The 219,528-nt window shown below is 71.2% G+C and carries 228 protein-coding genes, 3 tRNA genes, 1 other RNA gene and 1 pseudogene (2 of these 233 running past the window's edge); 128 read left to right on the top strand and 105 right to left on the bottom strand.

Going from position 1 to position 219,528, the window contains the following annotated elements:
- The 3 genes from ACZ7OH_RS15550 to ACZ7OH_RS15540 all read left to right on the top strand — a co-directional run.
- Window positions 1–567, top strand: the 3' portion of a protein-coding gene (locus tag ACZ7OH_RS15550) for a phosphoribosylaminoimidazolesuccinocarboxamide synthase (RefSeq protein ID WP_470281389.1). The gene continues 438 nt to the left of window position 1, outside the view; the window shows 567 of its 1,005 coding nt (coding positions 439–1,005); its start codon lies off the left edge, out of view; it ends in the stop codon at window positions 565–567.
- Window positions 488–952: an NADPH-dependent FMN reductase gene (locus ACZ7OH_RS15545; RefSeq protein ID WP_470281388.1), complete on the top strand. Its 465-nt coding sequence runs from the start codon at window positions 488–490 to the stop codon at window positions 950–952. The genes ACZ7OH_RS15550 and ACZ7OH_RS15545 overlap by 80 nt, the downstream gene beginning before the upstream one ends.
- A 74-nt stretch (window positions 953–1,026) precedes the next feature.
- Window positions 1,027–1,722 carry a DUF2334 domain-containing protein gene (locus ACZ7OH_RS15540; RefSeq protein WP_400896788.1) on the top strand — a complete coding sequence of 232 codons (696 nt, stop codon included), beginning with the start codon at window positions 1,027–1,029 and terminating at the stop codon, window positions 1,720–1,722.
- Here the strand turns inward: ACZ7OH_RS15540 and ACZ7OH_RS15535 are convergent.
- From ACZ7OH_RS15535 to ACZ7OH_RS15525, 3 genes are read right to left on the bottom strand one after another with little or no spacing between them, the layout of a single operon-like run.
- Window positions 1,719–2,354: an MBL fold metallo-hydrolase gene (locus tag ACZ7OH_RS15535; RefSeq protein WP_470281387.1), complete on the bottom strand. Its 636-nt coding sequence runs from the start codon at window positions 2,352–2,354 to the stop codon at window positions 1,719–1,721. The two genes, ACZ7OH_RS15540 and ACZ7OH_RS15535, sit on opposite strands and share 4 nt — an antisense overlap.
- 33 nt (window positions 2,355–2,387) lie before the next feature.
- Window positions 2,388–3,158 carry a tyrosine-protein phosphatase gene (locus tag ACZ7OH_RS15530; RefSeq protein ID WP_470281386.1) on the bottom strand — a complete coding sequence of 257 codons (771 nt, stop codon included), beginning with the start codon at window positions 3,156–3,158 and terminating at the stop codon, window positions 2,388–2,390.
- A gap of 3 nt (window positions 3,159–3,161) precedes the next feature.
- On the bottom strand, window positions 3,162–4,094 hold the full coding sequence (locus tag ACZ7OH_RS15525) for an ArsR/SmtB family transcription factor (protein ID WP_470281459.1): 933 nt from the start codon (window positions 4,092–4,094) through the stop codon (window positions 3,162–3,164).
- Between the two features lie 61 nt (window positions 4,095–4,155).
- On the opposite strand from ACZ7OH_RS15525, the gene ACZ7OH_RS15520 reads away from it, so the two are divergent.
- Window positions 4,156–5,295 carry an MFS transporter gene (locus ACZ7OH_RS15520; RefSeq protein ID WP_470281385.1) on the top strand — a complete coding sequence of 380 codons (1,140 nt, stop codon included), beginning with the start codon at window positions 4,156–4,158 and terminating at the stop codon, window positions 5,293–5,295.
- A gap of 34 nt (window positions 5,296–5,329) precedes the next feature.
- On the top strand, window positions 5,330–6,826 hold the full coding sequence (locus ACZ7OH_RS15515) for an aldehyde dehydrogenase family protein (protein ID WP_470281384.1): 1,497 nt from the start codon (window positions 5,330–5,332) through the stop codon (window positions 6,824–6,826).
- Window positions 6,827–6,927: 101 nt separating this feature from the next.
- Here ACZ7OH_RS15515 and purQ read toward each other — a convergent pair whose 3' ends face one another.
- Both purQ and purS read right to left on the bottom strand, forming a co-directional pair.
- A complete protein-coding gene (purQ, locus tag ACZ7OH_RS15510) occupies window positions 6,928–7,605 on the bottom strand; it encodes a phosphoribosylformylglycinamidine synthase subunit PurQ (RefSeq protein WP_470281383.1) in 678 nt (225 codons plus the stop codon).
- Window positions 7,602–7,841 (bottom strand): phosphoribosylformylglycinamidine synthase subunit PurS, encoded by a 240-nt coding sequence (purS, locus tag ACZ7OH_RS15505; RefSeq protein WP_470281382.1) that lies wholly within the window; start codon window positions 7,839–7,841, stop codon window positions 7,602–7,604. Before purS ends, purQ begins: the two co-directional genes overlap by 4 nt.
- A gap of 149 nt (window positions 7,842–7,990) precedes the next feature.
- Between purS and ACZ7OH_RS15500 the strand changes: the two genes are divergently transcribed.
- Window positions 7,991–9,565, top strand: a complete 1,575-nt coding sequence (locus tag ACZ7OH_RS15500) for a GMC family oxidoreductase (protein ID WP_470281381.1) — start codon at window positions 7,991–7,993, stop codon at window positions 9,563–9,565.
- A gap of 80 nt (window positions 9,566–9,645) precedes the next feature.
- Here ACZ7OH_RS15500 and ACZ7OH_RS15495 read toward each other — a convergent pair whose 3' ends face one another.
- The gene (locus ACZ7OH_RS15495; protein ID WP_470281380.1) at window positions 9,646–11,391 is read right to left on the bottom strand and encodes an ABC transporter ATP-binding protein; all 1,746 of its coding nucleotides are present in this window, start codon (window positions 11,389–11,391) and stop codon (window positions 9,646–9,648) included.
- On the bottom strand, window positions 11,388–13,022 hold the full coding sequence (locus ACZ7OH_RS15490) for an ABC transporter ATP-binding protein (protein WP_470281379.1): 1,635 nt from the start codon (window positions 13,020–13,022) through the stop codon (window positions 11,388–11,390). The genes ACZ7OH_RS15495 and ACZ7OH_RS15490 overlap by 4 nt, the downstream gene beginning before the upstream one ends.
- 95 nt (window positions 13,023–13,117) lie before the next feature.
- Between ACZ7OH_RS15490 and purL the strand changes: the two genes are divergently transcribed.
- On the top strand, window positions 13,118–15,424 hold the full coding sequence (gene purL, locus ACZ7OH_RS15485; RefSeq protein ID WP_470281378.1) for a phosphoribosylformylglycinamidine synthase subunit PurL: 2,307 nt from the start codon (window positions 13,118–13,120) through the stop codon (window positions 15,422–15,424).
- A 71-nt stretch (window positions 15,425–15,495) separates the two neighbouring features.
- Here the strand turns inward: purL and ACZ7OH_RS15480 are convergent, their stop codons facing one another.
- The 6 genes from ACZ7OH_RS15480 to ACZ7OH_RS15455 all read right to left on the bottom strand — a co-directional run bounded on the left by ACZ7OH_RS15480 (window position 15,496) and on the right by ACZ7OH_RS15455 (window position 21,134).
- The gene (locus ACZ7OH_RS15480) at window positions 15,496–16,293 is read right to left on the bottom strand and encodes a hypothetical protein (protein WP_470281377.1); all 798 of its coding nucleotides are present in this window, start codon (window positions 16,291–16,293) and stop codon (window positions 15,496–15,498) included.
- Entirely contained in the window at window positions 16,290–17,357 is a 1,068-nt protein-coding gene (locus ACZ7OH_RS15475; protein WP_470281376.1) for a pentapeptide repeat-containing protein, read from the bottom strand. Before ACZ7OH_RS15475 ends, ACZ7OH_RS15480 begins: the two co-directional genes overlap by 4 nt.
- 4 nt (window positions 17,358–17,361) lie before the next feature.
- The gene (locus ACZ7OH_RS15470; RefSeq protein WP_470281375.1) at window positions 17,362–18,288 is read right to left on the bottom strand and encodes a hypothetical protein; all 927 of its coding nucleotides are present in this window, start codon (window positions 18,286–18,288) and stop codon (window positions 17,362–17,364) included.
- Between the two features lie 182 nt (window positions 18,289–18,470).
- Window positions 18,471–19,340: a lysozyme gene (locus ACZ7OH_RS15465; protein ID WP_470281374.1), complete on the bottom strand. Its 870-nt coding sequence runs from the start codon at window positions 19,338–19,340 to the stop codon at window positions 18,471–18,473.
- A gap of 192 nt (window positions 19,341–19,532) precedes the next feature.
- The gene (locus ACZ7OH_RS15460) at window positions 19,533–20,330 is read right to left on the bottom strand and encodes a lysozyme (RefSeq protein ID WP_470281373.1); all 798 of its coding nucleotides are present in this window, start codon (window positions 20,328–20,330) and stop codon (window positions 19,533–19,535) included.
- A 99-nt stretch (window positions 20,331–20,429) separates the two neighbouring features.
- Window positions 20,430–21,134, bottom strand: coding sequence for a type VII secretion system-associated protein (locus ACZ7OH_RS15455; protein WP_470281372.1), 705 nt, complete (start codon window positions 21,132–21,134; stop codon window positions 20,430–20,432).
- Between the two features lie 56 nt (window positions 21,135–21,190).
- On the opposite strand from ACZ7OH_RS15455, the gene ACZ7OH_RS15450 reads away from it, so the two are divergent.
- Entirely contained in the window at window positions 21,191–21,571 is a 381-nt protein-coding gene (locus ACZ7OH_RS15450) for a sterol carrier family protein (RefSeq protein WP_470281371.1), read from the top strand.
- 8 nt (window positions 21,572–21,579) lie between these two features.
- On the opposite strand, the gene ACZ7OH_RS15445 is transcribed toward ACZ7OH_RS15450, so the two are convergent.
- Complete coding sequence (locus ACZ7OH_RS15445) at window positions 21,580–22,377, bottom strand: SAM-dependent methyltransferase (RefSeq protein WP_470281370.1); 798 nt, start codon at window positions 22,375–22,377, stop codon at window positions 21,580–21,582.
- A gap of 200 nt (window positions 22,378–22,577) precedes the next feature.
- Here ACZ7OH_RS15445 and ACZ7OH_RS15440 point away from each other — a divergent pair, with 200 nt between their 5' ends.
- From ACZ7OH_RS15440 to arfB, 6 genes are all read left to right on the top strand, one after another.
- Entirely contained in the window at window positions 22,578–23,456 is an 879-nt protein-coding gene (locus ACZ7OH_RS15440; protein WP_372667236.1) for a helix-turn-helix domain-containing protein, read from the top strand.
- 270 nt (window positions 23,457–23,726) lie between these two features.
- Complete coding sequence (locus ACZ7OH_RS15435) at window positions 23,727–23,966, top strand: DUF397 domain-containing protein (protein WP_072475608.1); 240 nt, start codon at window positions 23,727–23,729, stop codon at window positions 23,964–23,966.
- The gene (locus ACZ7OH_RS15430) at window positions 23,953–24,258 is read left to right on the top strand and encodes a hypothetical protein (RefSeq protein ID WP_470281369.1); all 306 of its coding nucleotides are present in this window, start codon (window positions 23,953–23,955) and stop codon (window positions 24,256–24,258) included. Before ACZ7OH_RS15435 ends, ACZ7OH_RS15430 begins: the two co-directional genes overlap by 14 nt.
- A gap of 118 nt (window positions 24,259–24,376) precedes the next feature.
- Window positions 24,377–25,903, top strand: coding sequence for an amidophosphoribosyltransferase (gene purF / locus ACZ7OH_RS15425; protein ID WP_470281368.1), 1,527 nt, complete (start codon window positions 24,377–24,379; stop codon window positions 25,901–25,903).
- Between the two features lie 29 nt (window positions 25,904–25,932).
- On the top strand, window positions 25,933–27,003 hold the full coding sequence (gene purM / locus ACZ7OH_RS15420; protein ID WP_470281367.1) for a phosphoribosylformylglycinamidine cyclo-ligase: 1,071 nt from the start codon (window positions 25,933–25,935) through the stop codon (window positions 27,001–27,003).
- 50 nt (window positions 27,004–27,053) lie between these two features.
- On the top strand, window positions 27,054–27,470 hold the full coding sequence (arfB, locus tag ACZ7OH_RS15415; RefSeq protein WP_470281458.1) for an alternative ribosome rescue aminoacyl-tRNA hydrolase ArfB: 417 nt from the start codon (window positions 27,054–27,056) through the stop codon (window positions 27,468–27,470).
- On the opposite strand, the gene ACZ7OH_RS15410 is transcribed toward arfB, so the two are convergent.
- From ACZ7OH_RS15410 to ACZ7OH_RS15400, 3 genes are all read right to left on the bottom strand, one after another.
- Window positions 27,467–28,201, bottom strand: coding sequence for a GNAT family N-acetyltransferase (locus ACZ7OH_RS15410; protein ID WP_470281366.1), 735 nt, complete (start codon window positions 28,199–28,201; stop codon window positions 27,467–27,469). The two genes, arfB and ACZ7OH_RS15410, sit on opposite strands and share 4 nt — an antisense overlap.
- A gap of 63 nt (window positions 28,202–28,264) precedes the next feature.
- On the bottom strand, window positions 28,265–28,921 hold the full coding sequence (locus ACZ7OH_RS15405; protein WP_470281365.1) for a VanZ family protein: 657 nt from the start codon (window positions 28,919–28,921) through the stop codon (window positions 28,265–28,267).
- Window positions 28,922–29,160: 239 nt separating this feature from the next.
- Window positions 29,161–30,066 (bottom strand): Gfo/Idh/MocA family protein, encoded by a 906-nt coding sequence (locus tag ACZ7OH_RS15400; RefSeq protein ID WP_470281364.1) that lies wholly within the window; start codon window positions 30,064–30,066, stop codon window positions 29,161–29,163.
- A 129-nt stretch (window positions 30,067–30,195) separates the two neighbouring features.
- On the opposite strand from ACZ7OH_RS15400, the gene ACZ7OH_RS15395 reads away from it, so the two are divergent.
- The 4 genes from ACZ7OH_RS15395 (at window position 30,196) to ACZ7OH_RS15380 (ending at window position 34,501) form a co-directional block, all read left to right on the top strand.
- Window positions 30,196–30,825 (top strand): hypothetical protein, encoded by a 630-nt coding sequence (locus ACZ7OH_RS15395; protein ID WP_470281363.1) that lies wholly within the window; start codon window positions 30,196–30,198, stop codon window positions 30,823–30,825.
- Entirely contained in the window at window positions 30,815–31,876 is a 1,062-nt protein-coding gene (locus ACZ7OH_RS15390) for a CbiQ family ECF transporter T component (RefSeq protein ID WP_470281362.1), read from the top strand. Before ACZ7OH_RS15395 ends, ACZ7OH_RS15390 begins: the two co-directional genes overlap by 11 nt.
- Window positions 31,873–33,471, top strand: coding sequence for an ABC transporter ATP-binding protein (locus ACZ7OH_RS15385; protein WP_470281361.1), 1,599 nt, complete (start codon window positions 31,873–31,875; stop codon window positions 33,469–33,471). The genes ACZ7OH_RS15390 and ACZ7OH_RS15385 overlap by 4 nt, the downstream gene beginning before the upstream one ends.
- Before the next feature lie 208 nt (window positions 33,472–33,679).
- Window positions 33,680–34,501 (top strand): ECF transporter S component family protein, encoded by an 822-nt coding sequence (locus tag ACZ7OH_RS15380; RefSeq protein WP_470281360.1) that lies wholly within the window; start codon window positions 33,680–33,682, stop codon window positions 34,499–34,501.
- Here ACZ7OH_RS15380 and ACZ7OH_RS15375 read toward each other — a convergent pair.
- A complete protein-coding gene (locus ACZ7OH_RS15375; protein WP_400896728.1) occupies window positions 34,492–35,346 on the bottom strand; it encodes a 3-hydroxybutyryl-CoA dehydrogenase in 855 nt (284 codons plus the stop codon). The two genes, ACZ7OH_RS15380 and ACZ7OH_RS15375, sit on opposite strands and share 10 nt — an antisense overlap.
- A 111-nt stretch (window positions 35,347–35,457) precedes the next feature.
- Window positions 35,458–35,646: a DUF3073 domain-containing protein gene (locus tag ACZ7OH_RS15370; RefSeq protein WP_329053976.1), complete on the bottom strand. Its 189-nt coding sequence runs from the start codon at window positions 35,644–35,646 to the stop codon at window positions 35,458–35,460.
- Between the two features lie 207 nt (window positions 35,647–35,853).
- On the opposite strand from ACZ7OH_RS15370, the gene ACZ7OH_RS15365 reads away from it, so the two are divergent.
- The gene (locus ACZ7OH_RS15365; RefSeq protein WP_400896726.1) at window positions 35,854–36,750 is read left to right on the top strand and encodes a DUF8083 family protein; all 897 of its coding nucleotides are present in this window, start codon (window positions 35,854–35,856) and stop codon (window positions 36,748–36,750) included.
- A gap of 49 nt (window positions 36,751–36,799) precedes the next feature.
- Here ACZ7OH_RS15365 and ACZ7OH_RS15360 read toward each other — a convergent pair whose 3' ends face one another.
- From ACZ7OH_RS15360 to ygfZ, 3 genes are read right to left on the bottom strand one after another with little or no spacing between them, the layout of a single operon-like run.
- Entirely contained in the window at window positions 36,800–37,732 is a 933-nt protein-coding gene (locus tag ACZ7OH_RS15360; RefSeq protein ID WP_470281359.1) for an asparaginase, read from the bottom strand.
- Window positions 37,729–38,292, bottom strand: coding sequence for an RsiG family protein (locus ACZ7OH_RS15355; RefSeq protein WP_364447699.1), 564 nt, complete (start codon window positions 38,290–38,292; stop codon window positions 37,729–37,731). Before ACZ7OH_RS15355 ends, ACZ7OH_RS15360 begins: the two co-directional genes overlap by 4 nt.
- Before the next feature lie 49 nt (window positions 38,293–38,341).
- Window positions 38,342–39,472, bottom strand: a complete 1,131-nt coding sequence (ygfZ, locus tag ACZ7OH_RS15350) for a CAF17-like 4Fe-4S cluster assembly/insertion protein YgfZ (protein ID WP_470281358.1) — start codon at window positions 39,470–39,472, stop codon at window positions 38,342–38,344.
- A 31-nt stretch (window positions 39,473–39,503) separates the two neighbouring features.
- Between ygfZ and ACZ7OH_RS15345 the strand changes: the two genes are divergently transcribed.
- Complete coding sequence (locus ACZ7OH_RS15345; protein ID WP_470281357.1) at window positions 39,504–40,352, top strand: aminodeoxychorismate lyase; 849 nt, start codon at window positions 39,504–39,506, stop codon at window positions 40,350–40,352.
- Here ACZ7OH_RS15345 and ACZ7OH_RS15340 read toward each other — a convergent pair.
- The 9 genes from ACZ7OH_RS15340 to ACZ7OH_RS15300 form a co-directional block, all read right to left on the bottom strand.
- Window positions 40,331–40,756: a hypothetical protein gene (locus ACZ7OH_RS15340; RefSeq protein ID WP_470281356.1), complete on the bottom strand. Its 426-nt coding sequence runs from the start codon at window positions 40,754–40,756 to the stop codon at window positions 40,331–40,333. The two genes, ACZ7OH_RS15345 and ACZ7OH_RS15340, sit on opposite strands and share 22 nt — an antisense overlap.
- Before the next feature lie 98 nt (window positions 40,757–40,854).
- Window positions 40,855–41,703: a 5-oxoprolinase subunit C family protein gene (locus ACZ7OH_RS15335; protein ID WP_470281355.1), complete on the bottom strand. Its 849-nt coding sequence runs from the start codon at window positions 41,701–41,703 to the stop codon at window positions 40,855–40,857.
- Entirely contained in the window at window positions 41,700–42,296 is a 597-nt protein-coding gene (pxpB, locus tag ACZ7OH_RS15330; protein WP_470281354.1) for a 5-oxoprolinase subunit PxpB, read from the bottom strand. Before pxpB ends, ACZ7OH_RS15335 begins: the two co-directional genes overlap by 4 nt.
- A gap of 4 nt (window positions 42,297–42,300) precedes the next feature.
- Window positions 42,301–42,915, bottom strand: a complete 615-nt coding sequence (locus ACZ7OH_RS15325; RefSeq protein ID WP_470281353.1) for a heme-binding beta-barrel domain-containing protein — start codon at window positions 42,913–42,915, stop codon at window positions 42,301–42,303.
- Between the two features lie 233 nt (window positions 42,916–43,148).
- A complete protein-coding gene (locus tag ACZ7OH_RS15320; RefSeq protein ID WP_470281352.1) occupies window positions 43,149–43,460 on the bottom strand; it encodes a DUF1416 domain-containing protein in 312 nt (103 codons plus the stop codon).
- The gene (locus tag ACZ7OH_RS15315; protein ID WP_470281351.1) at window positions 43,460–44,296 is read right to left on the bottom strand and encodes a sulfurtransferase; all 837 of its coding nucleotides are present in this window, start codon (window positions 44,294–44,296) and stop codon (window positions 43,460–43,462) included. Before ACZ7OH_RS15315 ends, ACZ7OH_RS15320 begins: the two co-directional genes overlap by 1 nt.
- A gap of 30 nt (window positions 44,297–44,326) precedes the next feature.
- On the bottom strand, window positions 44,327–44,758 hold the full coding sequence (locus tag ACZ7OH_RS15310) for a DUF4395 domain-containing protein (protein WP_470281350.1): 432 nt from the start codon (window positions 44,756–44,758) through the stop codon (window positions 44,327–44,329).
- Between the two features lie 262 nt (window positions 44,759–45,020).
- The gene (locus ACZ7OH_RS15305) at window positions 45,021–45,446 is read right to left on the bottom strand and encodes a TlpA family protein disulfide reductase (protein WP_470281349.1); all 426 of its coding nucleotides are present in this window, start codon (window positions 45,444–45,446) and stop codon (window positions 45,021–45,023) included.
- Window positions 45,447–45,456: 10 nt separating this feature from the next.
- Complete coding sequence (locus ACZ7OH_RS15300; protein WP_470281348.1) at window positions 45,457–46,353, bottom strand: LmeA family phospholipid-binding protein; 897 nt, start codon at window positions 46,351–46,353, stop codon at window positions 45,457–45,459.
- A 154-nt stretch (window positions 46,354–46,507) separates the two neighbouring features.
- Between ACZ7OH_RS15300 and ACZ7OH_RS15295 the strand changes: the two genes are divergently transcribed.
- The 6 genes from ACZ7OH_RS15295 to pstB all read left to right on the top strand — a co-directional run bounded on the left by ACZ7OH_RS15295 (window position 46,508) and on the right by pstB (window position 52,410).
- A complete protein-coding gene (locus tag ACZ7OH_RS15295; RefSeq protein WP_470281347.1) occupies window positions 46,508–47,254 on the top strand; it encodes a winged helix-turn-helix transcriptional regulator in 747 nt (248 codons plus the stop codon).
- 67 nt (window positions 47,255–47,321) lie between these two features.
- The gene (mshD, locus tag ACZ7OH_RS15290) at window positions 47,322–48,227 is read left to right on the top strand and encodes a mycothiol synthase (protein WP_470281346.1); all 906 of its coding nucleotides are present in this window, start codon (window positions 47,322–47,324) and stop codon (window positions 48,225–48,227) included.
- A 226-nt stretch (window positions 48,228–48,453) separates the two neighbouring features.
- Entirely contained in the window at window positions 48,454–49,584 is a 1,131-nt protein-coding gene (gene pstS, locus ACZ7OH_RS15285) for a phosphate ABC transporter substrate-binding protein PstS (RefSeq protein ID WP_470281345.1), read from the top strand.
- 198 nt (window positions 49,585–49,782) lie between these two features.
- Complete coding sequence (gene pstC, locus ACZ7OH_RS15280; protein ID WP_400897570.1) at window positions 49,783–50,703, top strand: phosphate ABC transporter permease subunit PstC; 921 nt, start codon at window positions 49,783–49,785, stop codon at window positions 50,701–50,703.
- Between the two features lie 2 nt (window positions 50,704–50,705).
- On the top strand, window positions 50,706–51,623 hold the full coding sequence (gene pstA / locus ACZ7OH_RS15275; RefSeq protein WP_400896694.1) for a phosphate ABC transporter permease PstA: 918 nt from the start codon (window positions 50,706–50,708) through the stop codon (window positions 51,621–51,623).
- A 10-nt stretch (window positions 51,624–51,633) separates the two neighbouring features.
- Window positions 51,634–52,410 carry a phosphate ABC transporter ATP-binding protein PstB gene (gene pstB, locus ACZ7OH_RS15270; RefSeq protein ID WP_020642202.1) on the top strand — a complete coding sequence of 259 codons (777 nt, stop codon included), beginning with the start codon at window positions 51,634–51,636 and terminating at the stop codon, window positions 52,408–52,410.
- A gap of 79 nt (window positions 52,411–52,489) precedes the next feature.
- Here pstB and ACZ7OH_RS15265 read toward each other — a convergent pair whose 3' ends face one another.
- The 15 genes from ACZ7OH_RS15265 to ACZ7OH_RS15195 all read right to left on the bottom strand — a co-directional run bounded on the left by ACZ7OH_RS15265 (window position 52,490) and on the right by ACZ7OH_RS15195 (window position 66,009).
- Entirely contained in the window at window positions 52,490–53,044 is a 555-nt protein-coding gene (locus tag ACZ7OH_RS15265; RefSeq protein ID WP_470281344.1) for a dihydrofolate reductase family protein, read from the bottom strand.
- A gap of 117 nt (window positions 53,045–53,161) precedes the next feature.
- The gene (gene phoU / locus ACZ7OH_RS15260; protein WP_400896690.1) at window positions 53,162–53,827 is read right to left on the bottom strand and encodes a phosphate signaling complex protein PhoU; all 666 of its coding nucleotides are present in this window, start codon (window positions 53,825–53,827) and stop codon (window positions 53,162–53,164) included.
- A gap of 83 nt (window positions 53,828–53,910) precedes the next feature.
- Window positions 53,911–55,341 (bottom strand): LCP family protein, encoded by a 1,431-nt coding sequence (locus ACZ7OH_RS15255; RefSeq protein WP_470281457.1) that lies wholly within the window; start codon window positions 55,339–55,341, stop codon window positions 53,911–53,913.
- Between the two features lie 1,265 nt (window positions 55,342–56,606).
- Entirely contained in the window at window positions 56,607–57,284 is a 678-nt protein-coding gene (locus ACZ7OH_RS15250; protein WP_470281343.1) for a GGDEF domain-containing protein, read from the bottom strand.
- Window positions 57,285–57,393: 109 nt separating this feature from the next.
- A complete protein-coding gene (gene idi, locus ACZ7OH_RS15245; protein WP_470281342.1) occupies window positions 57,394–57,957 on the bottom strand; it encodes an isopentenyl-diphosphate Delta-isomerase in 564 nt (187 codons plus the stop codon).
- An 86-nt stretch (window positions 57,958–58,043) separates the two neighbouring features.
- Window positions 58,044–58,877, bottom strand: coding sequence for an alpha/beta fold hydrolase (locus tag ACZ7OH_RS15240; protein ID WP_470281341.1), 834 nt, complete (start codon window positions 58,875–58,877; stop codon window positions 58,044–58,046).
- Between the two features lie 37 nt (window positions 58,878–58,914).
- Window positions 58,915–59,442 (bottom strand): cysteine hydrolase family protein, encoded by a 528-nt coding sequence (locus tag ACZ7OH_RS15235; RefSeq protein ID WP_470281340.1) that lies wholly within the window; start codon window positions 59,440–59,442, stop codon window positions 58,915–58,917.
- A complete protein-coding gene (locus ACZ7OH_RS15230) occupies window positions 59,439–60,872 on the bottom strand; it encodes a purine-cytosine permease family protein (RefSeq protein ID WP_470281339.1) in 1,434 nt (477 codons plus the stop codon). The genes ACZ7OH_RS15235 and ACZ7OH_RS15230 overlap by 4 nt, the downstream gene beginning before the upstream one ends.
- Window positions 60,869–61,744: a PfkB family carbohydrate kinase gene (locus ACZ7OH_RS15225; protein WP_470281338.1), complete on the bottom strand. Its 876-nt coding sequence runs from the start codon at window positions 61,742–61,744 to the stop codon at window positions 60,869–60,871. Before ACZ7OH_RS15225 ends, ACZ7OH_RS15230 begins: the two co-directional genes overlap by 4 nt.
- Window positions 61,741–62,736 (bottom strand): ADP-ribosylglycohydrolase family protein, encoded by a 996-nt coding sequence (locus tag ACZ7OH_RS15220; RefSeq protein WP_470281337.1) that lies wholly within the window; start codon window positions 62,734–62,736, stop codon window positions 61,741–61,743. Before ACZ7OH_RS15220 ends, ACZ7OH_RS15225 begins: the two co-directional genes overlap by 4 nt.
- Window positions 62,733–63,425: a GntR family transcriptional regulator gene (locus ACZ7OH_RS15215; RefSeq protein ID WP_470281336.1), complete on the bottom strand. Its 693-nt coding sequence runs from the start codon at window positions 63,423–63,425 to the stop codon at window positions 62,733–62,735. The genes ACZ7OH_RS15220 and ACZ7OH_RS15215 overlap by 4 nt, the downstream gene beginning before the upstream one ends.
- Before the next feature lie 33 nt (window positions 63,426–63,458).
- The gene (locus ACZ7OH_RS15210) at window positions 63,459–64,100 is read right to left on the bottom strand and encodes a VC0807 family protein (protein WP_470281335.1); all 642 of its coding nucleotides are present in this window, start codon (window positions 64,098–64,100) and stop codon (window positions 63,459–63,461) included.
- A 130-nt stretch (window positions 64,101–64,230) separates the two neighbouring features.
- Window positions 64,231–65,370, bottom strand: coding sequence for a tRNA dihydrouridine synthase DusB (gene dusB, locus ACZ7OH_RS15205; RefSeq protein WP_470281334.1), 1,140 nt, complete (start codon window positions 65,368–65,370; stop codon window positions 64,231–64,233).
- A 37-nt stretch (window positions 65,371–65,407) separates the two neighbouring features.
- Window positions 65,408–65,773, bottom strand: coding sequence for a hypothetical protein (locus tag ACZ7OH_RS15200; protein ID WP_470281333.1), 366 nt, complete (start codon window positions 65,771–65,773; stop codon window positions 65,408–65,410).
- 101 nt (window positions 65,774–65,874) lie between these two features.
- On the bottom strand, window positions 65,875–66,009 hold the full coding sequence (locus ACZ7OH_RS15195) for a hypothetical protein (protein WP_470281332.1): 135 nt from the start codon (window positions 66,007–66,009) through the stop codon (window positions 65,875–65,877).
- Between the two features lie 37 nt (window positions 66,010–66,046).
- On the opposite strand from ACZ7OH_RS15195, the gene ACZ7OH_RS15190 reads away from it, so the two are divergent.
- The 3 genes from ACZ7OH_RS15190 (at window position 66,047) to ACZ7OH_RS15180 (ending at window position 69,305) form a co-directional block, all read left to right on the top strand.
- A complete protein-coding gene (locus ACZ7OH_RS15190; RefSeq protein WP_470281331.1) occupies window positions 66,047–67,009 on the top strand; it encodes a Gfo/Idh/MocA family protein in 963 nt (320 codons plus the stop codon).
- A 45-nt stretch (window positions 67,010–67,054) separates the two neighbouring features.
- Complete coding sequence (locus ACZ7OH_RS15185) at window positions 67,055–68,845, top strand: DUF2339 domain-containing protein (protein WP_470281330.1); 1,791 nt, start codon at window positions 67,055–67,057, stop codon at window positions 68,843–68,845.
- 67 nt (window positions 68,846–68,912) lie between these two features.
- Window positions 68,913–69,305: a TIGR03667 family PPOX class F420-dependent oxidoreductase gene (locus ACZ7OH_RS15180; RefSeq protein ID WP_470281329.1), complete on the top strand. Its 393-nt coding sequence runs from the start codon at window positions 68,913–68,915 to the stop codon at window positions 69,303–69,305.
- Window positions 69,306–69,308: 3 nt separating this feature from the next.
- Here ACZ7OH_RS15180 and ACZ7OH_RS15175 read toward each other — a convergent pair whose 3' ends face one another.
- Window positions 69,309–69,932 (bottom strand): GNAT family N-acetyltransferase, encoded by a 624-nt coding sequence (locus ACZ7OH_RS15175; protein ID WP_470281328.1) that lies wholly within the window; start codon window positions 69,930–69,932, stop codon window positions 69,309–69,311.
- A 56-nt stretch (window positions 69,933–69,988) separates the two neighbouring features.
- Between ACZ7OH_RS15175 and ACZ7OH_RS15170 the strand changes: the two genes are divergently transcribed.
- Window positions 69,989–70,948, top strand: coding sequence for a helix-turn-helix transcriptional regulator (locus ACZ7OH_RS15170; protein WP_470281327.1), 960 nt, complete (start codon window positions 69,989–69,991; stop codon window positions 70,946–70,948).
- Between the two features lie 29 nt (window positions 70,949–70,977).
- Window positions 70,978–71,466: a DUF6328 family protein gene (locus tag ACZ7OH_RS15165; protein WP_470281326.1), complete on the top strand. Its 489-nt coding sequence runs from the start codon at window positions 70,978–70,980 to the stop codon at window positions 71,464–71,466.
- Here ACZ7OH_RS15165 and ACZ7OH_RS15160 read toward each other — a convergent pair.
- The gene (locus ACZ7OH_RS15160; protein WP_470281325.1) at window positions 71,442–71,825 is read right to left on the bottom strand and encodes a VOC family protein; all 384 of its coding nucleotides are present in this window, start codon (window positions 71,823–71,825) and stop codon (window positions 71,442–71,444) included. The two genes, ACZ7OH_RS15165 and ACZ7OH_RS15160, sit on opposite strands and share 25 nt — an antisense overlap.
- 79 nt (window positions 71,826–71,904) lie before the next feature.
- Between ACZ7OH_RS15160 and ACZ7OH_RS15155 the strand changes: the two genes are divergently transcribed.
- Together ACZ7OH_RS15155 and helR are read left to right on the top strand one after the other, a co-directional pair.
- A complete protein-coding gene (locus ACZ7OH_RS15155; protein ID WP_470281324.1) occupies window positions 71,905–73,722 on the top strand; it encodes a LamG-like jellyroll fold domain-containing protein in 1,818 nt (605 codons plus the stop codon).
- A 101-nt stretch (window positions 73,723–73,823) separates the two neighbouring features.
- The gene (gene helR, locus ACZ7OH_RS15150; protein WP_470281323.1) at window positions 73,824–76,073 is read left to right on the top strand and encodes an RNA polymerase recycling motor ATPase HelR; all 2,250 of its coding nucleotides are present in this window, start codon (window positions 73,824–73,826) and stop codon (window positions 76,071–76,073) included.
- Window positions 76,074–76,126: 53 nt separating this feature from the next.
- Here the strand turns inward: helR and ACZ7OH_RS15145 are convergent, their stop codons facing one another.
- Window positions 76,127–76,603 (bottom strand): Lrp/AsnC family transcriptional regulator, encoded by a 477-nt coding sequence (locus ACZ7OH_RS15145; RefSeq protein ID WP_086677247.1) that lies wholly within the window; start codon window positions 76,601–76,603, stop codon window positions 76,127–76,129.
- Window positions 76,604–76,868: 265 nt separating this feature from the next.
- On the opposite strand from ACZ7OH_RS15145, the gene ACZ7OH_RS15140 reads away from it, so the two are divergent.
- Together ACZ7OH_RS15140 and ACZ7OH_RS15135 are read left to right on the top strand one after the other, a co-directional pair.
- Window positions 76,869–78,395 (top strand): APC family permease, encoded by a 1,527-nt coding sequence (locus ACZ7OH_RS15140; RefSeq protein WP_470281322.1) that lies wholly within the window; start codon window positions 76,869–76,871, stop codon window positions 78,393–78,395.
- A gap of 291 nt (window positions 78,396–78,686) precedes the next feature.
- A pseudogene (locus ACZ7OH_RS15135) lies at window positions 78,687–78,779 on the top strand (hypothetical protein); the annotation flags it as partial.
- A gap of 147 nt (window positions 78,780–78,926) precedes the next feature.
- Here the strand turns inward: ACZ7OH_RS15135 and lysA are convergent.
- Window positions 78,927–80,270: a diaminopimelate decarboxylase gene (gene lysA, locus ACZ7OH_RS15130; protein WP_400896642.1), complete on the bottom strand. Its 1,344-nt coding sequence runs from the start codon at window positions 80,268–80,270 to the stop codon at window positions 78,927–78,929.
- 212 nt (window positions 80,271–80,482) lie between these two features.
- On the opposite strand from lysA, the gene ACZ7OH_RS15125 reads away from it, so the two are divergent.
- The gene (locus ACZ7OH_RS15125; RefSeq protein WP_470281321.1) at window positions 80,483–81,445 is read left to right on the top strand and encodes an RNA polymerase subunit sigma-70; all 963 of its coding nucleotides are present in this window, start codon (window positions 80,483–80,485) and stop codon (window positions 81,443–81,445) included.
- A gap of 222 nt (window positions 81,446–81,667) precedes the next feature.
- Here the strand turns inward: ACZ7OH_RS15125 and ACZ7OH_RS15120 are convergent, their stop codons facing one another.
- The 4 genes from ACZ7OH_RS15120 to ACZ7OH_RS15105 all read right to left on the bottom strand — a co-directional run bounded on the left by ACZ7OH_RS15120 (window position 81,668) and on the right by ACZ7OH_RS15105 (window position 84,958).
- Window positions 81,668–81,850 (bottom strand): RGCVC family protein, encoded by a 183-nt coding sequence (locus tag ACZ7OH_RS15120; protein ID WP_470281320.1) that lies wholly within the window; start codon window positions 81,848–81,850, stop codon window positions 81,668–81,670.
- Window positions 81,847–82,884: a fatty acid desaturase family protein gene (locus tag ACZ7OH_RS15115; RefSeq protein WP_470281319.1), complete on the bottom strand. Its 1,038-nt coding sequence runs from the start codon at window positions 82,882–82,884 to the stop codon at window positions 81,847–81,849. The genes ACZ7OH_RS15120 and ACZ7OH_RS15115 overlap by 4 nt, the downstream gene beginning before the upstream one ends.
- A 476-nt stretch (window positions 82,885–83,360) precedes the next feature.
- On the bottom strand, window positions 83,361–84,266 hold the full coding sequence (locus tag ACZ7OH_RS15110; protein ID WP_470281318.1) for a dihydrodipicolinate synthase family protein: 906 nt from the start codon (window positions 84,264–84,266) through the stop codon (window positions 83,361–83,363).
- Window positions 84,263–84,958: a GntR family transcriptional regulator gene (locus tag ACZ7OH_RS15105; RefSeq protein ID WP_470281456.1), complete on the bottom strand. Its 696-nt coding sequence runs from the start codon at window positions 84,956–84,958 to the stop codon at window positions 84,263–84,265. Before ACZ7OH_RS15105 ends, ACZ7OH_RS15110 begins: the two co-directional genes overlap by 4 nt.
- Window positions 84,959–85,020: 62 nt before the next feature.
- On the opposite strand from ACZ7OH_RS15105, the gene ACZ7OH_RS15100 reads away from it, so the two are divergent.
- From ACZ7OH_RS15100 to ACZ7OH_RS15080, 5 genes are all read left to right on the top strand, one after another.
- Complete coding sequence (locus tag ACZ7OH_RS15100) at window positions 85,021–86,247, top strand: extracellular solute-binding protein (RefSeq protein WP_470281317.1); 1,227 nt, start codon at window positions 85,021–85,023, stop codon at window positions 86,245–86,247.
- Window positions 86,244–87,287: an ABC transporter ATP-binding protein gene (locus tag ACZ7OH_RS15095; RefSeq protein ID WP_470281316.1), complete on the top strand. Its 1,044-nt coding sequence runs from the start codon at window positions 86,244–86,246 to the stop codon at window positions 87,285–87,287. The genes ACZ7OH_RS15100 and ACZ7OH_RS15095 overlap by 4 nt, the downstream gene beginning before the upstream one ends.
- A complete protein-coding gene (locus ACZ7OH_RS15090) occupies window positions 87,284–88,177 on the top strand; it encodes an ABC transporter permease (protein WP_470281315.1) in 894 nt (297 codons plus the stop codon). Before ACZ7OH_RS15095 ends, ACZ7OH_RS15090 begins: the two co-directional genes overlap by 4 nt.
- Window positions 88,174–89,001, top strand: a complete 828-nt coding sequence (locus ACZ7OH_RS15085) for an ABC transporter permease (protein WP_470281314.1) — start codon at window positions 88,174–88,176, stop codon at window positions 88,999–89,001. Before ACZ7OH_RS15090 ends, ACZ7OH_RS15085 begins: the two co-directional genes overlap by 4 nt.
- Before the next feature lie 113 nt (window positions 89,002–89,114).
- Window positions 89,115–89,957 carry a MerR family transcriptional regulator gene (locus tag ACZ7OH_RS15080; protein ID WP_470281313.1) on the top strand — a complete coding sequence of 281 codons (843 nt, stop codon included), beginning with the start codon at window positions 89,115–89,117 and terminating at the stop codon, window positions 89,955–89,957.
- Here the strand turns inward: ACZ7OH_RS15080 and thrS are convergent.
- The 3 genes from thrS to ACZ7OH_RS15065 form a co-directional block, all read right to left on the bottom strand.
- Window positions 89,887–91,185 carry a threonine--tRNA ligase gene (gene thrS, locus ACZ7OH_RS15075; RefSeq protein WP_470281312.1) on the bottom strand — a complete coding sequence of 433 codons (1,299 nt, stop codon included), beginning with the start codon at window positions 91,183–91,185 and terminating at the stop codon, window positions 89,887–89,889. The two genes, ACZ7OH_RS15080 and thrS, sit on opposite strands and share 71 nt — an antisense overlap.
- A gap of 92 nt (window positions 91,186–91,277) precedes the next feature.
- Window positions 91,278–91,751 (bottom strand): heme-degrading domain-containing protein, encoded by a 474-nt coding sequence (locus tag ACZ7OH_RS15070; protein ID WP_470281311.1) that lies wholly within the window; start codon window positions 91,749–91,751, stop codon window positions 91,278–91,280.
- A gap of 25 nt (window positions 91,752–91,776) precedes the next feature.
- On the bottom strand, window positions 91,777–92,154 hold the full coding sequence (locus tag ACZ7OH_RS15065; RefSeq protein ID WP_470281310.1) for a VOC family protein: 378 nt from the start codon (window positions 92,152–92,154) through the stop codon (window positions 91,777–91,779).
- Window positions 92,155–92,227: 73 nt separating this feature from the next.
- Here ACZ7OH_RS15065 and ACZ7OH_RS15060 point away from each other — a divergent pair, with 73 nt between their 5' ends.
- Window positions 92,228–94,174 (top strand): phosphocholine-specific phospholipase C, encoded by a 1,947-nt coding sequence (locus tag ACZ7OH_RS15060; RefSeq protein WP_470281309.1) that lies wholly within the window; start codon window positions 92,228–92,230, stop codon window positions 94,172–94,174.
- On the opposite strand, the gene ACZ7OH_RS15055 is transcribed toward ACZ7OH_RS15060, so the two are convergent.
- Window positions 94,171–95,400, bottom strand: coding sequence for a M20 metallopeptidase family protein (locus ACZ7OH_RS15055; protein ID WP_470281308.1), 1,230 nt, complete (start codon window positions 95,398–95,400; stop codon window positions 94,171–94,173). The genes ACZ7OH_RS15060 and ACZ7OH_RS15055 overlap by 4 nt on opposite strands.
- A 77-nt stretch (window positions 95,401–95,477) precedes the next feature.
- Here ACZ7OH_RS15055 and ACZ7OH_RS15050 point away from each other — a divergent pair, with 77 nt between their 5' ends.
- The 5 genes from ACZ7OH_RS15050 to ACZ7OH_RS15030 all read left to right on the top strand — a co-directional run bounded on the left by ACZ7OH_RS15050 (window position 95,478) and on the right by ACZ7OH_RS15030 (window position 97,672).
- Entirely contained in the window at window positions 95,478–95,960 is a 483-nt protein-coding gene (locus tag ACZ7OH_RS15050) for a tRNA adenosine deaminase-associated protein (RefSeq protein WP_372671697.1), read from the top strand.
- 23 nt (window positions 95,961–95,983) lie between these two features.
- Entirely contained in the window at window positions 95,984–96,412 is a 429-nt protein-coding gene (locus ACZ7OH_RS15045) for a nucleoside deaminase (RefSeq protein WP_470281307.1), read from the top strand.
- Window positions 96,413–96,432: 20 nt separating this feature from the next.
- The gene (locus ACZ7OH_RS15040; protein WP_470281306.1) at window positions 96,433–96,648 is read left to right on the top strand and encodes a CsbD family protein; all 216 of its coding nucleotides are present in this window, start codon (window positions 96,433–96,435) and stop codon (window positions 96,646–96,648) included.
- Between the two features lie 33 nt (window positions 96,649–96,681).
- A tRNA-Ser gene (locus ACZ7OH_RS15035) sits at window positions 96,682–96,769 on the top strand.
- Window positions 96,770–96,904: 135 nt separating this feature from the next.
- Window positions 96,905–97,672 carry an SDR family oxidoreductase gene (locus ACZ7OH_RS15030; RefSeq protein ID WP_470281305.1) on the top strand — a complete coding sequence of 256 codons (768 nt, stop codon included), beginning with the start codon at window positions 96,905–96,907 and terminating at the stop codon, window positions 97,670–97,672.
- Here ACZ7OH_RS15030 and ACZ7OH_RS15025 read toward each other — a convergent pair.
- Both ACZ7OH_RS15025 and ACZ7OH_RS15020 read right to left on the bottom strand, forming a co-directional pair.
- Window positions 97,665–98,237: a hypothetical protein gene (locus tag ACZ7OH_RS15025; protein WP_470281304.1), complete on the bottom strand. Its 573-nt coding sequence runs from the start codon at window positions 98,235–98,237 to the stop codon at window positions 97,665–97,667. The two genes, ACZ7OH_RS15030 and ACZ7OH_RS15025, sit on opposite strands and share 8 nt — an antisense overlap.
- Complete coding sequence (locus ACZ7OH_RS15020) at window positions 98,234–98,545, bottom strand: hypothetical protein (protein WP_470281303.1); 312 nt, start codon at window positions 98,543–98,545, stop codon at window positions 98,234–98,236. Before ACZ7OH_RS15020 ends, ACZ7OH_RS15025 begins: the two co-directional genes overlap by 4 nt.
- A gap of 323 nt (window positions 98,546–98,868) precedes the next feature.
- Here ACZ7OH_RS15020 and ACZ7OH_RS15015 point away from each other — a divergent pair, with 323 nt between their 5' ends.
- Entirely contained in the window at window positions 98,869–99,789 is a 921-nt protein-coding gene (locus tag ACZ7OH_RS15015; RefSeq protein WP_470281302.1) for a TauD/TfdA dioxygenase family protein, read from the top strand.
- Window positions 99,790–99,805: 16 nt separating this feature from the next.
- Complete coding sequence (locus ACZ7OH_RS15010; RefSeq protein WP_470281301.1) at window positions 99,806–100,252, top strand: limonene-1,2-epoxide hydrolase family protein; 447 nt, start codon at window positions 99,806–99,808, stop codon at window positions 100,250–100,252.
- A 293-nt stretch (window positions 100,253–100,545) separates the two neighbouring features.
- Here ACZ7OH_RS15010 and ACZ7OH_RS15005 read toward each other — a convergent pair whose 3' ends face one another.
- Window positions 100,546–101,484 carry a CapA family protein gene (locus tag ACZ7OH_RS15005; protein WP_470281300.1) on the bottom strand — a complete coding sequence of 313 codons (939 nt, stop codon included), beginning with the start codon at window positions 101,482–101,484 and terminating at the stop codon, window positions 100,546–100,548.
- Between the two features lie 126 nt (window positions 101,485–101,610).
- On the opposite strand from ACZ7OH_RS15005, the gene ACZ7OH_RS15000 reads away from it, so the two are divergent.
- The 6 genes from ACZ7OH_RS15000 (at window position 101,611) to ACZ7OH_RS14975 (ending at window position 107,075) form a co-directional block, all read left to right on the top strand.
- Window positions 101,611–104,088 carry an endonuclease/exonuclease/phosphatase family protein gene (locus tag ACZ7OH_RS15000; RefSeq protein WP_470281299.1) on the top strand — a complete coding sequence of 826 codons (2,478 nt, stop codon included), beginning with the start codon at window positions 101,611–101,613 and terminating at the stop codon, window positions 104,086–104,088.
- A gap of 135 nt (window positions 104,089–104,223) precedes the next feature.
- Entirely contained in the window at window positions 104,224–104,676 is a 453-nt protein-coding gene (locus tag ACZ7OH_RS14995; RefSeq protein WP_470281298.1) for a hypothetical protein, read from the top strand.
- The gene (locus ACZ7OH_RS14990) at window positions 104,673–105,872 is read left to right on the top strand and encodes a putative T7SS-secreted protein (RefSeq protein WP_470281297.1); all 1,200 of its coding nucleotides are present in this window, start codon (window positions 104,673–104,675) and stop codon (window positions 105,870–105,872) included. Before ACZ7OH_RS14995 ends, ACZ7OH_RS14990 begins: the two co-directional genes overlap by 4 nt.
- The gene (locus ACZ7OH_RS14985; RefSeq protein WP_470281296.1) at window positions 105,872–106,450 is read left to right on the top strand and encodes a hypothetical protein; all 579 of its coding nucleotides are present in this window, start codon (window positions 105,872–105,874) and stop codon (window positions 106,448–106,450) included. Before ACZ7OH_RS14990 ends, ACZ7OH_RS14985 begins: the two co-directional genes overlap by 1 nt.
- Entirely contained in the window at window positions 106,447–106,764 is a 318-nt protein-coding gene (locus tag ACZ7OH_RS14980) for a hypothetical protein (protein WP_470281295.1), read from the top strand. The genes ACZ7OH_RS14985 and ACZ7OH_RS14980 overlap by 4 nt, the downstream gene beginning before the upstream one ends.
- A complete protein-coding gene (locus ACZ7OH_RS14975; RefSeq protein ID WP_470281294.1) occupies window positions 106,761–107,075 on the top strand; it encodes a YbaB/EbfC family DNA-binding protein in 315 nt (104 codons plus the stop codon). The genes ACZ7OH_RS14980 and ACZ7OH_RS14975 overlap by 4 nt, the downstream gene beginning before the upstream one ends.
- Here ACZ7OH_RS14975 and ACZ7OH_RS14970 read toward each other — a convergent pair.
- The 6 genes from ACZ7OH_RS14970 to ACZ7OH_RS14945 all read right to left on the bottom strand — a co-directional run bounded on the left by ACZ7OH_RS14970 (window position 107,072) and on the right by ACZ7OH_RS14945 (window position 112,105).
- Window positions 107,072–107,476 (bottom strand): hypothetical protein, encoded by a 405-nt coding sequence (locus tag ACZ7OH_RS14970; protein ID WP_470281293.1) that lies wholly within the window; start codon window positions 107,474–107,476, stop codon window positions 107,072–107,074. The genes ACZ7OH_RS14975 and ACZ7OH_RS14970 overlap by 4 nt on opposite strands.
- Window positions 107,473–110,202, bottom strand: a complete 2,730-nt coding sequence (locus tag ACZ7OH_RS14965) for an FtsK/SpoIIIE domain-containing protein (RefSeq protein ID WP_470281292.1) — start codon at window positions 110,200–110,202, stop codon at window positions 107,473–107,475. The genes ACZ7OH_RS14970 and ACZ7OH_RS14965 overlap by 4 nt, the downstream gene beginning before the upstream one ends.
- A gap of 33 nt (window positions 110,203–110,235) precedes the next feature.
- Complete coding sequence (locus ACZ7OH_RS14960; protein ID WP_086677304.1) at window positions 110,236–110,481, bottom strand: hypothetical protein; 246 nt, start codon at window positions 110,479–110,481, stop codon at window positions 110,236–110,238.
- A 4-nt stretch (window positions 110,482–110,485) separates the two neighbouring features.
- Window positions 110,486–110,746 (bottom strand): hypothetical protein, encoded by a 261-nt coding sequence (locus ACZ7OH_RS14955; protein WP_086677306.1) that lies wholly within the window; start codon window positions 110,744–110,746, stop codon window positions 110,486–110,488.
- Window positions 110,747–111,232: 486 nt separating this feature from the next.
- Window positions 111,233–111,317 (bottom strand) — tRNA-Ser (locus tag ACZ7OH_RS14950).
- Between the two features lie 44 nt (window positions 111,318–111,361).
- The gene (locus ACZ7OH_RS14945) at window positions 111,362–112,105 is read right to left on the bottom strand and encodes a PP2C family protein-serine/threonine phosphatase (RefSeq protein WP_470281291.1); all 744 of its coding nucleotides are present in this window, start codon (window positions 112,103–112,105) and stop codon (window positions 111,362–111,364) included.
- Window positions 112,106–112,183: 78 nt separating this feature from the next.
- Here ACZ7OH_RS14945 and ACZ7OH_RS14940 point away from each other — a divergent pair, with 78 nt between their 5' ends.
- Window positions 112,184–113,875 carry an HsdM family class I SAM-dependent methyltransferase gene (locus ACZ7OH_RS14940; RefSeq protein WP_470281290.1) on the top strand — a complete coding sequence of 564 codons (1,692 nt, stop codon included), beginning with the start codon at window positions 112,184–112,186 and terminating at the stop codon, window positions 113,873–113,875.
- A gap of 8 nt (window positions 113,876–113,883) precedes the next feature.
- On the top strand, window positions 113,884–114,774 hold the full coding sequence (locus tag ACZ7OH_RS14935; RefSeq protein WP_470281289.1) for a serine/threonine-protein kinase: 891 nt from the start codon (window positions 113,884–113,886) through the stop codon (window positions 114,772–114,774).
- Here ACZ7OH_RS14935 and ACZ7OH_RS14930 read toward each other — a convergent pair.
- Window positions 114,764–115,273, bottom strand: coding sequence for a hypothetical protein (locus tag ACZ7OH_RS14930; protein ID WP_470281288.1), 510 nt, complete (start codon window positions 115,271–115,273; stop codon window positions 114,764–114,766). The two genes, ACZ7OH_RS14935 and ACZ7OH_RS14930, sit on opposite strands and share 11 nt — an antisense overlap.
- A gap of 216 nt (window positions 115,274–115,489) precedes the next feature.
- Here ACZ7OH_RS14930 and ACZ7OH_RS14925 point away from each other — a divergent pair, with 216 nt between their 5' ends.
- The 3 genes from ACZ7OH_RS14925 (at window position 115,490) to ACZ7OH_RS14915 (ending at window position 119,674) form a co-directional block, all read left to right on the top strand.
- A complete protein-coding gene (locus ACZ7OH_RS14925; protein WP_470281287.1) occupies window positions 115,490–116,134 on the top strand; it encodes a L,D-transpeptidase in 645 nt (214 codons plus the stop codon).
- Window positions 116,135–116,245: 111 nt separating this feature from the next.
- The gene (locus tag ACZ7OH_RS14920; RefSeq protein ID WP_470281286.1) at window positions 116,246–119,074 is read left to right on the top strand and encodes a PQQ-dependent sugar dehydrogenase; all 2,829 of its coding nucleotides are present in this window, start codon (window positions 116,246–116,248) and stop codon (window positions 119,072–119,074) included.
- A gap of 240 nt (window positions 119,075–119,314) precedes the next feature.
- A complete protein-coding gene (locus tag ACZ7OH_RS14915) occupies window positions 119,315–119,674 on the top strand; it encodes a L,D-transpeptidase (protein ID WP_470281285.1) in 360 nt (119 codons plus the stop codon).
- On the opposite strand, the gene ACZ7OH_RS14910 is transcribed toward ACZ7OH_RS14915, so the two are convergent.
- Complete coding sequence (locus ACZ7OH_RS14910) at window positions 119,664–121,184, bottom strand: 3-hydroxyacyl-CoA dehydrogenase (protein ID WP_470281284.1); 1,521 nt, start codon at window positions 121,182–121,184, stop codon at window positions 119,664–119,666. The two genes, ACZ7OH_RS14915 and ACZ7OH_RS14910, sit on opposite strands and share 11 nt — an antisense overlap.
- Before the next feature lie 38 nt (window positions 121,185–121,222).
- Window positions 121,223–121,894, bottom strand: coding sequence for a TetR/AcrR family transcriptional regulator (locus tag ACZ7OH_RS14905; RefSeq protein ID WP_470281283.1), 672 nt, complete (start codon window positions 121,892–121,894; stop codon window positions 121,223–121,225).
- A 127-nt stretch (window positions 121,895–122,021) separates the two neighbouring features.
- Between ACZ7OH_RS14905 and ACZ7OH_RS14900 the strand changes: the two genes are divergently transcribed.
- A complete protein-coding gene (locus ACZ7OH_RS14900) occupies window positions 122,022–122,468 on the top strand; it encodes a nitroreductase family deazaflavin-dependent oxidoreductase (RefSeq protein WP_470281282.1) in 447 nt (148 codons plus the stop codon).
- On the opposite strand, the gene ACZ7OH_RS14895 is transcribed toward ACZ7OH_RS14900, so the two are convergent.
- The 4 genes from ACZ7OH_RS14895 to ACZ7OH_RS14880 all read right to left on the bottom strand — a co-directional run bounded on the left by ACZ7OH_RS14895 (window position 122,458) and on the right by ACZ7OH_RS14880 (window position 125,239).
- Window positions 122,458–122,655, bottom strand: coding sequence for a hypothetical protein (locus ACZ7OH_RS14895; RefSeq protein ID WP_400896558.1), 198 nt, complete (start codon window positions 122,653–122,655; stop codon window positions 122,458–122,460). The two genes, ACZ7OH_RS14900 and ACZ7OH_RS14895, sit on opposite strands and share 11 nt — an antisense overlap.
- Window positions 122,656–122,664: 9 nt before the next feature.
- On the bottom strand, window positions 122,665–123,330 hold the full coding sequence (locus ACZ7OH_RS14890) for a response regulator (protein ID WP_470281281.1): 666 nt from the start codon (window positions 123,328–123,330) through the stop codon (window positions 122,665–122,667).
- Window positions 123,327–124,481, bottom strand: a complete 1,155-nt coding sequence (locus tag ACZ7OH_RS14885) for a sensor histidine kinase (protein WP_470281280.1) — start codon at window positions 124,479–124,481, stop codon at window positions 123,327–123,329. The genes ACZ7OH_RS14890 and ACZ7OH_RS14885 overlap by 4 nt, the downstream gene beginning before the upstream one ends.
- Before the next feature lie 104 nt (window positions 124,482–124,585).
- Window positions 124,586–125,239, bottom strand: a complete 654-nt coding sequence (locus ACZ7OH_RS14880) for a hypothetical protein (protein WP_470281279.1) — start codon at window positions 125,237–125,239, stop codon at window positions 124,586–124,588.
- A 175-nt stretch (window positions 125,240–125,414) separates the two neighbouring features.
- On the opposite strand from ACZ7OH_RS14880, the gene ACZ7OH_RS14875 reads away from it, so the two are divergent.
- The 11 genes from ACZ7OH_RS14875 to ffs all read left to right on the top strand — a co-directional run bounded on the left by ACZ7OH_RS14875 (window position 125,415) and on the right by ffs (window position 137,419).
- Window positions 125,415–126,164: a response regulator transcription factor gene (locus ACZ7OH_RS14875; RefSeq protein ID WP_033261680.1), complete on the top strand. Its 750-nt coding sequence runs from the start codon at window positions 125,415–125,417 to the stop codon at window positions 126,162–126,164.
- Complete coding sequence (locus tag ACZ7OH_RS14870) at window positions 126,142–127,653, top strand: sensor histidine kinase (protein WP_470281278.1); 1,512 nt, start codon at window positions 126,142–126,144, stop codon at window positions 127,651–127,653. The genes ACZ7OH_RS14875 and ACZ7OH_RS14870 overlap by 23 nt, the downstream gene beginning before the upstream one ends.
- A 307-nt stretch (window positions 127,654–127,960) precedes the next feature.
- On the top strand, window positions 127,961–129,823 hold the full coding sequence (locus tag ACZ7OH_RS14865) for a glycosyltransferase family 39 protein (protein ID WP_470281277.1): 1,863 nt from the start codon (window positions 127,961–127,963) through the stop codon (window positions 129,821–129,823).
- 612 nt (window positions 129,824–130,435) lie between these two features.
- Window positions 130,436–131,449, top strand: coding sequence for an ABC transporter substrate-binding protein (locus ACZ7OH_RS14860; RefSeq protein WP_470281276.1), 1,014 nt, complete (start codon window positions 130,436–130,438; stop codon window positions 131,447–131,449).
- Window positions 131,446–132,384, top strand: coding sequence for an ABC transporter permease (locus tag ACZ7OH_RS14855; RefSeq protein ID WP_470281275.1), 939 nt, complete (start codon window positions 131,446–131,448; stop codon window positions 132,382–132,384). The genes ACZ7OH_RS14860 and ACZ7OH_RS14855 overlap by 4 nt, the downstream gene beginning before the upstream one ends.
- A complete protein-coding gene (locus ACZ7OH_RS14850; RefSeq protein ID WP_470281274.1) occupies window positions 132,381–133,169 on the top strand; it encodes an ABC transporter ATP-binding protein in 789 nt (262 codons plus the stop codon). The genes ACZ7OH_RS14855 and ACZ7OH_RS14850 overlap by 4 nt, the downstream gene beginning before the upstream one ends.
- Before the next feature lie 25 nt (window positions 133,170–133,194).
- Entirely contained in the window at window positions 133,195–135,948 is a 2,754-nt protein-coding gene (locus tag ACZ7OH_RS14845) for a sensor histidine kinase (RefSeq protein WP_470281273.1), read from the top strand.
- Entirely contained in the window at window positions 135,945–136,379 is a 435-nt protein-coding gene (locus ACZ7OH_RS14840) for a roadblock/LC7 domain-containing protein (protein ID WP_361087652.1), read from the top strand. The genes ACZ7OH_RS14845 and ACZ7OH_RS14840 overlap by 4 nt, the downstream gene beginning before the upstream one ends.
- A complete protein-coding gene (locus ACZ7OH_RS14835; protein ID WP_364447434.1) occupies window positions 136,379–136,726 on the top strand; it encodes a DUF742 domain-containing protein in 348 nt (115 codons plus the stop codon). Before ACZ7OH_RS14840 ends, ACZ7OH_RS14835 begins: the two co-directional genes overlap by 1 nt.
- Entirely contained in the window at window positions 136,704–137,303 is a 600-nt protein-coding gene (locus ACZ7OH_RS14830) for a GTP-binding protein (protein ID WP_400896539.1), read from the top strand. The genes ACZ7OH_RS14835 and ACZ7OH_RS14830 overlap by 23 nt, the downstream gene beginning before the upstream one ends.
- 21 nt (window positions 137,304–137,324) lie before the next feature.
- Window positions 137,325–137,419: signal recognition particle sRNA small type (ffs, locus tag ACZ7OH_RS14825), an RNA gene on the top strand.
- Between the two features lie 155 nt (window positions 137,420–137,574).
- Here the strand turns inward: ffs and ACZ7OH_RS14820 are convergent.
- A complete protein-coding gene (locus tag ACZ7OH_RS14820) occupies window positions 137,575–138,450 on the bottom strand; it encodes a spermidine synthase (RefSeq protein ID WP_470281272.1) in 876 nt (291 codons plus the stop codon).
- Window positions 138,451–138,505: 55 nt separating this feature from the next.
- Between ACZ7OH_RS14820 and ACZ7OH_RS14815 the strand changes: the two genes are divergently transcribed.
- Together ACZ7OH_RS14815 and ACZ7OH_RS14810 are read left to right on the top strand one after the other, a co-directional pair.
- Window positions 138,506–140,056 carry an ALF repeat-containing protein gene (locus tag ACZ7OH_RS14815; RefSeq protein WP_470281271.1) on the top strand — a complete coding sequence of 517 codons (1,551 nt, stop codon included), beginning with the start codon at window positions 138,506–138,508 and terminating at the stop codon, window positions 140,054–140,056.
- 43 nt (window positions 140,057–140,099) lie between these two features.
- Window positions 140,100–142,385, top strand: a complete 2,286-nt coding sequence (locus ACZ7OH_RS14810; protein WP_470281270.1) for a DNA polymerase III subunit gamma and tau — start codon at window positions 140,100–140,102, stop codon at window positions 142,383–142,385.
- A gap of 3 nt (window positions 142,386–142,388) precedes the next feature.
- Here ACZ7OH_RS14810 and ACZ7OH_RS14805 read toward each other — a convergent pair whose 3' ends face one another.
- A complete protein-coding gene (locus ACZ7OH_RS14805) occupies window positions 142,389–142,820 on the bottom strand; it encodes a TIGR03618 family F420-dependent PPOX class oxidoreductase (RefSeq protein WP_470281269.1) in 432 nt (143 codons plus the stop codon).
- A 49-nt stretch (window positions 142,821–142,869) separates the two neighbouring features.
- Here ACZ7OH_RS14805 and ACZ7OH_RS14800 point away from each other — a divergent pair, with 49 nt between their 5' ends.
- Entirely contained in the window at window positions 142,870–143,145 is a 276-nt protein-coding gene (locus ACZ7OH_RS14800; protein ID WP_470281268.1) for a winged helix-turn-helix transcriptional regulator, read from the top strand.
- On the opposite strand, the gene ACZ7OH_RS14795 is transcribed toward ACZ7OH_RS14800, so the two are convergent.
- Window positions 143,130–143,981, bottom strand: coding sequence for an N-acetylmuramoyl-L-alanine amidase (locus tag ACZ7OH_RS14795; RefSeq protein WP_470281267.1), 852 nt, complete (start codon window positions 143,979–143,981; stop codon window positions 143,130–143,132). The genes ACZ7OH_RS14800 and ACZ7OH_RS14795 overlap by 16 nt on opposite strands.
- A gap of 78 nt (window positions 143,982–144,059) precedes the next feature.
- Here ACZ7OH_RS14795 and ACZ7OH_RS14790 point away from each other — a divergent pair, with 78 nt between their 5' ends.
- From ACZ7OH_RS14790 to ACZ7OH_RS14780, 3 genes are read left to right on the top strand one after another with little or no spacing between them, the layout of a single operon-like run.
- Window positions 144,060–144,419 carry a YbaB/EbfC family nucleoid-associated protein gene (locus ACZ7OH_RS14790; RefSeq protein WP_400896527.1) on the top strand — a complete coding sequence of 120 codons (360 nt, stop codon included), beginning with the start codon at window positions 144,060–144,062 and terminating at the stop codon, window positions 144,417–144,419.
- A 5-nt stretch (window positions 144,420–144,424) separates the two neighbouring features.
- Complete coding sequence (gene recR, locus ACZ7OH_RS14785; protein ID WP_400896525.1) at window positions 144,425–145,021, top strand: recombination mediator RecR; 597 nt, start codon at window positions 144,425–144,427, stop codon at window positions 145,019–145,021.
- A complete protein-coding gene (locus tag ACZ7OH_RS14780; RefSeq protein WP_470281266.1) occupies window positions 145,011–145,526 on the top strand; it encodes a hypothetical protein in 516 nt (171 codons plus the stop codon). Before recR ends, ACZ7OH_RS14780 begins: the two co-directional genes overlap by 11 nt.
- Here ACZ7OH_RS14780 and ACZ7OH_RS14775 read toward each other — a convergent pair.
- Window positions 145,483–146,040 carry a glucosaminidase domain-containing protein gene (locus ACZ7OH_RS14775; protein WP_470281265.1) on the bottom strand — a complete coding sequence of 186 codons (558 nt, stop codon included), beginning with the start codon at window positions 146,038–146,040 and terminating at the stop codon, window positions 145,483–145,485. The genes ACZ7OH_RS14780 and ACZ7OH_RS14775 overlap by 44 nt on opposite strands.
- Before the next feature lie 58 nt (window positions 146,041–146,098).
- Window positions 146,099–147,196 (bottom strand): UDP-N-acetylglucosamine 2-epimerase, encoded by a 1,098-nt coding sequence (locus ACZ7OH_RS14770; protein ID WP_470281264.1) that lies wholly within the window; start codon window positions 147,194–147,196, stop codon window positions 146,099–146,101.
- 84 nt (window positions 147,197–147,280) lie between these two features.
- Between ACZ7OH_RS14770 and ACZ7OH_RS14765 the strand changes: the two genes are divergently transcribed.
- From ACZ7OH_RS14765 to ACZ7OH_RS14715, 11 genes are all read left to right on the top strand, one after another.
- Entirely contained in the window at window positions 147,281–148,303 is a 1,023-nt protein-coding gene (locus ACZ7OH_RS14765; protein ID WP_470281263.1) for a glycosyltransferase family 2 protein, read from the top strand.
- 8 nt (window positions 148,304–148,311) lie between these two features.
- Window positions 148,312–149,616: a polysaccharide biosynthesis protein gene (locus ACZ7OH_RS14760; RefSeq protein WP_470281262.1), complete on the top strand. Its 1,305-nt coding sequence runs from the start codon at window positions 148,312–148,314 to the stop codon at window positions 149,614–149,616.
- 60 nt (window positions 149,617–149,676) lie between these two features.
- Window positions 149,677–151,656: a DUF6541 family protein gene (locus tag ACZ7OH_RS14755; protein WP_470281261.1), complete on the top strand. Its 1,980-nt coding sequence runs from the start codon at window positions 149,677–149,679 to the stop codon at window positions 151,654–151,656.
- A 59-nt stretch (window positions 151,657–151,715) separates the two neighbouring features.
- The gene (locus tag ACZ7OH_RS14750) at window positions 151,716–152,417 is read left to right on the top strand and encodes a glycosyltransferase family 2 protein (RefSeq protein ID WP_400897562.1); all 702 of its coding nucleotides are present in this window, start codon (window positions 151,716–151,718) and stop codon (window positions 152,415–152,417) included.
- Between the two features lie 12 nt (window positions 152,418–152,429).
- Window positions 152,430–152,864, top strand: coding sequence for a DUF2304 domain-containing protein (locus ACZ7OH_RS14745; protein WP_400896511.1), 435 nt, complete (start codon window positions 152,430–152,432; stop codon window positions 152,862–152,864).
- Between the two features lie 52 nt (window positions 152,865–152,916).
- A complete protein-coding gene (locus ACZ7OH_RS14740) occupies window positions 152,917–153,405 on the top strand; it encodes a uridine kinase family protein (protein ID WP_470281455.1) in 489 nt (162 codons plus the stop codon).
- Window positions 153,406–153,733: 328 nt separating this feature from the next.
- A complete protein-coding gene (locus ACZ7OH_RS14735; RefSeq protein WP_470281260.1) occupies window positions 153,734–155,413 on the top strand; it encodes an ABC transporter substrate-binding protein in 1,680 nt (559 codons plus the stop codon).
- Between the two features lie 82 nt (window positions 155,414–155,495).
- Window positions 155,496–156,497 carry an ABC transporter permease gene (locus ACZ7OH_RS14730; protein ID WP_470281259.1) on the top strand — a complete coding sequence of 334 codons (1,002 nt, stop codon included), beginning with the start codon at window positions 155,496–155,498 and terminating at the stop codon, window positions 156,495–156,497.
- Complete coding sequence (locus ACZ7OH_RS14725; protein ID WP_470281258.1) at window positions 156,494–157,423, top strand: ABC transporter permease; 930 nt, start codon at window positions 156,494–156,496, stop codon at window positions 157,421–157,423. Before ACZ7OH_RS14730 ends, ACZ7OH_RS14725 begins: the two co-directional genes overlap by 4 nt.
- 6 nt (window positions 157,424–157,429) lie before the next feature.
- Window positions 157,430–158,425 carry an ABC transporter ATP-binding protein gene (locus ACZ7OH_RS14720; protein ID WP_400896501.1) on the top strand — a complete coding sequence of 332 codons (996 nt, stop codon included), beginning with the start codon at window positions 157,430–157,432 and terminating at the stop codon, window positions 158,423–158,425.
- Window positions 158,422–159,534, top strand: a complete 1,113-nt coding sequence (locus tag ACZ7OH_RS14715) for an ABC transporter ATP-binding protein (RefSeq protein WP_470281257.1) — start codon at window positions 158,422–158,424, stop codon at window positions 159,532–159,534. Before ACZ7OH_RS14720 ends, ACZ7OH_RS14715 begins: the two co-directional genes overlap by 4 nt.
- A gap of 51 nt (window positions 159,535–159,585) precedes the next feature.
- On the opposite strand, the gene ACZ7OH_RS14710 is transcribed toward ACZ7OH_RS14715, so the two are convergent.
- Window positions 159,586–160,008, bottom strand: coding sequence for a YybH family protein (locus ACZ7OH_RS14710; RefSeq protein ID WP_470281256.1), 423 nt, complete (start codon window positions 160,006–160,008; stop codon window positions 159,586–159,588).
- A gap of 82 nt (window positions 160,009–160,090) precedes the next feature.
- On the opposite strand from ACZ7OH_RS14710, the gene ACZ7OH_RS14705 reads away from it, so the two are divergent.
- The 3 genes from ACZ7OH_RS14705 (at window position 160,091) to ACZ7OH_RS14695 (ending at window position 162,603) form a co-directional block, all read left to right on the top strand.
- On the top strand, window positions 160,091–160,450 hold the full coding sequence (locus ACZ7OH_RS14705) for a YciI family protein (RefSeq protein ID WP_470281255.1): 360 nt from the start codon (window positions 160,091–160,093) through the stop codon (window positions 160,448–160,450).
- Window positions 160,447–161,622 (top strand): RNA polymerase sigma factor, encoded by a 1,176-nt coding sequence (locus ACZ7OH_RS14700; RefSeq protein WP_470281254.1) that lies wholly within the window; start codon window positions 160,447–160,449, stop codon window positions 161,620–161,622. Before ACZ7OH_RS14705 ends, ACZ7OH_RS14700 begins: the two co-directional genes overlap by 4 nt.
- A gap of 336 nt (window positions 161,623–161,958) precedes the next feature.
- A complete protein-coding gene (locus tag ACZ7OH_RS14695) occupies window positions 161,959–162,603 on the top strand; it encodes a DedA family protein (RefSeq protein ID WP_400896491.1) in 645 nt (214 codons plus the stop codon).
- Here ACZ7OH_RS14695 and ACZ7OH_RS14690 read toward each other — a convergent pair.
- Complete coding sequence (locus tag ACZ7OH_RS14690; RefSeq protein WP_470281253.1) at window positions 162,600–163,496, bottom strand: EamA family transporter; 897 nt, start codon at window positions 163,494–163,496, stop codon at window positions 162,600–162,602. The genes ACZ7OH_RS14695 and ACZ7OH_RS14690 overlap by 4 nt on opposite strands.
- Before the next feature lie 205 nt (window positions 163,497–163,701).
- Between ACZ7OH_RS14690 and ACZ7OH_RS14685 the strand changes: the two genes are divergently transcribed.
- Both ACZ7OH_RS14685 and ACZ7OH_RS14680 read left to right on the top strand, forming a co-directional pair.
- Window positions 163,702–164,634: a DMT family transporter gene (locus ACZ7OH_RS14685; protein ID WP_470281252.1), complete on the top strand. Its 933-nt coding sequence runs from the start codon at window positions 163,702–163,704 to the stop codon at window positions 164,632–164,634.
- 24 nt (window positions 164,635–164,658) lie between these two features.
- On the top strand, window positions 164,659–165,564 hold the full coding sequence (locus ACZ7OH_RS14680) for a LysR family transcriptional regulator (protein WP_400896485.1): 906 nt from the start codon (window positions 164,659–164,661) through the stop codon (window positions 165,562–165,564).
- Here the strand turns inward: ACZ7OH_RS14680 and ACZ7OH_RS14675 are convergent.
- The gene (locus ACZ7OH_RS14675; RefSeq protein ID WP_470281251.1) at window positions 165,554–166,156 is read right to left on the bottom strand and encodes a TetR/AcrR family transcriptional regulator; all 603 of its coding nucleotides are present in this window, start codon (window positions 166,154–166,156) and stop codon (window positions 165,554–165,556) included. The two genes, ACZ7OH_RS14680 and ACZ7OH_RS14675, sit on opposite strands and share 11 nt — an antisense overlap.
- Window positions 166,157–166,216: 60 nt before the next feature.
- On the opposite strand from ACZ7OH_RS14675, the gene ACZ7OH_RS14670 reads away from it, so the two are divergent.
- The gene (locus ACZ7OH_RS14670) at window positions 166,217–166,837 is read left to right on the top strand and encodes a peroxiredoxin-like family protein (RefSeq protein WP_470281250.1); all 621 of its coding nucleotides are present in this window, start codon (window positions 166,217–166,219) and stop codon (window positions 166,835–166,837) included.
- On the opposite strand, the gene ACZ7OH_RS14665 is transcribed toward ACZ7OH_RS14670, so the two are convergent.
- Both ACZ7OH_RS14665 and leuA read right to left on the bottom strand, forming a co-directional pair.
- The gene (locus tag ACZ7OH_RS14665) at window positions 166,824–167,375 is read right to left on the bottom strand and encodes a DedA family protein (RefSeq protein WP_470281249.1); all 552 of its coding nucleotides are present in this window, start codon (window positions 167,373–167,375) and stop codon (window positions 166,824–166,826) included. The two genes, ACZ7OH_RS14670 and ACZ7OH_RS14665, sit on opposite strands and share 14 nt — an antisense overlap.
- Window positions 167,376–167,455: 80 nt before the next feature.
- The gene (leuA, locus tag ACZ7OH_RS14660; protein WP_470281248.1) at window positions 167,456–169,216 is read right to left on the bottom strand and encodes a 2-isopropylmalate synthase; all 1,761 of its coding nucleotides are present in this window, start codon (window positions 169,214–169,216) and stop codon (window positions 167,456–167,458) included.
- Window positions 169,217–169,434: 218 nt separating this feature from the next.
- Here leuA and ACZ7OH_RS14655 point away from each other — a divergent pair, with 218 nt between their 5' ends.
- Window positions 169,435–169,824 (top strand): hypothetical protein, encoded by a 390-nt coding sequence (locus ACZ7OH_RS14655; RefSeq protein WP_470281247.1) that lies wholly within the window; start codon window positions 169,435–169,437, stop codon window positions 169,822–169,824.
- An 83-nt stretch (window positions 169,825–169,907) separates the two neighbouring features.
- Window positions 169,908–170,603: a ComEA family DNA-binding protein gene (locus ACZ7OH_RS14650; RefSeq protein ID WP_470281246.1), complete on the top strand. Its 696-nt coding sequence runs from the start codon at window positions 169,908–169,910 to the stop codon at window positions 170,601–170,603.
- Here the strand turns inward: ACZ7OH_RS14650 and ACZ7OH_RS14645 are convergent.
- Window positions 170,600–171,190, bottom strand: coding sequence for a nitroreductase family protein (locus tag ACZ7OH_RS14645; RefSeq protein WP_470281245.1), 591 nt, complete (start codon window positions 171,188–171,190; stop codon window positions 170,600–170,602). The genes ACZ7OH_RS14650 and ACZ7OH_RS14645 overlap by 4 nt on opposite strands.
- A 282-nt stretch (window positions 171,191–171,472) precedes the next feature.
- On the opposite strand from ACZ7OH_RS14645, the gene ACZ7OH_RS14640 reads away from it, so the two are divergent.
- The 4 genes from ACZ7OH_RS14640 to ACZ7OH_RS14625 all read left to right on the top strand — a co-directional run bounded on the left by ACZ7OH_RS14640 (window position 171,473) and on the right by ACZ7OH_RS14625 (window position 175,454).
- A complete protein-coding gene (locus ACZ7OH_RS14640; protein ID WP_400896469.1) occupies window positions 171,473–172,738 on the top strand; it encodes an aspartate kinase in 1,266 nt (421 codons plus the stop codon).
- The gene (locus tag ACZ7OH_RS14635; RefSeq protein WP_470281244.1) at window positions 172,738–173,778 is read left to right on the top strand and encodes an aspartate-semialdehyde dehydrogenase; all 1,041 of its coding nucleotides are present in this window, start codon (window positions 172,738–172,740) and stop codon (window positions 173,776–173,778) included. Before ACZ7OH_RS14640 ends, ACZ7OH_RS14635 begins: the two co-directional genes overlap by 1 nt.
- A gap of 88 nt (window positions 173,779–173,866) precedes the next feature.
- Window positions 173,867–175,057 carry an RtcB family protein gene (locus ACZ7OH_RS14630; RefSeq protein WP_470281243.1) on the top strand — a complete coding sequence of 397 codons (1,191 nt, stop codon included), beginning with the start codon at window positions 173,867–173,869 and terminating at the stop codon, window positions 175,055–175,057.
- 16 nt (window positions 175,058–175,073) lie between these two features.
- Complete coding sequence (locus ACZ7OH_RS14625; protein WP_400896459.1) at window positions 175,074–175,454, top strand: hypothetical protein; 381 nt, start codon at window positions 175,074–175,076, stop codon at window positions 175,452–175,454.
- Here the strand turns inward: ACZ7OH_RS14625 and ACZ7OH_RS14620 are convergent.
- The gene (locus ACZ7OH_RS14620) at window positions 175,451–176,083 is read right to left on the bottom strand and encodes an NADPH-dependent F420 reductase (protein WP_470281242.1); all 633 of its coding nucleotides are present in this window, start codon (window positions 176,081–176,083) and stop codon (window positions 175,451–175,453) included. The two genes, ACZ7OH_RS14625 and ACZ7OH_RS14620, sit on opposite strands and share 4 nt — an antisense overlap.
- A gap of 90 nt (window positions 176,084–176,173) precedes the next feature.
- On the opposite strand from ACZ7OH_RS14620, the gene ACZ7OH_RS14615 reads away from it, so the two are divergent.
- Window positions 176,174–176,509 carry a winged helix-turn-helix transcriptional regulator gene (locus tag ACZ7OH_RS14615; RefSeq protein WP_470281241.1) on the top strand — a complete coding sequence of 112 codons (336 nt, stop codon included), beginning with the start codon at window positions 176,174–176,176 and terminating at the stop codon, window positions 176,507–176,509.
- Window positions 176,510–176,513: 4 nt separating this feature from the next.
- Here ACZ7OH_RS14615 and ACZ7OH_RS14610 read toward each other — a convergent pair whose 3' ends face one another.
- On the bottom strand, window positions 176,514–177,650 hold the full coding sequence (locus tag ACZ7OH_RS14610; protein WP_470281454.1) for an MFS transporter: 1,137 nt from the start codon (window positions 177,648–177,650) through the stop codon (window positions 176,514–176,516).
- Window positions 177,651–177,870: 220 nt separating this feature from the next.
- On the opposite strand from ACZ7OH_RS14610, the gene ACZ7OH_RS14605 reads away from it, so the two are divergent.
- From ACZ7OH_RS14605 to ACZ7OH_RS14595, 3 genes are all read left to right on the top strand, one after another.
- Window positions 177,871–179,349, top strand: coding sequence for a DHA2 family efflux MFS transporter permease subunit (locus ACZ7OH_RS14605; RefSeq protein ID WP_470281240.1), 1,479 nt, complete (start codon window positions 177,871–177,873; stop codon window positions 179,347–179,349).
- Complete coding sequence (locus ACZ7OH_RS14600; protein ID WP_470281239.1) at window positions 179,330–179,929, top strand: acyl-CoA-like ligand-binding transcription factor; 600 nt, start codon at window positions 179,330–179,332, stop codon at window positions 179,927–179,929. Before ACZ7OH_RS14605 ends, ACZ7OH_RS14600 begins: the two co-directional genes overlap by 20 nt.
- Window positions 179,930–180,656: 727 nt before the next feature.
- Window positions 180,657–181,196 (top strand): hypothetical protein, encoded by a 540-nt coding sequence (locus ACZ7OH_RS14595; RefSeq protein ID WP_470281238.1) that lies wholly within the window; start codon window positions 180,657–180,659, stop codon window positions 181,194–181,196.
- Window positions 181,197–181,308: 112 nt separating this feature from the next.
- Here the strand turns inward: ACZ7OH_RS14595 and ACZ7OH_RS14590 are convergent, their stop codons facing one another.
- Entirely contained in the window at window positions 181,309–182,361 is a 1,053-nt protein-coding gene (locus ACZ7OH_RS14590; RefSeq protein ID WP_470281237.1) for an alpha/beta hydrolase, read from the bottom strand.
- Between the two features lie 151 nt (window positions 182,362–182,512).
- Between ACZ7OH_RS14590 and ACZ7OH_RS14585 the strand changes: the two genes are divergently transcribed.
- From ACZ7OH_RS14585 to ACZ7OH_RS14570, 4 genes are all read left to right on the top strand, one after another.
- Complete coding sequence (locus ACZ7OH_RS14585) at window positions 182,513–183,061, top strand: NADPH-dependent FMN reductase (RefSeq protein ID WP_470281453.1); 549 nt, start codon at window positions 182,513–182,515, stop codon at window positions 183,059–183,061.
- A 135-nt stretch (window positions 183,062–183,196) separates the two neighbouring features.
- Window positions 183,197–183,619 carry an organic hydroperoxide resistance protein gene (locus ACZ7OH_RS14580; protein ID WP_285457651.1) on the top strand — a complete coding sequence of 141 codons (423 nt, stop codon included), beginning with the start codon at window positions 183,197–183,199 and terminating at the stop codon, window positions 183,617–183,619.
- Window positions 183,620–183,671: 52 nt separating this feature from the next.
- Window positions 183,672–184,148 (top strand): Dps family protein, encoded by a 477-nt coding sequence (locus tag ACZ7OH_RS14575; protein ID WP_091319033.1) that lies wholly within the window; start codon window positions 183,672–183,674, stop codon window positions 184,146–184,148.
- 72 nt (window positions 184,149–184,220) lie between these two features.
- Window positions 184,221–185,609, top strand: coding sequence for a glutamate decarboxylase (locus tag ACZ7OH_RS14570; RefSeq protein WP_470281236.1), 1,389 nt, complete (start codon window positions 184,221–184,223; stop codon window positions 185,607–185,609).
- Here the strand turns inward: ACZ7OH_RS14570 and ACZ7OH_RS14565 are convergent.
- Window positions 185,606–186,667 carry an NADH:flavin oxidoreductase/NADH oxidase gene (locus ACZ7OH_RS14565; RefSeq protein WP_470281235.1) on the bottom strand — a complete coding sequence of 354 codons (1,062 nt, stop codon included), beginning with the start codon at window positions 186,665–186,667 and terminating at the stop codon, window positions 185,606–185,608. The genes ACZ7OH_RS14570 and ACZ7OH_RS14565 overlap by 4 nt on opposite strands.
- Before the next feature lie 75 nt (window positions 186,668–186,742).
- On the opposite strand from ACZ7OH_RS14565, the gene ACZ7OH_RS14560 reads away from it, so the two are divergent.
- The gene (locus ACZ7OH_RS14560; RefSeq protein WP_470281234.1) at window positions 186,743–187,369 is read left to right on the top strand and encodes a TIGR03085 family metal-binding protein; all 627 of its coding nucleotides are present in this window, start codon (window positions 186,743–186,745) and stop codon (window positions 187,367–187,369) included.
- Here the strand turns inward: ACZ7OH_RS14560 and ACZ7OH_RS14555 are convergent.
- Genes ACZ7OH_RS14555 through ACZ7OH_RS14535 form a run of 5 tightly spaced genes read right to left on the bottom strand, consistent with a single transcriptional unit; the run spans window position 187,335 to window position 193,333 of the window.
- Window positions 187,335–188,027 (bottom strand): hypothetical protein, encoded by a 693-nt coding sequence (locus tag ACZ7OH_RS14555; protein WP_470281233.1) that lies wholly within the window; start codon window positions 188,025–188,027, stop codon window positions 187,335–187,337. The genes ACZ7OH_RS14560 and ACZ7OH_RS14555 overlap by 35 nt on opposite strands.
- Window positions 188,024–189,823: a carbamoyltransferase family protein gene (locus ACZ7OH_RS14550; protein WP_470281232.1), complete on the bottom strand. Its 1,800-nt coding sequence runs from the start codon at window positions 189,821–189,823 to the stop codon at window positions 188,024–188,026. Before ACZ7OH_RS14550 ends, ACZ7OH_RS14555 begins: the two co-directional genes overlap by 4 nt.
- Window positions 189,824–189,840: 17 nt before the next feature.
- On the bottom strand, window positions 189,841–191,088 hold the full coding sequence (locus ACZ7OH_RS14545) for a hypothetical protein (protein ID WP_470281231.1): 1,248 nt from the start codon (window positions 191,086–191,088) through the stop codon (window positions 189,841–189,843).
- A complete protein-coding gene (locus ACZ7OH_RS14540; protein WP_470281230.1) occupies window positions 191,085–192,326 on the bottom strand; it encodes an ATP-grasp domain-containing protein in 1,242 nt (413 codons plus the stop codon). Before ACZ7OH_RS14540 ends, ACZ7OH_RS14545 begins: the two co-directional genes overlap by 4 nt.
- A complete protein-coding gene (locus ACZ7OH_RS14535; RefSeq protein ID WP_470281229.1) occupies window positions 192,323–193,333 on the bottom strand; it encodes a glycosyltransferase family 2 protein in 1,011 nt (336 codons plus the stop codon). Before ACZ7OH_RS14535 ends, ACZ7OH_RS14540 begins: the two co-directional genes overlap by 4 nt.
- A 323-nt stretch (window positions 193,334–193,656) precedes the next feature.
- Between ACZ7OH_RS14535 and ACZ7OH_RS14530 the strand changes: the two genes are divergently transcribed.
- From ACZ7OH_RS14530 to ACZ7OH_RS14505, 6 genes are read left to right on the top strand one after another with little or no spacing between them, the layout of a single operon-like run.
- The gene (locus tag ACZ7OH_RS14530) at window positions 193,657–194,364 is read left to right on the top strand and encodes a hypothetical protein (RefSeq protein ID WP_470281452.1); all 708 of its coding nucleotides are present in this window, start codon (window positions 193,657–193,659) and stop codon (window positions 194,362–194,364) included.
- Window positions 194,361–195,392 carry a GNAT family N-acetyltransferase gene (locus tag ACZ7OH_RS14525; protein WP_470281228.1) on the top strand — a complete coding sequence of 344 codons (1,032 nt, stop codon included), beginning with the start codon at window positions 194,361–194,363 and terminating at the stop codon, window positions 195,390–195,392. The genes ACZ7OH_RS14530 and ACZ7OH_RS14525 overlap by 4 nt, the downstream gene beginning before the upstream one ends.
- Window positions 195,389–196,453 (top strand): hypothetical protein, encoded by a 1,065-nt coding sequence (locus tag ACZ7OH_RS14520; protein ID WP_470281227.1) that lies wholly within the window; start codon window positions 195,389–195,391, stop codon window positions 196,451–196,453. The genes ACZ7OH_RS14525 and ACZ7OH_RS14520 overlap by 4 nt, the downstream gene beginning before the upstream one ends.
- Complete coding sequence (locus ACZ7OH_RS14515; RefSeq protein ID WP_470281226.1) at window positions 196,450–197,493, top strand: GNAT family N-acetyltransferase; 1,044 nt, start codon at window positions 196,450–196,452, stop codon at window positions 197,491–197,493. The genes ACZ7OH_RS14520 and ACZ7OH_RS14515 overlap by 4 nt, the downstream gene beginning before the upstream one ends.
- On the top strand, window positions 197,487–198,524 hold the full coding sequence (locus ACZ7OH_RS14510) for a GNAT family N-acetyltransferase (protein WP_470281225.1): 1,038 nt from the start codon (window positions 197,487–197,489) through the stop codon (window positions 198,522–198,524). Before ACZ7OH_RS14515 ends, ACZ7OH_RS14510 begins: the two co-directional genes overlap by 7 nt.
- 15 nt (window positions 198,525–198,539) lie before the next feature.
- Window positions 198,540–198,725: a tautomerase family protein gene (locus tag ACZ7OH_RS14505; protein WP_013230573.1), complete on the top strand. Its 186-nt coding sequence runs from the start codon at window positions 198,540–198,542 to the stop codon at window positions 198,723–198,725.
- Between the two features lie 401 nt (window positions 198,726–199,126).
- On the opposite strand, the gene ACZ7OH_RS14500 is transcribed toward ACZ7OH_RS14505, so the two are convergent.
- Entirely contained in the window at window positions 199,127–200,977 is a 1,851-nt protein-coding gene (locus ACZ7OH_RS14500; RefSeq protein WP_470281224.1) for a S9 family peptidase, read from the bottom strand.
- 39 nt (window positions 200,978–201,016) lie between these two features.
- Between ACZ7OH_RS14500 and ACZ7OH_RS14495 the strand changes: the two genes are divergently transcribed.
- A complete protein-coding gene (locus ACZ7OH_RS14495) occupies window positions 201,017–201,781 on the top strand; it encodes a class I SAM-dependent methyltransferase (protein ID WP_470281223.1) in 765 nt (254 codons plus the stop codon).
- 52 nt (window positions 201,782–201,833) lie between these two features.
- On the opposite strand, the gene ACZ7OH_RS14490 is transcribed toward ACZ7OH_RS14495, so the two are convergent.
- Window positions 201,834–201,907, bottom strand: a tRNA-Pro gene (locus ACZ7OH_RS14490).
- Between the two features lie 29 nt (window positions 201,908–201,936).
- Window positions 201,937–202,917, bottom strand: coding sequence for a metallophosphoesterase (locus ACZ7OH_RS14485; protein WP_470281222.1), 981 nt, complete (start codon window positions 202,915–202,917; stop codon window positions 201,937–201,939).
- A 119-nt stretch (window positions 202,918–203,036) separates the two neighbouring features.
- Here ACZ7OH_RS14485 and ACZ7OH_RS14480 point away from each other — a divergent pair, with 119 nt between their 5' ends.
- On the top strand, window positions 203,037–204,806 hold the full coding sequence (locus tag ACZ7OH_RS14480; protein ID WP_470281221.1) for a serine/threonine-protein kinase: 1,770 nt from the start codon (window positions 203,037–203,039) through the stop codon (window positions 204,804–204,806).
- 38 nt (window positions 204,807–204,844) lie between these two features.
- Here the strand turns inward: ACZ7OH_RS14480 and ACZ7OH_RS14475 are convergent, their stop codons facing one another.
- Window positions 204,845–207,028, bottom strand: coding sequence for a transglycosylase domain-containing protein (locus ACZ7OH_RS14475; protein ID WP_470281220.1), 2,184 nt, complete (start codon window positions 207,026–207,028; stop codon window positions 204,845–204,847).
- 342 nt (window positions 207,029–207,370) lie between these two features.
- Here ACZ7OH_RS14475 and ACZ7OH_RS14470 point away from each other — a divergent pair, with 342 nt between their 5' ends.
- Window positions 207,371–207,667 (top strand): WhiB family transcriptional regulator, encoded by a 297-nt coding sequence (locus ACZ7OH_RS14470; RefSeq protein WP_329054225.1) that lies wholly within the window; start codon window positions 207,371–207,373, stop codon window positions 207,665–207,667.
- A 47-nt stretch (window positions 207,668–207,714) separates the two neighbouring features.
- On the opposite strand, the gene bagB is transcribed toward ACZ7OH_RS14470, so the two are convergent.
- Genes bagB through ACZ7OH_RS14455 form a run of 3 tightly spaced genes read right to left on the bottom strand, consistent with a single transcriptional unit; the run spans window position 207,715 to window position 210,110 of the window.
- Window positions 207,715–208,836, bottom strand: a complete 1,122-nt coding sequence (bagB, locus tag ACZ7OH_RS14465; RefSeq protein WP_470281219.1) for an ATPase BagB — start codon at window positions 208,834–208,836, stop codon at window positions 207,715–207,717.
- Complete coding sequence (bagA, locus tag ACZ7OH_RS14460; protein WP_400896420.1) at window positions 208,833–209,840, bottom strand: ATPase BagA; 1,008 nt, start codon at window positions 209,838–209,840, stop codon at window positions 208,833–208,835. Before bagA ends, bagB begins: the two co-directional genes overlap by 4 nt.
- A 21-nt stretch (window positions 209,841–209,861) precedes the next feature.
- The gene (locus tag ACZ7OH_RS14455) at window positions 209,862–210,110 is read right to left on the bottom strand and encodes a hypothetical protein (RefSeq protein ID WP_470281218.1); all 249 of its coding nucleotides are present in this window, start codon (window positions 210,108–210,110) and stop codon (window positions 209,862–209,864) included.
- A 105-nt stretch (window positions 210,111–210,215) separates the two neighbouring features.
- Here ACZ7OH_RS14455 and ACZ7OH_RS14450 point away from each other — a divergent pair, with 105 nt between their 5' ends.
- The 7 genes from ACZ7OH_RS14450 (at window position 210,216) to ACZ7OH_RS14420 (ending at window position 214,601) form a co-directional block, all read left to right on the top strand.
- A complete protein-coding gene (locus ACZ7OH_RS14450) occupies window positions 210,216–210,377 on the top strand; it encodes a DUF4177 domain-containing protein (protein ID WP_086679227.1) in 162 nt (53 codons plus the stop codon).
- A gap of 5 nt (window positions 210,378–210,382) precedes the next feature.
- Entirely contained in the window at window positions 210,383–210,838 is a 456-nt protein-coding gene (locus ACZ7OH_RS14445; protein ID WP_470281217.1) for a RidA family protein, read from the top strand.
- Window positions 210,838–211,464 (top strand): hypothetical protein, encoded by a 627-nt coding sequence (locus ACZ7OH_RS14440; protein ID WP_400896414.1) that lies wholly within the window; start codon window positions 210,838–210,840, stop codon window positions 211,462–211,464. The genes ACZ7OH_RS14445 and ACZ7OH_RS14440 overlap by 1 nt, the downstream gene beginning before the upstream one ends.
- Window positions 211,465–211,500: 36 nt before the next feature.
- Window positions 211,501–212,655 carry a hypothetical protein gene (locus ACZ7OH_RS14435; protein WP_470281216.1) on the top strand — a complete coding sequence of 385 codons (1,155 nt, stop codon included), beginning with the start codon at window positions 211,501–211,503 and terminating at the stop codon, window positions 212,653–212,655.
- Window positions 212,656–212,764: 109 nt separating this feature from the next.
- Window positions 212,765–213,583, top strand: a complete 819-nt coding sequence (locus ACZ7OH_RS14430) for an NUDIX hydrolase (RefSeq protein WP_470281215.1) — start codon at window positions 212,765–212,767, stop codon at window positions 213,581–213,583.
- Complete coding sequence (locus tag ACZ7OH_RS14425; RefSeq protein ID WP_470281214.1) at window positions 213,580–214,350, top strand: MBL fold metallo-hydrolase; 771 nt, start codon at window positions 213,580–213,582, stop codon at window positions 214,348–214,350. Before ACZ7OH_RS14430 ends, ACZ7OH_RS14425 begins: the two co-directional genes overlap by 4 nt.
- Window positions 214,347–214,601 carry a glutaredoxin domain-containing protein gene (locus tag ACZ7OH_RS14420; protein WP_400896406.1) on the top strand — a complete coding sequence of 85 codons (255 nt, stop codon included), beginning with the start codon at window positions 214,347–214,349 and terminating at the stop codon, window positions 214,599–214,601. The genes ACZ7OH_RS14425 and ACZ7OH_RS14420 overlap by 4 nt, the downstream gene beginning before the upstream one ends.
- 25 nt (window positions 214,602–214,626) lie before the next feature.
- Here the strand turns inward: ACZ7OH_RS14420 and ACZ7OH_RS14415 are convergent, their stop codons facing one another.
- The 4 genes from ACZ7OH_RS14415 to ACZ7OH_RS14400 all read right to left on the bottom strand — a co-directional run bounded on the left by ACZ7OH_RS14415 (window position 214,627) and on the right by ACZ7OH_RS14400 (window position 218,464).
- A complete protein-coding gene (locus ACZ7OH_RS14415; protein WP_470281213.1) occupies window positions 214,627–215,688 on the bottom strand; it encodes a DNA polymerase III subunit beta in 1,062 nt (353 codons plus the stop codon).
- 64 nt (window positions 215,689–215,752) lie between these two features.
- On the bottom strand, window positions 215,753–217,000 hold the full coding sequence (locus ACZ7OH_RS14410; protein WP_470281212.1) for an MFS transporter: 1,248 nt from the start codon (window positions 216,998–217,000) through the stop codon (window positions 215,753–215,755).
- Window positions 217,001–217,388: 388 nt separating this feature from the next.
- On the bottom strand, window positions 217,389–218,063 hold the full coding sequence (locus tag ACZ7OH_RS14405; protein WP_003081747.1) for a Crp/Fnr family transcriptional regulator: 675 nt from the start codon (window positions 218,061–218,063) through the stop codon (window positions 217,389–217,391).
- A gap of 149 nt (window positions 218,064–218,212) precedes the next feature.
- Window positions 218,213–218,464, bottom strand: a complete 252-nt coding sequence (locus tag ACZ7OH_RS14400; RefSeq protein WP_013230551.1) for a hypothetical protein — start codon at window positions 218,462–218,464, stop codon at window positions 218,213–218,215.
- A gap of 227 nt (window positions 218,465–218,691) precedes the next feature.
- Between ACZ7OH_RS14400 and nth the strand changes: the two genes are divergently transcribed.
- Together nth and ACZ7OH_RS14390 are read left to right on the top strand one after the other, a co-directional pair.
- Window positions 218,692–219,375, top strand: a complete 684-nt coding sequence (nth, locus tag ACZ7OH_RS14395; protein ID WP_470281451.1) for an endonuclease III — start codon at window positions 218,692–218,694, stop codon at window positions 219,373–219,375.
- Window positions 219,372–219,528: the 5' end (the start) of a TlpA family protein disulfide reductase gene (locus ACZ7OH_RS14390; protein WP_470281211.1), read on the top strand. It continues 443 nt past the right edge of the window; 157 of the gene's 600 nt are visible here — the first part of the coding sequence; the start codon lies at window positions 219,372–219,374; its stop codon lies off the right edge, out of view. Before nth ends, ACZ7OH_RS14390 begins: the two co-directional genes overlap by 4 nt.

Genomic DNA, 219,528 nt, shown 5'->3' with positions numbered 1-219,528 from the left:
CGGCCCGGCGAGGTCGACGAGCACCTCGACTTCGGCACGTTCGCGTCGATCCTCGGCCGCCGGCTCGCCGAGAAGGTCCGGGAGGCCTCGCTCGAGCTGTACCGCCGCGGTGCCGCGCGGGCCGCGGAACAGGGCCTGCTGCTGGCCGACACCAAGTTCGAGTTCGGCGTCCGGCGCAACGGCGAGCTCGTGCTCGCCGACGAGCTGCTGACGCCGGACTCGGCGCGTTACTGGCTGGCCGACGGGCACCGCCCCGGCCGGCCGCGCCCGTCGTTCGACAAGCAGCACGTGCGCGACTGGCTGGTCGGCCCGGCGTCGGGCTGGGACTGCGTGTCCCCGCTGCCGCCGCTGCCCCCCGAGGTGGTGACGGCCACGCGCGACCGGTACATCGAGGCGTACCACCGCGTCACCGGGCTTTCGCTGGCAGACTGGCCCCGTGATCCTGCTGATCTGCGGCAGCCTGCGAGCAGGCTCGGGCAATGCGGCGGTGCTGGGGACCGCCGCGACCCTCACCGCGAGCAAGACGTACACCGGCCTCGGCGACCTGCCGCACTTCAACCCCGATGACGACCGCGACCCGCTGCACCCGGCGGTCGCGGAGCTGCGCGCGGCGATCAAAGAGGCGGACGCGATCCTGTTCTGCACGCCGGAGTACGCGGGCGGCCTGCCGGGCTCGTTCAAGAACCTCCTGGACTGGACGGTCGGCGGCGGCGAGATCTACGGCAAGCCGGTCTCGTGGATCAACGCGTCGTCGGTAGCGGCCCCGACGGGCGGCCGCGACGCCCACGACTCGCTGCGCAAGGTCTTGACGTACGCGGGCGCGAAGATCGTCGACGAGGCGTGCGCGCGGATCCCGGTTTCGCGCGCGGACGTCGCCGACGGCCAGGTCGCCGACCCGGACCTGCGGGGCCGGATCGCGGTGGCGGTGTCGCGGCTGCGCGAGGGCGTCTGACCCTTCCGGCAACGGACGCTCGCCCGTTCTGCGCAGTTCACGGCGACGTCAGACGCGTGCGTCCCAATGGTGTCGTGGAAGCTCGCTTGCTGGTTTCGCTGTCGGGAATCACCCCGCGCACGCTGCACCGGTGCGCCGACCTCGCGGCCGAGCTCGACCGCCGCCGGGTCCCGCTGTCCCTGCTGTACGCCGCCCGCACCGGCGAAGGCCCGGTGACGGAGTGGGTGCGCACCCGCGCCCGCGCCGGCGATTCCGTGCTGCTGCACGGCTACGACCACACCGTCACACCCACGCACCGCACGGTGTACCTGGGCAAGAAGGCGGAGTTCGCGACGCTGCCGGCGCACGAGGCGCGGCTGCGGCTGATCGCGGCGAAGGCGGCGCTGGACAGCGCGGGCCTGTCCGTCGACGGCTTCGCGCCGCCGCGCTGGATCGCGTCCCAGGGCACGCTGCAGGCGCTGGCCGAGCACGGGTTCCGCCTGTGCGCGGACCTCGGCGCGGTCCGCGACCTGGTGACCGGCGAGGTGCGCCGGGCGCGCGTGAGCGAGTTCACGAGCCAATCGCACCGCACGGAGACGGTGCGCTGCTTCGCGCTGGTGCTGGCGGCGGCGCGGTCGGCCCGCCGGGGCGGGCTGGTCCGGCTGGGGGTGGAAGCCACGGACCTGACCCGCCCCGGCCTCCGCCAGGCGCTGCTGGACGCGGTGGACGTCGCTCTCGAGAACCGCGCGTTCGGGGCGACTTACGGGTCGCTGCGCGCGGTGGCCGCTTAGAACTTCGCGGGTTCGGCCCGTTCGAGGACTTTGACCTCGGTGCCTTCCGGCGCGAGGTTCCCGAAGAGGCCGTAGTGCATGGCCGGGTTGGCGAGCACGGCTTCGTGGATCGGCACTGCCACCCGAGGCGCGACCGCCCGCAGGTAGTCGACGGCTTCCCCGGCCTTGAGCCACGGCGCCCCGGTCGGCAGCCCCAGCACGTCGATCTTCTGCTCGGGCACGAAGAACGAGTCACCGGGGTGGAAGAAGGCGCCGTCGTCGAAGACGTACCCGATGTTGGGGATCACGGGGATGTCGGCGTGGATGACGGCGTGCTGACCGCCGACGGCCTTGATCGAGGTGTCCCCGACGGCGAACGCGTCACCCACATTGGCGACGTCGAACTCGATGCCCAGTTTTTCGACCTCGGGCGCGGAGCCGGGGTCGACGATCAGCTTGGCGTCCGGGTTGGCTTCGAGGACCTTCGGCAGCCGTTCGACGTCGAGGTGGTCGAAGTGCTGGTGCGTGACCAGCACGGCGGACAGCTCCCGCTCGCCTTCGAACCCGGTGGAGAACGCCCCGGGGTCGATCAGGATCCGCTCGGAACCGGTCTCCAGCAACAGGCAGGCGTGTCCGAAATGGACGATACGCATGGATGTTCTCCTTCGCAGGGGGTCGATTCCAGCCTAGTCCCGGTCCACCAGCCGCTGCCGGACGTCGTCGAGGTCCCGCCGGGAGACGCCGGCGCCAAGGAGGTACCGCTCGACGTCGAACCCGCCGAGCGTGGCCCGGACGGCCGCCGCGGTCGTGGTGCCCCGCTCCGCGAGGAGCGCCGCGATGACCGGTCCCTGGTCTTCGGCGCCCATCGCGGCGTACAGCGGTTTCAGGGCTGCGGTGGACAGGTCGTAGTCCGCGGCGATGGCGTCCACCTCGACGCCGGCCAGCGCCAGCAGCAGGAGCGCGACGAGACCGGTCCGGTCGCGGCCGCCGCCGCAGTGGAACAGGACGCCGCCGGGGGCGGACCGGGCGATCGCTTCGATGACGGCGGCGCAGCGCTCGGCCTTCCGTTCTAGGAAGACCGGGTAGTAGAGCGGGCTGCCGTTGAGCCGCTCGCGGTTGACGTACCGCCAGAACTCCAGGTCGTCGATGTCGTCGAGGGGAACCTCGACGCGGTCGATGCCCGCCGGGGCGGCCGGGCCGGTCGCGGCGGCGAACTGCGCGGAGCCCGCGAGCGTCGTCGGGGCGTCCGCCGTCGGCCGGATCTCGTCGGGGTTGCGCAGGTCGAGGACGGTCCGGACGCCGGACTCCCGCGCCTGGGCCCAGCCGGTGCCGGTCACGAACCGGAGGTCCGCGGCCCTGAAGAACGCGCCGCGCCGGGTCGTGCGGCCCGATCGCGTCGGCAGGCCACCGAGGTCTCTCGTGTTGTGGAAGCCTTCCCAGGCCACTGTTCTGCTCACCCGTCACAGTTTGCCGGTCAGCAGCGCGTCGCCGAGTTCCGTGCGCCGGTACAGCACTCGATGACCCCGGCGTTCCGACGCCAGCAACCCTGCCCCGCGCAACGCCGTGAGGTGCGCGGACACCGTCGCCGGGGCCAAGCCGTGGCGCTGGGCCAGTTCCGTCGTCGCCGCCGGGCGGTCCAGGCTCGTCATGAGCAGCGCCCGCGTGCGGCCGAGGACCTCGGCCAGCGCCTCCGGCGGCTCGGTCGGGGACGTCCACAGCGAAGCCACGCCCCGCGCCGGGTACAGCAGCGAAACCTGCCACGGCGGCACCGTCACGACCCCGACGTTCGGCCACGCGAACACCGCCGGGATCAGCAGCAGCCCGCGCGCGTCGAGCTCCAGCCGCTCGCGTGACCGGACGTCGACCAGGACCGACGTCTCCGACAGCCGCACGCGCGGGTGCAGCCCGGCCAGCATCGCCGCGATCCCGCCGGACCCCAGCTGCCGCGTCCGGTACGCGATGTCCGCAGCCAGCAGCTCGCGCAGGCGGGGCCACTCCGGGGCCAGCAGCGCGTCCCACACCGTCTCGAGCTGGTCGGCCAGCAGGTCGCGCGCGGCCGCCGGGTCGGCCGGCAGCAGCGACAGGTCGGCGTCGACCATCCCCAGCTCCAACGCCACCTGCGTCGGCGGCGTGGCCCGCACGGCCTCCAGCTGCGCCGAAGCCGTCGTCTCCGGGCCGTCGGGCGGCGGGCTCAGGAACTCGGTGATGTAGTGCCGCGCGCTCAGGACCGCGGCCAGCTCGGGCACGTCGGGGATGGCCGACAGCCACGGCAGGTGCGCCGGGTGCCGCCGGAGGCCCAGCAGTGTCTGGACAGCGCCCAGCACCTCCTCCAACGGCGAGATCGCGAACCGGACGCGTTGCGCGCCGGCGGCCGTCAGCACCAGCTCGATCATCGGCGATTCGCCCTCACCCGAATCAGTGTGCCCCGAGAAGGCGGCGAACGACGCTACGGACATGTCCTTGTTCACCCATCGCGCCTACTGGCGCTGGTCGGCGGGCGTCCAGTTCGCCCGGTTGCCCGCGACCATGGCGCCACTCGCGTTCACCCTCCTGACCACCGCGACGACCGGTTCGTACCGGCTCGGCGGCGTGCTGATGTCGGTCTTCGTCGCCGCCGAGATGCTGTGCGCGGTGCCGGTCGGGCGGCTGCTCGACCGCGTCGGCCCTTCGCGGGGCCTGCCCGTGCTGCTCCTGCTGACCGCGGCCGGGTACGTCGTGCTGGCGCTGGCCGCCGACGCTCCCGCGCCCGTCCTGGTCGCGCTCGTCCTGCTGCCCGGCATCGCGGGCGGGGCGCTGTCGGGCGGCTTCCGGACGCTGCTCGCGGACACCGTCGACGACGAGCTGCTGCCGCGCGCGATCTCCGTCGACTCGATGCTCCTCGAAGGGGTGCTCATCGGCGGTCCGGCGCTGGTCGCGGTGCTCGACCTGGCCGGCACGTTCGTCCCGCTGGCGGCGATGGCGGTCGCCTGCGTGGCCGCGGCGGTGCTCGTTCCGCGTGGCGCGAGCGCCCACGAACGGGTGGAATCCGACGCCGACGTCCCGCCCGCGCGGCTCGCCACCTACCTGCCGTGGCTGGGCTGCGCGTTCACCGTCGGGCTGCTGCTCTCGACGATCGAGGTGGCGCCGCTGCCGCTGGTCCAGCGGCTCGGGGCGCCCGAGACGGCCGCGCCGATCGTGATCGCCGTGCTGAGCGGAGCCAGCATCGCGGGCAGCGCGCTCTACGCGTGGCGCGGGAAGACTGGCGACCCGCGGCTGTTCCTCGCCGGTTTCGTCGTCGGCGGCCTCACCCTGGCGGGCGGCCTCGGCTGGGCCGGGCTCCTGGGGTCGGTGGCCCTGATCGGCGCCTGCACGGGGCCGCTGGTGGCCGCCACCTCGGTCAACCTGCAGCGCCTGCTGCCGAAGAACCGCAGGTCGGCGGGGTTCTCGCTGAGTTTCACGGTCCAAGCCGCGGGCTTCGGGCTGGGGTCGCTGGCGGTGGGCGTGCTGCCGCTGTGGGTCACGCCGTTGTTCGGTGTCTTTGCCGCGGCGATCGCCGGTGGAATGCTGGTGGCGAAGCCCGTGCGAGCTATTGGCACAATGTCAGTAACGTCGTAGCCTGGGCTGACCCGCGACCTCCAGGGAGACGCCGATGACTGCCGTCCAGCCGAAGCCGACGTCGGTCGGCGAGACCTTCGACTCGCTCAGCCCGGCGACCGACGAGGTGGTCGGAACCTACCCCGTCCACAGCGCCGAAGACGTCCAGGCGGCCGTCGCGCGAGCGCGCGTCGCGGCGAAGTGGTGGGAAGAGCTGGGCTTCGCGGGGCGCGCCGAGCGGCTGAGGAGCTGGAAGGGCGTGCTGACGCGGCGGCTGCCGCAGCTGTGCCAGGTGGTCCGCGACGAGACCGGCAAGCCGATCGCGGACGCGCAGCTCGAGAGCGTCCTGGCCATCGAGCACATCTCGTGGGCGGGCAAGCACGCGAAGAAGATCCTCGGCAAGCAGAAGCGCTCGGCCGGCCTGCTGATGTCGAACCAGGCGGCGACCGTCGAGTACCAGCCGCTGGGCGTGGTCGGCGTGATCGGCCCGTGGAACTACCCGGTGTTCACGCCGCTGGGCTCGATCGCGTACGCGCTGGCGGCGGGCAACGCCGTGGTGTTCAAGCCGAGCGAGTACACGCCGGGCGTCGGGAAGTGGCTGGTCGACGCGTTCGCCGAGATCGTCCCGGAGCAGCCGGTGCTGCAGCTGATCACGGGCTTCGGCGAGACGGGCGCGGCGCTGGTGGGAGCCGGTGTCGACAAGATCGCGTTCACCGGTTCGACGGCGACGGGCAAGCGCATCATGGCCGCGGCGGCCGAGACGCTGACCCCGGTGGTCATCGAGGCGGGCGGCAAGGACCCGGTCCTGGTCGACGCGGACGCCGACCTGGACGCGGCGGCCGACGCGACGGTCTGGGGCGCGTTCTCCAACTCGGGCCAGACCTGCATCGGCGTCGAGCGGGTGTACGTCCACGAGAAGGTCCACGACGAGTTCGTCGCGAAGGTGGTCGAGAAGTCGAAGGACGTGCGAGCGGGCTCGGACGAGGCGGCCCAGTACGGCCCGGTGACGATGCCGTCCCAGCTGGGCGTGATCAAGAGGCACATCCAGGACGCCCTGGCCCGCGGCGGCAAAGCGGTCCTGGGCGGCGAAGACGCGGTCGGCGACCGGTACGCGCAGCCGACGGTGCTGATCGACGTCCCCGAGGATTCGGAAGCGGTGACGGAGGAGACGTTCGGCCCGACGGTGACGATCGCGAAGGTCCGCGACATGGACGAAGCGGTCGAGAAGGCGAACAACACGAAGTACGGCTTGGGTTCGACGGTGTTTTCGAAGTCCCGCGGAGTGGAGCTGGCGGAGAAGCTGCGCACGGGCATGACGGCGATCAACGCACCGCTGTCGTTCGCCGGAATCGCATCCCTGCCGTTCGGCGGCGTGGGTGATTCGGGCTTCGGCCGGATTCACGGGCCTGAGGGCCTGAGGGAGTTCGCCCGCACGAAGGCGATCGCCCGCCAGCGGTTCACGGCCCCGCTGACGCTGACATCGTTCAGCCGCAAGGAATCGACGGACGCCCTGGTGGCCAAGCTGGTGACGATCCTGCACGGCAAGCGCTGACGCGGTTCCGGGGCTGTGGACAACTAGCTCCACAGCCCCGGAAACGCGCCGGTTTTGTCGGTGGTCGCCGGTAAAATGGTTACCGGGGGCCGAGGCCCGCCCTAAGCCTTGACCAGCGCGTCCACCGCGCTGAAGAACATGCCCAGCCCGTCGTCCGACGGCCCGGTCAACGCGTCGATCGCGTGCTCCGGGTGCGGCATCAGCCCGACGACCCGGCCGTTCTCCGACCGGATCCCCGCGATGTCGTTGCGCGACCCGTTCGGGTTGCCGCCGACGTACCGGAACACCACGCGCCCCTCGGCCTCCAGCTCGTCCAAAGTGGACTGCTCGGCCATGTAGCACCCATCGATGTTCTTCATCGGGACGAGGATCTCCGCGCCGGAGTCGTAGCGCGTGGTCCACGCCGTGTCCGTGTTCTCCACCCGCAGCCACTGGTCGCGGCAGATGAAGTGCAAGCCCTGGTTGCGGATCATCGCGCCCGGCAGCAGCCCGGCCTCGCACAGGATCTGGAACCCGTTGCAGATGCCGAGCACCGGCATGCCGCCGTGTGCCGCCTCGATCACCGGCGTCATCACCGGCGCGAACCGGGCGATCACGCCCGCGCGCAGGTAGTCACCGTAGGAAAAGCCGCCCGGGACGATGACCGCGTCGACGTCGTGCAGGTTCTCGTCCGCGTGCCACAGCGGGACGGCCTCGGCGCCGGCGTACGTGACCGCGCGGGCCGCGTCGCCGTCGTCGAGCGTGCCCGGGAAGGTGATGACCCCGATGCGCGCGCTCACGCGTTCACCCGCGTGATCGTCCACTGCTCGATGACGGGGTTCGCGAGGAAGCCCTCGGCGATCTTCTCGAGCGTCGCGTCGTCGACCGTGTCGTCGACCTCGATCTCGAAGTGCTTGCCCTGGCGGATCTCCTTGATCCCGGTGAAGCCGAGGCGACCGGCGGCGCCGAGCGCGGCCTGCCCCTGCGGGTCGAGGATTTCGGGCTTCGGCATGACGTCGACAACGACTCGGGCCACGGCAGGCTGCTCCTTATTCACGCAGGTCGTGGGTACCCCGCGAGCATAGTTCACTCAGTTCGGCAGGCCGCGAGGACCTAGACTGGCCGTACGCGCCGACCTGCGCCATGATGAGTCGTTGACATCGCGCCAACAGCTGTGGAGGCACCGTGGACTCCTACGACTACGTGATCGTCGGCGCCGGGAGCGCCGGGTGCGTGCTGGCGAACCGGCTCACCGAAGATCCGTCCGCCCGGGTCCTGCTGCTCGAAGCGGGCGCGGAGGACACCGCCGACGAAATCCACATCCCGGCCGCGTTCCCCTCGCTGTTCAAGACCAAGTGGGACTGGAACTACGAGACCGTCGAGCAGAAGCACACCGGCAAGACGGCCTACTGGCCGCGCGGCAAGATGCTCGGCGGCTGCTCGTCGATCAACGCGATGATCTACATCCGCGGCAACCGCGCCGACTACGACGGCTGGCGCGATTCCCACGGCGCCGAAGGCTGGGGCTGGGACGACGTCCTGCCGTACTTCAAGCGCGCCGAGGGCAACCAGCGGTTCGACGGGCCCCTGCACGGCACCGACGGCCCGCTCCACGTCGAGGACCGCCGGTTCACCCACGAGCTGTCGACGGCCTGGGTCGACTCCGCCGTCGCGTGGGGCCTCAAGCGCACCGACGACTTCAACGGCGAGAGCCAGGAGGGCGCCGGCGTCTACCAGGTGACCTGCAAGAAGGGCCGCCGCTGGTCGACCGCCGACGCGTACCTGCGGCCGGCTCTGGAGCGGCCGAACCTGACCGTGAAGACGAACGCGCCCGCCACGCGCGTCGTCTTCGAGGGGACGCGCGCGGTCGGCGTGTCCTATTTGGACAACGGCGTCGAGACCACCGCGCGGGCGTCGGCCGAAGTCATTTTGAGCGGTGGCGCGGTGAACTCGCCGCAGCTGCTGATGGTCTCGGGCGTCGGCCCGGCCGAGCACTTGCGCGAGCACGGCATCGACGTCGTCGCCGCGCTGCCCGGCGTCGGCGAGAACCTGCACGACCACCCGGCGTGCGGGATCATCTGGTCGACGCGCGGCACCACCGACCTCGTCGACGCGGCCACCCCGCGCGGCCTGATCCGCTACCAGCTGACGAAGCGCGGGCCGCTGGCGTCGAACATCGGCGAGGCGGGCGCGTTCTTCCCGACCACCGGCGGGCTGCCGGCGCCGGACATGCAGATCCACGTCGCGCCGACGTTGTTCTACGACAACGGCATGCGCGAGCCGACGGTCCCGGGGTTCACGTCGGCGGCGACGCTGGTGGACGTCGCGAGCCGCGGCCGGCTGCGGCTGAAGTCGGCGAACCCGTTGTGGAAGCCGGAAATCGACCCGGCGTACTACGCGGAGTCGGTGGACATGGACAAGATGATCGCCGGGTTGCGGGCGTTGATCGAGATCGGCCGCAGCGGTCCGCTGAAGCGGTTCCTCGACCAGCCGTTCCTGCCCGCACGCCACGATTTGAGCGATTCCGAGCTGGCCGAGCACATCCGCGAGAACACGCAGACGCTTTACCACCCGGTCGGGACGTGCTCGATCGGGTCGGTGGTCGATCCGCAGCTGCGGGTGCAGGGGGTCGACGGGCTGCGGGTCGTGGACGCGTCGGTGATGCCGGTGGTGCCGCGCGGGAACACGAACGCGCCGACGATCATGGTGGCGGAGAAGGCCGCGGATTTGATTCGGGGGCGGGCCTCGGCCCCCCGGTAACCAGTTTACCGGCGACCACCGACAGAACCGGCGTGGTTCCGGGGTTGTGGACGCGAGTTGTCCACAACCCCGGACCGGTCTCAGCTCGCCGCCGCCACCAGGCGGGCGTACGAGCCGCCCGCGGCCAGCAGGGCCGCGTGCGGGCCCAGCTCCGTGATGCGGCCGCCCTCGACGACCGCCACCCGGTCGGCCGCCGCCGCCGTGTGCAGGCGGTGGGCGATCGCGATCACCGTCCGGCCCGACAGCACGCTGTTCAACGACCGCTCCAGGTCGCGGGCCGAGCCCGTGTCCAGCAGCGACGTCGCCTCGTCCAGCACCAGCGTGTGCGGGTCCGCCAGCACGACCCGGGCCAGCGCCAGCTGCTGCGCGATCGCCGCCGGGACCGGGTGCTCGCCCGAGCCCAGCTTCGTGTCGAGCCCGTCCGGCAAGGAAGAAACCCAGTCCGACGCGCCCGCCGAGGCCAGCGCCGCCAGCAGCTCGTCATCCGTCCAGTCGCTGTCCGCGCGGCGCGCCGGTAGCGCGAGGTTCTGCCGCAGCGTTCCCGAGAACACGTGGTGCTCCTGGGTCAGCAGCAGGACCTCGCCGCGCAGGACGTCGTCGGCCAGCGCCGAGACGTCCTGGCCGCCGATGCGCACCGAGCCCGCCGACGGCGCCGCGATGCCCGCTAGCAGCCGGCCGAGCGTCGACTTGCCCGCGCCGGACGGGCCGACGATGGCCAGCCGCTCGCCGCGGGGGACGCGCAGGTCGATGCCGTGCAGCACCTCGCGGTCGGCCGTGTAGGCGAACCGGACGCCGTGGACGTCGATGTCACGCCCGCGCGGCACCTCGGTCACCTTCGGCGACTCCTCGATGGCCACCTCGCGGACGCCCAGGATCCGGCGCGCCGCGGCCGCCGCGACCTGCAGGTCCTCCAGCCAGAACAGCGCCTCGTTCAGCGGCGCCGACATCGCCTGGACGTACAGCAGCATCGTGGTGATCTCGCCGAGCCCGGCCCAGCCGCGCGTGTACGCGAGCAGCCCGAGCGGCAGCATGACCGCCAGCGGCAGCACGTAGCTGATCTCCAGCGACGGCAGCCACCGCAGCTGCAGCGCCCGCATCCGCCGTTCGCCGAGGATGCTCTGGTCCAGCGCGTCGTACGCCGCGTCGACGCGGCGCTCGGTCAGCCCGAGCGCCTCGACCGTGCGCGCGCCCTCCGCCGTCTCGTGGACGCTGGTGGTCAGGTCCGCCCAGCGGTCGAGCATCCACTGCATCAGCGCCGGGATCCGCCGCTGATACCAGACGTTCACGCACAGCAGCAGCGGCACCGCGACCAGCAGGCTCAGCGAGAGCAGCGGTGACGTCACCACCATCGCGACGACCGTGAACACCACGGTCACCACCGCGATCAGGATCTCCGGCGCCGCGACCCGAGCCGCGTGGTCGATCCGGCCGAGGTCGGTGGTGGCGCGGCTGAGCAGGTCGCCGGTGCCGGCCGCCTCGACTGTGCCGAGCGGCAGCTGCAGCGCCGTCCCGACGAACTCCTCGCGCGTCTCGGCCAGCACCAGCTCGCCGAACACCGCGCCGCGCATCCGCGCGATCTTCCGCGCGACCGCCTGCAGCACCAGGATCCCGACGAACACCGCCGCCAGCACGTCGACGCGTCGCGTCGTAGTGCCGGCCGCGACGTCGTCGACCAGCGTGCCGAGCAGCTGCGGCCCGGCCAGCCCGATCAGCGTCGACACGCACAGCGCGCCGAGCAGCAGCCCGAACTCGCGTTTGTGGGCCGCCGCCGTCTTCAGCGCCCAGCGCCGGACGTCCCGCCGGGACGCCGTGGGGAGCCGTTTCACACCGTCACCACCTTCGCCGTGAAGACCTCGTCGGCCACATGTGTCCACAGTGGACTCTGGCTGAACACCACCGTCGTCTTGCCGCGGCGCAGGGCCGCGACGCGCTCGGTGATGCGCGCCTCCGTGTGCGCGTCGACCGCCGACGTCGGCTCGTCCAGCACCAGCACGTCGGCGTCCGCCGCCAGCGCGCGGGCCAGGTTCAGCCGTTGCCGCTGGCCGCCGGACACCTCGCGCCCGCGCTCGCCGATCACCTCGTCGACGCCGTTCGGCAGCGCCTCGACGATGTCGTCGGCGTCGGCCGCGTACAGCGCTTCGGTGATGCTGACGCCGCCCGGCCGCGCCGGCGCCAGCTGCTCGCGCAGCACGCCGGAGAACCAGATGTCCTGGTTGTGCGCGTAGACGACCCGCCGCCGCAGCTCCGCGAGCGCGACGTGGTCCGCCCGGACCCCGTTGACCAGCACCTCTTCGCCCTCGGCCGGGTCGGCGAACCGGGCCAGCCGGTCGGCCACCGCCTCGCCGTCGGCGCCGAAGTCGACGACCGTCAGCCGCCCGGCCGCGACCCGCACGCCGGACTCGGTGTCGGCCAGCTCCAGCGGGCCTTCAGGCAGCCGGACCGGGTCCGCCGGGTCCGCCAGCTTCGGCTGGATCGCCAGCAGCGCCACCACCTTCCGCGCCGCGACCAGGCCCGACGTGATCGAGCCGACCGCCTCGGTGGCGGCGGTGACCGGCCAGATGAGGAACGCCGAGACGCCGTAGAACGCCACGAGCTGCCCGACGTCGATCTCCCCGGCCACGGCCAGCCGCGCGCCCAGCCAGGTGATCACCACGGTGACCAGGCCCGGCAGCGCGATCTCCGCCGCGGCCAGCCACGCCTCGGCCTTGCCGACCTCGATACCGGCTCGCCGCACCCGCTGGCTCGTCTCGCGGAAGCGGGCGAAGAACCGCCGCTCGCCGCCGATGCCACGCAGGATCCGCAGGCCGGACACGATGTCCGCACCGAGCGCGTTGACGTCGCCGCGCTTCTCGCGCTGCTTCGCCTTGCGCTTCTGCAGCGGTGCCAGCAGCGGCCCGATGCCCAGCACCGCGACCGGCACGCCGACCAGCGCGACCACGCCGAGCAGCGGCGACGTCGAGATCAGCCACACGGCCACGACGACGAACGCCAGCAGCGAGCCGAACGCCCGGCCGGTCATCTCGACGGTGTTGCCGATGTGGTTGACGTCGGTCGTGGAGATCGCGACGAGGTTGCCGGTGGTCGTCTTCTCGCGCAGGCCGGCGCCGACGCGCGTGGTGTGCGCCGACACCGCCCGCTGGGTCGAGCCCGCGCCGTGCAGCCACAGGCCGTAGTTGAGGAAGTGCAGCCAGGTCCCGGTCAGCGTCTGCACCACCCCGAGCAGGGCCGCGGCCAGCGCCCAGCGCCAGACGGCGGTGCCGTCGTGCGCGCTGACGGCGCCGATGCCCTGGCCGATCACCAGCGGCACCAGCGCACCGGGCAGCGCCCACACGACACCGAGCGCGGCGGCGCCCAGCACCGTGCCGAGCCGGGCCCGGAACACGGCGAGCAGGAAGCGGCTCGCGCTCGGCCGCGCGGGCAGCCGCAGCGGCGGAAAGGGATATGTGGCGGAAAGCACGATTCCCGACGGTAAGCCGCCGACCAGCGGAAGGCGACCGATTTTCGGCGGCCCACCGTCCGGGGCACCCGGGTGCGCCCCGTATCCTGGCGGCCGTGGCGAACCCTGACACGGACACCGTGACCAGCACCGTTGACACCACCGAGCGCGCCGGGGCGACCCCGGACCACAGCCAGCCGTATCGGGAACTGGGCCTTGCCGACGACGAGTACGCCCGCATCCGGGAGATCCTCGGCCGCCGGCCCACCGACGCCGAGCTGGCCATGTACTCGGTGATGTGGAGCGAGCACTGCTCCTACAAGTCGTCGAAGAAGCACCTGCGCTACTTCGGGGAGACCGCCACCGACGAGATGAAGGCCAAGATGCTGGCCGGCATCGGCGAGAACGCGGGCGTCGTCGACATCGGCGAGGGCTGGGCGGTCACCTTCAAGGTGGAGAGCCACAACCACCCGTCCTATGTGGAGCCGTACCAGGGCGCCGCGACCGGCGTCGGCGGCATCGTCCGCGACATCATGGCCATGGGCGCGCGGCCCCTCGCGGTCTCGGACGCGCTGCGCTTCGGCCCGGCCGACGCCCCCGACACCAAGCGCGTGCTGCCCGGCGTCGTGGCCGGCGTCGGCGGCTACGGCAACTGCCTCGGCCTGCCGAACATCGGCGGCGAGCTCGTGTTCGACCCGTCCTACTCGGGCAACCCGCTGGTCAACGCGCTGTGCGTCGGCGCGATGCGCGTCGAGGACCTGCACCTGGCGTTCGCGTCCGGCACCGGCAACAAGATCATCCTGTTCGGCGCCCGCACCGGCCTCGACGGCATCGGCGGCGTCTCCGTCCTGGCGAGTGACACCTTTTCGGGTGACGAGTCGGCGTCCGGCCGCAAGAAGCTCCCGAGCGTCCAGGTCGGCGACCCGTTCACCGAGAAGGTGCTCATCGAGTGCTGCCTCGAGCTGTTCGCCCAGAAGCTGGTAGTCGGCATCCAGGACCTCGGCGGCGCCGGGCTGTCCTGCGCGACGTCCGAGCTGGCCGCGGCCGGCGACGGCGGCATGCACATCTACCTCGACCGCGTTCCGTTGCGCGCCAGCGGGATGACCCCCGCCGAGGTGCTTTCGAGCGAGTCGCAGGAGCGCATGTGCGCGGTCGTCTCGCCGGAAAACGTCGAGGCGTTCATGGCGGTCTGCCGCAAGTGGGACGTCATCGCCACCGACATCGGCGAGGTCACCGACGGCGAGCACCTGGTCATCACCTGGAACGACGAGGTCGTCGTCGACGTCCCGGCGCACACGGTCGCCCACCAGGGCCCGGTGTACGACCGCCCGATCGAGCGTCCGTCCTTTCAGGACGCTTTGATCGCCGACACGTCGGCGTCGCTGCCGCGTCCGTCCACTCCGGACGAGCTGCGCGCGGACGTGCTGCGGTTGATCGCCTCGCCCAACCAGGCGTCGAAGGAATGGGTGACGTCGCAGTACGACCGGTACGTGCGCGGCAACAGCGTCCTTTCGCAGCCGTCGGACTCGGGCATGATCCGGATCGACGAGTCGTCCGGCCGCGGCGTCTCGGTCGCGACGGACTGCAACAGCAAGTTCGTCTACCTGGACCCGTACCGCGGCGCGCAGCTGGCGCTGGCGGAGGCGTACCGCAACGTGGCGACGGGCGGCGCGACCCCGGTCGCGGTGTCGGACTGCCTGAACTTCGGCGCGCCGACGGACCCGGGCGTGATGTGGCAGTTCGAGCAGGCGGTGCACGGCCTCGCCGACGGCTGCGTCGAGCTGGGCATCCCGGTGACGGGCGGCAACGTGAGCTTCTTCAACCAGACGGGCTCGACGGCGATCCTGCCGACGCCGGTGATCGGCGTCCTCGGCGTGATCGACGACGTGACCCGCCGCATCCCGACCGGCATCGGCGCGGAGGCGGGCGAAACCCTGTTGCTGCTGGGCGAAACGCACGACGAGCTGGACGGGTCGGCGTGGGCCCGCGAACTCCACGGCCACCTCGGCGGCGTGCCCCCGCGCGTGGACCTGGCCCGCGAGAAGCTCCTGGGCGAGATCCTGGTGGCGGGTTCTCGCGACGGCATGATCTCGGCGGCCCACGACCTCTCCGACGGCGGCCTGATCCAGACGCTGGTCGAGACCGTCCTCATCGGACAGTGTGGCGCCCGGGTGTTCCTGGACGCGGACCAGGACCAGTTCGTCCAGCTGTTCTCCGAGTCGGCGGGCCGCGTGCTGGTGGCGGTCCCGCGCACGGAGGAGCTGCGCTTCACCGAGATGTGCACGGCCCGCGGACTGCCCTGGCGCAAGACGGGCGTGGTGGACCCGGAGTCGGGAACGCTGGAGCTGCAGGGCATCACGGAGTTCACGCTCGACGAGCTCCGCACGGCGTGGGAGTCCACGCTCCCGGCCCTGTTCGACTGACCTGTGGACACGTGACTGGAGGGCACCGCGAACTGTCGGTGCCCTCCGCTAGCGTGGAAAACGGGGGCTGCTCAGGGCAGTTCGGTCCCGGCCGGAAACCTCGCCTCGCCGAAATCCGGCGGCTGCGCGAAGAAAACACCCTCGAACCGCACCTCGTCGTGCGCGGTGAAGTCCCGGAACCCCGTCCCCGCGCCGAACCGCGTCCGCGTCAGGTCGACCGGCCCGTCCGCACTCGCCCCGGTCAGGAACACCGATCCCGTGAACGCCGTGTCCACCAGGAAAACGCCGTTGACGATCGTCGCACCCTGCGCCCCCAGCAAGCCGACGTGCTTGCCCGAAAGGTTGAACCGATCGAGCCGCGCGCCCGAGAGGTCGAGGGTGTACGCCGGACCGGTCCCGGCGTCCGGCAGCGACGCTCGAATCACCCGCTGCGCCGTGCGCCGGACCTGCGACTCCCGTGCGGCCTCAGCCGAATCGTCGTCCTCGAACGGCCGCCGCAGGTACGCGCACAACACGTCGAGCACGGTCTGCGCGTAGACCTCCGGCCGGGTCCGCGCGAGGCCGCCCAGCGCGTGGATCGCCCCGACGCGCACCTGGTCGGCCTCGTGCCCGAGCAGCTCGACCGACTTCGCGAACCGCTCGTCGGAAATCCGCGTCCGCTCGAGCTCGTGCCGGTCCTCCTCGACGCGCCGGCGGCGGTCGTTCAGCCACAGCCCGTACAACGCCGCGACCGCGCCGCCGGCCAGGCCCGCGGTCTTGAGCGCGTCGCCGCGGCTGGTCGCGCGGTCCGCGAGCAGCCAGGCCAGCGTCACGGCGAACACGACCACGCTCAACGCGAACGCCAGCAGGAGCGGCGAGACGCGCTTCACCCGCTCACCGCGGTGATCCGGGACTCGCCGTCGCGCAGTTCCTCGAGCTTCCACTCCGCCGGCACTTGCACGTCCTTCTCGTCGCGCACCAGCGTGTTGTAGAGCGAAACGGACTTCGGCAGCGAGGCGAACCTCAGGTCGGTCTGCCCCTCGAAGCGGGTGCGCCGCAGGTCCAGCTCGCAAGACGCGACCACCCCGGAGAACACCGCGTCCTTCGCGAACTTCGCGTCCTTGAAGGTGGTTTTCCCCGCGAACTCCGTCTCGGTGAAGTCGGCGTCCTCGTCGAAGGCCGTGCCGCTGAACCACGCGTGGCTCTCGAACACCGCGCCGCGGCAGCGGAAGTAGCCGACCAAGCGTCCCTTCGCCGTGCCCGCGGCGGTGAGGTACACGCGGCCCGTGAACCGGCATCCGCTGAAGTTGGTGCTGCTGTGCAGAGACGCGTACCGCAGCAGCAGGCCGCCGACCAGCTTGCCCGAAAGGTCGAAGTACTCGAGCGTCGCGCCGGTCAGGTCCAGGTCGTACGCCGGGCCTTCGGCGTCGCTCGCGGGCAGCAAATCCGTGACCAGGCGCTGCGCCGTGAGCCGGACCGTCAGCTCGCGCTCCGGTTCCGGATTCTCGGAATCCGGCTCGGGCCGCTTGAACGGCCGCCGCAGGTACGAACACAGCACGTCCAGCACGGTCTGCGTGTACTCCGGCCGGCTTCGCGCCAACCCCGCCAACGCGTGCAGCGCCCCGACCCGCACCTGGTCCGCGTCATGACCCAGCAGCTCGACGGCCTTCGCGAACCGCTCGTCCGCCACCCGCTCGCGGTCCTGCTCCGCGCGCTGCGACTCCAGTTCGTGGCGGCGGCGCTCGATGTCCTGGCGCCGCTCCTCGACGCGGCGGCGCCGGTCGTTCAGCCACAGCGCGTACAGCGCCACGATCGCGCCGCCGGCGAGGCCGCCCGTCTTCAGCGCCTCACTGCGGCTGGTGGCGGGGTCGGTCAGCAACCAGCCGCCGACGCCCGCCAGCAGGACCACCGACGCGAGGAACGTCCACGCCAGCGGGGATCGCCACAGCTTCACCGGGTCAGGAAACCAGCATCGTGCTGACGCAGAAACCCTTGTCGTCGAAGTTCGTCGCGCTCAGCGTGCCCTTGACGTTCTTGCCCGCGGACGTCCCGGTGACCTGGCCCTCGACGAGGAACTGGTCGTCCGGCACGTCGCCGAGCGTCAGCTGCAGCGGCGGCTTGAGGAACGTCTTGAGCCACGAGTCGAGCAGGTCCTTCGAGTCCGAGCAGCCCAGCGCGAGCGCGCCCGCGTTGTCGCCCGCGTTCAGCTTGTCGATGAAGCCCTGCAATACGACCTTGGCCTCCGCGCCACCGCCGGACGACGGCGCCTTGCTGGTCGTCGGGGCCTTCTTCGTGGTGGACTTCGGTGTCGAGGGCTTGGCCGACGTGCTCGACGACGGCGGGGCCGCGACGTTGTTGTCCTTCGACAGGAAGAAGCCGGGCGCGACGAAGCCGGTGACGCCGAGGGCCGCCAGCACGACCACCACGGTGGCGCCGATGGCGATCCACATCCCGGTCTTGCTCTTCTTCGGCGGCGCCGGCGGCCCGCCGAAGCCCTGGCCGTAGCCGCCGGACTGCTCCCAGCCCGCCATCTGGCCGCCCTGGTTCGGGTCCCAGGCCTGCTGGCCGTACTGCTGCGCGTTCGGGTCCGCCCACGCCGACTGCTGCTGCGCGTTCGGGTCGGCCCACCCTTGCTGCTGCTGCTGGGCGTTGGGGTCACCCCACTGCGGCTGCGGGCTCTGCGGGAACCCGCCCGACGGGTAACCCTGCTGCTGCTGGCTCGGGTCGAAGCCCTGCGGGTACTGCTGCGTCGGGTACGGCTGTTGCTGCTGGTTGGGGTCCCACCCACCCTGCTGCGGGTACGGCTGCTGGAAGCCACCGGACTGGGGCGGCTGGCCGTACGGGTCGGGCTGGCCGGGCTGGCCCGGCTGAGGCGGGTACGTCATCTTTCATGCCTTCCGGGCGCTGGGTGTTCGTGCGCTTCCGACGTCCGCAAGGCCTCTGCGGTTCCCCCAGGACGTGGTGAGCAGCATTCTGCAAGCTCGGACGGTACGGCATGAAACCGGCTCCCGGGCGCGAAGACGCGAAGTCGTCACGATCCGGGAGCCGGGGTGAGGCGGGGTGCGGGTCAGCCGTTGGCGAGGGCCTGGAGCCGGTCGTAGGCACCGTTGAAGGTGTCCTGGTCGAGCGGGCTCGAGGTGTACTGCCAAACGGTGTAGAAGCCCCAGTTGTAGGGCAGCGTGCCGACCGACGACGCGTACCGCGCGACCCACAGCGGGGCCGTGCTGGAGAAGTCACCGCTCACGCAGCTGCCCCACCAGCTCGTCGACGTGTAGATCACCGGGTAGCGGCCGGTCAGGGAGTGGTAGGTGTCGTGGAAGTCGAGGATCCACGACGTCATCCCGGCTTTGCTCAGCCCGTAGCAGGTATCGCCGTACGGGTTGTACTCCATGTCCAGCGCGCCGGGCAGCGTCTTGCCGTCCTTCGACCAGCCGCCGCCGTGGGCGACGAAGTACCGGGCCTGCGCCGCGCCGCTCGCGGTGTTCGGGGTGGCGAAGTGGTAGGCGCCCCGGATGAAGCCCTGGTTGTAGGAGCCGTTGTACTGCTGCGCGAAGTACGGGTTGGTGTAGCTGGTGCTCTCCGTGGCTTTGGTCCAGACGAACCGCTTGCCCTGGTTCCACCAGCTCGCCCAGTCGACGTTGCCCTGGTAGCCGGCGACGTCCATGCCGGCCACGGTGGCCAGCACCTGGCCGGGGATGGCCTGGCCGGGTTGCGGCTGCTGCGCCGCCTTCTGCGTGTCCGGGGTCGACTTGTCGCCTTCGACGCGCCGGATCTGCGACCCCAGTTCGTGGTCGTGCTGCGCGATGTCCGCGTTGATCGCGGCCACCGGGTCGACCTCGGGGGAGAAGGTCGTCGCCTGGGCCGTGCTGCTGAGCAGGAGCAGCGTGGCCGGGACGACCAGGGCAGCGAACAGCCGCCCTCTTCGGGAAGTGGACATCGTTGAATCCCTTCACAGATACCCTCGCTGAGGACGGCTTACTGCAGGTAGCCGCCCGTGCACGATTGTTGAGGACGAGATGGCTTCTTGTCACTCAGTTCCGTGAAATTGGGTATACGTGTGGGTGATTTTCCCGGGAGGATGATCGTCAACCGGTGACCAGTTAACACCTATAATTCGTGAGCCGGCCGGTCAGCCCAGCGCGAGGGCGCGCAGCCGGTCCGCCGAGCCGTTGAACCAGTTCTGGTCGCCGGGCAGGCTGCCGCTGTCCGCGAACTGCCAGATCGTGTGGACGCTCCAGCCGGCCGGCAGCTCGCCGATGAACGTGTTGTAGCGGGCGATCCACAGCGGATTGGCGCCGAAGCCGCCGTTGTTCGCGGTGCAGCGCTTCCACCAGCTCGTCGACGTGTAGATCGTCGGGTAGCGCCCGGTGGCCGCGCGGTAGGTCTCGGAGAAGTCGCTGATCCAGCGGACCATCCCGGCCGCGTCCTTGCCGTAGCAGGTTTCGCCGTACGGGTTGTACTCCGCGTCGAGTGCGCCGGGCAGCGTTTTCCCGTCGGCCGACCAGCCACCGCCGTGGGCGAGGAAGTAGCGCGCCTGCGACGCGCCGTCGGAGACGTCCGGCCGGGCGAAGTGGTAGGCGCCGCGGATCAGGCCGGCGTCGTAGGAACCGTTGTACTGCTGGGCGAACTGCGGGTTGGTGAAGCCGGTGCCCTCGGTCGCCTTGACGTAGACGAACTTCGCGCCGGTGCGCGCCGCGCCGGGCCAGTCGACCGGGCCCTGGTGCCCGCTGACGTCGTGGCCGAGCTGCTGGGCGTCGCCGTCGTAGAGCACGCCGGGCGCCGCGTCGACGCCTTCGACCTTGGCGATCTGCGAACCGGCGTAGTGGTCCTCGGCGCCGGCGTAGATGTCGTCGGCCGTCGCCGGCGCCTGCCCGGAGACGAGCATGGCGGCGACGGCCAAGGGCAGCAGCGAACGTTTCACCCTCATGCTCCCCACCCGTCTCGCGAGACTTATCCAGCCTCACGATGCACCCGAGTCGCCGGATCGGCGACTCGGGTGGTCACTCGATGGGGTTAAACCCGCAGGTCAGCGCTGTTCGTCGGCCAGCGCCTTCAGCAGGTGCTCGGCCGGCACGACGGCGGTGATCAGGTCGTGCGGGTTGATCGCGACGGGGTGCCCGCCGAGCAGGCCGACGATGTCGCGGCCGAGCACCGCGCGCGCGTGCGGCCACTCGCGCGGCACCAGCGCCTTGCGCGTGTACGCGGGCACCATCACCCGGCCGTCGGTGTTGTGGAAGCCGATCACCGTGCGCTGCACCGGCGACATCGCGTAGACGAACAGCGTCGCGTCGAGCACGACCTTAGGCAGGTCCGACGCCGGCCGGTGCTCGGTGCGGACGAGCTGCAGCAGCTGCTCGAGGTCGGTCGTCGGGTCCGGGAAGCCGAGCGCCTTGGGCGAGGGCCGGTAGCGGTCGTTCGGGTGGAAGTCCGCGACGACGTCGCCGGCGCCGTTCACCGGGTACGCGCCGACGACCGCCCACGACGGCACCGGGCCGTTCGGGTCGAAGGCCTCGTCGATGACGTAGAGCCAGCTGTTCGGGTTGGCGCGGGCGTTCGCGCGCATCTCCGCGGTGATCTCGGGCGTGCCGTGCTTGCCGGAGCGCCGGGCCTGCTGCCCGCCGCGGCGCGCGGCGCGGTTGGGCTTGCTGTGCTTGCCGGGGCGATCGGGCCCGCTTCCGGTGGGCTGCTGCGAAACCATCCGATCCGCCTCGTCCCGCTGCGCCATCGTCATCCCCACGTTCTCGGGTGTGCCTGAAAAGTCTTGGTGCGCCACTCTACTGTTTGCCCATGGCCTCTTCGCGTTCGGTCGACCCCGGACAGTTACGTGCGGCGGTGCTGGCGATTTCCCCGTGGCTGCAGGGCGACGCGCCCGATCCCGCACGGCCGGAGCTGGCCGCGGCGGTCCGGCTCAGCCTGCGCGCGCTCGCGGCCGACGCGCCGGGCCGCACGGTCGAAGTCCGCGTGCCACCCTTCGCGGCGGTGCAGTGCGTGGAGGGGCCGCGGCACACCCGCGGCACCCCGCCGAACGTGATCGAGACCGACCCGCGCACCTGGCTCGAACTGGCCACCGGCCGGCTGGACTGGACCACCGCGGTGGCGGACGGCCGGGTGTCCGCGTCGGGCACCCGGGCCGACCTTTCCCACTGGCTGCCGGTCGTCCGGCTCTGACGGCCTCGCTACGGCTTTCGGCCGACGCCGCCGGCGATCGTCCGCTGCGCGACGTTGAGCTCCTTGAGCCGCGGGCCGTCCGGCCACCAGTCGGCGCACAGCGTCACGCCGGGGTCGACGAGCTCGAGGCCGGCGAACAGCTCCTCGATCTGCTTCTGCGTCCGGAACGTGCCGGAGCCCATCGGGCTGTGCACGAAGAAGTCCTCCATGCGGCGGGCGGTCGCGGAGTCCTCGTTCTCGGGGTCGAAGAAGTGGCTGAGCCCGACGAAGGAGCCGGACGGCAGCGCGTCGACGTACGCCTTCATGATCTCCTTCGGCCGGTCGGCGTCGCCCTTGAAGTGGTGCAGCGTGCCCATCTGCAGCAGCACGAGCGGCTGCGTGAAGTCGATGTGCTCGCGGATGACCTCGTTCTCGAGGATGCGCTGCGGCTCGAAGATGTCTTCGGCGACGAAGTGCGTGTGCTCGTTCTCCTCGAGCAGCGCCCGGCCGTGCGCGAGGACCACGGGGTCGTTGTCGACGTAGACGACCGTGGCCTCGGGGTGGATCCGCTGGACGACCTGGTGGGTGTTCTCCGCCGTCGGCAGGCCGGAGCCGAGGTCGAGGTACTGGGTGATGCCGGTCTGGCTCGCGAGGAAGCGGCACACGCGGATGAGGAAGCCGCGGTTCTCGAACGCGAGGTCCTGCGCCTCCGGTGCGGCCTGCTGCACCTTGTGCAGGACCTCCCGGTCGATTTCGTAGTTGTCCTTCCCGAGCAGGAAGGCGTCGTACACGCGCGCGATGCTCGCTCGGGTCGGGTCGACCCCCACGGGAACTCGTTCGGTCCGGGTCGCGGCGTCGGGCATCTTGAACCTCGCAAGTTCTGTGTCGAAAGTCTCGTACTCTACGTAGAGTAGGACTACACACGCATGCGGTAAACCGGGTCACCTCTTTGCGCAGGACGGCCCAACGTGTACTTTCGGTAGTCGGGCTAGAACCCCCTGGTGACGTGAGCGCGGAAGGTCCGGGAATGAACGCGGTGAACGCGTCCGCAGGTGAACAGAACATCGGCCCCACGGCGCGCCGCATGATCCTGGGCTCGCAGCTCCGGCGACTCCGCGAAGAGGCCGGCATCACCCGTCAGCAGGCCGGTTACAACATCCGGGGCTCCGAGTCCAAGATCAGCCGCCTCGAACTGGGCCGCGTCGGCTTCAAGGAACGCGACGTCACCGACCTGCTCACGATGTACGGCGTCGAGGACGCGACCGAGCGCCAGACGTTCCTCGACATGGTCAAGCAGTCGAACGAGCCCGGCTGGTGGCGCCGCTTCGGCGACACGATGCCGAACTGGTTCACCGACCTCGTCGGCCTCGAAGAAGCCGCCGCCCGGATCCAGATCTGGGAGCCGCTGTACGTGTCGGGCCTGCTCCAGATCGAGCCGTACGCTCGAGCGATCTTCAGCCACGGCCGCCCGGAGATGGCCGACGAGCGCGTCGACCAGCTGGTCGCGCTGCGGATGCGGCGCCAGAAGATGTTCAGCAGGCCGGACGCGCCCCGCGTGTGGATGGTGCTCGACGAGTCGGTGCTGCACCGCCCGATCGGCGGGATGAAGGTGCTCAAGCAGCAGATCGAATACCTGCTGGAGATGAGCGCGCTGCCGCACGTGTCCGTGCAGGTCCTGCCGTATTCGCGAAGCGGGCTGTCGGCCGAGCACGCGTTTTCGCTGCTGCGGTTCGGCGAACCGGAACTGCCGAACATCGCGTACGTCGAGTACCTGACCGGCGCGCACTACATCGAAAAGCGCGAAGAGATCGAGAAGTACAGCCGCGCGCTCGACATGCTGGCGGTCGACGCGGAGACGCCGGAGCGGAGCCGCGCTCTGCTCGCCAAGCGTCGCGCGGAGATCTGAGTCCCGGAACCGGTCCCGGTGAACCACCCCGCCGGTGCGGACGTGTCCCCACTGAGCGGTAACCCCTAGTAGCAGCTGAGCCATTAGAGTCGCCACCTATCACCCGATAGGTTAACCGTGACCTGATGATTCTTTACCGTCCGAGAACTTTGCAAGAAATTCTGCACGTGCATTTACCGCTGCAGGCACACGTGCTAGCCTCCGATACGCGGGCAAATGCACATGCAGATGCAACGCCCTGGAAGCTTTTCCACATCGAGAGGTGGGACCATGGCTGAGCGATTCGAGAACGGCATCCCGGCCGACCGGCTGTCCGGTGCCGAGTGGCGCAAGGCGAGCTACAGCGGGGCCGTCGGCAACTGCGTCGAGGTCGCGCCGCTGTCCAGCGGTGAGATCGCGATGCGCAACTCGCGCTTCCCGACCGGCCCGGCGCTCGTCTACACGCGCGCCGAGATGGCGGCCTTCCTGGCCGGGGCCAAGGACGGTGAGTTCGACGATGTCCTCGGCTGAGGCCGTCGCCCCCGTCTTCGACATCGAGACCGGTCTGCAGGAACTGGTGGCCCGTGGCTACCAGTTCGTCCACCCCGCCGACGAGAGCGGTGAGGTCCTCGCCGTCGTCGGCGTGCGGGTGCACGATGACGTGGTGGACGTGGTCCGGCTCAACGCCGAAGACGACGTCGTGGCGACCCGGATGCCCGGCACCGAAGAGAACATCTTCGAGCCGGAGCGCTGGTTGTGGCGCCGCCGCGGGGAAGGCGCGCAAGTGCTCACGGAGATCCTCCAGCTGCCGGACGCTTGCTAGAGGTGAAGACTTCAGGCCCTGTCCGAAGTGGTCAGTACCACGTCGGGCGGGGCCTGACCCATGTCCGCACCGTCTACACTGAAATCGGCCTGACCACGTCTTCCTGGGAGCACCTTCGGTGGTTTCCGACCCGCAGCTCGTGTCCGACCAGCCCGACCCGGAACCCCGTGAGGAGTGTGGCGTCTTCGGCGTCTGGGCTCCGGGGGAAGAAGTCGCGAAGCTGACCTACTACGGCCTCTACGCCCTGCAGCACCGGGGCCAGGAGGCCGCCGGCATCTCCGTCTCCGACGGCTCGCAGATCGTGGTCTTCAAGGACCTCGGCCTGGTCAGCCAGGTGTTCGACGAGCAGATCCTGCAGTCGCTGCAGGGCCACATCGCCGTCGGGCACTGCCGGTACTCGACCACCGGCGCGACCATCTGGGAGAACGCCCAGCCGATCTTCCGCACCACCGAGACCGGCAGCGGCCTTTCCTTCGCGCACAACGGCAACCTCGTCAACACGGCGGAGCTGCGCGAACGCACCATCGAGGCCGGGCTCAAGCCGCACGCGGGCCTGACCGGCTCGTCCAGCGACTCCGACCTGATCTGCGGGCTGCTCGCCGCGAACGCCGCCGACAAGGGCATCGAAGCCGCCGCGATGGACCTGCTGCCCACCCTGAAGGGCGCCTTCTGCCTGGTGTTCTCCGACGAGAACACGCTCTACGCGGCGCGTGACCCGCACGGGGTACACCCGTTGGTGCTCGGCCGGCTCGAGCGCGGCTGGGTCGTCTCCAGCGAGACGGCGGGCCTCGACATCGTCGGCGCGTCCTTCGTCCGCGAGGTCGAGCCCGGCGAGCTCATCGCGATCGACGCCGCGGGCCTGCGCTCCTCGCGGTTCGCGAACCCGGACCCCAAGGGCTGCGTCTTCGAGTACGTCTACCTCGCCCGCCCCGACACCACGATCGCCGGTCGCGGCGTGCACGCCACCCGCGTCGAAATCGGCCGCCGGCTGGCCACCGAGCAGCCGGTCGAAGCCGACCTCGTGATGCCAGTGCCGGAGTCCGGCACGCCCGCCGCCATCGGCTACGCGCAGGGCTCGGGCATCCCCTACGGCACCGGCCTGGTGAAGAACGCCTACGTCGGGCGCACGTTCATCCAGCCGTCGCAGACCATCCGCCAGCTCGGTATCCGGCTCAAGCTGAACCCGCTGCGGGACGTCATCCGCGGCAAGCGCCTGGTCGTCGTGGACGACTCGATCGTCCGCGGCAACACCCAGCGCGCGCTCGTCCGGATGCTGCGCGAGGCCGGCGCGCTCGAGGTGCACGTCCGGATCGCGTCACCGCCCGTGCGCTGGCCGTGCTTCTACGGCATCGACTTCGCCTCGCGGGCCGAGCTCGTCGCCAACGGCGTCGACCTCGACGGCATCCGGCGCTCGATCGGAGCCGACTCCCTGGGTTACATTTCCCTGGACGGCCTGGTCGCGGCCGCGGAACAGCCGAAGTCGCGGCTGTGCACGGCGTGCTTCTCCGGCGAGTACCCGATCCCGCTGCCGGAGGACGCGCTGATCGGGAAGCACCTGCTCGAAAGCCTCGACTCGGTCAATGGCGCGGCGACCCCGGTCAGCCCCGCCGGGTACGGTGCCGAAGACGCCGTCCGGCGTCCCTAGCAGTTCCTTCCAGAGGGAGTCCTTCCACCGTGAGCGAGTCCACGAGCGCCACGTACGCCGCCGCCGGGGTCAGCATCGACGCCGGTGACCAAGCCGTCGAGCTGCTCAAGCCGCACGCCGCGCGGGCCACTCGCCCCGAGGTCCTGGGTGGCGTCGGCGGCTTCGCCGGGCTCTTCTCCCTGAAGCTCGACAAGTGGAAGGAGCCGGTGCTCGCGTCGTCGACCGACGGCGTCGGCACCAAGATCGCCGTCGCGCAGGCGCTGGACAAGCACGACACGGTCGGCATCGACCTGGTCGCCATGGTGGTCGACGACCTGGTCGTGACCGGCGCCGAGCCGCTGTTCCTGCAGGACTACATCGCCGTCGGCAAGGTGCACCCGGAGAAGATCGCCGCGCTGGTCGGCGGCATCGCCGAGGGCTGCGTCCAGGCCGGCTGCGCACTGCTGGGCGGCGAGACCGCCGAGCACCCGGGCCTGATGGGCGAGCACGACTACGACATGTCGGCCACCGGCGTCGGCGTCGTCGAGGCGTCCCAGCTGCTCTCGCCGGAGAAGGTCCGCCCCGGGGACGTCGTGCTCGCGCTCGGCTCGTCCGGCCTGCACTCGAACGGCTACTCCCTGGCCCGGCACGTGCTGCTGGACATCGCGCGGATGCCGCTCGGCGGCCACGTCGAGGAGTTCGGCCGCACCCTCGGCGAGGAGATGCTGGAGCCGACGCGGATCTACGCGAAGGACTGCCTGGCGCTCGCGGCCGAAACCGAGGTCCGGACGTTCGCGCACATCACCGGCGGTGGCCTGGAGGCCAACCTCGCCCGCGTCATGCCGCGCGGCCTGGTCGCCCGGCTCGAGCGCGGCACCTGGACGCCGGCGCCGGTGTTCGCCCTGATCGGCCAGCGCGGCAAGGTCGAGCGGGCCGAGCTGGAGAAGACGTTCAACATGGGCGTCGGCATGGTCGCGATCGTCGGCGCCGAGGACGTCGACCGCGCGCTGGCCATGCTGACCGCGCGGCACGTCCCCGCTTGGATCCTGGGCGACGTCCAGCCCGCCGGCGACGTCGACGGCCCGCGCGCGGTGCTTTCGGGCGACCACCCGCGCTTCTAGAAACGTGGTTGATCGCGACTGTCACACTGGTTGACGTGGCAGCCGAAGACGTGGTGATCGGCTCCCGGTTCACGATCCCGGGAGCCGAGTTGAGCGAGCGCTTTTCGCGCTCGTCCGGACCCGGCGGCCAGGGCGTCAACACTACGGACTCGCGCGTCGAGCTGTCGTTCGACGTCGCCGCCTCGCCGTCGATCCCGGAGCACCTGCGCGACCGCGTCCTGTCCGCGCTCGAACCCCGGCTGGTCGACGGCGTCCTGACGATCGCGGCCAGCGAACACCGCTCTCAGCTGCAGAACCGCGAGGCGGCGCGCGGCCGGCTCGCGAACCTCCTGCTCGACGCGTCGGCGCCGCCGCCCGCCAAGCGTCGCCCCACGAAACCGTCCCGCGGTTCGAAGGAGCGCCGCCTGGCGTCGAAGAAGCGCCGGAGCGACGTGAAGCGTGGCCGCTCCGGCCGGTTCGACGACTAGGCCAGGGAGAGGTGCACGCACTCGCCCGCCGGCCGGTAGCCGACGCGGGCGTAGACGGTCCCGATCCCCAGGTCACCGGGGGTGAGGAACGCCGTGTGCGCGCCGGCCTCGTGCACTTCGCGGGTCAGCCGGGCGGTGAGCGCCGCGGCGATCCCGCGCCCGCGGTACGGCTCGAGCACCGCGATCCCGGCGACCTCGGTGGTGCCGTCGACGATTTCGAGCGCGAGCCCGCCGCCGACGACCACGCCGTAAGCTTCCGCGAGGAGGTGCCGTCCGCTGGTCTTCAGCTGCTCGACCTCGTCGTCGCCGATCTCCGCGGGTTGGCCGAAGGCCGTGTTCTGCACCGACCGCATCCGCCGGAAGTCTTCGCTGGACTCCGGTGCGCGCAGCCGGATCCCCGCCGGAGCCGACTTGTCGACCCGCTCGGCCGGCGCGCAGGTCATCAGCGGCACCCGCCGTTCCAGCTCGTACCCCGCGTCGACCAGCAGTTTCTCCAGGGCGGGGGCGACGTCGGTGAAGTACTCCAGCCGCGGGAGCAGGTCCCGTCGCCGGTACGCCCCGGTCAGGGCGCCGATCTCGGCCGGCGTCGGCCGCGCGCCGTCGTCCGGGATCGCGTAGTTGAGCATCGGGTGCGGGGTGCCCGGCGAGTAGGTGGCCAGGAAGGGGCCGACCCGCTCGGTGTCCCGGCCGCGTGGTGCCGTCTTGCGGACATACGCCTGAATGGTTGACATGTGAGCCTTTCGGCTCGAAGGGGCACCGTCTCACGGCCATCGTGGCACGGCCGGCAACCGGATTTACTGGCGTTCCGGGTGCGCGACGGCCGCGTAGCGCTTGTCCCAGACCGAACGCGGGACGCGCAGCCGGAGCGTCGGCGCCTCGCAGATCGTCCGGCGCTGCGCCGGGATCGCCACCGGCACCGGCGGCGGGACGTCGAGCGCGCGCCAGCCGCGCCGGCTCAGCGCGGCGCCGAGCGTCGCGCCCGCCGTGTTGAGCAGGACGTCGTCGGTTGACGTGACCCGGCCGCAGTGGATGAGATATTGCGTACCCTCCACCAGCACGGACGCGAGCAACGCGGCCAGCGCCACCCGCGAAAGCGTGCGCAGCCGGCGCATCCGCAGGGGCAGCAGAGCGCCGAGCGGACAGAGCAGCAGGACGTTGCCGATCACCTGCCAGAGTGAATCGTCGTCGGCGAAAGCGGCGGTGATGTCGGAGCCCGGAACGAGATCGAGAGTGCTGTCGGAAGAGTCGCCGACCGGCATGATGACCAGGCAAAGCACGAGAAAGGCCAGGAGCGCGGCGGCGCAGTCGACGCCGGCCGTCGCGATCGCGAAGCGGGCCGGGAGTCTCCGCCGCCGCCGGGCCGCGAGCAGCGGCCATCCCAGCAGCGCGTACGGCAGCGCGATCGCCGAAATCGGAATCATCCCCCAGAAGGCGCGAAGCAGCGCTTCCATGCGCGTCCTCTCTTGGAACCCCTCCACTCGACTTCACCTTCGCACCGCAAGATCAACTCGGCAGTCCGAGGGCGCCGCACTATTCGGTGATCTTTCCGGTGGCGGCTTTTGTCGTCCCGTGGTTCGGTCAGGAGGCGCACTGTCCACAGTGGAGACTGTGGACAACCCTGTGGATGGATTCGGGGAGTTTGTGAGGAAGCCTTACTTCACAACGCAAATCCGCGGGCCGGCCCTGTGTACTACTCGGCGAGCGTGCGGGCCTGCTCGAGCAGGGCCTGCAGGTGCAGGCCGCGCCGGACGTCGCACGGATGCGTGGTCGTGCCACTCGCGATCATCGCGGCGAAGTCGTCCAGCAGCGCGGTGTAGGACTCCTGTGCCGAGCCCGGTTTGCGCCCGAGCGTCCGGTAGCCGTGCTCGCCCCAGACGGCGACCTCGACGACGGTCGGCTGCACCGGCAGCCGCAGCGAGAGCGTCGCGGTGCTGATCACGCCGGCTTCGTGGGCGAGCATCAGGTGCCAGAGGTCGCCGGGGCTCCGCCGCGCGGCGACGACCTCGGTGATCGGGCCGAGCGCGGCGTCCAGCATGTCGAGCGCGTGCGGGCCGATGTCGAACAGCGCGCCACCGTCGTCCTGGCGCCACTCCGAAGCGGCGTACTGGCCGCCGAGCAGGGCGCCGGACAGCCAGCGCGCGCCCCCGCCCGCCCAGCCGCCCGCCTGGGCGAGGTCGGCGAGCCAGTCCTGGGTCTGCGCCGAGTACCGCAGGGTCAGCACGACGAGCGCGACGACGTCCGCGGCCGCGACGGCGTCGGCCAGCCGCTGCGCCCCGGCGAGGTCGGCGGCGATCGGCTTCTCGAGGATCAGGTGCTTCCCGGCCTCGGCCGCGCGCACGGCCAGTTCGGCCTGGATCGACGGCGGAACGGCGAACGCGACCGCGTCCACCTGCTCGAACAGCTCCTCGACGCTCTCGGCGGCCGCCGCGCAGTGCGTCTCCGCAAGCGCTTGCGCGGCCTCGGGCCGCCAGGCCCAGACCGCGGTCAGCGCCGTGCCGGGGTGATCCGCCAGGCCGGGCGCGTGGATCGTCGTCGCCCACGGCCCGGCGCCGATCAGGCCGACGCGCAGCTGTCCGTCCGCGATGAGCTGTCCCACGGCCCGCAGTCTAGGTGTGTCGGTGACCAGCCGGGGCTCCGCCCCGGGCCGGGGGCTCCGCCACCCGGAACCCCCGAGGGATCTCTGCGTCGCGCCGGAACCGCGTCCATAGCTCGTTATGGTTCTTGCATGATCGCCGCACGCTTCGCCCGTTTGTCCGCCGTCTGCGCCCTCCTGCTGGGTGCCTCCTTCGCGGGCGTCGCGCCCGCCTCGGCGACGGGCGCCGCGGGGTCCTGCCCCGAGGGCGGCGGCGTGACGGTGGTCGTCGACTTCGGCGACCTGGGCCCGCAGCCGCTCGTCCGCTGCGCGCCCGGCACGCCCGCGAACGGCATCGCCGCCCTTCAGGAGGCCGGGATCGACGTCGCCGGCTCGCAGAAGTACGGCCTGGCCGTGGCCTGCCGGATCGACGGCAAGCCGGGGCCCGACGTCGAGTCGTGCGCGGGGATGCCGTCGGCGACGGCGTACTGGAGCTACTGGCACGCCGCGGCGGGTGGCAAGTGGGAGTCGAGCCAGGAAGGCGCGCAGACGTCCAAGCCGGCCGCTGATGGCTTCGAGGGCTGGGCGTTCGCGCGGCCGAAGTCGGCGAACGACCTGCCGGCGCCGCCTCGCGTCGCGCCGGTGCGCCAGGCCGCCAACCCCGCTCCGGCGCCGGCGCAGCAGGGCAGTTCGTTCCCGTGGGGCCTGGTCATCGGGGCCGTCGTGATCGTGGTGGTCGCCGGCGCCGGGATCGTCGTGGCCCGTCGCCGGCGTGCGCAGTAGGGCGCTGCACCCCGGCGCCTGGTGGGTGTGGGCGCTCGCGCTGGCCGTCGCCGCCAGCCGGACGACGAACCCGCTGCTGCTCGGCCTGATCATCGCGGTCGCGGGGTTCGTCGTCGCGAACCGGCGCAGCGACGCGCCCTGGGCGCTGGCGTTCCGGCTCTACGCGTACGTCGGCGCGCTGATCGTCGCGTCGCGCGTGTTGTTCCGGATCCTGGTCGGCGGCGAAGACGGCGGGCACGTCCTGCTGGCGCTGCCGCGGATCCCCATGACGGCCGGGTTGTCCCTGCTCGGGCCGACGTCCGCGGAGGCGCTGCTCGGCGGCTTCTACGACGGCCTGCGGCTGGCGACGATGGTCGTCTGCGTCGGCGCGGCGAACGCGCTGGCGAACCCGAAACGCCTGCTCAAGGCGGTCCCCGGGGCCCTGTACGAGGTGGGCACGGCGGTCACGGTGGCCCTGACGGTCGCGCCGCAGCTCGTCGAGAGCGTCCAGCGCGTGCGGCGGGCGCGGCGGCTGCGGGCGGGCCGGACTCGCGGGCTGCGGGCGGTCAAGGGCATCGTGGTGCCGGTGCTGGAGGACGCGATGGACCGGGCGCTGCGGCTGGCGGCCGCGATGGACTCCCGGGGCTACGGGCGCCGGGCGTACCTGAGTCCCGGGGTGCGGGTGCTGATCGCCGCCTGTGTGCTGTCCGGGCTGGTCGGCGTGTGCGTCGGCGTCTACGGCGTGCTCGACGGGACGTCGTCGTGGCCGGGCGTGCCGCTGCTGGCCGTGGGGCTGGCGGTGGCGGTCGTGGGGTTCGTCGTCGGCGGGCGGCGCGTGCGGCGGACCGCGTACCGGCCGGACCCGTGGCGGTGGCCGGAGACGCTCGTCGTGCTCGCCGGCGTCGGGTCGTGCGTGCTGCTGTTCGTGTCCGCGCGGGTCGACCCGGCGAACCTGTTCCCGTCGTTGAGCCCGTTGCGATGGCCGGAGGTTTCCCTGGTGCACGTGGTTTCCCTGCTCGTCGCGGTGCTGCCGGCGTGGGTCGCGCCGCCTCCCCCGGAGGTCGTCCGGTGATCGAGTTCTCGCGGGTCACGGTGACCTACCCGGACGCGGCGCGCCCGGTGCTTTCGGACGTCTCCCTGCAGGTCGAAGAGGGTGAGCTGTGCCTGGTCGCGGGCCCGACCGGGGCCGGCAAGTCGACGTTCCTCGGCGCGATCAACGGGCTCGTCCCGCACTTCACCGGCGGCCGCTTGGCCGGTCGTGTGCTGGTCGGTGGGCTCGACACGGCTTCGCACCCGCCGCGTGAGCTGGCTTCGGTCGTCGGGGTGGTCGGGCAGGACCCGCTCGCGGGGTTCGTCACGGACACCGTCGAGGAGGAACTGGCGTACGCGATGGAGCAGCTCGCGGTGGCGCCGGACGTCATGCGCAAGCGCGTCGAGGAAACCCTTGACCTGCTGGGCATCGCGGACCTGCGGCACCGTCCACTTCGGACTTTGTCGGGCGGGCAGCAGCAGCGCGTCGCGATCGGCTCGGTGCTGACGGCGCACCCGTCGGTCGTGGTGCTCGACGAGCCGACGTCGGCCCTGGACCCGACGGCGGCCGAGGACGTGCTGGCGGCGATCACGCGGCTGGTGCACGACCTCGGGACGACGGTGGTCGTCGCGGAGCACCGGATGGAGCGGGTGGCGCAGTACGCGGACCGGTTGCTGTACCTGCCGGGCGACGGTTCGGTCCGGTCGGGACCGCCCGCGGAGATCTTGGCGAGGTCGTCGATCGCCCCGCCGATCGCCGAGCTGGGGCGGCTCGCGGGCTGGTCGCCGCTGCCGTTGTCGGTCCGGGACGCCCGGCGGGTCGCGGGGCCGCTGCGGTCGCGGCTTCAGAAATTGTCGGTGGTGGGTCGTACTCTCTCGGTGACCGGTCAAGCACTGGACGTGAGAGAGGTGGTGGTCCGCCACGGGGATGTCCTCGCGGTGCGTGGGGTGGACCTGCGCGTCGGGCAGGGGGAAGTAGTCGCGCTGATGGGACGCAACGGCTCCGGCAAGTCGTCGCTTCTCTGGGCGGTGCAGGGCAGCGGCCCGAGGTCGGCGGGGAAGGTCGACGTCGGCGGCGCGGACCCGGCAACGCTCAAGCCACGAGCGGCCCGTCAGCGCGTGGGGCTGGTCCCGCAGACCCCGGCCGACCTGCTGTACCTCGATTCGGTCGACGCCGAGTGCGCACAGGCCGACACGGAGTCCGAGGTACCGGCGGGAACGGCCCGGGCCCTGCTGGACCGGCTCGCCCCCGGGATAGCCGGTGAAGCGCACCCCGGCGATCTCTCCGAAGGGCAGCGACTGGCGCTGGTGCTGGCGGTCCAGCTGGCGGCGGCCCCGCCGGTCGTGCTCTTGGACGAGCCCACGCGCGGTCTGGACTACCACGCGAAAAGGCGCTTCGCGTCGACCCTGCGAGAGCTGGCCTCGCAGGGTCACGCGGTAGTGCTGGCCACGCACGACGTCGAGTTCGTGGCCACGGTGGCCCACCGCGTGGTGGTGCTGGCCGAGGGAGAGGTGGTAGCGGACGGCCCGACGAAGGAGGTGATCGTCGCCTCGCCGGCGTTCGCCCCACAGGTGGCGAAGATCTTGGCGCCGGAGAAGTGGTTGACGGTGGACGAAGTCGCGGAAGCGCTGGCATGAGAACGGAGGAGGCGGAGGGCGGGGGCGGGCGGGCGGGAAGCCAAGGCCTGCCACGAGCGGCGGCTTCTTTGGGCGCTTGGCCTGGCGAGGCTTTGCGGGTTCGTTCGGCCGGCTGCCAGGGCCTGCGGCGACCAGCTGCTCCTCGGCTCGGCGCGGGGTTGGCCAGCGGCGCCGTCTCGCGCAAAGTCGCGTCATCGGAGGTCTCGTCATGACTGACTTCCTCGGCCCGCGGACCCGCGCGGTCCGCGTAACCCTCCAACCAGCGCTGGTCCTCGGGGTCGCGACCGTCCTCGGGCTGGCCATGTTCTGCTGGCCCCTCTTCGCGCACCCGCAACCCACCGCGGCCGCGCACACCACCGACGCCCCGTTCGTCTTCATGGCGACCCTGCCGGTGCTGATCCTGGTCGTCCTCGCCGAACTTTCCCGCGGTGGCATCGATGCCAAAGCGCTCGCCCTGCTCGGTGTGCTCTCGGCCGTCAACGCGGGGCTACGACCCCTCGGCGCGGGCACCGGCGGGATCGAGCTGGTCTTCTTCCTGCTCGTCCTCGCCGGGCGCGTGTTCGGCCCCGGCTTCGGGTTCGTGCTGGGCTCGACCTCGCTGTTCACGAGCGCGCTGCTCACCGCCGGCGTGGGGCCGTGGCTGCCGTTCCAGATGCTCGCGTCTTCGCTCATCGGGCTCGGGGCCGGGCTGCTGCCGCGCAAACCGCGTGGCAAAGCCGAGGTCGCCATGCTCGTCGCGTACGGCGTCTTCGCGGCTTACTTCTTCGGGCTGCTCATGAGCCTGTGGTCGTGGCCGTTCCTCGCCGGCACCAGCACCCAGCTCGGGTTCGTGCCCGGCGCACCGCTACCGGACAACCTGCACCGGTTCGCGGCGTTCACGATCCTCACCTCGACGCTCGGCTGGGACACCGGCCGGGCGATCACGAACGCGGTCGCGATCGTGCTGCTCGGGCCGGCCGTCCTCGCCGTACTGCGGCGCGCCGCTCGGCGGGCCGCCTTCGATGCGCCCGTGGAGTTCGGTCAGCCGTAGGAGTAGAAGCCGCGGCCGGTCTTCTTGCCCAGCAGGCCCGCGTCCACCATGCGCAGCAGCAGGGGCGGCGACGAGTACAGCGGCTCCTTGAACTCCGCGTACATCGAGTCCGCGATGGCCTTGATCGTGTCCAGTCCGATCAGGTCGGACAGGCGCAGCGGGCCCATCGGGTGCGCGGTGCCCAGCTCCATGCCGCGGTCGATGTCCTCCGCCGACGCGAAACCCGACTCGATCATGCGGATCGCCGAGAGCAAGTACGGCACCAGCAGGGAGTTCACGATGAAGCCGGCGCGGTCCTGGGAGCGGATGACCGTCTTGCCCAGGGCCGTCGTCGCGTGCTCTTCCGCGCGGCGGGCCGTCTCCTCGCTGGTCAGCAGCGAGGGCACCAGCTCCACCAGCGGCAGCACCGGCACCGGGTTGAAGAAGTGGATGCCGACCACCTGCTGCGGCCGGCTCGTCGCCATGCCCAGCTTCATGATCGGGATGGACGAGGTGTTGGACGCGAACAGCGCGTCTTCCGCCTCGACGATCTTGTCCAGCTGGCGGAAGACGTCGACCTTCGCCTGCTCCTGTTCGAGAATCGCCTCGATGACCAGGTCGCGGTCGGCGAACTCGGCGATGTCCGTCGTGAAGCGGAGCCTGCCCAGTGCCGCGTCGGCGTCCTCCGGGGAGAGCTTGCCGCTCTTGACGCCGCGCTGCAGCGACTTCTCGATGCGGGCCTTACCGGCGTCGAGCGCCGGCTGGTTCACCTCGGTGACTACGACGTCCAACCCGGACCGGGCGTGCACCTCGGCGATGCCGGACCCCATGAGGCCCGCCCCGACGACTCCAACCCGACTTACCACCGGCTCACTCCTTCGTCCGCCTCGCGAACCCGCACGTTTACAGGCAGCATGCAGCGCGCGAGGGCGGTCGCCGGATGTGTCCCGGCTACGCCCTCGCGCGGTTACGCGTGCTCAACGACGGTACTCGTCGTACCCATCGTCGTACGGGTCTTGATCATCGCTGTCGGACTCCTCGTGGTGGACACTGGAGGAGTTACTCGACAGCTCGCGCTGCAAAGCATCGAAGTCGGTCTCGTGCGAGCTGTACTTGAGCTCGCGCGCCACCTTCGTCTGCTTGGCCTTAGCCCGGCCGCGCCCCATGGCTCGACCCCCTCGCACAGGGGCGGGGCGGCCGGGGGAATCGGCGGCCCCGCATCGTCTCGACAATTCTTTCCTGCTCACACCGTACCGTGTCCCGGGGGTTGGATGCGACGTGGCACGGTGTGCCGGTGGTGACAGTGTCGGCCGGACACCGGTTACCGGCCGGTCGGTGGCGATCGGCGCAGGTAGGCGTGCCACGATCTACTCGTGCTCCGTCCCTTCGCGGCCTACTTGCGGGTGTACGAACCCCTGCTCGCCCTGGGCGAGCCGCCGGACGAACGGCTGCGTGCGGCCGTCGCGGCGGCCAAGCTGCGGCGGACGGACGCGGGGGCGCGCGAGCAGGCCATGTGGCTCAAGTCACAGGTCGCGGCGCCGCGGCGGCTGCTGCCCGCCGAGCTCGCCGACGGGCGTCCCGCGCCGAGCCTGCTGACCGACGTCCTGGTGCTCGCGCCCGAGGACGTGCCGGACGGCCGGGCCGGGCAAGGACCGTTCGTCTGCCCGCTGGAACTGCGGGCCCGCTCGGCCGCGGCACTGGTCACGTTCATCGGGGACGCGCACCCGGCACTGAAGAACGTCGTCCTCGACGAGGGCGGCTTCACGCAGGAGACGATCCGCGCGCGGACGAAGTCGGCGATGGCGGACCTGAGCACGTCGGCGGCGCACACGCTGTCGACGACGTGGACCGTCCCGCTGCCGTGGTTCGTGCTGGTCGACCCGGACGAGCGCCGGCTGGTGCTCGGCAGCGGCCGCGACGACCCGAAGCGCGAACTGTCCTGGCGCACCACCCTCGCCGACGCGCAGCACCGGGCGCGCGAGGCGGGCGAGCTGCTGGAGCAGACGTTCGGCGACTCCGGGCCCGGGCGCGTGCTGTTCGAGACGCGGCGGTGGCTGGACAACTTCCACGCGGACTCGGTCGTCGAGCTCGACTACGGCGGCCTGGTGCAGCTGTTCGCCGACCCGATCCTGGAGTCGGACAACACCGCGGACGAGGTCCACGACATCCTGGACGCGCTGCGCTCGGGCAACGTCGAGGAGCTGGCGGAGCTGTTCTCCGACCTGCGCGAGTTCTGGGGCGACCTCGCGGCGAAGGAACGCTCGAACTAGCGGTCCGAAACCGTCGGTGCCCACCGGTAGCGTGGAAAACGGGGGCTGCTCAGCGCAGCTCGGGCACCCGGACCTCGCCGACTGGGCGCCCGCCGCCGAGCACCGAGCCGCGGGCCAGCTCGTCGAGCCCCGAGACGTCCGCACCCAAGTACCGCAGGGCCTCGACCGCCAGGGGCGCGCACGCCCGCTTGTTGCCGTCGTCGATCTTCATCGCCACCGCGAACCCGTCCGGGAGTGCGAACGCGTGGACGCCCTCCGCGCCGCCCTTGGCGACCAGACCGTCCACGGCGGACATCAGCTCCGTGTCCTCGCGGCCCGTCCCCGCCACCAGCCACGGGTGCGCGCGCATGGCCGAGGCGACTTCGGAAGCGGGACCCGAAGTCGCGGACGCCACCCGGCCGAACGCGCGGGCGAGCCCCGTCAAGGAGAACGCGAAGAGGGGCGCGCCGCAGCCGTCGACGCCCGTGTGGGCGATCGGCTCGCCCGTCAGCTCCGCGACCACCGCGGCGAGCGCCTGCTGCAGCGGGTGGTCCGGGGACTCGTACCCCGATGTCGGCCAGCCGGCGCGGACGCAGGTCGTCAGCATCGCCGTGTGCTTGCCCGAGCAGTTCATCATCACGCGCCGCGGCTCGGCGGCGTCGCGCATGCTCGGGACGTGCAGCGGGAAGTCCGGCGGGCACGCCAGGTCGTCTTCGCTCAGCCCGGCCGCGCCGAGCAGTTCGAGCACACGCTTCACGTGCCCCGGCTCGCCGGAGTGCGACGCGCACGCCAGCGCCAGCTCTTCGCCGGTGAAGTCCAGTCCGGACCGCAGCATGCCGACCGCCTGCAGCGGCTTGTTCGACGAACGCGGGAAGACCGGCGACGTCACGTCACCGAGGGCCAGGCGCGCGTCGCCTTCGGGGCCGGTGATCACGAGCGCGCCGCGGTGGACGCTTTCCACGAAACCGGATCGGACGACCTCCGCGAGGACGGGGTTCGTCACTCGCCGTGCCCGCCTTCGCTTTCCAGCAGCTCGTCCACAGTGGCCGAACCCTGCTGGTAGCGCTTGGCGATCTCCGCGTTGAGCGCGTCCATCACGCCTTGGACCTCGCGCCGGAAGGACGAGACCGACAGCTCTTCGCTGGCGTAGGTGTCCAAAGCGGAGGCGAGCTTCTCGTCCGTCAGGGATTCGACGTCGGTCAGGTCCGTGTCGCCGATCAGCGCCTCAGCGTGCCGCCGGTGCTCGCCGGCGCGGGACGGCTCCAGCTGCTGGTGCCGCCCGGAGCCCGCGGCCGGGCCCAGCGCGTTGTCGGCGAGGATCGTGGCCAGCTGGTCGACGATGCTGGACTCGCCGCCGGAGCTGCGCCGGGCCTGCTCGGCGCGCACGATGTCGATCCGGGCGTGCAGGAGCCGGCGCAGGTAGGACAGGTCCGTCTCTTCCTGCGCGGCTTCGTCGCGCCGCTCGCGCAGCACCTTCAGCGGCAGTTCACCCAGGCCGCTGAGGTACCCCGGGCCGAGCACGCGGTCGATCCGCCGCCTGCCGCCGGGCCGCACTTCGATCACAGCGCAGTTTATCCCGGTTGAGCGTGATCTCGCTGTCAGGGGCTTTGGTTCAACCACGAAGTTGCGCCGCCGCCGTGCGGCCGGGTGCGGGCTGCTCCGACGGGACGGAATCGGGGTCGATCGCCGCCTGGACGAGGTTGTCCTCGGAACCGGTCAGCAGCTCGGCGTTCACCGGAGTAGACCGCTTGACCAGCGCCAACGCGATCGGGCCGAGCTCGTGGTGCTGGATCACCGTGCCGATCCGGCCGACGGTCCGGCCGTCGAGCAGCACCGGGTCGCCGGTCTCGGGCGTGACCTCGGGCGAACCGTCGAGGTGCAGCAGCAGGAGGTTGCGCGGCGGGCGTCCCACGTTGTGGACCTTCGACACGGTCTCCTGGCCGCGGTAGCAGCCCTTCGCGACGTGCGCGGCCGAGCCGACCCAGCCCACCTCGTGCGGGATCGTGCGCTCATCGGTGTCGACACCCAGCCGCGGCCGCAGCGACTCGACGCGCAGGGCGTCGAACACCCAGCTGCCCGCCGCCCGCGCGCCCGCGTCGGTGAGCCGCTTCCACCAGTCCACCAGCGAGGCACGCGGGACCGCCAAGTCGACGCTCGACCGGCCGGGCCACGGCATCCGCCGCGCGAACCCGCCGCCCGGCAGCGCCGCGACCGCGTACGGCTCCGGGCCGACCTCGGCGCCGACCGCGCTCAGCACGCGCTCGGCGTCCGGGCCGAGCACGGTGAGCAGCGCGAGCTCTTCTGTCGCGTCGCGGATGTCCACCTTGGACCAGAACTTCATCGCCTCGAGGTACTCGCGCAGCGTCTGGGGGCCGCCCTTGGGCAGCGCGCTGGTGACGCTCGTGCCGGGGTCGGTGTCGAGGTAGACGGTGCCGTCGAGGTGCGCCACGACCATGTGCGTCTCGACGCGGCCCTGGCTGTCGAGGACCAGCGCCTCGGTGCCCGAGCCTTCGGCCAGCTCGGTCACGTGCTGCGAGATGACCAGGTGCAGCCACGACAACCGTTCTTCGCCGGTGACGGCGAGGAATTCGCGGTGCGACCGGTCGATCACGACCACGCCGCGTGACGCGGTGCGCTGCTCCGCGAACGGGTCTCCCCAGTGCCAGGGGACGCCGGCTTCGGGGTGGTCGTCGGGCGAAGGGATCGATCCGGGCACGTCCAGCAGCGGCGAGCGGTACGGCATACCGCCCAGCCTAGGTGAGTACCGTGGCCGCATGCGCGTCCTCGTCTTCCTCGACGGAACCCCGGCCGACCCCGACACCGCCCAGATCAAGGTCGACGACCTCGGTCTGCTGCGCGGCGACGGCGTCTTCGAGACGATCCTGGTCGTCGACGGCAAGCCCCGTGAACTGCGCCCGCACCTCGAGCGGCTGGCCCGCTCGGCGGCCATGCTGGACCTGCCCGAGCCCGACCTCGGCGTGTGGGAACGCGTCGTGGCCCAGGTGCTCGAGCGGTGGACCGGCGGCCGCGAGATGACGCTGAAACTGGTGTACACCAGGGGATCCGACGGCGACCCCGCCGCCGTCCCGACCGGGTTCGCCCTCGGGTCCGAGATCCCGCCGTCGATCTTGAAGGCGCGCGCCGAGGGAGTCGCCGCGATCTCCCTCGAACGCGGCTTCCCGCCGGACCTCGCCGAGCGCGCGCCCTGGCTGCTGCTCGGCGCGAAGCCGTTGTCGTACGCGATGAACATGGCCGCGGTGCGCGAGGCGGGCCGCCGCGGCGCCGACGATGTGATTTTCACCGCCGCCGACGGCTCGGTCTTCGAAGGCCCGACGTCGACCGTGGTGCTCGCCAAGGGGCGGACGCTCTACACGCCGCCGTCGAGCATCGGCATCCTGCCGGGCACGACCCAGGCCGCGCTGTTCCGCGGCGCGGAGAAGGCCGGCTGGGTGGTCAAGGTGGAGCCGCTGACCGTGCGCGACCTCGTCGAGGGCGACGGCGTCTTCATGGCGTCGAGCGTGCGCAAGCTGACCCGCGTGCACACGCTGGACGGCGACCGGCTGCCCGACTCGTCGGCGGTGTACGCCGAGCTCGTCGCGGCCTACGAGGCCGAGTACGCCTGACCGAAGCGGATCCGGACGACGGCGGGGGCGACGGCTTCGGCGCGGTAGGCGGCGATCTTGTGGTGGCCGTCGATGATCAGTTCGCGGTCGCCGTCGGCCAGCACGACCGCGACCGGGCGGTGGCCGGTGCGGATGGCGGTCCGGTAGTAGCCGACGCGGGCTTCGTCGGACGGCGGCCAGGTGTCGGTCGGGGTGAGGAGCTGGTCGTCGGGGAGCCGTTCCGGGCCGGTGACGTGGTAGTCGCCGTCGACGAGCAGGTCGAGGACCGGGCCGAGCGTGGCGGCGAGCGGGCGGCGCAGCTGACCGGTGGCCAGCGCGATCCGCAGCGACTGGGGCAGCTCCGCCCGCACCCGCGTGTTCACGTCGAGGAAACCCGTGCCACCGCTGATCGTCACCTGTTCCACGCCTATCAGGACGGGTGGCGGCGCGACATGGTTCCAGCACTCACGCGGACGGGTGCACCGCGTGACCCGGGTCTCACCCGCGTAGCGGTACCGGACTTTCAGGACACCCGGAAGCGCACCCGGGTGCCCGGCCGGGCCTGGGCGAGCGCGCTCAGCGCGGCGGGCCGCACGACGGCCGCGACGGGGTAGCCGCCGGTCGTCGGGTGGTCGGCGAGGAACACGACCGGCAGCCCGCTCGGCGGCACCTGGATCGCGCCCGTGACGACGCCTTCGCTGGGCAGCTCGCCGTCGACCGCGCGGCGCAGCGGCGTCCCGTTCAAGCGCAGGCCGACGCGGTTGGACTCCGCCGTGACCGTCCACCACGCGGAGAGCCCGCGGGCCGGGTCGTCGAGCCAGTCGTCGCGCGGGCCGAGCGCCACGGGCACCACCAGCTCCCCCGGCGCCGGCGCCGGGACGACGACGTCCGCGCCCGCCGGGATCCCGGCCGCGTCACCGAGCGGCAGCACATCGCCGGCCGCCAGCGGCTCGGGACCGATGCCGGACAGGACGTCGCGCGAGCGGCTGCCCAGCACCTCCTCGACGGCGATCCCGCCGGACACCGCCAGGTAGCAGCGGAGCCCGGCCGACGGCGTGCCGACGGTCAGCGTCTGGCCGGCTCGCACGGGCACCGGCACGTGGGAGCCGAAGGGGCGGCCGTCGACGGAGACCGGGACTGCCGGGCCGGTCACCGCGACCGTCGCCGAGGCGGTGAGCCGCACCTCGAGGCCGCCGAGCAGCGCTTCGATGCCCGCGGCCGTCGAGGGGTTGCCGACCAGCCGGTTCGCCAGCCGCAGCGACGCGGTGTCCAGCGCGCCGGACGGCGCGACCCCGAGGTGCGCGTAGCCGGGCCGGCCCAGGTCCTCGACCAGCGCGTACCGCCCGGGGTCGAGCACTTCGAGGGACCTCACCGGACGGTCCGGAAGCGGACGCGGTCACCCGGCGCGAACAGCGCGGGCGGGTCGGCCTGGGGGTCGAACAGCGTCGCGGACGTGTGGCCGAGCAGCCGCCAGCCACCCGGCGATTCGCGCGGGTAGACGCCGGTGAACTCACCCGCCAGGCCCACCGACCCGGCGGGGACGCGGGTGCGCGGCGACTCCAGCCGGGGCTGCCGCAGCTGTGGCGGAAGCCCGGTCAGGTAGCCGAAGCCGGGCGCGAAACCGGTGAACGCGACCGTGTAGACGGCTTCGGTGTGCAGCTCGACGACGGCGTCCGTGGAGAGCCCGGCGTCTTCGGCGACGAGGGAAAGGTCGTCGCCGTCGTAGTGGACGTCGAGGGTTACTTCGCGCGGCTCGCCGGCGGGCGGGTGCGTCAGATCGGCGTCGTCGAGCAGGGCTTTCACGGCGGCGACCCCGCCGACGACGAGCAGGCTGCGGGCGCCGGGCACGAGCTCGACGACTTCGGCGGGGCGGGCGGCGAGAACGGTCGCGTGCGCCGCCCGCATCTGCTCGAGCGAGTCGCAGTCCAGCAGGGCGGCGTCCTCGCCACACCGCCGCCAGCGCACGGCGTCAGCCGACGACGCGGTGCAGCAGCGCCGAGGTGTGTGGCTGCATCTCCTGGCCCATCATCGCGCGTTCCTCGACGTAGCCGAGGGAGCCCTCGATCAGGCCGTACAGCCGCTGGGCCGCGGTGACGTCCTTGGCCGTGGCCGTGCGGATCACCGCGTCGGTGCCGAGCTCCCAGGACGTCTGGTTGCGCGGCTTGCCGTAGTACAGCTCGACGATGCCGGTGTTGTGGGTGAGCAGCAGCTCGATCGTGTCGTCCTCCTGCGGCCGCCAGAACCCGGACTCGCGGGCGGCGGGGCGGATGACGTTGCCGTCGTCGTCCAGCAGCCACGCGCGGGCCTCGTGGATCAGGAAGGGGCGGCCGTCGTGGGAGATCGTCAGCTGCTGCGCGAACTTGCGGGGGCCCTCGATGGTCGGGTAGTCGACCTCGCCCTCCCCGCGCCAGACGCCGACGAGCGGCAGCAGGGCGAGACAGGCGTCGTTGAGGTTCGGGCCCTCACGCAGGTTCGCGGTGTCGTTCGGGATGGGCAGGTCGTCCCACAGCGGGAGGTTGCGCACGCGGGTGCTCTCCGCGCGGGCCTCGGCTGCCGCGATGGCTTCGTCGCCGCTAGCGGTCATGGGTCAGCGCTGGTCCGCGTACAGCCGGTAAACGACGTAGACGGCGAACCAGGTGATCGCGACGCCCGCCAGCACCAGGAGGGTCGTAAACAAGGCTTCCACGGCTGGCAGCTTAGTCCGCGACCCGCCGCGGGGCCCGGGTGAGGGTCGCCGCGGTGAGCACAGTCACCCGCCCGGAACGCCACGAGGGGCACCTTCGTGGACTCGAAGGTGCCCCTCGTGACGAACGAACGTCAACCGACCGAGATGGCCAGCTGGTGCAGGCCCGGGCCTTCCGCCTTGACCGTCGCCTCGCCGTTGCCCGTGCGGTGCAACGCGCGCACCGTCCAGTCACCGGGCGCCGCGTAGAAGCGGAAGTCGCCTTCGGCCGAGGAGACCACCTCGCCGGTGAAGTCGCCGCCGCCGTCCAGCAGCCGGACGAACGCGCCGCCGACCGGGCCGTCCGCGCCCGTCACCTTGCCGGCCAGGACCACCTGGCCGCGCGTGTCGTAGTCCGCCGGCGTGGCCTCCTGGGCCGGTGCGCCGCAGCTGTCGTCTACCGCCATCACTTGGCTCCCAACTCGACCGGCACGCCGACCAGCGAGCCGTATTCCGTCCACGAACCGTCGTAGTTCTTGACGTCCTCGTAGCCCAGCAGCTCGTGGAGCGCGAACCAGGCGATGGAGGAGCGCTCACCGATGCGGCAGTAGGCGATGGTGCCCTTGCCCTCGTCGATGCCCTCGTCCTTGTAGAGCTCCTTGATCTCTTCCTCGGTCTTGAAGGTGCCGTCCTCGTTGGCGACCTTCGCCCACGGCACGTTCAGCGCGCCGGGGATGTGCCCGGGAACCTGGGACTGCTCCTGCGGCAGGTGCGCCGGGGCGAGCAGCTTGCCGGAGAACTCGTCCGGGGAACGCACGTCGACGAAGTTCTTCGACCCGATCGACTGGACGACCTCGTCGCGGAACGCGCGCAGCGAGAGGTCCTGGTCCTGCGCCTGGTAGTCCGTCGTGTCGCGCTTGACCTCGTCGGAGTTCAGCTCGCGGCCGTCGAGCTCCCACTTCTTGCGGCCGCCGTCGAGCAGCTTGACCTTGTCGTGGCCGTACAGCTTGAAGTACCAGTACGCGTACGCGGCGAACCAGTTGTTGTTGCCGCCGTAGAGGACGACGAGGTCGTCGTTGGCGATCCCCTTCTCCGAGAGGAGCTTCTCGAAGCCCTCCTTGGAGACGAAGTCGCGGCGCACGCCGTCCTGCAGGTCCTTCCGCCAGTCGAACTTCACCGCGCCCCGGATGTGGCCGGCGTCGTAGGCGGTGGTGTCCTCGTCGACCTCGGCGAACACGACGCCGGGGGTGTCCAGGTTCTCCTCGGCCCACTGGGTGGTGACCAGGACGTCTTCACGGCTCATGGGAACAGAACTCTCTTCCTTGGTTGAAATTCAGGACGCGCGGGCTGGGGTGAAGCGTTTGATCAGCAAGTACATTTCGCAGCCGAGGCAGAAGTTGAAGGCCGCGTTGAGGAAGGCGGCGAACAGCGCGAACGCCGTCGCGACGATGCCGAGCGGGGTGATCCCCACCGCGAATCCGATCGTGCCGACCAGGGCGAAGACGAACCCGACGGCCTGGGCGAACCGCAGCGGCGCCGCGTCCTCGCGTTCGTCGGTCGGGCCGAGGCGCGGGGCCACGAGCGTGCGGTACACGATCGAGTAGGGCGCGGGCTTGAGCCCGACGAAGGCGCCGATGGCGAACACGACGGTCTGGATCGCCAGCAGCGGCCACCACTGGGTGACCAGGACGACCGCGAGCACGATCGTGGTCAGGATGGCGGCGAACCGCGGGCCTCGCGGGTCGACGGCCGGTCCGGCGGACATGGTTCCTCCAGCTGGAGCAGGCGGGGTGCGTGCGAACGGCACGCGGCAGCGGCATCAGGGCTGGTGCGGACCGGACGTGCTTCAGCGCCGGTCGGAGGAAAGGCGACACAGGCTGCTGCGGACGCGGCAGAGGTCGACTGCGCGTCGCTGCGTCAAGAAGGTGGTCAGCCCGGTCACGGGTGCGAGGGTACCCAGAGCTCCCTCAGAGTGGGAACCACGTTCATACCTTGGGACGATTCCCAGCAGCCGGAACAACCCCTGGTCAGGACGTCCGGGTCGTGAGATGCGGCCGCAGCGCGTCCAGCAGTTCGGGGCCCTTGGGGACGCCGCCGACGCGCAGCAGCTCCCGGCCGTCCGGGGTCAGCGCGATCGTGGTCGGCGTCCGCAGCACGGACAGCGACTGCGCGACCTCCGGCTGGTTCGTCACGTCGAGTTCGACGTGGTGCAGGCCGTCGGTGCGCGCGGCCAGCGGCTCGAGCACGGCCTTCGCGTGCCGGCAGGGCGCGCAGAAGGTGGTGGAGATCTGGACCAGCGTCACGGCGGACGCCGGGTCGAGCACGTCGGCGACGGGGCCGGGCAGCGTGCGGGCGGGCTTGGCGGCCCGGACCCGGCCGTTGCGCGCCCGCAGCAGCACGCCTACGGCCGCGGCGGCCACCAGCGTCGCCACGAGCACCCACAGCCCCGTCACCAGCCGCTCCTTACCTGCTCAAGTCCGCGAAAGACACGTTCGTCGCTTCGCCCTTGACCGTCACCGATCCGCTCTGCACCCGCACGCCGGTCGGGGTGACCGACAGCGGCAGGTCCTTCGTGTTGATCGAGGCGCTGAAGTTCGGCATCAGCACCTTCTGCACCGCAGCCGGGACGACCGTCGTCTCCTGGTCGTTCCCGAACTGCAGCCGCTTCGGGACGAAGTTGATCGCCCCTCCCTTCGCGTCGGCCTCGATCATCGCGAAACAGAAGATTTCCAGATCCTTGCCCGCGAACTGAAGGTGTCCCGAAATGCGGACACCCGTGCTCGACTCATCCTGCTCGGCCTGGCCCTCGGTGGTCGTCGTGGTCGGCGTCGGCTCGCTCTGCCCGCTGTCGCCGTTCTGGACGTACTGGCTGGTCGACGGCTCGATCCGCAGGTCCTTGATCTTGTCCAGCGGCGACAGGCGGGCCAGGTCGGCGGCCTTGATGGTCACCGAGCCGGTCAGCTTGCCGATCGTGATCGCCTTGGTGTTGCCGTTCGTGAGGTCGGACAGCGGCGCGTTGACGTTTTCGAGCTCGGCGTTCACCGCGACGTCCTGGAGCTTGCCCGCGACCGGCACGCCGGCGGCGGACACGCTGATGTGACTGTAGTCACCGCCGAGGGCCTGCGTGAGGAACGGGAAGCCGTGGATCGTCACCGACGGGTCGTCGGTCAGCTGCAGCTGCGTGCGGGCCTTCTGCGAGATCATGTGCTCGGCGTACGCCGCGGCCCCGAAATCGGCGCCGACCAGCAGCAAGACCAGGACGACGAGCGCGATCACCCAGCGCCGGGCCCGGCGCCCGCGGCGCCGCGCGTCCGGCCTCGGTGCGGGTCGGTCGTCCCGGGTCACGGGCCTGCTCACCATCGCGTCCGTACTCCTGTTCGTCGGGGACACCGGGGATTTCTCCAGGTGTGATCGATCCAGCAAGGGTTAGGTGCCCGGCCGTTGAGCCGCTATTCTCACTTAGCACCGGCAGACGCCACCTGTGAGGCGACGACTTGTGAAGGCGGTGCGGCTGATGAGCCTGGACCTTCTGGTACTGACTGCGGAAGCCGACGCCACTTCGGTGCTCCCCGCGCTGGACCTGCTGCCGCACACCGTACGCGTCCGCGCGCCGGAGGTGACCGCCCTGCTCGACGCGGGCCACCGCGACGTCATCCTCCTGGACGCTCGCAGCGACCTGGCCTCGGCGAAGAGCCTCTGCCGGCTGCTCAAGGGCACCGGCGAGGACGAGGCCGCGACCCCGATCATCGCCGTCGTCGGCGAGGGCGGGCTCGTCGCCGTCAGCGCCGAGTGGCGCACCGACGACATCCTGCTGCCCACCGCGGGGCCGGCCGAGGTCGACGCGCGGCTGCGGCTGGTCACCACCCGCGACGGCGGCTCCCAGCAGGTCGACGCCGAGCTGCGCGTTGGCGAGCTGGTCATCGACGAGGCGACCTACACCGCCCGCCTGCGCAAGCGCACCCTCGAACTGACCTACAAGGAGTTCGAGCTGCTCAAGTACCTCGCTCAGCACGCCGGCCGGGTGTTCACCCGCGCCCAGCTGCTGCAGGAGGTCTGGGGCTACGACTTCTTCGGCGGCACGCGCACGGTCGACGTGCACGTCCGGCGGCTGCGCGCGAAGCTCGGCCCGGAGCACGAGCAGATGATCGGCACCGTGCGCAACGTCGGCTACAAGTTCGAGCGGCCCGCCAAGGGCGGCGTCCCCCGCCAGCCCGCGGCCCCGGCCGAGGCACCGGCGGAGACCCCCGAACTCGCGCACTGACGCCGTCACACTTTCCAGGACGCGGTGAGACCCGTCGCGTTGCCTCCGGCGCGGGTACGGTCGCAGGGTGACTGGAGACGGCGAGTGGCGCCAGGAACTGGACGACAAGCAGCTCGACGACGTCCGCGGGCTGCTGCTGGCCGTCCGCGACGCCGACGGGCGGCCGGAGGTCGAACCTGAGGGGCCGCTGCCCGGTGAGTTCGACGGCGGCGAGCACCTCGTCGCCTGCATCGACGGTGACGTCGTCGGCTACGCCCACCTCGACACCACCGGCGACTCCTTCGGGCACCAGGTCGCCGAGCTGTTCGTGCACCCCGCCCACCGCGACCGCGGCTACGGCGCGAAGCTCCTGCAGGCGGTCGACGAGCGCGCCGCGGTCGGGTTCCGCATCTGGGCGCACGGCGACCACCCGGCGGCGCGCAAGCTCGCGCTGAAGACCGGCTTCGAGCGCAAGCGCGAGCTGCTCATCCTGCACACGGAGGTCGAGGGCGCGGACTGGCCGGAGCCGCGGCTGCGCGACGGCGTCTCGCTGCGCACGTTCGTCCCGGGGCAGGACGAGGACGCCGTCGTCCAGGTCAACGCGCGGGCCTTCGACTGGCACCCCGAGCAGGGCGCGCTGACCGCCGACGACATCCGCGCCGACGAAGCTCGCTCCTGGTTCGACGCCGACGGCTTCTTCCTCGCCGAACAAGACGGCCAGGTCATCGGCTTCCACTGGACGAAGGTCCACGAGCCCACCCCGGGCCGGTTCGGCGGCGAGCGCGTCGGCGAGGTCTACGTCGTCGGCGTCGACCCCGCGGCGCAGGGCGGCGGCCTCGGGCGGGCGCTGACGCTCGCCGGCCTGCGGTACCTGGCGAGCCGGGGGCTGCGGCAGATCATCCTGTACGTCGAGGGCGACAACGCCCCGGCGCTCGCGGTCTACACCAAGCTCGGGTTCACGCGTCACGAAACCGACGTCCAGTACGGCCGGTGACCACGGTGGACGCGGCGCGAACACCTCGTCACGGTGTGCGAACACGCAGGTCACGGCCCGGACACGGCGCCCTATCGGGCTAGTAGCACTCCTCACATCCGGAGCCTTGTTCACTTTTCGTTCACCTGGACAGGGCCACCCGTCCACCGGCGCTGCCTAATGTCCGGATCCGGCGCGGCAGCACAGCCGCGACGACCCGGTCAAGCTCCTGATGGAGGAAACAGCAGTGAAGATCATGCGGCCCCTGAGCGCGGTGGGCATCGTCGCGAGCGCCGCCCTCGTGCTCGCCGCCTGTGGTTCCGACCCCGCGGCGTCCAACAGCAGCAGCTCGAACTCGGCTTCGGCGCCCGCTGCTACCGGCACGGCCGACGTGGAGTGCGGTGGCAAGAGCCCGCTCTCCGCGGAAGGTTCGTCGGCGCAGAAGAACGCCATCGACATCTTCACGCAGCAGTTCAGCAAGAAGTGCGCCGGCCAGCAGGTCAACTACAACCCGAGTGGTTCGGGCGCGGGCGTCAAGCAGTTCAACGCCAACCAGATCGACTTCGGCGGCTCGGACTCGCCGATCAAGGACGCCGACGCCGCGGCCGCCAAGGCCCGCTGCGCCAGCGACGCCTGGAACATCCCGATGGTGGTCGGCCCGATCGCGGTCGCCTACAAGCTGTCCGGCGTCGACAAGCTGACGCTGACCCCGTCGGTGACCGCCAAGATCTTCAGCGGTGGCATCACCAAGTGGAACGACCCGGCCATCAAGGCGGTCAAGGGCAACGAGAGCCTGAACCTGCCGGACAAGCCCATCCAGGTCGTCTCGCGCGCCGACGAGTCGGGCACCACCGACAACTTCCAGAAGTACCTGGGCGCGGCGGCGAAGGCCGACTGGACCAAGGGTGCCGGCAAGAAGTTCAACGGTGGCGTCGGCAACGGTGCGCAGGGCTCCAACGGCGTCGCGACCGCGGTGAAGGCCTCCGACGGCGGCATCACCTACGTCGAGGGCGCGTTCGCCAAGGACGGCCTGACCGCGGCCCTCATCGACAGCGGCTCCGGCGGCGTCGAGCTCAACGCGGCGAACGTGGCGAAGTCCCTCGACGCGGCGAAGTTCCTCAAGGACGGCTCGAACGACCTCGCGCTCGACCTCAACGGCATCTACGCCAGCAACACCCCGGGTGCCTACCCGCTGCTGCTGACGACCTACGAGATCGTCTGCTCGAAGTACGCGAACCCGGACGTCGCGAAGGCCGTCAAGGCGTTCCTGACGGTGGCCGCCACCGACGGTCAGCAGCCGCTGTCCGCCAAGGGCTACGTGCCGATCCCGCAGTCGCTGCAGACCAAGGTCCTGACCGCCGTCAAGGCGATCTCCTGAACCGGCATTGCGACTGACATCCGAGTGATAGAGGCTGGTCAGAAGTAGCTGATGAGCGAGTCATCCTCGACGCGAACGCCCACCGGCGACCCCGGTGGGCGTTCGTCGTCCGCCACGACGCCCCCGGAGGTCCCGATTTCGGAGCAACCAGCCCCGCCGGCGGCGTCGCAGCCGCCCGCGGGCGAGAAAGCGAAGAAGGTGCGGCCCGGTGACCGCATCTTCCAGAACCTGACCACCGGGGCCGGGATCTTCGTCGTCGCCCTGATCGGCCTGATCGGGCTCTTCCTGCTGATCCAGGCGATCCCGGCGCTGCAGGCCGACAAGGCCAACTTCCTGTTCAACCACGGCTGGTCGACCAGCGACCCCGGCAACATGTCGTTCGGCATCCTCGACCTGCTCGAGGTGACCGTGGCGACGTCGGTCGTGGCGCTGATCATCGCGATGCCGGTTTCGCTGGGCATCGCGCTGTTCCTGACCCAGTACGCGCCGAAGCGGCTCGCGCGGCCGTTCGCGTACGTCATCGACCTGCTCGCCGCGGTGCCGTCGATCATCTTCGGCCTCTGGGGCATCCTGGTCTTCGCGCCGGCGATCGAGCCGTTCTCGCAGTGGATCAACACCACGTTCTCGTGGTTCCCGCTGCTGGCGCCCGGCAACGTCGCGCCGAGCGTGCGCGGCACGATCTTCACCGCCGGCATCGTGCTGGCCGTGATGATCCTGCCGATCATCACGTCGCTCTCGCGCGAGGTCTTCGAGCGCACGCCCACCCCGCACATGGAGGGCGCGCTGGCGCTCGGGGCCACCCGGTGGGAGGTCATCCGCACCACGGTGCTGCCGTTCGGCAAGGCCGGGTACATCGGCGCGTCCATGCTCGGCCTCGGCCGCGCGCTCGGTGAGACGATCGCCCTGGCCGTCATCCTGCTGATCCCGCAGGGCAAGAACTTCGACTGGAGCCTCTTCGACGGCGGTGCCACCTTCGCTTCGAAGATTGCCGCGAACTACAGCGAGTTCAACAACGAGATCTCGGCCGGCGCGTACATCGCGGCCGGCTTGGTGCTGTTCGTGCTCACCTTCCTCGTCAACTTCGCCGCGCGCTCCGTCATCGGCAAGAAGGGGGACTGAGCATGTCCACCACCACGCTCGAAGCCCCGGCGACCACGCCCGCGTTCCAGCAGGTCAGCATGGCCCGCAAGGTCAAGAACGGCATCGCCACGGCGCTGGTCTGGCTGTCGTTCCTGATCGCCGTCGTCCCGCTGGTGTGGGTGCTCTACACGGTGATCGCGAACGGCATCAAGCGCATCCCGTACTCCAACTGGTGGTCCCAGGACCTGGGCAACTACCTGTCCGACGAGGTCGGCGGCGGGGTGCTGCACGCGATCATCGGCAGCCTGCTGCAGGGCCTGGTGTGCGCGGTCATCGCGGTGCCGATCGGCATGCTCGTCGCGATTTACCTCGTCGAGTACGGCCGGGGCAAGCTCGCGAAGGCCACGACGTTCATGGTCGACATCCTCTCCGGTGTCCCCTCGATCGTCGCCGCGCTGTTCATCTACGCGCTCTGGATCACCACGTTCGGCCTGCCGCGCAGCGGTTTCGCGGTTTCGCTGGCCCTGGTGCTGCTGATGATCCCGGTGGTCGTCCGCTCGTCGGAGGAGATGCTGCGGATCGTCCCGGACGACCTGCGCGAGGCTTCCTACGCGCTGGGCGTGCCGAAGTGGAAGACGATCATGAAGATCGTGCTCCCGACGGCGATGTCCGGCATCGTCGGCGGCGTCATGATGGCACTGGCCCGCGTGATGGGCGAGACCGCGCCGCTGCTGGTCCTGGTCGGCTACTCCGCCTACACGAACTGGGACATCTTCAGCGGCGAACAGGCCGCGCTCCCGCTGTTGATGAACAACGAGCGCGTCACCAACTCGATGGATCCCGGCTCGGTCGGCTTCGACCGGATCTGGGGCGCGGCACTGACCCTGGTGCTCATCATCGCGATCATCAACCTCCTCGCCACCGTGTTCGCGCGCCTCGTCGCCCCGAAGAAGAAGTGAGCTGTTCCTGATGGCCAAACGACTCGATGTCAAGGACGTCGACATCTACTACGGCAAGTTCCACGCCGTGGACGGTGTCACCCTCTCCGTGCCGCCGCGCAACGTCACCGCGTTCATCGGCCCGTCCGGCTGCGGCAAGTCGACGGTGCTGCGCACGCTCAACCGCATGCACGAGGTCATCCCCGGCGCCCGCGTCGAGGGCGACGTCCTGCTGGACGGCGAGAACATCTACGCGTCGTCGGTCGACCCGGTGCAGGTGCGCCGCACGATCGGCATGGTGTTCCAGCGCCCCAACCCGTTCCCGACGATGTCCATCAAGGACAACGTCGTCGCCGGGCTGAAGCTGGGTGGCACCAAGGGCAAGAAGACCCTCGACGACATCGCCGAGCGCGCCCTGCGCGGCGCGAACCTGTGGAACGAGGTCAAGGACCGCCTCAACAAGCCGGGTGGCGGCCTGTCGGGTGGTCAGCAGCAGCGTCTGTGCATCGCGCGGGCGATCGCGGTCCAGCCGGACGTGCTGCTGATGGACGAGCCGTGCTCGGCCCTGGACCCGATTTCGACGCTCGCGATCGAGGACCTGATCGGGGAGCTGAAGAAGGACTACACGATCGTCATCGTGACGCACAACATGCAGCAGGCGGCGCGGGTTTCCGACCAGACGGCGTTCTTCAACCTGGCCGGGGTGGGCCAGCCGGGGCGTCTGGTGGAGCTCAACGACACGGAGAAGATCTTCTCCAACCCGGACGAAAAGGCCACGGAAGACTACATTTCCGGCCGCTTCGGCTGAGTCGTCGTTGGGGGACAAGGCCTTTCTCGCCGGTGCTCGGGGTCGGCGAGAAAGGCCTTTTTCTTTTGTCCTTTGTGGATCACGCGGGAACGTGGCGCAGCGTCAGGATTCCCGATTCCCACGCTTTGCTTTCCACCAGCTTCAATTCCCGCCGCTCGGTGAACATCGGCTGCCCGGCGCCGATCGCCGTCGGGTAGAGCTTGGTCCAGTACTCGTCCACCAGTCCCTGTCGGACGAACTGCTGCACGGTCGAAACCCCGCCGAAGAGCACCATGTCCTTGCCCGGCAAGGCCTTCAGTTCGGCGACCGTGCCGGCGAGGTCGGCTGCCAAGCGGTGCGGCGCGGCGACCTCGGTCATCGTCCGCGAGAAGACCACCTGCGGCGTCGAAATCATCCACGTCGCGAAGTCGACCAGCTCGGCCGGGCTCGCCGGGTCCGTCGCCTGCGCGCGGAAGTTCTGCTCGATCCCGTGGTGGAAGTTGCGCCCGGTCAGGATCGTGTCGACGCGGGACCGCAGCTCGTCCGACAGGGGGATGTTCATCGCCGGGTCGGGCGTCATCCAGTCCAGTTCGCCCGCCGGGCCGGCCAGGTGGCCGTCGAGGGTGAGGTTGACGTAGGCGATGACCTTGCGCATGTCCGGCTCCTTCGTGGGTGTGCTGTCACCCGTTGAGAGACACCGTCCGCGCGAAACTCATCGGTCTCCACGAAAAAGGCCCCTGACCTGCGTCAGGGGCCTTTTCGAAAGGGTGACTCAGATGTCGTCGTCGGAACCGTAGCCCGGCATCTTGCCGGTGACCACGAAGATCATCCGCTTCGCGACCGACACCGCGTGGTCGGCGTAGCGCTCGTAGAAGCGGCCCAGCAGGGTCACGTCGACCGCCGCGGCCACGCCGTGCGGCCACTCGCGGTCCATCAGGACCGTGAAGAGGTGGCGGTGGATGTCGTCCACCTGGTCGTCGTCGGACTCGATCGTCTTCGCCGCTTCGATGTCCTTCGAGTGGATGACCTGCTCGACCTGGCGGGCCAGCTTGACCGCCACTTCGCCCATCTCGGCGAAGTACGGCTTCACGGCCTCGGGCAGCACCGGGTCGGGGTGGCGGCGCCGCGCGGCCTTCGCCACGTGCAGCGCCAGGTCGCCCATCCGCTCCAGGCTTTCGGCGGCGTGGATCGCCGCCAGCACCGTGCGCAGATCGGTGGCCACGGGCGCCTGCAGGGCAAGCAGGGCGTACGCCTGTTCCTCGCACTGGGCGCGGGCGTCGTCGACCTTCGCGTCGTCGCTGATCACCTGTTCGGCGAGACTGAGGTCGACCTCCAGCAGTGCCCGTGTGGCGCGCTCCATGGCGTCGGCGACCTGGACCGACATCGCGGCCAGGTTGTCGGCGAGCTGATCGAGTTCGACATGGTAAGCCTCACGCATGGCCCAACCCTACGGCCAACCGTGACCAAACACCGCATCGCAGGGTGAACCGCACGTGAACCCGGTCTAACGATCCTCGCGGATCAGCCCGAGGTGCCGCTCTTCTTGCTCGTCGTCGTCTTGGACGTGCTGGTCTTCGACTTCGACGTGCTGGTCGGCGGGGGCTGTTCGCTGTTCGGGACCGGCGCGTTCGGGTCCGGCAGCGGGGTGTTGTTGCGCAGCGCGTCGAAGAGGACCTTCATCTTGCTGCGGATGAGCACCTCGTTGCCGCGGCTGTTGGCCATCCCGGTCGTCGGCACGGTCAGGAACGAGATCTTCGAGGGGTCGAGGCCCTTCATCGACTGCGCCAGCGTCATCATCTGCTTGACGCCGAGGTTGTCGCCGAAGGTGGCCTTCGCGAACGCCGTGATGAAGTCGCTCAGCTTGCCGGGGTCGAGCACGACGTCCGACGACATGACCTTCTTCAGCAGCGCGCCGATGAACTCCTGCTGCCGCTTGATGCGGCCGTAGTCCGACGTCGGGTCGCCCTTGACGTGCCGGGCGCGGACGAAGTTCAGCGCCTGGTCGCCCGAGATCGTCACGTCACCGGTCTGCAGCAGCACCTTGCCGAGGACGCCGTCGTCGATCGGGATCTCGTTGTGGACGGTGACGCCGTGCACCGCGTCGACCATCTCCTTGAAGCCGTTGAAGTCGATGCCCACGAAGTGGTTGATCCGCAGCCCGGTGAGCTGCTGGATCACCTTCGTGACGCACGACGGCCCGCCGACCGCGTAGGCGGTGTTGAGCTTCGCGATCTTCTGCTCGGGGACCTTCTCGTCGGTGTTCTTGTTCTGCGCGGGGTCCCAGCGCTGGCACTCGGGCCGGTCGATCTCGAGGTCGCGCGGGAAGGACGTGACGACGACCCGCTTCCGGTCGGCGGGGATGTGCGCGACCATCACGGTGTCGCTCCGGGCGCCCGGAGTGCTGTCGGCCGTACCGACGCCTTCCTCGGCGGAAGCGCCGTCACGGGTGTCGGAGCCGACCATCAGGAAGTTCTCGTCGTTGGCCTGGGCGTCGGCGTCCTGGATGTCGGACGAGTTCTCGTCGAGCGCGGAGACCTGCGTGAACTTGGCGTCGAAGTAGGTCTGCGCGCCCCAGGCGCCTCCGATGCCGAGGAAGACGAGCCCGGCGACGACGGCCGCGGCGATCCGGCCGAACCGGACCGAGCGCTCGATCTTCCGCGCTTTCTTCTCCTGGAGCCGGGTCTGTTCGGCCTTCTCGGCGTCCGCTTCTTCGGGTGCCGGCGTAGGCGTGACGACGCGCTGAAGCGCTGTACGCGTGCTCTCGATGAGCGAAGCGGGCGAGAGCCGCTCACGGCGTTCGCGACGCTTCGCCTCTTCGGCGTTCATCTCGTCGTGGGCGGCCGAGAAGCGGGCGAGGGTGTGGTCGATCTTGCGGCGGTACTGGGTGGCCTCGTCGATCGCTTCCATCTCATCGGTCATGGTGAGCGGATCGAGCTCGGCCCGAGCGGGCACGGCACCCGGCCGCCGCTTGGGGGCGTCGACGGCGGCTTCGGCACCGCTCTGCGCCACAGCGCCCTCGGTCGCGGCGCGGCGCGGGCCGGGACTGTCGGGCGTGGCGCCGGGGCGCGTGCGGCGTGCGGCAGGCCCTTCGGCAGCGGGACGGCGGGCGGGCCGCTGCACAGCGGCTGCCTCGGCGGCCGAGCCCTCGGGGCCGGGGCGCCGGGCGGCGGCTGCATCAGGCGCTCCGGCCCGGCGAGCCGCAGGACCACCGGCGGCGGCCGGACGCTGCGGTGCGGCCGCTTCGGGGGAACTTTCGGTGCGCCAAGTGGCGGCGGGGCCGTCGGCCGCGCCGCGTCGGACGGCGCCTTCGGCAGCGCGGCGGGCGGGCTGCGGTGCGGGTGCTTCCGGGGAAGCCTCCGGACTCGGGCGTCCCTCGGCGGCACGGCGGGCCGGGCCCGCTGAGCGCGGAGCGGCGGCTTCCGGGGAACCGTCAGGACCCGGGCGGCCCTCGCCGGCAACGCGTCGCCCGGCGGCCGGGCGGGGTCCGGCGGCTTCGGGAGAATCCTCACCCGCGGCACGGCGACCACCGGGCGCGGCCGGGCGCTGCGGTGCGGCTCCCTCCACCTCCGCAGCCGGCCGCCTCACGCGGCGCGGGGGCTGGGGTGCCGCAGTCGTCTGCTGGGGGCCCGGGTTCGCCGCCGGGGGGCGGCGCTGCAGCGGGGCCTCCGGGGCCGGAGCCGCCGCCGTCGTGCGGCGGGGCTGGCGCGGCCTCGGGGGGCGGGGTTGACGAGTGGCGTCCGCGGGTACTGGGTCCTCGCCGGGGTCCGCAGGCCGCGAACGCGGCGGGACGGGCGGCTCGGCCGCGCGGGCTCGGCGTCCCGGCTGTTCGGGACGGTCCTCCCGCGGCGGAAGCGGGCGAACGCCGGTGGACTTGGCTACGACGTCCGAGACGCTGATCCCGCCCTGGTCCTCCATCGACCGGCGTCTGCCGGTGCGGGGCCGCGCGGGACCGTCCGAACGGCAACCGGTTCCCGGGCTGTCGTGCTCGTCCGGCACTCGGTCTCCTTTCGCGCGATCAAAGGCGGGGTCGTGACTTGGCCGTCTTCCCCCGCGAGAGGTGATCGTTCCCCCGGAGGTTTTCGTTATCGTACGGATACCCCCCGTTCGTGACGACACCCTCCCGGAATTTTCTTCACCTTGAGTCGACGAACGGCCGCTGGCCGTCGACAAACGGGTGACAGATGCCCGCAGCTTTCCGGGGTAATGGGGTGTTTACGTTACTCAGAGTGGGTTATTAACTGCGTACTTTGCGCGTCGTGATAGGCGACTTTGTTCCGTCCGGCCCGTTTCGCGGCATAGAGGAGGTCATCGGCGCTGCGCAGCTGGCGCTCGGGCGGCGCGGGGGCGTCCGGCCCCTCGTGGGCGAGGCCGGCGCTGATGGTCACGCGCAGTCCCGGCTGCAGTTCTGACCAGGGGTGACGGGCGACGCGCACGCGGGCGGCGTCGACGATCCGGACCGCGTGCCCGGCGTCGACGCCGGGCAGCCACAGCACGAACTCCTCGCCGCCGTAGCGGGCGCAGAAGGCGTCCGGCGGCAGCTCCTCCTGCAGGAGGTCGGCGACCCGGCGGAGGACGCGGTCGCCGACGAGGTGACCGTACGTGTCGTTCACGCGCTTGAAGCGGTCCAGATCGACGAGCGCGATGCCGAGCGGACCGGTCTGCCGATCGGCGAACGGTCCGTACAAGCGCTCATCGAGGTACCGCCGGTTGTAGCTCGACGTCAGCGCGTCCCGCAGGCTGCCGTCGCGGGCGATGTCCAGCGCGGAGCGGAGGTGCTGGTAGGCGCGCCGCCAGTCGCCCTGGGTGGCGAAGAGCGTCGCGACGGCCTCGTGGAGGCGCAGCAGGTCGGGCGCCGGCGGGGTTCGGCGCAGCACGCCTTCGTCCCCGGCGACCATGCCCACCTCCACCACGCAATGGTTGTCGTCGTAGCGGAGGCCGCGCTTGAGGACGAAGGTGAATTTCGCTCAAACGGGAGTGCGACGGTGACGCTCCGAAGTCGTACCGTCAGAGTCCGGAGAACGGCTCGATGCCCTTGAGCTGTGCGAACTGATCCTTGGCCCAGTAACTCACATTAGCCGTTTCGTTGCTCAGTAGCTCTTGGTAATCGGTCCACGGAACCCAGCGCCACTCGCCGACCTCGGCCGGGTTGGGTTCGGGCTCGGCGTCGGCCCAGGCGGCGAAGACCGGGCAGAACTCGTTCTCGACGATCCCCTGGAACGGCGGCGTCCGGTAGCGGTACTTCGGCAGCACGCAGTGCAGGTCGCTCAGCGACGGGAGCCCGAGCTCGTAGCCGGCCCGCCGGCGGACGGCGTTCTCGAGGGACTCGCCCGGCGCGGGGTGGCCGCACACGCTGTTGGTCCAGACCCCTGGCCAGACCTTCTTGTGCAGCGAGCGCTGGGTGATCAACAGGGCGTTGTCGGCGCGTCGCAGGACGTAGCACGAGAAGGCCAGGTGCAACCGGGTGTGCTCGTGGTGGCTGGCCAGCTTCGGGCCGGTTTCGCCGGTGGGCACGCCGTCTTCGGTGACGAAGACGACCTGCTCGGTTTCGGGTTCGGTCGCGGTGTCCACAGCCCCAGTGAACACGACGGGCGGCGGGCTCCCGTACCGCGATGCGGGTGGGTTACCGGCGGTCCGCCCGGCCGGGTGACGCGCCGTTACCGCGCGTCGAGGTGCTCGACGATGAGCGTCGTGACGGCTTCGGGTGCCTCTTCCGGCGCCCAGTGCGTGACGTCTTCGAGCATCTCGAACCGGTAGGGCCCGGTGACCCAGTTCGCGGTGTCGAGCGCGGCGGTCGAGCCGAAGGAGACGTCCTCGGTGCTCCAGATGTACAGCGTCGGCACGGAGATCTTGCCGATCTTCCCGCCCGGCCGGCCGGCGCGGTACCAGTTGAGGGCCGCGGTGAGCGCGCCCGGCTCGGACAGCCGCTGCACGTAGTCGTCGACCTTCGACGGCGGCAGCCGCCGCTCGAACATCTCCCGCAGCGCGCGGCCGTCGTTCTCCAGCATCCGCCGCTCGGTGACGCGGGTCTGGCGCCACTCGGTCATGTACCGCGTCCGCAGGTGCTGGTCCTCGTCGGTCTTCATGGCGTTGGCGAGCGCGGCGGGGTGCGGCGTGGAGACGACGGTAAGGCTGCGCAGCCGTTCGGGGTGCGCGTCGGCGGTCCACCAGGCGACGGCGCCGCCCCAGTCGTGCCCGACGAGGTCGAACTGCTTCCAGCCGAGCTGTTCGGTGATCGTGACGACGTCCCCGACGAGGTGGTCGATGGAGTAGTCGGTGGCGGGTTCCGGACGCACATCGGGCGAGTAGCCCCGCTGATCGGGCGCGACGGCCCGGTAGCCGAGCACCCCGAGGGTGGCAACCTGGTGCTCCCACTCGACGGCGGCTTCGGGGAAGCCGTGCAGCAACAGCACAGGCCGGCCATCTTCGGGACCGGCGGCGATGGCGTCGAAGGAACCGGCTTCCGTGGGGATGCTGATGTGGTCGATCACGAGGCCGAATCTACTTCGCCCGGTTGAACGTCGGGTGTCAGCCCAGCACCTCCTCCGTCGTGGCCACCTTCACCAGGGGGGCGTACAGCCTCATGATGTCCAGCGCCTTTGCGTGGCTCTCGTCGTCCACACCAGCGCACGCGTCCGAAACCACCGTTACCGATACCCCCGCGTCCGCTGCTGCCAACGCTGTCGACAGCACGCAGCAGTCCGTTGACACGCCCGCCAGCAGCAAGCGCGCGCCGCCTACTCGGGTGGCCATTCGGGGTGTCCACTTGCCGAACGTGGTTGCGTCTATTGTGGACTGTGGCCGGAACGCGTCGATCACTTGGTACAGCGGGGAATCCGGGGGTTGCAACGCGAACGGCCATTGCTCGTAGTACTGCTTCCACGCCCCCTCCGGCCGCTCTGGCGCGACGAACCGCGTGAACACCACGTCGTCGCCGAACGCCGTTACCAAGCGTTGGATGCGGGGCACCGCCTCGGCGAAGCGCGGCGTGAACCACTCGCTCGCCGGGTCCGCGAACACGTTCTGCAGGTCGATGACCGCCAGGACCGATCTCATGCCGCCTCCTGCGTGCGGATGCGCTGCCTGGTCGACAACGTCACCACGAAACCGAGCGCCAGTGCCAGCAGCACGCCGAGGTTCGCGTACGCCCACGAGCCGTCGCGGCCGCCCAAGCCGAGCGGTTCCAAGAGATAGCCCTGCCACTTCAGCCAGCCCGCCGACGTGTTCGTCACCAGGCCCCAGCCGAGTGCCGTCGCCACCAGGACCAGCGCAATCGGCCCGAGCCGGACGTCGCCGTAGCGGCCGGCCGGGTCGAACAGGTCGCGGTCGGCGTAGTCGCGCCGGCGCAGCAGGACGTCCGCGAGCATCACGCCGCACCAGGCCGCGACCGGGACGCCCAGCGTCACCAGGAAACCCTGGAACTGGCCGAGGAACTCGCCGCCGAAGAAGACGATGTAGACCGTGCCCGCCACCATGAGCACGCCGTCGACGAACGCCGCCACCGGGCGCGGCACGCGCAGCCCCGCCGAGAGCAGCGCCAGGCCCGACGAATAGATGTCCAGCACCGCGCCGCCGACCAGGCCGAGCACCGCGACGATCGCGAACGGCACCAGGAACCACAGCGGCAGCAACGTCGTCAGCGCGCCGATCGGGTCGGCCGCGATCGCCTTGTTCAGGTCCGGCGACGAGCCCGCCAGCAGCAGCCCGAACACCAGCAGCACCAGCGGCGCCACCGACGCACCGAACGTCGTCCAGCCGACGACGCCCCGGCTCGACGCCGACCGCGGCAGGTAGCGCGAGTAGTCCGCGGCCGCGTTGACCCAGCCGAGGCCGAAGCCGGTCATCAGGAACACCAGCGCGCCCACCCACTGCTGCGCCGAGCCGGACGGCAGCGCGCTGACCGCGTCCCAGTGCACGTCACCGGCGACCAGGACCACGTAGACCACCGTGAGCACGCCGGTGATCCAGGTGATCCACGTCTGCAGCTTCATGATCGCGTCGAAGCCGAGCACGCCGGCGGCGACCGTCAGCGCGGCGACCACGACCAGCGCGACCACCTTCGTCGCGGTGCCGCCGCCCCAGCCGAGGCGCTCGAAGACGGTCGACGTCGCCAGCGTCGCCAACGCCGTCAGCACGGTTTCCCAGCCGACGGTCAGCAGCCACGAGATCGCCGACGGCAGCCGGTTGCCGCGGACGCCGAACGCCGCCCGCGAGAGCAGCATCGTCGGCGCCGAGCCCCGCTTGCCGGCGATCGCGATGAACCCGCACAGCAGGAACGAGAACAGGATGCCGACGACACCCGCGACCAGCGCCTGCCAGAACGAGATGCCGAAGCCGAGCGTGAACGAGCCGTAGCTCAGCCCCAGCACCGACACGTTCGCACCGAACCAGGGCCAGAACAGCTGCCGCGGGCGCCCGCGCCGCTCGGCGTCGTCGATCACGTCGAGGCCGTTCGTCTCCACCTCGAGCCTGCGGGTACCGCTCATGTCGTGGCCTCCAGCAGCTTGTCGATCTCCGCCCGGCTCGGTGCCGTCGCCGGGCCGCGGCGGGTCACCGAAAGCGCTGCTGCCGCGTTGGCGCGCACGGCGGCGTCGAGGAGGGTACTGCCGCGCAGCAGCTCCGCGGCCAGTACGCCGCAGTGCGTGTCGCCGGCGCCGTTCGTGTCGACGGCGTCGACCTTGAAGCCCGGGACGTCGGTGACGCGCCCGTGCTCGTGGATGCGGCAGCCCTTCGGGCCCTCGCGGACGATGGCCACCTCCGGCAGCTCGCCGAGCGCCTCCGCTTCGCGCGCGTTGCAGCTCAATATGTCTACATAGGACAGTAAATCGTGTAGGTCTCCAGGGGTGAGGTCACCGGCCAACGGGCCGGGATCGAAGAGGGTTCTCGAGCCGGAGATGTGGGGAAGCCACTCGGCGAGAGCCCTGCGATTGCTTCTATGCAACCAACTGTAGCCGGACACGTACACGACGTCGTCACTCTTTGGGAGGATGCTGGCGAGCGCCGCGGGCGTCAGCCGCCCTTCGGCTCCGGTGCCGGTCGCGAAGGTGCGCTCGCCGCTCGCGTCGACGAGCGCGACAACGATGCCGGTGTCCAGCTCCGGCGTCGGTTCGTGGGCCAGTTCGACGCCTTCGGCCGTCAGGGCGGCACGCACGAGATCGCCGAAGGCGCCGGTGCCGTGGCTGCCCGCGTAGAGCACGCGGGCGCCGGAGCGCGCGGCTGCCGCCATGACGTTGAAACCGCCGCCTGGCAACAGATCCGTCGAAGACGCCATGACGTCGCCGCCCGGCGGGGGCAGGGCCGGTACGGCCATGACGAGGTCGAGGACGACCTGCCCGGTGTGCACCAGCCGCCCGGTCATCGGCGGCGCAGCTTGAGGAGCTCGTCGACCAGCGGGCCGAATTCGAGGCGGTTGACGGCCAAGACCGTCTCGACGACGTCGGGGCGGAAGACGCCGACCCCGTGCACGGCGCCGAGCATCGCCCCGCAGATCGCGGCGACCGTGTCGGTGTCGCCACCCAGCCCGGCGGCCAGGCGCAACGCCGCCGGCGGGTCGTCGCCCATGGCCTCGGCCAGCGCGAACGCGGCCACGACGGACTCCTGCGACGCGACGGACGTCCCGATGACCCGCGCGACCGCGTCGGCGACGGCGTCCGGCGCCATGCCCCGCACCCAGCCGCGCGCCCAGTGGATGCGCGCGGCGATTTCCCCGCCGGGGGCCCAATGTCCGCGTTCCCCGCCGACGACGGCGGCGCGCTCACCCGCGTCGAGCGCTTCGGGCAGGCTCGCGCCGTCGACCCCGGCGGAGACCGCGGCCGCGACCGCGGCGGCGGCCGCGATGCCGAGGCTGGTGTTGTGCGTGACGCGCGCGGTCGCGACGACGGCGTCGACCAGCCGGTGCAGGTCCTCGGACGGGGTCGCGATGCCGACCGGCGTGACGCGCATGGCGGCGCCGTTGGTCGTGCCGGTGCGGCCGGCCTCGTCGGCCGGAACGCCGTCCTGCAGCCGGGAAAGCGCGCGTTTCGTCGACGGGCCGAGCAGGTCGGCGGAGCCGCGGCGGACCATGTCCGCCTCCCAGATGAGCAGGGCGTCGGCGAAGACGTGCGGCTCGACGGTGCCGCGGCCGTCGATGAGCAGCCGGGCCAGCAGCAAGGCCTGTTCGGTGTCGTCGGTGACCGACCCGGCGGGCATCGACGGCGCGACCGGCTGCTCGGCGACGGCGGTCAACAGGCCGGTGACGGGCCCGTAGGCGGCGGCGATCGCGGCGCGGGACATGGACTGCGTCGGCATGCCGAGCGCGTCGCCGACGGCCAGGCCGGTGAACGCGCCGAGCGCCCGGTCCCGCGCGTTCACCGGTGTCCGAAGGTGAGGTGGAACTGGAACCGGTCGGGGTCCAGCAGGCTGACGACGCGTTCGACGAGCCGGCCTTCGACGTCCACCGAGGTGCGTTCGGCGCGGAGGAAGAGCTCGCCGATGCCGCGGCCGAGGAGTCCGGCGGCGCTGGCGTCGAGGCGTTCGGTGCTGATCCACTGGTCGCCGCCGACGGAGATCCGCCCGGCGGCTTCGAGGGTCTTGGTGAGGGAGCCGTCGCGGAGGCCGGTCTCGGGGAGGTCGGCGAGCAGGCCGTCGGCGGGGACGGTGGCGGTTTCGAGCGAGACGCCCCGGTCTCGCTCCCGCCGCAGCCGCCGGACGGCGACGTAGGCCGTCTCGCCGAATTCCTCTTCGAGGGCTTGGTCTTCGACGGCCTCGATGCCGAGGAGCTCGGTGGTGACGGGGGAACCGGCGTCGGCGAGGGCGCGGGCCCAGCCGATCCGCTGGTCGAGCTGGACGCCGTCGAAGGTGACGAACGAGCCGACGCCGGCCTGGGTGGAGATGAGCTCGAGCTGCTGGAGCTCGGAGAGGGCGCTGCGGACGGTGCCGCGGCTGACCTGGTACTGCAGGGCGAGCTGGTTCTCGCCGGGGAGCCGTTCGCCGTGGGCGAGGCGGCCCGACCGGATCAGGTCGGAGAGGTCGCCGACGAGCTGCTGCCGCTTGCTGTACATGTACACACCTGTACACCCTCGCGTTGTCGCAGGTCAAGCGGCGACGAGTTCCCGTTGCGCGTCGGCCGCGATCAGCTTGCCGGCCTGCTCGGCGACCTTCCCGCCGGCGACCATCATCAGCGCGAAGGCACCCACGAAGATGACGGTGCTCAGCCACACCATGGTTTCGATCGGCAGCGTGAAGGCGCCGACCACGCGGGCCGCGGACTCGAGCACGAACCCGATGCCCCAGATGACGCTGGTGTGGCGCAGGATCGAGTCGAAGCGCGCGGTGCCGCTCAGGCGTTCCCAGGCGGCTTCGTTCTCCGCCTTGCCGCGGGTGAGGAACGGGCGCATCGCCTTGGTCATGATCGGCGCTGCCGTGAACGCGGAGACGAGGATGACGAGCCCGGTGATGCCGCTGCCGATCGAGTCCTTCGCGATCATCATCCGGGCGTCGCCGGAGACGAAGGTCAGCAGCATGCCGACCACGTTCGTGACCAGGACGACCAGCGCGAGGCCGTTGAGGGTGCGGTGCTTGGCCAGCTGCTGGAGGGTCCTCGCCAGGGGGACGACGCCGCTGAGGGCGAGCGAGAGGAAGACGCTCACGCCGAGCGCGTGGAGCCCGTAGTAGACGCCGATGGGAACGGCGATCTCGATCACGAGGGACTTGAGCGGGGAACCGTTGTTCGTCATGGGAAAAGCTTGTCGCGGCAGGGAGTTTTGGACGGATGCCGTCCGCCACGACTTGGACCTGACAGATGTCACGGCCGGAGGACATCCCGGAGATCGCGAAGGCCCTGCACCGGCCTGCCGCTCTTCGGGCTCAGCCTCCCGAGTGCATGTCTTCCGCCTCGGGGACGCAGTCGTCGTCCGGGTCGTCGAGCCAGCCGTGGGGCAGCGTGACCTTGCCCGGCGATCCCTGACGGCCGCGCGGGCCCGTGGCCGCCTCGGGGAACGGCGCGTCGTGGTCGAGCTGGGCGATGAGGTCGTCGAGCTGGGTCATCGAAGACAGCATCGCGAAGCCGCGGCGCAGTTCCGAGCCGACCGGGAAGCCCATCAGGTACCAGGCCATGTGCTTGCGGATGTCGCGCATCGCCTTGTCGTGGCCGTCGTGCTCGACGAGCAGTTCCGTGTGGCGGCGCAGCACTCGCGCGACCTCGCCGAGGTTCGGCGGGGTCGGCAGCGGGCGGCCAGCGAAGGCGGCTTCCAGCTCGCCGAACAGCCACGGCCGGCCGAGGCAGCCGCGGCCGACGACCACGCCGTCGCAGCCCGTCTCGGCGACCATGCGCAGGGCGTCGTCGGCGGAGAAGATGTCGCCGTTGCCCAGCACCGGGATGCTCGTGACGGCTTCCTTCAAGGCGGCGATCTTCGTCCAGTCGGCCTGGCCGGAGTAGCGCTGAGCGGCGGTGCGCGAGTGGAGGCTGACCGCCGCCGCGCCCTCGGCTTCGGCGATGCGGCCGGCGTCGAGGAACGTGTGGTGGTCGTCGTCGATGCCGATGCGGAACTTCACCGTGAACGGCACGTCGCCGGCCGCCTTCGCGGACTCCCGGACGATCGCCTCGAACAGCTTCCGCTTGAACGGCAGCGCCGCCCCGCCGCCCTTGCGCGTCACCTTCGCGACCGGGCAGCCGAAGTTGGAGTCGACGTGGTCGGCGAGCCCTTCGCCGACGATGATCCGGACGGCTTCGGCCATCGTCTTCGGGTCGACGCCGTAGAGCTGCATGGACCGGGGCTTTTCGTTCGCCCCGAAGGTCATCATGTGCATGGTGCCGGGGTGCCGTTCGACGACGGCGCGGGCGGTGATCATCTCGCACACGTAGATGCCGGCGCCGTACTCGGCGCACAGCTGGCGGAAGGCGACGTTGGTGATGCCGGCCATCGGAGCGAGCACGACTGGGGGATCGACCTGGTAGGGGCCGATCTTCAGGGCGGGCTTGCTCAGGGTGGCGGTCACGTCCTCCATTGTCGCTTGTGGTGTCGATCACGTCGACCAGGGGCGGTCAAGCCACGAGGTCGTCCCAGCGGACCAGGACCGCCGTGGCCAGGAGGCCGGCCACGATGATCTTGATCAGGATCGCTCCGGTGCTCAGCCCGGTCACCGACGCGAAGTCCAGCAGCGCGCTCACCACGAACGCCGACGCGAACACCTTCGCGCCCCACCGCCGCTTGAAGGCGAGCGCGACGACCGCGACCAGCTGGATCGCCGTCGCGAACAGCGAGAGCACGAACCACGGCGAGGGATCGGCGGCGCTCACCAGGACCCTGATCGCGGCGACCAGGAGCACCAGCGTGCCGAGGCCGAAGACGGCCAGCATCACGGGCAGGAAGACCCGGCCTGCGCCGACGGGTGTGGCGCGGTCAGGCACACGGCGACGGGGCACGGCGAGCCTCCGCTCGACTCGGGAACCTCCACCGTGCACGACCGCGAGGCGGGCACCCACCGTGCTTTTGCCGACACGGTCCGCGGCTACTTGTCCCAGAACGTGACGTCGCCCGCGCGCTTCGGCGGGTTCAGGTCGACGGTGAAGCGGTCGGGGCGGCGGGTGCGGTGCTCGCGGCCGGCGGATCGTCGTTCCCGCCCGGTGCCGTGTAGTGATCGCACGAACCCTCCAGAACTTCGCCGGACCTATGGTGTGCGTATGACCGACAAGCCCCTGCGCTGGGGAATCATGGGGACCGGCGGCATCGCCGGGGCCTTCGCGAAAGACCTCGAACTGACCGGCTCCGGCGTCGTCGCGGCGGTCGGCTCGCGCACCGCCGAGAGCGCCGAGCGGTTCGCGGACGCGCACGGCGTTCCGACCCGTCACAGCAGCTACGAAGCCCTCGCGAACGACCCCGACGTCGACGTCGTCTACGTCGCCACCCCACACCCCCTGCACCACGGCAACGCGCGGCTCGCGCTCGAAGCCGGCAAGCCCGTGCTGGTCGAAAAGCCGTTCACCATGAACGCCGAAGAGGCGCGAGACCTCGTCGCGCTGGCGAAGGACCGCAACCTGTTCCTCATGGAAGCCATGTGGACGCGCTTCCTGCCGCACATCCGGCACATCCGCGAGCTGCTGCCCAGCCTCGGCGACGTCGTCACCGTCGCCGCCGACCACGGGCAGTGGTTCGCCGAAGACCCCGCCTTCCGGCTCTTCGCGCCCGAACTCGGCGGTGGCGCCCTGCTCGACCTGGGGATCTACCCCGTCTCGTTCGCTTCCATGGTCCTCGGCGCGCCCGATCGCGTCGCCGCCATGGCGACCCCCGCCTTCACTGGCGTCGACGCGCAGATGTCGATGCTGTTCGGCTACCCGAGCGGCGCGCAGGCCGTGCTGAACTGCACGTTGAGCGCCGTTTCGCCGACCACCGCGGTCATCGTCGGCACGGACGCGCGCATCGAGGTCGACGGGCCGTTCTACGCTCCCGCGTCCTTCACGCTCGTGCCGCGCGAAGGCGAGCGAGTCCGCTACGAGTACGTCGACGAGGGCCGTGGCCTGCGGCACCAGGCCGACGAGGTCGCGCGGCGGCTGGCGGCCGGCGAGACCGAGAGCCCGCTCATGCCGCTCGCCGAAACCGTCTCGATCATGACGACCATGGACCAGGTACTCAACGCGGTTGAGTAGTGCTACGGATCCGCCGGCGGGCCCTTGTGGGTGACTCTGTCCGGTATGACCACCGACGCAGATGTGCTCCTCCGGCTCGCCGGCGAGATCGACGACCTGGGGCGTCGTCTCGCCGTGGTGGGCTCCGAACTCCGGTCCGTCCAGGCCGACCGGCCGAAGCCGGCTGAGCAGCCGCGGCAGGCCGTGCCTCCGCAGCCGCAGCCGCAGCCGCAACCCCAGCCGCAGATGCCGCCGCCGTGGCCGCAGAACCCCTGGCAGCCGCCCCGGCAGCAGTACGTCCCGCCGCCGTCGCCCTACCTGCCGCCTCCGCCGCGCCCGACGCTGGGCGAGAAGCTCGGCAAGGAAGGCGCCGGCAGCCGCGTCCTGGCCTGGGTCGGCGGCGCCGTCACGTTGCTCGGCGTCGTCCTGCTGCTCGTGCTGGCCGTCCAGCGGGGCTGGCTCGGGCCGCTGCCGCGCGTGCTCGTCGGGGCCGCCTTTGGGCTCGCGCTGACCGGGGCCGGCGTCTGGCTGCACCGCAAGCCCGCCGGCCGCACCGGGGCGTTCGCCCTCGCCTGGACCGGCATCGCGACGCTCTACCTCGACGCCGTCGCCGCGACGACGCTCTACGACTTCCTGCCGGTCCTCGCCGGGCTCGCCGTGGGCCTCGCGGTCGCCGTCGGCGGGCTGCTCGTGGCCGTGCGGTGGGAGTCGCCGCTGCTGGCTTCCGTCGTCGTCCTCGGCTGTGCGGTCTGCGCGCCGATGATCACCCGCGGGTTCACGCCCGAACTCGTCGCCTTCCTGCTGATGGTCCAGCTCGCGACGGTGCCGGCGCAGCTGCGCCGCGACTGGTCGTCGCTGACGCTCGCCGCCGGGGTGCCACCGCTGTTCGCCTCCGTCGTCAGCACCGCGGTGGTGCACAGCGGCTGGGCGAACACCGCCGCGGCGCTCGGTGCGGGACTCGTCGGCGCCACGCTCGCGCTGATCGTCCTGCGCCGCCGGGAAAACGACCCCGCCGCGCTTTCCGTGCTGGCGACGGCGATCCTGCCGACGCTGGTCGCGGCCGTGCTGCTGCCCAAGGCCCAGGCCGTGCCCGTCGCGGCCGGTGCCGGGGTCGTCCTGCTCGCCGTGTGGGCGGCGCGCCGCTGGTGGCCGGGGCTCGCCGGGCAGCTGGCCGGCCTCGCCGGGCTGCTGGCGATCCTGCAGGCGACCGTCACGCAGTTCGACGGCCCGGCGCGCGCCGCCGTGCTGCTCGGCGAGGCGCTGCTGCTCGTCGTCGCCGCGCTGGGCGGGCGCAACAAGGTCGCCCTGGGCGCCGCGCTCGGCTTCGCGACGATCGGCGGCCTGATCGGTGTCTTCTTCGACGTCACGCCGGTGCTGCTGCTGGTCTACCGGGCGCGGCCGGTCGCCGACGTCGCGGGCGCGCTCGCGGTCGCCGCGCTGCTCCTCGCGGTTTCGGTCGCGTTGCCGTGGGCCGCGCTGCGCTTGGCGATCTTCCGCGGGCCGGCCGACGACCTGCCGATCTGGCTCGTCGCCGGGGTTTCCGCGCTCTACGGCGCCGGCGGCGTCGTGCTGTGCGCGTCGCTGCTGGCCGTCCCCAGCCGCACCGGCTTCCTGCTCGGCCACGCGCTGATCACGGTGTCCTGGACGCTCGCGGCGCTCCTGCTGCTCCTGCGCGGCATCGACGTCGTCGCGCTGCGCGTGATCGGGCTGGCCCTGGTCGGCGCGGCCGTGCTCAAGCTGGTGCTGTTCGACCTGGCGACGCTGGACGGCCTCGCGCGCGTCGGCGCGTTCCTCGGTGCGGGACTCGTCCTGCTCGCGGCCGGGACGCGGTACGCGCGGCGGGTCGCCTCGCGCTGACGCGGGAAGAATTGTCGGTGCCCTGTGGTTACCTGGGTCACAGCCCGACGACCAGGGGGAGCGACCGATGACCCACCCGAACATCGCCGACCGGTCCGCGGAGAGGATCGGCTGGCTGACCACCGTCACGCCGAAGGGACGGCCCGCACCGCGACCGGTGTGGTTCGTCCTGGAGGGCGACGACATCGTGGTGTTCAGCAAGCCGGACACCGCGAAGCTGCGGCACATCGAAGCCAACCCCGAGGTGAGCTTTCACCTCAACAGCAACGAAAGCGGCGGCGCGGTCCTCGTCGTGAACGGCAAGGCGCACCTCGAAGCCGGGAAGGCTTCGGAGGCGCCCGGCTACCTCGACAAGTACGGCCCGGCGTACGCCGCGATCGGGTTCGAGACGCCCGATGCCTTCGACGCCGAGTACTCCGTCCGCATCCGCGTGGTGCCCGACCGTACGTGGGGGTGGTGAGTATCAGTCCACAGTGGACAACTCAATACGCATGACCACGCGGCGCGGTGTCGGGTGGCTGACTTCGGTGAACCCGGCGTCGGCGAACACCTGACGGGCACCGACGTGCAGCTCGCCCCAGGTGTTTTCCTTACCTGGCCGGGTGATCATCGGGTACGCCTCGAGCGCGCGCGCACCGCGTTCGCGGGCTAAGCCGATCGTCGCCTCGGCCAACGGGTAGGTGAGGCCGCGGCCGCGGTAGCCCTTGCGGACGGCGAAGCACGTCACGACCCAGACGCCGGTGTCGTCCTTGTCCTCGGTGCGGCCGGTCCACGGGACGCGCGAGCCGCGCAGCTTGGGGTAGGCGGTCCGCGGCTCGACGGCGACCCAGCCGGCCGGTTCGCCGTCGACGTAGGCGACGAGCCCGCTGGTGGCGGCGCTCCGTTCACCGCACGCCGTCTGGCCGCGCAGCATCGCGGTCCGCTGCTCCTGCGTGGAGTCGCGCCAGATCCAGCCGGCGACCTTGAACCGCTGGCACTGGCAGCGGCCGGGGTAGTCGGCGGTGCCGAAGATCGCGACGAGGTCGTCCCAGGACGCCTCGTTGGCGGGGACGACGGTGACGTCGGCCGTCGAGCGGGTGTCGGTCATGGCCGGGCAGCCTAGGATCGGTTCCGGACGATCCACTTCCGGAATCGGGAACTCCCGTGGCGGACGACACCAGCCCGACGGCGCGGGCGCTGCGCACCCTCGAGCTCCTGCAGGCCGCTCCGGGCATCACCGCCGACCGGCTGGCCGGCAAGCTCGGCGTGTCCGAACGCGCCGCCCGGCGGTACGTCGGCATCCTGCGCGAGGCCGGCATCCCGGTCGTCGCCACCCGCGGGCCGTACGGCGGTTACCGGGTCGGGCGCGGCCTGCGGCTGCCGCCGTTGACGTTCAGCCCGGCCGAGGCGCTCGGCCTGGTCATGGCCGTGCTCGACGGCCACCACGACGCCGGGGACGCCGCCACGCTCGTCGGCGGCGCGCTCGGCAAGATCGTGCAGGCCCTGCCGGAGCCGGTCGCCGCGCAGGCCGAGGCCGTCCGGCGGACCGCCGCGCCCGCGCCGGACGCCGCTGCCGCGCGGCCGGATCCCGGCACGACCGCGGCCCTCGTGCACGCCTGCGCCGACCACCGGCGCGTCCGGCTCGGCTACCGCTCCGAGGTGGGCCGGGAGCGGGAGGGCGAGGTCGACCCGTGGGCGGTCGTCGTCCGCCACGGCCGGTGGTACCTGCTCTGCCGCACCCACCCGGAGGGCGCGCAACGGGCGTACCGGATCGACCGCGTCCGCAGCGTCGTGCCCGGCGACGACACCTTCGAGCCGCCCCCGGACCTCGATCCCGTCGCGGCGGTCGAAGACCACCTCGCCGTCGGCTGGGAGTACGACGTCGAAGTCGTCATCGACGCGCCCCTCGACCGGGTCGGCCGGTGCCTGCCGCGCGCGGTCGGGAAGCTCGAGCGCGTCGACGCCGGGACGACCCGGCTGACCGGCAGCACCAGCAACCCCGCGTGGTACGCCGAGCAGCTCGCCCGGCTCCCGGCGCCGTTCCGGATCGTCCGCTGCCCCGAACTCCGGCAGGCCGTGAGCGTCCTCGGGCAGCGCTTGCTGGCCGCCGCCGGCAACCGGTGAGCCGCCCGGAACCCGCGTATCTTCCTCCTGTGGCGGAACAGACCGGCGAGACCCGCAACGAGCAGCTGCAGCGCAACATCGGCGAGCTGCTGCAGGAGCTGCGCGTCGCGCAGGCCGGGGTGCAGATCCTCTTCGGCTTCCTGCTGTCGGTCGTGTTCACCGACCGCTTCCACGACGCCAGCGGGTTCGAGAAGTCGCTGCACCTGTCCGCGGTGGTGCTCGCGGTGGCCGCGACGGCGCTGCTGACCGCGCCCGCCGCGTGGCACCGCCTGCTGTTCCGCACCGGGAGCCGCGAACGGATCCTGACGGTCGGCAACCGCCTGGTGCTGGTCGGCCTGGTCTGCCTCGCCCTGGCGATCACGTCGACGGTCGCGCTGATCGCCAAGGTGGTCTACGGCGGGGTCGCGATGTTCGTGATGGCCGTGCTGTGCGTGCTGCTCTTCGGGAGCCTGTGGTTCGTCATGGCGCTGCGGCTGAACCCGTCCGACGCCGATCAGCCGACGGGACCGCCCAAGTAGAGCGTGTCTTCCTGGACGAAGCAGAGCGGGTTGCCGAAGGGGTCGTCGGCGTAGAAGGACCGTTCGCCCCAGAACTGGGTCTCGATCGCGTCGTCGATCCAGCGCGGACCGGCGCCGCGCACGCGCTCGAACGTCTCCTCGACGTCGTCGACCGCGAGGTAGACGATCCGCGGGTCCTTGCGCGGCCGCGGTTCGCGGTGTTCGAGCGGCGCCTCGACGCAGGCGACCACCACGCCGCCGCAGGTGAAGTAGTGCCGGTTGACCGAGATCCGCTCGCCGGGATCGCCGAGGACGGCGGTGTAGAAAGCGACCGCGACCTCGATGTCGTCGACGGGCTGGATCAGCCGGAAAACCCGCATGCGCGCACAGTACCGCTGTTCATCCCGTGTTCGGCAGCAGTTGCCGGGGCGGTCGGGCGGCGCCCGTAGCTTCCCGCCCGTGACTGACACTTCTCGCCGGACCTTCCTCCTCGGCGCGCCGGCCGTCGCCGCCGCGGCGACCCTGCCGGGCGTCCTCGGCGCGCCGGCCGCCCAAGCGCAGGGCCAGCACCGCCCCGACGCCGAAGATCCGCGCTTCACGCTCGTGGTCATGCCGGACACGCAGTACCTGTTCGACGAGGACCGCGGTGACGCGGCCCCGCTCGACGCTTCGCTGCGCTATGTCCTCGACGAGTCGGATGACAACGTTGTCTTCCTCGCTCACCTCGGAGATCTCACGCAGAACGGCCGCGCGGACGAGTTCGCTCGCATCAGCCGGTCGTTCCAGGCCCTCGACCGCCGCCGGTTCCCGTACAGCACCCTTGCGGGCAACCACGACATCGACGGCTCGAAGGACGACCAGCGCGGCCCGTCGCCGTACCTCGACGCGTTCGGCCCGCAGCGCCAGCGCAACTCGCCGACGTTCCGCGGCGCCACGAAGGACGGCTACAACACCTTCCACATCTTCCGCGGCGGCGGCCGCGAGTGGCTCCTGCTGGCGCTCGACTGGCGGCCCTCGGCCGGCGGCCTGAACTGGGCGAAGCAGGTCCTCGCGCAGCACCCGACGCTGCCCGCGATCCTCACCATCCACGAGCTGGTCTGGGCCGACGACGACCACCAGGCGCAGTTCTCCACCTTCGGCGAGCTGGTCTGGAAGGAGCTCGTCGACGGCAACGACCAGATCTTCCTGACGCTGAACGGGCACTACTGGCCGACCGGGCGCACGGTCCGCAAGAACGCCGCCGGGCACGACGTGCACGTCCACATCGCCAACTACCAGGACCGCTACTACGGCGGCAGCGCGATGGTCCGGCTCTACCAGTTCGACCTCGCGCGCGGCGTGGTCGACGTCCGGACGTTCTCGCCGTGGCTCGCCGCACAGGACCACCTGTCGGAGATGCAGCGGATCGAGGTCGAACGCAGCGGCGTCGCCGACTACTTCAGCCTGGAGATCGACTTCGCCGAGCGCTTCAAGGGCTTCGCGCCGGTGCCGGTCCCGCCCGGACGGCCGGCGAAGCAGCAGCTGGTGCCGGGCACGGTCGCCTACTGGCGCTTCGAGGGCGGTCAGGACGGCAAGCCCGTGCCGGACGACGTCGTCGTGCGGGACCAGACCGGTCGCGGCAACGACCTCACCCGCGTCACCGCGCCCGGCAGCGGCCCGGACGCGCTGAAGTTCTCCAGCGAGTTCTCGCCTCGGCAGCCGTCGCGGGCGAGCCTGCGGTTCGACGGCGGCCGCGACCCGAGCCGCGGCGCGTACCTGCGCACGGTCGACGCGGCGCCGATGAACAAGCTGACGTTCGAACGCGGCTACACCGTCGAGGCGTTCTTCTGGCTGCCGGCGAACTTCAAGGACGGCCACCACGGCTGGTGCGGCCTGTTCGCCCGGCAAGGCAGCGGCGCGGCCGCGGGCAAGACCGGCGACGACCCGAAGGAGTCGGCGGCCACACTGTCCCTTTCGGACAGTGGCGAGCTGCAGTGGGCGGTGTTCCCGCTGAACCAGGACCGGATCTCGACGAACTGGGGCCACGAGCTGGCGGTCGAGAAGTGGTGGCACGTCGCGGTGGTCAACGACGGGCGGCGCACGGTCGTCTACGTCGACGGCTGCCCGGTGGTGCGGAACCCCGCCACACCGGCGATCGGCCTCGCGAACCCGGGCGGGTCGTGGCTGGTCGGGGCCTCCTCCTACGAGGGCAAGGTCGACCGGAGCTTCGCCGGGTTGCTGGGTGACGTGCGGGTGGTGGACCGGCCGCTGAACCCGCGGGAATTCATGCTGGGCTGAGGCCCTTGACAGCGGGTGGACAATAAAAAATCGACGTGCCTCCCGAGTGAAACAGGAAGATTCGTCGAATGTTCCATCAGTCTAACCGCTGTGAGGGGAATTTGTCAAACCAGGGGTACGACGAGGAATTGCGGGCGGAGCGCGCGTACGTCGACGGGCTGTACGCGCGCCTCGACCGCGAACGCGACGAGGCGCGCGTCCGCTACGACCACGCTCTCGGAGAACCGGGGACCACGCTGGTGGAGCGGGACGCGGACGTGCGCGTCCGGGCGCGCGAAACGGTCCGGCTGAACGTCGCCGACAACGGGCTCTGCTTCGGCCGGCTGGACGCCCTTTCGGGCGAAACCCGCTACATCGGCCGGATCGGTCTTTTCGACGGCGAAAACGGCTACGAACCGCTTCTGCTGGATTGGCGGGCGCCGGCGGCGCGCCCGTTCTACGTCGCCACCGCGGCGACGCCGGAAAACATGCGCCGCCGGCGGCAGTTCCACACAATGGGGCGGAAGGTCGTCGATTTCACCGATGAGGTGCTCGGCCGGCCGGGCTCCGGCACCTTCGGGGGGTCTGGGGGGTCGTCCCCCCAGGAAAGTTTCACAGTGCGCGGCGACGCGGCGTTGCTGGCGGCCGTCAACGCCCCGCGCGGCGAGGGCATGCGGGACATCGTCGCGACGATCCAGGCCGAGCAGGACGAGATCATCCGGCTCGGGCACCCGGGCGTGCTCGTCGTGGAGGGCGGGCCGGGCACCGGCAAGACGGCCGTCGCGCTGCACCGCGTCGCGTACCTGCTCTACACGCGGCGCGAGCGGATGTCGCGCAGCGGCGTGCTGGTGGTCGGGCCGAGCCCGCTGTTCCTGGACCACATCGGCCGGGTGCTGCCCTCGCTCGGCGAGTCCGACGTCGTCTTCATGACCACCGGCGACCTCGTCCCGGGGATGCGCGTGACCGCCGAGGACGCGCCGGAAGTGGCGCGGCTCAAGGGTTCGCTGAAGATCCTCGACGTGCTGAAGGCGGCGGTCGCCGACCGGCAGAAGGTGCCCGACGAACCGGTGCCGGTCGAGCTGGCCGACGTCACCGTCGACCTCGACGCCGCCGTCGCGGACGAAGCCCGGCTCGAAGCGCGCCGGTCCGGGCTGCCGCACAACGAGGCTCGCGCGGTCTTCCGCGAGCACGTCGTGCGGACGCTCGCCGAGCGGGCCGTGGCGCGGATCGGCGAGGGCTGGCTGACCAGCGAAGACCGTGGGGCGTGGGCCGGTCTGCGCGCCGACGTCCTCGACGAGCTGGCCGGGCACGAAGGCCTCGACGCCGCACTCGCCGCGTTGTGGCCGGAGCTGACGCCGGAGACGCTACTGGCACCGCTGTACATGTCGCCGCGCCGGCTCGCCGCCGCCGGGGCCGATCCCGCGCTGTTCCGCGCGGACGGCGCGGCGTGGACGGTCTCGGACGTGCCGTTGCTCGACGAGCTGGTCGACCTGCTCGGCCGGGACGACTCCGCCGAACGCGCCGCGGCCCGCCTGCAGGCAGAGGAGGACGCCGAGTACGCCGAAGGCGTGATGGACCTGATCAAGCTGGACCGCGAGGAGCTGGACGAAGACCTCGGCCTGGTCGCCACCGACCTGCTGTACGCCGAAGACCTGGCCGGTCGGTTCGTCGAGCGTGACGCGCGTGACCTCGCCGAACGCGCGGCGGCCGACCGCGACTGGACGTACGGGCACGTCGTCGTCGACGAGGCGCAGGAACTATCCGAAATGGACTGGCGGCTGCTGATGCGGCGGTGCCCGAGCAGGTCGTTCACGATCGTCGGAGACCTGGCGCAGCGCCGGAGCGCGGCCGGGGCGACGGCGTGGGGGCCGGTGCTGGCGCCGTACGTCGCCGATCGGTGGGTGTACCGGGAGCTGACCGTCAACTACCGGACCCCGGCGGAGATCATGAGCGTCGCCGGCGCGCTGCTCGCGGAGTTCGCGCCGGCCGCGCGGGCGCCCGAATCGGTGCGCGCGTGCGGGATCCGGCCGTGGTCACGGCGAATCGCCGACGGCGAACTGCGGGACGCCATCGACGAGTTCGCCCACGACGAAGCCGGTCGCGAAGGCACCAGCGTCGTCATCGGGCCGCCGGGCGTGCCTGGCGCGGTGCCGCCGTCGGCGACCAAGGGCCTGGAGTTCGACGCCGTGCTCGTCGTCGAACCGGAGCGGATCCTGGCCGCAGGCGCGCGTGGCGCGGCCGAGCTGTACGTCGCGCTCACCCGCGCCACGCAGCGCCTCGGTGTGCTGCACCGGGAACCGCTGCCGGCGGTGTTGTCGGGGCTCGCCGAAGCGGGCGCGACCGCGCGCGCCGGCTACCGGCGGTTCCTGTAGCGGCCTCGTGAGTGAGAAACAGGGTTGGAACACTGTTTCTCACTCACGAGCGGCTACGCCGTGAGCCGGCCCCAGGCGTAGTTCTGCTTGGCCAGCTTGAGGTAGACGAACAGCTCGGTCCCGGACACGCCGTCGATCTTGCGGATCTCCTCGCCCAGCACTTCGAGCATGTGGTCGTCGTCCCGGCAGACGAGTTCGGCCAGCAGGTCGTAGCGCCCGGCGCAGAGCACGACGTAGTGCACGTGCGCGAGCTCGGACAGCTTGTCCGCCACCTCGCGCGGATCAGCGCCGTCGACGCTGATCCCGACCATCGCCTGGCGCGTCAGATCGACGTTGACCGGGTCGGTCACCGCGACGATCTGCATGAGGTCGTCGCGCAGCAGCCGCTGCACGCGCTGGCGGACGGCTCCCTCCGAAAGCCCCACCGCCTTCGCGAGCGCGGTGAACGACGCGCGACCATCCTGCTGCAGCAGGGCGATGAGCGATCTGTCCGTGTTGTCCAGTCCGCGCGCACGTGAATCGTCACCCATGCCGTCCCTCCCTGTGTTTCGGCATGTGATTTGTCAAGTGCGCAGCGTATCGAGCCCTGACCAGAAAGCGAGACCCCTGCGGCAGCTTCACGTGATCCGGCGCCAGGATCGTGATTTGCCGAGGATTCGGTGGCGGAGAGGGAAACCCACGAGTCATTCCGAGGCGGTTTTGTGCGCCCGCGCACAGCCGGGCCCCCTCGCGGGGCCGCGGCGGGTAGCGTCTGGCGGCTCTGCCGTCTTTCGCAACCCCAGGAGGACCAACGCAATGACCGTGGCACTCGCTCCCGCTGTCCCGGAGAAGGGGCTGCGCGGTGGGGCGCTGGGCATGGTGTCCTCGATGGTCATCGGGATGTCGTCGACCGCGCCGGCGTACTCGATCGCGGCCACGCTCGGCCTGATCGTGCTGGCCGGCACCGGTTTCAAGGCGGCCGCTTTCGTGCTGCTCTCGTTCGTCCCGGTGCTGTTCGTCGCGCTGGCCTTCCGGGAGCTGAACAGCGCGGAACCCGACTGCGGCACCAACTTCACGTGGGCGGCCCGCGCGTTCGGCGCGCACGCGGGGTGGTTCACGGGCTGGGTCGTCACGGTCGCCCAGCTGCTGGTGATGAGCAGCCAGTCGGCGCTGACCGGCCGGTACACGCTGCTGCTGTTCGGCGCGTCCGGCGCGGCGGACAACCGCTGGCTCACGACGGCGATCGGTGCCGCGTGGCTGCTGGTGCTGTGCTGGCTCTGCTACCGCGGCATCGAGGTGTCGGCGCGGGCGCAGTGGATCCTGCTCGGCGTGGAGCTCGTGGTCCTGGTGCTCTTCTCGGTCGTCGCGCTCGTCCGCGTCTTCGACGGCACGGCCGGGCCGCAGGCGTCGGTGCCGCGCCTGGACTGGCTGTGGCCCGGCGGGGTCGGCGCGGGGACGGCCGTCTCGGCGGTGCTGCTGGCCGTGTTCATCTACTGGGGCTGGGAAAGCTCGCTGTCGGTCAACGAGGAGTCGGCCGACCCGCGGCACGCGCCGGGCCGCGCGGCGGTGCTCTCGACCGTGTTGCTGGTGCTGAACTACCTGCTCGTCACGGTCGCCGCGCTGGCCTTCGCCGGCGTAGGCACCGAAGGGATCGGCCTGGGCAACGCGGCCAACTCCGACGACGTCCTCGCCGGGCTCGGCGGCGCGGTCTTCGGCGACGGCGTGGGCGGCAAGGTGCTGGGCGTGCTGCTGATCGTCTCGGTGCTCACGAGCGGCGCGGCCACCAGCCAGGCGACGATCATGCCCGCCGCGCGCACGACGTTGTCGATGGCCAGCCACGGCGCGCTGCCTCGCGTTTTCGGCCGGGTGCACCCGAAGTACCGGACGCCGTCGGTGGCCACCTGGACGTTCGGGCTCGTGTCGCTGGCGGTGTACGTGCTCTTGGCGCTGGTCAGCGACAACGTGCTGTCGGACTCGGTCGACGCGGTCGGGCTGACCATCGCGATCGAGTACACGATGACGGCGCTGGCCTGCGTCTGGGTGTTCCGCCGCACGCTGCTGGCGAGCGTGCGCAATTTCGTGCTGCGCGGGCTGCTGCCGTTCACCGGCGGGGTGTTCTTCCTGGCCGTGCTGGTGTTCGCGCTGGTGGAGTACGCGAAGCCGGACGCGGGCGAGACGACGGTGTTCGGCATCGGCGGGGTCGCGGTGATCGGCGTGGTGTCGATCGTGCTGGGGGTGCCGCTGATGTTCGCGGTGCACCGCGCGTGCCGCGACTTCTTCGCCGGCCGCCGGCTGCCACGCGGGGTGGTGCGGCGCGGCGGCGACGTCATCGAGCCGGTCTAGAACCACGACGTCGACCCGCGGTTCGGTCACGTACTCGGTCGTCAGCAGGAGGCCGCGGCCGGGACGTGTGGCCGTCGTCGTGGACGAGTTCGAGGTCCGGGGAGTGCTCGCCGACCGGCTTCGCGGCGGGGTAAGGGAAGTCGTAGCGCGTGTTGATCCCGGACAGGAGGTCCGCGAACGGTCAGCCGCTCCAGGACCAGGGGTTCGGCGCCGGCCAGCTTGAGCACGCCCACCGGGCCCGCGCCTAACAGGTCAAGGCGTCAAGGAGGAGCATGTCGCTGGACGTCGACGGTGCGGTGCGCGTCGCGCTTCGCCTGCTCGAAGCCGACGGGCTACAAGCTGACCGTCCGGCGGCTGGCCACCGAGCTGGGCGTCAAGCCGCCCGCGTTGTACTGGCACTTCCGCAGCAAGCGCGCGCTGCTCGATCGCATGACGGACGCGATCGTCGCGCCGGTCGTCGCCGGGGTGCGGTGCACTTCGTGCTGGGCCGGCGGTACGCGCTGGGCGTGCCGCTCTCCGGGCTCGAAGCGGTCAGCCCAAGTCGCGGCGGCTGAGGTCCTCCTCGGTTTCGCGGCGCACGAGCAGCGTCGCGACGCCGTCCTTGACCCCGACCAGCGGCGGGCGGCCGACCTGGTTGTAGTTCGACGCCAGCGAGTGGTGGTACGCGCCGGTGCACGGCACGGCCAAGAGGTCGCCGGCGCGCAGGTCGGCGGGCAGGCTGAGGCCGTCGGCGAGGACGTCGCCGGACTCGCAGTGCCTGCCGACGACCGTCATCGGGACGCGCTTTTCCTTGGAGCGCCGCCCGATCAGCCGCGTCGTGTAGCGGGCGCCGTAGAGCGACGGGCGGGCGTTGTCGCTCATGCCGCCGTCGACCGCGACGAACGTGCGGCTGCCGCGTTTGACCGCGCACACCCGGTACACCGTGATCCCGGCCGGCCCGACGATCGCCCGGCCCGGCTCGATCGTCAAGCGGGGCATGGGGAAACCGTGCGCCGCGCATTCGTAGGCGAGGGCCACGCGCAGCCGTCGCGAGTAGCCGCCGAGGTCGAACGCGGGCTCGCCGCCGACGTACGGCACCGCGTGCCCGCCGCCGAGGTCGAGCTCCCGCAGCGTGACGCCGTGGGTGTCGCGGAGCCGGACGAGCACTTCGGCCATCCGCCGCGCGGCAGCCTCGTACCGGTCGATTCTGGTCACCTGTGAGCCGATGTGGCAGTGAAGGCCCTGAAGTCGCAACCCGGGTTGCCTTTTCACTGCTTCGACGGCGGAGTCGACGTTGTCGGGTACGCCGTCGAGGAGCGAGAAGCCGAACTTCTGGCCTTCGGTGCCGGTGCTGATCGACGCGTGCGCCCCGGCCGCGACACCGGGCGTCACGCGGATCATCACCTGCTGCGCGCCGTGCGCGAGCGCGCCGAGCTGCTCGATCTCGTCGAGCGAGTCGACGACGATCCGCCGGACGCCGTACCCGAGAGCGGCCTTCAGGTCTTCGGGTGTCTTCGCGTTGCCGTGCAGCAGCATCCGCTCCGCGGGGAAGCCGACAGCGCGTGCGACGGCGATCTCGCCCGCGGAGCAGGTGTCGAGCGACAAGCCCTCTTCGGCGACCCAACGCAGTACGGACCGCGTACACAGCGCCTTGCTCGCGTACGCGACTTCGACGTCCGGCAGCGCTTCGCGGTACTCGCGGGCGGTGTCGCGGACCTGCTGCTCGTCGAGGAGGTAGGACGGCGTCCCGAAGCGGGCGGCGAGGTGGCTGACCTTCGCGCCGGCGAAGAGGAGTTCGCCGTCTTCGCCGATTCGGGTGCTTCGCGGCCAGACTCCTGGCTCGAGGTGATCGGCGGCTTCGCAGCCGAGGCTGGGAAGAAGCTCGCTGAGCGTCACGGGGTGCCTCCGGGCATCACGACAGATCGGACTCGGTCAGGACACCGCGCTTCGCGCTTCCGGTGCTCACCCGTGAATGCCGTCCTGACGGGTTCACGCCGGCCGCTGACGTGTTGTTAACGCGCGAGTAACTTCGGCCACACCCCGGTTGACCTGCGAAGAGCTGAATCTTCGCGCCGGACGGCGTCACACGGGGCATGGTTACCGACACGATGGACGACACGGAGTTCGCCGAGCTGACCGAGCAGCACCGGCGGGAGCTGCGGGTGCACTGCTACCGGTTCCTGGGCTCGCTCGACGAGGCCGAGGACCTGGTGCAGGAGACGTTCCTGCGCGCCTGGCGCGGGCGTGCCCAGTACGCCGGGCGGGCGAGTGTGCGGGCTTGGCTGTACAAGATCGCGACCAACGCGTGCCTGGACTTCCTGGACCGTTCGCCGCGGGTGGTCCCGGTTGTCGACTTGTCGACCGCGTCGGGTTCGCACCTGGCGCCCCGCCCCGCGGCGGCCGTCCCGTGGCTGCAGCCGGCGCCGGACGACCTCCTCGAAGCCGCCATCTCGCGGGAGACGGTGGAGCTGGCGTTCCTCGCGGCCGTCCAGTACCTCTCGCCGCGGCAACGCGCGGTGCTCATCCTTCGCGACGTCGTCGGCTGGTCGGCGAAGGAGACAGCGACGGCGTTGTCGACAACCCCGGCTTCGGTGAGTAGCTCGCTTCAGCGGGCGCGGGCGGAGTTGAAGGAGCAGCTGCCTTCGCGGCGTACGGAGTGGCGTGTGTCTTCGAGCAGCGAAGAGCGCGAAGTGGTCGCGCGGTACATCTCCGCGTTGACGACGGCGGACGACGCGGCGATCGCGGCGGTGCTCAGCGAGGACATCCGGTGCAGCCACCAGCCGGGAGCGGGCGGCCACGACGGCCCCGAGCCGACTTGGTACAGCGGCCGGGAGACGGTCCTCGAAGGCTGGGCGCCGGTGCTGCACGGGCCGCGGTCGATGGAGCTGCGGATGGTGCCGGTCCAGGCGAACGGCGGCCCGGCGGTGGCGACGTACCTGCGCTTCGATGGGGAGTTCCGGGCGTTCGGGCTCAACGCGCTGCGGATCGCCGACGGGCGGGTGGCCGAGGTGACGACGTTCGTGCCGGCGGTGTTCGGGGCGTTCGGCCTGCCGGCGGTGCTGCAGGCGTAGGCGGAAACGGTCGGGCGTGCGCGACTTGCCGAGGAGGCGGACCGGTGGCCGTGCGCCTGCCCGCCGTGCTGCCGGCAGCGGCGCGGCTTGCCGAGGAGGTGGCCCGGTGGGCGCGCGCCTGCCCGCCGTGCTGCTGGCAGCGGCGCGGCTCGCCGCGTGCGGCCGGGAGTGCTTCCGCCGTCCCAAGCCGCACGCGCAGCCACGTCCGCCTGACCAGTGCGGTCAGTCCTTCTTGTGGTCCGCCGCCGTGCCGCAGACGCAGCCGCGGTCGGTTCCGTGGCCGGCCTCGGTCGCCGCGCAGTAGCGGCGCGCGATCGCGTCGTGCGTGCCGAGCGGGTGGGGGCAGCTCGGGCAGCGCGTGCCGGATCGAGACGTCTCGGGCGCGTCGGGCACCGGGGCCGTCATGTCGCCACCCGCGGCTTTCGCAACGGTTCGCTCGCCTCGTGGAGGTGCTGGAGCACGTACCCGTACGAGCGCGCCCAGCCGCACTGGGCGTACGAAATCCCGTGCCGCTCGCAGAACTCGCGGACGATCACCTGCGCGTGCTTGAGGTTCGGCCGGGCCATGCTCGGGAACAGGTGGTGCTCGATCTGGTAGTTCAGCCCGCCGAGCGCGAAGTCGACGACCCGGCCGCCGCGGATGTTGCGCGAAGTCAGGACCTGCTTGCGCAGGAAGTCGAGCTTGTGCCCGGTCGCGAGCATCTCCATGCCCTTGTGGTTGGGCGCGAACGAGCAGCCCATGTACAGACCCCACAGGAACTGGTGCACCAGGATGAAGATGATCCCGGTCAGCGGCGACAGCACGATGAACACCGCGGCGAGGTACGCCACGAGGTGCGCGATCAGCAGCGCGGACTCCAGCTTGCGGCGCCGGATGTCCTTGCGCAGCACCGCTTTCACGCTCGATACGTGCAGGTTCAGGCCCTCGAGCAGCAGCAGCGGGAAGAACAGGAACGCCTGGTACTTGGCCACCCAGCGCAGGAACCCGCGCTTCTGCGCGCTCTGCGCCTTGCTGAACGCGAGCGCGGCGATGTCGACGTCCGGGTCCTCGTCCTCGTGGTTGGGGTTGGCGTGGTGCCGCGCGTGCGTGCCGATCCACCAGCCGTAGCTCAGCCCGGTCAGTCCACCGTGGACGAAGCCGGTCGCGTCGTTCGCCCGGCGGCTGCGGAAGATCTGCTTGTGCCCGGCGTCGTGGCCGATGAACGACAGCTGCGCGAACATCATCGCGAAGAAGGCCGCGAGGAACAGCTGCCACCACGAGTCGCCGAGGTAGGCGAACGCGACCCAGCCGCCGCCGAACGCGGCGAGGTTGAGCCCGATGCGCACCGCGTAGTACCGCCGGCGCCGGCGGAGGAGCCCCGCGTCCTTGATCAGCCGGGACAGCTCGGCGAAGTCGCTGCCGGCCGTGGCGGGGGTGTCCGGAACCTGGGTGGAAGTCATCGGCGTCACCGCTCTGGCTAAGTCTCAAAGGCTTGTCCAGCAACGGTTTCCGGCCCCGACGGGGTCCGGGTCCGGTCCGGGAAAAGGGCACTGGGGCCTGGTCGCGGTGGGCACCGCGTCCTGTGCTCAGCCTCCCATCCCGCCGCCTCCATGGCAATTCCCCACGGCCTGCCGAAGAGGTGTACAGTCAGCCACATCGGGATGAAAGGTGACTTACCACACACCCGAAACTTTCCGGCCGGGCAGCTCCGGCCGGGGGACAGGAGCCGAGTCCGGGTCCGGAACCCGCTCGTACGCAACCGTGTCGGCCGATCGGCCGGCGAGCAGCCGCCCGTAGTCGCGCAGAGCGACGCCCGAGGCGCCCAATTGGGTTGCTGCAGCTTGTTTCTTCCGGCACGACTCCGGTCATCTGGTGGCTCGTCGGCGAGCCGGACTTCGGCGTCACCGCGCTCCGGCGTGCCGACGAGCCACCACCTTCACGAAAGCCCCCAGGACGAAAGCAGCCCGAAGAGCCGTTCGCGTTCTGCTCCCGTCAGCAGGCGGCTCGGCGGCCGGACGTCGGGGCGGCACAGGCCGAGCTGGCCGAGCGCGTCCTTCACCACGCTCACGTTGTTCGCGTTCCCGTTCGCGGCACGCAGCTCTTCGAACGGCCGGATCCGCTCCCACACCGTCATCGCCGCCGGATAGTCCCCTGTGGACAGTGCGCGGAACATCTCCAGCGAGATCGCCGGGTCGACGTTCACCAGGCCCGACGTGAACCCGGTCGCCCCGACGGCGAAGTAGCCGGGCGCCGAGAGCTCCGCCAGTCCCGCGATCCACACGAACCGCTCGAAGCCGGCGTCCCGCGCGACCGAACCGAACCGCACCGGGTCGGGCACGGCGTACTTGACGCCGATGACGTTCGGCGCGGCCTCGCCCAGCGCCCGCAGCTGGTCGCCGGCGATCGCCGGGTTGCGGACGTAGAGCACGACACCGAGTTCGGGCACCGCGGACGCGATCGCGGCGTGGTAGTCGACCCAGCCGTCGCCGGAGACGTACGGGTGCACGGGCTGGTGGATCATGATCATGTCGGCGCCGGCGTCCCGCGCGTGCGCGGCGGCCCGCGTCGCCGAGGTGACGTCGTGGCCGATGCCGGCGAGCACACTGGCCCGGCCCGCCACGGCTTCGACGGTGACCTCCAGGCACTGCCGGGCTTCCGCCGCGTCCAGCGCGTAGAACTCGCCGGTGTTCCCGTTCGGCGTCACGACCTCGATGCCGCCGGTGACCAGCCGGTCGACGAGTTTCGCGTACGTCTGCCCGTCGACGGCGCCCTCGGCGTCGAACGGCGTGACCGGGATGGCCACGACCCCGGACAGCCGCCGCCTCTGCTGCTCGAACGTCATCGGGTTCCCTTCGTCTCGGTGCTGTGCTCACCCGGCAGCCCGAGGGCGACCCGGTCGAGGAAATCCGTGATGTGCCGGCGCAGCAGGTGTTCGGCCTGCCGGGCGTTCCCGCTCTCGGCGGCGCCCAGGATCGCCCGGTGCTCGGCCGCCTCGCCCTGCCACGTCGGGCTGAAGCCCCAGCCGGTGACGGTGATCAGCGCGGCCTGGTCGCGCAGGCCGTCGAGGACGTCGACCAGCAGCGGGTTCCCGCACCCGGCGTAGAGCGCGCGGTGGAACAACCGGTTGGTCAGGCTCGCTTTCGCGCGGTCGGCGGCGTCCGTGCCGGTCTCGACGGCGGCCAGCACCTGCCGCGCGTCGCCGAAGTCCGCGCCGCGCTCGACAGCGCGTCGGACGGCTTCGGGCTCGAGAAGCGCGCGCAAGTCGTACACCGCGTACGCGCTCTCGGCGTCCATGACCCGGACCGAGGCCCCCTTGTACGTGCTCATCGTGACCAAACCGGAACCGGCGAGGATCCGCAGCGCTTCGCGCACCGGCGTCTTCGACACCCCGAGCAGGGCGCCCACCTCGGCCTCGACGAGCGTTTCGCCGGGCCCGAACTCGCCGCTCAAGATCGCTTCTTTGATCGCGTCGCGCACGAAATCCGTCCGCGAGACGGGCGGCGGCGGCCTCCTGGCCGAAGAAGTGCTCGCCACTGGCATGTCCGATCTGATATACGATGCGACATACAACATTATCATGGACCCAGGGAGCAGCCATGCAGCGTCGCAACGGCTTCCGATTCCGACGAGTGCTGCTGGCGGCGAGCCTCGCCGCCGGCCTGGCGGCCTGTGGCGCGCCCGGCGGGGGCGGCGGCCAGGCGGCGGATCCCTCGGCCGTGCCGGACAAACCGAGCAAGCCCGTCGACCTGAACATCCTCGACGTCGCGGGCAACCTGCAGCTCACCAAGCAGATGATCGAGAACTTCAAGGCCGCGCACCCGGAAGTGCTCTCGAAGGTCACGTACTCGACGGCGCCCGCGCCGAGCATGGCGGGCAAGCTGAAGGCCGAGCAGGACGGCGGCGTCGCCCAGACCCACCTCGTCCTCAGCGGCACGGACGGCCTGTCCGCCGGCATCGCGAACGGCACGCTGGCGAAGGTCCTCCCGGACTTCTCGAGCCGGTTCCCGAACCTCATGCAGAACTACCTCGAGCCCGCGGCGAAGATGCAGGAGCTGGCCAACGGCTACGGTGTCGAGGTCGTCTACTACCCGTCCGGCCCGCTGCTGGAGTTCAACCCCGGCGCGGTGCCGACCGCGCCCGCGTCCCCGCAAGAGCTGCTCGACTGGGCCAAGGCGCACCCGGAGAAGTTCCAGTACGCGCAGCCGTCGAACTCCGGCCCGGGCCGGACGTTCCTGATGGGCCTGCCGTACCTGCTCGGTGATAAGGACCCGAAGGACCCGGACAAGGGCTGGGACAAGACCTGGGCGTTCCTGCAGGAGCTGGGCAAGTACGTGAAGTACTACCCCTCCGGCACCACGGAGACCATGAAGAACCTGGCGTCCGGTTCGGTGGACATGATCATGTCGACGACCGGCTGGGACATCAACCCACGCAAGCTCGGCACGGTGCCCAACACGGTCAAGACCGCGATCATGCAGCCGATGCACTGGGTCACCGACGCCCAGTACGCCCTGATCCCCAAGGGTCTCTCGCCCGACCAGGAGTCGGCGATCCTGCAGCTGATCGCGTGGATGCTGAAGCCCGACCAGCAGGCAATCGCCTACGACGACGGCTACTTCTACCCCGGCCCGGCGGTCAAGGACGTCACCCTGCAGATGGCGCCGCAGAAGAGCCAGGACACGATCAAGCAGTTCGGGCGCCCGGAGTACGAGCAGTGGATCTCGCAGTACCCCAAGGAGACCTCGCTGCCGGCCGAGCAGCAGGTGAAGGCGTTCGACAAGTGGAACCAGCTGGTCGGCGGCTCGAAGGTCGGCAAGAAGTGACGTTCGGGCAGCTGCGGCTGGACGGCGTCTCGCGCAGCTTCGGCACCGCGAACGCCCTGAGCGGCCTCGACCTCGCCATCGCCCGCGGCGAGTTCGTGGCCCTGCTCGGGCCGTCCGGTTGTGGCAAGTCGACCGCGCTGAACTGCCTGGCCGGCCTGCTGCCCCTGACCGGCGGCAGCATCTGGCTCGACGACACCCGCATCGACGGGCAGCCCCCGGAGCAGCGCGGGTTCGGGATGGTGTTCCAGAACTACGCGCTGTTCCCGCACATGTCGGTCCGCGCCAACGTCGGCTTCGGCCTCAAGATGCGCAAGGTCGGCCGGGCCGACGCCCGCCGGCGCGTCGACGAGGCCCTGCGCCTGGTCCAGCTCACCGACCACGCGGCGAAGTTCCCCGCGCAGCTGTCCGGTGGACAGCAGCAGCGCGTCGCCATCGCCCGGGCCGTGGTGCTCGAGCCGCCGGTGGTCCTGATGGACGAGCCACTGTCCAACCTGGACGCCAAGCTCCGCCTCGAGATGCGGATGGAGATCCGCCGCCTTCACCAGACGCTCGGCCTGACCACGGTGTACGTCACCCACGACCAGGAGGAAGCCCTGTCGCTGGCCGACCGCCTGGTGGTGCTGCGCGAGGGCGCGGTGCAGCAGATCGGCACCCCCGAGGAGGTGTACGCCCAGCCGGTCAACAGTTACGTCGCGTCCTTCATGGGCTACCGCAACCTCCTAGACGTGACGGTCACCGGAACCGCCGGCTCCACGGTCACCGTGGAAGGCGCGGGAGTTCGTCTGACCGGCCGCGGCTCGCTCACCGAGGGCCCGGCCGAGGTGGCGATCCGCCCGGAGGACTTCGTCGTCGGCGACGGTGCGGAGAACGCCCTCGACGTCACGGTCGAGATCGTCGAGTACCACGGCCGCGAGCTGTCGGTCTCGGCCCGCCTCGAGAGCGGCGTGCCGGTGTACTTCCGGACCGACAAGCGCCTCGCCCCCGGCGACACCACGCGGATCGGCGTCCCGGCCGAACGCGTCCTGGTGTTCGAGCCATGACGGCCGTCGCGAGTGCCCGCCCGGCACTGCGCCACCGCCTGGCCGAACGCGGCATCGACCGCACCCTGCTCCTCCTGGTGCCCGGCCTGCTGGTCACCGCCTGCCTGTTCCTGTACCCCTTCCTGTACGGCCTCCAGTTGTCCTTCGCCCCGCGCCAGGGCGGCGTCTTCGCCAACTACGCGCGCTTCTTCGGCGACCCCTACCTCCGCGACACCATCTGGACGACGCTCGGCATCGCGCTGCCCGCGACGTTCATCAACGTGCTCGCCAGCATCCCGATCGCGTACGTGATGCGCGGCCGCGTCCGCGGCAAACGCCTGCTGACCACGATCCTCGTCGTGCCGATCACGCTCGGCACGGTGCTCACCGCGCAGGGCCTGATCATGTACGGCGGTCCGGCGGGCTGGCTGAACAAGGTGCTCACCGTCCTCGGCGTCACCGACGAGCCGCTCCCGCTGATCCACAACTACACCGGCGTGCTGCTGTCCCTGGTGATCACCGGCTTCCCGTTCTCCTTCCTGCTGACGTTGTCCTACCTCTCGGGCATCGACCCCTCCCTGGAGAAGGCGGCCGCGACGCTCGGCGCCAACGGGCTCCAGCGCTTCCGCCGGATCACGCTGCCCCTGCTTGCTCCCGGCCTGGCGATCACCTTCTGCCTTTCGTTCGTCATGGCGTTCTCGGTCTTCCCGAGCGCCCAGCTCGTCGGCGACCCCGCGAACGAGACCCGCGTCATCTCGATCGCGGCCTACCACGCCGCCTTCGAGGAGTACGACTACTCGATGGGCTCGGCCGTCGCGATGCTCATGGCGCTGGTCATGCTGATCGTGATCGGCCTGGTCATGGCGTGGCGCGGCACGCTGTACCGCGGAGCGACCGGAGGCAAGGGATGACCGGTTGGGTCGCGCGTCCCGGACGTTGGGTCGTCTGGACCATCGTCGCGTTCTTCTTCGTCAACCTCGCCGGCGTCGTGCTCTCGGTCGTCGTCGACTCGTTCGGCAAGCAGTGGTTCGGCACCTGGCTCCCGGACGGCTTCACCACCCATTGGTACGCCGACGCCTGGCGCGAGTTCGGTCTGTCCGACGTCCTCCTCACCACGGCGATCGTCGCCCTGGTGGTGATCGCCGTGTCGGTGGCGGTCGGCGTCCCGGCCGCCTACGCGCTGGCCCGCCGCTCGTTCCCCGGCAAGCGCCTGGTGATGCTGCTGTTCGTGCTGCCGATCCTGATCCCTCCCATCACCTACGGCATCCCGCTGGCCACCGTGCTCTACAAGTTCCACCTCGCCGGCACGATCACCGGCGTCATCCTGGCCAACCTGGTGCCGTCGGTGCCGTTCGTCGTGCTGACCATGACGCCGTTCATCGAGCAGATCGACCCGAAGATCGAAGCCGCCGCGCGCATGTCCGGCGCGCGCACGGTCTCGGTGTTCACCCGGATCCTCGGCCCGCTGCTGCTGCCGGGGATCCTGGCCGCCTCGATCCTCGTGCTGGTCCGGACGGTCGGCATGTTCGAGCTGACGTTCCTCACCGCCGGCCCGGACTCGACGACCCTCGTCGTGGCGCTCTACAACTCCGTGTTCGCCGCGGGCATCCGGGCCAACCAGTCGGTCGACGCCATGGCGACCATCTACACCGCCTCCATGCTCGTGCTCCTCCTCGTCGCGTTGCGGTTCGTGAACCCGACCCAGCTCGTCACCCGGATCCGGGAGGAGGCCTAGCTCGTTCGCTCATGCGTTCGACTCTATCGCGAAAAGTCGAACGCATGATCGACACGATCGAGCGAACTCGCAGGTCTTGCGCCTCCCCCGAGGGGAGCTGCCACGCTTGCGGCATGCGGTATTCGATCGGCGAACTCGCCCACCGGACCGGGCTGACGGTCAAGGCTGTCCGGTTCTACTCGGATCGCGGCCTCGTGCCGCCGTCCGGGCGCAATACCGCGGGCCAGCGCCGTTACGACGACGCCGCGCTCGCCCGGCTCGACGTCATCCGGGTCCTCCGCGACCTCGGTGTCGACCTCGCCACGATCCGGCGGGTGATCGATGGCGAGACCACCGTCGCGGAGGTGGCGGCGGAGCACGCCGCGGCGGTGGAGGTGCAGATCGGAGTGCTGCGCCGGCGAAGGGAGGTGCTGAACGCGGTGGCGGACCGCGGCTCGTGCCCCGGGGAAGCGAGTCTCTCGCACCAACGGGCCCTGCTGTCCGAAGTGGAGCGGCAGTGCCTGATCGGCGACTTCCTCGCCGATGCGCTGGGTGATCGTCCCGAGCTGGCGGGGATCGCCCGGACCCTGACCCCGGACCTGCCCGAGGACCCCAGCCCCGAGCAGGCCGAGGCGTGGCTCGAGCTGGCTGTGCTGATGCGGGACACGGAGTTCCGCGCGAACCTGCGCCGGTTCGCGGACCGTCATGAAGCCGGGTTGCGTCGTGACCTGGCGGCCGAGGTACGGGACGCCGTCACCCCGGCCGTCGTGACCGGGATCGTGCCGAAGTCCCCGGCGGCGAAGGCGATCGTCGACGGGTTGGGACGCGATCCCGACGAGCTCCGGGAATGGCTCGGCGTCGCCAACGATCCGCGCCGCGAGCGCTACATGCAGCTATTGGGGGTGATCAACGGCTGGGCGGCACCGGAAAGCCTGGCTCCCGCCTTCGACTGGCTGGCCGAGGCCATGGCGGCCTGACCGCCTCCAGGATCGATGCCAGCGCGTCCTCCACCGGTTGGGCGTTCACCCGGCTTCCGTCGCGCAACCGCAGGGAAAGCTGCCCGGCAGCGGCCTCCCGCGGCCCGATCACGGCCTGGTAAGGCACCAGCCGGCCGTCCCGGATCCGCGCGCCGAGGCTGCCTTCGGAGGCGATCTCGACTCGCAGGTCGTCGCAACTGTCCAAAAGCGACCGTGCGTAGGGGAGTTCGGCGGCGGACAGCGGCAGCAACCGCAGCTGCACCGGCGCCAGCCAGGCCGGGAACGCACCGCCGTGGACCTCGAGCAGCTGCGCCACTGCGCGTTCGACGCTGCCGATGATGCTGCGGTGCACCATGACCGGCCGGTGCTTCGCCGCGTCCGCGCCCACGTACTCGAGGCCGAACTGCTCGGGCATGTGGAAGTCGATCTGCACGGTGGACAGGGTCGACTCGCGGCCCGCGCTGTCGATGACCTGGACATCGATCTTGGGGCCGTAGAAGGCCGCTTCGCCCTCGACCGCGTCGTACGGGAGGCCGTCTAGGACCGAACGCAGGATGCCCACGGCGTGCTCCCAGTCCCCGGGAACGTACTTCCCGCCGGCGCCGGGCAGGGAAAGCCGGTAGCGGGCCGGGCTGATGCCAAGCGCGTCGTACGCCTGCCGGATCAGGGCCAGTGCGGCGCCCGCTTCGGCTTCGACCTGGTCGGGGGTGCAGAAGATGTGCGCGTCGTTGAGCTGGATCGCGCGCACGCGGCTCAACCCGCCGAGCACGCCGGAAAGCTCGCTGCGGTACATCCCGCCGAGTTCGGCGATGCGCAGCGGCAGCTCGCGGTAGCTGCGGCCGCGGGAACGGTAGATCAGCGCGTGGTGCGGGCAGAGGCTCGGCCGCAGCACGAGCTGCTCGCCGCCGACGTCCATCGGCGGGTACATGTCGTCGCGGTAGAGCGACCAGTGGCCGGAGATCTCGTACAGCTCGCGTTTGCCGAGGACGGGGGAATTGACGTGCCGGTACCCCGCACGGCGTTCGAGACCGCGGACGTACTCCTCCAGGCTATGGCGGACGATCGCGCCGTCGGGCAGCCAGTAGGGCAGGCCGGCGCCGATGAGCGGGTCGGTGCCGAACAGGCCGAGCTCGCGGCCGAGCTTGCGGTGGTCGTGCATTGTGGACTCCTCGTGGACGGCGAGGCGGAGGACCACAAGACGAAAGCCCGGGGCGACCGCCCCGGGCATTTCGCGAACATGGATCAGCGCGCCGGGACACTCTCCGGCGTCGTCGTGTTCGCTGCGCGCTTCATGTTTTCAACAGTAGCCGCTCTCGCCAGTCATTTCCGCGGAGCCAGGAACAGCTCCAGCTGCTCGACGACGAACGCGTGGTCGTCGGCCTGCGGGAGCCCGGAGACGCCGACCGTCCCGACCGGTCCGACGCCGCGGACGAGCACCGGGAACACCCCGCCGTGGGCCGCGTACTCGTCCGGTTCCAGGCGGGAGTCCGCCTCGAACGAGCCGCCCTTCGCGCGGAACTGCGTACCCACGTAGAACGAGCTGTGGCCGTAGCGGTCGACCACGCGGCTCTTGCGGTCGATCCACGCGTCGTTGTCCGCGGACGTCCCGGGCAGGGCCGCGTGGAAGAGGCGCTGGCCGCCGCGGCGGACCGAGACCGTCACCGGCAGCCCGCGGTCCCGCGCCGCGGCCAGCAGCTGGGCGCCGAGAGCGAGCGCCGTCTCGTTGTCGAACTGGGTGAACTGGAGACGTTCTTCCTGGTCAGCGAGCTGGGCGAGGCGATCGGCTTCGGTCATCCACCCATTAAATCAACAGTGTTGTTTAATTGCCAGTGAACTCGGTCAGGGACAGCACGTTGCCGTCCGGATCGCGGAACCACGCGATCCGACCGCCGGGCGTGGTCCAGATTTTGTCGGTGTCCTGTGGCAGCGTGTCGAACGTGAGGAACTCCACGCCCCGGTCGCGCAGGCCGGCCACCGCGACGCGGATGTCGGCGACCGCCCAGCCGAGCACCGTGAACGGCTGGGGCGTGAACTCGGCCACGGCGGTGACGCGCAGCATGGTCGCGCCACTGCGGAACACGCACGCGAAGGGGGTCTGCTCGATGAACTCGAGCCCGGCGACATCCGTGTAGAAGGTACGTGAACGTTCCAGGTCGGTCGACGGTGCGAAGGCGACCAGTTCCGCTGAAGCGAGCATGGCTCCACCTCTCTCTCGGCGGCGACCGTACCCGGTCCGCTGACGTGGGAAAACCTCGTGCGAGGAGGCAGGCATGGGCCGCATCCGGCGGCGCACGGTGCTCGGCGGCGCGGCCGCGGCCACCGTCGCCGGGTCGCTGACGGCCTCGTGCGCGGCCCCGGCGCGGAAGGGGACGATCGAGGACGTCCGCCACGTCGTGGTGCTGATGCAGGAGAACCGGTCGTTCGACCACTACTACGGCACCATGGCCGGCGTACGCGGCTTCGGCGACCGCGCGGCACTGCGGGACGTCTTCCGCCAGCGCGGCAAGGGCGCGCCGGTGCTGCCGTTCCGGGTCGACACGTCCGTTGTGGACGGCCAGGACCTCGGCGAGCTGCCGCACGACTGGAACAGCACACACCGCGCGTGGAACGGCGGCGCGTACGACGCCTGGGTCGCCGCGAAGAGCCCCATGACGATGGGGTACTTCACGCGCGACGACATCCCGTTCCAGCGCGCGCTGGCGAGTGCGTTCACGCTGTGCGACCACTACTTCTGCTCGATCCAGGGCCCGACGCAGCCGAACCGGCTGTTCCACTGGACCGGCACGATCGACCCGGACGGCGTCGCCGGCGGCCCGGTCACGCACAACTTCCCGGACTACGAGCCGTCGTTCCGCTGGACGACCTACCCCGAACGGCTCGAGTCCGCCGGGGTCACGTGGCGGATCTACGCGAACGACGAGGAGCGCGGCGTCCCCGAGCACTTCGTCGGTGACTACGGCGACAACCCGCTGTGGCTGTTCCAGAACTTCCACGACTCGCTGTACTCGATGGACCCGGCGAAGCAGCGGCTGGCCGAGCGCGCGAACCTGCGCACGAAGCTGCTCCCCGACTCGGGGAAGGGCAAGGACCTCGACCACGTGCTGGCCGAGTTCCTCGCCGACTGCGCCGCCGGGACGCTGCCCGCGGTATCGTGGGTCGTCGCGCCGTACGGCTACTGCGAGCACCCCGCCGCCCGCCCGGTCGACGGTGCCGCGTACCTCCAGCGGATGCTGAAAGCGTTGTGGGACAACCCTTCGCTGTGGGAGTCGACGGTCGTCTTCGTCAACTACGACGAGAACGACGGCTTCTTCGACCACGTCGTCCCGCCGACGCCGCCACCCGGGACCCCGGACGAGTACCTGCCGGGCAACCGGCCCGAGAGGGGCGGTGCGTCCGGCGCGCCGCTGCCGATCGGGCTGGGACCGCGCGTGCCGATGACCGTCGTCTCGCCGTGGAGCCGCGGCGGCTGGGTGAACTCGCAGGTCTTCGACCACACGTCGGTGCTGCGCTTCCTCGAGACGTGGACCGGGGTGCGCGAGCCGAACATCTCGGCCTGGCGCCGGGCCATCTGCGGCGACCTGACCAGCTGTTTCGACTTCCGCACCCACGACACGACCATCCCGCTGCTGCCGGACGCGGAGGCGTTGCGCGCCGCCGCCGACCGGACGCAGCCCCGGCTCCCGAAGCCCGGGCTGGGGCCGGGCGCGCTGGTGCAGGACCCCGGCACGGCGAAGGCGCGCCCGCTGCCGTACCAGCCGGTCGCCTGGGTCACGGCCGGGCCGGGCGCGCTGAGCCTGCACCTGGCCAACCACGGGACGCAGACACTGCAGCTGGCCGCGTACGCCTACCACGCGGGCGGAACGTCGCAACGCTTCGACGTCGCCCCGAAGACCGAGATGACCGGCGAAGTCGCGTACGCCGAGTCGTACGACATCGCCATCCACGGCCCGAACGGCTTCGTCGCCGAGGCCTCCGGCAAAGCGGGCCTCGACGCCTCCGTCGCCTTCACGCCGGCGCCCGCGCTGCGCGTCACAGTAACCAACAGCGGTCCGGCGCCGGTCGCGCTGAACGACGTCACGATCGCGCCGGGGGCCTCGCACGACTACCCGGTACCGACGCGGAACGGCTGGTACGACCTCACCCTGGAGGCCCCGGGGTGGCGCCGCCGCTTCGCCGGCCACCTGGAGGATGGGCGCCCTTCGCGAACCGGTCCCTAGCGCAGGGCGTCCAGCGCGAACGCGGCGAGCATCGCGACGCCGCTCGGCATCGCGTCCTCGTCGAAGAGCACGCGGTTGGAGTGGTTCGCGGCCGCCTCGGCGGGGTCGACGCCGGGCTGGCACGCGCCGAGGAACGCGTACGCGCCCTGGACGCGTTGCAGGACATAGGAAAAGTCCTCGGCGCCCATCAGCGGGTCGGCGAGCAGCTCGACGTTGTCCGGGCCCAGCACCTCCGCGCCGAGCCGCAGGACCTCGGCGGCGACGCGGTCGTCGTTCACCGTCACCGGGTAGCCCGGCTCGACGTCGGCGACCACGCGGCAGCCGTACGCCGCGCCGACCTGCTCGCACACCTTGGGCAGCTCGGCGCGGACCAGCGCGCGCGTCTGCTCGGACAGCGTGCGGATCGTGCCTTCGAGCTCGGCGGTCTCCGGGATGATGTTGGTCGTCGTGCCGGCCTGGATCCGGGTCACCGAGAGCACGGCGGGGTCGAACACGCTGACCCGGCGCGTGATCATCGTGTGCAGCGCCCCGACCATCGCGGCGGCGGCGGGCACCGGGTCGATCGTGTGCTGCGGCGCCGAGCCGTGGCCGCCCTTGCCGGTGACGCGCACGTGGAACGAGTCCGCCGACGCCATCAGCGGGCCCGGCCGCACCTGCAGCAGCCCGCTGCGCGCGTTGGCCAGGATGTGCACGCCGAACGCGCGCTCGACCCGCGTCCCGGCGGCGTCGAGCACGCCTTCGTGGATCATGAAGCGAGCGCCGTGGTGGCCCTCCTCGCCCGGTTGGAACATGAACACGACCGAGCCGGCCAGCTGATCCTTGCGCTCGGCGAGCAGCCGGGCCGCCGACGCCAGCATCGCCACGTGCGTGTCGTGCCCGCACGCGTGCATCGACTCTTCGTCCTCGGACGCGAAGTCGAGCCCGGTCTCCTCGGTCAGCGGCAGCGCGTCCATGTCGCCGCGCAGGAGCACCGCCGGGCCGGGCCGGGCGCCGCGCAGGACGGCCGTCAGCGACGTCGTGGCCTTGCCTTCGGTGATCTCCAGCGGCAGGCCGTCGAGGGCCTCCCGGATCGCCGCCTGGGTGCGCGGCAGGTGGAGCCCCTGCTCCGGGTGGCGGTGCACGACGCGCCGGAGCGCGACCGTGCGGTCCTGCAGCGCCCGCGCGTCGTCGAGGAGGCCGGCGAACGGCGTGCCGGGCAGGGTGGGCAGGTCAGTGGGGCCGGTCATGGTCCCGATAGTGCCCCATGCGGCGCTTCGGGCGCACCGTGCGTGCGTTCGGTCGAGCGGCGGAATACGGTGTGCGCATGGCGGTGGATGAGCCGGTCACGGGCTTCGCGGTAGCCGTGGTCCGGGAAGACGGTCGATGGCGGTGCAGCGCGCTCGACCCGGGGGCGTTGACCGAGCTCGACGCGGCGATCACAGAACTGGGCAAACTACGTTCCACCGGCGCGTCCTTCGGGCTGCTGGCGGTCGACGACGAGTTCTTCGTCATCGTCCGCCCGAGTCCACGGGGGCCCTCGCTGCTGCTCTCGGACGCGGCGGCGGCGCTGGACTACGACATCGCGGCGGACGTCCTCGACGTCCTGCGCGTCGATCCACCGGACGAGGAGGACGACTCCGTCTGGCCCGAGGGCGACCTGGCGATCCTCGCCGACCTCGGGCTGCCGGGACCGGAGCTGGAGGTCATCGTCGGCGAGGTCGACCTCTACCCGGACGAGCAGCTGCAGATGGTCGCGCAGCGGTGCGGGTTCGGCAGCGAGTTCGCCAAGCTCCTGGACGAGCTCTGAGACGGCTGTCCGACACCGAGGCCGTGGAGGCCGCGCTGGAGGCAGCGCGGGCTCCGGGCGCGGACGTGCCGATCGGGGCGGTCGTGTTCGGCCCCGACGGCGTCCCCCTGGCGGCGGCGCGCAACGCGCGCGTCGAGCTGGGCGACCCGACGGCGCACGCGGAGATCCTCGCGCTGCGCGCGGCAGCGGCCGTGGTCGGCGACGGCTGGCGCCTGGAGGGCTGCACGCTGGCGGTGACGCTGGAGCCGTGCACGATGTGCGCGGGGGCGCTGGTGCTGGCCCGCATCGCGCGGCTGGTGTTCGGGGCGTGGGAGCCGAAGACGGGCGCGGTGGGGTCGCTGTGGGACGTCGTGCGTGACCGCCGTCTCAACCACCGCCCGGAGGTCCACGGCGGGGTGCTTTCGGCGGAGTGCGCGGCTGTCTTGGAGACGTACTTCGCTACGCGCCGCTGATTTTTGGGTACTCCTCCGGTATGACGATGAAGCACAAGATCCAGCAGGCAATGGGCAGTGCTCGCGAGAAGGCCGGCGAAGTGACCGGCAACCGCCGTCTGCAGGCATCGGGCCGGGCGCAGAAGCGGTCGGCCCAGTTCCGCTCGGCGGTCGGCGACGTCCGGGTGCGAGCGGGTCGCGCGGTGCGGGAGGCGCAGGTCAGGCTCCGGTCGGGCCGCCGTATCGACCCCTCGTGAGGCAGCGGCCGGCCCTCGGGTATTGTTCTCGGCGGTGGCGTGTCCGAGCGGCCGAAGGAGCACGACTCGAAATCGTGTGACGGCTAATCCCCGTCCGTGGGTTCAAATCCCACCGCCACCGCTCTCGAACCGCCCGGTGACCTTCAGGTCGCCGGGCGGTTCTGCGTTGCGCGGACCACGCCTCCGGTGACGCTTGACTTGAAGGGCCCTTGAAGTGTGACCGTGGTCGGCGGAGCCGATCACCAGGGAGCACACCATGAAGGTCCTCGTCACCGGGGCCACCGGCAACACCGGCCGGCACGTCGTCCGCGGACTCCTCGACCGCGGCGTCGACGTCCGGGTCCTCGTCCGCGATCCGGCCAATGCCCCCGGAGGAGAAGTCGTCCAGGGTGACATCAGGGACAACGCCGAGGCCGCCGAAGGGGTCGATGCCGTCTACCTCGTCTGGCCCTTCTACTCCTCCGAAGGAATCGACAAAGCCGTAAAACCCTTCAAAGACAAGAAAATCGTCTACGTCTCGTCGGCGGCCGCCGAGGATGGCGGGTTCTGGGGTGATGTCGAAGACGCCGTCGAGAACGTCACCGATGACTGGACCTTCCTCCGCGTCACCGGACTCGCCACCAACACCCTCGGCTGGGTCGAGCAAGCCGGAACCGGCAAGGTCCGAGCCCCGTACGGACAAGCCAAACGTTCCCTCGTCCACGAAAAAGACGTCGCCGACATGGCGATCAAAGCCTTCGCCGAAGACCACGCGAAACAGATCTACCTCGTGACCGGACCGGAAGCCCTGACCCAGGCCGACCAAGTGACGATCATCGGGCAGGCGATGGGAAAGCCCGTCCGCTGGGAAGAACAGCCCGAGCGGGAAGCGATAACGCAATTGGGCGAAGAATTCGCGAAAAGCGCCCTGCCTTACTGGGCCTCGCTGGTCGATGATCCGGAGCCTGTCTCGCTCGACGTTCCGAGAGTCACCGGGCATCCCGCGCGGTCCTTCGAGGAATGGGCGCGGGAACGGTTCAGCTGAGCTCGACCGCCGGTGCCGTCAGCGGCTCCAGTTCCGCCGCCAGCGTGGACAACGACGCGACCTGCGCGGACACCGTCCGCAGCACTGCTGTGCAGGTCGAACTGACCGTGCTCACCACCTCGGCCGAACGGTCGCCCGCCAGGACTGCCGTCACCGACGTGGCGGCCGCCGAGGCCAGCTCGCACACCTGTGCCGCCGTCGAGACCGCCAATGCGTCCAGCTCCGAAGCGATCCGGGCGCCCAGCGCCGCTGTCGCCGCGGCTGCGCGGGCCGCGGCGCCGTACTGACCGTCCACTGTGTCCGCCCAGATGCCGAACGTCTCCGCGCTGCCGCCCGTCTCCGCGTGCTCGACGCCCGCGCGGAACTCCGCCGATGCCGACGTCACCAGCAACGCGCCCGCGTCGACCGCCGAAGCGGACGTGCTGATCGACGTCGGTGCGCAGTCCAGGTGGCGCAGGGCCGCGACCGGGTCCGGGGCGCCGATGCGGCCGGCGGCCTCGCGCAACGACGCCAGCGAAGCGGCCGCCGATGTCAGCGCCGGGTGCTCGAACACCGGAGACGTCACGGCGCCACCGCGATGCGGCCGCGGAAGCCGGTGCTGCGGGTGCTCTCCGCCGCCATGCGCAGGCGGCCGGCCAGGTCGGACGTCGCGTCGCCGAGGACCCGCGCGTCCGCCTCGCGGGCCGCCAGTGCCGCTGACCAGCGGGCCGCCAGCTCGCGGGCCTGCGCCGAGATGCCGAACGGCGTGGAGTCGACGCGGGCCTCGGCGAACCTCCCCGCTGCCTTGTCGTCGGCGGCCGTCGCCTGGTCCAGCAGGTCAGCTGCCGTACGCAGCCGATCCGGGTCGATCCGCGAGCCTCTGCCTTCCGGCATGGGGACCTCCGTCGTCCAAGGGCGCTCACCCGATCGTGGAAGATCTTGCCTCATGCCCCCGAGTCGCCCGCATCGCGGTGACCTGCGGCGTTGACCGTGTTCCACCAAGTGGACGTCTTGACCGCAGGGCGGGAGGAAGAACACCATGAGCGCATGCCCGCCACCTCGGAAAGCACGCCTGTCCGGTGGCACGGCCGCGCCTCCAAGCGGTCGGTCGGGGAAGGCACCGTGGAGCTCCTGCTGCGCCGCGGCCGCCTGGGCTCGCCCCCTGCCTGACGCGAGCCCGGCGTCCGAACCCTCCCGAAAACCCTTGGAGCACAACCATGTCCGTAGACCTGCCTGCCCGGATCCAGCTGCGGGAAGCCGTCACACCCCCGGACGGCCTCCTCGAAGGCCCGCGCGTCCTGCGCCGGAGCGAAAGCGAACCGTACGAACTCCTCCGGATCCGCCCGCTCGGCCGGGTGATCGGCGCCGAGATCGACGGCGTCGATCTGCGCGAGCCGCTCACGCCCGAGCTGCGCGAAGAGCTCAACCGCGCCCTGCTCGAGTGGAAGGTGCTCTTCTTCCGCGACCAGGACATCACGTCGGCGCAGCAGCGCGCGTTCGCCGCGAACTGGGGCGAGCTGGAGACCAACCCGTTCATCCCGAAGGGTGACGACGACGTCGTCACGCGCTTCGAGCGCACCGCCGCCATGCCCGGCTACGAGAACATCTGGCACGTCGACGTCACCTGGCGGCCCGACCCGGCGCTCGGCTCGGTGCTGCGGCTGATCGAGGTGCCGCCCGTCGGCGGCGACACGCTGTGGGCCGACATGGCCGCCGCCTACGACAACCTGCCCGAAGACGTCCGCGCCCGCATCGACGGGCTCACCGCCGTCCACGACTACCTCCCCGGGTTCGACCGGTTCTCCGATCCCACGCTGCTCGCGCAGTGGCAGGACGAGTTCCCGCCGGTCGAGCACCCGGTGGTCCGGACGCACCCGGAGACCGGGCGGCGCACCCTGTTCGTCAACCAGGCGTTCACCACGCACATCGTCGGCATGGACCGCGACGAGAGCGACCGGCTGCTGCGGTACCTGTTCCTGCAGGCCCACACGCCGGAGTTCCAGGTCCGGTTCAGCTGGCGGCCGAATTCGGTGGCCTTCTGGGACAACCGCGCCACGCAGCACTACGCGGTCAACGACTACCACCCGCACGTCCGGATCGCGGAGCGCGTCGCCATCGCGGGCGACCGGCCGTTCTGACCCCTAGCCTGGGGCCATGACCGATGAACCCCAGGCAGTGGTGACCGGTTTCCTGAGCGCCCTTGAAGACCTCGACATCGACCGCGCGCTGACGTTCGCGGCGAGCGACATCGTGTACCAGAACGTGCCGTTGCCGCCCGCTCGCGGCGTCGCCGCGGTCGAGAAGCAGCTGCGTCTGATGGCCCGCTTCGGGTCCGGGTTCGAAGCGCGGACGCACCACATCGCCTCGGACGGCAACGTCGTGCTCACCGAACGCACCGACGTGCTGCGCCGCGGCGCGTGGGAAGCGGAGTTCTGGGTGTGCGGCACGTTCGAGGTCGAAGCCGGCCGGATCGTGCTCTGGCGCGACTACTTCGACTGGACGACGGTGCTGGCCGCGAGCGCGAAGGGCGCCGGGCGGGTCGCGCTCGCCGGTGCGCGGACGCTTCTCGGCCGCTACAAGGCGAAACAGGCTGTGCGCTAGATCCGGTGTTCGCCGCGGTCGTGGTCCCGAAGGTCCACGACCGCGGCTATCCCCAGCACCAGCACGAACACGCAACTGAGAACAATCAGCCCCCACATGATGGTTCTCCCTCCCCCACGTGTTCGTGCTGGTCGAGAGCTGTCGAGGAGTGGTCTGTGCCACTTTTCCGGCGGCTCTCGCAGACCGTACCGCCGCTTCACGCGGGTTGTTCCCGGTCTTAGGGAGCATTTAAGGCAGATGCGCCGGATGGGTGACAGGAGCACCGCGTCCTGTAACAGCTCGCACGCGATCAGTTATGTGCCAACGCTTACCGATGCTATTCCGTCCCGGATGGAGACGGACGTCGAGCGCCGGGCCGAAAGATCCGCGACGTACTGCAGGACTTTGCCCGCTTCGTCCCCGGCGAGCGGTACGCACTCGTTGTCGGCGTTGCGCCGCACCGGGATCAGCTCGAGGCGGGGTTGGTCGCCGAACATGCAGCCGGCCAGCAGCCCGTCGACGTGGCGGCCGCGCATCGCCGGCCAGTCGAAGACGAGGTTGCCGAGGCTGTAGAGGATCGGGCGGCCGCGGTAGACCTCGACGGCCTGGATCGTGTGCGGCCCGTGCCCGGCGACGAGGTCGGCGCCGGCGTCGATCGCCGCGCGGCCGTAGGCGACCTGGTACTCGGCCAGTTCGGCGCCCGGCAGGCCCCAGTGCATCGAGACGACGACGTGGTCGTGGGCCGCTTTGGCCTGCTTGACGTCGGCGACGAGCCGGTCGAGGTGCTCGGGCACGGGTGTCGTGCGCACCAGCGGCGGCCGGCCCGGGATCTCCGCGACGCGCGGATCGGGCTGGTAAGCCGTGGTCGCAAACGCTTGCGCGACGCCGGGAAAGTCCAGATGCGAGCCGTAGGGGCGAAGTGACGTGTACGCGAGGAAGGCGACCTTCTCCCCAGCCCGTTCGAGCACCGCGGGCGCGTGCGCGGCGGCGAGGTCCGGGCCCGCGCCGCAGTGCGCGATCCCGACGTGGTCGAGGACCGGGAGGGTGGTCAGCACGGTGAGGTCGTTGGCGCACGAGACGACGTCGATGCCGCCCGACGTCAGCGCTTCGGCCATCGCCGCGTCGAGGGGGCCTTCGAGGTTCGCGAACCGGACGTCGGCGCCCTTGAGCAGCGGTTCCAGCCGCTCGAACGCCGTCGACGGCGTCGCGCGGCCCTGAACATTGACGTCTCCGCCGAGTACCAGCGTGATCACGAAACCTGCTCTGCCGAACGAGTGACGACGAAAGTAGTTGTTACGAATCGTTGCATCTTTGTCTTCCTCCTCCTCACTTGCCCGGGGGACTATGCCACGACTGTTCAAGCACAAAGGGGACTCAGGGTGACCAAGACCCACAGAGGCAAGGCCGCGCTCACCGCGGCCGTCGCATCCGGCCTCGTACTCGGCGGGGTGACCGCACCGGCCGCGCTCGCCGCGCCGAGCGCCGACGCGGTGATCGCCGAGGTCTACGGCGGTGGCGGCAACTCCGGCGCCACGTTGACCAACGACTTCGTCGAGCTCGCCAACCACGGTACTGCGGCCGCGAGCGTCGACGGATTCAGCGTCCAGTACCTGTCCGGCTCGCCGAGCGCGTCCAGCACGTGGCAGGTGACGCAGCTGGCCGGCAGCGTCGCGCCCGGTGGGCGTTACCTCGTCGCCGAGGGCAAGGGCAGTGGCGGCACGGTCGCGCTGCCCACCCCGGACGCGACCGGCGCGATCGCGATGTCCGCGACCGCGGGCACGATCGCCCTCGTCTCCGGCACCACCGCGCTGACCTGCAAGACCGCCGCGGACTGCGCCGCCGAGCCCCGGATCAAGGACCTCGTCGGCTTCGGCGCGGCGACCGTGCGCGAAGGCGCCCCGACGGCCGCGCCGTCCAACACGACGTCCGTCGCGCGCGCCGCGTCGCTGGCCGACACCGACGACAACGCCACCGACTTCGCCGTCGGCGACCCGACCCCGACGAACACCAAGGGCGAGACGACCGGCGGCGGCACCCCCGGCGACCCGGGAACCTCGGCGAAGATCCACGACATCCAGGGCACCACGCGCATTTCGCCGTTCAAGGACAAGAAGGTCAGCGACGTAACCGGCGTCGTGACGGCGACCCGCACCTTCGGCTCGTCGCGCGGCTTCTGGCTCACCGACCCGAACCCCGACAACGACCCGCGCACCAGCGAGGGCCTGTTCGTGTTCACCGGTTCGACCAGCCCGGCCGTCGCGGTCGGCGACGCGGTGACCGCGACCGGCACCGTCCGCGAGTTCTACCCGGACGCGCCGGCGACGTCGAACTACCAGTCGCTCACCGAGCTGAGCAGTGCACAGTGGACGGTCGGCTCGCACGGGAACGCGCTGCCCGCGCCGACCGTGCTGAACCCCGACACCGTGCCGACGACGTACGCGCCGTCCCCCGGCGGCAACATCGAGCCGCTTACGCTGGAGCCCACCAAGTACGCGCTGGACTTCTGGGAGTCGCACGAGAGCGAGATCGTCCAGATCAGCGACGCGCGGGTCGTCGGCCCGTCGAACTCGTTCAACGAGCTGTACGTGACGTCCAAGCCGGACCAGCACGAGTCGGTCCGCGGCGGCAGCGTCTACCTGGGCTACGACCAGCTCAACAGCGGCGTCATGAAGGTGTCGTCGCTGATCCCGTTCGACCAGCGGCCGTTCCCGAAGCTCAACGTCGGCGACGTGCTGACCGGCACCACCTCGGGCCCGGTCGAGTACAGCAACTTCGGCGGCTACACGCTGTTCGCCAGCGTGCTGGGCACCGAAAAGGACAACGGGCTGCAGGCCGAGACCACGCGCAAGCAGCGGTCGGGCGAGCTCGCCGTCGCGACCTACAACGTCGAGAACCTGGCGCCGAGTGACCCGCAGGCGAAGTACGACCGGCTCGGCGAGGCGATCGTGACGCACCTCGCGACGCCGGACATCGTGAACCTGGAAGAGATCCAGGACAACACGGGCGCGACCGACGACGGGACCGTCGCGGCGGACCAGACGCTGCAGAAGTTCACCGACGCCATCGTCGCCAAGGGCGGCCCGCGCTACCAGTGGCGCTCGATCGACCCGGTGAACGACCAGGACGGCGGCCAGCCGGGCGGCAACATCCGCGTGGCGTTCCTGTTCAACCCGGCGCGGGTGTCCTTCGTGGACCGTCCGGGCGGGACGTCGACGACCCCGGTCGGGGTCGTCCGCGAGCACGGGAAGACGCACCTGACGGCGTCGCCGGGCCGCGTCGACCCGGCCAACGACGCCTGGACGTCCAGCCGCAAGCCGCTGGCCGGCGAGTTCGTCTTCAAGGGCCGCACGGTGTTCGTGATCGCCAACCACTTCAACTCCAAGGGCGGCGACCAGCCGACGCACGGCCGCTTCCAGCCGCCGGTGCGCAGTTCCGAGGTGCAGCGGGCGAAGCAGGCGACGGTGCTGCGCGGGTTCGTCGACTCCCTGCTGGCGTCGGACAAGAGCGCGAACATCGTGGTGGCCGGTGACCTGAACGACTACCCGTTCTCGCCGGCGGTCCAGACGCTCACCGCCGGTGGCGCGCTGAAGGACCTGATCGCGTCGGTGCCGGAAGCCGAGCGGTACAGCTACGTGTTCGAGGGCCAGTCGCAGGTGCTGGACCACATCCTGGCGTCGAAGGCGCCGCGCGGGGTGGACTACGACGTCGTCCACATCAACGCGGAGTTCGCCGACCAGGCCAGCGACCACGACCCGCAGGTGGTCCGGTTCCGGCCGGGTTCGGGCAACGCGATCCAGGACGGGCTCAACGACCTGCTCGACTACCTGGAGCAGCTGCTGGGCAAGTACTTCCCGTAAGCCAGTACCCGGAAAGGCCACCGTCGGGCGTTTTGCCCCGATGGTGGCCTTTTCCGTGCCTGCTCCAATGGGTGACTATGGAACCACGCAGCGTGGACGGCCGTCTCACCTCGGACGGACCACAGGGGAGGGTGTGTGGACGGGTATGCGGTGAAGGTCGACGAGCTGGGCAAGCTTATCGGCGACCTCGGCACGGCGGCGGGGCGGATGGCCGACGCCAACCGGAAGCTGGGCGGCGGCGGGGCGTTCGGCTCGCTGGGCACGGCCGGCTTGGGTCAGGCGGGCGTCGAGTTCGAGCAGGCCTGGGGGTACGGCATCGGGCGGCTCGGCGACGCGGCTTCGGACATCACCGAGCGGCTGAAGCAGGCGAAGGCGAAGTACGAGCAGATCGAGGCGGAGTTCGGCGAGGGGTTGTCGAAGTTCGGCTCCGCGGTGCTGGGTCCCGCGGACGACGGGCAGACCGGCGGCCGGCGGGGGACGTACCCGACGGCCGGACAGCCGATCGGCGACGTGCTCGGCGACGACGGCATGGTCGGCGGCGGCGCGACGGGTGGCATCACGGGCCTCCTGGACGGACTGGACCGATGAGCACCCGCGACTTCCCGGCCCTGGGCTTCGACCCCGCGCCGGGCGAACTCGACGGCGTCACCGACCTGGCCGGCAAGTACCGCGCGGTGAGCACCGACCTCACCGAGGCCGACGACGCGCTGCGGCAGATCGTCCGGAAGCAGGGCATCTGGCAGGGCGACGCGAGTGAGGCGTTCGCGCGCCGCATCGGCCCGCTGCCGCAGTACCTCGAGGGCGCGGCGAGGTCGATGGGCTCGGCGGCCGACGCACTCGAAAAGTGGTCTCACGACCTCGGTGACCTGCAGAAACGGGCAACGGACCTGGAGGCCCGCGCGGAGGCGGCGGCGAAGGCGGCCGAAGCAGCGCGAGCGAACCCGGACCTCGCGCTGGCCAACCGGACGTTCCCGGACCAGCAGTCCCTGCAGATCGCCCAGCGGTTGCTGGACAACGCGGGCCGGCAGCTCCAGACCGCGATCGACGGCTGCCAGAACGTCCAGGACGCGGCGAAGCAGCTCCAGCAGGAGCACGCGGAGGCGGCGGCCCGGGTCGCGGAGGCGCTTCGGAAGGCGAAGGAGCTGGCGCCGGAGGAGCCGGACGTCCTCGACAAGCTGAGCGACGCCGTCGGCGGGGCACTTGTCGACTTGTCGAACACCCTCGCCGATGGGGTGGACCAGGCTTGGGACTTCGTCCAGGACCACGCCGAGGTGATCTCGAAGGTCTCCGACGTGGTCGGCGACCTCGGCAACATGCTCGGGATCGTCAGCGACTTCGTGCCTGATCCGGCTGGCATGGTCGTGGGGGCCATCTCGGCTGGCCTGGGAGTCGCGGCCTTGGAGGGGCACCTGACCGCGAAAGCCGCGGGCGCCGACGTGGCCCCCGAAACGCTCACGTTCGATGCGCTGGGCGCGGTCACGTCCATCGCCGGGGTGGTTCCGGGAGTGCCGGAGTCGGCGGCCAAGGCGATCACCTTTGCGGGATACGGATTGCTGGGGGAACAAGCGGGCGGAGAACTCGCCGCCGATGCCATGGGTAAGAAGTTCGAGGGACCGATCGGCGACTTCAACAACTACTGGGTGCCGAAGAGCGCCGCGCAAGTAGTCGAGATGAGGCTCTCGTGGGCGGGCGTCGCGGCTTGGAACGCCATGGACGCCGGGGAGCAGGCCGACAACGCGCCGGAGCGGCGTCGTGCGCGGGCGGAAGAAGAGGTGTGGAACTGATGCCTCTGCAGATCGATCTACCGCCCGGGTTCGCCGGCATGCCGGTCGGCGCCGACGACAAGATGAACCGCGGCTACGCGTGGACCGTCGCCGAGAACGCGGCGGCCGGTGCCGGGAAGTCCGTCGAGGAGTTCGGCAGCTACCTGATGGCCCTGGTGCCCACCATGCAGGCCAACGGCATCCGCGTCTTCGGCAAGTTCGCGGTCGGTCCTCGTCAGGGAGACGTCGCCACCCTGACGCTGGGCGTGGCGCACTGGCCGGAAACCCCGCCGGGGAACCGCGAGGCGCTCGTGGCGGCCTTGGCCGAGCAGTACCGGAGCCGGCACAAATGTGCGGTGGTGCAGCCGGTGCACCTCCCGATCGGACCGGCGATCGTCGCCATCAGCGGGGGCGAGTTCCACCTGCCCGGCCAGGACGTGCGCCCCCAGCTCAAGGCGGAGTACCAGATCCCGCTCCCCGACGGCCGGTCGGTGGTGATCCTTACGGCGGTGGCGGAGTCGGAAGACGCCTGGCCGGCGATCGCCGAAGCGACCGCGAAGGTCGCCTGGAGTCTCCGCGGTAGCGAGGCGGCACGGTGACCACCGAGATGAGCAATGCGGTCGGGCCCTGGATCTTCTTGCTCACTGTTTGGGTCTTCGGGAGCGCTTTCGCTCTCGTGGTGACGGTGACGATCGTCCGGCTGATGCGACGAGGGGAGCCACGCGAACAGCAGTTGAACCGCTTGGCTGCCCGGCTTGACGGCCGGAGCCGCGTCACCATCCGGAGGGTGGAGTTCGGCGTCGCGGAGGCCGATCTCCGCTGGATGGCGCAGAGCCGGGGCTACTCCATGATCGACCGACGGTTCGGCAGGTACTACGAGTTCGTCTTCACACGGCACCAGGGGAGGCCATGAACAACGAACAGCTGATCGAGGAAATGCGTTGGCAGCTCAAGCAGATCGAAGACCGCAAGGCCGAAAACCAGCGCCTCCTCGCAGCGAGTGAGCACACCACCCGGTTGGTCACCGTGGTGGCCGGTCCCGGTGGGATCGTCAGCGAGGTGCGACTCGCGCCCGAAGCCATGCGACTCGACGCCGGCACGCTCGGCCGGACCATCACCGCCGCCATCCGGGAGGCCGTCACCGGACGCGTTGCCACGCCGCCGCAACGCAAGCCGGTGCCCGTCGACGAAGACGCGCCCTATGACACCGTCTACGACCTCTAAGCCGGCGGCTGGTCTCCCCGCTTCGACGCCGCCCGCTTGGCGCGCCAGCCCAACGCGAGCACCGCCTGCACCAGCTCCTGGTAACTGGGCTTGACCTCCTCGAGGTACCGCTCGAGGTACGCCGGACGCGCCGTCGCGATCGGGTGGGGCTCGTCGCCCGGGTCCAGCCACAGCAGGCCCTGGATGTTGTGCAGCGCCATCTTCCACCAGCGCGTCGCGCGTTCGGCCGCTCGCCTCTCGCGTTCGGTCGCCGCCTCGATCGCGGCCTCGGCCTCCTCGATCTCCGCTTCCAGCGCCTCCGCGCGCTGGAGCTCCCAGTCGCGCAGGTTCTCCGCCGAGCCGCGGGACAGGGCGATGATTTCCTTGTACCGCATGGCCGCGGTGGCGCCGTCGTCGGTCACTGGAGGTTCTCCGGGCGCTGGAACGGGATGATCACTTCGGGGGCGCCGTGGGTCGTGCGGTCGAAGAACAACGCGCGGCCCGGACGCGGGGACCAGTGCACCACCTGGCCGGCCGCGAACGGCGACAGCTCGTTGCCCTGGACGTCGAGCGCCGCCCACGTGCCGATGTCGTCGGTGCCGGCGAACCCCAGCGTGTCCTTCAGCCGGGCGATGCTGCGCCACCAGCCGATCGTGTGGATGCCGTGCCCCGGCCCCTGTTTCAGCACCACGCGCAGGTGGTCGAGGCCGCTCTTCAGCTGCCCCACGGCCTTCGTCTCTAAGGCAGGCAGGGCCGCGTCGACGCCGTACAGGAGCAGGATCTTCGCGCCGCCCGACATCGCGCCCGTCATCGACTCGAGCACGCCGGTCAGGTCGTCGACCAGCGTCGCCGCGTGGCCGTCCGCGCGCAGGCGCTCGGTCAGCTCCAGCGCGGCCGGGGCGCACGCCTCGATCGGGCAGCTCAGCAGGAACTCGACCTCGCCGGGTTCGTACTGCCGGGACAGCGAGCGCGCCGCCGAGTCCATGATGGACAGTGCTTCGGCCGTCGCCGACCCGAGCACTGCGACGTTGCGGCCCGGCGCCCGCGGCAGGTCCACCCCGCAGGCCGTCTCGGTCACGTCGATCGACTGGCCCAGCAGCGCCCGTGGCTTCGAGTTCGTCTTGAGGTCGAGGTACGCCGGGAACTGTTCCAGGACCGGCGAATGCGCGCCGTCGAACAGGCGCGGCCGCGGGAAGTACCCCGCGTACGCCTCCCACAGCCGGTGCTGCAGCCGGACGAAGACGTTCTTGCTGCTCGCGTCCGGGATGTGCGCCAGCTGGTTGCCGTGCGCGACGCCGGAGTCGTGGTTGATCACCGCGTGCCACTTCGGCGCCGACACCGCCGCGTTGTTCGCCTCGGCCAGCACGCGCCGCGCCTTCGGCATCGCGATCCGCAGCGTGCACTGCTCGAACACCGCCGGCTTGCCCCAGAACGCCTCGATGCCGGCGACGTCCTGACTGGCCAGCACCAGGTGGATGCCCTGCGACCGGCCGCGCCGCGCGATGTCCTCCAGCAGCTGGGTCGCCGCCGCCGTCACCTGGTCGCGGCCCGCGAACAGGTACTGGAACTCGTCGATCACCGCGACGATCCGCGGCCAGTGCCCGCCCGGGTCGGCTTCGCGCAGGTCGGCGAGGTTGGTGACCTCGTGCTCCTTCGCGGCCGCGGACCGGCGCCGCAGCTCGTCGGCCAGGAACCGCAGCAGCGCCAAGCCGAACTCGCGGTCGGTGTTGACGTTGACGCCGACGAGCCGCGCGTGCGGCAGCCAGCTCGCGTCCTTGCGCCCCGGCGCCAGCCCGGCGAACGAGACGCCTTCCTTGAAGTCCAGCAGGTACAGCGCCAGCTCGTCCGGGGTGTACCGCGCCGCGAGGCTGCCGAGCAGCGCGTACAGGAAGTTCGTCTTGCCCGAACCGGACGGTCCGCCGATCAGGGCGTGCGGGCTCGCGTCGCCGATGACGACCTCGACCGGCTCGCCCTCGAAGAACCCGACCGGCGCCCGGAGTTCCCGCGCGGAACTTTCGTGCCCGAGCTCGGCCGGGAGCAGGTCGTCGAACGACCGCGGGCCGCCCTGCTTGGCGATCAGCGCTTCCGCGATCTTGGAGACGGCGCGGATCACCTGCCCCGACGGCAGCGGCGGGTCGAGCGCGACGGTCAGATCGGTCCCGGTCATGCTGCTGATCGCGTGCCGGTCGTCGATGAGGCTCAGCGTTTCGACGGGCGCGCTCACCGCCGTCGGCACGTCGACCATGATCAGGCAGATCCCGGCGGCCAGCGCGCCGGTCGCGACGCGCTTGAGGTCGCGGGCGCGTTCCGGTTCGAGGGTTTCGCCGTTGCCGTACAGCACGACGACGCGGTACGGCTCGCTCCGCTGCCCCGTCTTCTGCCGCATTTCCCGCAACGACGTGTATCCGGCGGACATGCAGCTGGCGTGGATGCGGCGGATGTGCCCGGCCAGCTCGTCGAGGAGGTCCTCGAGCCGGCCCGGGTCGTACAGCGAAAGCGCGCTGGTGCGGCTGAGCGGGTAGAGGTCGGGCAGGATCGCGGTCAGCTGCCCGATGTCCCACAGGTGCACACGCACCGCGCCGGCTTCGAACGTCGAAAGCATGCGGAGCAGCAGGTTCTGCACGATGCCGTCGATGGTGGGCCGCGTCTTCGGCGCCGACGTGATCGCCAGGTGCGACTCGTCGAGGAGCGGCACGGCGACGTCGAACGTGCGGGTGGCGTCACTGCCCGCGGCCGTCGCGGATCCGACGCGCCACAGGCCGGGCGAGGTGAGGCCGGCGTTGTGGCCGACGCGCCCGAGCCACTCGCCCGGCGGCAGCCCGGCCGGGCCCGGCGCGTTCTGCGAGACGAGCTCGCGCAGCATCGACGGACCTTGGCTCCAGTCGGTGTAGAAAGCGCTTCGCGCACTCCCCAGCGCGCCGAAGACTTCGTGCGCCGCCGGGTGCTTGGACCACTCGTTCTGCTGCTCGGTGGTGGCGTGGTTCATGCCGACCTTGACGATGGCGCGTTCCAGCTCGAGCTTCGCGAGGTCGGCCTCCGCGGCTTGGCGCGCACCGGCCGCCGCGCCCAGCACCAGTCCGATCTGGTGGCGTACCCGGTCGAGCGCGGTTTCGACGCGGTTGCGTTGTTCGGCTGCCCTGTTGGCCATCGGCGTCCCCAAAAACGGTGTCCCCTGCAAGGATTACAAACGCGACCGGTATCCGCTCACCAGATCTTCCGCGGAGGCCAGGCGGCCGAGGAGCTGGTCGAGCCCCTCGCCGGCCTGTGCGTACTGCGAAGGGAGCCAGGGATCGGCCTTGGCCTGGGCGTCCACGAGAGCCTGTCGTGCTTCCCCGAGCAGGCTGGTGGCGCGCTCGGAGTGGGCTCGCGCGTCGGCGAGCCCGGTGACGACAGCGGTGAGCAGCTGGTGGAGTTCGGCGAGCGTCATCCCGCTAGAGACGCGCCGAGTAGGAGTCGGCGGAGGAAATGCTCGCTTGGACGGTGCTCTGCAGACCGTTGATGCCCTGCAGGGCTTCCGCGAGCAGACCGTGGGCCTGGCTCACTTCGTGCTGGCTGCTGCCTTGGGTCGCCTGCGACAGCGACTGCTGCGCTTCTTCGAGAGACTGCGCTGCTTGTTGCAGAGCGGCGATGCTCGCGGACGCCTTTTCGTTGGCGAGAGCGATGCCAGCGCGGATCTCTTCGACTCCGGCCATCGGGCCTCATACTCCTCGGAATCGGGGTGGTTGAGAGGGGGACTTCTATTGAAACAGATCCAACGACTGAGCGTGATCATCTGATTGTGCGGAGTGATCGCGATTGCTAAATCGACAAGGCCCCGGACGTGGGAACGTCCGGGGCCAGACCGATCACGGTGTGTGCTGGGGGTGGCCCGGCACCACAACCGCGCGCGAAACGTCGTTGGCCAGCGCTGTCGCAGGTCAGAGCGGTTTTCGTGCCACTGCTGGCCTTTCTGGAAGCGTCGGGCTTGGTTCGGGGTGAGACTAGCGCGACCGGAGCAGCGGGCTGCGATCAGCCCCGCCGGTAACTCCCTGTGGGCGCACGAATTTGTCCGTCAGTCTGTCGAAGACATTTCACCTTCCGGCCGGTGGCTTGCTCCGACCGGCGGCACGGCACTAGGCGGTTCGCCCCGGAACGACGAAACGCCGGGCGCGTGGCCCGGCGTCTCGACTGTTCAACGGCGGAGGATACAGGATTCGAACCTGCGAGGGCGTGAACCCAACACGCTTTCCAAGCGTGCGCCTTAGGCCGCTCGGCCAATCCTCCGCGGGAGACGATACCGGATGGCTCCGGTCTCCCGTGCAGGTGGGTCAGCTCGTGACGTCGGCCACCACGCAGGTGATGTTGTCCGGGCCGCCGCCTTCGTTGGCCAGGCGGATCAGCTCCGGGATGACTTCGGCCGGGTCGGGGATCGAGTCCAGGACGTCGCGCATGGTCGCTTCGGTCACTGGGCCGCTCAGGCCGTCCGAACACAGCAGGTACCGGTCGCCCGGCCTCGCCTTGAACGTCCAGATGTCGGGCTCGCTGGAGCCCGTGGTCTGCAACGCTTTCATCAGCAATGACCGCCGCGGGTGGGTCGCCGCGTCCTCGGCCGCGACCCGGCCGTCCTCGACCAGCGCCTGCACCAGCGTGTGGTCGCGGGTCAGCCGGCGCAGGTCGCCCTTGCGCAGCAGGTAGCCGCGGGAGTCGCCGATGTGGGCCGCGGCGAACTCGGCGCCGTCGAACATCAGCGCCGTCAGGGTCGTGCCCATGCCTTCGGTCGTCGGCTCGTTGGACGCGACCTCCGCCAGCCGCTCGTCGATCGACTTGACCACTCCGGTCAGCGTCGCCGCCAGGTCGACGTCTGTAAGGTCCATTCTCCGGAGGTCGACGTCGAGCTCGCGCAGCACGTCGACCGCGGTCGCGCTGGCGACTTCGCCGTGCGGCTGGCCGCCGATGCCGTCGGCGACGGCGAGCAGGCGGGAACTCGCGTACAGCGAGTCCTCGTTGACCTTGCGGCGCCTGCCCACGTCCGACCCCGCGGCGTACCGCAGGACGTACCGATCGTGTGTCATGCCACCCATGAAAGCATTGGTTGACTGAGTTCACAAGCAACTCGGCTGAATGGAGCACCCTCCGATAGAGTGCCCGCCATGGACGACGACGCCACGGTCAGCGCGGCCGACATCGCGCGGCTCGCCGGGGTCGGCCGGGCCGCCGTGAGCAACTGGCGCCGTCGCTACCCGGACTTCCCGCCGCCGGTCGGCGGCACGGCGTCCAGCCCGTTGTTCGGCCTGTCCGCGGTCGCCGGCTGGTTCCGCGCCCGCGGCAAGAAGTTCGAGCTGTCCGCCGGCGAACGCGCGTGGCAGCGCCTGCGCGCGCTGGGCGACGACCTCGACCTGGCCGAGCGCGTGAGCCGCGCCGGCGTCTTCTTCGCCTTCCAGGCGGGCATCCTCGACACTTTCGACAGCCGGCTCGACGACCCCGAGCTGATCACCCTGCTCAGCGAGATGACGCACCGGGCGGGCCCGCTCGAGTCCTTCGAACTGTTGTGCCGCCGGTACTTCGAGGCGCATTCGCGGCGGTTGTCGGCTACGCCGGAGCCGGTCGCCGAGCTGATGGCCCGGCTCGCCGGTCCGGTGTCGACGATCCTCGACCCCGCCTGCGGCTTCGGCGCGCTCGCGCTGGCGAGCGGCGCGAAGACCGTGCTGGGCCAGGACAGCGACCCGATGACGGCCTCGATCACGACGCTGCGGCTGCGGCTGCGCGGCATCGAGGCCGAGGTTCACGCGGTCGACGCGTTGCGCGAAGACGCTTTCGCCGGCCGGACCGCGGAAGCCGTGTTGTGCGATCCGCCGTTCAACGAACGGGCCTGGGGACACGACGAGCTCGTCGGCGACGCGCGCTGGGAGTACGGCCTGCCGCCGCGCGGCGAACCCGAGCTCGCCTGGGTGCAGCACTGCCTCGCGCACGTCGAACCCGGGGGGACGGTGGCGATCCTGATGCCGGGCGCGGCGGCCGGGCGGCGCAGCGGCAAACGCATCCGCGGCAACCTGCTGCGCGCGGGCGCGGTCCGCGCGGTCGTCACGCTGACGTCGGCGGGGCCCGACCTCTGGCTGCTGCGGCGGCCGGTGCCCGGGCAGCGGCCGCCGTCCACCGTGCTGCTCGCCGAGGCGGGCGACGATCTGTCCACAGTGGACGAACTGTGGCAGGAGTTCCTCGAGCGCCCCGAATCCGGCGTCCGGATCATCGACCTGCTCGACGACGACGTCGACCTGACGCCGGCCCGGCGCCGCGGTCGTGACGAGGACCTCGGCCAGGCCTTCCAGGTGGTGCACGGCCGGTTCGCCGAACTGGCGCCCCGGCTGCCACCGCTCGAAGCGGCCGACGGCGAACCGGCGTTCACGACGATCGGCGAACTGGTCAAGTCCGGTGTGGTCGAGGTCAAGCACGCCGCTCGCACCGACGGCGAGCACCCGATCGCCGAGGAGGGCGACGTCGTCGCCTCCGTGACCGGGATCGCGTACGTCCACAGTGGAGCGTCGGCGCCGGTGGGGGCCGGCCTCACCGTGTACCGCGTCGACGCGGACCGGCTGGACGCGGACTTCCTGGCCGGCTGCCTGCGCGCGGCCGACCTGCCTGCCGCGTCGGCGTCGACGCGGATCGACGGCAGGCGCGTGCGGATCCCGCGCGTGGCGATCGACGTCCAGCGCGAGTACGGCGAGGTCTTCCGGCGCCTGGCCGAGTTCGACACCGTCCTGCGCCAGACGGCGGAAACGGGCCGCGAGCTGGTCCGGCTAGGCTTCGCTGGACTTGTCGAGGGACGGCTCAGGCCGGGCCATTAGGGGAACGGATGCTGATCGCCGACCGCTACGAGCTCGACGAGCTGCCGCTCGGCCGCGGCGGGATGGGCGCGGTGCACGGCGGGCACGACCGCAGGCTGGGCCGACGGGTGGCGATCAAGCTGCTCAGGCTGCCGGGCCGCGACGAAGAGCTCGAAGCCCGCTTCGCTCGCGAAGCGCGGATCTTGGCGACGCTCGACCACCCCGGCGTACCGACGTTGTACGACTACGGCACCCACGACGACCGGTTGTTCCAGGTCATGCAGTTCGTCGACGGCGTGACGGTGGCCGACCTGCTCGCCGAGCACGGGCCGCTGCCGGTGGCGTGGGCCGCGGCGATCGCGGCGCAGGCGTGCGCGGTGCTGGCCGCCGCGCACGCGCTCGCGGTGTGCCACCGGGACCTCAAGCCGTCCAACCTGATGCTCGGGCCGGACGGCGGGGTCAAGGTGATGGACTTCGGGCTCGCGGTGCTGCGCGAAGCGGACGCCGCGCAGTTCACGCGTGCCGGCCAGCTGCTGGGAACGCCGTCGTACATGGCGCCGGAGCAGATCCAGCGCGGCGGCGCCGAACCGCGCAGCGACCTCTACGCGCTGGGCTGCGTGCTGCACGAGATGCTCACCGGGCGGCGGCTCTTCGACGGGCCCACCGCGTACGCCGTGTTCGAGCGGCAAGTCAAGGAACTGCCGCCGCCGGTGCCCGGGGTGCCGAAGCCGCTCAACGCGCTGCTCACCGAGATGCTGGCGAAGGACCCGGAAGCCCGGCCGCCGGGCGCGGCCGTGCTGTACGAGCGGCTGGGCGCGTTCGTCGGTGCGCTGCCGCCGCTGCCGGGGTTCCTGGTGCCGCCGTCGGTGCCGAGCCCGGGCCGGATGTACGCGCGGATGCTGGGGCGCGTCAGCGGCTGAGTGCCGCCCGCCGCTGGTCGGCGAGCGGCAAGCCGCGCTGCTGGACGCGGTAGTAGGTCGTGGCGTTCTGCACGGCGATGCTGACGCCGATGGTGAGCGCGATCGACGCGGAGGTCAGCGGGCCGGTGATCCCGAGCGCGGACCCGAGCGCGACGAGCCCGACCCGCACCCCGATCGTGAGCACCCACAGCCCGATGGTGATGGCCGAGCCCTTCTGGAAGGTCGTACCGTCGCGCTCGGTGAGCGTGGTGGTGGTGCTGCGCAGGACCCCGAGCCCGGCGAGCACGACGAGGTCGACGGCGAGCAGCCCGAGTTCGGCGGCCGAAGCGCCGGGGAGCGCTTTCGCGGAGGCAAAGCCCCCGACGGCGACCAGTACCAGCGGCATGACCGTCAGCGTCCGGCGGTCGAGCAGCGTGCCGCGGACCTGCTTGTAGACGACCCGATAGAGGACGTAGGCGGCGATGGCCACGTAGAGCAGTACGTTCGCGGCGCTGGGCATGTCGGGGCTCCTTGGTTGGCGAGGTGCCTCCAGCTTCGGCGAACGGCGGTCCGGTTTCGTCGGCGTGGGGATCGGGTCTGGGTTGATCCGGAGGTCAACCCACGGGTTGAGGCGCTTCTGCCCAAATCGTGACCTTCCTGGACGAACCTCGACCGGGTGACCCCCGTCTTTACGGGTGTCCACAAGCGATGATCGAACAACTGGGGGTTACGGATCGTGAAGAGGCTTTTGGCGGGAGCGGCCGCGCTGGCCACCGCGTTCGTGCTGGCAGCCTGCTCCGGGGGTGGGGCGGCGACGCCGAACGCCGGGGGCGGGGCCGTCGCCGCGGCCGGGACCGCGGGTGGGACGCCGACCACGTCGAGCAGCAGCGCCGCCCCGACCACGACGACGACCAGTGCCACCCCGACTCCGACGCCGTCCACCACGAAGCCGGCGCCGACCACCAGCGCCAAGCCGAAGCCGAAGCCCAAGCCGGCCGCTCCGGCGAGCGACCCCGGCGTTCCGTGCGCCGCCGCCGCGGCTTCGGCCGGGACCGCCGCCTGCGTCGACCTCTCCGCGCACAAGGCGTGGATCCTGCAGGGTGGCACGGTCGTCTACGGGCCGGTGCCGATGCTGCCGGGCCGCAAGGGCTTCGCGACCCCGACCGGCACGTTCCACGTGCTGTCGAAGGAGAAGGTGCACCTGTCGAAGGAGTTCGACGACGCGCCGATGCCGAACTCGGTCTTCTTCTACCCGGGCGACGCCTTCCACACCGGCAGCCTCTCGGTCTACTCGCACGGCTGCATCCACCTGTCGGCGGGCGCGTCCCTGAAGTTCTTCAACACCTTGCACGTCGGTGACGTTGTCCAGGTCGTTCCGTAACCGGTACCGGACAGCTACGGACAGTAGATCACAGTAAGGTAAATTCACTCAGACGAGTGCAACTGGCCCCCCTGTTCAGGCGATAAGTGATCGCTTGGGAAGGGGGGCCAAATGGCCTTGGGAAAGCTCAGAGCACTACGCCACGCCTTCGTGGCCACGGTGCTGACTGGGGCACTGCTGCCCGTCGTGACCACGGGGGTGGCGGCAGCGGTGACCACTCTCCCGCCGGGGTTCGTCCTGCAGGACACCGCCACCGGCACGGGGCAGTACCAGCTCACCGACTTCGCGTACCTGCCGGACCAGTCCGTCCTCGCCACGGCGAAGGACGGCCGCGTCCAGTGGGTCCCGACGAGCGGGGCACCGCGGACCATCGCGACGCTGCCGGTCCGCGAGATCAGTGACATCGGGCTGGTCGGGCTGGCCGTCGCGCCGGACTACGCGACGTCGCACACGATCTACACCACGCGCTCGCTGAACGTCGGAACCGGCTTCGTCATGCGGCTTTCGAAGTTCACCGTGGGCCTGGACGCGGCCGGGGCGCCCGCGTCGCTGGGCGGCGAGCAGACGCTGTTCGAGGTGCCGGGCATGTCCGAAGTCCACGGCATCAACGGCATCATCCCCGCCGCCGACGGCACGCTGTGGCTGTCCATCGGGGACAACGGCGACTTCACGAAGGTGGACGCGGGCTCGCTGCGTTCGCAGGACATCAACCAGCCGTACGGCAAGATCTTCCACCTGGCCGCCGACGGCAACGGCGTGCCGGGCAACCCGTACTACGACGCGGCCAACCCGGCGTCGACCGCCAGCAAGGTCTTCGCGCGCGGGTTCCGCAACCCGTTCCGGATGACCATCGACCAGAACTCCGGCCTGCCGGTCGTGGGTGACGTCGGCTGGAACACCTGGGAAGAGGTCGACGTCGTCCAGCGCGGGTCCAACCAGGGCTGGCCGTGCTGGGAAGGCAACCACGCGACCTCGGGCTACAGCACCATCCCGGGCTGCGCCGGCGTGCCGAACCAGGCGCCGCTCTACGAGTACCAGCACGGTACCGGCCCCATGCAGGGCAACAGCGTCACCGGCGGGATCGTCTACAACGGATCCAGCTACCCGGCGGCCTACCGCGGCTCGTACTTCTTCGGTGACTACGTCGGCCAGAAGATCTGGACCCTGCGCTACGACGACCAGGGCAACCTCACGCAGGCCCCGGAGAACCCGCCGGTCTTCACCGGCATCGGCGGCCCGGTCAAGTTCGCGGCGGCGCCCAACGGCGACATCGTCTTCGCCGACATCCTCAGCGGCAACCTGCGCCGGCTGAGCTACTCGGCGGGCAACACCGCGCCGGTCGCCCGGGCCACGACGACGACCGACCCGGACACCCGCACGGTGTCCTTCGACGGCTCGACGTCGGTCGACTACGACAACGACCTGCTGAAGTACGACTGGGACTTCGGTGACGGGACCACGGCGGCCGACGCCGGGCCCACCACCAGCCACCAGTACGCGGCCGGCACCGAGTCGTTCACCGCGAGGCTGACGGTCCGGGACCCGCTGGGGCTCACCGGCACGGCCGACATCAAGGTCGCGCCCGGCAACCACACCCCGCAGCTCACACTGACCACGCCCGGCGACACCGCGACGTTCGCGGTCAACCAGCAGGTCGGCCTGAGCGCCACGGCGACCGACACCGAGGACGGGCCGCTCACGGTCAGCTGGACCAGCGCGGTCCGGCACTGCCCGAGCGAGGCGACCTGCCACGCGCACCCCGGCGCCGGCGGCACCGGGGCGAGCTTCTCGCAGCCGTTCACCGAGCACCCGGACTCCCGGATGGAGTTCACCGCGTCGGTGACCGACAGCGCGGGTGTCACCACGTCGAAGACGTACGTGGCCCAGCCGCGTCAGCACCGGATCACCCTGCTCAGCACGCAGCCCGCGGCGCTGAGCATCCCGGTCGAGGGCGACGTCAACACCGCGCTGGTGACCGAGGGCGCCAGCTTCGACGTCGAGGCCTCGCCGCTGGGCACCGACGGCGTCTCGAAGTTCACCGGCTGGCAGGGCGGTCCCACGGACACCACGTGGGTCGTCACGGTCGGCACGAGCGACCTGGCGCTGACGGCGAACTACGACACCCCGATCGACCAGCGCTACAACGCCGACGCGGCGTTGCGCGCGACGCTCGGGGCGCCGACGGCGGCCGAGGTCACCGACGGCGCGGTCCGCTACCGGACCTACGCCAACGGCCGCATGTACTGGGGTGCCGACACCGGAGCGAAGTACCTGACCGGCCCGGTGCTGGACAAGTACCTCGCCGTCGGCGGGCCCACCACGCTCGGCCTGCCGACGAGCGACACCGCCCCCACCACGGACGGTGCGCAGTTCAGCAACTTCGTCCTCAACGGCAACGTGGGGTCGATCTTCTACACGCCCGCGACGGGTGCGCACACGATCTACGGTGAGATCCGGAAGAAGTGGGCGGCGCTCGGCTACGGCGCTATCTTGGGCTACCCGACGAACGACGAAGACGGGACGCCCGACGGCATCGGCCGCTTCAACCACTTCCTCAAGGGCAACAACGTCGGCTCGATCTACTACACGCCTTCGACGGGCGCGCAGGCGATCTACGGTGAGATCCGGAAGAAGTGGGCGGCGCTGGGGTACGAGCGCGGTCTCGGCTACCCGACGAACGACGAGGACGGCACGCCGGACGGCGTCGGCCGGTTCAACCACTTCAGCCTCGGTCACTCGATCTACTTCACGAACGCCACCGGCGCGCACGCGGTGAAGGGCGAGATCCGCAAGCGCTGGGCGGCGCTGGGCTGGGAGCGGTCGTACCTGCGCTACCCGACGACGGACGAGTACGTGACGGGCGGGGTGTACCGCAGCGACTTCCAGGGCGGTTACATCACCTACACGCCGCAGACGGGAGCGGTCGACCGTCCTTGGTGACGGGTTTCCGCGGCAGCTGAACGAGGCTCAGGCCGTCTCCGGACCTCCGGGGGCGGCCTGAGCCGTTTCCGTGGAACCTCGCCGCCGGTCGCGCGTCTTGGTGGCAGAGAGCGGGAACCACGGATTTCTGGGGGAACACATGCGCATTCGGCGCGCGCTGGCCGGTCTGTCCACTTTGGTCGTAGCGGCGGTGCTGACCGCCTGCTCGGCGGGGCAGACCGCCGACGTCCGGTTCCGACGATGGCGCCCGGGGTTCCGTGCACGATCACCGCGAAGGCCTGCGTTTCGCTTTCCGGCAAGCAGGCCTGGCTGCTCGACGAGGGCAAGATCGTCTACGGCCCGGTGAAGATCATGCCCGGCAAGAAGGGCAGCACCACCCCGGTGGGCACGTGGCACGTGCTCTACAAGGAAAAGCTGCACCTGAGCCGCGAGTTCGACAACGCGCCGATGCCGAACTCCGTGTTCTTCTACAACGGCGTCGCGTTCCACGAGGGCAGCCTCAGCAAGTACTCCAACGGTTGCGTGCACCTCTCGGCCGGGGCGTCGCTGAAGTTCTTCTCCTCGCTGGACAAGGGTGACGAGGTTCAGGTCATCCGTTGAGCAGGTCCGCCGGGGTGGTGCCGGCCGACGTCAGCGGCAGCCCGAGCGCGACGCGCTCGGTGAGCCACGGGCTCGGCCGGTACCGCGGGTCACCGGTGCTCGCGGCCAGGCCGCGCAGGATGCGCAGCACGATGTCGCCGCCCACCAGGTCGCCCCACTCCAGCGGGCCGCGCGGGTAGCCGAGGCCGAGCCGGACCGCCGTGTCGATGTCCGCCGGCGTCGCCAGGTGCTGGCCCGCGATGAAACACGCCGTGTTGACGATCGAGGCCAGGAGCCGCTGGGCGATCGGGGCCGGGCCGTCGCGGACCACCGTCACCGGCCGGCCGGTCGCCGCCAGCGCGCCCCACGCCGCGCGCCCCGCCGCCGGGTCGAGTCCCGGGTGGACGGACATCGTCAGGCGCCTTTCGTAGCCGCCCAGGGGATCGACGCCCGCGACGCGGTCCAGCCGCAACCCGGCCCGGGTCCCCGCGTCCACTGTGGACTCGCCGTAGAGCGGGACGAGCATGACCGTGTCCGGGTAAGCGTCCGACACCACCTGCACGCCGGCCGCGGACAGCACGCGGGCGAGGTGCTCGTCCGCCGTGAACACCGGGCTCGTCGGCTTCGGCGGCGCGGCCGGCTCATCGGCGAGCTGCTGCTTCCCGTCAGCGTAGTCGTAGAAGCCCGAACCGTTCTTGCGCCCGAACAGCCCGGCGGCGACCCGCGGGCGGGTCAGCCACGACGGGCGCAGGCGCGGGTCACCGTGGAAACCGCTCCAGATGCTTTCCAGCACGGCGTGGGACACGTCGAGGCCGGTCAGGTCGAGCAGTTCGAACGGCCCGAGCTTCAGGCCGAGCGTTTCCCGTGCGACGCGGTCGACGTCGGCGGGCTCGGCCAGCGCCTCGGCGAGGATCTGCAGCGCCTCGGTGTTCAGGCCGCGGCCGGCGTGGTTGACCAGGAAGCCCGGCGCGTCCTTGGCCAGCACCGGTTCGTGGCCCCAGCTCCGGACCAGCTCGAGCGCCTCGCCGGGCAGCCAGTCGTGCGTGCGCGTGCCCGGGACCACCTCGACCAGGCGCATCAGCGGCACCGGGTTGAAGAAGTGCAGGCCGATCAGGCGCCCGGGGTCGGCGAGCTCGGCCGCGATCTCGGTGACCGACAGCGAGCTGGTGTTCGTCGCGAAGATCGTCTCTTGTGGACAGACGCGCTCGAGGCCGGCGAACAGGGCCCGCTTGGTCGCCAGGTCCTCCCGCACGGCCTCGATGACGAGGTCGACGCCGTCCGCGGGCGCGTCGGGCGCGTCCACCGGCACGAGCCGCGCGCGCACCGCCGCCGGGTCGTCGAGCTTGCCCTTGGCGGCCAGCTTGTCCACCATCGCGCCGACGTGCTCGACCGCCTCGGCGACGGCCTCGCGGCGGACGTCGGCCAGCTCGACGGTCACCCCCGCGGTCGCGGCCAGCTGGACGATCCCGCGGCCCATCACCCCGGTGCCGATCACCCGGATCCTGCCGACCTTCCCGGCCCACCCCGTCACGTCACGCCCGCCTTCCGCCGTTGGACTTCCGCCCCAGCCTAGAGGCCGACGAACTCCGCCATCCGCTTCGCCGAGTGGGCGAAGAACGCGTCGGCCGGGTCGACGCTGCCGACGTACTGGCCGAACAGGTCGAAGCTGATCGCGCCGAACAGCTGGGTCCACGCCATCAGTAGCCGGGCCACGGTCTCGGGGCCGGCGACGATCCCGAGGGTCTTCGTGAGCACTTCCGCCTGGGTGCGCAGCTCGGGCGGGACTTCGCCGTCGATGTTCCGCAGCTCGGTGTGCGTGAGCACCTTGACCAGGGCGAGCGCGACGCGGGCGGCCGGCACGACGGTGTCCTGCGGCGCCGCGTACCCGGGGATCGGCGAGCCGTAGATCAGCGCGTACTCGTGGGGGTGCGCGCGCGCCCAGTCGCGCGTTCCCTGCCAGATCGCGAGCCACCGTTCCCGGGGGGCGCCCTGGCCGGGGTCCGCCTTCTCGGCGGCTTCGCCGATCGCGTTGTAGGCGTCGACGATCAGGTCGGTCAGCAGCCGGTCGCGGCTGGGGAAGTACCGGTACAGCGCGGACGACACCATGCCCAGCTCCCGCGCCACCGCGCGCAGCGAAAGCCCGTGCGCGCCGACGTCGGCGAGCTGGCGGCGGGCCTCGTCCTTGATCTCCTGGGTGAGTTCGGCGCGGGCTCGTTCGCGCGCGGTCCGGGTCGCGGTCATGGGGATCAGTGTGCCACGACGAGAGCGCCGCCCAAAATAGAGAGCACTGCTCTTGACAGAGAGCGGCGCTCGGGTGTTCACTGCTCCTAACCGAGAGCACTGCTCTCCCAAACTCCCGGAGGACACCATGACCGCCGCCCGCTACATCGAGCCGAAGAAGGCCACCAGCACGTTCAACGAGGTCGTCGCGAAGCTGACGAACCTGGGTGTGAGCGTCTGGGGCAGCCGGGTGCTGACCGTCGTCGGGCGCAAGAGCGGCGAGCCGCGGTCGGTGCCGGTCAACCTGCTGACCGTCGACGGCGTCCGCTACCTCGTCGCCCCGCGTGGCGAGACGCAGTGGGTGCGCAACCTGCGCGTCGCCGGCGGAGGCACGCTTCGCGTCGGGAAGCGCGTCGAAGAGTTCACGTTCCGCGAGCTGGCCGACGACGAGAAGCCGGGCATCCTCCGCGCGTACCTCAAGCGCTGGAAGTTCGAGGTCGGCGTGTTCTTCGACGGCGTCGACGCGAAGGCGTCGGACGAGAAGCTGCGCGAGATCGCGCCCGGCTACCCGATCTTCGAGATCTTCACGAAGTAGGTTTGCGCCGCGTCAGGTTGGCCGCGACCAGGACCACGCCGACGAGGAACGCCGCCAGCCCGATCAGGAACCACAGCTTCTGGCCGGTCATGAAGCTGCCGGTGATCACGCCGATGCCCTGCAGCACCCAGACGGCGCCGACCAGCACGAGCACGACCCCGACCGCGAGGGTGATCCACCGCCTCATCGGCCCAGCTTAGGCCGGTCGCCCGTCCGGCACGAGTTTGTGGCGGTAGGCGTAGACGACGGCGTGCACGCGGTCGGGGAGCCCGAGCTTGCTCAGCACGCGCGAAACGTGCGTCTTGACCGTCTCCTCGCCGACGTGCAGCTGCCGCGCGATCTCCGCGTTGCTGCAGGCGTTGGCGATCAGCAGCAGGACTTCGCGTTCGCGGGAGGTCAGCCGGGCCAGCTCGGGGGGTTCGGCGGCCGCGGGTTCGAGCACCGCGGTGAACTTCGCGACCAGCCGCCGCGTCACCGACGGGTCGATCAGCGCGTCCCCGCGCGCGGCCACCCGCATCGCCGCGACCAGCTCCTCCGGCGCCAGGCTCTTCAGCAGGAACCCGCTCGCCCCGGCGCGCAGCGCGCGGTAGACGTACTCGTCGGCGTCGTAGGTCGTGAGCACGAGGACGCGGGTGTCGTTGCCCGGCGCGGCGAGGATGGCTTCGGTCGCGGCGAGGCCGTCGAGCCGGGGCATCCGGACGTCGAGGACCGCGACGTCCGGGCGCAGGCGGGCGGTCTCGGCGACGGCTTCGCGGCCGTCGGAGGCTTCGCCGACGCAGGTGAAGTCGGGCTGGGTGTCGAGCAGCGCGCGCATCCCGGAGCGGAACATCGCGTGGTCGTCGGCCAGCAGGACGCGGATCATGTGCTCTCCACCGGGAAGGTCGTGCGCAGCTGCCAGTGCTCGCCGGTCTCGCCGTAGGACACCTGACCGCCGAACAGGGTGACGCGCTGGCGGATGCCGGCCAGGCCGCGGTGGGCGTGCTGTTCCTGCGGGCCGCGGCCGGTGCGCAGGCCGTTCGTCACCGTGAGCACGACCTCGGTGCGGCCGTGGTGCAGCTCGACCTCGACCGGCCCTTCGCCGTGGCGCAGCGCGTTGGTCAGGGCTTCCTGGGCGATCCGGTACAGGGCGACGTCGAGCGAGCCGGGGAGGTCGCGGGGTTCGCCGCGCAGGGTCAGCCGGGTCGGCAGCCCGGCCGCGCGGACGGTCTCGACGAGCTCGTCGAGGTTGTCGAGGCCGGGTTGTTCGGCGTTGGGCTGCGCGTGCAGCAGGTCGAGGAGGCGGCGCAGGTCGGCCATCGCCGAGCGGCTCGCGGACTCGACGGCACCGAGGGACTTGCGGACCGGGCCGTCGCCGTCGGGGAGGCCGAGCCGGGCCGCGCCGGCGTGCACGCCGATGGCGCTGACGTGGTGGGAGATGACGTCGTGGAGGTCGCGCGCGATGGTCGTGCGCTCCTCGAGGACGGCTCGTTTGACGGCTTCTTCTTCGTGCTGGCGGCGTTCGTGGGCCGCGCGTTCGAGGTCGGCGATGTAGGCGCGGCGGGCCGTCGTGTACCGGCCGACCAGCCACGGCAGGAGGCCGCTGACGCTGACGCTGATGGCGGTCAGCCGCCAGTCGGACGCGGTACGGCCGCCGCCTTCGAGGCACCCGGCGACGACGCCGGCGAGCAACGCGAGGAGCGCGAGGACGGCGGGTTTCGGGCGCAGCCAGGCCCCGGCCCGGTAGCCGGCGATGAGGATGCCGGCGTTGTTCCCGACGACGTAGCCGGAGCAGGTGCAGAGCAGCAGGGGCGCGCCGGCGAAGAGGACGGCGTGCGCGAGGGCGACCCAGCCGGAGTAGCGGGCGGGTCCGGCGAGGGCGGCGTTGACGGCGACCCCGCCGAGCAGGACGGCCCAGGCCCGCCAGCCGGCTTCGGCGAGCGGGGCGCGAAGGCCGAAGAGGGCGGCATCGCAGACGACGCAGACGAGCGCGACCAGCAGCGACTGGCGTCGCAGGGAGCCGCTGATGTCGTGCACAGCTGCCACTGTGCCCTAGTCGCGGGGCGGGATGGGCGGGAACGCCCCGATGCGGCGGGAGGGGACGCGGCATGGGGCGTTCCCTGGTCGGGGAGCCTCCCGGCTCAGTTCGTCGGGCGGGCCGAATACTCCCCGCCGCGGCGCTGGCCCGGCTGGCGCTGGCCCGGCTGGAAGCCCTGCCCCAGCGTGGTCGCCGTCGCCGTGGTGCCTTCGACCTTGGCCACCACCGTCACGTTCGTGTCGCCCTGCTTCACGTTGCCCGTCTTCTGGGTCGAGTCGTTGAGCGTGTACGTCTGCTTGTAGCCGTCCTTGCTCGTCAGCGTCACCGAGGTCGCGCTCAGCTCCGTCACGTCGCCCGTCTGCAGCCGCTCCGTCGTGTAGCCGCCGCTGCCGTTCGACACCACGAAGTCGCCGTGCAACGCCTCGCGCAGCGCGGCCATGCCGCCGCCCAGCCCGCCGCCCGGGAAGCCCTGGCCCTGGCCGCCGCGGGGGAACTGGCCGCCGCCGAAGCCGCCCGGGCCGCCCTGCTGGGCCGAGTTGTCCGCGCTGCTCGTGCCCGCCCAGATCGCCGCGCCACCGCCGGCCGCGATCACCACCGCGATGCCGGCCGCGATCGCCGTCTTCTTGCCGGACCAGCCCTTCTTGGGCGTGGCCGGGGCCGGGTCGCCCCAGTTGGCCGGGGCCGGCTCACCCCAGGCCGGGGTGTTCGCGGCAGGGGCCGGCTCGCTCGGCGGCGGGGTGTTCGGCTCGGTCGTCATCGTGTCCTCCGGTGGTGCCCACACTGGTCCAGGCCAGGTTCGCCGCCGTGGCTGTGTTTGAGCTGTGCGCGCCGTCAGCGCGTGCTGTGGCTCCCTTACCCGAACGAAGGACCTTCACAGGAAACGCACAGCGGTGTCACAGTGAGCACTGAAGACCCGCCGAGAAGATGGCACTATGACCGCTATGAACGCCACGTCACCCGGCCCTGGCAAGGCCGACCTGCGCCGCGCCGACGGGAGCCCGGTGCGGGTCCTCGTCGTCGACGACGAGGCGACGCTGGCCGAGCTCGTGTCGATGGCCCTGCGCATGGAGGGCTGGGAGGTGCGCAGCGCGGGCGACGGCACGGAGGCCGTCCGGATCGCGCGCGACTTCCGGCCCGACGCCGTCGTTCTCGACGTCATGCTCCCCGACTTCAGCGGTCTCGAAGTGCTGCGGCGGATGCGGTCCGAGGCACCGAACCTGCCGGTGCTCTTCCTGACGGCGAAGGACGCGGTCGAGGACCGCATCGCCGGGCTCACCGCGGGCGGCGACGACTACGTCACCAAGCCCTTCAGCCTCGAAGAGGTCGCGCTGCGCCTGCGCGCGCTGCTGCGCCGGGCCGGCGGGGTGACCGGCGCGAGCGGGTCGACTCTCGTCGTCGGCGACCTCACCCTCGACGAGGACAGCCGCGAGGTGCACCGCGGCGGCGACCTCGTGCCGCTCACCGCGACCGAGTTCGAGCTGCTGCGCTACCTCATGCGCAACCCCAAGCGCGTGCTGTCGAAGGCCCAGATCCTGGACCGCGTGTGGAGCTACGACTTCGGCGGCCAGGCCAACATCGTGGAGCTCTACATCTCCTACCTGCGCAAGAAGATCGACGCCGACCGCGAGCCGATGATCCACACCATGCGGGGCGCCGGGTATGTCCTCAAGCCAGCGGGCTGAGCGGCGGCGGTTCCGGGTGCGGCGGCCGTGGTCGCTGCGGCGGCGGCTGATCGTCCAGCTCGCCGCGCTGCTCGCGCTGGTGTGCGTGGTCGTCGGCGTCGTGACGGAGTTCGCGCTGAGCGAGTTCCTGGTGCGCCAGCAGGACGACCGGCTCAAGGCGGCCACCGACCGCGCCGCGCACGGCGGGGAACGCCCGCCGTGGCCCTACGGCGAGGCGCCGCCGCCGGACCCGCTGCGCGTGCTCGGCCAGGGCGACGGCACGCTCGCGGTCGTCCAGACCGGCAACCAGGCGCAAGCCGGAGTGCTCGACTTCAGCGCGGGGACGCCGTCGAAGCGCCGTCCGCCGCTGAAGGCGATCCCGACGGCCCAGGTGCTGACCCTGCTGGCGGTGCCGTCCGACGGGAAGCAGCGCAGCATCGACCTCGGCGGCAGCCTCGGCGAATACCGCGTCGTGTCGACGATCTCGCGCAGCGGGGACAAGACGGTCATCGGCCTGCCGCTGAAGGACGTCAACGAGACGCTCTGGCGGCTGGGCTTCATCCTCGGCGGCGTCGCGCTCGCCGGGATCCTGGTGGCCGGCGCGGTGGGCGCGGCGACGATCCGGCGCACGATGAAGCCGCTCGACCGGCTGGCCGCGACGGCGACGCGCGTCTCCGAACTGCCGCTGGACCGCGGCGAAGTCGCGCTGTCGGAACGGGTTCCCGAGGCCGACACCGATCCGGGCACCGAGGTCGGCAAGGTCGGCTCGGCGCTGAACCGGATGCTGCAGCACGTCGCGAACGCGCTGACCGCGCGGCACGCGAGCGAGAACCGCGTCCGCCAGTTCGTCGCGGACGCGAGCCACGAGCTGCGCACGCCGCTGGCGGCGATCCGCGGGTACGCCGAGCTGACCCGGCGCAGCGGCGAGCAGGTGCCGCCGGACGTCGCGTTCGCAATGGGCCGCGTCGAGTCCGAGTCGCGCCGGATGACGACGCTGGTGGAGGACCTGCTGCTGCTCGCGCGCCTGGACTCCGGGCGCCCGGTGGTGCACGAGTGGGTGGACCTGTGCCGGCTGGTGGCCGACGCGGTCGCGGACGCGCACGTCGCGGGCCCGGACCACAAGTGGCTGATGGACGTCCCGGGCGAGCCGCTCGGCGTCCTCGGCGACGCGGGCCAGCTGCACCAGGTGGTGATCAACGTGCTGGCCAACGCGCGCACGCACACCCCGGCGGGCACGACGGTGACGACCACACTGTCCACATCGGACGGAGTGGTCCGGCTGCACGTGGCCGACGACGGCCCGGGCATCCCGCCGGACGTCCTCCCCGACGTCTTCGAGCGCTTCGCCCGCGGGGACAACTCGCGCTCCCGGGCGGCGGGGAGCACGGGCCTCGGGCTGGCGATCGTGGCGGCGGTGGTCGGCGTGCACGGCGGCCGCGTCGGGGTGCAGAGCCGGCCGGGGCGGACGGAGTTCGAGATCACGTTCCTGGAGGCGCCGGCGCCCGCGTGAGCACGCTCGACGGCCGCAGCCAGCGGCTCGGTTCCAGCGGCGGCTCCGCCCCTTGCCCTGCCCGCCGCCGTCCAGGACGAGCATGTCGAACGGCGCCGCCGCGGCCGCGTGCCGCCCGGGGTCACGCTCGACGCTGACCACCGTTGTGCCGCGTGGCGCTCCGGTGGCGAGCCAGGCGAGGCCGGCTCCGCAGCCCGTCCCGGTCTCGTCTCCGCCATGACCTTCACCACTCGATCGGAGCCGATGCACAGCTGACGCACAGCTTCGGCACAAGTTCACCACATGCGGCGCCGACACGGTGAAGCCCATGACGACCACGCTGTCGGCGCCCGCACACGCGCAGCCCGCTCCCGAAGCCGTCCGGAAACCGCGGTGGGTCAACCCTTCCGTGGCCGCGCTGCTGGTCGGGACCGGCCTGCTCTACCTGTGGGACCTGGCGAAGACGGGCTGGGCCAACAACTTCTACGCCATGGCCGCCCAGGCCGGCACGTGGAGCTGGAAGGCCCTGTTCTTCGGATCGCTCGACCCGGGCAACGTCGTCACCGTGGACAAACCGCCGTTCTCGCTGTGGGTCATGGGGCTGTCCGGCCGGATCTTCGGCTTCTCCAGCTGGAGCCTGCTCGTGCCGAACGCGCTCGCCGGGGTCGCGTCCGTCGGGCTGCTCTACCTCGCCGTGCGCCGGCTTTCCGGGCCCGCAGCCGGCCTGCTCGCGGGTGCCGCGCTCGCGCTGACGCCGGTTGCCGCGCTCATGTTCCGCTACGACAACCCCGACGCCTTCCTCGTGCTGCTGCTCGTCGCCGGCGCCTACTGCGTCGTGCGCGCGCTCGAACGCGGCAGCACGATGTGGCTGGCGCTCGCCGGGGTCGCGATCGGGTTCGGCTTCCTCGACAAGATGCTGCAGGCGTTCCTCGTCCTGCCCGCCTTCGTGCTGGCGTACGCCGTCGCGGCGCCGACGTCGCTCGGGCGCCGGATCGGTCAGCTCTTCGCCGCGGCCGGGGCCGTGGTCGTCTCGGCGGGCTGGTGGATCGCGGCCGTCGCGCTGTGGCCGGTCGCCGACCGGCCGTACATCAGCGGTTCGACCGACAACACCGTGCTGGAACTGGCTTTCGGCTACAACGGCCTCGGCCGGATCTTCGGTGAGGGCCGCGGTGGCGGCGGGACGTCCACCCCACCGGCCGGCGCCGGCGGCCGCGGCTTCGGTGGCTTCGGGGGTCAAACCGGCCTGACGCGGTTGTTCAGCGGCGAGTTCGGCGGGGAAGCCTCGTGGCTGCTGCCCGCCGCCGTCCTCGGCCTGGTCGCCGGCCTGTGGTTCACGCGCCGCGCGCCCCGCACCGACCGGACCCGCGCCGCGCTGCTGCTGTGGGGCGGCTGGCTGGTCGTCACCGCGCTCGTCTTCAGCTACATGAGCGGCATCATCCACCCGTACTACACGGTCGCGCTGGCCCCCGGGATCGCCGGCACGCTGGGCATCTCCGCGCGTGAGCTCTGGCGCGGCCGGGCGAACTTCGCGGCCCGCGCGGTGCTGGCCGTCATGCTCGCGGTGTCCGCGGTGTGGGGGTTCGTGCTGCTCGCGCGGACGCCGGACTGGCAGCCGGGGATCCGCTACGCGCTGCTCGTGCTCGGCGCGGCCGCCGTCCTGGCACTGCTCTTCGGCGCCGACCGCATCCGGCGGCTGGGTCCGGTCGTGGCCGCGGTGGGCCTGGTCGGCGCACTGCTCGGGACGGCGTCCTTCACCGTCGCCACCGCGGCGACCGCGCACTCCGGCGGCACGCCGTCGTCCGGCCCGTCCGTCGCGAGTGGACGCGGGTTCGGCCGCGGCTTCGGCGAGGGGCAGACCGACGCCGCGGTGATCGACCTGCTGAAGGGCACGACGACGAAGTGGGCCGCGGCGCAGAGCGGCGCGATGCAGTCGGCCGGCCTGGCGCTCGCGAGCGGTCGCCCGGTGCTCGCGATCGGCGGCTTCAGCGGCAGCGACCCGGCGCCGACGCTGGCGCGGTTCCAGCAGTACGTCGCCGCCGGCGACATCCGCTACTTCGTCGCCGGCGGACGCGGTGGCTTCGGCGGCGGCCGCGGGACCTCGGGCGAGATCACGTCCTGGGTCGAACAGAACTTCGCGCCGATGACCGTCGGCGGCACGACGATTTACGACCTGACAAAATCGGTCAATTGATCGAAATTCGGCCGATTGTTTCAGGCGTGTTAACAGTCGAGGAATCATTCGTGGCCCCGAACCCGGTGCGCTAACGATGGAGGCGCACACCTGTTCGAACGAGGTCTCGGTCAACGGTGGATTGCGAACGATTGTTCGGCTCCCGCGAGTAGCCCTCGGTGATGATCACGGGGCGGCGTAACGACGAGGGACTACGGCCCGTGCAACTGCACGCGCTCGCGGCCGCGATCTTGGCCGGGCGGCCGACAGAAACACGGGGGTCCTCGATCGTCGAAGTTGTCGATGTTGCTGGTTGACACGGTTGATGGTCACTCGTTCGGATGCACTGCCGAGGCGTTGTGGGGATCTTGTGCTACTCGCTAGGCTCTCCGCCGGGAGAGGGACAAGGGGTGGCTGACCCAGCGCGCTGAGTGCTGGGTTTTGGGGGTGCTCCCGGTCCTGTTCTCTCGCCATGACCCGATCAGGCGCGACTGGAAGAGAGCAGCGATGACCGTGCGCGGTGGCGCCGCTCGACCCGACCACCCTTCTCGTCGTCACCGGTCGTAGTTTCGAGCACCGCAATTCCCCCATTGGTCGGCACCACTCCACTTCCCCCGCAACCTGGAGTTCGTTGTGATTTCCCGTTCCCGCCCCCGTCTGCTGACGGTGCTCCTGACCTTGCTGACCCTGGCCGGTGTCACCGCCCTTTCCGGGTGCAGCGACAGCGGCGCCTCCGGCACCGGCGGCAAGATCACCCTCGGGTTCAGCGCCTGGCCGGGCTGGTTCCCCTGGCAGGTGGCGCAGGAACAGGGACTGTTCGCGAAGAACGGCGTGAACGTCGACCTGAAGTACTTCGACAACTACACCGACAGCATCAACGCGCTGTCCAGCGGGGCCATCGACGCGAACAGCCAGACCCTCAACGACACGCTCTCCTCGGCGTCCGGCGGCGCCAAGCTGTCGATCGTGCTGGTGAACGACAACTCCACCGGCAACGACAAGATCATCGCCCGCGACGGCATCACCAGCATCGCCGACCTCAAGGGCAAGAAGGTCGCCGTCGAGCAGGGCGCCGTCGACCACTACCTGCTGCTGCTGGCGCTGCAGGAGGCGAAGCTGACCGAAAAGGACATCGAGCTCGTCAACCTCCCGACCGACGCCGCGGCCGCCGCGTTCAAGAGCGGCCAGGTGGACGCGGTCGCCGCGTTCGCGCCGTTCACCTCGACGGCGCTGGAGCGCAAGGGCAGCCGCGCGATCTCGACGTCGGCGGAGTTCCCCGGCGCCATCCCGGACCACCTCGTCACGTCGCAGAAGCTGGTCAAGGAGCGCCCGAAGGACGTCCAGGCACTGGTCAACACCTGGTTCGAGACGCTGACCTGGATCAAGAACAACAAGGCCGCGGCCATCGGGATCATGGCCAAGCGCGGCGGGGTCTCCGACACCGACTACAAGAGCTACGACGCCGGCACCACGATCTTCACGCGGCAGCAGAACATCGACGCGTTCACCCCGGGCGTCACCGCCCAGCACCTGGACTTCCAGGCGAACAAGATCATCGACTTCATCACCAGCACCGGCCTCGCCCAGCAGCGGCCGTCGCTGGACGGGGTGTTCGACGACCAGTTCGTGAAGGCCGCGCCGCAGTGACCGGTCCGACCCAGCGCACCACCCAGCCTGCCTCGGCGGACGAACGGGCCGCCGAGGCACTGGAAGCCGAGCAGCGGCTCGCCGAAGCCCACGAGTCCGGCGAGGGCCGCCCAGCGTGGGCGCCGCTGCCGCGCCGGGCCGCCCCGAAGCCGGTGTCGGCGCTCCTTTCCTTGCGCACGCCCATTTCCGCGGCTGCGCGCTGGAGGCTGGGGTTGCTGTCGTTCGCCATCCCGCTCCTGGCCTGGGTCGGGCTGACCGTCACCGGGGCCGTCGACTCGACGTACCTGCCGTCCCCGGTCGCGGTCTTCAAGGCCGGGGTCGACATGGCGAGCAGCGGTCAGCTCTTCGACGACCTCTGGACGACGACCCAGCGGGTGCTCGAAGGCTTCGGCCTGGCCGTGCTGGTTTCGGTGCCGCTCGGCATCGTCATGGGAAGCTTCTCCGCCGGGCAGGCGTTCTTCGAGCCGCTGATCGGCGTGCTGCGCTACCTGCCGGCGAGCGCTTTCATCCCGCTGCTGATCATCTGGCTCGGCCTCGGCGAGCCGTCGAAGATCGCCATCCTGTTCATCGGGACGGTCTTCTTCAACACGCTGATGACCGCCGACGTCGTCCGCGGTGTGCCGGGCGCGCTCATCGACGTCTCCTACACCCTCGGCGCGCGCCGGGGCGAGGTGCTGCGCAAGGTCGTCGTGCCGCACTCGCTGCCGGGCATGATCGACGCGATCCGGGTCAACGCCGCCGCCGCGTGGAACTTCGTCGTCGTGGCCGAGCTGATCAACTCCTCGGCCGGTCTCGGCTACCGGATCGTCCGCGCGTCGCGGTTCACGTACACGGACCAGATCTTCGCCGTGCTCGTGGTCATCGGGCTCGGCGGACTGGCCATCGACGTCCTGCTGCGCCTGCTGCGCACGCGGGTCGGGAAGTGGGCGGCATGACGCTGGAACTGCGGAACGTCGCGAAGGACTACACCGTGCGCGGCAAGGTGACGCGCGCGCTCGACGGCGTCGACCTCGAAGTGCTGCGCGGGGAGTTCGTCTGCGTCGTCGGCGCGAGCGGCTCGGGCAAGTCGACGCTGCTTTCGCTGGTGGCCGGGCTCGGCAAACCGACCGAGGGCGAGATCGTGCTCGACGGCGTCCCGGTGACCGGCCCCGGCCCGGACCGCGGGCTCGTCTTCCAGGCGGGCGCGCTGTACCCGTGGCGCAGCGTCGAGAAGAACGTCGCGTTCGGGCTGGAGCTGCTGCCGGTCGACGCGGCCGAGCGCGCCAAGCGCGTCGACTGGTACCTCGCCGAGACGGGCCTGCACGCCGTGCGCAAGTCGCTGCCGAAACAGCTTTCGGGCGGCCAGAAGCAGCGCGTCGCGATCGCGCGGGCGCTCGCCTGCGAACCGGATGTGCTGCTGCTGGACGAACCCTTCGGCGCCTTGGACGTCCAGACCAAAGAGGACATGCAGGTGCTCATCCGCCAGGTGTGGGCCGACACCGGCACCACGGTGCTGATGGTCACCCACGACGTCGAGGAAGCGGTCTTCCTGGGCGGCCGGGTGGTGGTGCTCGCCTCCGACCCCGGCCGGATCGCCGCCGACGTCGAGGTGACGCTGCCGGCGGAGCGGGACCTGGCGGTGAAGCGCGAGCCGCGGTTCCTCGCGCTGCACGCCCGGATCGAGGACCTCGTCCGGGAGCAGCACCGCGGGCACGTGAGCCGGGTGGCCGCGGTCGAGTGAGAACGGAAGACGGGAAGGTGGCGGGATGAGGCACGGCGGGGCGACCGCGGAACGGGCCGGCGGCGGGGGAATCCTGGCCCGGCTCGGCATTCGCGGCAAGCTGAACCTGCTGCTCGTGCCCCCGCTCGCCGCGGTGGTGCTGGTGTCGGTGCCGTACGTGCTGACCCAGGCGAACAGCGCGGTGGCCGCGACGCAGTCGGCGACGGTGGCGCGGCACACCCAGCAGCTCGGCGGCCTGGTCTGGCAGCTGCAGCGCGAACGGCTGCTCACCGGCGCCTTCGTCGCGACGCCGTCGATGCCCCCCGACCAGATGCTCCAGCAGCAGAAGGCGGTGGACGCGGCGGTCGAGAACGTCCGGTCGTCGCTGGGTGCCGACGCGCCGGACGAGCTTTCCGCGGCCCTGACCCGGATCGGGTCGCTGAACGAGCTGCGGCACAACGCGCAGCTGCGCGGCGTCGCGCTCGACAGCGTCGCCCGCACCTACCACGCGGTGATCGGGGCGGTGATCGACTCGCTGCGGCTCGTCCCGCAGCTGACCGGTGACGCCGAGGGCACCCGCGAGCTGACCGCGCTGGAGGCGCTGCTGCGCGCGAACGAGGAGAACTCGTTGCGCGGCATGGCGTTGATCGTGACGGCGGTCTCGCCCGACGCCGGCCGGTCCATCCTGGACGACGCGACCCAGCAGGCGCCGATCTTCACCGAGCGGTTCGTCCAGCAGGCCGACGACGAAGAGGACCGCGGCCAGTCCGCGCTCGTCGTCAACGTCGAGGAGAGCGAAGCCGGCCGCCGGATCGACGACCTCGCCGCCCAGATCGGCAACCCGCGGGACCCGGCGGCCACCACCCGGTACGTCACCGACGTCCTCACCGCGTCGGAAAGCCAGGCGAGCCAGCGGAAACTGGTGCAGGAGCGGGTCACCGGCGAGATCGCCGACGCGGCGACCGGGCGAGCCGACGCCGGCACCCGGCTGGCCTGGACGGTCGGGGTCGGGGCCGGGCTGCTGTTCCTGCTGGTCGCCTTCCTCGCCGTCGCGGTCTCGCGGTCGATCGCCCGGCCGCTGCGGCGGCTGACCACGGCGGCGACGTCGGTCGCCGACCTCGCCGGCACCGAGCTCGTCCGCGTGACCGACACCGAGGAGGCCGAGGAGCAGGTCCCGCGGCTGGCCACCATCGACGTCGTCTCGAGCGACGAGCTGGGCAAGCTCGCCGCCGCGTTCAACCGGGTCCAGACCACCGCGGCCGAGCTGGTCGAACGGCAGGCGCTCACCCGGCGCAACACCAGCCTGATGTTCGCGAACGTCGCCAAGCGCACGCAGAACCTCGTCGGCCGCCAGCTCGCGCTGATCGACGAGGTCGAGCGCAACGAGCAGGACACCCGGCTGCTGGCCAGCCTCTACCGGCTCGACCACCTCTCCACCCGCCTGCGCCGCAACGCCGACAACCTGCTCGTGGTGTCCGGCACCCGTGACGAAGCCCGGATCGCCGGCCCGATCGAGCTGTCCACGGCCCTGCGTTCCGCGCTCGCCGAGATCGAGGACTACCAGCGCGTCAAGCTCGGGGTCGTCGCGGAGATCCTGCTGTCGTCGGCCCTCGGCGCCGACCTGGTGCTCGTGTTCGCCGAACTGCTGGAGAACGCGACGTCGTTCTCGCCGCCGGGGTCGGTGGTCGAGGTCGACACGATGATCCTCGCCGACGGCTCCTGCCTGGTGAACATCGTCGACCACGGCATCGGCATGACCGCCGAGAAGCTGGCCGAGGAGAACCAGCGGCTCGTCGAGCGCGAACGCCTGGAGCTGGCGCCGACCAGCGTGCTCGGCCTGTTCGTCGTCGGCCGCCTCGCGCGGCGCTACGACCTGCGCGTCGAACTGCTCGCGACGCCGACCACCGGCGGTGTGACCGCGCGGCTGACGATCCCGCCGTCGCTGTTCAGCCACCGTTCCGGGCTGCGGCCGCCGAGGGAGACACCGTCGATCCCGGCGCAGGCGCCCACCCCGGTCCACGCGCGGCCCGCGGAGGCCGTCGCGGTGTCCACTGTCGCGGTGTCCACTTCGGACGATCTGCGGCCGGCCGAGCCGTTGCCGGCGCCGGCGATCCCGGCGTTGCTCGACATCCCGCGCGCCAACGGCTTCCGCTGGTTCAACCAGCTCGAACCGGTGTGGCCGGACACCGAACCCGCCGAGCCGCCCGCGGCCGAACCGGACACCGAGTCCCGCGGTGGCCTGCGCCGGCGCGTCCGCGGCGCGCAGCTCCCCAGCCCGGGCACGACCGCGCCGGTGGCCGGGGAGAAACCGCGGCACGACCCGGACGCGACCAAGGCCGCCATGGACGGGTTCGAGAGCGCTTTCGCGAAGGCCGCCGAGGTCAGCGCGATGGAGCACGACCCGCCGTCCGCGCCGCCGACCGTCGTGACGGCACCAGTGCCCGCGCCGGGCGACGGCGCGTCGCTGCCGGTGCGCGTGCCCGGGGACTCGGCGATGCCCGCGTCGCACCGCGTCGCGACCCCGCCGGCCGGCGTCCCGGCCACCCCGCAGTCCCGGGACGGCCTGGTCCGCCGCGTCCCGGGTGCCCAGCTCGCCCCCGGACTGCGCCAGCAGCCCGCGGGCAGGCCGATCGCCCGCGCCGTCGTGAACCGCACCAGGCGGGACCCGGCGGCCGAGCGAGCGGCGTTCGACGCGTTCGCCGCCGGCCTCGCCAAGGCGGACGTGGTGACGGCAGACAGCCCGCCGCGAGGCGTGGTCGCCGGTCGTATGACGGAACGAGCAGAAGAGAGCAGGAAATGAGCATCCCCGCAGCTGGCGTCAGTGTCGAAGCCCAGAACTTCAACTGGCTGGTGAGCCGCTTCGCGCAGCACACGGCGGGCGCGATCGCCGCCATCGCGGTTTCGGCCGACGGCTTGCTGATCGCGATGTCGTCGGAGCTCGAGCGGTCCAACGCCGACCGCCTCGCCGCGATCTCCTCCGCCATGCTCGGCCTCGCCCACGGCGTCTCCGAAAGCCACCCGCTCGGCTCGCCGGACAAGGTGATCATCGAGCTGGAGCACGGGTACCTGCTGGTCTGCACCATCAGCATCGGCTGCTCGCTCGGCGTGCTGGCCAACAAGCAGGCGAGCCTCGGCACGATCGCCTACGAGATGGCGATGTTCGCCAACCGCGCCACCGAGGTCCTCACGCCGGGGCTCATCGAGGAGCTGAAGAACACCGTGGGTTCGTGATGACCGAAGAACCTTCGCTGCTTCGGCCGTACCTGATGACCTCGGGACGGGCCCAGCCGGTCGACCAGAGCCTGGAGATCGAGGCGCAGGTCATGACGTCCCGCCTGGGCGCGGCGTCGCACCCGAAGCTCACGTTCGAACGGCAGGAAATCGTTTCCCTCTGCCGCACCACCATGTCGGTCGCCGAGGTGGCGGCCATGCTCGGCCTCCACATCGGCGTCGCCCGCGTGCTGGTGGCCGACCTCGCCGAGCTGGGCTACGTCGTCGTCCGGCGGCCGGCGAACCACACGTCGCAAGACCTCGGCATGATCGAAAGGGTCATTCGTGGACTCGAAGCCATTCACTGAGGCGGCGCCCCGCCCACCGGCCCCGGTCAAGATCGTCATCGCGGGCGGCTTCGGCGTCGGCAAGACGACGGCGGTCGGCGCCATTTCGGAGATCAAGCCGCTGACGACGGAGGCGGCGATCACGTCGGTGGCGGCGAACGTCGACCGCACGGGCCACGTCCCGGCCAAGACCACGACGACGGTCGCGCTGGACTTCGGCTGCATCACCATCGACGACGAGGTCAAGCTGTACCTGTTCGGCACGCCGGGCCAGGACCGCTTCGGCTTCATGTGGCAGGACCTGGTCCACGGCGCCCTGGGGGCCCTGGTGATCGTGGACACCCGCCGCATGGACGACTGCTACCCGGCGGTCGACTACTTCGAGAACGCGGGCCTGCCGTTCGTGGTGGCGGTGAACATGTTCGACGGATCCCTGGGCCACAACCTGGACGACGTGCGGTGGGCGCTGGCGGTCAGCGAGGACGTCCCGCTGATCACGTTCGACGCCCGGCAGAAGCTTTCGGTGCGGGACGCCCTGCTGGCGGTCCTGCACAACACGTTCAAGAAGGCCCGTGCCCAGGCGGGCGCGGGGGCTTGAGGGCCCTTGGGTACACTGATCCACGGACCCCGCGCGGCGTCCACCCTGTGAACCTCCCCAGGGCCGGAAGGCAGCAAGGATAAGCAGGCTCTGACGGGTGCGCGGGGTCCCCTTCTTTTCGGGCTCCGGCTCTCGGGGCTTCGCCCCTTCGCCGGGCCCTTCACTTCGTCCTTTCACCCGGGGGCCGAGCCCCCGGACCCCCACGGTGCCTCCCTCGCGGGTCTGCGGGTCTGCCGCGGCCGTCCTCGCGGGTTGTCGGTCTGCCGGCCTCCTAGAACAGGCCCAGCACGTCGTCCGGGGGCTGCGGCGACGGCGGCCGGTCCTCGTCCGTGATCGGGGTCGCCCTTCCCGCCAGCTTGCGCAGCTCCGCGCCCTCCACGCACCTCGTCGGGAACGCCGCCGACGCCGTCCGGCGGGCCAGCTCCGCCGTCGGCAGCGGCGATGCCGATGCCGCGAACACCAAGTTGCCGAACCGGCGGCCCTTCAGCACCGCCGGGTCCGCCAGCAGCAGGACCTCCGGGAACACCTCGCGCAGCGTCGCCAGGAAACGACGGGCGAACGGCAATCCCGAGCCGTCCGTGATGTTGGCCAGGTAGATCCCCGGCGGGCGCAGGATCGTCGCGATCGCGCTCGTCGCCTCCACCGTCGCCAGACCGCCCGCCAGCGTCGCGCGCTCGAACGCGTCCACCACCGCCAGGTCCGCCGTTTCCGCGCGGCGGGTCGCCAGGCCGGCCCGGCCGTCCGTGACGCGGACGCGCAGGCCCGGCACCCGCAGCCCGAGCTGGGCGCGGACCAGCTCCACCAGCTCGCCGTCCGCGTCGAACACCAGCTGCCGCGAACCCGGGCGCGTCGCCGCCACGTACCGCGGCAAAGTGCAGGCCGCGCCGCCGATGTGCAGCGCGTCGAGGGGACCCGGCGGCAGGTGGTCCACGACGTCGCCGAAGCGCCGGACGTAGTCGAACTCCAGGTGGGCCGGGTCGTCGAGGTCGACGTACGACTGGGCGACGCCGTCCACCGACACCAGCCAGGCGTTGCCGCGGTCGGCGTCGCGCAGCAGCTCCGCCGTCCCGAACCGGACCGGGTACCGCCCGGGCACCGGACCGGGCTTCCGCGAACGACTCACGAAATCGGAGCGTATCGGAAACATTCCGCCCGGCCGCGCGATAAGGGGACGGAACGATCATCGATCGAGGGGGATTTCCTTGCGTGCAAACGCAGTAATCGTCGCCGCGGCGCTCGCCGCCGGTGTCTTCGCGACGCCGGCGGCCGCGGACGCGCTGCCCGACCGGGCCCAGGCCGTGGGGTACCTGGAAACCGGTGGGCCCGGCGTCGCCAGAGCCGCCGAGGCGGCCTTGCTCGGCAGCCCGGCCGACCTGCAGACCTTCCTGGCCACCGGCCGCCAGCGGGCCCAGGACGACGACGACCGGGTCCGGGTGACCCAGACGCTGTCGACCGGCGGCCCGGCCACCAAGCGCGCGGCGCAGCAGGCGCTCGACGGCACCATCGAGGACGTCCGCGCCTTCCTGGCCACCGGCCTCGCCCAAGCGCGCATCGCCGACGACCGCATCGCCGTCGGCCAGGCCATGAGCACCGGTGGCCCGGTCGTGAACGCACGCGCCCAGAAGGCGCTCGACGGCACGCCCGCCGACGTCCGGGCGTTCCTCGAGACCGGCCTGCAACAGGCGCGCGACACCGACGACCGCATCACCACGAACCAGGCGCTCGCCGCCGGCGGACCCGAGGTCCAGGCCGCCGCGCAGACCGCGCTCGACGGCACCCCGGCCGACGTCCGGTACTTCCTCTCCGTCTGGCGGCAGGTCGCCGCGAACGGGGACGCCGAGCTCGCCGCGGTCCAGGGACAGCTCGACGGCGCCAAGGCCGGCGCGGCCGCCCACCACCCGCTCATCGTGCGGCTCGCCGAGGAGCGGGCCCGGAAGCTCGCTTCGGCCGCGCGTCAGGCGAACACCGACCGGCTCGCCGCCCAGCAGTCCGCGGCCCAGCACGACGCCCAGGTCGCGGCGGCCGCGGCCGCCGACGCCGCGCAGCAGGCGCGTGACGCCGCCGCCCGCGCGGCGCAGGCCAAGGCCGACAACGACAAGCTGCTCGCCGACGCGGTCGACCCGGCGCTGACCGTGCCGAACGGCCGTCGCGCGTCGGTCTACCTGCTGCGCACCGGCGGCGCCGCCGTCAAGAACGCCGCCCGCACCGCGCTGAGCGGCACGGACGACGACGTCGTCACCTTCGTGCGCGGCGGGCTCGCCGTCGCGCAGGAGTCCGACGACCGCGCCGCCGTCGCGGCGATCGCGGCCGATCCCACGGCCCGCCCCGGGCTGCGGCAGGCCGCCCGCGACGCGCTCGCCGGGCCGTACGCCGGTGTCGCCGCGCTGCTGCGCACGCGGGACTACCCGGGCCGCGACACCGATGACCGCGTCGAGGTCAACCAGATCATGGCGGCCGGCGGTCCCGCGACGAAGTCGGCGGCGCAGCAGGCGCTGGACGGCACCGTCGCCGACGTCCGGGCGTTCCTGGCCACCGGCCAGTACGTCGCGCGGACGCACGACCTGCGGATCCGGGTGGCGCAGACGCTGTCGGAGGGCCCGGAGGTCACCGCGGTCGCGCAGGGCGTCCTGGACGGCCCGGAGTCGTACCTGCAGCCGTACCTGGACGGCGAACTGGGCAAGGCGCGGGCGCGTGACGCCTTCACCGCGGAGCACGTCGCCAAGGTGAACGCGCTCCTCGCGCAGCTGCCCTGACCGCACGGCGAAGGTTGTCGGTGGTGCCCGGTACCCTCGCGACGTGGCTCTCGCGCTGTACCGCAAGTACCGTCCGGCAACCTTCGCCGAGGTCGTCGGGCAGGAGCATGTGACCGAACCCCTCCGCACGGCGTTGTCCGCCGGGCGGATCAACCACGCCTACCTCTTCTCCGGTCCACGCGGCTGCGGGAAGACGTCGAGCGCGCGCATCATGGCGCGCTCGCTGAACTGCGTGAAGGGGCCGACGCCGGACCCGTGCGGCGAGTGCAACTCGTGCAAGGCGCTTGCGCCGGAGGGCTCGGGCAGCGTCGACGTCACGGAGCTGGACGCGGCGAGCCACGGTGGTGTCGACGACGCCCGCGAGCTGCGGGACAAGGCGTTCTACGCGCCGGCCGAGTCGCGGTACCGGGTGTTCATCATCGACGAGGCGCACATGGTCACCACGCAGGGCTTCAACGCCCTGCTGAAGATCGTGGAAGAGCCGCCCGAGCACGTCATCTTCATCTTCGCGACGACCGAGCCGGACAAGGTGCTGACCACCATCCGCTCGCGCACGCACCACTACCCGTTCCGGCTGATCCCGCCGAGCTCGATGCGCGCGCTGCTGGAGCGCAACATCGCCGCGGAGGGCGTCGAGGTCGAGCCGTCGGTGTACCCGCTGGTCATCCGCGCGGGCGGCGGCTCGGCGCGTGACACGCAGTCGGTGCTGGACCAGCTGCTGGCGGGCGCGGGCCCGGACGGCGTCTCGTACTCGCGCGCGGTGGCGCTGCTGGGCGTCACGGACGTCGCGCTGATCGACGACATGGTCGACGCGCTGTCGACGGAGGACGCCGCGACGGTCTTCTCGACGGTGGAGAAGCTCGCGGAGGCGGGTCACGACCCGCGCCGGTTCGCGACGGACCTGCTCGATCGCCTGCGCGACCTGGTGCTGCTGCGCGCGGTGCCGGACTCCGCGGGCGGGCTGGTGTCCGCGCCGGAGGAAGAGCTGACCCGGATGGTGGCGCAGGCGGAACGCATCGGCCTGGCGACGCTGTCCCGGTACGCGGACATCGTCCACAATGGACTTCTGGAGATGCGCGGCGCGACTTCGCCGCGGCTGGTGCTCGAACTGTTGTGCGCGCGGATGCTACTGCCGTCGGTGACGGAGGCGGAGAACGCGCTCTTGGCGAGGCTCGAACGGCTGGAGCGCCGGGCGACGCTGGCCGGCGGCGGTGGCGCGCCGGCGGAGGGTGGCGTGGAGCCCCCGCTGCGAGCGGCGCCGGAGAAGGAGTTTTCCCGGCCGTCGCAGCGCGCGGGTTCGGCCGGCCCGGCGCCGGTGGCGGCTCCGGAACCGGCCGCACGGCCGGCACCCGCCCCAGCCGCGGCGGCCGGGCCCAGCGCCGCGCCGGGTCAGTCCGCTGATGGAGGGCGGGGAACCCCGCGCACCCCGGCCGCGCAGCCCGCTGCGGCGGCTCCGGCGACCCAGCCTGCCGATGGTGGTTGGGGAACTCCGCGTACCCCGGGCGGCGGCACCCCGGCCCCGGCGGAGCAGGCCCCCGCGACCCAGCCTGCCGATGGTGGCTGGGGAACTCCGCGTACCCCGGACGGCGGCACCCAGGCGCCGGCGGGACAGGCCCCCGCGGCCCAGTCCGCCGATGGCGGTTGGGGATCCCCGCGCACTCCCGGCGGCGGTACGCCCGCCCCGGCGGCGGAACCGCCCGCCGCGGCCGAACCCAGCGCCCCCGCGGCGTCCGGCGGGTTCGATGCCGCCGCGATCCGGAACGTCTGGCCGCAGCTCATGACCGCCCTGCGCAAGTTCACCGGCGGGCGGAGCCTCGAGGCGATGCTCACCCAGGCCACGGTCGCGAGCGTCGACGGGAACGCCGTCACCCTCACCCACAAGTCCGAACCGCTGGCCCGCCGGCTGTCCGACCAGGACAACGCGCAGAAGATCGCCGGCGCGCTGACCGACGTCCTGGGTGGCGACTGGCGGGTCCGCTGCGTCCACGGCAACGCCTCGGCCGCCCCCGCCGCCCGGACGCAGCAGGCCGCGCCCGCGCCGGAACGATCGTTCACCCGGCAGTCGACGGCCGCCGCCGCGGCGCCCGCACCGGCGCCGGAACGGCCCGCGCCCGCCCCGGTCGCCGCCGCGCCGGCGCGGCCGAAGGTGACCACCGCCGAGCCGGACATCCCGCTGCCCCCGGAACCCGCCGACGAGGACGACGAAGACCTCTACAACGAGGACGCCAGCCCGGCCCCGCCGCCGCCCCCACCGCCGCCGGACCAGGACCCGGACGAGGTCGCCCGCAAGCTCCTCGCGGACCACCTCGGCGCCCGCCCCCTGGACTGACGGTCACGCCGCCCAGGGGCCGATGCCCGTCACCCGGTCCGCGGTGATCCGCACGATCACCGCGGTCGGCGAGCCCTGGTTGCCCAGCAGGTACTTCGGCACGCCGAGGTACCGCTGAGCCTGCCGGTCCATCAAGGCCGTGAACTCGTCGGCGATGTCCGGGCCGACGACCCGGGCCGTCCCCCGGACCAGCAGGTACTGCGGCAGCCCGCGCGCGTCGTGCCCGTCGTGGTCCTCGATGAGCACGGTCACCCGCGGGTCGCGGCGGATGTTGCGCACCTTGGGCCGCCGCCCCTCCATGCCCATCACGATCTCGTCGCCCTCGCGGCTGGCCCAGACCATCGAGGTCTGCGGCGAGCCGTCCGGGTTGATCGTCGTCAGCACGGCGTTGAACGGCCGCTCGAAGAGGCGGTGGCAGCTTTCGGGGAGTTCCATGCTCCCGAGCCTAGGAACCCGAAAGGTACTGCTGGGTACCTTGGTTCCCATGGGTGACTTCTCCCGCGACGTCTTCCTCGCCGACTGCCCGGCCCGGCTGGCGATCGAGATCATCGCCGACATCTCCCGCAAGGTCCTCACCCAGACGTTGCGCAAGCTCCAGGGCTACGGCCTCGTCGACCGCCGCGCGTACGCCGAGGCGCCGCCCCGCGTCGAGTACCGCCTGACCGAGCTCGGGCAGACCCTCGTCGAGCCGATCGGCGTCCTCACGAAGTGGGCCACGGTCAACGGCGACGCCGTCGTCGCGGCTCAGGACGCCAGGTAGGCCTCGATCGCCGCCGCGATCGCGGACGCGTACTGCTGGCGTCCCTCCGGGCTCGTCATCCGGGCCGCCTCCGCCGCGTTGCGCATGTTGCCGCACTCCACCAGCGCCGCCGGGCGCGTCGACAGGTTCAGCCCGGCCAGGTCCGCTCGCGCCGACAGGCCGTCGCCGCCGATGTAGTTCGACGTGCTGAAGCCGTCCGTGCGCAGCGTGTCCCGGACCACCTGCGCCAGCCTCGTCGACGGCTCGCCCTGCGCCGCGTTCAACGGCGGTGACGAGTACGCCACGTGGAAGCCGTTCGCGCCCGCCGCGGTCGAGCCGTCCGCGTGGATCGAGACGACCGCGTCGGCGTTCGCCTCGTTGCCGATCGCCGCCCGGCGGTCGACGCAGGGGCCGACGCCGCTGTCGTCCTGTCGCGTGTAGACGACGCGGATTCCCTTGGCCGCCAACGCTTTTCCGACGCGCTGCGCGACGTCCCAGGTGAAGGCGTGCTCGGGGTAGCCGGCGTTGGTCGCGGTGCCCGTGGTGTTGCACGGCTTGGTCTGCCCGCGGCCCGCGGGTACCTGCCGGTTGATCTCGGCCGGGTGCGCGGCGTTCCCGCCGTTGTGCCCGGGGTCCAGCACGACGACCTTCCCGGACGCGACCGGCGGCGCGGCGACCGACGAAGACGGCGGCGCGACCGAAGCCGAAGAACCCGGCGGAGTGGACGTCACGGTCGTGGGCGTCACCGTCCTGGTCGTCAAAGAGGCAGGCGCCGCCGGGACGTCGCCGGAGCACCCGGTGAGCAGCAGGGCACCGGCCAGCAGGAGGGGGACAATCGCGCGTCGCACGGCGACCACGGTGCCACAGCCCGGCGCCCCGCGTGGCGCGACTACCCTGGTGGATGACACAGGCGTGCAGAGAGGATCGAGCGAACCATGGCGCAACCCGGCGGCGGCTTCGACATTTCCCAGCTTATGCAGCAGGCGCAGCAGATGCAGCAGAAGCTCGTCGAGGCCCAGGAAGAGCTCGCCAACACCGAGGTCACCGGCAGCGCCGGCGGCGGGCTGGTCACCGCGACCGTCTCCGGTGACAGCCAGCTGAAGAGCCTCAAGATCGACCCGAAGGTCGTCGACCCGGACGACGTCGAGACGCTGTCCGACCTGATCGTGGCGGCGGTCCGCGACGCGTCGGCGAGCGCGCAGAAGCTCACCGAGCAGAAGCTCGGCCCGCTGGCCGGTGGCCTCGGCGGCGGTGGCGGCATGCCGGACCTCGGCAGCCTCGGCTTCGGCGGCTGACGAACTTGTACGAAGGTGTCGTCCAGGACCTGATCGACGAGCTCGGGCGGCTGCCCGGGGTCGGGCCGAAGAGCGCCCAGCGGATCGCGTTCCACCTGCTGGCCACCGACCCGGCCGACATCGCGCGGCTGCAGGACGTGCTCGGCAAGGTCAAGGAGGGCGTGCAGTTCTGCGAGGTGTGCGGCAACGTCTCCGAGCAGCAGAAGTGCCGCATCTGCCGCGACGAGCGCCGCGACCTCACGATCATCTGCGTGGTCGAGGAGCCGAAGGACGTCCTGGCGGTCGAGCGGACGCGTGAGTTCAAGGGCCGCTACCACGTCCTGGGCGGCGCGCTCGACCCGTTGTCGGGCATCGGGCCGGAGCAGCTGCGGATGCGCGAGCTGCTCAAGCGCATCGGCGAGGCGGACATCAAGGAGATCATCATCGCCACCGACCCCAACACGGAGGGCGAGGCGACGGCGACGTACTTGGTGCGCATGCTGCGGGACTTCCCGGGCTTGAGCGTGACGCGGCTGGCGTCGGGCCTCCCGATGGGCGGTGACCTGGAGTTCGCGGACGAGCTGACCCTGGGCCGCGCGCTCTCGGGCCGCCGTGCCCTTTGACGGGCGTCCGGTTCCGCGGATCCGGACGCTCCTGCTGATCGGGCGGGGGCGGAAGGGGCGGTACCTCGACATCGCCGACTGCGCCGAGCTGCCCGGGTCCGCGAAGTCCGGCCTCGTGGAAGGCTCGATCGAGCTGCCGTTCGGAGAGCCCGCCGTCATCGGCCGCACCACGCTCGACACCGAGGTCGTGATGATGTGGTCCGACATCGCCGGCCTCGTGGCCCGGTACCGCGAGGCGGGCAAGGCCACGACGAGCCTGCCCGACCAGCCCGGCGAACTCCGGCTCGAGGCGATCCCCGGCGGCCTGGCGCGGCTCACCGTGGCGTACAGCGAAGACGCGAGCCTGACCAATGTCGCCGGCGAGGAGGACCTGCTCGCCGCCCTCGCGTTGGGCGGGGTCGGGTTCTTCGAGAAGCTCGGCGAGCTGACCGGCCGCTTCCACGACGAGGAGATCGCCAAGCTCACCGGTCGAAGCGGCGCAGGTCGTACAGGTCCATCAGCCTGATCACCTTGTTCGCGTACTCCGGGTCGGTGGCGTACTTCCGCGCCACCGCCTGGACGAACGCGTCCGGATCATCCCGCACCGGCAACGCCGCCGCGTAGTTCGATGACGTCGTCAACAGCCGTCCGTAATCGCGGAACGAGTCGGAAACCGACGCGTACGAGCGGAAAAACGCGTCCACCGGGTGGCACGGCGACGGAATGCACTCCGTCGTCGGGTACCGGGCGCACCGCAACGCGATCGGCCCCGGGCTCGTCGGCGTCACGCACTTGAAGCCGAAGTAGTTCAGCTCGTTCACCGACAGCTTGCTGCGGCCCCAGTTCGACTCCAGGATCGACTGCGCCACCGTCACCGACGCCGGGATGTCGTACGCCGCGTGGATCGCCCGCGCGATCGGGCCCGCCTCGCCGACGTACGCCTCCTGGAAGCCCGACGAAAGCGCGTCGTCCCGCACCGCCGTCTGGTCGATGGGCGGCGGGACCACCGCCAGCAGCGCCACCAGTCCGATGTGGATCATGGGCGAAAGCTGCCCGATCGCCGCCCGAGCGGCGACCGGGATCACTCCAACGGGGTCCTCAGCAGTAGCCGAGCTGCGCCAGCGTGTCGACGATGATCTCGGACGGGTGGTACTTGTCCATCCAGGACTCACCGCGCCGGTTCTGGTACGTGTCGAGGAAGTTCTGCAGCTTGTCGCCGCGCATTTCGGTCAGCACGACCGTCTCGCCGAGGTGCTGCGGCGTCTCGGTGCGCTCGCGGTGCACCGCGCACGGCAGGCCGAGGTAGTAGCACTCCGCCGAAAGACCACCCGAGTCGGTGACGACGTACTCGGCGCGCGCCACCAGCGGGAGGAACTTCAGGTAGCGCATCTTCGGCTGGACGATGAACTGGTCGTCGAAGATGTTCCCGATGCCCAGCGAGCGGATCTTCTCGCGCTCCGGCGCGCCGGCCATGTACAGGATCGGCATCTTGCGGCTCTGCTCGCGCAGGATCTCCAGCGCCTCGCGGTACTTGTCCGGGCGCGAGACCAGCTCGAAGCGGTGCAGCGTGGCCAGGCCGAACTTCTCCGGCAGGTTCGGCACGTCCAGCGGTTGGTTGATCGCCAGCCGCATCGCGTCGATCGCCGTGTTCGCCTCGGTGTCCACGACCACGCCGCGGGCGTTGCGGAGGTTGTTGACCTCGCGGATGCTCGGCGCGAAGTGGATGTCGACGATCTTCGCCGCGATCTTGCGGTTGAGCTCCTCGGGCAGCGGCGACAGGATGCTGCCCGACCGCGCGCCCGCCTCGACGTGGCCGACGCGGGACTTGAGGATCCGCTTACCGATCAGCGAGCCGTACGGCGTGGTGAACGTGTCGCCGTGCACCAGCACGAGCGGGGGACGGCCGTCCTCGGTCAGCGCGGCACGCAGCTCGTGGCGGCGGCTCCAGGCGGTGCGCATGACCTGCGCCGCCCAGCCCGGCACCTGCGCCGGCGACTCGAGGTTGTGGGCCTTCTCCTCCGGCACCAGCCAGACGTCGGGCGCCGGCATGTTCAAGTCCGCGAGGACGTCCGCGACCTCGTCGACGTGCTGCGCGGTGAACCAGATCTTCGGCCGCATCCCGCGCTCGCGGATCCCGTGGTAGACGGGCGCGATCTTGATCAGTTCCGCGGTGGTGCCGAGAATGAAGGAAATCACCGTGAAGGCCCATTTCTGGTCGGGTGCGGTGGCGCAAGGATACTGGCCGACCCGCCGCCGGGACCGCCGGGTAGCCTCGGCCCGGTGAGTGCGAACCCGCTCCTCCCCTCGCTCAGCGTCGTGATCCCGGTCTACAACGAGCAGGACTGGATCGAACGCAGTGTCGGCGCGCTGCTCGCCTCGGCCGAGACGGCCAACTGGCCGATCGAGGTCGTCGTCGTCGACGACGGCAGCACCGACGCCACGCCGTCGCGGCTCGACGAGCTGCGCGAACGCCACGGCATCACCGTCGTCAGCCAGGCCAACGCGGGCCGGTTCGAGGCCCGGCGGGCGGGCCTCGCCAAGGCCGGCGGGGAGCAGATCCTGCTGCTCGACAGCCGGGTCGTGGTGGACGACGGCGCGCTGACCTTCCTGCGCGACCAGCTCGTCGACCACCCCGAGCGCACGGTGTGGAACGGGCACGTCAACGTCGCCTCCGAAAACAACCCGTACGCCGGTTTCATGGCCGGGCTGGTGAAGATTCCCTGGCGCCGCTACTGCGCCGACCCGCGCCTGATGTCCTTCGGCATCGAGGAGTTCGACCTCTTCCCGAAGGGCACCGGATTCTTTTCCGCGCCGCGCGGCGTTCTCGAGGCAGCTTCGGACGCTTTCGTGTCGCTGTTCGACGACGTGCGCTTCGCCAGTGACGACACCGGTGTCCTGCGCTGGATCGCCGAGCGCCACCGCATCCACCTCGCTCCGGGCTTCTCCGCGACCTACCACGGGCGCGACAGCTTCAAGAAGTTCGCCGCGCAGGCCTACTTCCGCGGGACGACCTTCGTGGACTCCTACCTCGGCTCGCCGGGCCCGGCCCGCAACGGCCTGTTCGCCGCGTTCGGCGTCGGCGTGCTGGGCCTCGGCCTGGCGCTGCGGAAGCCGAAGACGGCCGTGGTGCTCGCGGCCGCCGGTTCGGCCGCGGCCGGTGCCGCCGTGACGCGCTTCGGCGCGACGAACGCGGAGGCCAAGGCCGTCGCGAAGCTGGCCCCGGTGTTCGGCGCCGGCTTCGGTGCCGGTGCCGTCCGCGGCCTCGTCATGGCGGTGCGCGCCCGCCGGCGGCGGGGACGATGAGCTCACCGGTGACCCACGAGTCCGACGAGGCCGACGGGCGCAGCCTGGCGAAGGAAACCGGGCGCTCGGCCGGGAAGATCGGCGTCTCGCTGCTCGTCGCGATCGCGCTCGGCTACGTGCTGACGCTGCTCGCCACCCGCTGGCTCGGGCCGGAGAACAGCAAGGTCTACCTCTCGTTCTGGGGCATCCTGATGGGCCTCGGCAGCGCGCTGTCGCCGCTGGAGCAGGAGCTGTCCCGCCAGTCCGCGGTGGCCGCGCTCGACGGCGGCAAGGCCGGCAAGCCCGCGCTGCGCGCCCTGACCGTCGGCGCCGTGACCGTGGCCGTCGTCGCCGGGCTGACGATGGCGGTGCCGGTGCTGTCGGACCGGCTCTACGCCGGGAACGCCGCGCTCGGCGTCATCGTGCTCTGCGGCGCGATCTCGTTCGCCTGCCAGTTCGCCGCCCGCGGCCTGCTCGTCGGGCAGCAGCGGATCAAGCCGTACTCCTGGCTGGTCGTGGCCGAGGCCGCGGTCCGCGTGCTCGTGCTGTTCGGGATCGCCGCCGCCGGCCTCACCGGCGTGACGTCGTACGCGATCGCGGCCGCGGCGGGCTCGTTCGCCTGGCTGCTGTTCGTCAAGCCGGTCTCCGGGCTGGTCGACCCGCACGCCGACGGCGAGGGCTGGGGCCCGGTGACCGGCCGGATCCTCGTCCTGCTGACCGGCGCCGCGCTGACGGCGAGCGTCATCACCGGCTACCCGGCGATGGTGAGCCTGCTCGCGCCCGGCGGGTCCGAACGCGCCGTCGGCGTCCTCTTCGCGACGCTCACCGTGTCCCGGGTGCCGCTGCTGCTGCTCTCCCCGCTGCAGGCGCTCGCCGTGCCGACGGTCGTCCGGCTTTCCGGCACCGAGGACGGGCAGCACCGGCTGCGGAAGCTCCTCGCGGTCGGCGCGCTCGGCACGATCGTCGTCGGCGTGGTCGGCGCGCTGGTCGGCTGGCTGATCGGGCCGTGGCTGGTCTCCCTGCTCTACGGCTCGGGCTTCGTCGCCCAGGGCTGGTGGGTGGCGTGGATGGTGTGGGGTGCGGTGCTGCTCACCGCGCTGCAGCTGATGACGGCCGTGCTGGTGGCCCGCAAGGAAGCCAACAAGGTGCTGGTCACCTGGGCCGTGGTCGCGGTCGCCACCGCCGCGACGCTGCTGCTCGTGCCGGGTGACCCGATCCTCAAGGCGGTCGCCGGGCTGGCCGGGGGCCCGACGCTGGGTCTCGTGGTCGTGTTGATGTTCGTCTTGCGGCGCCCGGGCAACGTGCGGCCTGCTCCGGACGTCCCAGTAGGGTGACCCCGGCCGGACCCGGGACAGGGCGGCGTGAAACGCCGGTGAGGTTGGACAGCGGAAACCATGAACGTACTTCTGGTCGTGCTCGCCTTCTGGCTGCCGGGCCTCGTCTTCGGGGCGGCGATCCGGCTGCGTGGCTGGCTGCTCGCCGCGGCCGCGCCGATCCTGACGTTCGGCATCGTCAGCCTGGGCGTCCCGGTGCTCGGCGGCCTCGGCATCCGCTGGACCACGCTCGACGTCGCGTTGTGGACGCTCGTGCTGTCGGTGGTCGGCTTCGGGCTCGCGTTCGGAGTGCAGCGGTTCACCGCGCGCCGCCACCCGGACTGGGCCGAGAAGGACGCCGCCGCGGCCGCACCCGCCCGCTCGCTGCGCGAGCACCTGCTGATCGGCGCCGGCGTCGGGGCCGGCAGCCTCGTCGGGATCGTCACGTTCCTGCGCGGCGCCCGCGGCCTCAACCAGGTCCAGCAGGGCTGGGACGCGCCGTTCCACGCCAACCTCGTCCGCTGGATCGCCGAGCACGGCGACGCCCGGCCCTCGACCGTCGGCACCATCGCGAACCTGCCGAACCAGACGAACTACTTCTACCCGGACACCTACCACGCCCTGCTCGCGCTGGTCTTCGACAAGGCCGGCCTGGCGATGATGCCGACGCTCAACATGGGCGCGCTCACCGTCATCCTGTGCGTGCCGATCGGCGTCGCGGCGATGTGCCACGTCTGGCGGATGCCCACGCTGGCGGTCGCCGCGGCCGCCGCGGTGTCGGCGTCGTTCACCAACTTCCCGTACGACTCGCTGTGGCGCGGCCCGCTGTGGCCGTACGTCGCCGGGGTCGCGCTGATCCCGGCGATGCTCGCGCTCGCGCGCCGGCTCCTGGAGCCGCGCGGGATCTCCGGCCCGGTCGCGATCGGCGTCGGCGTCGCGGGCCTGATCGGCCTGCACACCAGCGTCGCGTTCGTCGTCGTCGTGTACTTCCTGCTGATCCTGCTCGCGGTGCTCTTCAAGTTCGAGCCGATCGACTGGCGCCGGTCGGCGGCCTCGCTCGGGGCCACGATCGCGCTCGCCGTCGTCTGCGGGCTGCCGCTCGCGCTGCCTTCGCTGTACAACGCCGGCGGCGTGACGAGCGCGTACTGGGCGTCGGAGGCCACCGTCACCGGCGGCCTCGGGGAGACCATCACCTTCTCGCCGATGGCCGCGTTCCCGCAGTGGTGGATCGGCGTGCCCGCCCTGATCGGCGTCTTCCTGCTGGTGAAGCACCGCCGGATGCTGTGGATGGTCGCCGCCTACGTCGTGTTCGGCGGCTTGTTCGCGGCCACCGTGTCGCTCGAGACGCCGCTCATCCACACCCTGACCGGCATCTTCTACAACGACCACTGGCGGATCGGCGCGCTGGTCCCGCTGGCCGGCGCGGTCGCGTTCGGCGAGTTCACCGACACCGCCGCCCGCTGGTTCGCGCGCAAGGCCGGCGGCCGGCTGCCGACCGTCTCACCGGCGACGCTCACCGCGGTCGGTGTCGTGCTGCTCGTGGTCGTCGTGGGCGGCCTGAGCCGCGGTGGCTACATCGGCCGCAACGCCGCCCGCCTGCAGATGAACTACAGCGGCGGCCCGACGGTCAGCAACGACGAGCGTTCGGCCTTCGACTGGCTCGCCGGGCACGTCGCGCCGGGCGAGCGGGTGATGAACGGCAAGGCCGACGGCTCGGTCTGGATGTACGCGCTCGACGGCGTCCAGCCGGTCGAGTGGACGTTCTACGGCGCCGAGGGGAACACCCCGGCCGGCTACCTCGGGGTCTACCTCGACGACATCGACAAGTTCCCGCGCGTGCGGGAACTGCTCACCGACCTCAAGGTCCGGTACGTCTTCGTCGGCAAGGGCAAGGTCACCCCGGACACGAACAACGGGCCCGGCCTGAACCACCTCGACGCCACCACCGGCTTCAAGGTCGTCTTCCGGAACCCCGGTGCCACGGTCTACGAGATCGAGGGTCAGCAGGGCGTCGTCTCAGCTGGGGCCGCTCCCGGGTCCGGGGCCGGTAACGGGCAGTGAAAGGCTAGAGTGATCGCGTGTCCAGCACCTCTGTGACCAGCCGCCGCGTGCTCATCGTGATGCCCGCGCTGAACGAGTCCGCGAGCGTCGCTTCGGTCATCGACCAGGTGAAACGCGCCCTCCCGGACGGCGACCTGCTCGTCGTCGACGACGGCTCGGTCGACGAGACCGCCAAGCTCGCCCGCGCGGCCGGGGCCGAGGTGGCCCGCCTCGCGGTCAATCTGGGCGTCGGCGGCGCGATGCGCACCGGGTTCCGCTACGCAGCCGCTCGCGGGTACGACGTCGTCGTGCAGGTGGACGCGGACGGCCAGCACGACCCGGACGAGCTCGACGCGCTGCTGCGCGGGCTGGACGACGCCGACATCGTGATCGGTTCCCGGTTCGCCGGCAAGGGCTCGTACAAGGCCAGCGGGCCGCGCAAGTACGCGATGGTCGCGCTCTCGCTCGTGTTCTCGCGGCTGGCGAAGACCAAGCTCACCGACGTCACGTCGGGGTTCAAGGCGATGGGGCCGCGCGCGATCAAGCTGTTCGCCGGCTACTACCCGGCGGAGTACCTCGGGGACACCGTGGAGTCCCTGGTCATGGCCATCCGGGCCAAGCTGACCATCAAGGAGATCCCGGTCGTCATGCGGGAACGCGCGGGCGGCACGCCCAGTCACTCGCCGCTCAAGTCGGCCGTCTACCTGAGCCGGGCCGGGCTCGCACTGCTGCTGGCGCTGGTGCGTCGCCGCCCGGCGGTCGACTCCTCCGACTCGGCGTAAGGGGAAGCAGAAATGCAGGGTTGGCGCATTCTCAGCATCATCGTCGCCTGCGTCGTGCTGTTCGTCGTCCTCGAGATGATGCGACGGCGGAAGCTGCGGGAGAAGTACGCGGGCGTGTGGCTCGTCGTCTCGATCGGTGTGGTCGTCCTCGCGGTGCTGCCGCAGGCGGCCGACTTCCTCGCCAAGCACACCGGCGTCCAGACGCCGTCGAACTTCGTCTTCCTCCTCGCCGGCGTCGTGCTGGCCCTGGTGTCGCTGCACCTCTCGACCGAGGTCGGGCACCTGGAGGAGGAGGTGCGCACGTCGGTCGAGGAGATCGCGCTGCTGCGCTGCGAGCTCGAGGACGCCAAGCGCGAGCTGGCGGGCCGGATCAGCGAGCTGGAGGCGCGCACGACCGCGCCGGACGATGTCAAAGGGCTTCCCGAGGTCGAGCGCGTCAGCAAGTGACCGCGTGATCGACGCCCTCCTCGCCGCGCCCGCGCGGCTGGGAGCGGTGCGGCTGCTGGCCGTCGATGGCCCGTCGGGCGCCGGGAAGTCCACACTGGCCGCCCAGGTCGTCGCCGACCTGCGTGCGCGCGGCTGCCGGACCGAGCTGGTGAGCACCGATGCCTTCGCGACGTGGGAAGACCCGGTCTCGTGGTGGCCGCGGCTGGTGAACGGCGTTCTGAGGCCTCTCGCGGCCGGCGTCGAAGGCGCTTACCGGCCGATGGACTGGACAAGCGGGACGCCGCGGCCGGGCGAGCTCGTCCGGGTGCCCGTGCCGGACGTCCTGGTGCTGGAAGGCGTCTCGAGCGGCCGCACTTCGGTAAGACCCCTGCTTTCGCACCTCTGCTGGCTTTCCGGCGGCTCCGATGCCGACCGGCTGGCCAGAACCGTGGCACGGGACGGCGAGGCCGCACAGGCCGAACTGGACCGCTGGCAGCGCTTCGAGCGCGGCTGGTTCGCCGTCGACGGCACTCGCGCGGCCGCCGGCACCCGACTTTCGTAGGGGTTCGTTCGGTCACCGTGCGTGAACGCTGGACTCCGGATCGATCAAGGTGGAACGGTTGCGCCACCACGACCGGGCTAACGTTGGTACCGCCATCTGAGTTAGTGATCCGGCACCGGGTGCGGTTGCGGGCCACAAACGGTCACATTTTGTCACGAATTATGGACACATTGCGGTCAAATCGGTGCCCACGTAGCGCGATCGTAACCTCACGTACTTAAGCCTGGGCCGAGTTCCCGCTAGTGTCGCGGGGCACACCGATCGTCCGTCGAGTTCCTGACCGACCGGACGGTGACTTTGATCCCGAACATCTCCCAAGGGGTGCCAGATGCAGCAATTGCGGCTGACCCGAACACGCCGCGTGGCCCTGATCGGGCTCGCCGGCGCGCTCGCGGTTTCGCTGTCCGCTTGTGCGGAATCCAAGCGTGATGAGGGCGCGGGGGGTGGTTCCGGGGGCACGATGATCTTCGGTGCGGCCGGTAACCCGAAGTTGTTCGACCCGATCTTCAACGATGAGGGCGAGACTTTCCGGATCACGCGGCAGATCTTCGACACGCTGATCCAGAACAAGCCGGGCACCGCCGACCTCGAGCCCTCCCTCGCCGAGAAGTGGGAGCCCAGCAACGACGGCAAGACCTGGACCTTCAGCCTGAAGCAGGGCGTGAAGTTCTCCGACGGCACCGCCTTCGACGCGACCGCGGTCTGCTTCAACTTCGACCGCTGGTACAACATGAAGGGCGCCGCCGCCCAGAGCCAGATGATCTACTACGCCGACGTCTTCGGCGGGTTCGCCAAGAACGAGAGCGCCGACTACAGCGACCCGGTCTACAAGAGCTGCGAAGCCAAGGACCCGGCGACCGCGGTCGTGAACCTGAACAAGGCCAAGGGCGCGTTCCCGGCGGCGTTCACGTTGCCGTCGTTCGCGATGCAGAGCCCGGCCGCGCTGAAGCAGTACAACGCGGACCAGGTCACGCAGAGCGGTGACTCGTTCACCTACAGCGAGTACGCGAACAAGCACCCGGTCGGCACCGGGCCGTTCAAGTTCGACAGCTGGGACCAGGGCAAGGGCGAGATCACCCTGTCCAAGAACGACACCAGCCCGACCCAGACGGCCAAGCTCGACAAGCTGATCTTCAAGGTCATCCCGGACGAGAACGCCCGCAAGCAGGCGCTCAAGGCCGGCGACATCCAGGGCTACGACTACCCGGCGCCCGCCGACTACAACCTGCTGCGCGGGGACGGCGAGCAGGTGCTCGTGCGGCCGCCGTTCAACGTGCTGTACCTGGGCATCAACCAGTCCGGCCCGGCCGGGGAGAAGCTGAAGGACGTCCGCGTCCGCCAGGCGCTGGCCTACGGCATCAACCGCGAGCAGTTCGTCAAGAGCAAGCTGCCCGAGGGCTCCGAGGTCGCCACCGAGTTCGTCCCCAAGACGATCTCCGGCTACACCGACGACGTCACCAAGTACCCGTACGACCAGCAGAAGGCCAAGGACCTGCTGCAGCAGGCCGGCGCGACGAACCTGACGCTGAAGTTCTACTACCCGACCGAGGTCACGCGTCCGTACATGCCGAACCCGGCGGACGTCTTCACGTCGATCTCCGAGGACCTGAAGGCCATCGGCATCAAGGTCGAGGCCGTCGCCAAGCCGTGGAACGGTGGCTACAAGGACGACGTCCAGAAGTTCGGCAAGCAGGACCTGCACCTGCTCGGCTGGACCGGTGACTACAACGACGCCGGGAACTTCGTCGGCACCTTCTTCGGCCGCAAGAAGCCGGAGTTCGGGTTCGACAACCCGCAGCTGTTCCAGGCGCTGTCCGCCGCGGACGCTTCGCCCGCCGGCGACGCGCACGCCAAGGCGTACCAGGAAGTCAACAAGCAGATCATGGACTACCTGCCCGCCATCCCGATCTCCTACGGCCCGCCCGCCATCGTGGTCGGCCCGAAGGTCAAGGGTCTGGTCGCCAGTCCGCTGACCGACGAGCGGTTCAACACCGTGACCGTGAACTGAGTTCTGCCTAGAGAGCATGGGGTGGGCGCTACCGCGCCCACCCCATGCCCGTACCTCCCGGGCTGGCCCCAAAGGACACCAAGTGCTCCGTTTTCTCCTGCGTCGGCTGCTACAAGCGATACCGACGCTGCTCATCCTGTCCATCCTGGTCTTCGCCTGGCTCCGCTCGCTGCCCGGAGGGCCCGCGGCCGCCCTCCTCGGCGACAAGGCCACGCCGGAGAAGATCGCCAACCTCAACCACGTGCTGGGGCTCGACCAGCCGGTCATCATCCAGTACTTCAAGTTCCTCGGCCGCGCCTTGACCGGTGACTTCGGCGCCTCGCTGGTCTCGACCCAGCCGGTGATGTCGGAGATCGGCACGTTCCTGCCGGCCACCATCGAGCTGGGGATCTCCGCGATGATCGTCGCGGTGCTCATCGGCATCCCGGCGGGCTACCTTTCGGCGCGCTACCGCGGTGGCGTCGCCGACAACGTGATCATCGTGCTGACCCTGGTCGGCGTCGCGGTCCCCGTCTTCTTCCTCGGCTACATGATGCAGGACCTGCTCGCCGGCCCGCTGGGCCTGCCGTCGCAGGGCCGGCAGACCGCCGGGCTCGACGCCACCGCCGTCACGAACTTCGCCGTCCTCGACGGCATCATGACCAGCGAGTGGGACGCCGTCTGGGACGCGATCAAGCACCTGATCCTCCCGGCGTTCGCGCTCGCGACCATCCCGCTCGCGGTGATCACCCGGATCACCCGCGCGTCGGTGCTCGAGGTCCTCAACGAGGACTTCATCCGCACGGCCAACTCCAAGGGCCTCACGCAGCCGGTGGTCCGCCGCCGGCACGTGCTGCGCAACGGCCTGCTGCCCGTGGTCACCACGATCGGCCTGCAGACCGGCGCGCTGCTCGGCGGCGCGGTGCTGACCGAGCGCGTGTTCAACTTCCGCGGCCTCGGGTTCCTGCTGGCCGAAGGCATCGAACGGCGTGACTACCCCCGGCTCCAGGCACTGCTGCTGTTCGGGGCTCTGGTGTACGTGCTGGTGAACATGCTGGTCGACGTCTCGTACGGGATCATCGACCCGAGGGTGCGTGTGCGATGAACACTTTGGTGAACAAGAAGAAAGAGCCGATCGACAAGCTCGCCGCGGCGAGCGGGCAAAGCCTCGGCGGCGAAGCCCTGCGGCGGATGCTGCGCAGCCCGGTCGCCATCACCGGCGCCGCGATCACCGGCCTCTTCGTGCTGCTGGCGGTGTTCGCGCCGCTGATCGCGCCCAAGGACCCGTTCGAGCGGTACCTGCAGGACAAGGTCGCCCTCGGCCAGGGGATCATCCCGGGCGCCCAGCCGGGCTTCCCGCTCGGCGTGGACGACTTCGGCCGCGACGAGCTGTCGCGGCTGATCGTCGGCGCGCAGAACACCCTCCTCGTCGGCGTGCTGGCCACGGTGATCGGCGTGCTCCTCGGCGTCGTGATCGGCGGGCTCGCCGGCGCGTTCGGCGGCTGGGTCGACACCGTCCTCATGCGACTCGTCGACGTCATGCTGTCGGTGCCGTCGCTGCTGCTGGCCATCTCGGTGGCGGCGCTGTTCGCCAAGCCGAGCCAGTGGACGGTGATCCTCGCCGTCTCGATGATCGGGGTACCGATCTTCGCGCGGCTGCTGCGCGGTTCGATGCTGGTGCAGCGCAGCAGTGACCACGTCCTCGCGGCGACGTCGCTGGGCGTGAAGCGCGGCGCGATCGTGTTCCGGCACATGCTGCCGAACTCGCTCGGCCCGGTCATCGTGCAGGCGACGCTGACCCTGGCGACCGCCATCCTGGAGGCCGCGGCGCTGTCGTTCCTCGGTCTGGGCGACCCGGACCCGAACCGGGCGGAGTGGGGCATCATGCTGAGCAAGGGTGCCCGGCAGTTCCTCGACGTCCGGCCCGAGCTGGCGTACTACCCCGCGATCGCGATCATCGTCGTCGCGCTCGGGTTCACGCTGCTCGGCGAGTCCCTCCGCGAAGCCCTCGACCCGAAGAACAGGCGGTGAACCCCGATGGCACTCCTTGAGGTCCGTGATCTCACGGTCCAGTTCGTCCGCCGTGGCGAGCAGTCGTTCACCGCGGTGGACAACGTCAGCTTCGACGTCGAACCGGGCCAGACCGTCGGCCTGGTCGGCGAGTCCGGCTGCGGCAAGTCCGTGACGTCGCTGGCGATCATGCGGTTGCTCGCCAAGCGCGGCAACAAGGTCAGCGGCTCGGTGCGCTTCGAAGGCACCGACCTGCTGCGGTTGTCCGACCGCGAAATGCGCGACCGCCGCGGCCGCGACCTCGGCATGGTGTTCCAGGACCCGCTGTCCTCGCTGAACCCGGTCATCCCGATCGGGCTGCAGATCACCGAGGTGCTGGAGCGCCACCGCGGGATGTCGCGCAAGGCGGCGTCCGTCGAAGCGGTGGACCTGCTCGACAAGGTCGGCATCCCCGACCCGTCGCGCCGGCTTTCCGAGTACCCGCACCAGCTTTCCGGTGGGATGCGGCAGCGCGCGCTGATCGCGATCGCGCTGGCGTGCCGGCCGCGGCTGCTCATCGCCGACGAGCCGACCACCGCGCTGGACGTCACCATCCAGGCGCAGATCCTGGCGCTGCTGCGGGAACTGGTGCAGGACACCGGCACCGCGCTGATCATGATCACGCACGACCTCGGCGTCGTCGCCGGGCTCTGCGACGAGGTCAACGTGCTCTACGGCGGTAAGATCGTCGAGCGCGCGCAGCGGCACCAGCTGTTCGCCGAGCCGCGGCACCCGTACACGCACGGGCTGCTCGCCTCGATCCCGCGCCTGGACGCGGGCCGCGGCGAGAAGCTGATCCCCATCCGGGGCTCGGTGGCCGACAACATCCCGTGGGACCACGGGTGCGCGTTCGCGCCGCGCTGCCCCAACGCGCTGCAGGTCTGCCGCGAGGTCCAGCCGCAGCTGGTGCCCGACCAGGGCGCGCTGCTGCGCTGTCACAACCCCGTGCGGCCCGCGGTCGCCGCGGGAGGAGGAGCCCGATGACCCGTCCTGCTGGTGACGTGCTGCTCGAGGTCAGCGACCTCAAGGTGCACTTCCCGATCAAGCGCGGCGTCGTGTTCGACCGGACGGTCGGGCACGTCTACGCGGTCGACGGCGTCGACCTGGCCATCCGCCGTGGCGAAACCTACGGCCTGGTGGGCGAATCCGGCTGCGGCAAGTCCACTTTGGGCCGGGCGATCCTGCGGCTCAACGAGCCGACCGCCGGTTCCGTGAAGTTCGACGGCACCGACGTCGCTCAGCTCAAGGGAGAGGAACTGCGGAAGGCCCGGCGCCGGATGCAGATGATCTTCCAGGACCCCATGTCCAGTTTGGACCCGCGCCAGTCGGTCGAGTCCATCCTCGTCGAGGGCATGCACGCGCACGGCCTCGACAAGGACAAGGACGCCACCCAGCGGCGGCTGCGGCAGCTGCTGGCCGCGGTCGGCCTCCCGGAGACGTCGCTGCGCAAGTACCCGCACGAGTTTTCGGGTGGGCAGCGCCAGCGCATCGGCATCGCGCGGGCGCTGGCGGTGGAGCCGGACCTGATCGTCGCCGACGAGCCGGTGTCCGCATTGGACGTTTCGGTGCAGGCCCAGGTCGTCAACCTGCTGGAGGACCTGCAGGACCAGCTCGGCCTGACGTACGTGGTGATCGCGCACGACCTCGCGGTGGTGCGCCACATCTCCGACCGCATCGGCGTGATGTACCTGGGCGCGCTGGTCGAGGAGACCGACGCGGACTCGCTGTACCGGGACCCGCTGCACCCGTACACGCGGGCGCTGCTGTCGGCCATCCCGGTGCCGGACCCGCAGGTCGAGGACACCCGCGAGCAGATCCTGCTCGCCGGTGACCTGCCCTCGCCCGCCAACCCGCCGTCGGGCTGCCGCTTCCACACGCGCTGCCCGTGGAAGCAGGCGAGCCTGTGCGACACCGACCGCCCGCAGCTGCGCGAGATCGGCGGCGGGCACCGGGTGGCGTGCCACTACGCGGAGGACATCCGCGACGGGCGCATCCAGCCGCACGAGGTCGAGCCGGAGCTGGTGGAGCTCACCGGGGCGCTGAACCCCGACCTGGGCCCGCCGGACGTCGGCACGGCCGCCGAGATCCTCTGAGTTCTCGTTTTGCGGGGCCGGCCGGGGTTTTCGCCCCGGCCGGCCCCTTTTTCACGGCTTGAGGTCGAGCGCGGCGCTCATCGAGCCGTCCATGTAGAACGGCGTCGAGTCGTGGACGTGGGTGATCCGCCAGTCGCCGTCCTGCTCGCGGAAGCAGACGGTGGAGCGGAACCACAGCTCGAAGGGCTGGGGCATCCCCTTCGGCGTCGTCGACAGCCGTGTCAGCGCGTGGCAGTACGCGAGGTCGCCGCCGACGACGATTTCGAGGTCGCGGGTCTCGTACTCGATCGGACCGTCGAAGCCCGCGAACCACGCTTCGCGAGCCTCGACGTCTTCGCCGTGGTGAACCAGCGGCGGGGCGAGCGTGAACGCCACGGCGTCCGGTGCGTACTGCGCCGCCAGCGCTCGGGCGTCACGGGTCGTCATCGCCTTTTCACGCGCCGCCATCAAGTCGCGGATTCGCTGCTCGGTCATGCCATCCTCCTGGGGTGTGGTGAGCGTTCGCCGGAGACGTAGGCGCCACCGCGCGGATTTCGACACCGGCCGGGAGGCGTTCGTGAAATACGTGGTCCTGATCTACGGCAACCCCGAGTCCCGCCAGGCGTGGGAGGGCATGAGCGAAGAGCAGCGGGCCGCCGGGCTCGCGTACTACCAGCAGCTCAACGACGACCTCGACGAGTCCGGCGAGCGGATCGTCTCCGAGCGGCTCGCGTACCCCGAGCTGACGACGAGGATCAGCGCCGGCACGACGACCGACGGGCCGTTTGCCGAGGCCAAGGAGTTCCTCGCGGGCTTCTACCTGCTCGACTGCGCGGATCCGGATCGAGCGGTCGAGATCGCGAGACGGATCCCGGAGGCGGCGTTCGGGGTGGTGGAGGTGCGGCCGGTGATGGGGCTGCACGGGCCGGAGCTGTGAACCCGGAGCTGCTGCGGTCGCTGGCGCCCCAGGTCCTGGCGGCGCTGGTCCGGAAGTACGGCGACTTCGAGGCGTGTGAGGACGCCGTCCAGGAGGCGCTGCTGGCGGCGTCGCAGCAGTGGCCGTCGTCGGGGGTTCCGGACCACCCGAAGGGGTGGCTGATCACGACGGCGTCCAGGCGGCGCATCGAGCAGTGGCGCAGCGACTCGGCCCGGCAGCGGCGCGAGGAGGCGGTCGCGCTGGCCTCGCCGCCGGACCCGTCGCCGGTCGCGGTCGACGACACGCTGACGTTGCTGCTGCTGTGCTGCCACCCGGCGCTTGCGCGGCCTTCGCAGGTGGCGTTGACGCTGCGCGCGGTGGGAGGCCTGACGACGGCGGAGATAGGCCGCGCGTTCCTGGTCCCGGAGGCGACGATCGGCCAGCGGATCAGCCGGGCGAAGCGCGCGCTGCGTGGGGAGCGGTTCTCTGGGGACGCGGGCCCGGAGCGGCTGGCGGCGGTGCTGCAGGTGCTGTACTTGATCTTCACGGAGGGCCACACGGCCAGTTCGGGCGGCTCGGTGAGCCGAGTCGAGTTGACGACGGAAGCGATCCGGCTGGTGCGCGGATTGCACGCGGAGCTCCCGGCCGACGGCGAGGTGACGGGCTTGCTGGCGCTGATGTTGCTGACGGAGGCCCGCCGCCCGGCCCGGGTGTCGGCGTCGGGGGCGCTGGTCCCGTTGGCTTCGCAGGATCGGACGCTCTGGAACGCGGAGTTGATCGCGGAGGGGGTCGCACTGATCACTGATGCGTTGGCGACGGCCCCGATCGGGCCATACCAGCTCCAGGCGGCGATCGCGGCGGTCCACGCGGAGGCCGAGTCGGCGGAGTCGACGGACTGGCCGCAGATCTTGACGCTGTACGACTTGTTGCGCGTGGTGGCGCCGGGGCCGATGGTGACGTTGAACCGGGTGGTGGCGTTCGCGCAGGTCCACGGGGCCGAGGCGGGGTTGGCGGAGCTGGCCGGGGTGGAGTTGAAGGACCACTATCGGGTGGACGCCGTCCGGGGTCACTTGCTGGAGGAGGCGGGGGATTTCGGTGGGGCGCGGGAGGCGTATTTGGCGGCGGCTCGGCGGACGTTGAGTTTGCCGGAGCAGGGGTACCTGCAGGCTCGGGCGGCGAAGCTGAAGCCTTGATTGGGCTTGACTGGGATCCCGCCCTGGCAGGTTCCGGCGAAGTCGCGCCGCCAGGCTGGACTCGGTTTGCTGGAGCGGGGCTGCCTGCAGGCGAGGGCTGCAATGCCGAAGTCTTGCCGGGTCCGCCGGGAGTCGGCGCCCCCGACCGAAACCGCCGCTCGACCCAACCACCCACAAGTTGTCCACATGGGGGTGAACCCTGTGGACAACTCCACCCCGACCGGGTGACCCCCGACTGAAGTCGTACCCCTGGCAATACCTGAGTAGGCCGCCCCGGACACCCCGACCCCGGTACCCTTTGAAAAGCAGCTTCCGAAACAGCAGGGGGTACGGCCAGTGCACATCGACCAATGGCTGGAGGCGATCCCGCCGCTTTCGGTGTACCTGATCGTCGGTGCGGTGATCATGATCGAAAGCCTGGGCATTCCGCTGCCCGGCGAGATCGTGCTGGTCAGCGCCGCCCTGCTGGCGTCGCAGCACAGCACCCTGAACCCCCTGTGGATCGGTGTTCTCGCCAGCGCCGGGGCGATCATCGGGGACAGCATCGGCTACCTGATCGGAAAGACCGGCGGGCAACGGCTGTTCGCCTGGGCGGGCCGGAAATTCCCGAAGCACTTCGGCCCGACGCACATCGCCAACGCCGAACGGATCTTCAACAAACGCGGTGTGTGGGCCGTCTTCCTCGGCCGCTTCATCGCGTTCCTGCGCATCCTCGCCGGCCCGCTCGCCGGCTCACTCCGCATGCACTACCCGAAGTTCCTGCTGGCGAACGCCGCCGGCGGCATCATCTGGGCCGGGGGCACCACCGCCGCCGTCTACTACCTCGGCGTCGTCGCCGAACAGTGGCTCGGGAACTTCTCCAAGTACGGCCTCGTCGCCGCCATCGTCCTCGGTGTCGTCGTCTTTTTCGTCATGAAGAAGCGGCTCGGCAAGAAGCACGAGAGCGAAGAAGCGCCGAAGCAGGAAGAGAACGCGGCCTAAACCGCCACCAGCTCCGGCGCCGGCTTGCGCGCCGGCCGCAGCGAGCCCAGCAGCACCCCGGCGATCACGACGACGGCGGCGCCGACCTCCAGCCAGGTCGGCCGCTCGCCGAGGAACGCGAACGACGCCGTCAGCCCGACCACCGGCACCAGCAGCGAGAACGGCGACACCACGCCGGCCGGGTTGCGGCGCATCAGCGTCGTCCACAGGCCCGATCCGACGACCGTGCCGATCAGCACCACGTAGGTCAGGCCGCCCAGCGCGGTCAGCCCGGTCGGCGTCCCGAGCGTGGTCAGCGACCGCCACTGCGCGGCCGGGCCCTCCATGACCAGCGACAACGCGAACATCGGCAGCGGCGGCACCACCGACATCCACAGCGTGAAGTGCAGCGGGTTGTCCGGCTCGGCCTTGCGCGTGCTCAGGTTGCCGAACGCCCAGCTCAACGCGGCCAGCAGCGTCAGGATCATCGGCAGCAGCGCCGCGTGCCCGGACTGCTGCCACGCGATCGCGGCCATCCCGGCGACGGCCAGCGCGATGCCGGCCAGCTGGTGCGGCGTGACGCGTTCGCGCAGGAAGACCGCGCCGAGCAGCACCGTGAACGGCGCCGACGCCTGCAGCACCAGCGACGCGAGCCCCGTCGGCATCCCGGTGTCCATCGCGATGAACAGGAACGCGAACTGCCCGGTGCCGAACCCGAGGCCGTAGCCGAGCAGGTACCGCACCTTCACCTTCGGCCACGGCACGAACAGGATCGTCGGCACGGCGATGACGGCGAACCGCAGTGCCCCCGCGAACACCGGCGGGAACTGGCCGAGCGTCGCGTGGATGGCGAGGAAGTTGAGGCCCCAGAGGACGGCGACGAGCACGGCGAGCAGGCGGTCACGGGTGGGCATGCCTCCACTGTGCCGAGGGCGACCGTGAAGGACCAGCGAGAATATCTGTACGAACCTTGTAGCCGTGCTTCACGAAAACCGGTCCTGACCTGGGCCGATCGGTGGACGTGACGTCTCGGGCCGTGCTCACCCGGCCGCCGCGCTATTGCCCGGGATGTCCGGATCCGGTGACGATGGGCGTCCGTCGACGACTGGGGAGTTTCCGATGCTGCGAGGCGTACTGCCACTGACCGGGTTCGCGGCGCTGACGGCGGCGCTCGACGTCTTCGCCGGCAACCAGCTGGAACAGCTGCGCCCGGCGACCGTCGCCGCGGTGTCCTTCACCCTCGCCGCCGTGTTCTTCCTGGCGTTCGCGCTGCTGCGCGACGGCGTGGCCGCGACGTTCCGCCCGCTGCGCGACCTGCGCCGGGACGTCGTGATGATCAACGTGACGACGGCCGCGACCTGGCTGTCGATGCTCTTCGCGCTGCGCTACCTCGAACCGGCGGTGGTGAACGTCGTCGGCATCGCGCTCGGCCCGGTGCTGACGCTGGCGTTCAACCCGTTGCTGCGCAAGGGAACCGCGATCCTGCGCGCCGAAGCCTGGGTCGCGGTCGGGATCGGCGTGCTGATCGGGCTGCTGGTCTGGGGCTCGTTCACCGGCCACAGTGGACTCGACCGGACGCCGGGCGAGACGCTGGCCGGCGTCGTGCTCGTGCTCATCACCGGGGTCGGCTCGGTCACCAACGTCATCTACTCGAAGCGGCTGAGCGACGCCGAGCTGCCGCCGCGGCGGGTGCTCGCCGTGCGGTTCTTCCTGATCCTGGCGATGACCTGGGTGCTCGTGGCGGTCGACGACGCGCCGGCCGTCGGGGCGGCGTTCGGGCCGTCCGCGCTGATCGCCCTGTTCGGCGTCGCGCTGCCGCTCTACCTGCTGCAGGTGGGCATCCGGCGGACCGAGCCGATCACCGCGTCGATCCTGCTGACGCTGTCGCCGCTGTTCGCGTACGTGCTGCAGCTCGCCGACCACCGCCTGACGCCGTCGGTGCTCACCCTCGGCTGCGTGGCCGGGATCGTCGCGCTGGTGAGCGCCGGGACGGTCGCGCGCCTGCGGCACGACCGTGAAGCGAGGGCGGCCGAAAGCGTCGCCACTGTGTAGCCGCGCTTCAACTACGCTGGGGTCGTGGACCTGGGTCGCCTGCGCACGCTGCGCGAGTTCGCCGACCGCGGCAGCGTGACGGCGGCCGCGCGGGCGCTGCACTGCACGCCGTCGGCGGTTTCGCAGCAGCTGCGGGCCCTGCAGGGCGAGGTCGGGCTGCCGCTCACCGAACCGGCCGGGCGGGGGCTGCGGCTGACCGACGCCGGTCGCGCGCTGGTCGCCCGCGCCGACGAGGTGCTGGCCGCGCTCGAACGCGCGGAGTCCGAACTGGACACCTACCGCAGCGCGCCGCGCGGCCGCGTGCGGGTCGCGATCTTCCAGTCGGCCGGGCTGATGCTGCTGCCGGGCCTGCTGACCCGCGTCGCCGGGCACGACGGCCTGGAGGTCGACGTCCGCGACGTCGACATGACGCCGCCGGAGGTGCCCGGCCTGGTCGCGGACTACGACGTCGTCGTCGCGCACCGGGACGAGCACGCGCCGGAGTTCGACTCCGGCCGGCTGGACGTCGTGCCGCTGCTGCGGGAGCCGCTCGACGTCGCGCTCCCGGCCGGGCACCGGCTGGCGGCCAAGCGGCGGGTGGACCTGGCGGAGCTGGCCGACGAACGCTGGATCGGCGTCGACCACGGCTTCCCGGTGGACGACGTGCTGCGCTCGCTGACCGTCCGCACCGGCGTCCGGCCGGTGGTGGTGCAGCGGATCAACGACTTCCGCATCACCGAGCGGCTCGTCGCGGCGGGCCACGGGATCGCGCTGGTCCCGCGCTACACGATCGACACCCGCCGCGGCAGCGGCCTGGTCAGCAGGCCCCTGGCGGGCATCCGCGCGGCCCGGCTGGTGGAGGCGGTCTGCCGCACGGGAGCCCGGCAGCGGCCGGCGGTGGCCCAGGTGATCGACGAACTGCGCGCGGAGGTCGCTCAGCTCACCGCTTGAAGCCGCGCAGGTAGGCCAGCGCGATGCCCAGCGCGTCCTCCAGCGCCGTGAGGTCGTGGCGGATGTGGGCCAGCAGCAGTCCACCTTGGACGGACGTCATCGCCGCCTGCGCCAGCCGCGCCGGGTCGGCGTCGGGTGCGAGTTCTCCCTTGTCCCGCAACGTGGTCAGCCCGCGCTCCAGGTGGGACTCCCACGTCCGGTAGGCCTGGTCGACCAGCGGCGCGAGCTTCGGGTTGTCGCCCACCTCGCCGGCGAGGTTGCCCAGCGGGCACGCGATCGGCCCGCCCGCGCGGCGGTGGACGTCCAGCAGCTGCTCGGTCCACGTCTCGAGGTCGGCCCACGAGGACAGCGTGAAGATCGCCGGCTGGTTGCCGAGGATCTGCTCGAGGTACCGGTCGATCACGGCGCCGACCAGCTGCTCCTTGTTCTTGAAGTAGTGGTACATCTGCGATTTCCCGGCCCCGCTCGCGGCGAGCACCTTGTCGACGCTCGTGCCCGCGACGCCGTCGACGTACATCAGCTGGGCCGCCGCGTCGACGATCGCGTCCCGCGTCCGCTTGCCGCGCGGGGTCGAAGCCGCTTGCGTCTCCATGTACTGAATAGTACAGTTCGCTCCACTGTACCGATCAGTACAACTGAACCAGGGGGACCCATGACGCTCAACGACGCCCTGACCGACGTCAACGCGAAGGCCCGCGGCGCGCTGCCGCCGGAGATCTTCGAGGTCCTCGAAGCGGCCCGGCGCCGGGCGACCGGGACGAAGTTCGCCGAGGTCGGCGACGAGATCGACGACTTCGAGCTGCCCGGCGCCGACGGCACACCGTCGCGCCTGGCCGATTTCCTCGTGGACGGGCCGGCCGTGCTGGTCTTCTACCGCGGCCAGTGGTGCCCGTACTGCAACCTGACGCTGCGCACCTACCAGCAGGAGCTCGTGCCCGAGCTGAAGCCGCTCGGCGCGAGCCTGGTCGCGATCAGCCCGCAGCGGCCGGACGGTTCGCGTCCGCTGGAAGACCTGGAGTTCCCCGTGCTCTCGGACGCCGGCAGCACGGTCGCGCGCGGGCTGGGGCTGAGCTACCCGGTCTCCGCGCCCGTCCGCGAGGCCATGGAGAAGCTCGGCACGGACCTCGAGCGGGTCAACGGCACCTGGGAGCTGGTCCACCCGGCGGTCGTCGTGGTCGACCGCGACCGGGTGCTCCGGTTCGTCGACGTCCACCCGGACTTCGTCACGCGCACCGAGCCGGCCGACGTCCTCGAAGCCGTCAAATCGCTCTAGCGCCGCGCTTCACGCCGTAGGTGATCACCGAACCCAGGATCAGGGCGACGCCCAGGGAGAGCAGCATGCTGATCCCGGGTTCGGTGATGATCCGGCCGCCCGCGTAGCCGAGGAAGGCCACGTAGGACGTCCAGAGCGTGACGCCGACGGCCGAGGCGGTGAAGAACTCCGCCATCGGCCAGCGGAGGGAGCCGGCGAGCAGTGCGCCGACCGTGCCGCCCGACGGCAGCCAGCGGGCGACCACCAGCACGGGACGCGGGTGGCGCTGCAGCCGCCCGTCGACCCAGCCGATGCCGGCGGCGATCTTGCGCCGCCGGCTCAGCCGGTTCAGCGCCGCCCGGCCACCGAACCGGCCGAGGGCGTAGAGCGCCTGGTCGGACGCCAGGCAACCGGCGCTCGCCACGGCGATCACCAGGGCCAGCGAAGTCCCGCCCTGCGCTGCCGCGACACCCATGCCCAGGAGCGTCACCTCGGTGGGCAGCAGAGGCACCAGCGAGACGACGAACAGCACCAGCAGTCCAGCCGTAGTCGCGTCCACATCTCCATTAACCGCCTGCCGAGTCCGGAAAACTCCTGATCAAGGGGGACTCACAGGAACCCGACAGGCGGCCCACAGGTTCAGCGGTTGGCGCGGTTCACCGCCGAGACGACCGCGCGCAGCGACGCCGTCACGATCGACGGGTCGATGCCGATGCCCCAGAACACCCGGTCCGAGATCGCGCACTCGATGTACGACGCGGCGCGCGCGTCGTCGCCCGGGGAGAGCGTGTGCTCGGAGTAGTCCAGGAGCCGCAGGTCGAAGCCCACGGTCGACAGCGCGTCGAAGAACGCCGCGATCGGGCCGTTGCCGCGGCCGGTGACCTCGTGCTCGTCACCCTCCACCTTCACGGTCGCGGTGATGTCGTACTCGCCGTCACCGTTGTCGCGGACGTGCTGGCGGACCAGCTCCAGCGGCGTCTTCAGCTCCAGGTACTCGGCCGAGAAGGCGTTGTACATCGTGGCCGGGTCGACCTCGCCGCCCTCGGAGTCGGTGTAGCGCTGGATGACCTTCGAGAACTCGATCTGCAACCGCCGTGGCAGGTCGAGCTGGTGCTCGGCCTTCATGATGTAGGCGACGCCGCCCTTGCCGGACTGCGAGTTCACGCGGATGACGGCTTCGTACGTGCGGCCGACGTCCTTCGGGTCGATCGGCAGGTACGGGACCTCCCACGGGTACTCGTCGATCGGGACGCCCGCCTTGTCGGCGGCGTCCTTCAGCGCGTCGAGGCCCTTGTTGATCGCGTCCTGGTGGCTGCCCGAGAAGGCGGTGAACACCAGGTCGCCGCCCCACGGCGAGCGCTCGCCGACCGGCAGCTGGTTGCAGTACTCGACAGTCCGCTTGATCTCGTCCATGTCGGAGAAGTCGATCTGCGGGTCGATGCCCTGGCTGTAGAGGTTCATGCCCAGCGCGACCAGGTCGACGTTGCCGGTGCGCTCGCCGTTGCCGAACAGGCAGCCTTCGATGCGGTCGGCGCCGGCCTGGTAGCCCAGCTCGGCGGCGGCGATACCGGTGCCGCGGTCGTTGTGCGGGTGCAGCGACAGGATCACCGAGTCGCGGCGCTCCAGGTTGCGGCTCATCCACTCGATCGAGTCGGCGTAGACGTTCGGCGTCGCCATCTCGACGGTCGCCGGCAGGTTCAGGATGACCGGCTTCTCCGGCGTCGGCTGCCAGATCTCGGTGACGGCGTTGCAAACCTCGAGCGCGTACGACAGCTCGGTGCCGGTGTAGGACTCCGGCGAGTACTGGAAGCGGAAGTCGGTGTCCGGCTGCTTCGCGGCCAGCTCGACGACCATTTCCGCGGCCTGCGTCGCGATCTTCTTGATGCCTTCGCGCTCCTCGCGGAAGACGACGCGGCGCTGCAGGATCGAGGTCGAGTTGTAGATGTGGACGATCGCCCGCGGCGCGCCTTCGAGAGACTGGAACGTCCGCTCGATCAGCTCGGGGCGGCACTGGGTCAGCACCTGGATGCTGACGTCGTCCGGGATGGCGCCCTCTTCGATGATCTCGCGGACGAAGTCGAAGTCCGTCTGGCTCGCGGCCGGGAAGCCGACCTCGATCTCCTTGTAGCCCATGCGTACGAGCAGGTCGAAGAACTTCCGCTTGCGCGCGGGCGACATGGGGTCGATCAGGGCCTGGTTGCCGTCCCGCAGGTCGACGGCGCACCACAGCGGCGCGCGCTCGATGCGCTTTTCGGGCCAGGTGCGGTCGGGCAGGTCGATGTTCTCGACGAGGTCGTACCAGGGGCGGTAGCGGTGGACCGGCATGGACGTGCCGCGCTGGGTGTTCCAGACGGGCTGGTCGGCGGGCGCGGTACGCGAAGGCTTGCGGATCTTGCTCATGGTGTTTCGAAGGTCTCCAGCTCGACGGGTGCGACCGGCACCACGAAGCCCCGCGACGAGGAGCCGGTCAGATCAGGCCCCGTCGCGGCAGCGAAGCAGGAGAACACGCGCCACGCACCCACCATAACCACGCAACGCCGGGTGAGGGAAGCCGGGCGGCCCGTTCCGGGGGTTACCTGTGGGTAGCCATCGGTCGGTCGCCGTGCGAAACTGCGAGCATGGGTGAGCACGCAGAGTCGTCGTCCTCTTCGTCGGCGTCGTCTTCGGAGGAGACGAAGGTCTCCCGCCGGGCCCCGGTCGACTGGCGCGGCGCGAGCGGCCGGGTGGCCTCGGTGCTGGCGTCGATCGTCCGCTGGGTGGGGTTGATCTTCGCCGCGTTCCTGGTGATCCACGTGATCTTCACGGTCGGTTCGGCGAACCCGGACAACGGCATCGTGTCGTTCGTGAAGTCCTGGGCGGACTCGCTGGCGCTGGGCTTCAGCGATCTGTTCACGCCGAGTGACGAGAAGCTGCGAGTCCTGGTGAACTACGGCATCGCGGCGATCTTCTGGCTCGTGGTGTCCGGGATTCTCGCGAAGGTGATCCGCCGGGTGGGCGGCGGAGCCTGATTTCGCGGTGATCACGATCGGCGCGGCGTCGTAACGCACGGTCGCCGCCGGGCGACATCAGCACGCCGGAAGGGGTGCTGACCATGTCCGTTTCACAGCCTGTCGTGGCGAAGCCGAGCGCGGTCGCCCGCGTGGGCAGCCGCTGGTACTTCGTCGTCACCATCGCCACTGTCGGGCTGTTCGCCTGGGTCCCGTTCGTGCACGCCGCCGTCCGCCTCGGGCGGAAGTCGCTGTACGCGCGGGCCGCCGCGTTCGGTGCGGCCGCCGCGGTCATGGGTGTGCTGCTCTCGCTGGCACCGAAGGACGCCGCAGGCAAGACGGTCGGCACGACCGGGGACGTGCTCACCTCGATCGCCACGATCCTGGGCCTCGTCGTGGTCGCGGTCGCCTGCGTCCAGCAGGTCAAGCTCCGCCGCCAGGTCCTGGGCCTGGCGCCGGTCGAACAGGGCGACCCGGCCCTCGCCGCCGCGCTCGCCGCGCGGGAACGGCGTGCCGAAGCCAGGAAGCTCGTCGCCGCCGATCCGCTCATCGCTCGCGACCTGCGGATCGGGCGGCCCGACCTGCCGCGGAACTACGACGATGGCGGCCTGGTCGACCTCAACAACGCGCCCGCGGCCGTCATCGCGTCGGTTTGCGGGCTCGACCCCGAAACGGCCGCCGCCATCGTCGACATCAGGGCGGAAGTCGGTGGGTTCGCCGCCGTGGACGACGTCGGCACCGTGGTCCCCTACGCGGCCCTGGACCGGGTGCGCGACCGGGCGATCGTCCTGCCGAGCTAGAACGCGGCCGTGCCCCACTGGTCGGTGAACGCGAACTCCGCCAGCGGCAGCCGCACCCGTTCCGACTTCTCCCGCTCGACCCGCCAGTCCTCCTCCAGGACGTCGGGTGGAGCCGGTAACCCCACCGCGATCGCGACCAGCGGGACGGCGTCGGCAGGCAGCGAAAACGCCGACCGCACCGCGTCCGCCGAAAACCCCGCCATCTGGTGCGCCACCAACCCCAGCTCCACGGCCTGCAGCACGAGGTTCTCCGAAGCCAGCCCCAGCCCGTACTCGGCGTACGGCACCGAACCCTTCTCGTTCGTCGTCACCATCACGCCGATCAGCAGCAACCCGGCCCGGTGCGCCCAAGCCCGGTTGCCCGAGTTCAGCGTCGACAAGATCGCGTCGAACGACGGTGTCCCGCGCAGGCCCACCAGGTAGCGGGCCGGCTGGGTGTTGCCGAACGACGGGGCCCAGCGGGCCGCCTCCAGCAGCGCCCGCACCTGGTCCTGGGTCACCGGAACAGACGCGTCCAACGCCCGCGGGCTCCACCGCTCGGCCATCAGGGAAGCGATCGGGACGCTCGTCACAGCTGGTTTGCGCACGATCAAGACGGTACTGCGGCGCGAAGCGCCTCCGTTGAGGGTGGTGGTGGGGGCATGGGAGGACGTACCCAGGCGTGCGCTGCATCACTCGGGAGGAAGGGCTCCGCGCATTTCGTTGGTGTTACGGAAGATTTACTTCCCAACGACCCGCGCCCGGAGTCCGCCGCACGTCAAGAGGGTGGCGGGCCGTCCAACCCCCGGTAGGCTCCACTTCAAATCATGGGACGCGGGGGCTCTCCGGTGCCCACCAGGGAGCCGCCCGGCCCGCGAGGAGGTTCGGGCGTGGCCCTCGTGGTCCAGAAGTACGGCGGATCGTCGCTGGAAAGTGCCGACCGGATCAAGCGCGTCGCGGAGCGGATCGTCGCCACGAAGAAGGCGGGCAACGACGTCGTCGTGGTCTGCTCGGCGATGGGTGACACCACCGACGAACTGCTCGACCTGGCGCAGCAGGTCAACCCGGCGCCGCCGGAGCGGGAGATGGACATGCTGCTCACCGCGGGTGAGCGCATCTCGAACTCCCTCGTCGCCATGGCCATCGCGGCCCAGGGCGCCGAGGCCTGGTCGTTCACCGGTTCGCAGGCCGGCGTCGTCACGACGTCGGTGCACGGCAACGCGCGCATCATCGACGTCACCCCGAGCCGCGTCACCGAGGCGCTCGAGCAGGGCTACATCGCGCTGGTGGCGGGCTTCCAGGGCGTCGCGCAGGACACCAAGGACATCACCACGCTCGGCCGCGGCGGGTCGGACACCACCGCCGTCGCGCTGGCCGCCGCGCTGAACGCCGACGTCTGCGAGATCTACTCCGATGTGGACGGTGTGTACTCCGCCGACCCGCGGATTGTGCCGGACGCGAAGAAGCTCGACGTCATCCCCTACGAGGAGATGCTCGAGCTCGCCGCGAGCGGGTCGAAGATCCTGCACCTGCGTTCGGTCGAGTACGCGCGCCGCTACGGCGTCCCGATCCGAGTCCGCTCTTCCTACAGTGACAAGCCGGGCACGACGGTGACCGGTTCTATCGAGGAGATCCCCGTGGAACAAGCCCTGATCACCGGTGTGGCGCACGACCGCTCCGAAGCCAAGATCACGGTCACCGGGGTGCCGGACCACGCCGGTGCCGCGGCCCGGATCTTCCGCGTGATCGCCGACGCCGAGATCGACATCGACATGGTGCTGCAGAACGTGTCCAGCACGGTGTCCGGCCGCACGGACATCACCTTCACACTGTCGAAGGCCAACGGCGCCAAGGCGGTCAAGGAGCTCGAGAAGGTCAAGGCGGAGATCAGCTTCGAGTCGGTGCTCTACGACGACCACGTCGGCAAGGTCTCGCTGGTCGGCGCCGGGATGCGCTCGCACCCGGGTGTCACGGCGACGTTCTGCGAAGCGCTGGCCAACGCCGGCGTCAACATCGAAATCATCAACACCTCGGAAATCCGGATCTCGGTGCTGATCCGGGACGCCCAGCTCGACGACGCCGTGCGCGCGATCCACGACGCGTTCGAGCTCGGTGGCGACGAGGAAGCCGTGGTCTACGCGGGGAGTGGTCGCTGATGGCGGAAGGTCTGCGGGTCGGGGTGGTCGGCGCGACCGGCCAGGTCGGCGCGGTCATGCGCAAGCTGCTGGCGGAGCGGGAGTTCCCGATCGCCGAGCTCCGGTACTTCGCTTCGGCGCGCTCGGCGGGTTCGAAGCTGCCTTGGCGCGACACGGAAATCACGGTCGAGGACGCGGCGACGGCCGATCCGTTCGGTTTGGACATCGCGCTGTTCTCCGCGGGCGGCTCGACGTCCAAGGCGCAGGCGCCGCGGTTCGCCGAGGCGGGCGCGACGGTGATCGACAACTCCTCGGCGTTCCGGATGGACCCGGACGTGCCGCTGGTCGTCAGCGAGGTCAACCCGCAGGCGATCAAGGAGGCGCGCAAGGGGATCATCGCGAACCCCAACTGCACCACCATGGCCGCGATGCCGGTGCTGAAGCCGCTGCACGACGAGGCCGGGCTGGTGCGGCTGGTGGCCTCGACGTACCAGGCGGTGTCCGGCAGCGGGCTGGCCGGCGTCGACGAGCTGGCGGGCCAGGTCAAGGCGGCCGCCGAGCACGCGTCGCTGCTCACCCACGACGGCGCGGCGATCGACTTCCCGAAGCCGGAGAAGTACGTCCGCCCGATCGCGTTCAACGTCCTCCCGATGGCCGGGTCCATTGTGGACGACGGCGAGTTCGAGACGGACGAAGAGAAGAAGTTCCGCAACGAGAGCCGCAAGATCCTCAGCATCCCGGGCCTGGGCGTGTCGTGCACGTGCGTGCGCGTGCCGGTGTTCTCGGGCCACTCGATCTCGGTGAACGCCGAATTCGAGCGGGCGCTGACGGTCGAGCGCGCGACGGAGCTGCTGGCGCACGCCCCGGGTGTCGAGCTGTCTGAGGTCCCGACCCCGCTGCAGGCGGCGGGCAACGATCCGAGCTACGTCGGCCGCATCCGCGTCGACCAGGGCATCGAGGGCGGCCGCGGGCTGGCACTGTTCATCTCGAACGACAACCTCCGCAAGGGTGCGGCGCTCAACGCCGTGCAGATCGCGGAGCTGATCGCCGAGCAGCACTAGTACACAGTGGACAGCTGAAAACTCGCTTGGCCGTTTCGCGGTGCCCGGGAGATCCTGGGCACCGCAAGCAAGTCCAGGGGAGGAAACCATGTACACCGCCGTCGACGGCGCGCGCGTTCCGATTCGGATGTGGGCGGATCCCGCGTCCGTCGAAGAGCAGGCCATGCGGCAGCTGCAGAACGTCGCGAACCTGCCGTGGGTGCACGGCGTCGCCGTGATGCCCGATGTGCACTACGGCAAGGGCGCCACCGTCGGCAGCGTCATCGCCATGCGCGACGCCGTTTCGCCCGCCGCCGTCGGGGTCGACATCGGGTGCGGGATGAGCGCCGTCCGCACGTCGCTCACCGCCGCCGATCTGCCCGACGACCTCGGGAAGCTGCGCCGCCGGATCGAAAGCGCCGTGCCCGTGGGCTTCGGGCTGCACAAGACGCCCGTGAACCCCGCGAAGGTGCACGGCGTCGGCGGCTGGGACGCCTTCTGGAAGGGCTTCGGCCAGCTGCACGAGGGCGTCCAGGAGCTGCACGACCGGGCCGCGCGTCAGATCGGGAGCCTCGGCGGCGGGAACCACTTCATCGAGGTCTGCCTCGAGCAGGGTGGCGCCGACGAGGGCCGCGTCTGGCTGATGCTGCACTCGGGTTCGCGCAACATCGGCAAGGAGCTCGCGGAGCGGCACATGGCCGTCGCGCGGAAGCTGCCGCACAACGCCGACCTGCCGGACCGGGACCTCGCCGTGTTCGTCGCGGGCACGCCGGAAATGGCGGCGTACCGGCGCGACCTGTTCTGGGCACAGGACTACGCGGCGCGCAACCGCGCCACGATGGTCGCGCTCGTGAAGCAGGCGCTGAAGGACGTCGTCCCGCAGACGACCTTCGACGACGCGATCTCGTGCCACCACAACTACGTCGCCGAGGAGACCTACGACGGCGTCGAGCTGCTCGTCACCCGGAAGGGCGCGATCCGCGCCGGATCGGGTGACCTCGGGATCATCCCGGGCAGCATGGGGACCGGTTCGTACATCGTCCGCGGGCTCGGGAACGAGTCGTCCTTCCAGTCGGCGTCGCACGGCGCCGGCCGCCGGATGTCGCGCACCAAGGCCAAGAAGCTGTTCACGGCCGACGACCTCGCGGCGCAGACGGCGGGCGTCGAGTGCCGCAAGGACTCGGGCGTCGTCGACGAGATCCCGGCCGCGTACAAGGACATCGAAACGGTGATCCAGGCCCAGACGGACCTGGTCGAGGTCGTGGCGCACCTCAAGCAGGTGGTCTGCGTCAAGGGCTGAGCGGTACCTTGGCGCCATGACGAGGGGTGGAACGACGGCCGCGTTGCTGGCCGGGGCCGCACTGCTGCTGAGCGGGTGCGACGAGGTCAGCAACGCGGTCGACCAGGGCTCCAAGACCGTCGACAAGGTGAGCGTCTGCACCGAGGCGCTCGGGCTGGCGGACCTGAACCCGCTGGTCGACCCGGACAAGCTCAAGGCCCGCGCCGCCGACAAGGAGAAGCGGCTGCGGGAGCTCGCCTCGGACGTCCAGGACCAGGACGTCAGGAACGCGCTGCTCGGCATGGCCGGGTCCTACGTCGAGGTGCAGAAGGAGCGCATCGAAGACGCCGGCGTCGTCGCCCAGTGGGTGCAGCGCAACGTCAAGAAGCTCGACGCCCTCCGCGCGGCCTGCGGCTAAGCCGTCACGTCCGGAACCGCGAAGCGCGGGTTCGCGCCGGCAGCGACCATCCGCATCACGAAGCCGGCGGCTTCCTCGGCCTGCCGGGCCGCGGTGAGCCCGCCCAGCACCGCGGGCCGCGCGCCGAGGTCACGGATCAGCGCGGCGGTCCGGCTCAGGGCGTCGGTGTCGTCGCCGCAGAGCGCGACCACCGGCGACGCGGCCGGATCGCCGGTGAACGGCCAGGACGCGCCGGCGAACAGGTGCAGTGCCTTGACCACGCGGGCACCGACCGCGACTTCGGCGACCAGTTCGGCGGCCGAGCCGGTCTCCGGGAGCAGGCGCCCGGTCGCGTAGTCCACGGCGTTGGTGCAGTCGATGACGGTCTTCCCCGACAGCAGCCCATCCGCGCCGCCGACGAGCTTCAGTGCTTCTTCCAGCCCGTCCCAGGCGATCGCCACCACGACGGCCTCGGCCTGGCCGGCGAGCTCGCCGGGGTCGAGCGGTGTCGCGGCGACACCGATCCGGTCCGCGGCGGCCTTGGCCCGGTCGGGGCGACGGCCGGTGACCGCGATCGAGTGCCCGGCGCCCGCCCACGCGCTCCCCAGTGCCACCGCGAGGTTCCCGGTCCCCAACAGTCCGATCTTCACCCTGGTCTCCTTCGTCTCGTGAGGTCTCACGACGACGCTAAGAGACTGTCTCCCACCAATCGGTAGGAGCGCGGGTGGCAGGCTGGACGGGTGAACGAACAGGGCTGTGAGACCTTCATCTCGGACTGCCACGTACGAGCCGCGGTCGAGCTCATCAGCCACACGTGGGACCCGGTCGTCGTCTCCGCTCTGCGCATGGGGCCCACCCGGCGCACCGTTCTCCTGGATCGCATCGCCGGAGTCAGCGACAAGGTGCTGACCGAGTCCCTCCGGCGCCTGGCCTCGCGTGGACTGGTCGCGCGGACGGGTCGCGACGCCGCCGTCTACGAACTCACCCCGCTGGGGGCGTCCTTCGCCACGGGGCCGCTGGCTCACCTCGCCGAGTGGGCCGCGGAGAACCAGGGCGAACTGTCGTCGACGTCATGACCCGCTAGCTTTCGGCCAGCGCCGGGACCGGCTCCGCGGCCGGTTCCGGCGTTCGCCGGTGGAGCAGGCCGCCCGCCGCGATCACCAGGCCGCCGAGCCCGGCCGCGGCGAAGCCCCACGCCGGGCTCGAGTGGTCGATCGCGAAGCCGACTACCGGGCTGCCCAGCGCCAGCCCGAGCCGCGTCGACGCGTCCTGCAGCCCCATCGCCTCGCCGCGCACCTGCGGCGGCGCGATCCGGCTGACCGTCTCGGTGGTCGCCGCGAGCGTCGGCGCGCAGACCAGGTTCGTCGGGATCAGCACCAGCATCAGCAGCCACCACGGCTGGTCCGCGAGCCCGACCGGCACCACGAGCAGCGCGAGCAGGAGCATCAGCAGCCCCTGCGGCAACGACTTCTTCACCGCGCCGTGCACGACGCCGCCGGCCATCGACGCCACGCACATCACCGCGATCACCAGCCCGGTCACGCCGATGTCGCCGCTCGCGCGCAGCGCCGCGAGCGTCGCCAGCTCGGTGCCGACGAGCACGAACAGCGTGCCGGCGGCGATCAGCAGCGTCGCCACGAGCCGGCCGGTCAGCCAGCTCCGCAGCGGCGGCCGGGTCGTCGACGCACCGGGCTCGACCGACTCGCGGATCGGCGGATTGATCAACCAGATCAGGAACGCCGTACCGCCGAACAGGACGCCGAGCGCGCTGAGCGTGAACGTCGGTGAGAGCGTGGTGATCGCCGCGATGCCGATCGCCGGGCCGATCATGAACGTCGCTTCGATCGAGATCGTGTCGAGCGAGTACGCCGCGCGGCGCTCCTCGACCGGGACGAGCGCGGCCAGGACCTGCCGCGCCAGCGAGCCCGCCGGCACCGAGAGCATCCCGGCCGGGACCGCGACCGCGGCGAGCGCCGCGTAGGGCAGGTGCGGCGCGGCGAACCAGAACACCGTCGTGCCGATCCCGCAGACGGCGACGATCGGGCGCAGGCCGTAGCGGTCGAAGCAGCGGCCCAGCAGCGGCGCGCCGAGGGCCATCCCGAGGGTGATACCCGCGCCGACCAGCCCGGCGGCGCCGTAGCCGCGGCCCAGGCCGGTGACGATGTACAGCGTCATGAGCACGCCGTTCATGGTCATCGGCAACCGCGCCAGGAACATCAGAGCCATCGTCGACGGGACTCGGGGAACGGACAGGACCCGGCGGTACGGCTGGAACGGCACGTCTCGATGAGAACCCAAGGTGGTACGCGCGTGCAAGTTATTTCCCGCTGGTGCTCGGAGATTCTGAGGGTTACTCTCATTTGGTAGTCACTATCAAGTGGGGGTAGCTATGACTCAACTCCAGCCACGCAGGTGGTGGGCGCTCGGAGCGCTCGCGGTGAGCCTGCTGACCGTCGGCCTCGACCTGACGGTGCTGAACGTCGCCGTGCCGACGCTCGCCGTCGACCTCGGCGCCACGACCACGCAGCTGCAGTGGTTCGGCAACGCGTACACGCTCGCGCTGGCCGCCTTGCTGCTGCCCGCGGGCCTGCTCGGCGACCGGTTCGGCCCGAAGAAACTGCTGCTCGGCGCGCTCGCGCTGTTCGGGCTGGCGTCGCTGGCCTGCGCCTACGCGAGCACGCCCGGCCAGCTGATCGCCGCCCGCGTCGTGCTCGGCGCCGGTGCCGCGTTCCTCATCCCGCTGTCGCTTTCGCTGTTGAACACCCTGTTCCCGCCGGAGGAGCGGGCGAAGGCGCTGACGACGTGGGTCATGGCGACGTTCGCCGGCATCCCGCTCGGGCCGTTGCTCGGCGGCTGGCTGCTCGACCACTACGCGTGGGGTTCGGTGTTCCTGATCAACGTCCCGCTGACCGTGATCGGCCTGGCCGCGGTGCTCTTCCTGGTGCCGCTCACGCGGGGCTCCGGCCGCGGCGCGATCGACCTCCCGGGCATCGTGCTCTCGGCGGCCGGGCTGGTCGCGTTGACCTACGGGTTCGTCCACGCGGGCGAGCACGGCTGGGCCGACCCGGTGACGTACGGCCTGATCGCGCTCGGCGCCGCCGTGCTGGCGGTGTTCGGCTGGACGCAGACGCGGACGGCCGCGCCCCTCACCGACCTGGCGCTGTTCCGCGAGCCGCGGTTCGTCTGGGGTGCGGTGCTCGCGACGATGGCGTCGTTCGCGCTGATGGGCCTGCTGTTCGTGCTGCCCCAGCTGTTCCAGGCGGTGCAGGGGGCCGACGCGCTGCAGACCGGCGTGCGGCTGCTGCCGCTGATCGGCGGGATGCTGGTGTCGGCCAAGATCGCCGAACGGCTGGTCGCCGCGGTGGGCGTGCGGGTGGTCGTCACGGCGGGGTTCGCGCTGCTCGCGGCCGGGCTGGCGTGGGGTTCGACGACATCGCCGTCGGACAGCTACGGCGTGACGGTGGCCTGGGAGGTCGTCATCGGCTTGGGCACGGGGTGCACGCTGCCGCCGCTGATGTCGATGGCGATGGGTGCGCTCACCGAGGGCCGTTCGGGGGCGGGGTCGGCGCTGATCCAGGTGTTGCGCCAGGTCGGCGGCACGATCGGGGTGGCGGTGCTGGGCACGGTGCTCAACGGCGTCTACCGCGACGGCGTGGCCACCGGTGGCTTGCCGGCGCCGGTGGCGGACGCGGTGCGCGGCAGCGCGTCGAGCGCGGTGGCCGTCGCGGTGAAGCTGCACCTGCCGTCGCTGGCCGACTCCGCGCGGGTGGCGTTCACCGACGGCATGGCGGCGACGCTGTGGGTGTGCGCCGGGCTCGGCGTCGCCGGCGCGCTGCTCGCGCTGCTGTTCCTGCCCGGGCGGACGGCCCCGGAGGCGCGGCCGCGAGAATCGGAACATGACGTCGTCGCCAGCTGAGCCCTCGGGGCTGCGGGAACGCAAGAAGGCCAAGACGCGCGCCGCGATCCAGCGGCACGCGTTGCGGCTGTTCCACGAGCAGGGCTACAGCGCGACCACGGTCGACCAGATCGCGGCGGCGGCGGAGATCTCGCCCAGCACGTTCTTCCGCTACTTCCCGACGAAGGAAGAGACGGTCCTGTACGACCCGTTCGACCCGTTGCTGATCGCGGCGGCCCTGGCCCAGCCGGCCGAGCTGAGCCCGATCGGCGCGTTGCGCGCGACGATGGACGTGCTCCGCGAGCACCTGTCCGGCGAGGCGTGGGAGCAGGAGCGCCAGCGGCAGCAGCTGGTGTTCCGCGAGCCGGAGCTGCGCACGGCGGTGATGGACAAGTTCGCCGAGGGCATCGAGCTGCTGGCGGGGCTGGCGGCCCAGCGAACCGGCCGAGCGGCGGACGACTTCGAGGTGCGCAACTGGGCGGGGGCGGTGGCCGGGGTGGTGCTGGCGGCATTCGTCGGCGCGGCGGGTGACCCGGAGGTGGACCCGCTGGTGGTGGTGGACCGAGCCGTGGCGCACTTGGAGGCGGGGTTGCCGCTGTAGGGGGCGCTGCGGGGCGCGAGCGGCTCGGTGCAGGTAGGAGGGAGGCGCCTGCTCGTGGCGGGTGCGCGCGGTCGGCGGCCTGCTGGCCGGTGAGGGGCGCCTGCCCGCGGCAGGTGGCACTGCGGCCCGGCGGCGGCCCGGGGCGGCGCTTGTGTGGGCGGGGTTGCCTAGCTGCGGCGGACGTGCGCGCGACCCGGCTGGGCTCGTGCGGCTGGCCGGTGCGAGGCGAATGGGCCGGTGGAAGCCCGTCCGACCCGATCGGCCATCCGTGTCTCCAGCCGCAGCTCTCCACCGCGCACCGACCCTCTCCCCGCGGTTTCCCCACCCTTCCCCGCGCCCGATTTCGGAATTGATTTCGCATTCCCGCGCCCACCTCGGGGAACACCGTGTGGGTGGCGGTGCGAGCGTGGGGGACGACCCTTCTGGAGCAGTCGCGACACGCGGTCCGACGGAGTGATGAAGCTAAATGATCACCGTTTACACCCGCGTGAGTGACCCATCTGCTCCACAGTGGACATCCACTACCAGCAGTGACGGTAAGAATCGATCATGATGATCTTCAGGGGGATGGGCAAGGTTTCGACGTTAATCAATTGCGGGGCAGTTCGCCTCTCGTGCATCCGGCACGTAAGGGTTAGAAAACGTCCCCAACCGGTGATCGCCTGGCCTATCTCCGATACGGGGGGTATCGATTTACCCCGTCAGGCTTCGACGCCAGGAGGTAGGAATGAAAGGCAAGTTCGGGCGATCCGTCGCCCTCGTAGCCGCGAGCAGTCTGCTGGCGGTCGGTATGGCGGGGATCGCTTCGGCGAGCCCGGCGAGCCCGGACGGGGGCAAGGGTTCCTCCAGCACCCAGGCCCTCGCCGCACAGGTGCTCCAGATGCGTGACGACCTGACCAAGGTGGCCTACGCGGGCAACGTCGGTGCCACGCGCGGCGATCTCGGTCAGCTCAGCCCCGTGCTCGGGGACATCGCGGCTGGCAAGCGCTACACCGTCCAGACCGACACCGAGCAGCTCGCCGGTCTGGCCAAGGGACGTGCGGACGAGAGCACCCGGCTCCTCGCCGACCCCACGGCCAAGGCGCGCCAGCTGCCGCCGCTGCCGTTGCCGATCCCCTCGCTGCCGGACCTGCCGGGACCGCTGAAGATCGTCAGCGACCTGGTGAAGGCCCTGCTCGGCGCGGTCACTGGCATCCTGGGCGGGCTCCTCGGCGGCCTGCCGGTGCCGCCGCTGCCGGTGCCGCCACTGCCGGTTCCCGGCTCGTAGCCACCGAAAAACAGGGGGGCCCGGAGCCCGGCCGCGGACATTCCTCCGCGCCGGGCTCCGGGTTCGTTCCTGCCAGGGCCGCCGCAAAGTCCCGGCAACGTCATGACCCGGCTCAGTCCCGTTTGGACAGACCCTGCCGCAGGGCGCCCGCCGTCTCGGCCAGTGCCTCGCGGAACCGGGTGCCCACCCCGGTGAAGTTGATGAACCCGTGGATCAGGTCGTCGTGCCGGCGCACCGCCACCTCGACACTCGCTTCGCGCAGCTTCTCCGCGTACGCCTCACCTTCGTCGCGAAGGGGGTCGAACCCCGCCGTGACGACCAGGGCCGGCGGCAGGCCGCTCAGGTCGTCCGCGTGCAGCGGGGACAGCCGCGGGTCGGTCAAGTCCGTGCCCGAAGGCACGTAGTGGCCCTCGAACCACTTCATGTGCACGTCCGTCAGGAACAGGTCCTCGGCGAACAGGTCCTGCGAGCGGTACCGCCGCGCGAAGTCCGTCGCCGGGTAGATCAGCAGCTGGAACGCCGGCGCCGGCCCACCGCGCCGCACCGCCTGCTGGGCCGTGACCGCCGCGAGGTTGCCGCCCGCGCTGTCGCCGCCGACGGCGATCCGCGCCGGGTCCGCGCCGAGGTCGCTCGCCTTCGCCACCGCGTACTCGAACGCCGCCAGAGCGTCTTCCGTCGCCGACGGGAACGGGAACTCCGGCGCCAGCCGGTACTCGATCGACAGCACCCGCACCCCGGCGTGCTTGGCCAGGAACCGGACGGCGTTGTCGTGGCTCGCGCGCGTCCCGATCACCCAGCCGCCGCCGTGGAAGAACACCAGCAGCGGCGACTTCTCGGGCAGCCCGACCGGCGTGTAGAGCGTCGCGGGCAGGTCGCCGTCCGGCGTCGGCACGGCGATCTCGCGCACCGAAACCGGCTCGATCGGCTTGCCGCTGACCAGGTGCCGCCCGACGTCGAGCAGGGCGCGCGACTGCTCCACCGACCCCTGCACGAGCTCGGCGCCGGACAGCTTCTGCAGCCGGAGCAGCAGCTGGGCGTCGAGCGCGAGGTCCTGGCCGTCGATGCGCACCGGGCGCCCCGCGATCGCCCGCCGCACCGGCGTGGGCAGCCAGAACGCCAGCTGGGACGCCGCGGCCTGGGCGCGGACCGGGAGCGGGATCGCCATCGTTGCCTCCTGAACGTCGATGCCGCCCCGGACGTTACTCGTCAGTAGGTAACAGGTCCAGCTGTGACGCGGCCCTCGGTCCCAAACTCTGGATATCCACTTAAGTGGAGGGGTTAGCCTGAAAGACGTGACTTCAGCCAGGACGCTCAACGTGCTCGGGATCGGCGGCTCTCTGCGGGAGGGCTCCCAGTCCGAACGCGCGCTGCGGATCGCGCTCGAGGGCGCGGCGGAAGTCGGCGTCCGGACCCGCATGCTCAGCGGGCCGGATCTGGTGCTGCCGTTCTACGACGCCGGCGAGCCGGACCGTGACGAGCGCGCCGCCACCCTCATCGAAGCCGTGCGGCAGGCCGACGGGCTCATCGTCGTGTCGCCGGGCTACCACGGCGCGCTGTCCGGCCTGGTCAAGAACGCCTTGGACTACGTCGAAGACCTGCGTGACGACCGCCGTCCCTACCTCGACGGCCGCGCCGTCGGGCTGGCCGCCGTCGCCTACGGCTGGCAGGCCGCGGTCACCACGCTCGAGCAGCTGCGCACGATCACGCACGCGCTGCGCGGCTGGGCCACCCCGCTGGGGGGTTCGATCAACTCGGCCGAGACCAAGTTCGACGAAGGCGGTGGCGCGTCGGACGAGAAGAGCGTCCGCACCCTTCGCCTGATCGGGCGGCAGGTCGCCGAATTCGCGGTGACGCGCGCCGCATGACGTTTTACCCGGTGGGCGCCGGGTAAACGATCCGCGTGATGCCTGCCATGTGGGGGCACTGTTCCGCGGGTGCGGGATGTTGTGCCCGATGAGACGCTCGCTGTGGAGTGTCCGCGAAACGAAGGCAGGCTGAGCATGGGTCAGGCGATTTACACGGCGGTGGCAACGGCGCGCGGCGACGGCCGCAACGGCGAGGTGACCTCTTCCGACGGCGTCATCGACGAATCCCTGGCCATCCCCAAGGAGATGGGCGGCCCGGGCGGCGACAAGACCAACCCCGAGCAGCTCTTCGCCGCCGGTTACTCGGCCTGCTTCCACAGCGCGTTGCAGCTGGTCGCGCGCCAGGCCAAGGTCCCGCTGAACGGCTCGACCGTGACCGCGGAGGTCAGCGTGCTCAAGCAGGAGGTCGGGTTCGGCCTCGGCGTCGCGCTGAACGTCTCCCTGCCGGGTCTCGAGCAGGCGCAGGCCGACCAGCTGGTCGAGCAGGCCCACCAGGTGTGCCCGTACTCCAACGCGACCCGCGGCAACATCGAGGTCGCGCTCTCCGCCACCGTCTGACCCCTTCGAACCCACCCGAGCCGCACGAGTCCGAGGAAAGGATGACCGCCAGATGAGCAAGTCTCCGATCAAGAGCCCGCTTTCCGAAGCCGACAAGGAGATCACCGGCAACGCCCTCCAGGCGACGCTGGTCGACCTGGTCGACCTGTCCCTCATCGCGAAGCAGGCGCACTGGAACGTCGTCGGCGCCAACTTCCGCAGCGCGCACCTGCAGCTCGACGAGCTGGTCAACACCGCGCGCCAGTACGTCGACGAGGTCGCCGAGCGCGCCAACGCCATCGGCATCTCGCCGAACGGCAAGGCCAAGACCGTCGTCGAGAGCTCGGGCGTGCCCGAGTACCCCGACAACTGGCAGTCAGTGGAGTCCACGGTCGCCGCGATCGTCGACATCCTCGCCGCGCTCATCGAGCGGCTGCGCCAGCGCATCGACGAGACCGACAAGAGCGACCTCGTGACGCAGGACCTGCTGATCGAGATCACCCGCGCGCTCGAAGAGGCGCACTGGATGTGGCAGGCCCAGCAGGCTTGATTTTCCCGTCAAAGGGGTCGTTCCGGACGGAGCGGCCCCTTTCGCGTTGCCAGGCTCAGTACGTTCGGTGGCATGGTCTTGCATCAGGGGAAAACCGACCGCCCGGACCGCACCGGTGGCACGAACCCGCTGTACGCCGGGGCGAACCCGGCGCTGGCGGCGGGGTTGGTCATGCCGCACGACAAGCTGCGCGACGACCCGCTCCCGCCGGACGCCGCGCTGCAGCTGGTGCGCGACGAGCTGATGCTCGACGGCAACGCGCGGCTCAACCTCGCCACGTTCGTCACGACGTGGATGGAGCCGCAGGCGCGCGAGCTGATGGCCGAGTGCGTCGACAAGAACATGATCGACAAGGACGAGTACCCGCAGACGGCCGAGCTGGAGCGCCGCTGCGTGAACATCCTCGCCGACCTGTGGCACGCCCCCGACCCGACGGACATCATGGGCTGTTCGACGACCGGGTCGTCGGAGGCATGCATGCTCGGCGGGATGGCGCTGAAGCGGCGCTGGTCCAAGCTCGGGCGCACCGGCAAGCCGAACCTGGTGATGGGCGTGAACGTCCAGGTGTGCTGGGAGAAGTTCTGCGAGTATTGGGAGGTCGAGCCGCGGCTGGTGCCGATGGACGGCGACCGGTACCACCTCACGGCCGACGAAGCCGTCGCGCAATGCGACGAGAACACGATCGGCGTGGTGGCGATCCTCGGCTCGACGTTCGACGGCAGCTACGAGCCGGTCGCGGAGATCACCGCGGCCTTGGACGCCCTGCAGGAGCGGACCGGCTGGGACATCCCGGTGCACGTCGACGGCGCTTCGGGCGCGATGATCGCGCCGTTCCTCGACCCGGACCTGGAGTGGGACTTCCGGCTGCCACGGGTGGCGTCGATCAACACGTCGGGCCACAAGTACGGGCTCGTGTACCCGGGCGTGGGCTGGGTGGTGTGGCGCGACCAGGCCGCGCTGCCGTCGGAGCTGGTGTTCAACGTCAACTACCTCGGCGGCGAAATGCCGACGTTCGCGTTGAACTTCTCGCGCCCGGGCGCCGAGGTCGCGGCCCAGTACTACACGTTCGTGCGGCTCGGCCGCGAAGGGTTCCGGGCGGTGCAGCAGGCTTCGCGCGACGTCGCCATGCACCTGTCGTCCGGGATCGCGGAGCTCGGGCCCTTCGAGCTGCTGACCCGCGGGGAGCAGCTCCCGGTGTTCGCGTTCACGACCCGCGCGGACGCGGGCTTCGACGTCTTCGACGTGTCACGCCGGCTGCGGGAGCGGGGCTGGCTGGTGCCTGCGTACACGTTCCCGGAGCACCGGACGGACCTGGCGGTGCTGCGGATCGTCGTCCGCAACGGCTTCACGAACGACCTGGCGGACCTCCTGCTGGCCGACATCAAGCGGCTGCTGCCGGAGCTGGCGAAGGAAGGCGGTCACCCGAAGGACACCTCGAAAGCGACCGCCTTCCACCACTAGTGCCAGGACTTGGCGCGGGCGTATTGGTCGGGCCAGGGCACGTCCGCGCCTAGCGCGTTCGCCGCGCGCAGCGGCCAGTGCGGGTCACGCAGCAGCGCGCGGGCCAGGAACACGACGTCGGCCTGGTCGTCCTCGACGATCTTCTCGGCCTGGTGCGGGTCGGTGATCATGCCGACCGCGCCGGTCGGGAGGCCGGCTTCGGCGCGGATCCGCTCGGCGAACGGCACCTGGTAGCCGGGCCCGACGGGGATGTCCGGGTTCGGGGTGTTGCCGCCGGTCGACGTGTCGACCAGGTCGATCCCGCGCTCGGCCAGCAGCTTCGCGAGCCGGACGGAGTCGTCGAGGGTCCAGCCGCCGTCGGTCCAGTCCGTGGCGCTCAGCCGGGCGAACAAGGGGACGTTCGTCGTCGCGCGCACGGCGTCGGCGATCTCCAGCGCGAGCCGGGTGCGGCCTTCGAAGTCGCCGCCGTACCGGTCGGTGCGGGTGTTCGACAGCGGGGACAGGAACTGGTGGACGAGGTAGCCGTGCGCGAAGTGCAGTTCGAGCACGTCGAACCCGACCCCGACGGCCGTCCGGGCGGCCTCCGCGAACGCTTCCGGCAGCGCGCTCACTTCGTCCGTGGTCAGCGCGCGCGGGGTGGCGTACTGGCCGAACGCCGTCGCGGACGGGCCGACGCTCTCCCAGCCGCCCTCTTCGGGCGGGACGCTGCCGGTGCCTTCCCACGGCCGGTGCGTGGAGCCCTTGCGGCCGGCGTGACCCAGCTGCATGCCGATGGCGGTGCCCTGGCCATGCACGAAGTCGACGATCCGGCGCCAGGCTTCGGCCTGGGTCTCGTTCCAGATGCCGGTGTCCTGGGGACTGATCCGGCCTTCCGGCACGACGGCGGTGGCTTCGGTCATGACGAGCCCCGCGCCGCCGGTGGCGAACTGGCCGAGGTGCACGAGGTGCCAGTCGCCCGGGACGCCGTCGGTGGCGGAGTACTGGCACATCGGCGACACCCAGGCGCGGTTCGGCAGGGTCAGGCCGCGGACGGTGATCGGGCTGAAGAGTCGGCTCACGTAGAGGATCAACGACACGTGCCGGTGGTCTCTTCCCGTCGCCAGAAGTGGGTACCGGCGAGTAACGTCGGCCACATGGGTGTCGCTGCTGACGAACGCCAGGCCTTGAGCTCCCTCCTCGACCAACTCGGGCCCGACGCGCCCACCCTGTGCGAGGGGTGGACCACCCGGGACCTCGCCGCGCACCTCGTCGTGCGCGAGCACCGGCCCGACGCCGCGCCCGGGATCGTCGTGCCCGCGCTCGCCGGGTACACGCAGAAGGTCCAGGACCGCTACGCCGGCAAACCCTGGGCCACGCTCGTCACGCAGGTCAGGCAGGGTCCGTCGAAGTTCTGGCCCACCGCCATCGGCCCGCTCGACGAGCTGACCAACACCGCCGAGTTCCTCGTCCACCACGAGGACGTCCGGCGCGCGCAGCCCGGGTGGGAACCGCGGCCCGCCGACGCCACCCGGGACGCCGCCGCCTGGAAGTCGGCGAAACAGGCCGCCAAGCTCAACCTCCGCAAGGCGCCCGTCGGCGTCACGCTCCGGACGAAAGACGGCCGGGAGGCCGCCGTCAAGACCGGGCCCGACCCGGTCACCGTCGTCGGCGAGCCCGTCGACCTGCTGCTGTTCGTGTTCGGCCGCGACGCCGTGCACCTCGAGTTCGAAGGCGACGCGGCCGCTGTCACGAAGCTGCAGGCAGTGAACCGCGGACTCTGACCGAGACCCACCGCCCCACCGGCAACGCGACCACGATCGCGGCCAGCGCCAGGTGCACGGCCATGAACGCGACCGCGGCCGGCACGCTCGGCGGCCCGCCGAGGAACACGATCATGTGCGACGCCCACTTCAGTTCGGTCGGCTTCGTGCCCGCCGCCCAGACGTCGTTGAGCGCCCAGAACGTCAGGTCGTTCACGCCCGAGATGACCACCAGGATCGACGCGATCCCGACCTTGAGCACGTTCGCCGTCCGCCCGCCGCCTAGGCGGTAGGCCAGCAGCGCGAACAGCACGATGAACGTCGTCACGAACAGCTCGAACTGGTACACCGGCTGGAAGTCCTGGTCGGCCGAGCGCGCGAACGCCTGGACCCGCATGACCAGCTCGGTGTCCAAATAGGACATGTAGGCGAACACCGCGAACACGATCAGGGCCGGGCCGAAGCGGCCGCGCGGGAACAGCGAAACCGTTAGTACCGCGAAGACGAACGGGCACAGCTTGAACGCCCAGTCGCCGACGTTGTCCAGGGTCTGGTCCGGCGGCAGCACCACCATGATCAGCAACGCCGTGACCACCGCCGGGACGGCGGCCACCAGCCACAGCCACTGCCGCCGCCGGTACAGCGCGGCGACCAGGCCGGGCGACTCCAAAACCGTCACAGTTCCTTCTCCACCCAGAACGGGCCCAGCGCCAGCGCGTCGACGTCGGTCTTGAGGTAGCACGCGATCGCGTCGGCCGGGCTCGCCACGATCGGCTCGTTGTTGTCGTTGAACGAGGTGTTGACGACCATCGGCACGCCGGTCAGCTTCTCGAACTCGCTGATCATCCGGTAGTACAGCGGGTTGTCCGCCCGGCTGACGGTCTGCACGCGCGCGGTGCCGTCGACGTGCGTGATCGCCGGGACCTCGGCCCGCTTGTCCGGGAGGACGTCGAACACCAGCAGCATCACCGGGGAAGGGTAGTCGCTGACGAAGTACTCGCCCGCCCGCTCTTCCAGGCACGACGGCGCGAACGGCCGGAACGCCTCGCGGTGCTTCACCTTCTCGTTCATCCGCGTCTTGGACTCCGGGTCGCGCGGGTCCGCGACGAGCGACCGGTTGCCCAGCGCCCGCGGTCCGCACTCCATCCGGCCCTGCACCCAGCCGACGATCTTGCCTTCGGCGATCTTGGCGGCGGTGTGCGCCGCGATGTCGCCGACGCGCTCGTACTCGACGCCCGCGTCCTGCAGCGCCAGCTCCATCTCGGCTTCGGTGTAGTCGGGGCCGGTGTAGGTGTAGCCGTCGCGGGGGCGCGGCTTGCCGTACTTCGCGACCGAGACGTCGAGGGCCGCGCCGAGTGCGCAGCCGTCGTCGGCCGCCGCGGGCTGCGCGAAGAAGTCCTCGAACGGCGTCTCCAGCAGGATCCGGCCGTTCATGACGCTGTTCAACGCGACCCCGCCGGCGACGCACAGCCGCTTCGAGCCCGTCTCGCGCTGGAGCCACCGCGCCAGGTGCAGGCCGGCTTCTTCGAGCGTCACCTGCAGGGCGTACGCGATGTCGCAATAGTGCTGGGGAACGGGATTCGCAGCCGTGACGCGGGTTTTCGGCCGCGCGGGACCGAAGGCGTCGGTGAACTTCTTCGACATCACGTGCTTGCCGGTGCGGTGGTGGCCGAACCAGGACAGGTCGAGTTCGAAGCCGCCGTCGTCGTCGAGGTGGATGAGCTGCTTGAACGCGTCGACGTAGGTGTCCTCGCCCAGCGGCGCGAGACCCATGATCTTGCCTTCGTCGCGGGTCGGGTAGAAGCCCAGGTAACCCGTGACGCCGGCGTACATCGCGCCGAGGGAGTGCGGGAACTTGATCCGGCGCAGGTCGACGATCTTGTTCCCGCGGCCGTGCGCGAGGTAGGTCGCCGTGCCGTCGCTGCCGATGCCGTCGAAGGTCAGGACGGCCGACTCGTCCCACGGCGAGATGAAGTAGCCGCTGGCCGCGTGCGCGCGGTGGTGGTCGACGAGGTGGGTCTTGAACTTCGTCGGCCCGGTCCAGCCGACGGCCTCCTTGACGTCGTTCGCGAGCGTGTAGGACCGCTTGATGTGCGCGAGGACCGCGCCGCCGACGTGGTAGTCGTCGTGGCCCTGGCCGCCGCCGGTCCGGAAGGTGTCGACCATGCCCGCCGACTTGCCGCCCTCGTCGCCGTTGGCGTTGCGGAAGACGTCGAGCGTGCCGGGGAAGTAGCGCGCGAACACCTTGGCCGCGTGGATGCCTTCCTTCCAGCGCTGCCAGTAGTAGGCGACGTGGTCGACGTCGGCGAGCGTGATCCCGCCGCGTTCCAGGCAGAACTTGATGGCTTCGGCGGGGAAACCGCCGTCGTGCTTGACGCGGGTGAAGCGTTCCTCCTCGGCGAAGGCGATGATCTCGCCGTCGCGGACGAGTGCCGCGGCCGAGTCGTGGACCCGGCTGATGCCCAGTACGTACATGACTTTCTCCCGGAGTTTCAGCGGCGGCGGACCAGGCGTCGCAAGACGGCGGCCTTCACGGCGAGGGCGAGGACCAGCGCGGCGAACCCGCCGACCGGCCCGAGGGCGGGGACGAGCAGCGCCGCGGCGACGGCGGTGGCGGCCAGCGAGAGGACGGCGGTGCCGGACGTCAGCGTCAGCACCTTGCTGTTGGTGTTTTCGATGAGGAAGCACGCGTACAGCCCGATCGCGTACAACGCGGTCTCGGCGAGGACGAGCAGCCCGAGGACGACGTAGGCGTCTTCGGCGGTGAGCAGGCCGCGGGTCCCGGGGATGGCGAGGCCCGCGGCCAGCAGCACGACGACCGCGATGCCCGCGCGTTCGACCAGCGCCAGCAGGCCCACGGCCCGGGCCCGGCCGGCCGCCGCGCCGGTGCCGCGCATCCGCCGCGACACCGCCGGCTGGTGCAGCTTGAGCTGGTAGTACAGCAGCGAGCAGACCGCGCTCGACGCCAGCAGCGCCAAGTAGAACGGGCCGCTGTCGGTGGTCCGGCCGGACAGCGCGAGCACCGCGAACACGACTGAGGTCGAGATGACGTCGAGCAGTTCGGTCAGCCCGAGCAGCACGGTGCTGCGGCCGAACGCGGGCAGCAGCCGGTGCCCCGGCACCCCGCCACCGCTCAGCCACGGCTTCGGCAGCAGGGCCACCGAAGCACCGAGGATCACGAGGATCCCGCCGAGCAGCAACGCCAAGTGCGTCTCGGGGGACCACCGGAGCGCCCACGTCACGCACGTGACGGCACCGACGACGACCGCGCCCGCGGTGAACGCCAGAGCGTCCAAAGTGGACTTCTCGCGCAGCCGGTGCAGACCGGACACGGTCATCAGCAGCCCGCCGGAGATCGACCAGGCCGCCGCGGTCAGGTACAGCGCGGCAGCCGAGCGCGGGGCCACCACCAGCGCGACGGCCGTCGCGGCCAGTACCGCCAGCACCGGCACCGCGGCGATCCGGACCGCGAGCGCCGCGACGGCGTCCCGGGTCCGGCGCAGCCGCGGCAGGCTCTTCAACGCGGACTTCTCCGCGGCGGCCGGCACGAAGTTCAGCCAGGTCATCAGGCCCAGCGCGTTCGCGAACCGGCCGTAGTCGCGGGCGCCCCACGCGGTGATCAGCACCAGCCCCATCAGCTGGACCGCCAGCCGGAAGGCGCCGCGGCCGGCGAGCAGCCGCAGCACCACCGCCGGCCGCGGCGGGGCCGCGACCGGCGGGGCGGCAGACGGCGCGGTCACGGCAGGGGTACCGCCATGTCCTGGTCGTGCAGCAGGAACTTCAGCGTGCCGCGGACGGCGTTTTCGCGCGAGAGCAGCTCCGGCACCGAGCCGGCGGTGAGCACGACGTACCCGAGCTTGTGCCCGGCCTGTTCGTAGGGCCGGACGAATGAACCCTCGTCGGCGAACAGGTGCAGCCCGACCAGGCCCGGCATCGCGCGGACGTCGTCGGCACCGTCCACTCGGGACAGGTGGCCGCCGCGGTCGGACGCGAGGATGTGCACCAGCGTCGGCTTCGGCTCGTGCAGGTCCAGCCGCACCTCCTCACCGGTGGCGGCAGCGATCCCGGCGCCGATCAGGTCGGCGCCGTGGCAGTGCGCGATCGCCTCGGCGAGCCCGTTGCCGCCCATCCGGGCACCCATTTCGACCAGGTACAGCCGCCCGTCCCGGCCCAGGACGGCGTCCAGCGTCAGCGGTCCGGTCCGGTAGCCGAGCTCGGTGCAGATCAGGTCGAGGGCCTCGATCAGGCCGAGTTCGACGTCGGCCGGGAGCTCGCCGGGCAGCAGGTGCGACGACGTCACGAAGAACGGCGGCGGCGTGAGCACGCGTTCGGTGACGGCGTGGAAGACGATCCGGCCCTCGACGGCCAGCGCCTCGATGGTGAAGTGCGAGCCGTCGAGGTGTTCCTCCACCACCAGCCGGCCGGACGGCGAGAACGCGAGCGACTCGGTGAACGCCTTGGTCAGCAAGCCGGGCCCGGCGCACGAGACGACCCCGCGGCTGCCCGAGGAGTCGACCGGTTTGACGAGCGCGGGGAACCGCAGCTGCTGGGCGGCGTGCACGAGCTCCGGACCCGGGCGGCCGTCGACGCTGCGGTAGCTCGGCAGTCCCAGGTGGTCGCACAGAGCGCGGAAGACGGACTTGTCCGTCGACGCGCGGACCGCGTACTCGGGCAGCGGGTCCGGCATGCCCCAGTGCCGGGTGAGCCACGCCAAGGCGGGCAGGCCGACGTCGCTGGCCGGGCACAGCACGCCGGCGAGGTCGCGGCGGCCCTCCAGCGCCGCCGCGATCTGCTCCGGCGCCCGGACGCTGACCTGCAGGAACTCGTCGGCGTAGGCCACCGCCGGCGCGCCGGGCCGGACGTCGACGCAGATCGTGCGGAACCCCAGCTCCCGCGCCCGCTCGTAGGTGCTGACCGAACCGTCCGCGCCCCCCAGGACCACCAGGGTTCTCGCGGGGTCCTTCTTCGAACTCGTCACGCTGAAACGCCTTTCCCCAGGTGCACATCGATGAGCCGGGGACCCGCGGGGTCCGCCGGGGTGAAGAGCCGGTCCTCGGCGTCGACGACGACGTTCGCCTCCCGGACGTAGAACTGCCGCGGCCGCGGCTGCCCGGCGCCGACCACGACGAGGTAGCGCACGGTCAGCGACGCCACCAGCAGCAGCACCGCGAGCAGCGCGAACAGCAGCGTGGCCGTGACCCCGGCGCCGAGCAGGCCGAAGGCCGCCGCGCCACCGGCGAGCACCGCGATCCCCGCGGCCAGCAGGGCCGTCGCGGACGCCGCCGTCGTCAGCCGCCGGGTGAACCCGACGAAGAGCTCGATGGCGTGCGAAGTCAGGAACCCGAAGCCCACTTTGGACTCACCGCGCTCCCGCGCCCGGTGGGCGACCTGGACGCAGGTGTAGCGGCTGGTCAGGCGGGGCACGGTGGCCAGGAAGTACGGCGTGCCGAGCCGCAGGTCCACGATCTTGCGGGCCAGCTCCGCGCGGACCAGCCGGAACGCCGTGGCGCCCGGCGGGATCTCGATGCGCAGCACCCGACGGCCGAGGAAGTGGAAGGCCGCGGTGCCCCAGCGCCGCGGCAGCGGGTCCTGGCGGTTGGTGCGGACGCCGAAGACGGCGTCGTTGCCCTGTTCGGCGGCCGCGATCAGCTTCTCCGCCTCGGCCGCGGGGAACTGCTGGTCGGCGTCGACGTGCAGGATCCACGGCTGCGACGCGTAGCGGTAGCCGGCCGAGAAAGCGGCCTCGAAACCGAAGTTCCGCGAAAAGGACAGATACCGCACGCGCGGGTCGGCCGCCGCGAGCTTGCGGATCTCCTCCAGCGTCCCGTCGACGCTCCCGTCGTCGACGAAGAACAATTCCAGTGAATGGTGGCCGAGTTCGTTGGTTATTTCCCGATAGGACGGTCCGATGTTGTCGACTTCGTTGAAGCACGGGATGACTACGGTCAGTCCACTTTGGGCAGGCCCCGGGAAAGGGGCGGTCATCTCCGGCGCCAGGCGGGCAGTGGCGTTTTCGTGGCCGAACGGTCACGGACAGTGTGAAAAGCGATCATGAATCCCCCAGTCGGATCCGGTAAGTCCGCTTGCCGATATGCGGTGTTGCGGAGTTATAAGCAGACGGATCGTTGTTGTGCGACGGCAGGACTACGAATTCCTCCGTTTAGACCCAGACCAAAGTAGTAACCCATCCGGCATTCGGGGTGTCCTGACGGCGAAGTCCTTCCCACGACCGGGTCGATGACGCAGACTCCCCGGCCATGTGGAATCTGGGGGCGGGGGTCGTTTGGCGCGCGGCTTACGCACGGGCGGTGCGCTCGGCGTTCGCGACGGTGCCGTTCTACCGGGAGCGCTGGGCGCTCGACGGCCGGGAAGACCCGGTGCTGGTGCCCGGGCGCACCGGGACGAACGGCGGTGCGGCACCCCTCGCGGAAGCGGTGCACCAGCTGGTCGACCTCGTGCCGCTCGCCGGCGGCGCGCAGCGGACGGAGCCCGCGCGCGGGCTCGGCCGGGTGCTGCGGACGGCCCGCCGGCCGCGGCCCGGCGACCTCGTCGTCCTGCTGGGACCGGACGACCTGCGGCCGCCCGCCGACCTGCCGAAGGGCGTGCGGGGCTGCGTCGCCGACCCGGACGCGCCGGGCCCGTCGGTGCTGCGCGAGGTGACGGCCGTGCTGGACCGCGGGCACCGCGTGTTCGCCGTCGGCGACGACAAGGCGATCGCCGCGTTCGCCGGGGATCCCCGCGTCGAGGCCGTGCCGCAGCGCGAACTCGATTCGCTGGACGCAGGCCCCTACGGCGTGCTGCACGACACGGTGCTCGGGTACCTCGGCGCGTTCGGCGACTGCGGGCGGTGGCACCTCGACTGGCCGCACGTCTACGCGCGGAAAACGGCCGGCGGTCTCGCGTTCACGCTGTTGCGGCAGGCATCCCCGCGGTTCGTCGACGTCATCCCGGCCGGCGGGGTGCGCGGCGAGATCGCGCCGTGCCCGCGGCACGGCAGCCCGGTCGTCCTGGCATGAGGTTCGAGGTCCGCGATCCCCGGGCCGACCCGGCCCCCGCGGGCTGGGCGGCGTTCGCCCAAGCCGCGCGCGTGCACCCCGTCTGGAGCTACGACGTGATGGCGCTCGAAGCCTGGGGCGCCCGCAACCCGCAGCTGCTGGTCGTCGCCTGCGAGGGGGACGAGCTCGTCGCCGCGATGTCCGTTCTGGTCTGCCGGCCGCGGCTGGCCCCGCGGTTCGCGCCGCGACCCGGTAAGCGCTTGCTGAGACCGTTCTGGGCCGAGGTTTACCAGCCGTGGCTGAGCGGCTACCCCGGGGTGGTCTTCGCGCCGGGCTTCCGGGACCGGGCCGCGTTGCTGCGTGCGTTCGAGCGGCAGGCGGCCCGGCTGCTCGGCCCCGGCCTGATCGCCGTGGTGTACCGGGCGATCGGGGAAGACCTCGCCGGCGGTCTCGAGGGCCGCGGCCGGCTCGTCAAGCGCGTGGACCCGGTGGCCGTGCTGGAGAACCGGTTCGAGTCCGAAGAGGACTGGTTCGCCACGCTGTCGAAGTCCCGCCGCGCCGCGCTGCGGCGGCAACGCCGGCGGCTCGCGGAGGACCCCACACTGGTGGTGCGGGGCGGCCCGGCCCGCACCGACCTCGACGGTGCCGAGCTGGCCCGGTTGATCCGGGAGCACCGCGAGCGGTACGGCCGGCTCGCGTTGGACACGCGCACGATGCCGTCGTCGACGTTCCTCGACCGGTTCGTCCGGCGGCCGGACGTGCACACGCTGACCTACCGCGGCACCGACGGGCGGCTGCTCGCGGTGCAGACCTTGCTCGACCACCCGGACGCCCCGGTCCTGCAGCACTGGGCCGCGCTGCCACCCGGCGCGGGCGGGAAGCGGTGGCTGTACTTCGACTCCTACGTCCGCGCGGTCCGCTTCACCGCGCAGCGAGGGGCGATTGAGCTGTCCGCGGGACGCGGGATGATCGAGCTGAAGGAAGATCTCGGCTTCCGGGCGCGGCCGCTGTACACGGCCGCGGTGCCGAGGCCGGTGCTGGGCCGATGAGCGCGCCGACGACGACCGCGGTGTCGCAAGTGGACATCCACGACCCCCGGACCGGCCCGCGGCCGGAGGGGTGGGCCGAGTTCCGGGCCCGGTGCCTGCCGCCGGTGTGGGACTACGAGCTGCTGCGCCGGGAGGCGTGGCTGGCGAAGAACCCGCCGGTGCTCGCCGTCGTCCGCGCGGGCGGCCGGATCGCGGGCGCGTGCGCGGTGATGGTGTGCCGGGGCTGGGGAGGGCGGGCCTTCGGGCCGGTGTCCGGCGGCCGGCTGCGGCCGCGCTGGGCCGAGGTCTACCTCCCGCTGCTGAGCGGCTACCCGGCCTGCGTCTTCGACGAGGAGTTCACCGATCGGCACGCGGCGATCCGGGAGTTCGAGCGCGCGCTGCGGGCGTACGTCGGCCCGGGCCTGCTCGGCGTGATCTACCGCGCGATGGACCCCGGGCTGGTCCCCGCGCTCGGCGGGCGCGGCCGGATGACGCGGGAGATCGATCCCGCCGCGGTGCTGGTGAACCGCTACTCCACAGTGGACGAATGGGCGGCGACGCTCGCCCCGGACGTCCGCCGGTACCTGAACCCGGACGTCGCCACCGAGGCGGCCTTCGGGCGCACCGACCTCGACCCGCACGAACTGGCCGCGCTGCTCAACGCCCACCGCGCGCGGCAGGACGACCGCGCGTGGGCCGGCGGGCAGCGGTCGCGGATCGGCGGGCTGCACCTGGACACCCGCAGCCCGGTCGCCCCCGCCTACCTCGGCGCGCTCGTCCGGCGGCCGGACGTGCTGACCCGCACCTACCGCGACGGAACCGGCCGGCTGCTCGGCTTCAACACCATGATCGACCACGAAACCGGGTGCGCGGTGCACCACTGGGCGGCGCTCCCGAGCGCGGCCGGGGGCCGGAAGGGGCTCTATGTCGACTGTTACGCCCGGTGCGTGGCGCACATGATCGCCGAAGGGCGGCCCGAGCTGACCGCGGGCCGCGCGATGCTGCCGGAGAAGACGGCGCTGGGCTTCGGCACGCGGAGCCTGTTCTCGGTGGCCGTGCCGAGGCCGGTGCTGGGCCGATGACCTGGTCGATCCGGGTGCTCGACCCGCGCACCGATCCCGAGCCGGCCGGCTGGGCCGCGTTCCTCGAAGCCCAGCAGGCCCCGCTGACCTGGGACTACGGCCTGCTGTGCACGGAGTCGCGGCCGTCCCGCAGCCCATACCTGCTGACCGTGGTCACCGACGGCGCGGACATTGTCGCCGCGGTGCTCGCCATGGTCTGCCGGCCCACCTCGTCGTCCGCGCCCGGCCCGGTCGACGGTCCGGTCCGCTGGGGGCCGCGCTGGCTGGAGGTCCAGCACGCGTGGTTGTCGGCGTACCCGGCGTGGCTGTTCGCCGAAGGGCTCGACGCCGCCGCGCGCCGCGAGATCCTGCACCGGTTCGAACGCGCGGCCTGCCGGCGCACCGGCCCCGGCTGCCTCGGTGTGGTGTACCGCGCGATCCCGCCGGACGACGCCGGGCTGGTGTCCGGGCGCGGCCGGCTCGTCCGGGAGATCAACCCGACCCTGCTGCTGGAGAACACCTTCGGCGACCTCGACGACTGGCTGGCGTCGTTGAGCCGCAACCGGCGCTCGAGCCTGCGCGGCCAGATCCGCAAGATCGCCGCCGACCCCGGGCTCGTCGTCCGCGCCGGGACGGCCCGCCACGACCTCGACCCGGCGGAGCTGGCGGCGATGCTGCGCGCCCACCGCGAGAGGAAGGGCCCGGTGAAGTTCGACCAGCGCGGCCCGGTCACCGCGGAGTACCTCGGCGAGCTCGTCCGCCGCCCCGACGTCGTCACCACGACCTACCACGACGACCGCGGCCGCCTGCTCGCGTTCACCGACCTGCTCGACCACCCGGTGATGCCGCTGCACCAGCACTGGGCCGCGCTGCCTCCGGGGGACGGCCGGCCGAAGCACCTCTACTTCGACGTCGTCGTGCGGGGAGTGCGGCACATGATCGAGAACAACCGGAAGTTCCTTTCGCTGGGCCGCGGGGTCACCGACCTCAAGACGTCGCTGGGGTTCACGCCGAGCCCGATGCTCGGCGTCGTCGTGCCGAGGCCGGTGACGCGGTGGTGATCGACGTGCTCGACCCGCGTCACGACGCGGAACCGGCGTACTGGACGGCGTTGCGCGAGCGCGCCGGCCTGCGGGCCGACTGGAGCTGGGAGGTGCTCGCGACCCAGGCGTGGGCCGCGCGGACCCCGCAGCCGGTGACCGTGCTGCGCGAGGGAACGGACCTCCGCGGGGTCGTCAGCGCCGCCTGGGTGACCGGCCGGACGCGGCGGCACCGGTTCGCCGGGACCGGCCGCGGCCGGTTCGGCGGCCTCGACGTCCGCGGGCCCGGCGCGGGTTCGCAGCCGGGCTGGTGGTTCGCGGACGCGGGCGAAGACGGCGGCGTCCGACGGCTGCTTGAGTCCTACGTCCCGGCGATGCGCGCCGAGCTCGGCCGCGGGTTCCGCGGTCTGCTCGTCCGGCAGGTCGGCGAGCCGGGAGTGCCCGCCGTCGACGGCCGGTTCCGGCTGGTGCGCCGGACCGAGGACATCGCGGTGCTCGACGTCGCCGCGTTCGGCTCCCGCGACGACTGGATGAACTCGCTGGCCCGCAAGCGGAAGCAGAACCTGCGCAAGATCTTCCGCACCTTCGACGCCGACCCGTCGGTCGAGGTGCGCTTCCGGCCGGGGAAGGAGGCCGACCCGGTCGCCGTCGCCGAGGTGCTGCGGCACAACGAGCGCAAGCACCACGACGTCCCGATCGTGCCGCTGCCGCACTTCACCGGCTACCTCACGGCGCTGCTGCGGCAGCCGGACGTGTGGGTGATCGAGTACCACGACACCCGGACCGGCCGGCTGCTCGCGCTCGCCACCCTGCTCGACCACCCGGACCTCCCGATCGCCCGGCACTGGGGCGCCCTGTCCCCGGAGGCGGGCGGGCGCCCGAACCTGTACTTCCACTTCTACGGCGAGGCGGTGCGCTGGGCGATCGCGACCGGGCGGCCGTCGGTGGTGTTCGGCAAGAAGATGACGGAGATGAAGGCGACCCTGGGCGCGCGGCTCGTCCCGCAGTACGCGGCGGCGGTGCCGGTGCTAGCTTCGCGACGTCCCGTCTAGCACCCAGGAGCCGCCATGCCGATGATCAGCGTTGCCATGTTCCCCGGCCGCACACCGGCCCAGAAGAGCGCGTTGGTCCGGGAGCTGACGGACGCGTTCATCCGCACCTGCGGAGGCAAGCCCGAGGGCGTCCAGGTGACACTGGTCGAGGTCGGCGCCGACCACTGGGCCACCGGCGGGGTCCTGCACTCCGAACGCTGAAAGTCCGTGAATGCCACATTGACGGACATTTGGTCCCTCGATGTGGCATTCACGGACTTCGGATCACTGTGCCCGCTTGGGCATCAGCAGGTCAACGGCAAGAACGCCAGTGACCTGCCCGTCATCATCGAGAGGTCGACCGGGAGGCAGTCATGCGGAGCCGATGACTCTCACCGAGAGCACCGCTCCGGCTCTGTTCAGGGAACTGGCGAGGACCGGGCGGCGATGGGAGTTCCTGGCGAAGATGTTGAAACGGCGTTCGGAACCGGGGGAGGCGTCCGAGAGCCACGAAAGAGACCGCCGGTCCCAGTCCGAAGAGGTCAGCCGACCACAGGTACGGGGGCGTCCTGCATTTCCGGCGCTGACCCGCCGGGAGACCGTCCGGCCTCCCGGCGAGTGCGTCAGCGCAGGCCGAGGGCCCGGAGCGCGAAGTGGACCTCGATCGACGTCTGCTTGATCGTCTCCGCGATCACCAGCGAGCCGTGGCCCGCGTCGTAGCGGTAGAACTCGTGGTGGAGGTCGCGGCCGCCGAGGCGGTCGAGGTAGTTCTCGATCTGGCGGATCGGGCAGCGCGGGTCGTTGTCGCCGGCCAGCACGAGCACCGGCGCCGTCACGGCGTCGACGTACGTCAGCGGCGAGCACTCCCGGTACACCGCCGGCACGTCCTCCGGCGAGCCGCCGAACAACGCGCGGTCGAACGAGCGCAGCTGTTCCATCTCGTCCTCGTACGCGGCGACGTAGTCGGCCACCGGCACCCCGGCGACGCCCGCCGCCCACCGCGTCGGCTGCGTGCCGAGCGCGAGCAGCGACAGGTAGCCACCCCACGAAGCGCCGTTCACGACGCACTTGGCCGGGTCGCTGAGTCCACTTTGGACGGCCCAGTCGTGCACCGCGGCGACGTCCTCGAGCTCGGTCAGCCCGGGCCGGCCCTCGATGGCGTCGCGCCAGGCCGAGCCGTAGCCGGTCGACCCGCGGTAGTTGACCTCGACCACCGCGAACCCGGCGTCGAGCCAGGTCGCGCGGTAGGCGGAGAAGCGGTCCTCGTCGGCCGAGTGCGGGCCGCCGTGCAGCGAGAACACCGTCGGCAGCGGGCCCTCCGGCGCGTTCGACGGCCGGGAGACCAGCGCGTGGATCCGGCCGCCGACGCCTTCGACGAACGCGTCGGTCACCGGCTCCGACCCCGGCGCGCGCTCGCCCGGCGGCTCGAGCAGCACCGAGTCGGTGCCGTCGGTCGCCCGCGACCGGACCGCGGCCGGCTCGGCGGCGCTGGACCACGAGTACTCGACCGTCCCGTCCGGACGGACGCCGGCGCCGCCGATGCGCCCGGCCGGCGTGTCCACAGAGGACAGTTCGGCCGTGTCGAGGTCGTAGCGGTACAACGAGCTGCGGCCTTCGTGGAAGTGGACAACGAGCAGGGCCCGCGCGTCCGGGTACCAGCCGGCGACGACCTCGCCGGGCAGGTCGAGCTCGATCTCGGTCTCGCTGTCGGCCCGGACGTCCCAGACGAGCAGCTCTTCGCGGCCCCGGCGTTCGTGCAGCACCAGGAGGCGCTGGTCGCCGGGCAGCGGGGAGAACTCGAGGGCGGTCAGGCCCTTGCCCTCGCCGTCCCACTTGTCCGCGACGGTCCCGAACCCGTCGGTGGCGAGCACCCGCAGGGCGGGGTGGCGCGAGTCGCCGTGCTCGGAGTGGGAGATCGCGATCAGGCTCTCGTCGCGGGACATCGACGCGATGCCGGCGTCGTCCGCGTGGCTGTAGAAGCGCTGCGTCTCGCCGCCGGTCCGGGCGAACAGCTCGCTGCCGTCGTCGGTCGAGACGCCGACCGCGACGAGGTTCGCGCCGATCTCGAGGCCGGCGGGGTAGCCGTCGTGGACGTCCGGCACGGCCTTCTCGGGTTCGCTGCCCTCGGTCGCGGCGAAGGGCTCGCGCACCCAGGAGCCGAACTCGTCGCCGTCGGTGTCGTCGAACCACCAGATCCATTCGCCGTCCGGGGACGGCGTCGCGTGCAGGGTGCCGTTCGGCCGGTCGGTGACGCGGCGGTGCTCGCCGGTCGCGCGGTTCCAGGCGTAGACCTCCCAGACACCGCTGGAGTTGGAGACGTAGATGTTGGCGTCGGGGGCGTCGCGGGCCCACTCGGGCGTCGAGATGCGCGGCGCGTGGAAGCGGGCGCGCCAGCGGTTCTCGGCTTCGGCGTCGTCGAACAGCCGGTCCGGGACCACCGCGGGCGGATATTGGTTCGCTGACTGCGTGCTCACCCCTCGATCCTGCCACCTTCTGGCCGTACTGTGTGCGGGGTGCTGGAGGGTTACGCGCCGGGCTACGGGCGAGACGCGGTTTCGATGATGTCCGCGCGCACGGCGGCGGAGCGCGCGACGTTCGCCCAGCCGCTGTTCGCACCGGGGATGTGGGTCGTCGACCTCGGCTGCGGCCCGGGTTCGATCACGCTCGGCCTCGCCGCGGAGTCCCGGGTGACGGGCGTCGACCTCGACGCGGGGCAGATCGCGATGGCCCGCGACATCGCGCGCCGGTCCGGCCGGTCCACAGTGGACTTCCTGGTGGCGTCGGCCTACGACCTGCCGTTCGCGTCCGGCAGCGTGGACGTGGCGTTTTCCCACGCGCTGTTCGAGCACCTGTCCCGTCCGCTGGACGCATTGGCGGAGCTGCGCCGGGTGCTGAAGCCGGGCGGTCGGCTCGCTTTGTCCACATCGGACTGGAGCAAGGCGAGGCTGCGCCCCAAGACGGCGAACGTCGACGCGGCACTGAGAGGGCACTACTTGCTGCGCCGCCAGGCGGGCGGCAACCCGTTCGCGGGCCGGGTGATCGCCGACCAGTGCGTCACGGCGGGGTTCACGGAGGTGGTGTCGAGGGCGCGCTACCGCTCGGACATGAGCTACCGCGACCTGGCGAAGTACGTGGAGTCGCGGCTGGAGGCGGCGCTCAAGGAGGAGGGCCGCGACCGCGACCAGCTGGCGAGCGCGGCGCGGTCGGCCTGGGTGTGGACCCGCGGCGGCGACGGTGATTTCAGCCAGTGCTGGGTCGAGGTGACGGCGACGCGGTGAAACGGCCTTGAAACCAGAAGAGCCGGTGTCCGAAGACACCGGCTCTTACTCGTCGGGGTGGCGGGATTCGAACCCACGACCTCCTCGACCCGAACGAGGCACGCTACCAAGCTGCGCCACACCCCGAGGTACTGCTTAACGGGTCGTGAAGAAGTCTAGCGGACGGTGTCGCGGGCTTTTCGGGGGGCCGTCTTTCGCGACTTCGGGGACCCCGAACCGCGCGGGACCAGGGTCAACAAGCTGGCCTCGGGCGGGCACGCGAACCTGGCCGGCGCCCACGGCGACGTCCCCAGCCCGGCCGAAACGTGCAGCCACATGTGCGCGCCCCAGCGCGAGGCGCCGCGGGCCCGGGTGCGATCCAGCTCACAGTTCGTGACCAAGGCGCCGTAACCCGGGAGCCGGAGCTGGCCGCCGTGCGTGTGGCCCGCGAGGACCAGGTCGTAACCGTCCGTGGCGAACGTGTCGAGGACCCGCGGCTCCGGCGAGTGCGTCACGCCGATGCGGACCGCCGCGCCGCTGTCGGCCGGGCCCGCGATGTCGGTGTAGCGGTCGCGGCGCAGGTGGGGGTCGTCGACGCCGGCCGCGAACACCGCCTGGCCGCCGACGTCGATCGTGCGGCGGACGTGCGTCAGGTCCGTCCAGCCGTGCTCGACGAACGCCGCGCGCAGGTCGCGCCACGGCAGCTGGATCCCGTGGATGCGCTTCTTCTTACCCTTCGGCATCAGGTACCGGGCCGGGTTCTTGGGCTTGGGCGCGTAGTAGTCGTTGCTGCCGAAGACGAACAGGCCGGGCCGGTCGAGCAGCGGGCCCAGCGCGCGCAGCACGGACGGGACCGCCGTCCGGTGCGAGAGGTTGTCACCGGTGTTGACGACGAGGTCCGGGTTCAGCTCGTCCAGCGCGGCGACCCAGCGCTGCTTGCTGCGGTGGCCCGGCAGCATGTGCAGGTCCGAGACGTGCAGGATCGTGAAGGGCCGGGACCCGGGCGCCAGCACCGGGAGCTCGGCGGTGCGCAGGGTCCAGTGGCGCCGTTCGATGCCGACGGCGTAACCGAGGGTCGCGACGCCGAGCGCCACCGTCCCCGCGGCGAGGCGCTTCGCGGTCGCCCCCGACGTGCTTGTGTTACTGAGCGTGCTCACGAAGTCCAGGATACGTGCTCAACAGTTGGATGACTTCGCCGCCGTTCCGGGGAACCTGACGCTTAGCATTTGCGTCGGCCCGATGGACGGGATCTGAGCCGGGGGGCTTGGGGAGCACGATGGAGCAGTTCGGGCCGTACCGGATCGAGGGCCTGCTCGGTCGCGGTGGCATGGGCGAGGTCCACCGCGCCTACGACACCGCGCACGACCGCGTCGTCGCCTTGAAGCTGCTGTCCGGGCCGAACGCGGACGACGAGGCCTTCCGCGCGCGGTTCCGCCGCGAGTCGCAGATCGTCGCGCGGCTGCGGGAACCGCACGTGATCCCGATCCACGCCTACGGCGAGATCGACGGCCGCCTGTACCTCGACATGCGGCTCGTCGAAGGCAAGGACCTGAAGGAGCTGCTGGAAGACGGCCCGCTCGAGCCCTCGCGGGCCGCCGGGATCGTCGAGCAGGTCGCGGGCGCGCTCGACGCCGCCCACGAGGACGGGCTGGTGCACCGGGACGTCAAGCCGTCCAACGTCCTGGTGACGAGCGCGGACTTCGTGTACCTCGTGGACTTCGGCATCGCGCGGTCGATGACCGCCGAGGGGACGTCGATCACCGGCACCGGCAACGTGATCGGCACGCTCGACTACATGGCGCCCGAACGCTTCGGCGACGCGCCGATCACCGGGCTCGTCGACGTCTACGCGCTCGCGTGCGTGTTCTTCGAGTGCCTCACCGGGCGGCGCCCGTTCCCGGCGGAGGGCGCGGCCGCGCAGATGGGCGCGCACCTGAACGCGCCGCCGCCGGTGCTGTCGCAGGAGTGCCCCGGGCTGCCGCCGGCGCTGGACGCGGTGGTGGCGCGCGGGATGGCGAAGAACCCCGCCGACCGCTACCCGACGGCGCGGGCGTTCGCCGACGCCGCGCGCGCGGCGGTGACCGCGCCGGCCGCCCCGCAGCCGACGTGGCAGAAAACGTTGCCGGGCCCGGTGACCCCGGCCGCGCCGCCACCCACGTTGACCGGGCCGCCGCCCACCTTCTCCGGGCCGATCCCGCGGCAGCACGCGGGATCCGCCCCGATGACCCCGCCGCGCCCGATGCCGGCCACGCCCTACGCGGGCGCGCCGACCGGTTCGTACCCCGGCCCGCAGCCGTTCACCGGGCCGCTGGGCAAGCTCGCGCCGGCCGCGGGCGGACCGGCGAAGTCCCAGCGGAGCCGGTGGATCGCGTTGTGCGCCGCGCTGGCGGGCGTCGTCGTGGTCGCGCTGCTGATCACGTACCTCGTGACCAAGGACCAGACGACGCAGACGGGCGGCCCGCGGACGCCGGTGACGGTCGAACCCCCGACGTCGTCGACGCCGGCGCCCGAGAGCTCGAGCCCGCCACCGTCCACTTCGGAGTCGAAACCGGCACCCGACGGCAAGCTGTTCGACGCGCTTCCCGCGGTCTACAAGCAGTTCACGTGCGTGCCGGCGGCGCCGCCGCCCGGCGCGGCCGCGGCGGCCGAGTGCACGGACTCGAACGTCGGCGACGTCAAGATCGGCAACGTGGTCTTCCGGCAGCCGACCGGAGCGAGGTTCCTGCGCTTCGCGGACGCGGCGGCGATGGACGCGTTCTTCCAGGACATCGTGAAGACCCAGGGTCTCACCCGCAACGACGCCCAGGGCGCGTGCCGGCCGGACAAGTACCCGAAGATCTGGGGGACGTACTACCGCGCGGCGAACCCGATCCCGGGCGAGTACCTGACCTGCTTCCTCGGCGACCCGGCCCAGCTGGTCTGGACGGAGAAGAACAACCTGGTGGCGGGGATCCTGCTGTCCACCAAGGTGACCGACAACGACCAGCTGGACCAGCTCTACCAGTGGTGGAACACCGAGATCCTGTCGGACATGCCGCAGAACTGACGGAGGACCCGCGGTTCCCCGCGGGCCCTCCTACCGAGCTACCGGGCGCCGCCGCCCATGTACTGGGGGTCCGGCTGCGGTAGCGGCGCCTCCGGTTGGCCGTCCAGGATCTTCGACACCGCACCGAACCACGTCCTGGCCGGGGCGTGTCCACCGAAGATGTTGCCGTCGCGACCGCCGGGACACAGGCTGACCCGGCCCGGGCCGGCGTCGCAGATACCGCCTTGACCGCCGCCGAACTTGAACGTCATGGCCGCGCCGGCGATCTGCGGGGTACCGCCCACGAAGGCCGCCGAGACGTTCGACTGCGTGGTTCCGGTCTTGCCGATCAGCGGGCGCGTCCAGCCCGCCGCGGCCGCCGCCTGTGCCGAGGTACCGCCGCCCGGCTGGTCGTCCTTGCTCATGCCGACCGCGAGCGTGTTCGCCAGCCCCTCCGGCACTGCCTGGTCACACGGGGCTTCCTTGATCGGTACCGGCTTCCCGTTGCGGTCGGTAACCCCCGCGATCGGTGTCGGCGGGCACCAGACACCGCCGGACAGCAGGGTGGCGGCCACGTTGGCCATCTCCAGCCCGCTTACCGGGCTCACCCCGAGGGTGAACGAGCCCAGCCCGGGGCTGTTGCCCTGGGGGCCGTAGAACTTGCTCTGGGGGTCCCGCAGCTCGCCCCTGGTCGCGTTCGGGTCGGGCGTGCGGCCCGCCGCGCTCGTGGCCATCGTCTCGCGCAGCCCGAGGCGGTGCGCCATGTCGATCGCCGGGCCGGTACTGCCGATCCGGTCCTCGAGCTCGACGAACGCCGTGTTCGGCGAAGTCGCCAGTGCTGTCTGGATGTTCGCGCCATTGGCAAGCCTGCTGTAGTCGCCGGCGTTGCCGACGCAGTACCAGAACGTTCTCGGTTTCCCGGTCGGCCCGCCGCATCCGCCGGGGCCCGTGGTGAAGACGTGCGAGGTGTACTTGTCCGGGATGTCGATCGGCGAGTAGATCCCGGCGATCCCCTTCTCCATCGCGGCGGCGGTGGTGAAGATCTTGAAGGTCGACCCGGCACCGCCGGTGTTGTAGACCCCGGCGGGCAGCGTGTACGTCGTCTGGCCCGCGTCCGGGTTCTGCCCGTAGTCCCGGTTGGCCGCCAGTGCGACCACCTCGTGGCGGTCCTTCCCCGGCTTGATCAGCGACAACGTGTTCGCGATGTACGGCTGCGTCTTGTCGACCTGGTTCTCCGCCGAGACCTTCGCCTCGTGGTTGGCGCGCTCGTCCAGCGTGCTCTTGATCGTGTAGCCGCCGGAGTAGAGCTGGTCCTTCGTCATCCCGGACTTGATCAGGTAGTCCTCGACGTATTGGCAGAAGAACCCGGCTTCGGCGCCCGCGCCGATGCAGTTGGCCGCGGGCTTCGCCGGGAAGTCCGGCACGACGCCCAGCGGCTCGCCCTTGAAGCGGTCGGCGTCGGCCTTGGCCAGCTTCTTGTTCTCCACCATCCGGTCGAGCACCAGGTTGCGGCGCGCGGTCGCCTTGTCCGGGTGCTTCCACGGGTCGTTGTTGATCGGGTTGTTCACCAGCCCGGCCAGCAACGCGGCCTGCGGCACGGTCAGCTTCTCCGGGGTGGTGTCGAAGTACGCGTGCGCGGCGGCGCCGATCCCGTAGATCTGGCGGGAGAACTCGACGATGTTCAGGTAGCCCGCGAGGATCTGCTGCTTGGTCAGCTTCGTCTCGAGCTGGATCGCGATCCGCGCTTCCTTGAGCTTGCGGGCGATCGACTGCTCCTGGGCCTTCTTCTGGCCGATCGGGTCGTTCCGGTAGACGACGTTGATCAGGTAGTTCTTGGTGTACTGCTGGGTCAGCGTCGACGCGCCCTGCGTGTCCGCGCCGGCGCTGTTGCTGACGGCCGCGCGCAGGGTGCCCTGCCAGTCGACGCCGTGGTGCTCGTAGAACCGCTTGTCCTCGACCGAGACCAGGGCCCACTTCATGGCCTCGTTGATCTGGTCCGGGGTGATCGGGAGCCGGTACTGGTCGTACAGGGTCGCGATCGGCTTGCCGGTGCTGTCGGTGACCGTCGTCACCAGCGGCGGCGGGATGTCGGCGAGATCCGACGACGTCTTCTCGACCGTCTCGCTGGCCTGGTTGGACATGACACCGGCAGCCCCCACGACGGGGAAGAGCATGCCGGCGACGAGCACCCCCGCGAGCAGACAGAGGCCGATGAGCTTGAACAAACCATCCGCTTTTCGCACGAGGGCCAGGCTACCCGGAGCGGGTCAGGTGCCGGTGACGCCGTGTCTCCGAGGGTGTGAAATCAGTGACAAAACCGACCCCCTTCGGTGACATCTGGTAACGGAAGGCATTCTAGGTCTTGGCGGGGGGAACCGACGGCCCCTACAGTCCGTCAACGTCTCACGAAGAAAAGCCGTCGGATGGATCAACGCGGGTGGGAGCTCGCGTGGTCCGAACGGCGGCGCCGGCACCGGGGAGGTGCCCGGAACCGACGTGAGCAGAGGGAGACACGCTCGCGGGGGCAGGGAGCGCAGTGCCTTTCCCCGCTGGTGCGTCGATCACCAGGGTAGGGAGCTGGGGGTATGGAAACCAACCAGTCGAGCTGGCGAATCAACGCGTCCTGCCGGGACGCCGACCCGGACGGCCTGTTCGTCCGGGGTGCGGAGCAGAACCGGGCGAAAGCCGTCTGCATGGGCTGCCCGGTCCGCACGGAATGCCTCGCCGAAGCACTCGACGGCCGGATCAACTTCGGCGTGTGGGGAGGCATGACCGAGCGGGAGCGGCGGGCGTTGCTGCGCCGCCGCCCCGACGTGGTGAGCTGGGCCGACCTGCTCGAAGCGGCCAAGAGGGACGCGGAGGAGCGGGTCGAAGTCGGCTGAAGCCGGGGCGGGTGGGCGCGGCCCTGCCGCCGCGTCCCCCGCGCCGCTCAGCCGGCCAGCTTGACGCCGATGTCGCGCAGACCGTCGAGGTCGTGCACGTCACCGGCCAGCGCGGGCACCCGGGCTAGTGCCACCTCGGGGTGCGCCCGGGTGAACCGCGCGAGCAGCCGCTCTTCGCGAGCCGCCAGGTCGACGCGGTCCGCGTGCAGCCGCAGCACCGCCTCGGCCAGCGGCGCGTTCGTGTCGCCGTCCTGCAGGGACTCCGCCGCCGCGCGCGCCTCCGCGCCCGACAGCTTCGCGAGCACCGGGTGCGTCCGGTTCGCGATCAGCCCCGCCAGCGGCATCGACTCCGACGAGAGCCGCTCCACGAAGTAGGACGCCTCGCGCAGCGCGTCCGGCTCCGGCGCGGCCACCACCAGGAACGACGTCCCGGACGAGCGCAGCAGCTCCGCCGTCTTGCGGGCGCGCTCGCGGAAGCCGCCGAACATGCTGTCGAAGGCCTGCATGAACGCGGACGCGTCGGTCAGCAGCTGGCCGCCGATGATCGTCGACACGGCCTTGGCGAACATCGAGAAGCCCGCGTTGACGACCTTGCGCAGGCCCCAGCCGCCGGCCTTCGCCGGGCCCGTCAGCAGGCGGATCATCCGGCCGTCCAAAGCGGACGACAGCCGCGTCGGCGCGTCCAGGAAGTCCAATGCGGACCGGCTCGGCGGGGTGTCCACGATGATCAGGTCCCAGTCGCCGGTGGCCGCGAGCTGGCCCAGCTTCTCCATCGCCATGTACTCCTGCGTGCCGGAGAACGACGTGGAAATGGTCTGGTAGAAGGGGTTCTTCAGCAGTTGCTCGGCGCGTTCCGGGCCGGCGTGCACGCGCACCATGTCGTCGAACGTGCGGCGCATGTCGAGCATCATCGCCCACAGCTCGCCCTTGGGCTCGAACCCTTCGACCTGCACCTGCTTCGGGTGGTTGCCGAGTTCGCGCAAGCCGAGCGCCTGGGCGAGCCGGCGCGCGGGGTCGATGGTCAGCACGACGGTCTGCCGACCGCGCTCGGCCGCGCGCAAGGCCAGCGCCGCGGCGGTGGTGGTCTTGCCGACGCCGCCGGAGCCGCAGCAGACGATCACGCGGCTCTCCGGGTCGTCGAGCAGCGCGTCGATGTCGATGGTGGTCACAACCGCACCCCCTGGTCGGTCAGGGCCTCGGCCAGGTCGTAGAGGGCCGCGACGTCGACGCCGTCGGTCAGGTCCGGCAGCTCCAGGGTCGGCAGGTCGGCCTCGGCGAGCTGCTCGCGCGCCCGCTGCTCGGCGGCGACCCGCACGGCGTGCTCGACGGTCTCGTCGACCAGCGCGTCCAGGGTCTCCTGCGGCAGCTTCAGCCCGGCCGACGCCAGCCCGGTCCGGACGCGGGAGGCGTCGACGCGCCCGTCCGCGGCGGCGGTCACCGAACGGGCGGGCAGCCGCGGCGGCCGGACCCGGTTGACCAGCACCGCGCCCGGGCGCAGGTCGGCGCCGTCCAGCTCGGCCACGGCCTCGACGGTCTCGCGGACCGGCATCTCCTCCAGCAGCGTGGCCAGGTGGATCACCGTCTCGCCGGAGTGCAGCAGCCGCACCACGCCCTCGGCCTGGCCGCGGATCGGGCCGGTCTTCGCGAGGTCGGTGAGGGCCTTGGTGACGTCGAGGAACTTGACGACCCGGCCGGTCGGCGGCGAGTCGACGACGACGGCGTCGTAGGTGTGCCGCCCGTCGGACTCGGTCCGGCCGACGCACTCCTTGATCTTCCCGGTGAGCAGGACGTCCCGCAGGCCCGGCGCGAGGGTGGTCGCGAACTCGATCGCGCCCATCCGCCGCAGCGTCCGCCCGGCGAAGCCCAGGTTGTAGAACATCTCGAAGTACTCGAGCAGCGCGGCTTCGACGTCGATGTGCAGCGCGCGCAGCTCGCCCCCGCCGGGGACGGCGGCGATGCGCTGCTCGGCGTAGGGCAGCGGCTCGGTGTCGAAGAGCTGGGCGATGCCCTGGCGGCCCTCGACCTCGATGAGCAGCACGCGACGGCCTTCGCGGGCGAGCGCGAGGCCGAGCGCCGCGGCGAGCGTCGTCTTGCCGGTTCCGCCCTTGCCGGTGACGAAGTGCAGCCGGGCGCGGGCAAGCTCGTCGGTCCAGCCGGCATGGGGAGTGGTCACTTCTTCACCCTAAATCAGCTCTCAGCTGGCCAGCAGCATGACGCTGACCGCAGCGGCGACCGCCGCGACCAGCACCCAGGCCGCGAGCCCGGGCAGCACCGTGAGGGTGAGCACGCCCACCACGAGCAGCAGGGTGAAGGTGATCACGCCGCCGAGCGCGACCTGACCGGAGCTTTGCGTCCGATCGCGCACCTTCGCCATCACGACGAGCACCAGGGGCAGCCCGGCCGCCGCGAGCAGCGCCGTCGCGATCACGCGCCACGTTTCCACGAGCCCACGCTAGCGGCGTGAGATGGACCACACTCCGGCGCGTCGCGCGCGTCAACCCGGCGGTGGCCCCCGCCGGTCTTGCCCGCTTGGCTACGCTCCCGTTCCATGAGCGCCACCAAGTGGGAGTACGCGACCGTCCCCCTCCTGATCCACGCGACGAAGCAGATCCTCGACCAGTGGGGCGAGGACGGCTGGGAACTGGTCACCGTGCTGCCGAACCCGACGGGCGAACAGCACGTCGCGTACCTCAAGCGTCCGAAGGGCTGATCCGCGTGAGCTGGAGCGAACGGCTGAAGGAGCTCGGCATCGAGCTGCCCGGCGTGGCGGCCCCGCTGGCCGCCTACGTGCCCGCCGTCCAGAGCGGCAACCACGTCTACACCTCCGGCCAGCTGCCCTTCGTCGACGGCGTGCTCGCCGCGACCGGCAAGGTCGGCGCGGAGATCAGCCCCGAAGAGGCGAAGGGCCACGCCCGCACGTCGGCGCTCAACGCGCTCGCGGCCGTGCACGCCTTGGTGGGCATTGACAACGTCACGCGGATCGTCAAGGTTGTCGGCTTCGTGGCTTCCGCGGAGGGCTTCACCGGCCAGCCGGCGGTCGTCAACGGCGCGTCCGAGCTGCTCGGCGCGGTCTTCGGCGACGCGGGCATCCACGCCCGCTCGGCCGTCGGCGTGGCGGAGCTGCCCATCGGGTCGCCGGTGGAGGTCGAACTGATCGTGGAGGTGCAGTGATGGACCCGGACATCGAGCAGTCCACCCACGAGCTGCTGCTCCGGCTGGCCGGGCGGCTGCCCGACCAGCTGCTGTGGCGGTTCCGCGACTGGCTCGGCGAGGGCGCCATGGGCACGCTCGCCCGGACCCTGCCGAGGTCTTTGCTTAAGCACAGGATTGACCTCGACCAGACGGAGTACCGCCTGCTCGTGGCCGGTCTCATCCCGCACGGCGCCGACTGGCACCAGGTCAGTTCGACGCTGGGGGTAGACGACGTTGCCGAGAACCGGTACACATTCACGGCGAGTGCGCCCGAATGGGTTAACTCGGTCGACTCCGTGTCCGTGTTGATCCACGCAACGTTGCGAGGGCGCCCGGACGTGGGGGAAGTGCGGCAGAGCTGGCGACACGTCGGTGTGGTCGGGCAGGGCACGGCCAAGCGCGTCCTGCTGATCACCGCGCTGAACGGTCTGCCGAGGTTGACCGGCGAGCTGCAGCGGGTGCTGCGCGTCCTGGGCGACGAAGAGCCCAGCGTCGAGGTCATCCCGTCGCGCTTCGACCTGCCGGAGTACCACCGGGCCGCGCTGGCCGATTCGGAACTGGTCTGCGTGGGCGCGGTGACGGGGAACCGGCTAGTAGCCGCATAACGCTCGCCCGCCAGCGAGCTGGGAGGGAGCAAGGCAATGGTGGAGGTCCACGACGGCCCGCCCATGGACGGGTTCTCGGTGCCCCTGCGCCTGCACAACCTGTTGCTGGCCCTGGCGGGCCGGATCGACGACAGCGCGCTCACCGAAGCGCGTGAGCTGATTGCCCGGGCCCACATCGACGAGGCGGTCGAGCTGACCACCGGCACGCTCATCGCGGGCCGGATCCCGGTCAGCTCCGCCGAGCAGCGCGAGCTCGCGCTCGTCCTCGAGATGAGCCGGTCGGACGCGACGTTGGCGAACGACCTGCTGGTCGACGAGGCCGAGCCGGTCAGCACGCACCGGTTCACCGGCGAGAACTCCCCGGAGTTCGGCATCGCCGAGGCGCTCGACCGGACGCTGCAGGTGCTGCCGGACGTCCGGTCGGTGCACGCGGTGTGGCGCAACACGCCGGCCGGCAGCGTGCCGGGCGCGCTGCCGCAGCGCGTGGTGCTCGTGGAGCTGGGGCCGGAGGGCAACCCGCCGGCCGTCGCGTTCCGCGTCGACACGGCGTTGCGCCGGGCCGGGATCCACTCCGTCGTCGAGGTCAGCGGCCCCGGCGTCGCGCACTCCGAGTACCACCAGGCCGCCGCGGCGGCCGCGTCACCGGCGTGGGTGACCGGGAACACGACGTCGTCCGCCTCGGCGTACCGGCCGTCCGAGCCGGTCAAGCCGCCGGCCGTGGTGAAGGCCGAGCCGGTCGCGGAGTCGTCGGGCAGCCGGCACAGCATCCGGTCGAGCACCGCGACGACGACTCCGCCGGAGCCGGTGGCCCCGGTGGTGCCGATCGTGTCGCCGCCGCCCGCCCCGGAGCCGCCCCGCCCGTCGCGGGTGGACCGGTCGTCCGACCGGACCGAGACGCGGGCGGAGCGCACCGCCGACCTGACGCCGGCCGAGGTCGCGCAGCTGCGGCAGGCGCTGGCCGAGGACCCGGAGAAGGGCCGCGAGATCGCCGCGGGCAAGCCGTCGATGCACGAGGTCGTCGAGCTGCCCGCGCTGGACCTGGACGACCCGAGCCTGAGCGAGCGAGACCGGGCGTTGCTGCGCGAGCTGCACGCCGAGCTGGCCGAGCGCGAGCGGGCCGAAGCGGCAAAGATGCGGCTCAACGGCGCTTCCCGCTCCGGCGGCGACCAGCGCGGCTGGACCGCCCCCTAGGTCGATCTTCGGCAAAGGCGGAGCTTTCCCGTGAAGGCTCCGCCTTTGTCGTGTCCGGCGTGCCACAACTGCGCGACGGGGCGTCGGGGTCCGGAGGTATGTTTCCCGGGTGGAGCAGCCAACGGAGTTCGTCTTCGACATCCCGGTGGGAGCCGGCGTCGCCACGCGGGCCAATGCAGACGGCCCGCCGGCCACGCCGAAGGACGCGGCCACCGTGATCCTGGTCCGGGACGGCGCCGACGGCGTCGAGATCTTCCTGCAGCACCGGGTCAGGGGCATGCCGTTCGCGGGCGGGATGACCGTCTTCCCCGGTGGCGGGGTCGACAAGCGCGACGCCGACGCGTCGGTGGCGTGGGCCGGCCCCGAGCCGTCGTGGTGGGCCGCGCGGTTCAGCTGCGACGACGCGCTCGCGCGGGCGCTGACCTGCGCGGCGGTGCGCGAGACGTTCGAGGAGTCCGGCGTGCTGCTCGCGGGCAGCGCGGACGCCGTCCTCACCGACGTCACGCCGTACGCGGCCGCCCGCCAGGCCCTGGAGACGCGGGAGGTGTCGCTGGCGGCCTTCCTCGCCGACGCGGGCCTGACCCTGCGAGCCGACCTGCTGCGCCCGTGGGCGCACTGGATCACGCCCGAGGAGGAGCCCCGCCGGTACGACACCCGCTTCTACGTCGCGAAGCTGCCGGACGGGCAGCAAGCCGACGGCGCGACGTCGGAGGCGTCGAGCTCCGGCTGGCAGCGCCCGGAGGACGCGATCGCCGACGCGCGCGAAGGCCGCCGGATGCTGATGCCGCCGACCTGGCTGACGCTGAGCGAGCTGGCGAAGTTCGCGACCGCCGACGACATCCTGAACGAGCAGCGCGAGATCGTCCGCATCGCGCCGACGCTCATCCGGGAGAACGACCACGTCCGCGTCGTGCTGGAGAAGCGATGAGCGCCCCCGCGTACGGCGTGCTGCGCCAGGTGTCCGAGACGGCGTCGGTGCTGCTGGAGAACAACCCGTCGTCGATGACGCTCGAAGGCACCAACAGCTGGGTGCTGCGGGCGACGCCGTCGAGCCCGGCCGTGGTCGTCGATCCGGGCTACCGCGATCTGGAGCACCTCGAACTGCTCGCCGCGGTCGGCTCGGTGGAGCTCGTCCTGCTGACCCACTTCCACCCGGACCACGCCGAGGGCGCGCCGTGGTTCGCCGAGCGCGTCGGCGCGCCGGTGCGGGCGTTCGACCCGTCGCTGTGCCTCGGCGCTTCGTCCTTTGTGGACGGTGAGGTGATCTCGGCGGGCGGCCTTTCCCTCCGGGTCCTGCACACGCCGGGGCACACGGACGACTCGGTGTCGCTGGTGCTCGACGGCCAGGTGCTGACCGGCGACACGATCCTCGGCCGCGGCACGACCGTGCTGCACGACCTCGGCGACTACCTGCGCTCGCTGCGGAAGCTGATCGAGCTGCCGGCGGGCACGCTGGGGCTGCCCGGGCACGGTCCGGAGCTCCCCGATCTGGCCGCGACCGCCGGCGAGTACCTCGCCCACCGGGAACAGCGGCTGGACCAGGTGCGTTCGGCATTGAAGACGCTGGGGGCGGACGCCACCCCGCGCCAGGTCGTCGAGGTCGTGTACGCCGACGTCGACCGGGCGCTGTGGGCGCCGGCCGAGCTGAGCGTGCAAGCGCAATTGGACTACTTGCGGTCGGAGGAGCAGGGATGAGCAACGTCGAGGTCGAGTTCTACTGGCGCCCGGGGTGCGGGTTCTGCGCGGCGCTGGACCGCCCGATGTCGCGCAGCGGCTTCAACATCCGGAAGATCAACATCTGGGAAGACCCGGCCGCCGCCGCGCGCGTGCGAGAGGTCGCGAACGGCAACGAGACCGTGCCGACCGTGATCGTCGGGTCGACCGCGATGGTCAACCCGTCCTTCGCCGAAGTCGAGGCCGCGGTCAAGGCAGCTTCGGCGAGCTGAGCGCACCGGGCTGCGAGCCGCCTCGCTACCGGGGCAGCATCGGCATGAGGTAGTACGTCAGCTCCACCTCCCCGGGCTCCGCCGACCTCAGGACGCACGCCCGCATCCCCGGCTGGATCGACAACTCCACCCGGTCGCCCGCGAACGCCTGCAACGCGTCGAGCAGGTACCTGGCCTGGAACGACGGCGACGTCCGGCCACCGCTGACCTCGGCCTTCAGCGTCTCCTCCGCCTCGCCCGCGTCCTGGCGGGCGCTCGCCAAACGGACCTGCGTATCGCCGACCTCCAATGTCAGCACTCGCCGGTCCTCCGCGTACACCCCGACCCTGCGGACCGCCGCCGCCAAGGCGTCCGCACTCAAAGACACCCTCGTGTCGACCGCGGAGGACGGGATCGAGTCCTCCGACAGGAACCCCGCGTCGAGGACCGCCGTTCCCACCAGGCCGCCCGGCCAGCTCAGTCCGAACCGGCCCGGCCCCGCGTGCAGGCCGACCGTGCCCTTCGCCTGGCGTGCCGCCTCGGTCAGCAGTGTTGCCGGGACCAGGACGTCCAACGATCCCGGGAAAAGCAGCGGCAGCCGGGCCACCGCCATCCGGTAGCGATCCGATGCTGTCAGCGTCAGCCGGTCGTCCGCCTGCAGCCGGACGCCGGTGAACAGCGGGAGCGGGTCGTCCTTCGACGCCGTTCCCGCGACGATCCGCAGCGCCGACGCGAACGCCGCACCGTCCACTTCGGACACTCGGGACAGCTCGAGGACCGGCGGCCCGGCCTCGGTGGACAGCAGCGGCAATGCGAAACGCGCGTTTTCGACCCGCAGGGCCAAGCGGCTGCCTTCGACGACCAAGCGCACCAACTCGGAGTCGAGCATCTTCAACGTCTCGGCCAGCGGTGCCGCGGGCACGGCGACCGAACCGTCCGTGTGGGCGGTCGCCGGGCAGTCGAACCGGACGGCGAGGTCCGGGTCGTTGCCGGCGACCGTCAGCCCGGCCGCGTCCGCCCGCAGCCGCAGCCCGGCGCGGGCAGGCAGCAGCCGCGAAGCGGCGGAAACGGCCGCCGAGAGGCGGTGGGCAGGCGCGGTGACGTCCATTCCCGCAAGCTAGCGGCGACCACCGACAAAAACGCCGCGCATGGCAGCTGACCTGCGGAAATGCTTACCGGACGCCGACCAGCTCCGCAGCCGCGGCGGCCGGCTGAGGTGCCCGGACCGTCCCCCGCAGCAACCAAACGAGCAGAGCGAGCACCAACCCGGCCACGCTCGCCGTCAAGAACGCCGCCGACGGGCCGGCGTGCTCCACGACGTACCCGCTGACCGACTGCCCGGCGGCCAGCCCCAGCGTCACCGCCGTCAGCACCCAGCCGAACGCCTCCGCCGCGGTTCCGGACGGCGCGACCAGCTCGATCGCCGACGAGTGCGCCGTCGACTGGGGCGTGATCAGCGCGCCCGCCAGCAACATCATCAACGCCAGCCCCCACAGCGACGACGGCCACGCGAGCAGCGCCACCAGCGCCCCGAAGCCGCCGAGCAACGCCGGCAGCCGCAGGCCCATCCGGCGCGGCCACGGGCGCAGGCTGTACGCCACGCCGAACGCCACCGAGCTGAGCGACCACGCCGAGAGCAGCAGCCCGCCGAACGAAGGCGCCCCGGCTTCGGTCGCCGACGCCGGGACCGCCACCTCGACGAACCCGATCACCACGCCGAACCCGAGCGCCGCCAGCGCCAGCGTCCGCATACCCCGGCTGGCCAGCGCACCCAGCATCGAGCCGGACGAACCCGAGGACGGACCCCATGCGCGCACCGCCGGGCTCAGCGCGAACAGCACCGCGCCGGTGAACTGCACCGCGACGCCCAGCACCAGGCCGGTGCCCGCCCACGGGGCCAGCACCAGCAGCCCGGCCACGCCGGGACCGAGGATGAAGAACACCTCCATGCTGATCGCCTCGTACGAGAACGCCGCGTTGCGCGCGCCGCCCGGGGGCAGCAGCCGCGTCCACAGGGCGCGGGACGCCGAGCCGACCATCGGCTCCGACAGCCCGGTCGCCGCGGCGAACGCCACCAGCACCGTCGTCGGGGCGTGCGACTCGATGGCCGTCACCAGGGCGGTCATGGACAGCGCGAGCAGGGCCGCGACGACGAGCAGCGGCCGCGTCGGGCCGAACCGGTCGATCAGCCTGCCCTGGATCACCGCGCCCACGGAGACGCCGACGAGCGAGCCGGCCGAGACCAGCCCGGCGGCGGCGAAGGAGCCGGTCTCGCGCTGGACGTAGAGCAGGGCCGAGATGCCGATCATGGCGATCGGCAGGCGCGCGAGCACGGACGCGACGGCGGGCCACCGGGCGGCGCGGGTCGTCAGCGCGCCGCGGTAGTCGGCCAGAGACGTACGACCTTCGGAGTGGGACACGCGTACTAGTATGCCGCAGAGTGGTACGTGAGTACCAGTTTTTTTACGGTCAGCTGCGTCACCAAGTCTCGATCGGGTAACGCTATCGATATTCTCCGTGAACTCGTGCAACGAAACGACCGGGACGGCGTCCTTGAGAGTGAATGGCCTTGAATTCGTGGGTATGGGCCGTGATGGTTGAACAACAGCACAGAACCCAGCTCCCTCCGGCACTTGGGTCGGGGCCTGATCCCGGAGGGCGGGGAGCGCGGATCGTCGGGGGATGGTCCGCGCGACAACGAAGAGCCGGTGCGCCACGTCGGGGGTGGCGCCCGGCTCTTTGTTTTGGGTCACCAACGCAGAAGGCCCCCTCGCCCGGAAGGGTGAGGGGGCCTTCTGGCGTAAGAACTCAGCGAGCCCGGCGAGCCAAGCGCTCCGGGTCCAGGATGAGCACGCTCTTGCCTTCGAGCCGCAGCCAGCCGCGGTGCGCGAAGTCGGCGAGCGCCTTGTTGACGGTCTCGCGGGACGCGCCCACGTACTGGGCGATCTCTTCCTGCGTCAGGTCGTGCGTGACCCGCAGCAGACCCGCCTCCTGGCTGCCGAACCGCTGCGCGAGCTGCAGCAGCGCCCGCGCCACGCGGCCGGGGACGTCGGTGAAGATCAGTTCCGCGACCATGTTGTTCGTCCGGCGCAGGCGGCGCGCGACCACGCGCAGCAGCTGCTCGGCGATCTCCGGCCGGGTCGAGATCCACTGGCGCAGGGCCGGGCGGTCCATGGTGACCGCGCGGACCTCGGTGACCGTGGTCGCGCTCGACGTCCGGGGGCCGGGGTCGAAGATGGACAGCTCGCCGAACATGTCGGACGGGCCGAAGATGCCCAGCAGGTTCTCGCGGCCGTCGGGCGACTTGCGGCCGATCTTCACCTTGCCGGACTGGATGATGTACAGCTTGTCGCCGGGCTCACCCTCGTTGAAGATGACATGGCCGCGGGGGAACTCCACGGATTCCAAGGTCTGGGCCAGCGCCTCCGCCGCTGCCGGCTCCACACCCTGGAAAATGCCCGCACGGGCCAGGGTTTCGTCCACCTCGGGTGCCTCCTCGTCGAGAAACGTTCACGCCCTCCCGTGTGTGGAAGAGCGTGACGCCGATCACTTGCGCGTCAGTCTAGGGCGTACTCACGAGATCGCCCGTCGGACGCGCGCGCCCGCCGGATGATCTCGTTCGAACGTGGAGCCTAACTCCGCACGCGACGCGCGCGTAGCCTGGCTGCCCGTCCGCCCAGCCTACGCAGCCGGAACAGCTCCAGCGCGCGGCCGATGCCGTGCCCGTAGAGCGCCCTGACCTCGTTGGGCTGCGCCTGCTCGAGGAACTCTTCGACCTCGTTCTCCTGCACCGCGACGTGCTTGAGCCGGCTCTCCACGCGCTCCATGAACAGCGCGAAGAACATGATCACCAGGGGGACCAGGATGACGAACCAGACGGTCATGACCGGACCCCGAAACACTCAGTGAAAAGCATCTACTCCAGATCCTCGCTCATGGCGGCCGGAAAACTGCGCCGAGGTGGTGCTCTGGCGTGTCGGTCGTCCACCGGTGCACTGACCGGCTCGCCCGACGGCGCCCGTAGGCTATCGGGGTGCCACCTGCCACCACGAACGCCCCCCGTGAGGGCGCTGGTGAAAGCCGGTTAGCTCTGGTGAGACGCGCCAGGCGGATGAAGCGTTGCCTCGACGACGTGTATCCCGACGCCCACTGCGAGCTCGACTTCACCACTCCACTGGAACTGCTGGTCGCGGTCGTGCTGTCCGCGCAGACCACCGACGTCCGCGTGAACCTCGTCACGCCCGCGCTGTTCAAGCGCTACCGGACCGCCGCCGACTACGCGGGCGCCGACCGCGCCGAGCTGGAGGAGTACCTCCGCAGCACCGGCTTCTACCGGGCCAAGGCGAACTCCGTCATGGGCCTGGGCGCGGCGCTGGTCGAGCGCTTCGACGGCGAGGTGCCGGGCAAGCTCGAGGACCTCGTCACGCTGCCCGGCGTCGGCCGCAAGACGGCGAACGTCGTGCTCGGGAACGCCTTCGACGTCCCGGGCATCACCGTCGACACCCACTTCGGCCGGCTGGTCCGCCGCTGGGGCTGGACGGCCGAAGAGGACCCGGTCAAGGTCGAGCACGCGGTCGGCGAGCTGATCCCCCGCAAGGAGTGGACCATGCTCTCGCACCGGGTGATCTTCCACGGCCGGCGCGTCTGCCACGCCAAGAAGCCCGCCTGCGGCGCCTGCCCGCTGGCCAGGGACTGCCCGTCCTACGGCACCGGCCCGACCGGGTTCGAGGAAGCCGCGAAGCTGGTCAAAGGCATCGAAAAGGACCACATCCTGGCGCTGGCGGCGCCCCGGTGACGACCGTCACCAAATGGGCGCTGGCCGCCGCCGTGCTGGCGGTGGCGCTCATCCTCGCGCTGCTGCCCCGCGGCGGTGGCGACAGCGCCGCGAAGCCGTCCGAAGACCTGGCCCCGGCCAGGTCCGCGGCGGCGCTCCAAGCGTGTCCGGCGC

The sequence above is a fragment of the Amycolatopsis sp. NPDC114478 genome, from assembly GCF_055633805.1.
The sequence above is the reverse complement of the archived record's forward strand: the minus strand, read 5'-3'. Positions and strand labels throughout refer to the sequence as shown.

What these genes read in the sequence shown, in the direction of transcription:
- ACZ7OH_RS15535 (WP_470281387.1), bottom strand. Translation starts at nt 2,354, where the DNA reads ATGCGTATCGTCCATTTCGGACACGCCTGCCTGTTGCTGGAGACCGGT.
- ACZ7OH_RS14875 (WP_033261680.1), top strand. Translation starts at nt 125,415, where the DNA reads ATGACCGCTATGAACGCCACGTCACCCGGCCCTGGCAAGGCCGACCTG.
- ACZ7OH_RS14450 (WP_086679227.1), top strand. Translation starts at nt 210,216, where the DNA reads ATGAGCGCCACCAAGTGGGAGTACGCGACCGTCCCCCTCCTGATCCAC.
- ACZ7OH_RS15455 (WP_470281372.1), bottom strand. Translation starts at nt 21,134, where the DNA reads ATGACGATGGCGCAGCGGGACGAGGCGGATCGGATGGTTTCGCAGCAG.
- ACZ7OH_RS15440 (WP_372667236.1), top strand. Translation starts at nt 22,578, where the DNA reads ATGAACGCGGTGAACGCGTCCGCAGGTGAACAGAACATCGGCCCCACG.
- leuA (WP_470281248.1), bottom strand. Translation starts at nt 169,216, where the DNA reads ATGAGCAAGATCCGCAAGCCTTCGCGTACCGCGCCCGCCGACCAGCCC.
- ACZ7OH_RS14480 (WP_470281221.1), top strand. Translation starts at nt 203,037, where the DNA reads ATGGAGCAGTTCGGGCCGTACCGGATCGAGGGCCTGCTCGGTCGCGGT.
- ACZ7OH_RS15010 (WP_470281301.1), top strand. Translation starts at nt 99,806, where the DNA reads ATGACCGATGAACCCCAGGCAGTGGTGACCGGTTTCCTGAGCGCCCTT.
- ACZ7OH_RS14735 (WP_470281260.1), top strand. Translation starts at nt 153,734, where the DNA reads ATGCAGCAATTGCGGCTGACCCGAACACGCCGCGTGGCCCTGATCGGG.
- ACZ7OH_RS14715 (WP_470281257.1), top strand. Translation starts at nt 158,422, where the DNA reads ATGACCCGTCCTGCTGGTGACGTGCTGCTCGAGGTCAGCGACCTCAAG.
- ACZ7OH_RS14800 (WP_470281268.1), top strand. Translation starts at nt 142,870, where the DNA reads ATGGGTGACTTCTCCCGCGACGTCTTCCTCGCCGACTGCCCGGCCCGG.
- ACZ7OH_RS14745 (WP_400896511.1), top strand. Translation starts at nt 152,430, where the DNA reads ATGCAGGGTTGGCGCATTCTCAGCATCATCGTCGCCTGCGTCGTGCTG.
- ACZ7OH_RS14415 (WP_470281213.1), bottom strand. Translation starts at nt 215,688, where the DNA reads ATGGACGTCACCGCGCCTGCCCACCGCCTCTCGGCGGCCGTTTCCGCC.
- ACZ7OH_RS15395 (WP_470281363.1), top strand. Translation starts at nt 30,196, where the DNA reads ATGATCGCCGCACGCTTCGCCCGTTTGTCCGCCGTCTGCGCCCTCCTG.
- ACZ7OH_RS14880 (WP_470281279.1), bottom strand. Translation starts at nt 125,239, where the DNA reads ATGACGACCGAGCCGAACACCCCGCCGCCGAGCGAGCCGGCCCCTGCC.
- ACZ7OH_RS15460 (WP_470281373.1), bottom strand. Translation starts at nt 20,330, where the DNA reads ATGAGGGTGAAACGTTCGCTGCTGCCCTTGGCCGTCGCCGCCATGCTC.
- phoU (WP_400896690.1), bottom strand. Translation starts at nt 53,827, where the DNA reads ATGCGTGAGGCTTACCATGTCGAACTCGATCAGCTCGCCGACAACCTG.
- ACZ7OH_RS15465 (WP_470281374.1), bottom strand. Translation starts at nt 19,340, where the DNA reads ATGTCCACTTCCCGAAGAGGGCGGCTGTTCGCTGCCCTGGTCGTCCCG.
- ACZ7OH_RS14725 (WP_470281258.1), top strand. Translation starts at nt 156,494, where the DNA reads ATGAACACTTTGGTGAACAAGAAGAAAGAGCCGATCGACAAGCTCGCC.
- ACZ7OH_RS14915 (WP_470281285.1), top strand. Translation starts at nt 119,315, where the DNA reads ATGGCGCCCGGGGTTCCGTGCACGATCACCGCGAAGGCCTGCGTTTCG.
- ACZ7OH_RS14600 (WP_470281239.1), top strand. Translation starts at nt 179,330, where the DNA reads ATGACGTCGTCGCCAGCTGAGCCCTCGGGGCTGCGGGAACGCAAGAAG.
- ACZ7OH_RS15185 (WP_470281330.1), top strand. Translation starts at nt 67,055, where the DNA reads ATGACCACCGACGCAGATGTGCTCCTCCGGCTCGCCGGCGAGATCGAC.
- ACZ7OH_RS14610 (WP_470281454.1), bottom strand. Translation starts at nt 177,650, where the DNA reads ATGTTCCTGGCGCGGTTGCCGATGACCATGAACGGCGTGCTCATGACG.
- ACZ7OH_RS15085 (WP_470281314.1), top strand. Translation starts at nt 88,174, where the DNA reads ATGACCGGTTGGGTCGCGCGTCCCGGACGTTGGGTCGTCTGGACCATC.
- ACZ7OH_RS15180 (WP_470281329.1), top strand. Translation starts at nt 68,913, where the DNA reads ATGACCCACCCGAACATCGCCGACCGGTCCGCGGAGAGGATCGGCTGG.
- pstB (WP_020642202.1), top strand. Translation starts at nt 51,634, where the DNA reads ATGGCCAAACGACTCGATGTCAAGGACGTCGACATCTACTACGGCAAG.
- ACZ7OH_RS14420 (WP_400896406.1), top strand. Translation starts at nt 214,347, where the DNA reads ATGAGCAACGTCGAGGTCGAGTTCTACTGGCGCCCGGGGTGCGGGTTC.
- ACZ7OH_RS14635 (WP_470281244.1), top strand. Translation starts at nt 172,738, where the DNA reads ATGGCGGAAGGTCTGCGGGTCGGGGTGGTCGGCGCGACCGGCCAGGTC.
- ACZ7OH_RS14865 (WP_470281277.1), top strand. Translation starts at nt 127,961, where the DNA reads ATGACGACCACGCTGTCGGCGCCCGCACACGCGCAGCCCGCTCCCGAA.
- ACZ7OH_RS14775 (WP_470281265.1), bottom strand. Translation starts at nt 146,040, where the DNA reads ATGATCCACATCGGACTGGTGGCGCTGCTGGCGGTGGTCCCGCCGCCC.
- ACZ7OH_RS15325 (WP_470281353.1), bottom strand. Translation starts at nt 42,915, where the DNA reads ATGACCGCTAGCGGCGACGAAGCCATCGCGGCAGCCGAGGCCCGCGCG.
- ACZ7OH_RS14840 (WP_361087652.1), top strand. Translation starts at nt 135,945, where the DNA reads ATGAGCATCCCCGCAGCTGGCGTCAGTGTCGAAGCCCAGAACTTCAAC.
- ACZ7OH_RS14425 (WP_470281214.1), top strand. Translation starts at nt 213,580, where the DNA reads ATGAGCGCCCCCGCGTACGGCGTGCTGCGCCAGGTGTCCGAGACGGCG.
- ACZ7OH_RS15370 (WP_329053976.1), bottom strand. Translation starts at nt 35,646, where the DNA reads ATGGGGCGCGGCCGGGCTAAGGCCAAGCAGACGAAGGTGGCGCGCGAG.
- ACZ7OH_RS14685 (WP_470281252.1), top strand. Translation starts at nt 163,702, where the DNA reads ATGCTGCGAGGCGTACTGCCACTGACCGGGTTCGCGGCGCTGACGGCG.
- ACZ7OH_RS15080 (WP_470281313.1), top strand. Translation starts at nt 89,115, where the DNA reads ATGCGGTATTCGATCGGCGAACTCGCCCACCGGACCGGGCTGACGGTC.
- ACZ7OH_RS14655 (WP_470281247.1), top strand. Translation starts at nt 169,435, where the DNA reads ATGGGTGAGCACGCAGAGTCGTCGTCCTCTTCGTCGGCGTCGTCTTCG.
- ACZ7OH_RS15315 (WP_470281351.1), bottom strand. Translation starts at nt 44,296, where the DNA reads ATGAGCCGTGAAGACGTCCTGGTCACCACCCAGTGGGCCGAGGAGAAC.
- ACZ7OH_RS14580 (WP_285457651.1), top strand. Translation starts at nt 183,197, where the DNA reads ATGGGTCAGGCGATTTACACGGCGGTGGCAACGGCGCGCGGCGACGGC.
- ACZ7OH_RS14550 (WP_470281232.1), bottom strand. Translation starts at nt 189,823, where the DNA reads ATGTACGTACTGGGCATCAGCCGGGTCCACGACTCGGCCGCGGCACTC.
- ACZ7OH_RS14570 (WP_470281236.1), top strand. Translation starts at nt 184,221, where the DNA reads ATGGTCTTGCATCAGGGGAAAACCGACCGCCCGGACCGCACCGGTGGC.
- ACZ7OH_RS15450 (WP_470281371.1), top strand. Translation starts at nt 21,191, where the DNA reads ATGGCCTCTTCGCGTTCGGTCGACCCCGGACAGTTACGTGCGGCGGTG.
- ACZ7OH_RS15100 (WP_470281317.1), top strand. Translation starts at nt 85,021, where the DNA reads ATGCAGCGTCGCAACGGCTTCCGATTCCGACGAGTGCTGCTGGCGGCG.
- ACZ7OH_RS14935 (WP_470281289.1), top strand. Translation starts at nt 113,884, where the DNA reads ATGCTGATCGCCGACCGCTACGAGCTCGACGAGCTGCCGCTCGGCCGC.
- ACZ7OH_RS14985 (WP_470281296.1), top strand. Translation starts at nt 105,872, where the DNA reads ATGCCTCTGCAGATCGATCTACCGCCCGGGTTCGCCGGCATGCCGGTC.
- ACZ7OH_RS14845 (WP_470281273.1), top strand. Translation starts at nt 133,195, where the DNA reads ATGAGGCACGGCGGGGCGACCGCGGAACGGGCCGGCGGCGGGGGAATC.
- ACZ7OH_RS15050 (WP_372671697.1), top strand. Translation starts at nt 95,478, where the DNA reads ATGGCGGTGGATGAGCCGGTCACGGGCTTCGCGGTAGCCGTGGTCCGG.
- ygfZ (WP_470281358.1), bottom strand. Translation starts at nt 39,472, where the DNA reads ATGCCGTACCGCTCGCCGCTGCTGGACGTGCCCGGATCGATCCCTTCG.
- ACZ7OH_RS14890 (WP_470281281.1), bottom strand. Translation starts at nt 123,330, where the DNA reads ATGATCCGCGTCCTGCTGGCCGACGACCACGCGATGTTCCGCTCCGGG.
- ACZ7OH_RS14675 (WP_470281251.1), bottom strand. Translation starts at nt 166,156, where the DNA reads ATGGAGACGCAAGCGGCTTCGACCCCGCGCGGCAAGCGGACGCGGGAC.
- ACZ7OH_RS14630 (WP_470281243.1), top strand. Translation starts at nt 173,867, where the DNA reads ATGTACACCGCCGTCGACGGCGCGCGCGTTCCGATTCGGATGTGGGCG.
- ACZ7OH_RS14670 (WP_470281250.1), top strand. Translation starts at nt 166,217, where the DNA reads ATGACGCTCAACGACGCCCTGACCGACGTCAACGCGAAGGCCCGCGGC.
- ACZ7OH_RS14535 (WP_470281229.1), bottom strand. Translation starts at nt 193,333, where the DNA reads ATGACCGCCCCTTTCCCGGGGCCTGCCCAAAGTGGACTGACCGTAGTC.
- pstA (WP_400896694.1), top strand. Translation starts at nt 50,706, where the DNA reads ATGTCCACCACCACGCTCGAAGCCCCGGCGACCACGCCCGCGTTCCAG.
- ACZ7OH_RS15235 (WP_470281340.1), bottom strand. Translation starts at nt 59,442, where the DNA reads ATGAGATCGGTCCTGGCGGTCATCGACCTGCAGAACGTGTTCGCGGAC.
- ACZ7OH_RS15225 (WP_470281338.1), bottom strand. Translation starts at nt 61,744, where the DNA reads ATGACCGGGCGGCTGGTGCACACCGGGCAGGTCGTCCTCGACCTCGTC.
- ACZ7OH_RS15160 (WP_470281325.1), bottom strand. Translation starts at nt 71,825, where the DNA reads ATGCGGGTTTTCCGGCTGATCCAGCCCGTCGACGACATCGAGGTCGCG.
- ACZ7OH_RS15140 (WP_470281322.1), top strand. Translation starts at nt 76,869, where the DNA reads ATGACCGTGGCACTCGCTCCCGCTGTCCCGGAGAAGGGGCTGCGCGGT.
- ACZ7OH_RS14520 (WP_470281227.1), top strand. Translation starts at nt 195,389, where the DNA reads ATGAGCGCGCCGACGACGACCGCGGTGTCGCAAGTGGACATCCACGAC.
- ACZ7OH_RS14805 (WP_470281269.1), bottom strand. Translation starts at nt 142,820, where the DNA reads ATGGAACTCCCCGAAAGCTGCCACCGCCTCTTCGAGCGGCCGTTCAAC.
- ACZ7OH_RS15345 (WP_470281357.1), top strand. Translation starts at nt 39,504, where the DNA reads ATGCGCGTCCTCGTCTTCCTCGACGGAACCCCGGCCGACCCCGACACC.
- ACZ7OH_RS14750 (WP_400897562.1), top strand. Translation starts at nt 151,716, where the DNA reads ATGCCCGCGCTGAACGAGTCCGCGAGCGTCGCTTCGGTCATCGACCAG.
- ACZ7OH_RS15515 (WP_470281384.1), top strand. Translation starts at nt 5,330, where the DNA reads ATGACTGCCGTCCAGCCGAAGCCGACGTCGGTCGGCGAGACCTTCGAC.
- ACZ7OH_RS14595 (WP_470281238.1), top strand. Translation starts at nt 180,657, where the DNA reads ATGAAAGGCAAGTTCGGGCGATCCGTCGCCCTCGTAGCCGCGAGCAGT.
- ACZ7OH_RS14900 (WP_470281282.1), top strand. Translation starts at nt 122,022, where the DNA reads ATGACCGCCGCCCGCTACATCGAGCCGAAGAAGGCCACCAGCACGTTC.
- ACZ7OH_RS14940 (WP_470281290.1), top strand. Translation starts at nt 112,184, where the DNA reads ATGGACGACGACGCCACGGTCAGCGCGGCCGACATCGCGCGGCTCGCC.
- dusB (WP_470281334.1), bottom strand. Translation starts at nt 65,370, where the DNA reads ATGGAGGACGTGACCGCCACCCTGAGCAAGCCCGCCCTGAAGATCGGC.
- ACZ7OH_RS15410 (WP_470281366.1), bottom strand. Translation starts at nt 28,201, where the DNA reads ATGTCAACCATTCAGGCGTATGTCCGCAAGACGGCACCACGCGGCCGG.
- ACZ7OH_RS14720 (WP_400896501.1), top strand. Translation starts at nt 157,430, where the DNA reads ATGGCACTCCTTGAGGTCCGTGATCTCACGGTCCAGTTCGTCCGCCGT.
- ACZ7OH_RS14965 (WP_470281292.1), bottom strand. Translation starts at nt 110,202, where the DNA reads ATGGCCAACAGGGCAGCCGAACAACGCAACCGCGTCGAAACCGCGCTC.
- ACZ7OH_RS15065 (WP_470281310.1), bottom strand. Translation starts at nt 92,154, where the DNA reads ATGCTCGCTTCAGCGGAACTGGTCGCCTTCGCACCGTCGACCGACCTG.
- ACZ7OH_RS14575 (WP_091319033.1), top strand. Translation starts at nt 183,672, where the DNA reads ATGAGCAAGTCTCCGATCAAGAGCCCGCTTTCCGAAGCCGACAAGGAG.
- ACZ7OH_RS15380 (WP_470281360.1), top strand. Translation starts at nt 33,680, where the DNA reads ATGACTGACTTCCTCGGCCCGCGGACCCGCGCGGTCCGCGTAACCCTC.
- ACZ7OH_RS15215 (WP_470281336.1), bottom strand. Translation starts at nt 63,425, where the DNA reads ATGTACAGCAAGCGGCAGCAGCTCGTCGGCGACCTCTCCGACCTGATC.
- ACZ7OH_RS14955 (WP_086677306.1), bottom strand. Translation starts at nt 110,746, where the DNA reads ATGGCCGGAGTCGAAGAGATCCGCGCTGGCATCGCTCTCGCCAACGAA.
- ACZ7OH_RS14920 (WP_470281286.1), top strand. Translation starts at nt 116,246, where the DNA reads ATGGCCTTGGGAAAGCTCAGAGCACTACGCCACGCCTTCGTGGCCACG.
- ACZ7OH_RS15125 (WP_470281321.1), top strand. Translation starts at nt 80,483, where the DNA reads ATGGACGACACGGAGTTCGCCGAGCTGACCGAGCAGCACCGGCGGGAG.
- ACZ7OH_RS14930 (WP_470281288.1), bottom strand. Translation starts at nt 115,273, where the DNA reads ATGCCCAGCGCCGCGAACGTACTGCTCTACGTGGCCATCGCCGCCTAC.
- ACZ7OH_RS14400 (WP_013230551.1), bottom strand. Translation starts at nt 218,464, where the DNA reads ATGACCGTCTGGTTCGTCATCCTGGTCCCCCTGGTGATCATGTTCTTC.
- ACZ7OH_RS14440 (WP_400896414.1), top strand. Translation starts at nt 210,838, where the DNA reads ATGGACCCGGACATCGAGCAGTCCACCCACGAGCTGCTGCTCCGGCTG.
- ACZ7OH_RS15525 (WP_470281459.1), bottom strand. Translation starts at nt 4,094, where the DNA reads ATGATCGAGCTGGTGCTGACGGCCGCCGGCGCGCAACGCGTCCGGTTC.
- ACZ7OH_RS15470 (WP_470281375.1), bottom strand. Translation starts at nt 18,288, where the DNA reads ATGACGTACCCGCCTCAGCCGGGCCAGCCCGGCCAGCCCGACCCGTAC.
- ACZ7OH_RS14690 (WP_470281253.1), bottom strand. Translation starts at nt 163,496, where the DNA reads ATGCCCACCCGTGACCGCCTGCTCGCCGTGCTCGTCGCCGTCCTCTGG.
- ACZ7OH_RS15320 (WP_470281352.1), bottom strand. Translation starts at nt 43,460, where the DNA reads ATGGCGGTAGACGACAGCTGCGGCGCACCGGCCCAGGAGGCCACGCCG.
- ACZ7OH_RS14755 (WP_470281261.1), top strand. Translation starts at nt 149,677, where the DNA reads ATGAACGTACTTCTGGTCGTGCTCGCCTTCTGGCTGCCGGGCCTCGTC.
- ACZ7OH_RS15070 (WP_470281311.1), bottom strand. Translation starts at nt 91,751, where the DNA reads ATGACCGAAGCCGATCGCCTCGCCCAGCTCGCTGACCAGGAAGAACGT.
- ACZ7OH_RS14905 (WP_470281283.1), bottom strand. Translation starts at nt 121,894, where the DNA reads ATGACCGCGACCCGGACCGCGCGCGAACGAGCCCGCGCCGAACTCACC.
- ACZ7OH_RS15175 (WP_470281328.1), bottom strand. Translation starts at nt 69,932, where the DNA reads ATGACCGACACCCGCTCGACGGCCGACGTCACCGTCGTCCCCGCCAAC.
- ACZ7OH_RS14590 (WP_470281237.1), bottom strand. Translation starts at nt 182,361, where the DNA reads ATGGCGATCCCGCTCCCGGTCCGCGCCCAGGCCGCGGCGTCCCAGCTG.
- ACZ7OH_RS14835 (WP_364447434.1), top strand. Translation starts at nt 136,379, where the DNA reads ATGACCGAAGAACCTTCGCTGCTTCGGCCGTACCTGATGACCTCGGGA.
- ACZ7OH_RS14895 (WP_400896558.1), bottom strand. Translation starts at nt 122,655, where the DNA reads ATGAGGCGGTGGATCACCCTCGCGGTCGGGGTCGTGCTCGTGCTGGTC.
- ACZ7OH_RS15405 (WP_470281365.1), bottom strand. Translation starts at nt 28,921, where the DNA reads ATGGAAGCGCTGCTTCGCGCCTTCTGGGGGATGATTCCGATTTCGGCG.
- nth (WP_470281451.1), top strand. Translation starts at nt 218,692, where the DNA reads ATGAAGCGTTGCCTCGACGACGTGTATCCCGACGCCCACTGCGAGCTC.
- ACZ7OH_RS14710 (WP_470281256.1), bottom strand. Translation starts at nt 160,008, where the DNA reads ATGACCGAGCAGCGAATCCGCGACTTGATGGCGGCGCGTGAAAAGGCG.
- ACZ7OH_RS15055 (WP_470281308.1), bottom strand. Translation starts at nt 95,400, where the DNA reads ATGACCGGCCCCACTGACCTGCCCACCCTGCCCGGCACGCCGTTCGCC.
- ACZ7OH_RS15230 (WP_470281339.1), bottom strand. Translation starts at nt 60,872, where the DNA reads ATGAGCGGTACCCGCAGGCTCGAGGTGGAGACGAACGGCCTCGACGTG.
- ACZ7OH_RS14975 (WP_470281294.1), top strand. Translation starts at nt 106,761, where the DNA reads ATGAACAACGAACAGCTGATCGAGGAAATGCGTTGGCAGCTCAAGCAG.
- ACZ7OH_RS15090 (WP_470281315.1), top strand. Translation starts at nt 87,284, where the DNA reads ATGACGGCCGTCGCGAGTGCCCGCCCGGCACTGCGCCACCGCCTGGCC.
- ACZ7OH_RS15015 (WP_470281302.1), top strand. Translation starts at nt 98,869, where the DNA reads ATGTCCGTAGACCTGCCTGCCCGGATCCAGCTGCGGGAAGCCGTCACA.
- thrS (WP_470281312.1), bottom strand. Translation starts at nt 91,185, where the DNA reads ATGCCCGGGGCGGTCGCCCCGGGCTTTCGTCTTGTGGTCCTCCGCCTC.
- ACZ7OH_RS15210 (WP_470281335.1), bottom strand. Translation starts at nt 64,100, where the DNA reads ATGACGAACAACGGTTCCCCGCTCAAGTCCCTCGTGATCGAGATCGCC.
- ACZ7OH_RS15190 (WP_470281331.1), top strand. Translation starts at nt 66,047, where the DNA reads ATGACCGACAAGCCCCTGCGCTGGGGAATCATGGGGACCGGCGGCATC.
- ACZ7OH_RS15040 (WP_470281306.1), top strand. Translation starts at nt 96,433, where the DNA reads ATGACGATGAAGCACAAGATCCAGCAGGCAATGGGCAGTGCTCGCGAG.
- ACZ7OH_RS15115 (WP_470281319.1), bottom strand. Translation starts at nt 82,884, where the DNA reads ATGACTTCCACCCAGGTTCCGGACACCCCCGCCACGGCCGGCAGCGAC.
- ACZ7OH_RS15060 (WP_470281309.1), top strand. Translation starts at nt 92,228, where the DNA reads ATGGGCCGCATCCGGCGGCGCACGGTGCTCGGCGGCGCGGCCGCGGCC.
- ACZ7OH_RS14525 (WP_470281228.1), top strand. Translation starts at nt 194,361, where the DNA reads ATGAGGTTCGAGGTCCGCGATCCCCGGGCCGACCCGGCCCCCGCGGGC.
- ACZ7OH_RS14470 (WP_329054225.1), top strand. Translation starts at nt 207,371, where the DNA reads ATGGAAACCAACCAGTCGAGCTGGCGAATCAACGCGTCCTGCCGGGAC.
- ACZ7OH_RS14990 (WP_470281297.1), top strand. Translation starts at nt 104,673, where the DNA reads ATGAGCACCCGCGACTTCCCGGCCCTGGGCTTCGACCCCGCGCCGGGC.
- ACZ7OH_RS14960 (WP_086677304.1), bottom strand. Translation starts at nt 110,481, where the DNA reads ATGACGCTCGCCGAACTCCACCAGCTGCTCACCGCTGTCGTCACCGGG.
- ACZ7OH_RS15295 (WP_470281347.1), top strand. Translation starts at nt 46,508, where the DNA reads ATGAGCCTGGACCTTCTGGTACTGACTGCGGAAGCCGACGCCACTTCG.
- ACZ7OH_RS14560 (WP_470281234.1), top strand. Translation starts at nt 186,743, where the DNA reads ATGGGTGTCGCTGCTGACGAACGCCAGGCCTTGAGCTCCCTCCTCGAC.
- ACZ7OH_RS14435 (WP_470281216.1), top strand. Translation starts at nt 211,501, where the DNA reads ATGGTGGAGGTCCACGACGGCCCGCCCATGGACGGGTTCTCGGTGCCC.
- ACZ7OH_RS14650 (WP_470281246.1), top strand. Translation starts at nt 169,908, where the DNA reads ATGTCCGTTTCACAGCCTGTCGTGGCGAAGCCGAGCGCGGTCGCCCGC.
- ACZ7OH_RS14850 (WP_470281274.1), top strand. Translation starts at nt 132,381, where the DNA reads ATGACGCTGGAACTGCGGAACGTCGCGAAGGACTACACCGTGCGCGGC.
- ACZ7OH_RS15265 (WP_470281344.1), bottom strand. Translation starts at nt 53,044, where the DNA reads ATGCGCAAGGTCATCGCCTACGTCAACCTCACCCTCGACGGCCACCTG.
- ACZ7OH_RS15300 (WP_470281348.1), bottom strand. Translation starts at nt 46,353, where the DNA reads ATGGTGAGCAGGCCCGTGACCCGGGACGACCGACCCGCACCGAGGCCG.
- ACZ7OH_RS15310 (WP_470281350.1), bottom strand. Translation starts at nt 44,758, where the DNA reads ATGTCCGCCGGACCGGCCGTCGACCCGCGAGGCCCGCGGTTCGCCGCC.
- ACZ7OH_RS15145 (WP_086677247.1), bottom strand. Translation starts at nt 76,603, where the DNA reads ATGGGTGACGATTCACGTGCGCGCGGACTGGACAACACGGACAGATCG.
- ACZ7OH_RS14820 (WP_470281272.1), bottom strand. Translation starts at nt 138,450, where the DNA reads ATGTTTCCGATACGCTCCGATTTCGTGAGTCGTTCGCGGAAGCCCGGT.
- ACZ7OH_RS14945 (WP_470281291.1), bottom strand. Translation starts at nt 112,105, where the DNA reads ATGACACACGATCGGTACGTCCTGCGGTACGCCGCGGGGTCGGACGTG.
- ACZ7OH_RS15435 (WP_072475608.1), top strand. Translation starts at nt 23,727, where the DNA reads ATGGCTGAGCGATTCGAGAACGGCATCCCGGCCGACCGGCTGTCCGGT.
- ACZ7OH_RS14870 (WP_470281278.1), top strand. Translation starts at nt 126,142, where the DNA reads ATGTCCTCAAGCCAGCGGGCTGAGCGGCGGCGGTTCCGGGTGCGGCGG.
- ACZ7OH_RS15520 (WP_470281385.1), top strand. Translation starts at nt 4,156, where the DNA reads ATGTCCTTGTTCACCCATCGCGCCTACTGGCGCTGGTCGGCGGGCGTC.
- ACZ7OH_RS15250 (WP_470281343.1), bottom strand. Translation starts at nt 57,284, where the DNA reads ATGGTCGCCGGGGACGAAGGCGTGCTGCGCCGAACCCCGCCGGCGCCC.
- ACZ7OH_RS15110 (WP_470281318.1), bottom strand. Translation starts at nt 84,266, where the DNA reads ATGACGTTCGAGCAGCAGAGGCGGCGGCTGTCCGGGGTCGTGGCCATC.
- ACZ7OH_RS14790 (WP_400896527.1), top strand. Translation starts at nt 144,060, where the DNA reads ATGGCGCAACCCGGCGGCGGCTTCGACATTTCCCAGCTTATGCAGCAG.
- ACZ7OH_RS15030 (WP_470281305.1), top strand. Translation starts at nt 96,905, where the DNA reads ATGAAGGTCCTCGTCACCGGGGCCACCGGCAACACCGGCCGGCACGTC.
- ACZ7OH_RS15120 (WP_470281320.1), bottom strand. Translation starts at nt 81,850, where the DNA reads ATGACGGCCCCGGTGCCCGACGCGCCCGAGACGTCTCGATCCGGCACG.
- ACZ7OH_RS15020 (WP_470281303.1), bottom strand. Translation starts at nt 98,545, where the DNA reads ATGCCGGAAGGCAGAGGCTCGCGGATCGACCCGGATCGGCTGCGTACG.
- ACZ7OH_RS14505 (WP_013230573.1), top strand. Translation starts at nt 198,540, where the DNA reads ATGCCGATGATCAGCGTTGCCATGTTCCCCGGCCGCACACCGGCCCAG.
- ACZ7OH_RS15430 (WP_470281369.1), top strand. Translation starts at nt 23,953, where the DNA reads ATGTCCTCGGCTGAGGCCGTCGCCCCCGTCTTCGACATCGAGACCGGT.
- ACZ7OH_RS14625 (WP_400896459.1), top strand. Translation starts at nt 175,074, where the DNA reads ATGACGAGGGGTGGAACGACGGCCGCGTTGCTGGCCGGGGCCGCACTG.
- ACZ7OH_RS14515 (WP_470281226.1), top strand. Translation starts at nt 196,450, where the DNA reads ATGACCTGGTCGATCCGGGTGCTCGACCCGCGCACCGATCCCGAGCCG.